Source organism: Streptomyces sp. NPDC023838, assembly GCF_040639555.1.
In the GTDB taxonomy this organism is placed as follows: Bacteria; Actinomycetota; Actinomycetes; order Streptomycetales; family Streptomycetaceae; genus Streptomyces.
Genome location: NZ_JBFAAD010000004.1, coordinates 114,494 through 344,825 on the forward strand (window position 1 = coordinate 114,494; position 230,332 = coordinate 344,825).

Annotated in this window: 193 protein-coding genes and 10 pseudogenes (1 of these 203 only partly in view); 117 read left to right on the forward strand and 86 right to left on the reverse strand. The window is 70.0% G+C overall.

The annotated features are described in order from the left end of the window. The 8 genes from AB0G17_RS06835 to AB0G17_RS06870 form a co-directional block, all read right to left on the reverse strand. Positions 1-406, reverse strand: partial view of a 2'-5' RNA ligase family protein gene (locus AB0G17_RS06835; RefSeq protein WP_361376636.1) — the 5' portion only. 194 nt of this gene lie to the left of the window's left edge; 406 of the gene's 600 nt are visible here — the first part of the coding sequence; it begins with the start codon at positions 404-406; its stop codon lies off the left edge, out of view. 258 nt (positions 407-664) lie between these two features. Next, complete coding sequence (locus AB0G17_RS06840) at positions 665-1,372, reverse strand: hypothetical protein (protein ID WP_361376639.1); 708 nt, start codon at positions 1,370-1,372, stop codon at positions 665-667. Positions 1,373-1,385: 13 nt separating this feature from the next. After that, positions 1,386-2,363, reverse strand: coding sequence for an endonuclease/exonuclease/phosphatase family protein (locus tag AB0G17_RS06845; RefSeq protein WP_361376642.1), 978 nt, complete (start codon positions 2,361-2,363; stop codon positions 1,386-1,388). Positions 2,364-2,410: 47 nt separating this feature from the next. Then, a complete protein-coding gene (locus AB0G17_RS06850) occupies positions 2,411-4,372 on the reverse strand; it encodes an ABC transporter ATP-binding protein (protein WP_361376645.1) in 1,962 nt (653 codons plus the stop codon). Positions 4,373-4,428: 56 nt separating this feature from the next. Next, positions 4,429-5,235, reverse strand: coding sequence for an NUDIX domain-containing protein (locus AB0G17_RS06855; RefSeq protein ID WP_361376648.1), 807 nt, complete (start codon positions 5,233-5,235; stop codon positions 4,429-4,431). A gap of 290 nt (positions 5,236-5,525) precedes the next feature. Continuing rightward, complete coding sequence (locus AB0G17_RS06860) at positions 5,526-6,197, reverse strand: 3'-5' exonuclease (protein ID WP_361376651.1); 672 nt, start codon at positions 6,195-6,197, stop codon at positions 5,526-5,528. After that, on the reverse strand, positions 6,194-7,255 hold the full coding sequence (locus AB0G17_RS06865; RefSeq protein WP_361376654.1) for a phosphotransferase: 1,062 nt from the start codon (positions 7,253-7,255) through the stop codon (positions 6,194-6,196). Before AB0G17_RS06865 ends, AB0G17_RS06860 begins: the two co-directional genes overlap by 4 nt. Continuing rightward, the gene (locus AB0G17_RS06870) at positions 7,248-8,192 is read right to left on the reverse strand and encodes an aminoglycoside phosphotransferase family protein (protein WP_361376657.1); all 945 of its coding nucleotides are present in this window, start codon (positions 8,190-8,192) and stop codon (positions 7,248-7,250) included. Before AB0G17_RS06870 ends, AB0G17_RS06865 begins: the two co-directional genes overlap by 8 nt. A 331-nt stretch (positions 8,193-8,523) precedes the next feature. Here AB0G17_RS06870 and AB0G17_RS06875 point away from each other — a divergent pair, with 331 nt between their 5' ends. From AB0G17_RS06875 to AB0G17_RS06890, 4 genes are all read left to right on the forward strand, one after another. Continuing rightward, entirely contained in the window at positions 8,524-9,987 is a 1,464-nt protein-coding gene (locus AB0G17_RS06875) for a helix-turn-helix transcriptional regulator (RefSeq protein ID WP_361376660.1), read from the forward strand. Between the two features lie 52 nt (positions 9,988-10,039). Continuing rightward, positions 10,040-10,669: a 2'-5' RNA ligase family protein gene (locus AB0G17_RS06880; protein WP_361376663.1), complete on the forward strand. Its 630-nt coding sequence runs from the start codon at positions 10,040-10,042 to the stop codon at positions 10,667-10,669. Positions 10,670-11,969: 1,300 nt separating this feature from the next. Next, complete coding sequence (locus AB0G17_RS06885) at positions 11,970-12,296, forward strand: Lsr2 family protein (RefSeq protein ID WP_361376666.1); 327 nt, start codon at positions 11,970-11,972, stop codon at positions 12,294-12,296. Positions 12,297-12,473: 177 nt separating this feature from the next. Then, a complete protein-coding gene (locus tag AB0G17_RS06890; protein WP_361376669.1) occupies positions 12,474-12,884 on the forward strand; it encodes a hypothetical protein in 411 nt (136 codons plus the stop codon). A gap of 29 nt (positions 12,885-12,913) precedes the next feature. Here AB0G17_RS06890 and AB0G17_RS06895 read toward each other — a convergent pair whose 3' ends face one another. The 7 genes from AB0G17_RS06895 to AB0G17_RS06925 all read right to left on the reverse strand — a co-directional run bounded on the left by AB0G17_RS06895 (position 12,914) and on the right by AB0G17_RS06925 (position 20,838). Further along, positions 12,914-13,945 carry a NucA/NucB deoxyribonuclease domain-containing protein gene (locus AB0G17_RS06895; RefSeq protein WP_361376672.1) on the reverse strand — a complete coding sequence of 344 codons (1,032 nt, stop codon included), beginning with the start codon at positions 13,943-13,945 and terminating at the stop codon, positions 12,914-12,916. Positions 13,946-14,756: 811 nt separating this feature from the next. Then, positions 14,757-15,701 (reverse strand): aminoglycoside phosphotransferase family protein, encoded by a 945-nt coding sequence (locus AB0G17_RS06900; protein ID WP_361376675.1) that lies wholly within the window; start codon positions 15,699-15,701, stop codon positions 14,757-14,759. Positions 15,702-15,811: 110 nt separating this feature from the next. Continuing rightward, on the reverse strand, positions 15,812-16,285 hold the full coding sequence (locus AB0G17_RS06905) for a LuxR C-terminal-related transcriptional regulator (RefSeq protein ID WP_361376678.1): 474 nt from the start codon (positions 16,283-16,285) through the stop codon (positions 15,812-15,814). Positions 16,286-16,398: 113 nt separating this feature from the next. Next, a complete protein-coding gene (locus tag AB0G17_RS06910; RefSeq protein ID WP_361376681.1) occupies positions 16,399-17,733 on the reverse strand; it encodes a glutamine synthetase family protein in 1,335 nt (444 codons plus the stop codon). 92 nt (positions 17,734-17,825) lie between these two features. Further along, positions 17,826-19,355: an amino acid permease gene (locus AB0G17_RS06915; RefSeq protein WP_361376684.1), complete on the reverse strand. Its 1,530-nt coding sequence runs from the start codon at positions 19,353-19,355 to the stop codon at positions 17,826-17,828. Between the two features lie 37 nt (positions 19,356-19,392). Further along, positions 19,393-20,259 (reverse strand): hypothetical protein, encoded by an 867-nt coding sequence (locus AB0G17_RS06920; RefSeq protein ID WP_361376688.1) that lies wholly within the window; start codon positions 20,257-20,259, stop codon positions 19,393-19,395. Positions 20,260-20,643: 384 nt separating this feature from the next. Beyond that, entirely contained in the window at positions 20,644-20,838 is a 195-nt protein-coding gene (locus tag AB0G17_RS06925; RefSeq protein ID WP_361376691.1) for a hypothetical protein, read from the reverse strand. Between the two features lie 419 nt (positions 20,839-21,257). Here AB0G17_RS06925 and AB0G17_RS06930 point away from each other — a divergent pair, with 419 nt between their 5' ends. The 13 genes from AB0G17_RS06930 (at position 21,258) to lysX (ending at position 34,041) form a co-directional block, all read left to right on the forward strand. Next, positions 21,258-22,676, forward strand: coding sequence for a helix-turn-helix transcriptional regulator (locus AB0G17_RS06930; RefSeq protein WP_361376694.1), 1,419 nt, complete (start codon positions 21,258-21,260; stop codon positions 22,674-22,676). 75 nt (positions 22,677-22,751) lie between these two features. Continuing rightward, the gene (locus AB0G17_RS06935) at positions 22,752-23,750 is read left to right on the forward strand and encodes an asparaginase (RefSeq protein WP_361376697.1); all 999 of its coding nucleotides are present in this window, start codon (positions 22,752-22,754) and stop codon (positions 23,748-23,750) included. Between the two features lie 43 nt (positions 23,751-23,793). Beyond that, positions 23,794-24,261, forward strand: coding sequence for a PPC domain-containing DNA-binding protein (locus tag AB0G17_RS06940; protein WP_361376700.1), 468 nt, complete (start codon positions 23,794-23,796; stop codon positions 24,259-24,261). A gap of 109 nt (positions 24,262-24,370) precedes the next feature. Beyond that, entirely contained in the window at positions 24,371-24,598 is a 228-nt protein-coding gene (locus AB0G17_RS06945; RefSeq protein WP_361376703.1) for a hypothetical protein, read from the forward strand. A 247-nt stretch (positions 24,599-24,845) separates the two neighbouring features. Next, complete coding sequence (locus AB0G17_RS06950) at positions 24,846-25,568, forward strand: HAD hydrolase-like protein (RefSeq protein ID WP_361377181.1); 723 nt, start codon at positions 24,846-24,848, stop codon at positions 25,566-25,568. A 196-nt stretch (positions 25,569-25,764) separates the two neighbouring features. Then, on the forward strand, positions 25,765-26,643 hold the full coding sequence (locus AB0G17_RS06955) for a GNAT family N-acetyltransferase (RefSeq protein ID WP_361376706.1): 879 nt from the start codon (positions 25,765-25,767) through the stop codon (positions 26,641-26,643). Positions 26,644-27,218: 575 nt separating this feature from the next. After that, positions 27,219-27,878: a phosphotransferase gene (locus AB0G17_RS06960; protein WP_361377184.1), complete on the forward strand. Its 660-nt coding sequence runs from the start codon at positions 27,219-27,221 to the stop codon at positions 27,876-27,878. Continuing rightward, on the forward strand, positions 27,875-28,840 hold the full coding sequence (locus AB0G17_RS06965; protein WP_361376709.1) for a radical SAM/SPASM domain-containing protein: 966 nt from the start codon (positions 27,875-27,877) through the stop codon (positions 28,838-28,840). Before AB0G17_RS06960 ends, AB0G17_RS06965 begins: the two co-directional genes overlap by 4 nt. Beyond that, positions 28,837-29,544: a hypothetical protein gene (locus tag AB0G17_RS06970; protein ID WP_361376712.1), complete on the forward strand. Its 708-nt coding sequence runs from the start codon at positions 28,837-28,839 to the stop codon at positions 29,542-29,544. The genes AB0G17_RS06965 and AB0G17_RS06970 overlap by 4 nt, the downstream gene beginning before the upstream one ends. Next, on the forward strand, positions 29,544-30,239 hold the full coding sequence (locus AB0G17_RS06975; RefSeq protein WP_361376715.1) for an SDR family oxidoreductase: 696 nt from the start codon (positions 29,544-29,546) through the stop codon (positions 30,237-30,239). The genes AB0G17_RS06970 and AB0G17_RS06975 overlap by 1 nt, the downstream gene beginning before the upstream one ends. Beyond that, a complete protein-coding gene (locus tag AB0G17_RS06980) occupies positions 30,236-31,069 on the forward strand; it encodes a hypothetical protein (protein WP_361376718.1) in 834 nt (277 codons plus the stop codon). The genes AB0G17_RS06975 and AB0G17_RS06980 overlap by 4 nt, the downstream gene beginning before the upstream one ends. Beyond that, positions 31,066-32,328, forward strand: a complete 1,263-nt coding sequence (locus tag AB0G17_RS06985; RefSeq protein WP_361376721.1) for a pyridoxal phosphate-dependent aminotransferase family protein — start codon at positions 31,066-31,068, stop codon at positions 32,326-32,328. The genes AB0G17_RS06980 and AB0G17_RS06985 overlap by 4 nt, the downstream gene beginning before the upstream one ends. 129 nt (positions 32,329-32,457) lie before the next feature. Continuing rightward, a complete protein-coding gene (gene lysX / locus AB0G17_RS06990; protein ID WP_361376724.1) occupies positions 32,458-34,041 on the forward strand; it encodes a bifunctional lysylphosphatidylglycerol synthetase/lysine--tRNA ligase LysX in 1,584 nt (527 codons plus the stop codon). 141 nt (positions 34,042-34,182) lie between these two features. Here lysX and AB0G17_RS06995 read toward each other — a convergent pair whose 3' ends face one another. Next, positions 34,183-35,160 (reverse strand): ATP-grasp domain-containing protein, encoded by a 978-nt coding sequence (locus AB0G17_RS06995; RefSeq protein WP_361376727.1) that lies wholly within the window; start codon positions 35,158-35,160, stop codon positions 34,183-34,185. 388 nt (positions 35,161-35,548) lie between these two features. Between AB0G17_RS06995 and AB0G17_RS07000 the strand changes: the two genes are divergently transcribed. Continuing rightward, entirely contained in the window at positions 35,549-36,199 is a 651-nt protein-coding gene (locus AB0G17_RS07000) for an HAD family hydrolase (protein ID WP_361376730.1), read from the forward strand. 9 nt (positions 36,200-36,208) lie between these two features. Further along, positions 36,209-37,081 carry a DUF1932 domain-containing protein gene (locus AB0G17_RS07005; protein ID WP_361376733.1) on the forward strand — a complete coding sequence of 291 codons (873 nt, stop codon included), beginning with the start codon at positions 36,209-36,211 and terminating at the stop codon, positions 37,079-37,081. 19 nt (positions 37,082-37,100) lie between these two features. Here the strand turns inward: AB0G17_RS07005 and AB0G17_RS07010 are convergent, their stop codons facing one another. Next, the gene (locus AB0G17_RS07010) at positions 37,101-37,652 is read right to left on the reverse strand and encodes a guanylate kinase (RefSeq protein WP_361376736.1); all 552 of its coding nucleotides are present in this window, start codon (positions 37,650-37,652) and stop codon (positions 37,101-37,103) included. After that, positions 37,649-38,692, reverse strand: coding sequence for an AAA family ATPase (locus AB0G17_RS07015; protein ID WP_361376739.1), 1,044 nt, complete (start codon positions 38,690-38,692; stop codon positions 37,649-37,651). Before AB0G17_RS07015 ends, AB0G17_RS07010 begins: the two co-directional genes overlap by 4 nt. Positions 38,693-39,147: 455 nt before the next feature. Here AB0G17_RS07015 and AB0G17_RS07020 point away from each other — a divergent pair, with 455 nt between their 5' ends. The 6 genes and pseudogenes from AB0G17_RS07020 (at position 39,148) to AB0G17_RS07045 (ending at position 43,291) form a co-directional block, all read left to right on the forward strand. Further along, positions 39,148-39,333 (forward strand): helix-turn-helix transcriptional regulator, encoded by a 186-nt coding sequence (locus AB0G17_RS07020; RefSeq protein ID WP_361376742.1) that lies wholly within the window; start codon positions 39,148-39,150, stop codon positions 39,331-39,333. A gap of 366 nt (positions 39,334-39,699) precedes the next feature. Continuing rightward, a pseudogene (locus tag AB0G17_RS07025) lies at positions 39,700-39,846 on the forward strand (helix-turn-helix transcriptional regulator); the annotation flags it as partial. Between the two features lie 371 nt (positions 39,847-40,217). Continuing rightward, positions 40,218-40,931: a hypothetical protein gene (locus tag AB0G17_RS07030; RefSeq protein ID WP_361377220.1), complete on the forward strand. Its 714-nt coding sequence runs from the start codon at positions 40,218-40,220 to the stop codon at positions 40,929-40,931. Positions 40,932-40,936: 5 nt separating this feature from the next. Next, positions 40,937-41,491: a flavoprotein gene (locus AB0G17_RS07035; RefSeq protein ID WP_361376745.1), complete on the forward strand. Its 555-nt coding sequence runs from the start codon at positions 40,937-40,939 to the stop codon at positions 41,489-41,491. A 424-nt stretch (positions 41,492-41,915) separates the two neighbouring features. Further along, positions 41,916-42,218: a helix-turn-helix transcriptional regulator gene (locus tag AB0G17_RS07040; protein ID WP_361376748.1), complete on the forward strand. Its 303-nt coding sequence runs from the start codon at positions 41,916-41,918 to the stop codon at positions 42,216-42,218. Positions 42,219-42,304: 86 nt separating this feature from the next. Continuing rightward, complete coding sequence (locus AB0G17_RS07045; RefSeq protein WP_361376751.1) at positions 42,305-43,291, forward strand: hypothetical protein; 987 nt, start codon at positions 42,305-42,307, stop codon at positions 43,289-43,291. A 66-nt stretch (positions 43,292-43,357) separates the two neighbouring features. Here AB0G17_RS07045 and AB0G17_RS07050 read toward each other — a convergent pair whose 3' ends face one another. Then, positions 43,358-43,825, reverse strand: coding sequence for a helix-turn-helix transcriptional regulator (locus AB0G17_RS07050; protein WP_361376754.1), 468 nt, complete (start codon positions 43,823-43,825; stop codon positions 43,358-43,360). Positions 43,826-44,154: 329 nt separating this feature from the next. Here AB0G17_RS07050 and AB0G17_RS07055 point away from each other — a divergent pair, with 329 nt between their 5' ends. Together AB0G17_RS07055 and AB0G17_RS07060 are read left to right on the forward strand one after the other, a co-directional pair. Next, positions 44,155-45,375 (forward strand): helix-turn-helix transcriptional regulator, encoded by a 1,221-nt coding sequence (locus tag AB0G17_RS07055; protein ID WP_361376757.1) that lies wholly within the window; start codon positions 44,155-44,157, stop codon positions 45,373-45,375. 10 nt (positions 45,376-45,385) lie between these two features. After that, on the forward strand, positions 45,386-45,868 hold the full coding sequence (locus AB0G17_RS07060; RefSeq protein ID WP_361376760.1) for an NUDIX hydrolase: 483 nt from the start codon (positions 45,386-45,388) through the stop codon (positions 45,866-45,868). Between the two features lie 115 nt (positions 45,869-45,983). Here the strand turns inward: AB0G17_RS07060 and aspS are convergent, their stop codons facing one another. Further along, a complete protein-coding gene (gene aspS / locus AB0G17_RS07065) occupies positions 45,984-47,294 on the reverse strand; it encodes an aspartate--tRNA(Asn) ligase (RefSeq protein ID WP_361376763.1) in 1,311 nt (436 codons plus the stop codon). A 476-nt stretch (positions 47,295-47,770) separates the two neighbouring features. On the opposite strand from aspS, the pseudogene AB0G17_RS07070 reads away from it, so the two are divergent. Next, positions 47,771-48,630, forward strand: a pseudogene (locus AB0G17_RS07070) (hypothetical protein). A 276-nt stretch (positions 48,631-48,906) separates the two neighbouring features. After that, positions 48,907-50,202, forward strand: a pseudogene (gene gltX / locus AB0G17_RS07075) (glutamate--tRNA ligase); the annotation flags it as partial. Positions 50,203-50,370: 168 nt separating this feature from the next. On the opposite strand, the gene AB0G17_RS07080 reads toward gltX, so the two are convergent. Further along, positions 50,371-51,075, reverse strand: a complete 705-nt coding sequence (locus AB0G17_RS07080; protein ID WP_361377187.1) for a nucleotidyltransferase domain-containing protein — start codon at positions 51,073-51,075, stop codon at positions 50,371-50,373. Positions 51,076-51,298: 223 nt separating this feature from the next. On the opposite strand from AB0G17_RS07080, the gene AB0G17_RS07085 reads away from it, so the two are divergent. Beyond that, complete coding sequence (locus AB0G17_RS07085; RefSeq protein WP_361376766.1) at positions 51,299-52,084, forward strand: hypothetical protein; 786 nt, start codon at positions 51,299-51,301, stop codon at positions 52,082-52,084. Here AB0G17_RS07085 and AB0G17_RS07090 read toward each other — a convergent pair. Together AB0G17_RS07090 and AB0G17_RS07095 are read right to left on the reverse strand one after the other, a co-directional pair. Beyond that, complete coding sequence (locus AB0G17_RS07090) at positions 52,072-52,830, reverse strand: methyltransferase domain-containing protein (protein WP_361376769.1); 759 nt, start codon at positions 52,828-52,830, stop codon at positions 52,072-52,074. The genes AB0G17_RS07085 and AB0G17_RS07090 overlap by 13 nt on opposite strands. 269 nt (positions 52,831-53,099) lie before the next feature. Further along, positions 53,100-53,639, reverse strand: a complete 540-nt coding sequence (locus AB0G17_RS07095; RefSeq protein ID WP_361376772.1) for a flavoprotein — start codon at positions 53,637-53,639, stop codon at positions 53,100-53,102. A 311-nt stretch (positions 53,640-53,950) separates the two neighbouring features. Between AB0G17_RS07095 and AB0G17_RS07100 the strand changes: the two genes are divergently transcribed. Then, positions 53,951-54,511: an HD domain-containing protein gene (locus AB0G17_RS07100; RefSeq protein WP_361377190.1), complete on the forward strand. Its 561-nt coding sequence runs from the start codon at positions 53,951-53,953 to the stop codon at positions 54,509-54,511. Between the two features lie 4 nt (positions 54,512-54,515). On the opposite strand, the gene AB0G17_RS07105 is transcribed toward AB0G17_RS07100, so the two are convergent. After that, entirely contained in the window at positions 54,516-54,983 is a 468-nt protein-coding gene (locus tag AB0G17_RS07105; RefSeq protein WP_361376775.1) for an NUDIX domain-containing protein, read from the reverse strand. After that, the gene (locus tag AB0G17_RS07110) at positions 54,970-55,749 is read right to left on the reverse strand and encodes an XRE family transcriptional regulator (protein ID WP_361376778.1); all 780 of its coding nucleotides are present in this window, start codon (positions 55,747-55,749) and stop codon (positions 54,970-54,972) included. Before AB0G17_RS07110 ends, AB0G17_RS07105 begins: the two co-directional genes overlap by 14 nt. Positions 55,750-55,845: 96 nt before the next feature. Here AB0G17_RS07110 and AB0G17_RS07115 point away from each other — a divergent pair, with 96 nt between their 5' ends. The 18 genes from AB0G17_RS07115 (at position 55,846) to AB0G17_RS07200 (ending at position 82,362) form a co-directional block, all read left to right on the forward strand. Further along, complete coding sequence (locus tag AB0G17_RS07115) at positions 55,846-56,544, forward strand: haloacid dehalogenase-like hydrolase (protein ID WP_361376781.1); 699 nt, start codon at positions 55,846-55,848, stop codon at positions 56,542-56,544. Between the two features lie 199 nt (positions 56,545-56,743). Next, positions 56,744-57,790, forward strand: coding sequence for a hypothetical protein (locus AB0G17_RS07120; RefSeq protein WP_361376784.1), 1,047 nt, complete (start codon positions 56,744-56,746; stop codon positions 57,788-57,790). Further along, complete coding sequence (locus AB0G17_RS07125; RefSeq protein ID WP_361376787.1) at positions 57,787-59,838, forward strand: hypothetical protein; 2,052 nt, start codon at positions 57,787-57,789, stop codon at positions 59,836-59,838. The genes AB0G17_RS07120 and AB0G17_RS07125 overlap by 4 nt, the downstream gene beginning before the upstream one ends. After that, positions 59,835-60,905, forward strand: coding sequence for an enolase C-terminal domain-like protein (locus AB0G17_RS07130; RefSeq protein ID WP_361376790.1), 1,071 nt, complete (start codon positions 59,835-59,837; stop codon positions 60,903-60,905). The genes AB0G17_RS07125 and AB0G17_RS07130 overlap by 4 nt, the downstream gene beginning before the upstream one ends. Beyond that, positions 60,887-61,330 (forward strand): hypothetical protein, encoded by a 444-nt coding sequence (locus tag AB0G17_RS07135; protein WP_361376793.1) that lies wholly within the window; start codon positions 60,887-60,889, stop codon positions 61,328-61,330. Before AB0G17_RS07130 ends, AB0G17_RS07135 begins: the two co-directional genes overlap by 19 nt. Beyond that, positions 61,330-61,995 (forward strand): HAD family hydrolase, encoded by a 666-nt coding sequence (locus AB0G17_RS07140; RefSeq protein WP_361376796.1) that lies wholly within the window; start codon positions 61,330-61,332, stop codon positions 61,993-61,995. Before AB0G17_RS07135 ends, AB0G17_RS07140 begins: the two co-directional genes overlap by 1 nt. Next, complete coding sequence (locus AB0G17_RS07145; RefSeq protein ID WP_361376799.1) at positions 61,992-62,789, forward strand: class I SAM-dependent methyltransferase; 798 nt, start codon at positions 61,992-61,994, stop codon at positions 62,787-62,789. The genes AB0G17_RS07140 and AB0G17_RS07145 overlap by 4 nt, the downstream gene beginning before the upstream one ends. Continuing rightward, positions 62,786-63,622: a creatininase family protein gene (locus tag AB0G17_RS07150; RefSeq protein ID WP_361376802.1), complete on the forward strand. Its 837-nt coding sequence runs from the start codon at positions 62,786-62,788 to the stop codon at positions 63,620-63,622. Before AB0G17_RS07145 ends, AB0G17_RS07150 begins: the two co-directional genes overlap by 4 nt. Beyond that, the gene (locus AB0G17_RS07155; protein ID WP_361376805.1) at positions 63,606-64,370 is read left to right on the forward strand and encodes a phytanoyl-CoA dioxygenase family protein; all 765 of its coding nucleotides are present in this window, start codon (positions 63,606-63,608) and stop codon (positions 64,368-64,370) included. Before AB0G17_RS07150 ends, AB0G17_RS07155 begins: the two co-directional genes overlap by 17 nt. A 4-nt stretch (positions 64,371-64,374) precedes the next feature. Beyond that, the gene (locus AB0G17_RS07160) at positions 64,375-65,025 is read left to right on the forward strand and encodes a Sua5/YciO/YrdC/YwlC family protein (RefSeq protein WP_361376808.1); all 651 of its coding nucleotides are present in this window, start codon (positions 64,375-64,377) and stop codon (positions 65,023-65,025) included. Positions 65,026-66,179: 1,154 nt separating this feature from the next. Beyond that, complete coding sequence (gene drmD / locus AB0G17_RS07165; RefSeq protein WP_361376811.1) at positions 66,180-69,410, forward strand: DISARM system SNF2-like helicase DrmD; 3,231 nt, start codon at positions 66,180-66,182, stop codon at positions 69,408-69,410. Continuing rightward, a complete protein-coding gene (locus AB0G17_RS07170) occupies positions 69,407-73,450 on the forward strand; it encodes a DNA methyltransferase (protein WP_361376814.1) in 4,044 nt (1,347 codons plus the stop codon). The genes drmD and AB0G17_RS07170 overlap by 4 nt, the downstream gene beginning before the upstream one ends. After that, positions 73,447-77,196 (forward strand): DISARM system helicase DrmA, encoded by a 3,750-nt coding sequence (gene drmA, locus AB0G17_RS07175; RefSeq protein ID WP_361376817.1) that lies wholly within the window; start codon positions 73,447-73,449, stop codon positions 77,194-77,196. The genes AB0G17_RS07170 and drmA overlap by 4 nt, the downstream gene beginning before the upstream one ends. Then, positions 77,193-79,220 (forward strand): DUF1998 domain-containing protein, encoded by a 2,028-nt coding sequence (locus AB0G17_RS07180; protein ID WP_361376820.1) that lies wholly within the window; start codon positions 77,193-77,195, stop codon positions 79,218-79,220. The genes drmA and AB0G17_RS07180 overlap by 4 nt, the downstream gene beginning before the upstream one ends. Further along, positions 79,213-79,953: a DISARM system phospholipase D-like protein DrmC gene (drmC, locus tag AB0G17_RS07185; RefSeq protein ID WP_361376823.1), complete on the forward strand. Its 741-nt coding sequence runs from the start codon at positions 79,213-79,215 to the stop codon at positions 79,951-79,953. Before AB0G17_RS07180 ends, drmC begins: the two co-directional genes overlap by 8 nt. A gap of 112 nt (positions 79,954-80,065) precedes the next feature. After that, complete coding sequence (locus tag AB0G17_RS07190) at positions 80,066-81,172, forward strand: XRE family transcriptional regulator (protein ID WP_361376826.1); 1,107 nt, start codon at positions 80,066-80,068, stop codon at positions 81,170-81,172. Continuing rightward, on the forward strand, positions 81,169-81,774 hold the full coding sequence (locus tag AB0G17_RS07195; protein ID WP_361376829.1) for a hypothetical protein: 606 nt from the start codon (positions 81,169-81,171) through the stop codon (positions 81,772-81,774). The genes AB0G17_RS07190 and AB0G17_RS07195 overlap by 4 nt, the downstream gene beginning before the upstream one ends. A 246-nt stretch (positions 81,775-82,020) precedes the next feature. After that, positions 82,021-82,362, forward strand: coding sequence for a hypothetical protein (locus AB0G17_RS07200; RefSeq protein ID WP_361376832.1), 342 nt, complete (start codon positions 82,021-82,023; stop codon positions 82,360-82,362). Between the two features lie 13 nt (positions 82,363-82,375). Here the strand turns inward: AB0G17_RS07200 and AB0G17_RS07205 are convergent, their stop codons facing one another. Beyond that, positions 82,376-83,374: a competence protein CoiA family protein gene (locus AB0G17_RS07205; protein ID WP_361376835.1), complete on the reverse strand. Its 999-nt coding sequence runs from the start codon at positions 83,372-83,374 to the stop codon at positions 82,376-82,378. Positions 83,375-84,593: 1,219 nt separating this feature from the next. On the opposite strand from AB0G17_RS07205, the gene AB0G17_RS07210 reads away from it, so the two are divergent. The 9 genes from AB0G17_RS07210 (at position 84,594) to AB0G17_RS07250 (ending at position 93,024) form a co-directional block, all read left to right on the forward strand. After that, positions 84,594-85,793: a tyrosine-type recombinase/integrase gene (locus AB0G17_RS07210; protein ID WP_361376838.1), complete on the forward strand. Its 1,200-nt coding sequence runs from the start codon at positions 84,594-84,596 to the stop codon at positions 85,791-85,793. Positions 85,794-86,111: 318 nt separating this feature from the next. Continuing rightward, complete coding sequence (locus AB0G17_RS07215) at positions 86,112-87,404, forward strand: alpha/beta fold hydrolase (protein WP_361376841.1); 1,293 nt, start codon at positions 86,112-86,114, stop codon at positions 87,402-87,404. Positions 87,405-87,452: 48 nt separating this feature from the next. Beyond that, positions 87,453-88,085 (forward strand): MBL fold metallo-hydrolase, encoded by a 633-nt coding sequence (locus tag AB0G17_RS07220; protein WP_361377193.1) that lies wholly within the window; start codon positions 87,453-87,455, stop codon positions 88,083-88,085. Positions 88,086-88,173: 88 nt separating this feature from the next. Beyond that, on the forward strand, positions 88,174-88,953 hold the full coding sequence (locus AB0G17_RS07225) for an exodeoxyribonuclease III (RefSeq protein ID WP_361376844.1): 780 nt from the start codon (positions 88,174-88,176) through the stop codon (positions 88,951-88,953). A gap of 171 nt (positions 88,954-89,124) precedes the next feature. Beyond that, complete coding sequence (locus tag AB0G17_RS07230; protein ID WP_361376847.1) at positions 89,125-89,559, forward strand: DUF6278 family protein; 435 nt, start codon at positions 89,125-89,127, stop codon at positions 89,557-89,559. Between the two features lie 262 nt (positions 89,560-89,821). Beyond that, the gene (locus AB0G17_RS07235) at positions 89,822-90,565 is read left to right on the forward strand and encodes an amino acid ABC transporter ATP-binding protein (RefSeq protein WP_361376850.1); all 744 of its coding nucleotides are present in this window, start codon (positions 89,822-89,824) and stop codon (positions 90,563-90,565) included. 19 nt (positions 90,566-90,584) lie between these two features. Next, positions 90,585-91,490, forward strand: coding sequence for a glutamate ABC transporter substrate-binding protein (locus tag AB0G17_RS07240; RefSeq protein ID WP_361376853.1), 906 nt, complete (start codon positions 90,585-90,587; stop codon positions 91,488-91,490). An 8-nt stretch (positions 91,491-91,498) separates the two neighbouring features. After that, on the forward strand, positions 91,499-92,143 hold the full coding sequence (locus AB0G17_RS07245; protein ID WP_361376856.1) for an amino acid ABC transporter permease: 645 nt from the start codon (positions 91,499-91,501) through the stop codon (positions 92,141-92,143). Beyond that, the gene (locus tag AB0G17_RS07250) at positions 92,140-93,024 is read left to right on the forward strand and encodes an amino acid ABC transporter permease (protein WP_361376859.1); all 885 of its coding nucleotides are present in this window, start codon (positions 92,140-92,142) and stop codon (positions 93,022-93,024) included. Before AB0G17_RS07245 ends, AB0G17_RS07250 begins: the two co-directional genes overlap by 4 nt. 52 nt (positions 93,025-93,076) lie before the next feature. Here AB0G17_RS07250 and AB0G17_RS07255 read toward each other — a convergent pair whose 3' ends face one another. Both AB0G17_RS07255 and AB0G17_RS07260 read right to left on the reverse strand, forming a co-directional pair. Next, positions 93,077-94,657, reverse strand: coding sequence for an alpha/beta fold hydrolase (locus AB0G17_RS07255; RefSeq protein WP_361376862.1), 1,581 nt, complete (start codon positions 94,655-94,657; stop codon positions 93,077-93,079). A gap of 110 nt (positions 94,658-94,767) precedes the next feature. Continuing rightward, positions 94,768-96,009, reverse strand: coding sequence for an Ig-like domain-containing protein (locus AB0G17_RS07260; RefSeq protein ID WP_361377196.1), 1,242 nt, complete (start codon positions 96,007-96,009; stop codon positions 94,768-94,770). 232 nt (positions 96,010-96,241) lie between these two features. Between AB0G17_RS07260 and AB0G17_RS07265 the strand changes: the two genes are divergently transcribed. The 6 genes from AB0G17_RS07265 to AB0G17_RS07290 all read left to right on the forward strand — a co-directional run bounded on the left by AB0G17_RS07265 (position 96,242) and on the right by AB0G17_RS07290 (position 103,174). Next, positions 96,242-97,399 (forward strand): peptidoglycan bridge formation glycyltransferase FemA/FemB family protein, encoded by a 1,158-nt coding sequence (locus AB0G17_RS07265; protein ID WP_361376865.1) that lies wholly within the window; start codon positions 96,242-96,244, stop codon positions 97,397-97,399. Continuing rightward, entirely contained in the window at positions 97,396-99,030 is a 1,635-nt protein-coding gene (murJ, locus tag AB0G17_RS07270; RefSeq protein ID WP_361376869.1) for a murein biosynthesis integral membrane protein MurJ, read from the forward strand. Before AB0G17_RS07265 ends, murJ begins: the two co-directional genes overlap by 4 nt. Before the next feature lie 148 nt (positions 99,031-99,178). Beyond that, positions 99,179-99,862 carry a response regulator transcription factor gene (locus tag AB0G17_RS07275; RefSeq protein WP_361376872.1) on the forward strand — a complete coding sequence of 228 codons (684 nt, stop codon included), beginning with the start codon at positions 99,179-99,181 and terminating at the stop codon, positions 99,860-99,862. After that, positions 99,859-101,328 (forward strand): HAMP domain-containing sensor histidine kinase, encoded by a 1,470-nt coding sequence (locus AB0G17_RS07280; RefSeq protein WP_361376875.1) that lies wholly within the window; start codon positions 99,859-99,861, stop codon positions 101,326-101,328. Before AB0G17_RS07275 ends, AB0G17_RS07280 begins: the two co-directional genes overlap by 4 nt. Beyond that, entirely contained in the window at positions 101,325-101,813 is a 489-nt protein-coding gene (locus AB0G17_RS07285; RefSeq protein WP_361376878.1) for a hypothetical protein, read from the forward strand. Before AB0G17_RS07280 ends, AB0G17_RS07285 begins: the two co-directional genes overlap by 4 nt. A gap of 65 nt (positions 101,814-101,878) precedes the next feature. Further along, positions 101,879-103,174: a cytochrome P450 gene (locus AB0G17_RS07290; protein WP_361376881.1), complete on the forward strand. Its 1,296-nt coding sequence runs from the start codon at positions 101,879-101,881 to the stop codon at positions 103,172-103,174. On the opposite strand, the gene AB0G17_RS07295 is transcribed toward AB0G17_RS07290, so the two are convergent. Further along, positions 103,113-103,856: a hypothetical protein gene (locus tag AB0G17_RS07295; RefSeq protein WP_361376884.1), complete on the reverse strand. Its 744-nt coding sequence runs from the start codon at positions 103,854-103,856 to the stop codon at positions 103,113-103,115. The two genes, AB0G17_RS07290 and AB0G17_RS07295, sit on opposite strands and share 62 nt — an antisense overlap. Positions 103,857-103,960: 104 nt before the next feature. Between AB0G17_RS07295 and ggt the strand changes: the two genes are divergently transcribed. Continuing rightward, positions 103,961-105,757 carry a gamma-glutamyltransferase gene (gene ggt, locus AB0G17_RS07300; protein ID WP_361376887.1) on the forward strand — a complete coding sequence of 599 codons (1,797 nt, stop codon included), beginning with the start codon at positions 103,961-103,963 and terminating at the stop codon, positions 105,755-105,757. Positions 105,758-105,926: 169 nt separating this feature from the next. Beyond that, positions 105,927-106,634 (forward strand): glycoside hydrolase family 75 protein, encoded by a 708-nt coding sequence (locus AB0G17_RS07305; protein WP_361376890.1) that lies wholly within the window; start codon positions 105,927-105,929, stop codon positions 106,632-106,634. 57 nt (positions 106,635-106,691) lie between these two features. Here AB0G17_RS07305 and AB0G17_RS07310 read toward each other — a convergent pair whose 3' ends face one another. Both AB0G17_RS07310 and map read right to left on the reverse strand, forming a co-directional pair. Then, complete coding sequence (locus AB0G17_RS07310; protein ID WP_361376893.1) at positions 106,692-107,348, reverse strand: DUF4360 domain-containing protein; 657 nt, start codon at positions 107,346-107,348, stop codon at positions 106,692-106,694. Between the two features lie 351 nt (positions 107,349-107,699). Beyond that, entirely contained in the window at positions 107,700-108,467 is a 768-nt protein-coding gene (map, locus tag AB0G17_RS07315) for a type I methionyl aminopeptidase (protein ID WP_361376896.1), read from the reverse strand. Positions 108,468-108,722: 255 nt separating this feature from the next. Between map and AB0G17_RS07320 the strand changes: the two genes are divergently transcribed. The 8 genes from AB0G17_RS07320 (at position 108,723) to AB0G17_RS07355 (ending at position 117,662) form a co-directional block, all read left to right on the forward strand. Next, complete coding sequence (locus AB0G17_RS07320; protein ID WP_361376899.1) at positions 108,723-108,974, forward strand: helix-turn-helix transcriptional regulator; 252 nt, start codon at positions 108,723-108,725, stop codon at positions 108,972-108,974. A 259-nt stretch (positions 108,975-109,233) separates the two neighbouring features. Continuing rightward, entirely contained in the window at positions 109,234-110,772 is a 1,539-nt protein-coding gene (locus AB0G17_RS07325; RefSeq protein ID WP_361376902.1) for a hypothetical protein, read from the forward strand. Between the two features lie 46 nt (positions 110,773-110,818). After that, positions 110,819-111,346 carry a haloacid dehalogenase-like hydrolase gene (locus AB0G17_RS07330; RefSeq protein ID WP_361376905.1) on the forward strand — a complete coding sequence of 176 codons (528 nt, stop codon included), beginning with the start codon at positions 110,819-110,821 and terminating at the stop codon, positions 111,344-111,346. Positions 111,347-111,464: 118 nt separating this feature from the next. Further along, positions 111,465-112,307 carry a nitrilase-related carbon-nitrogen hydrolase gene (locus tag AB0G17_RS07335; RefSeq protein ID WP_361376908.1) on the forward strand — a complete coding sequence of 281 codons (843 nt, stop codon included), beginning with the start codon at positions 111,465-111,467 and terminating at the stop codon, positions 112,305-112,307. Beyond that, positions 112,304-113,584 (forward strand): aspartate aminotransferase family protein, encoded by a 1,281-nt coding sequence (locus AB0G17_RS07340; RefSeq protein ID WP_361376911.1) that lies wholly within the window; start codon positions 112,304-112,306, stop codon positions 113,582-113,584. Before AB0G17_RS07335 ends, AB0G17_RS07340 begins: the two co-directional genes overlap by 4 nt. Before the next feature lie 50 nt (positions 113,585-113,634). Further along, on the forward strand, positions 113,635-115,038 hold the full coding sequence (gene hydA, locus AB0G17_RS07345; RefSeq protein ID WP_361376914.1) for a dihydropyrimidinase: 1,404 nt from the start codon (positions 113,635-113,637) through the stop codon (positions 115,036-115,038). Positions 115,039-115,057: 19 nt separating this feature from the next. Beyond that, positions 115,058-116,056 (forward strand): TIGR03842 family LLM class F420-dependent oxidoreductase, encoded by a 999-nt coding sequence (locus tag AB0G17_RS07350; protein WP_361376917.1) that lies wholly within the window; start codon positions 115,058-115,060, stop codon positions 116,054-116,056. A 106-nt stretch (positions 116,057-116,162) separates the two neighbouring features. Continuing rightward, a complete protein-coding gene (locus tag AB0G17_RS07355) occupies positions 116,163-117,662 on the forward strand; it encodes an NCS1 family nucleobase:cation symporter-1 (protein WP_361376920.1) in 1,500 nt (499 codons plus the stop codon). A 250-nt stretch (positions 117,663-117,912) separates the two neighbouring features. Here the strand turns inward: AB0G17_RS07355 and AB0G17_RS07360 are convergent, their stop codons facing one another. Further along, positions 117,913-118,968, reverse strand: coding sequence for a biotin/lipoate A/B protein ligase family protein (locus AB0G17_RS07360; RefSeq protein WP_361376923.1), 1,056 nt, complete (start codon positions 118,966-118,968; stop codon positions 117,913-117,915). A gap of 78 nt (positions 118,969-119,046) precedes the next feature. On the opposite strand from AB0G17_RS07360, the gene AB0G17_RS07365 reads away from it, so the two are divergent. The 6 genes from AB0G17_RS07365 (at position 119,047) to AB0G17_RS07390 (ending at position 126,521) form a co-directional block, all read left to right on the forward strand. Beyond that, positions 119,047-120,885 (forward strand): gamma-glutamyltransferase, encoded by a 1,839-nt coding sequence (locus AB0G17_RS07365; protein ID WP_361376926.1) that lies wholly within the window; start codon positions 119,047-119,049, stop codon positions 120,883-120,885. A gap of 90 nt (positions 120,886-120,975) precedes the next feature. Next, positions 120,976-121,812: an inositol monophosphatase family protein gene (locus AB0G17_RS07370; RefSeq protein ID WP_361376929.1), complete on the forward strand. Its 837-nt coding sequence runs from the start codon at positions 120,976-120,978 to the stop codon at positions 121,810-121,812. Between the two features lie 133 nt (positions 121,813-121,945). Then, a complete protein-coding gene (locus AB0G17_RS07375) occupies positions 121,946-123,370 on the forward strand; it encodes an NAD(P)/FAD-dependent oxidoreductase (RefSeq protein ID WP_361376932.1) in 1,425 nt (474 codons plus the stop codon). Between the two features lie 59 nt (positions 123,371-123,429). Continuing rightward, positions 123,430-123,978: an O-acetyl-ADP-ribose deacetylase gene (locus tag AB0G17_RS07380; RefSeq protein WP_361377199.1), complete on the forward strand. Its 549-nt coding sequence runs from the start codon at positions 123,430-123,432 to the stop codon at positions 123,976-123,978. 564 nt (positions 123,979-124,542) lie between these two features. Continuing rightward, on the forward strand, positions 124,543-126,012 hold the full coding sequence (locus tag AB0G17_RS07385; RefSeq protein WP_361377202.1) for an AlkA N-terminal domain-containing protein: 1,470 nt from the start codon (positions 124,543-124,545) through the stop codon (positions 126,010-126,012). 11 nt (positions 126,013-126,023) lie between these two features. Beyond that, the gene (locus AB0G17_RS07390) at positions 126,024-126,521 is read left to right on the forward strand and encodes a methylated-DNA--[protein]-cysteine S-methyltransferase (protein WP_361376935.1); all 498 of its coding nucleotides are present in this window, start codon (positions 126,024-126,026) and stop codon (positions 126,519-126,521) included. A gap of 55 nt (positions 126,522-126,576) precedes the next feature. On the opposite strand, the gene AB0G17_RS07395 is transcribed toward AB0G17_RS07390, so the two are convergent. The 7 genes and pseudogenes from AB0G17_RS07395 to AB0G17_RS07425 all read right to left on the reverse strand — a co-directional run bounded on the left by AB0G17_RS07395 (position 126,577) and on the right by AB0G17_RS07425 (position 134,160). Beyond that, complete coding sequence (locus AB0G17_RS07395; protein WP_361376938.1) at positions 126,577-129,975, reverse strand: SAV_2336 N-terminal domain-related protein; 3,399 nt, start codon at positions 129,973-129,975, stop codon at positions 126,577-126,579. A 2-nt stretch (positions 129,976-129,977) separates the two neighbouring features. Further along, on the reverse strand, positions 129,978-130,931 hold the full coding sequence (locus tag AB0G17_RS07400; RefSeq protein ID WP_361376941.1) for a MoxR family ATPase: 954 nt from the start codon (positions 130,929-130,931) through the stop codon (positions 129,978-129,980). Then, positions 130,928-133,135 carry a trypsin-like peptidase domain-containing protein gene (locus AB0G17_RS07405; protein WP_361376944.1) on the reverse strand — a complete coding sequence of 736 codons (2,208 nt, stop codon included), beginning with the start codon at positions 133,133-133,135 and terminating at the stop codon, positions 130,928-130,930. The genes AB0G17_RS07400 and AB0G17_RS07405 overlap by 4 nt, the downstream gene beginning before the upstream one ends. Before the next feature lie 3 nt (positions 133,136-133,138). Next, on the reverse strand, positions 133,139-133,567 hold the full coding sequence (locus tag AB0G17_RS07410; RefSeq protein WP_361376947.1) for a CU044_2847 family protein: 429 nt from the start codon (positions 133,565-133,567) through the stop codon (positions 133,139-133,141). 82 nt (positions 133,568-133,649) lie between these two features. Next, a pseudogene (locus tag AB0G17_RS07415) lies at positions 133,650-133,794 on the reverse strand (NUDIX hydrolase); the annotation flags it as partial. Positions 133,795-133,820: 26 nt separating this feature from the next. Beyond that, a pseudogene (locus tag AB0G17_RS07420) lies at positions 133,821-133,985 on the reverse strand (BCCT family transporter); the annotation flags it as partial. Continuing rightward, positions 133,957-134,160 carry a hypothetical protein gene (locus AB0G17_RS07425; RefSeq protein ID WP_361376950.1) on the reverse strand — a complete coding sequence of 68 codons (204 nt, stop codon included), beginning with the start codon at positions 134,158-134,160 and terminating at the stop codon, positions 133,957-133,959. The gene AB0G17_RS07425 and the pseudogene AB0G17_RS07420, both read right to left, overlap by 29 nt. Positions 134,161-134,322: 162 nt before the next feature. On the opposite strand from AB0G17_RS07425, the gene AB0G17_RS07430 reads away from it, so the two are divergent. Then, a complete protein-coding gene (locus AB0G17_RS07430; protein ID WP_361377205.1) occupies positions 134,323-135,459 on the forward strand; it encodes a glycerate kinase in 1,137 nt (378 codons plus the stop codon). A 312-nt stretch (positions 135,460-135,771) separates the two neighbouring features. Here AB0G17_RS07430 and pssA read toward each other — a convergent pair whose 3' ends face one another. The 9 genes from pssA to AB0G17_RS07475 all read right to left on the reverse strand — a co-directional run bounded on the left by pssA (position 135,772) and on the right by AB0G17_RS07475 (position 146,610). Beyond that, positions 135,772-136,626: a CDP-diacylglycerol--serine O-phosphatidyltransferase gene (pssA, locus tag AB0G17_RS07435; protein WP_190090718.1), complete on the reverse strand. Its 855-nt coding sequence runs from the start codon at positions 136,624-136,626 to the stop codon at positions 135,772-135,774. Next, positions 136,613-137,269, reverse strand: coding sequence for a phosphatidylserine decarboxylase (locus AB0G17_RS07440; RefSeq protein WP_067166206.1), 657 nt, complete (start codon positions 137,267-137,269; stop codon positions 136,613-136,615). Before AB0G17_RS07440 ends, pssA begins: the two co-directional genes overlap by 14 nt. Before the next feature lie 185 nt (positions 137,270-137,454). After that, a complete protein-coding gene (locus AB0G17_RS07445; RefSeq protein ID WP_188272373.1) occupies positions 137,455-138,660 on the reverse strand; it encodes an acyl-CoA dehydrogenase family protein in 1,206 nt (401 codons plus the stop codon). A 2-nt stretch (positions 138,661-138,662) separates the two neighbouring features. After that, entirely contained in the window at positions 138,663-139,175 is a 513-nt protein-coding gene (locus AB0G17_RS07450) for a MaoC family dehydratase (protein WP_361376955.1), read from the reverse strand. A gap of 4 nt (positions 139,176-139,179) precedes the next feature. Beyond that, positions 139,180-140,142 (reverse strand): CoA ester lyase, encoded by a 963-nt coding sequence (locus AB0G17_RS07455; RefSeq protein ID WP_361376958.1) that lies wholly within the window; start codon positions 140,140-140,142, stop codon positions 139,180-139,182. Beyond that, entirely contained in the window at positions 140,139-142,151 is a 2,013-nt protein-coding gene (locus AB0G17_RS07460; protein WP_361376961.1) for a protein meaA, read from the reverse strand. Before AB0G17_RS07460 ends, AB0G17_RS07455 begins: the two co-directional genes overlap by 4 nt. A gap of 14 nt (positions 142,152-142,165) precedes the next feature. After that, a complete protein-coding gene (gene ccrA, locus AB0G17_RS07465; RefSeq protein ID WP_361376964.1) occupies positions 142,166-143,503 on the reverse strand; it encodes a crotonyl-CoA carboxylase/reductase in 1,338 nt (445 codons plus the stop codon). A gap of 391 nt (positions 143,504-143,894) precedes the next feature. Beyond that, positions 143,895-144,713: a TetR family transcriptional regulator gene (locus AB0G17_RS07470; RefSeq protein ID WP_361376967.1), complete on the reverse strand. Its 819-nt coding sequence runs from the start codon at positions 144,711-144,713 to the stop codon at positions 143,895-143,897. Positions 144,714-144,828: 115 nt separating this feature from the next. Beyond that, positions 144,829-146,610: a 3-hydroxybutyryl-CoA dehydrogenase gene (locus tag AB0G17_RS07475; protein WP_361376970.1), complete on the reverse strand. Its 1,782-nt coding sequence runs from the start codon at positions 146,608-146,610 to the stop codon at positions 144,829-144,831. Positions 146,611-147,004: 394 nt separating this feature from the next. On the opposite strand from AB0G17_RS07475, the gene AB0G17_RS07480 reads away from it, so the two are divergent. Continuing rightward, positions 147,005-147,592, forward strand: coding sequence for an adenylosuccinate lyase (locus AB0G17_RS07480; RefSeq protein ID WP_361376973.1), 588 nt, complete (start codon positions 147,005-147,007; stop codon positions 147,590-147,592). 96 nt (positions 147,593-147,688) lie between these two features. Here AB0G17_RS07480 and AB0G17_RS07485 read toward each other — a convergent pair whose 3' ends face one another. The 3 genes and pseudogenes from AB0G17_RS07485 to AB0G17_RS07495 all read right to left on the reverse strand — a co-directional run. After that, positions 147,689-148,090, reverse strand: coding sequence for a RidA family protein (locus AB0G17_RS07485; RefSeq protein WP_361376976.1), 402 nt, complete (start codon positions 148,088-148,090; stop codon positions 147,689-147,691). A gap of 47 nt (positions 148,091-148,137) precedes the next feature. Then, positions 148,138-148,941 (reverse strand): annotated as a pseudogene (locus AB0G17_RS07490) (radical SAM protein); the annotation flags it as partial. A 245-nt stretch (positions 148,942-149,186) separates the two neighbouring features. Then, positions 149,187-149,402, reverse strand: a pseudogene (locus AB0G17_RS07495) (transposase); the annotation flags it as partial. 419 nt (positions 149,403-149,821) lie between these two features. Here AB0G17_RS07495 and AB0G17_RS07500 point away from each other — a divergent pair. After that, positions 149,822-150,475 (forward strand): hypothetical protein, encoded by a 654-nt coding sequence (locus AB0G17_RS07500; protein WP_361376979.1) that lies wholly within the window; start codon positions 149,822-149,824, stop codon positions 150,473-150,475. Then, a complete protein-coding gene (locus tag AB0G17_RS07505) occupies positions 150,472-153,042 on the forward strand; it encodes a CHAT domain-containing tetratricopeptide repeat protein (protein WP_361376982.1) in 2,571 nt (856 codons plus the stop codon). The genes AB0G17_RS07500 and AB0G17_RS07505 overlap by 4 nt, the downstream gene beginning before the upstream one ends. 225 nt (positions 153,043-153,267) lie before the next feature. On the opposite strand, the gene AB0G17_RS07510 is transcribed toward AB0G17_RS07505, so the two are convergent. From AB0G17_RS07510 to AB0G17_RS07540, 7 genes and pseudogenes are all read right to left on the reverse strand, one after another. Next, positions 153,268-153,645, reverse strand: a complete 378-nt coding sequence (locus AB0G17_RS07510; RefSeq protein WP_361376985.1) for a hypothetical protein — start codon at positions 153,643-153,645, stop codon at positions 153,268-153,270. A gap of 39 nt (positions 153,646-153,684) precedes the next feature. Next, positions 153,685-154,842 (reverse strand): hypothetical protein, encoded by a 1,158-nt coding sequence (locus tag AB0G17_RS07515; protein WP_361376988.1) that lies wholly within the window; start codon positions 154,840-154,842, stop codon positions 153,685-153,687. Between the two features lie 638 nt (positions 154,843-155,480). Next, positions 155,481-155,969 carry a hypothetical protein gene (locus AB0G17_RS07520; protein WP_361376991.1) on the reverse strand — a complete coding sequence of 163 codons (489 nt, stop codon included), beginning with the start codon at positions 155,967-155,969 and terminating at the stop codon, positions 155,481-155,483. Between the two features lies 1 nt (position 155,970). Continuing rightward, a complete protein-coding gene (locus tag AB0G17_RS07525) occupies positions 155,971-158,202 on the reverse strand; it encodes a hypothetical protein (protein WP_361376994.1) in 2,232 nt (743 codons plus the stop codon). After that, positions 158,199-159,944: a hypothetical protein gene (locus AB0G17_RS07530; RefSeq protein WP_361376997.1), complete on the reverse strand. Its 1,746-nt coding sequence runs from the start codon at positions 159,942-159,944 to the stop codon at positions 158,199-158,201. Before AB0G17_RS07530 ends, AB0G17_RS07525 begins: the two co-directional genes overlap by 4 nt. Further along, positions 159,944-161,410: a site-specific integrase gene (locus AB0G17_RS07535; RefSeq protein WP_361377000.1), complete on the reverse strand. Its 1,467-nt coding sequence runs from the start codon at positions 161,408-161,410 to the stop codon at positions 159,944-159,946. The genes AB0G17_RS07530 and AB0G17_RS07535 overlap by 1 nt, the downstream gene beginning before the upstream one ends. 104 nt (positions 161,411-161,514) lie before the next feature. Further along, positions 161,515-161,757 (reverse strand): annotated as a pseudogene (locus AB0G17_RS07540) (radical SAM protein); the annotation flags it as partial. Positions 161,758-161,940: 183 nt separating this feature from the next. Here AB0G17_RS07540 and AB0G17_RS07545 point away from each other — a divergent pair. The 4 genes from AB0G17_RS07545 (at position 161,941) to AB0G17_RS07560 (ending at position 168,561) form a co-directional block, all read left to right on the forward strand. Continuing rightward, positions 161,941-162,384, forward strand: coding sequence for an SRPBCC family protein (locus AB0G17_RS07545; RefSeq protein ID WP_361377003.1), 444 nt, complete (start codon positions 161,941-161,943; stop codon positions 162,382-162,384). Between the two features lie 415 nt (positions 162,385-162,799). Further along, on the forward strand, positions 162,800-165,154 hold the full coding sequence (locus tag AB0G17_RS07550) for an MFS transporter (RefSeq protein WP_361377208.1): 2,355 nt from the start codon (positions 162,800-162,802) through the stop codon (positions 165,152-165,154). A gap of 134 nt (positions 165,155-165,288) precedes the next feature. After that, positions 165,289-167,730 carry a SpoIIE family protein phosphatase gene (locus AB0G17_RS07555; RefSeq protein ID WP_361377006.1) on the forward strand — a complete coding sequence of 814 codons (2,442 nt, stop codon included), beginning with the start codon at positions 165,289-165,291 and terminating at the stop codon, positions 167,728-167,730. A 105-nt stretch (positions 167,731-167,835) separates the two neighbouring features. Continuing rightward, positions 167,836-168,561 carry a class I SAM-dependent methyltransferase gene (locus AB0G17_RS07560; protein ID WP_361377009.1) on the forward strand — a complete coding sequence of 242 codons (726 nt, stop codon included), beginning with the start codon at positions 167,836-167,838 and terminating at the stop codon, positions 168,559-168,561. Positions 168,562-168,595: 34 nt separating this feature from the next. Here the strand turns inward: AB0G17_RS07560 and AB0G17_RS07565 are convergent, their stop codons facing one another. Both AB0G17_RS07565 and AB0G17_RS07570 read right to left on the reverse strand, forming a co-directional pair. Then, on the reverse strand, positions 168,596-169,447 hold the full coding sequence (locus AB0G17_RS07565) for a lytic polysaccharide monooxygenase (RefSeq protein ID WP_361377012.1): 852 nt from the start codon (positions 169,445-169,447) through the stop codon (positions 168,596-168,598). An 88-nt stretch (positions 169,448-169,535) separates the two neighbouring features. Next, entirely contained in the window at positions 169,536-169,904 is a 369-nt protein-coding gene (locus AB0G17_RS07570; RefSeq protein WP_361377015.1) for a hypothetical protein, read from the reverse strand. Between the two features lie 181 nt (positions 169,905-170,085). Between AB0G17_RS07570 and AB0G17_RS07575 the strand changes: the two genes are divergently transcribed. Genes AB0G17_RS07575 through AB0G17_RS07590 form a run of 4 tightly spaced genes read left to right on the forward strand, consistent with a single transcriptional unit; the run spans position 170,086 to position 175,217 of the window. After that, entirely contained in the window at positions 170,086-170,919 is an 834-nt protein-coding gene (locus AB0G17_RS07575) for a M55 family metallopeptidase (protein WP_361377018.1), read from the forward strand. Continuing rightward, positions 170,912-172,237, forward strand: coding sequence for a M20/M25/M40 family metallo-hydrolase (locus AB0G17_RS07580; protein WP_361377021.1), 1,326 nt, complete (start codon positions 170,912-170,914; stop codon positions 172,235-172,237). The genes AB0G17_RS07575 and AB0G17_RS07580 overlap by 8 nt, the downstream gene beginning before the upstream one ends. A 14-nt stretch (positions 172,238-172,251) precedes the next feature. Further along, positions 172,252-174,273 (forward strand): prolyl oligopeptidase family serine peptidase, encoded by a 2,022-nt coding sequence (locus AB0G17_RS07585; protein ID WP_361377024.1) that lies wholly within the window; start codon positions 172,252-172,254, stop codon positions 174,271-174,273. After that, positions 174,270-175,217, forward strand: coding sequence for an LD-carboxypeptidase (locus AB0G17_RS07590; RefSeq protein ID WP_361377027.1), 948 nt, complete (start codon positions 174,270-174,272; stop codon positions 175,215-175,217). Before AB0G17_RS07585 ends, AB0G17_RS07590 begins: the two co-directional genes overlap by 4 nt. A 23-nt stretch (positions 175,218-175,240) precedes the next feature. On the opposite strand, the gene AB0G17_RS07595 is transcribed toward AB0G17_RS07590, so the two are convergent. Both AB0G17_RS07595 and AB0G17_RS07600 read right to left on the reverse strand, forming a co-directional pair. Further along, complete coding sequence (locus AB0G17_RS07595) at positions 175,241-176,332, reverse strand: adenosine deaminase (RefSeq protein ID WP_361377030.1); 1,092 nt, start codon at positions 176,330-176,332, stop codon at positions 175,241-175,243. Between the two features lie 54 nt (positions 176,333-176,386). Further along, complete coding sequence (locus AB0G17_RS07600; RefSeq protein ID WP_361377033.1) at positions 176,387-177,127, reverse strand: GntR family transcriptional regulator; 741 nt, start codon at positions 177,125-177,127, stop codon at positions 176,387-176,389. A 449-nt stretch (positions 177,128-177,576) separates the two neighbouring features. On the opposite strand from AB0G17_RS07600, the gene AB0G17_RS07605 reads away from it, so the two are divergent. From AB0G17_RS07605 to AB0G17_RS07615, 3 genes are all read left to right on the forward strand, one after another. Then, entirely contained in the window at positions 177,577-178,014 is a 438-nt protein-coding gene (locus AB0G17_RS07605; RefSeq protein WP_361377036.1) for a YdeI/OmpD-associated family protein, read from the forward strand. Between the two features lie 242 nt (positions 178,015-178,256). Next, a complete protein-coding gene (locus AB0G17_RS07610; protein WP_361377211.1) occupies positions 178,257-178,790 on the forward strand; it encodes a GNAT family protein in 534 nt (177 codons plus the stop codon). Between the two features lie 168 nt (positions 178,791-178,958). Further along, on the forward strand, positions 178,959-180,929 hold the full coding sequence (locus tag AB0G17_RS07615) for a DUF5107 domain-containing protein (protein WP_361377038.1): 1,971 nt from the start codon (positions 178,959-178,961) through the stop codon (positions 180,927-180,929). 67 nt (positions 180,930-180,996) lie between these two features. On the opposite strand, the gene AB0G17_RS07620 is transcribed toward AB0G17_RS07615, so the two are convergent. Together AB0G17_RS07620 and AB0G17_RS07625 are read right to left on the reverse strand one after the other, a co-directional pair. Further along, complete coding sequence (locus AB0G17_RS07620; RefSeq protein WP_361377040.1) at positions 180,997-181,350, reverse strand: VOC family protein; 354 nt, start codon at positions 181,348-181,350, stop codon at positions 180,997-180,999. 24 nt (positions 181,351-181,374) lie between these two features. Beyond that, complete coding sequence (locus AB0G17_RS07625; RefSeq protein WP_361377043.1) at positions 181,375-182,190, reverse strand: methyltransferase domain-containing protein; 816 nt, start codon at positions 182,188-182,190, stop codon at positions 181,375-181,377. Between the two features lie 223 nt (positions 182,191-182,413). Between AB0G17_RS07625 and AB0G17_RS07630 the strand changes: the two genes are divergently transcribed. After that, the gene (locus tag AB0G17_RS07630) at positions 182,414-183,196 is read left to right on the forward strand and encodes an MBL fold metallo-hydrolase (protein WP_361377046.1); all 783 of its coding nucleotides are present in this window, start codon (positions 182,414-182,416) and stop codon (positions 183,194-183,196) included. Between the two features lie 40 nt (positions 183,197-183,236). On the opposite strand, the gene AB0G17_RS07635 is transcribed toward AB0G17_RS07630, so the two are convergent. After that, positions 183,237-184,766: a phosphatase PAP2 family protein gene (locus tag AB0G17_RS07635; protein ID WP_361377049.1), complete on the reverse strand. Its 1,530-nt coding sequence runs from the start codon at positions 184,764-184,766 to the stop codon at positions 183,237-183,239. Positions 184,767-184,849: 83 nt separating this feature from the next. Here AB0G17_RS07635 and AB0G17_RS07640 point away from each other — a divergent pair, with 83 nt between their 5' ends. Next, the gene (locus AB0G17_RS07640; protein WP_361377052.1) at positions 184,850-185,440 is read left to right on the forward strand and encodes a TIGR03086 family metal-binding protein; all 591 of its coding nucleotides are present in this window, start codon (positions 184,850-184,852) and stop codon (positions 185,438-185,440) included. A gap of 29 nt (positions 185,441-185,469) precedes the next feature. On the opposite strand, the gene AB0G17_RS07645 is transcribed toward AB0G17_RS07640, so the two are convergent. After that, positions 185,470-185,949: a CBS domain-containing protein gene (locus AB0G17_RS07645; protein WP_361377055.1), complete on the reverse strand. Its 480-nt coding sequence runs from the start codon at positions 185,947-185,949 to the stop codon at positions 185,470-185,472. 249 nt (positions 185,950-186,198) lie between these two features. On the opposite strand from AB0G17_RS07645, the gene AB0G17_RS07650 reads away from it, so the two are divergent. Then, positions 186,199-187,032, forward strand: coding sequence for an RNA polymerase sigma factor SigF (locus AB0G17_RS07650; protein WP_361377058.1), 834 nt, complete (start codon positions 186,199-186,201; stop codon positions 187,030-187,032). Here AB0G17_RS07650 and AB0G17_RS07655 read toward each other — a convergent pair. After that, positions 186,944-188,146, reverse strand: a complete 1,203-nt coding sequence (locus AB0G17_RS07655) for a PAS domain-containing protein (RefSeq protein ID WP_361377061.1) — start codon at positions 188,144-188,146, stop codon at positions 186,944-186,946. The two genes, AB0G17_RS07650 and AB0G17_RS07655, sit on opposite strands and share 89 nt — an antisense overlap. A 71-nt stretch (positions 188,147-188,217) precedes the next feature. Between AB0G17_RS07655 and AB0G17_RS07660 the strand changes: the two genes are divergently transcribed. Both AB0G17_RS07660 and AB0G17_RS07665 read left to right on the forward strand, forming a co-directional pair. Beyond that, complete coding sequence (locus tag AB0G17_RS07660; RefSeq protein ID WP_361377064.1) at positions 188,218-188,925, forward strand: ANTAR domain-containing protein; 708 nt, start codon at positions 188,218-188,220, stop codon at positions 188,923-188,925. A gap of 126 nt (positions 188,926-189,051) precedes the next feature. After that, entirely contained in the window at positions 189,052-190,266 is a 1,215-nt protein-coding gene (locus tag AB0G17_RS07665) for an aminotransferase class I/II-fold pyridoxal phosphate-dependent enzyme (RefSeq protein WP_361377067.1), read from the forward strand. A gap of 77 nt (positions 190,267-190,343) precedes the next feature. On the opposite strand, the gene AB0G17_RS07670 is transcribed toward AB0G17_RS07665, so the two are convergent. Both AB0G17_RS07670 and AB0G17_RS07675 read right to left on the reverse strand, forming a co-directional pair. After that, on the reverse strand, positions 190,344-190,994 hold the full coding sequence (locus tag AB0G17_RS07670; RefSeq protein ID WP_361377214.1) for a VTT domain-containing protein: 651 nt from the start codon (positions 190,992-190,994) through the stop codon (positions 190,344-190,346). Next, positions 190,994-191,764 carry an MBL fold metallo-hydrolase gene (locus AB0G17_RS07675; RefSeq protein ID WP_361377070.1) on the reverse strand — a complete coding sequence of 257 codons (771 nt, stop codon included), beginning with the start codon at positions 191,762-191,764 and terminating at the stop codon, positions 190,994-190,996. Before AB0G17_RS07675 ends, AB0G17_RS07670 begins: the two co-directional genes overlap by 1 nt. A gap of 269 nt (positions 191,765-192,033) precedes the next feature. Here AB0G17_RS07675 and AB0G17_RS07680 point away from each other — a divergent pair, with 269 nt between their 5' ends. From AB0G17_RS07680 to AB0G17_RS07695, 4 genes are all read left to right on the forward strand, one after another. Continuing rightward, on the forward strand, positions 192,034-192,438 hold the full coding sequence (locus AB0G17_RS07680; protein WP_361377073.1) for a hypothetical protein: 405 nt from the start codon (positions 192,034-192,036) through the stop codon (positions 192,436-192,438). Between the two features lie 96 nt (positions 192,439-192,534). Beyond that, a complete protein-coding gene (locus tag AB0G17_RS07685) occupies positions 192,535-194,667 on the forward strand; it encodes a phage holin family protein (RefSeq protein ID WP_361377076.1) in 2,133 nt (710 codons plus the stop codon). Between the two features lie 66 nt (positions 194,668-194,733). After that, positions 194,734-196,116 (forward strand): amino acid permease, encoded by a 1,383-nt coding sequence (locus AB0G17_RS07690; protein WP_361377079.1) that lies wholly within the window; start codon positions 194,734-194,736, stop codon positions 196,114-196,116. A gap of 376 nt (positions 196,117-196,492) precedes the next feature. Beyond that, positions 196,493-198,091 (forward strand): alpha/beta hydrolase, encoded by a 1,599-nt coding sequence (locus tag AB0G17_RS07695; RefSeq protein ID WP_361377082.1) that lies wholly within the window; start codon positions 196,493-196,495, stop codon positions 198,089-198,091. 43 nt (positions 198,092-198,134) lie between these two features. On the opposite strand, the gene AB0G17_RS07700 is transcribed toward AB0G17_RS07695, so the two are convergent. Continuing rightward, entirely contained in the window at positions 198,135-199,211 is a 1,077-nt protein-coding gene (locus AB0G17_RS07700) for a type III polyketide synthase (protein ID WP_361377085.1), read from the reverse strand. A 344-nt stretch (positions 199,212-199,555) separates the two neighbouring features. Then, a complete protein-coding gene (locus AB0G17_RS07705; RefSeq protein ID WP_361377088.1) occupies positions 199,556-202,471 on the reverse strand; it encodes a glycoside hydrolase family 2 TIM barrel-domain containing protein in 2,916 nt (971 codons plus the stop codon). 222 nt (positions 202,472-202,693) lie between these two features. Here AB0G17_RS07705 and AB0G17_RS07710 point away from each other — a divergent pair, with 222 nt between their 5' ends. Beyond that, a complete protein-coding gene (locus tag AB0G17_RS07710; RefSeq protein ID WP_361377091.1) occupies positions 202,694-203,074 on the forward strand; it encodes a nuclear transport factor 2 family protein in 381 nt (126 codons plus the stop codon). Here the strand turns inward: AB0G17_RS07710 and AB0G17_RS07715 are convergent. Then, complete coding sequence (locus AB0G17_RS07715; RefSeq protein ID WP_361377094.1) at positions 203,064-203,867, reverse strand: helix-turn-helix transcriptional regulator; 804 nt, start codon at positions 203,865-203,867, stop codon at positions 203,064-203,066. The two genes, AB0G17_RS07710 and AB0G17_RS07715, sit on opposite strands and share 11 nt — an antisense overlap. Beyond that, positions 203,864-205,312, reverse strand: coding sequence for a glycosyltransferase family 87 protein (locus tag AB0G17_RS07720; protein ID WP_361377097.1), 1,449 nt, complete (start codon positions 205,310-205,312; stop codon positions 203,864-203,866). The genes AB0G17_RS07715 and AB0G17_RS07720 overlap by 4 nt, the downstream gene beginning before the upstream one ends. Before the next feature lie 112 nt (positions 205,313-205,424). On the opposite strand from AB0G17_RS07720, the gene AB0G17_RS07725 reads away from it, so the two are divergent. Together AB0G17_RS07725 and AB0G17_RS07730 are read left to right on the forward strand one after the other, a co-directional pair. Continuing rightward, on the forward strand, positions 205,425-206,585 hold the full coding sequence (locus AB0G17_RS07725; protein WP_361377100.1) for a molybdopterin-dependent oxidoreductase: 1,161 nt from the start codon (positions 205,425-205,427) through the stop codon (positions 206,583-206,585). Beyond that, positions 206,585-206,989 carry a hypothetical protein gene (locus tag AB0G17_RS07730; RefSeq protein WP_361377103.1) on the forward strand — a complete coding sequence of 135 codons (405 nt, stop codon included), beginning with the start codon at positions 206,585-206,587 and terminating at the stop codon, positions 206,987-206,989. The genes AB0G17_RS07725 and AB0G17_RS07730 overlap by 1 nt, the downstream gene beginning before the upstream one ends. 80 nt (positions 206,990-207,069) lie before the next feature. Here the strand turns inward: AB0G17_RS07730 and AB0G17_RS07735 are convergent, their stop codons facing one another. Then, a complete protein-coding gene (locus tag AB0G17_RS07735; RefSeq protein ID WP_361377106.1) occupies positions 207,070-207,888 on the reverse strand; it encodes a helix-turn-helix domain-containing protein in 819 nt (272 codons plus the stop codon). A 273-nt stretch (positions 207,889-208,161) separates the two neighbouring features. Here AB0G17_RS07735 and AB0G17_RS07740 point away from each other — a divergent pair, with 273 nt between their 5' ends. Beyond that, positions 208,162-210,159 (forward strand): putative Ig domain-containing protein, encoded by a 1,998-nt coding sequence (locus AB0G17_RS07740; RefSeq protein ID WP_361377109.1) that lies wholly within the window; start codon positions 208,162-208,164, stop codon positions 210,157-210,159. 62 nt (positions 210,160-210,221) lie between these two features. On the opposite strand, the gene AB0G17_RS07745 is transcribed toward AB0G17_RS07740, so the two are convergent. From AB0G17_RS07745 to AB0G17_RS07755, 3 genes are read right to left on the reverse strand one after another with little or no spacing between them, the layout of a single operon-like run. Further along, entirely contained in the window at positions 210,222-210,881 is a 660-nt protein-coding gene (locus AB0G17_RS07745) for a methyltransferase domain-containing protein (RefSeq protein ID WP_361377112.1), read from the reverse strand. Next, positions 210,878-211,552: a TIGR04282 family arsenosugar biosynthesis glycosyltransferase gene (locus AB0G17_RS07750; RefSeq protein ID WP_361377115.1), complete on the reverse strand. Its 675-nt coding sequence runs from the start codon at positions 211,550-211,552 to the stop codon at positions 210,878-210,880. The genes AB0G17_RS07745 and AB0G17_RS07750 overlap by 4 nt, the downstream gene beginning before the upstream one ends. Continuing rightward, positions 211,549-212,259, reverse strand: a complete 711-nt coding sequence (locus AB0G17_RS07755) for a glycosyltransferase family 2 protein (protein ID WP_361377118.1) — start codon at positions 212,257-212,259, stop codon at positions 211,549-211,551. Before AB0G17_RS07755 ends, AB0G17_RS07750 begins: the two co-directional genes overlap by 4 nt. Positions 212,260-212,384: 125 nt before the next feature. On the opposite strand from AB0G17_RS07755, the gene AB0G17_RS07760 reads away from it, so the two are divergent. Next, complete coding sequence (locus AB0G17_RS07760) at positions 212,385-213,140, forward strand: response regulator transcription factor (RefSeq protein ID WP_361377121.1); 756 nt, start codon at positions 212,385-212,387, stop codon at positions 213,138-213,140. A gap of 1 nt (position 213,141) precedes the next feature. Beyond that, positions 213,142-214,254: a HAMP domain-containing sensor histidine kinase gene (locus tag AB0G17_RS07765; protein ID WP_361377124.1), complete on the forward strand. Its 1,113-nt coding sequence runs from the start codon at positions 213,142-213,144 to the stop codon at positions 214,252-214,254. A 56-nt stretch (positions 214,255-214,310) separates the two neighbouring features. Here the strand turns inward: AB0G17_RS07765 and AB0G17_RS07770 are convergent, their stop codons facing one another. Further along, positions 214,311-215,324, reverse strand: coding sequence for an NAD-dependent epimerase/dehydratase family protein (locus AB0G17_RS07770; RefSeq protein ID WP_361377127.1), 1,014 nt, complete (start codon positions 215,322-215,324; stop codon positions 214,311-214,313). A 78-nt stretch (positions 215,325-215,402) separates the two neighbouring features. Between AB0G17_RS07770 and AB0G17_RS07775 the strand changes: the two genes are divergently transcribed. Further along, a complete protein-coding gene (locus AB0G17_RS07775) occupies positions 215,403-215,714 on the forward strand; it encodes a 4a-hydroxytetrahydrobiopterin dehydratase (protein ID WP_329402471.1) in 312 nt (103 codons plus the stop codon). Positions 215,715-215,750: 36 nt separating this feature from the next. Here the strand turns inward: AB0G17_RS07775 and AB0G17_RS07780 are convergent, their stop codons facing one another. Beyond that, positions 215,751-216,629: a sigma-70 family RNA polymerase sigma factor gene (locus tag AB0G17_RS07780; RefSeq protein WP_361377130.1), complete on the reverse strand. Its 879-nt coding sequence runs from the start codon at positions 216,627-216,629 to the stop codon at positions 215,751-215,753. A gap of 247 nt (positions 216,630-216,876) precedes the next feature. Then, the gene (locus AB0G17_RS07785) at positions 216,877-217,743 is read right to left on the reverse strand and encodes an NmrA family NAD(P)-binding protein (RefSeq protein ID WP_361377133.1); all 867 of its coding nucleotides are present in this window, start codon (positions 217,741-217,743) and stop codon (positions 216,877-216,879) included. Positions 217,744-217,859: 116 nt separating this feature from the next. On the opposite strand from AB0G17_RS07785, the gene AB0G17_RS07790 reads away from it, so the two are divergent. Together AB0G17_RS07790 and AB0G17_RS07795 are read left to right on the forward strand one after the other, a co-directional pair. Next, positions 217,860-218,846, forward strand: a complete 987-nt coding sequence (locus AB0G17_RS07790; RefSeq protein ID WP_361377136.1) for an AraC family transcriptional regulator — start codon at positions 217,860-217,862, stop codon at positions 218,844-218,846. Then, complete coding sequence (locus tag AB0G17_RS07795; protein ID WP_361377139.1) at positions 218,843-219,835, forward strand: class I SAM-dependent methyltransferase; 993 nt, start codon at positions 218,843-218,845, stop codon at positions 219,833-219,835. The genes AB0G17_RS07790 and AB0G17_RS07795 overlap by 4 nt, the downstream gene beginning before the upstream one ends. A gap of 204 nt (positions 219,836-220,039) precedes the next feature. On the opposite strand, the gene AB0G17_RS07800 is transcribed toward AB0G17_RS07795, so the two are convergent. Then, on the reverse strand, positions 220,040-220,882 hold the full coding sequence (locus AB0G17_RS07800; protein ID WP_361377142.1) for an aldo/keto reductase: 843 nt from the start codon (positions 220,880-220,882) through the stop codon (positions 220,040-220,042). Positions 220,883-221,234: 352 nt separating this feature from the next. Here AB0G17_RS07800 and AB0G17_RS07805 point away from each other — a divergent pair, with 352 nt between their 5' ends. Further along, positions 221,235-222,239: a chitinase gene (locus AB0G17_RS07805; RefSeq protein ID WP_361377145.1), complete on the forward strand. Its 1,005-nt coding sequence runs from the start codon at positions 221,235-221,237 to the stop codon at positions 222,237-222,239. 105 nt (positions 222,240-222,344) lie between these two features. On the opposite strand, the gene AB0G17_RS07810 is transcribed toward AB0G17_RS07805, so the two are convergent. Further along, a complete protein-coding gene (locus AB0G17_RS07810; RefSeq protein ID WP_361377148.1) occupies positions 222,345-224,144 on the reverse strand; it encodes an AMP-dependent synthetase/ligase in 1,800 nt (599 codons plus the stop codon). A gap of 242 nt (positions 224,145-224,386) precedes the next feature. Continuing rightward, a complete protein-coding gene (locus AB0G17_RS07815) occupies positions 224,387-225,871 on the reverse strand; it encodes a DHA2 family efflux MFS transporter permease subunit (RefSeq protein ID WP_361377151.1) in 1,485 nt (494 codons plus the stop codon). 114 nt (positions 225,872-225,985) lie between these two features. On the opposite strand from AB0G17_RS07815, the gene AB0G17_RS07820 reads away from it, so the two are divergent. Further along, entirely contained in the window at positions 225,986-226,954 is a 969-nt protein-coding gene (locus AB0G17_RS07820; RefSeq protein WP_361377154.1) for an AsnC family transcriptional regulator, read from the forward strand. Here AB0G17_RS07820 and AB0G17_RS07825 read toward each other — a convergent pair. Beyond that, positions 226,929-227,636 (reverse strand): LysR substrate-binding domain-containing protein, encoded by a 708-nt coding sequence (locus AB0G17_RS07825; RefSeq protein ID WP_361377157.1) that lies wholly within the window; start codon positions 227,634-227,636, stop codon positions 226,929-226,931. The two genes, AB0G17_RS07820 and AB0G17_RS07825, sit on opposite strands and share 26 nt — an antisense overlap. Between AB0G17_RS07825 and AB0G17_RS07830 the strand changes: the two are divergent. Continuing rightward, positions 227,605-228,494: pseudogene (locus AB0G17_RS07830) on the forward strand (bile acid:sodium symporter family protein); the annotation flags it as partial. The gene AB0G17_RS07825 and the pseudogene AB0G17_RS07830 sit on opposite strands and share 32 nt — an antisense overlap. On the opposite strand, the gene AB0G17_RS07835 reads toward AB0G17_RS07830, so the two are convergent. Continuing rightward, the gene (locus AB0G17_RS07835; protein WP_361377160.1) at positions 228,478-229,410 is read right to left on the reverse strand and encodes a zinc-binding dehydrogenase; all 933 of its coding nucleotides are present in this window, start codon (positions 229,408-229,410) and stop codon (positions 228,478-228,480) included. The pseudogene AB0G17_RS07830 and the gene AB0G17_RS07835 sit on opposite strands and share 17 nt — an antisense overlap. 105 nt (positions 229,411-229,515) lie before the next feature. Here AB0G17_RS07835 and AB0G17_RS07840 point away from each other — a divergent pair, with 105 nt between their 5' ends. After that, a complete protein-coding gene (locus AB0G17_RS07840) occupies positions 229,516-229,971 on the forward strand; it encodes a MarR family transcriptional regulator (protein ID WP_361377163.1) in 456 nt (151 codons plus the stop codon). Positions 229,972-230,077: 106 nt separating this feature from the next. Here AB0G17_RS07840 and AB0G17_RS07845 read toward each other — a convergent pair. Then, positions 230,078-230,332, reverse strand: a pseudogene (locus AB0G17_RS07845) (IS110 family transposase); the annotation flags it as partial.

Sequence of the window (230,332 nt, forward strand, 5' to 3'; positions counted from 1 at the left end):
GCAGGGCATCGGAGTCGCCGTTCGCGTAGCTGTAGCCGAGGGAGCAGTGCGGTCGGCCGCCGCTGTAACGCACGGCTTCCGGGCCGCGCACCGCGCGCACGGCGGAACGGACGGCCTGTTGCAGCGTGTTGAGGCCGTCGTCGGGCCAGCAGTCCAGGTAGGCGCCTGCCTTGTTGGCGACGGGTGATCCGGCGAGAAGGCGGAATGCCGACATGGCGGCCAGGTGGTTGTCCAGGCTGGTGATCAGTTCCGTTCGCTCGGCGTCGGTGATCCGATCGGCAGGGGCATCCGTGATCATCTCAAGGGTGACATGCAGCAGATGGTCGGGTAGGGGTTGGATCGGGTATGGCTTGAGCGCCGTCCGGCACGCTGTGACCAGGCCCCGCAAGTCGTGATCGATGGACAACTCCGGGATCGCGTAGAGCTGGAGAGCGGAGGCACCGCTTCTCCAGGGGCGGTCCGCGAAGGCGGGGACGAACGGTTTCACAGGAACCTCCTGCTTCTCGGACTGTCAACGTCGCATTGGCTGACCCGGGCTATCCCAGGACCTGCACCAGCAACCAGAGGAAGAAGATCCACGCCGCGGCGAACAGCACCCCGGCCACGACGTACATGCCGATAGCTCGGGGGCGGGCAGCTGCTGTCCGCGGTCTGCGGTTCGCGGTCACCCTTGCCGCCTTGCCTGGCCAGGTGCGCGTACGGGTGCTCCCTGCAGGTGAAGCTGGTGCACTCGCTCGAAGGTGTATCGGACGTCCTGGGGGCGCTGGCGTTCCCACACCAGCCACACCGAGGAGACCGTCGCGGTGATGTGACGGCGGGCCTTGTGGATCAGGGTGGAGGCGAGATCATCCGCGCGGGCGGCCAGGCGTGGCGTGTTCGTCGTGGTCGAGCCGTAGGCCGAGGTGAGGTGACTGCAGCGGTGCTCCGCCGCCGGGGGCATCAGCAGGCCCGCGGCGCCCAGGCCGCTGCGCACCCGCTGGTTGGGGACACTCCCAGGATCGGGGCCGTCGCATTCCCCGACGGGCAGCACGCGGGTGATTACCGCCGAGCGGCTGACGGCTGGCGGGCCGACGTACACCTCGAACGGGGCCAGGTCTTTCAGCTGGTCCTGGAGATGCTTCGCCGCCAGGTCCAGGGCTGCGGTGTCGGTGTAGCGGCCGTCGGCGCCGCGCGAGTAGGCGGCCTGGACCGTCCAGTGCCAGTCCGGTTCGGCGACCGGGGCCACGATGTCGGTGTACGGGGCGATGACGTCCGCCACTTCCCGCAGGTAGGTCAGGACCTGGGGCTGCTCGTGTGGCAGCCACAGAACGTGCGGGCGGATCCAGTTCGCGTCCGGCCCGTCTTCGCTGCCCCAGAGGCGCTTGGGGTTCATGAACGCCCGCACCTCAGCACCCCTCGGTGAAGGCGGCGGGGGAGACGTCTGCCACGGGGCAGAGATGGTCGGAGGCTTCGAGCGCGGCGGCGGTGCGGTGGAGGCGGTAGCTGACCAGCCCCCGCGCCGTGGGGCGGGTGGCGAGGATGAGATCGATGCGCCGTTCTCCCCATGGGTCTGGGTCGCCTCGGCCGTCTTCCCAGTAGCCGACGGTCGGCTCCCACGGCGCCTGCAGATGCGCGGCGGCGTCCACCATGAAGCCGCGGCGAAGCAGGGCGGCGGTCTGTCGCCGGTCGGCCAGCTGCTCTTTGCCGATCGTGTCGGCGAGAAGCTGGCATTCGAGGTCGTCGTGGTCCTGGTCGCGGTACGGCTCCTCGTCGTAATACCCCAGGCCGCCGCTCCCGCCGTCGACCAAGTGAGCGGCTCGGCGGGCGGCCGAGAGCGCGTTGAAATCGCCGATCACAAAGCCGCGCTTGACGCCTCCGGTACGGCGGAAGATCGACTTGATGCGCAGTGCCTCGTTGTAGCGGCCATCGGGGCGGATCGGGTCGCCGCGGTACGCGGCGACGGTGACGGGTTCGCCGGCACCGAGGTCGAACTGGGCGGTGGTCAGGCCGTGCCAGAAGTCCGGTGCCCCGTAGGGACGGTAGGAGTCCGGGAGCAGGCTGACGGTGTTCGGGTTCCATAGGATCGCCGTGTACCAGGGCTGGCTGCTGTTCGATGCCATCACGGTGCCGTGCGGGTATCCGCTCGTGGCGGTGACGGTGGCGGTGAGTCCGCAGTCGGCGGCGAGCTCCTGGATGGTGTCCGCTGCTTCCGTGTCCCAGAGATCTCTGGGGGTGCTGGCGTCGTTGACGAGGACTTCTTGCAGGCCCAGGATGGCGGGGGCGATCTCCTGGACGGTCGTCACCCGGGCCTTCCACGCGGCGGTGTCCCGGGCGGTCTTGTTGAGTTTGTAGGCGTTGAGGTTGGCGATGCGTAGGGTCCGCACGGACCAACTCCTCCCTGTTGATGGTCCTCGGGTGAGGGCGCGGCGGATTAGAAGAGGACGCTCGTCTGGGGGACGCCGTCCTCCGGTGCGGAGGCCGGGCCGGGGACGCGGGCGGGGCGGTCGATCTCCAGCTCCCACAACTCCCGGAACAGGCCGGGGGCCTGGACGAGCTCTGGAAAGCTGCCGCACTGGAGCACGCGGCCCTTGTCGAGGACGACGATGCGGTCCGCGACGGCGACATTGGTCAGTCGATGTGTCACGAGGACGACCGCCCGGTCTGCGGCGAGGTGGCGCAGACCGGTGAAGATGCGGTGCTCGGCGCGCGGGTCGAGGGCGGCGGTGGGCTCGTCGAGGACGAGGAGACCCGCTGGCCGGTGGAAGGCTCGGGCGATCGCGACGCGCTGCCATTGCCCGCCGGACAGGTCCTTGCCGCCCCACCATTCGCGGGCGAGGAGGGTGGCGAGGCCCCGGGGGAGATCGTTGATCACCTCGTCAGCGCCGGATGCTTGGGCCGCGGCGTGGACGGCGGCGTCGCCTTCGGGGCGGGGCTGGCCGAGGTGAATGTTCTCGCGGAACGACAGCGGCCAGCGCGCATAGTCCTGCGGGACGACAGCGATCTGCTGCCAGGCGGCGTACGGATCCAGGTCGCGGGTGTCGTGCTCGTCCCATCGCACGCTGCCCTGATCGGGCAGGTAGAGCGCCGAGAGGAGTTTGGACAGCGTGGTCTTGCCGGAGCCGTTCTCGCCGACCAGGGCGAGGACTTCACCGCGCCGCACTTCGAGGGTCACCTCGCTGAGGGCGGGGTGTTCGGCCTCGGGGTAGGAGAAGGTGAGGTTCTCGGCCCGTACCAGCGTCGGCGCGGTGGGGATGAGGGTGCCGCGGCTGAGGCGGTGGCCGCCGGCCTCGTCCACGAAGTCCGCCCAGTCGTCCAGATACAGGCCGGTGCGGAAGAGCCGGGCCCCGTAGCCGACGATGCCGTGCAGGGACGCGACGAGGGTGCGCAGGGCGAGAACCGCGGTGCCGGCCGCCGCCACCGACATGTGCCCGGATGCCATCAGCACCGCCAGCGCGCCCCAGACGAGGCCGGAGGTGATGCCGCCCGCCAGGGCGCCTAGGAGGGAGACCTTGGCGGTCTGCCAGGCGGCCTGGTCGGTCTTGGTGTCGACACGTGCTCCGATGCGCCGGTACTTGTCCAGCAGGTAGGGGGCGATGGTGCCCGAGCGGACTTGGTCGGCGACCTGCCTGTCGACCAGGTACCAGCGCAGCAGCGACAGGACCCGGCGGTCCTTGGAGGTGTCCAGGGAGGAGAGGTAGTCGATCCGCGCGCCCCGGACGCTGGCGATGCCCTGTGGCAGCGCGGACAGGACCAGCAGTGGCAAAAGTGCCGGGTGGATCGAGGTGAGGACTCCGGCGGCGGCGATGAGTGAGGCGAGGGCGGCGAGCACGCTCTGGGACTCGCTCAGCAGCGTCTGGGAGACTTCTACCCCGCGGTCGGCGGCGTCCCAGCGGTCGTTGAAGCCGGGGTTGTCGTAGGCCGAGAGTTCCGCGTTGGTCGAGGAGTCCAGCAGCATCAGCTCGGCCTCGCGCGAGATCCGCGGTGAGATCCTTGTGGACAGGAACGTGATGGCGATCGCCAGGAGCGCCCGCAGCCCCACGGCCGAGGCCAGCACGAGCAGCGAGGGCCACGCCTGGAGAAGCCGGTCGCCGATGTTCCCGGAGGACACCAGCGCGGTGATGGTGCCGGTCGTCGCGAGCAGACCGAACGCCTCCAGCACCCCGGACGCGGCCTGGCAGAGCAGCAGGGTGATCGCGGCGCGGGGGTTCACCTTCCAGGCCAGGGCCAGCGCCCGGCGGATGAGCTGGGGCAGGCGGCGGGCCATCGCCCGCGTACTGATCGCCCCGCCCGCCTCGGCCCGCTTGTCCCCTGCGAACGCGAACGTCAGCTCATCATCCGGGACCTCGCTCTGATCCGGCACCGCAGTGGTGTCCGGCTTCCCGGCTTTGCTCATTGACCCCTCCTCGTCTCCAACACAACGCGCAGCACGGCTAGTTCACAGCGAGCGTGCTACTGCCACGGGGCGCCGAAGCGCAGTTCCAGCGGCCCGGTGTGCTGGTGCACCGCCGCCAGGCACACCTCGATCCGCCGGCGCACCGGATCAGCCACCAGCCACGGCAGCTCGCCCAGGGTGGCCATCCGCCACTCGGCGCTCTGGCTGGGGCTGAGGCGGATGCGGGCGAGGTCGTGCTCGCCGAGGGTGCCGCCGTGGAAGACGTACCTGGTCCGGCTGGGGTATGGGGTGAGGTTCTCCCAGTCCACCGCGACCAGCCGGCCGAGCGGGAGGTCGAGACCGAGCTCGGCGCGCACCCGGCGCCGGGCCGCCTCCCGAGGGCCTTCCCCGAGATCGCTATCGATGCCTCCGCCGGGCAGCCGGAACCGCCGGTCTCCGCGATGGGCAGGCCGCACCAGCAGTGCCCGCCCGGCCGAGTCGGTGAACAGGACGTCCGCGTCGGCCAAGAGCTTTGAGCGCACCGCACGCTGAGAGGCGGCATCCAGAGCGTGCTCCTGCTCCAGCCACGCGCGCAGCTCGGTCGACAGGCCGGCGGGGGAGCCGGGCTGGATGCGGCCGGTGACCAGATGGGCCATCGACCCGGCATGAAAGGCCGCCAGAGCGGCCCGCACCTGGGCGGCCTCCGGTTTAGATAGCATCCCTATCGCAGCCTCGGGCGCCTGCCAGGTGATCGTCACCCCCTCCGGGACGGTCAGGGCGGCCACCTCGTCTTCGCCCAGCGGTCCGACGAGGTAGAGGTGCACGATGAACGCCAGCGACGGGGCTTTCCAGAGGTCGCAGTCCACGGCCAGGAGCCGTCCCACACTGTCCGAATCCGTCCCGAGATCCGTTTCCAGGGTGCGTCCCAAGCCCCGGCCCGGGGACTCCACCCGTGTGATCAGCGTCCCCGGCAGCTCGTGATGGTCAGTGGGAGAAGGAGTGCTCGCGCGGGTGAGGAGCAGCACGCGGTGTTGGGTGTCGAGAACCAGCCCGCTGGCCTTCACCAGCGGCAAGGGCGGGTCGGCCTGTGCCTCAGCTGTGAGCGATCGGGCTGGTGCTAATCGCGGGGTTGCGTCGGGGGCATTGTGCGGGGGCACGGACTTCTCCTTGCCGGTCAGGACAGTTCGAGTTGGATCGGCTGGACGGCACGCGGGGTACGGCTGGCCAGGCGCACCAGGTCGGTGAGGCTCGTGATCGCGCGCGGACGTGCTGCGGCGGTGAGCAGGCGGTGAAAGAGCTCAGCGGTGACCATCCCGTCGTCCATCGCCCGATGCCGGCGCGGCGGCTGCGGGATCCCGTGGTGAGCCAGGAGCGCGTCGAGACTGTAGGCGGGAAGGTCCGGCAGCAGGTGCTTCGCCAGCAGCCGGGTATCCACGATCCGGGTGCGCGCCAGCCGCGGGCATGCCGTGCGGTAGGCGTACAGAATGTTCGCCTCCACCGGGGCATGGTGAGCCACCAGCAGCACCGGATCCTCAGGCAGCACCTCGTCCAGTCGGCGCAGTACGGTCCGTGCCGGAGGGGCGCCGGAGAGATCGGCCTGGGTGATGCCGGTCTGTGCGGTATCGGCCGAGGTGAGCGGCGCGTGCGCGGGCGGGCTGATGAACGACATGAAAGCGAAGCCGCTAGGCACCGGGCCACGGCCGGGGACGTGCTGGACGCCGAGGGCGGCGACTTCGATCGGCTCCGGCGGATGGCCCGTGGGGGTGGTGCCCTCGAAGTCGACCACCACGAAGTGCGTCTCCACGAAATCCTGGTCTTGAGCGAGCCGGGGCGGGGAGGGATTCACCAGCCGCTCCCTGATCGGTCCAGTGTGTCCTGCAGGGTTGCCTCCAGCTCGTCCATGTTGTTGAGGAGGCGGCGGATGCTGGTCTGGCGCTCCTCCCAGTGCCGCGCCAGGTCGTCCTCCAGGGCCTGGTGGGCGAGGTGTTCCTCGGCGGGGACGGCGCCGTAGAAGCTGAAGAGCAGGTAGAGCAGTGTGATCCGGCCGCAGGCGACGATGTCGGCGCGTGGCAGGTGGGGGTGCTCGGAGAGGTAGGTGGCCACCATGGCCGCGGCCGTGCTGATCCAGTCGTCGCTCTGGGCGATGGTGCGCGGATCGAGTGCGGCCCGCCCCAGTTCCCAGGCCGCGCTGCCCTGGGCGCAGCGGAAGTCGATGATGCCGGTCACCAGGTCGGTGACGAGCAGGATGTTGGGCCGGACGAAGTCCGCGTGCAGCGCCTGAGTGACCAGTGCGTCGGGGAGCCCGGACCGGAGGTGCTTCACGTGGCTGCGGAGGTCGTGGCGGCGCTGGTCGAGCTGGTCGCGCAGCCGGTCCAGGTACGGGTGTCCGTGCTGGCGGGCCGAGGCCATCGCCCTGTCGCAGCGGGCAAGACCGTCCTCGACGGTGCCGGTCCGCCACCGGGAGTGCTGGTGCCGTTGGGGCAGAGGGTAGGCGGACAAGGCGCGGTGCATCCGCCCGAGCTGGCTGCCGACGTGTTCTGCACGCGAGGCGGTCATCGGCGTGGTGGCGATCCGTCCGACGACCTCGTTGATGACGGACCAGGGGCTGTCATCGAACAGGGTGAGCAGGTCGCCGGCCTGATTAGCGTGCACCCGGGGCACGGGCAGGTCCGCGGCCCGGCAGTACTCCGACATGTCCAGTGCCGCACGGGCCGCTAGTGGGTCGTCGGTGGGGTCGTACTCCTTCACAAACAGCCGGCGGCCGGTGGAGGTGAGGACGCGCCGGTTGACGGTGTCGGTGCCCTCGAGCACTAGCTCGACCTCGGCAGCCTCCATCCCGTAGCAGGTGCGGAGCAGTTGCTCGACGCGCTCTTGATCCCACCCCGGATCGTCGCGGTCAGCCATGTTGTTCGCCAGCTCGGGCCCTCGGCGCTGACGCGCCCGGGCGGTGCCCGCGCTGGCCCGTGAGGTGCTGGGTGTAGTCGGTGCGCAGGTTCCGCAGCATGGTGTGCGCCTCGTCCACCACCTCGATGTCCCGCTTCTCCAGGCCGTAGCGCAGGGCGCTCATCGCATCCAGCGCTCCGTAGGCTGCGCACGCGTGCCGCTCGAAGGCGTCCGGCGTACGTCCCAGCCCGGCGTAGAACGCGGCCTTCACATCGGGGCGGCCGTGCAGGAGGCGATAGTGGAGGCGGGGCAGGTCCCGGTGCGCGGACGGCTCGATGGTGGTGCGCTCGAAGTCGATGATCCGCAGCACCTGCTCGGCAGGGTCCCAGAGCCAGTTGCGCGGCATGTAATCGCCGTGCGACACAACGGCCGGGAGGATGGCGGGCTGGTCGCGGGTCAGCTCACGGAGCATGACGAGATCGTCGGGTGTCGCATACAAGCGGGCCGACGCCAGCATCTTTTCCACGGCCGCCTCCCAGCCCACCGTCGACTCCTCCGGCACGGGGCTGACGACGGGTGCCGTATTGAGGCGGGCGAGGAGCTGTCCGGCCTGGCGGTAGACCTCCCGCTCTTGCTCGGCCGCCAGGCGTTGTCCACGCACGGGCTGGCCGGGCACCGCAGTGATCACGAGGGCCTGGGCGGTCGGATCGTGCGCGGCCATCAGCGGGGAACGACCTGGCCCCAGGAGGCTTGGCCAGCCGGACTCGTACGCCGATGCCTCCCGCTGGTGCAGGCGGGGGCCCGGATTCTGCTTGGCGAACCACCGGCAGCCGTGCGGGCCTTCGACCTCCCAGATGCGGGGCCTGCCCGTGCCGGGCGAGGAGCGGTCGGCGACAACACGGAACGTGCCGGTCACCGAGGTCACCAGGTCGTGCACCGCCTCGGGAATGTCGGTCACAGTGGTCTCCTCCCGTCCATGAAGCCAACATCAGCACCGCACGTATCCGAATGGTTGCGGATAGTGCCTATGTGGGTGCGTAGCCTGTCATCCGCCACTGACAACGGGGCAGGCCCGCCTGGGGTGATGCCCGTCAAGGGGTGCGGTGCTCAATCCTGTGGCCAAAGAAGGCTGTTGTCCTATCAGTCTGGTGATATCACTGCCGTGATTGCCTCCCGCGGGGAATCTCGCGCACGATTCCCCGACCCGGTGGAAGGAGGCGGCAGTGGCAGCACCAGAGCGGCGTCGATGCGTCGGATGCGGCGCGCCCCTGAGCCGTTACAACTCCGACGTGCGCTGCGCAGCCTGTGCCCGTTCGGCCCCGGCCCATACCTCCGCGCCGCGCACCATCCCCGGGCGGGTGTGGCGGGATCCGGAGATCGTCACCGCCCTCACTGGCTGGGAGTTCGGCGCGGCCTTCCGCAGGATCCGGCAGATCACCCCACTGAGCCAGGACGATCTCGCAGCCCTCACCGGGTTGAGCCAGTCGTATCTGTCCGCGCTGGAATCCGGCAACCGACGGCTCACCAACGCCGAGAGGATCAAAGGGGTACTCGGAAGGCTCGGCGTCCCGCCGCATGCGGCACCCACGCTCGTACCGGGCGCAGTGGCCCACCCGGCCCCCGCCGTGCCGACGGAGGTGTTATCGGAGGCGGTGTGGGAGAGCCCAGTCGACGTCGCGCGCCGCCTGAACACCACCACCGCCTCCAACACCGACCCCACCACGCTCCTGGTCCTGAACGAAGGGATCAGCGACGTGGTGGAACGGTACGAGACAGAAGGCCCCTACCGGCTCGCCGGAGAAGTGCTCAAGCTGCGCCACTACACCGACGAACTACTCGAGGGGCGGCAGCCCCCGCGCCAGCGCGAAACCCTGTTCAAGCTGGCCGCCCAGGCATCCGGCCTGCTGGGCTACATGGCCGTCAACGCGGGCCGCGAGGCCCTGGCCGAGGCGTACTGCACCGAAGCCGAAGACCTCGCCACCCACATCGGCGACCGCGAGCTGATCATGTGGATCCACGGCACCCGCTCCCTCAACGCCTACTACGCCGGCCGCTACGACGAGGCCGTCGCACGCGCGGATGCCGGCGTCGCGATCGACCCCGGCCATCCCCAGGCCATCCGGCTCCAGGTCAACGGACGGGCCCGCGCGCTCGGGAAACTCGGCGATGCCGCCGGCGCCGAACGCGCCATCGCAGCCGCCGAAGACCTCAGCCAGCGCCACCAGGTCCCGAACGGACTGACCTCCTGCATCTCGTTCGCCCCGTACGCCATGGCCCGCACCCTCGCCAACGCGGCCACCGCCCACGTCGCCCTGTGCAGCCCCAAGTGGGTCCTGGCGTACGCCAATCAGATCGACGAACTCGTTGAGCACTCCGACTCCGCCTGGAGCCGCGCCCTGGTCCGCCTGGACGTGGCCACCGCCCTGATCACCGGCGACCGTCCCGACATCGAGCAGGCGATGATGCTGGGTCGCCAAGTCCTGCGGGCGGACGGCGGGGCACCGATCCGCTCGGTGGTCCAGCGCGCCGGCGACCTGCACCGGATCGCCGCCCCGTGGCAGGACGTGCCGGCCGTGCGCGAGTACGGTGACGCGCTGCGTGAATGGCAGGCCGCCCCACAGGCCCGCGCCTTGGTGAAGTCTGCGAAAATATCGCGGCCAACGCAGCAGACGGAGCAGATGAGGAGAGCCGCGGATGCAGCTCACCACCGACCCGGGAGCCTTCCCTCCCAGTCCTCCGCCCAGCATCACTGACGCGCAGGTCATCGCCGCACACGACTGGACAGCGTTCAGCACGGTCGAGGCGATGGCAAATCACTGGGACCGGCCCGGCTGGAACGAAGACACCCGCGCCTACTACTGGATGCTGACCTTCCCGGGAAACTCACCGCTGATCAAGCATATGCAGCAGTGCCAGCGTGCCCTGGCCCACTTGGACTTCGACAACATCGACGCCGACGGCCTGCACCTCACCCTCGGCCGGATCGGACTCGTCGACGACGTCACCGACGACCAGCTCGACCAGCTCACCAGGGACGCTCAGCGCAAGATATCGGGGTCCTTCACCCTCCAGGCCATCCCCCTGACGGCATCCCGTGGAGCCATCCGCTACAGCGTCGCCCCGTGGACGCCGATCGTCGAACTCCACCAGACGCTCAACGCCATTGGCGCCGCGAACGGCCTGCCCCCTCACAAGCCGACGACCGTGCTGCGCCCGCACATCGGCCTCGCCTACGCCAACCGGACCCTGCCTGCCGACCGCGTCCGCACCGCGCTCAGGCCGCTGCGTGAACTCAAGCCCGTCGACATCCCGGTCCACCAAGTGGATCTGGTGGAGCTCCGCCGCGAAGGCCGCGCCTACCGGTGGACCAACGCCCGCTGTGTCCACCTGGCCCCATCCGAGGGCGACGGCCAGGCGCCGCCGACGGCCATCTAAAGGGGCGCACCGCCTGATGAAGCGTGTTGAGGTCAGTGTCCGGCCAGCAATCCAGGGAGGTACCAGCCTTGTTGGCGACGGATGAACTGGCGAGAGGAACGCTGGGAGAGGATGAGGTGGCTCTGCAGACCCGTGATCAGTCCCCTACGTTCTGCGTCGGTGATGCGATCGGACGGCGAATCCGAGATCATCTCCCTGCCTATCAATAGGTGGAGAGGAACTTCCTCGATCCGGGGGGAACTTGGTCTCTGGCACGAAACACCTGATAGCTTCCTCGCTCCGCCGACGAACCCCAGCGGGGGATTGTTCCCCGCTCTGGTGGCAGCCCCTCGGCCTCAGTCTGTTGCGCGGCGACGAGCCACCGGGACCGAGCGGCTACCGCCAGGCGGCCTGACCTTCCCTCGCAGAGGACGGTCTCGGCTCTGGTGCGTGTGCCGGGTCAGGCTTTGGGGCATGCCGTCGCCGGCCATGGCGACATTGATCCACACTGGTACATGGACGCCGCCTTCTCGCCCGGCTGCACTGCGATGGGTTCCGCAGGCGACGAGCACCGGTGCCACCGGCCGCGAGACCAGGATCAGATCAATCTGCCTGCCCCCACAGAATCCGGATCTGTATGACCGTCGTCCTCGTGCCCGACGGTCGACTCGAATGGCGCACCGAAATGAGGTGCGACATCCACCATGTAACCGTTGCGCAGGAGCGCCTCGTCTCACGGCGATCCGCCGGCTGCTCCCCACCGGCCGTGTCGGCCTGGACTTGGTATTCAAGGTCGCCGTGATCATGAGTGCAGTATGGCTGGGCGTCGTAATACCTACATGAGCCATCCGCTGCATCGACCGTTGCGGCCGACAGGGCTTTCAAGTCACCCAGCAGCACTGCGGGGTTGACGCCGTTGGTGCGGCGGATATCGCCTCTGAGTCGAGGGTCCCATCGGCCCGGAAGCTCGGCCACAACGGACCTCCGTGATGGGAGGCGACAAGCAAGGCGAAGTGTCGCCGCACACCTCGTCGCCTTTTGCGGCGTCGTCCAGGTCCGCGACAGCAAGCGTCCAACCGGGGCGGTCCGCAACCTGCCGTCCGCCGCCTTCGCCGGCCTGGTGGAGTACGCCCAGCAGTCCCGCTAGTCCGGCCTGAGCCCCGCCACTCCGCCCCTCCGGAGCGGCGGGGCTTCCTGCTCCAGTAGCGGCCAGTGACGAGGCAAGGACCCGCTTCGGCCGATGAAAAGATGGCAAGCGGAGATGACCTCGGGGCGAAGATCACGGGTGCTCAAAGCGTCAATGCCCCATAGAATCCCCTGCATGGCACAGAAGATCGTAACCATCTACACCGATGACCTCACGGGCGAAGAGTCCGCCGAGGCCACCACGCACACCCTCGTTCTCGACGGCGTGGCGTACGAGATCGACCTTGGCCCGGACAGCTACGACAAGCTGCTTGAGGCTGTTGCCCCCTTCACCAAGGTCGGTCGTCGCATCAAGGCAGGCGTTAAGGCGGCTCCGAAGGCGACTGGCGGCCGCACTGACACGGCGGCAATCAGGGCCTGGGCCAAGGAGAAGGGCTACGACATCAACGACCGCGGTCGAGTGCCGGCCGAGATCCGTGAGGCGTACGACAAGGCCAACTGATGGACTGTCTACGGGGAGAACCTGCCGATGGCGGGCTCTCCCCGTAGTTCCGGATATCGTCCATATTGGGGCAGGATGGGCCAGCCCGCAGGGGGGAAGGTCTGGTAACCCCAAGTCGGCATCTGGCGGCTACCACTTAAGCCGTCCGTGGCTGATGATCCCCGGTAGGCTCCAGTCATGGATGAATCGAGGCAAACGGAGACGGTCACTGTCAACGCCACCATTGAGCATGCTCAATTCTGGCTCAGTACCGCCGGTCAGCCGCACCCTGCTAGTGACGGGCTCATCCCAGATCACTTCAGCGATCGCATAGCTTCGGACGGTATCGCAGTAGCCGTTCCCACAGTTGAACAATGGGCCGACATTGAAGTAACGATGACGCTGTATTCCAGCCGCTATGAGGAGGCGGGAGCGCAGTACCTCGGTGAATCTACGCTAGAGGTTATTGATGCCGGATTGCGCTGCGTTGACTTTCATGGAACTCCGTTTCCTTGGCTCCCTCTGCGGGGTATCGCTCACTGCACCCTTAGTGTTTGGCGGATGCCAGGCAATAAGGAAGCCTATAAGATATGCGTGTTCCCCAGCTAAGCTAGCTGGGGAACACTAAAGTTGTGCGGTCAGCTGACGAAGACGTAGAACTGGTCGTTGTGCAGGATGCGTTGGTTCGCGTAGAAGGCACTCAGCGAGCCACCTGCGGAACTATTTTCGCCCGCAGGTACCATTCGGAGGGAGTAGTTACCGTCTCCGAAACCTGAGCCCTGCCAGGTCGCCGCCATCGGATACTCGTCGCACTGATAGTCCGTGGGGCGAGACAGTTTTGCGCATTCGTCGGCAGTGATCTTGCGGTTCAATTTGTACTCGTTCTCCGCCTGGCCGCCTGGACCGTCATACCCAGGGTAGAGGCGAGAGAGTGGCTTCCCGGATCGGGGGGCGCCTGGAATTGACTTGCCCTCCTTCTTGGGAACGGTCATCGCCGGATCGTACTGTGCAGTCCAAATGTGATTAGCAACCGAAGCATGAGCGGGCTGCGACTTACTGAACTGAAGAACTGGTAGCGCGTAATTGAACACCCCCCGACCCACGGACTTCGAATCTATGTACGACGAAGTGTCAAAGCGGACCTCGTTGTAGGCGATAGCTCCCGTAGTAAACCCTCCCCGGGGACTTCCAGCGCCACCATTTATTCGGTCATACGTAGCGAAGGCGCATAGGGACACCTTGTCTTTCCCAAGCCCCTGACTACTGTCTTGTCCGACGGTATGGTACTCCCTGAGTGTTCGTTGGTTGGCTTCCCATTCTGCGATCGTGTGTTCGCCGTTTCGGCTGTCGGACGTCACGGTACAGTCGGGATTCGGATTCGGCGGCGCCCCTCCAGGGGCCTTTACAGAAACATCCAAGGCGTCCTTTTTGTGAAATACTCCGTCGAACTTCCAATCCTCAAGCGCGGTTTCCAGGTAGATCTTCCGGTCGTCCGATGGCGCGTCCGCTGCGGTTGTTTGCCACCACTCAACATTTCCAACGACCGTTGTGTCTGGCGGATATATAAAAGCGTGTGCCCAGTGCTTCGTGTTGCAATAGAAGAAGCGATTGACAATCTTCTCACCCTCCTTTCGGCCCAGTTGTGTGCGACACTCGTCGGTACGTGTCACCGGTGGTACGGCTCCTGCGCGTTCGTGGGGGGCGGAAAGCTTACCCGAATCAACCGTGTACGTCTGCTTAGGCTTCCTTTCAAGCTTGTTTCTGATCTCGGCAAAACTGGATGGCGCCGTATGGGTGGGCGTCAATAGATTCGCCGGAAGCTTGCTACCGACCTTAAGGACAGGGTGGTCCTCGTCGACCTCGTAGGGGCCTGTCATGACAGGATTCGACGAACTAGGCGTGGGAGAGGCGGCTGTAGCGGTCGGCGCTAACAGTGCGGAGATCGCGGCAGTCGTCATGGCAGCAGCGATTAGTTTTCGCTGTATCTTCATCTTCTACCTTCCGTTTACTGAGTGTGATGAGCAGCACCACATCGAGCAATTGCCATCTATATCTACGCACGGAGGGTAGGGCGAGCCAAGTGGTTGGCTCGATGAGGCCATGCAATTGGCTTGATTCGACAAAAAGAATCCCGCGGTGGGATGGCTAACTTTTCGCACCTTTGAGTAAGTAGTCCCAATTATTCCGCCAATAGGCAACGGGGCCGCTGGCATCCGGCTGACATGCGTTAGGACCAGATGTCAAAGCTGGGATCGTCCCAGATGTCGCAGTCCACGGCCAGGAGCCGCCCCAGGCACCTGGGGTCCACCCCAAGATCCGTCTCCAGTGCCGCTGCCAGGCCCTGGCCTGGGGACCATGCCTGGGTGATGGCGGTCTTCGGCAGTACGTGGTGTCGCGGAGGGCGGGAATGGGCGGGTGAGGACCAGGACGCGGCTTCCGTCGGGGTTGATGTGCGGCGACACGGGTGATTCTCCTTGTTTGTCAGGGCAGTTCGCGATGGGTGGGCTGGGGCGGCCGTTCGCTCCTGCGGGTGGGCACCGTGCCTGCCCGCCTCGTCGTTCGGGTTAGGTGGGTGTGGGCGATGCGTAGGTTGGCGAGCATGGCGTGGGCCTGGTTGACAGCGTCGACATCGTGGTGCTGGAGGCCCCACTTGATCAGGCTCACCGCGTCGAGGGCTCCGTAGGCGCAGCAGGCGTGCAACTCGGCGGGGCTGGGCTGTCGGCCGTATCCGTCGTAGAAGGCGGGGCGCAGCCTGGGCCGCGCGGGCAGGATCCGTAGTTCGAGGCGGGCCAGGTCGCGCCGGACCGGCGGCTCGATGCAGGTGCGTTCGAAGTCGATCAGGTGCAGGGTGCGCGTGGCTTCGTGCCACAGCCAGTTTCTGGGCTGGAAGTCCGCGTGTGCCACCAGCGCCGGCAGTGTCGCCGGGCGCTCCCGAGTCAGATCACGCAGCAGGGCTGTGGCGTCGGAGGGCAGGTACAGGGGGGCGTCGTTGAGCATTTGCTCGACGCCCGCCCGCCATTCCTCCTCAGTTTCGCCGGGCGTCGAAGCGACGGGTGCCGAGTGCAGGCGTGCGAGCAGCGATCCGGCCTGCTGGTACGCCTCCACCTCCTGCCGTGCGTCCAGCGGGTGGCTGTGGATGTTGCGGCCCGGCATGGGGGTGACGATGATGCTGCGGGAGGCGGGGTGGCGGGCCACCATCTCCGGGGCGCGTCCTGGCCCCAGGAGGTGAGTCCACTGCTGGTAGGCGTTCACCTCGCGCTGGTGCCCGCTCGGCTCGGCGTGCTGTTTGACGAACCAGCGCCGACCGGCCCCGCCCCGCACTTCCCAGACGCGGGGACGGTGGTGGCGACCAGGCCAGGAATGCTCGGCGACCAGCTGGAAGGTGCCCGCGACGGTAGAGGTGAAATCGCGAACCTCGTCAGGCATATGGATCACGGCCGTATCGCCTTCCTGATGGATGCATGTCTTTGGTGTTGCGGGTGATGTCGCGGGTGGGGCAGTGTGCCCACCGGTACCGATCGCGGGCCATGGCCAGGTCAAATGAGCTGGTGGCCACCAGTACCACGGGAGGCGTCGAGCACGCCGTACCGCCAGCCGAGCGTGATGAGATGGGGGTCGTTCACGGCATCCCACCGTGACCGCAGAGCGTCGAACTTCTCCTTCATGACCTCGCGCGAGGACAGAGTGGCGTTGCGGGTGATCTCGTCGTAGGAGTCGTCCAGCGCCAGCCGCCACAGGATCCGCACCTCGTCAGCATCGGCACCGCCCAGAGGCAGCGCGGTGTCGGGGCGCGGAATCAGCCCGTAAACATAGCAGGCGTGGATGAGGCCGTACCGGTGGCACACACCAAGGCGATGGTGCGCGCTGCTCACCTGGGCGCTGACCGTGCCGGTCGCCAGGGCGAGTTCGGCGGCGGCCTTGGCCGTACTCATTCCCTGCGCCAGCAGGGCCGCGATCTTCACTTGGCCTGGGGTGGGCAGGAGCGCGGCCTTGCTGAGGCGGGTGGACATGACGCAGAGACCTTTCATGAAGAGAGCGTGTGCGGTCACCGTTCAGGCACCGGCGAGATGCCGGGCGTCGGCCAGAAGCCGTGCGTGCTGGCCGGCGCCCGACTGTTTGCGGGTCAGGCGCGGCTGAACCAGCGATCGCGTTCCGCGTCGGTGACGACGGTGCGGTGGTGGTCGAGCTCGATCTGCGCGAGATGCGCGTAGTGCTCGACGACGTCTATACCGAACGCGGCTTGGGCGACGGGGCTGTGCCGGAAGGCGGAGCGTGCCTGTTCCAGCGTCAGCGGCACCAAGGCCGCCTCCGACGCGTTGTAGGCGTTGGAGGTACAGGCCGGCGGCAAGGCAGGGCTCTTGGCTATCCCATGGGTGATGGCGGCGAGCGCGGCGGCCAGCGCGAGGTAGGGGTTCGCGTCGGCCCCCGGCAGCCGGACCTCCAGGTGCAGGCCGGCGCCGTGGCCGACCACCCGCACCGCACAGGTGCGGTTGTCGTACCCCCACGTCATGCGGGTAGGGGCGAACGAACCGGGGGCGTAACGCTTGTAGGAGTTGGTGTTGGGCGCGTACAGCGGTGCCAGGCCCGGCAGGGCGGACAGCAGGCCGGCGATCGCCTGCTCCCCGGTCTGCGACAGTTCACCGTCTGGGGTGGGGAGCACGGCGTTGCCCTTGTGGGTCAGCGAGATATGCAGGTGCAGGCCGCTGGCGATGCCGGTCTCGGGCGAAGCCATGAATGTCGCAGTCATCCCGGCGCGGCCCGCCAAGGTCCGCGCCGCGTGCTTGAACACGACATGCTGATCGCACGCGGTCAGCGCCCCGCCGTAGGGGAAGGTGATTTCGGCCTGCCCCGGCACCCCCTCTGTCTTGATCGCTTCCACCGGCATCCCGGCCTTCGCCAAGGCACCCTGCAGCCGCCGGAAGTATCGGTCCAACGCCGGGGGGTGATCGAGGGAGTAGTCCAGGTTGTGCTCCGACACCGGCACCAGCCCGCCGGGCCCGATGCGCATGCCGTTCCCGTAAGCGCCTTTGTAGAGCACGAACTCAATCTCCACACCAACCTGAGCGTGCAGGCCGTGCGCGGCGAGTTGAGTGAGCTGGCCTTGGAGGATCTGCCGCGGTGCCACATCGAGAGGCTGCTCGTCCGGGCCGACCGCATCCCCGAGCACCAGCACGGTCCGCGGCATCCATGACGTGATCCGCAACGTTCTGAGGTCGGGGACCACCGCGACGTCCTCGTAGCCGCTGTCCCAGGAGGTGAGGTCGAAGCCGTCGAGCGGGGTCATGTTGATGTCGGTGGCGAGGATGTATTTGCACATGTCCGCGCCGCCCGCAGCAACCCGGTTGAGGAAGTGTCGCGCGCCGTAGCGCTTGCCCTTGAGCTGGCCTTGGAGGTTCGGCAGCGCGAGGCCCACGGTGTCGATCAGCCCGGCGTCCACATGGTCACGCAGGTCGGCCAAGCTGGGCTGGGTGGGCCGGCGCTGCTCCGCTGCGGGGACGGAGGAGGTGCTCAGGCGGGGGAGTCTGCGCAGGGAGGGAGGGGTGGTGGACATCAGATGATTTCCTCCTGGATCTTGGCCATTTCGGCGTTCGCCGCCACGGCCGGCACGTCGTACGAGCGCCCCGCCACTCGCCACCACGCCGCGGCCAGGACGAGAATGACGAGCAACGCGACGGGGGCGTAATTGAAGGTGTCCACCGAGACCCAGCTCTTGCCCGGGGGGCGGGTCTGGGGCAGGCAGAACAGCACGGTCACGAACACCACCCAAACCACAGCCACCGTGCCGATGGGCACGCCCCACCGGCCCAGGTTCCACAGCCCAGGCGTGAACCGGTCCCGATGGCGCAGGCGCAGGTAGATGGGGATCGCATAGGCCGGAGTGATCCCGACCACGTTGATCGCGACGACCGCGCCGTACGCGGTCGGGCTGTAGAGCGAAGGCAGCGCCAGCACGGCGGCCACTGCCACGGACAGCCACACGGCTGCGCGAGGTGTGCCGGTGCGGCCGTCGACGCGGCGCCACAGGTGCGAGCCGGGCAGCGCACCGTCACGGGAGAACGCGAACACCATCCGCGAACAGGCCGCCACCTCGGCGTTCCCGCAGAACAGCTGGGCCACGATGACGACCAGCAACAGGGCCTTCGCCCCGCCCTCGCCGAGAGCGTCAAGGAAGATCTGCGCCGGGGGGACACCGGTGGCGCTGTTCTGCGTGCCGGCGTAGTCCTGGATGGCGAACGTCAGCCCGAGCAGCAGGACGAAACCGGCTGCCCAGGACCAGATGATCGCGCGCATGATGCCGCGCGGCGCTGCCAGCGAGGCGTTGGTGGTCTCCTCCGACAGGTGCGCGGAGGCGTCGTAGCCGCAGAACGTGTACTGGGCGAGCAGCAGCCCGAGCATCACCACGTACCCATGGGAAGACCACCCCGTGTCGTTGACGTACTCGGTGAACACGAAGTGCGCGGACTGGTGGTGGGAGGGCACGATCGTCAGCGCGGCGACGATGACGGCGACGCCGCCCAGGTGCCACCACACGCTGACCGTATTGAGCAGGGACACCAAGCGGACACCGAACAGGTTCAGCAGCGCGTGCAGGAGCAGAATCCCGATGAAGATCAGGATGATTTTCTGCGGGGTAGGGGCGAAGTCGAACTGGAGGTTGAAGAGCGCGCCCGTGAACAGTGCGGCCCCGTAGTCGATGCCGGCGATCGCGCCGAGCAATCCCAGGAGGTTCAGCCAGCCGGTGTACCAGCCCCACCTCTTCCCGCCGAGCCGGTCGGCCATGAAGTACAAGGCCCCCGACGTGGGGTAGGTGCTGGTGACCTCGGCCAGTGCGGCGCCGACGAACAGCACCATGCAGCCGACAGTGATCCAGCCCCACAGCATGACCGACGGGCCGCCGGTCGCCAGGCCGAACCCATACAGCGTCATGCACCCGGACAGCACGCTGATCACAGAGAAGGAGATGGCCGCGTTCCCGAACAGGCTCATCCGGCGCGTCAGCACCGGCTTGTAGCCGAGATCACGCAGCAGGTCGTCGTCGTGCACGTGGACGTCACGTAACGGACGGTTCGCATCGGTCATGAAGCAGTCTCCGAAGACAAGAGGGAAGAGGGCAGGGTCAGACGAGCCGGGGTCGGGGGGCGGGCTGTCGCTCGGTGCGGGAGCGGGCGGGGCTGAGACATTCCGAGCGGGCCCTGACGAACTCGCGCACCCCGAGCTCGGCAACCCGCGGGTCGTCGCTGACATACAGCCAGGGCAGTCGCGTGGCGTAGTCGCCCAGCGCGCGGAAGACCTGGGCGGCGCCGTCGTACTGGTGCGCCGCCCACAAGCCGTGCGCCAGGTAGTTGAGGTCTCCCAGCGAGCCGGCCGTGTCTTCGGACCAGCCCTGGAAAGCCCGGTGGACCTCCCAGATCACCGGCTCCTGAGCCCATTGGGTCCGCAACAACGGGTCAGCCGGACCGGCTTCGCGCCGGCGCCGGTAGATCTCCATCCGCACATACAGCGGCAGGATCCGCAAGGGTGAGCCCTCCGGGGCCCACGAGGCCACCCACTGGGCAAAGACCAAAGCGTCCGCGTGCGAGGTCGCCGCGCACGCGTAGTAGAACGCGAGCATCCGGTGATACGCCTCACGGTTGCCCCAGTCCCGCTCACGGACCCGGTACAGCAACCCCCACGGCCCCGCAGGAAGCATCGGCTCCCACGCCGCACGCCAATGCTCCGCGTACCCCAGCCGCACATCCAGCTGAGCCAGCGCCAACAGGCACACCCACGGCACCGGATCCGCCGGCACGCTCTCGGACGCCAACCGGCAGGCGTGGTACGCCTCGTCGCTCAGAGCCCGTTCCCCGGGGTGCCCGCCTCGATGTGCCTGGAGCGCCCGCTCTACCAGGACCCGGGCCCCCATCACCAGCGCATCCGGGTTCCGGGGCTCTTCGACGAGCCACGCCTGGACGACGTCCGAACGCGCTGCGGCGGTGGCCAGCACCTGTGTCCGCGACGTCCTCAACCCCCAGTCGCCACCGGTACGGGCCAGAAGGTCACGTGTGGCCCACCAGCGGCCTGCCTGAATGTCCTCCAACGCCTGCCGTAGCTCCGTGTCGAAGCCGGCCGGGTGATAGACGGGGGCGAAGCCGCGGAGGTTCTCGTCTCTGCCCCGCATCAGCTTTCGCCGCCAGGGCGCACCGGTCGTAAGCACTGCGCGGCGTGGTGCATCGCGACCGCCGGACGACGCCGCGTCCTGTACACGCTGCAAGGGCGAGCTCGGGAAGCCGAACGGTGCCGAATCGGGTCGTAAGTGAGCATCGAGTGTCCTTGGCAGGGGCGAGGTCGGATGAGCACGGCGGTGGTGTTGGCTTGTCGGCCCACTGCGTTAGAACTTGATCTCGCCGATCAAGTTCGCGGCTTTGGCGGTCGCTTGAGAGATACTCGGGGCCATCGAGGAACTGGCGAGGTAGAAGCCCAGCAGCACGCACACGATGGCGTGGCCGGTTTTAAGGCCACCCTTCCGAACGAGCAGCAGGGTGGTGATGGCCAGCAGGACTACGGCGGAGACGCTAACGGCCACGGTTCACCGCCGACTCAACTGCCGTGCAGTGGAGCTGGCCAATCGGCCATATGTGGCATGTATGAGGTCGGAGGGATAGGGCAAGCATCTGGACTCCCACACCAATCGATGTGCGACGGCACAAGGGACCCCGATGGTCTACAACTACCGTTGCAGAGACGGGAGATACTGCGCGAGTCTGTCCGTGGAACCACTCCTGCGCACATGTCGTCGGTGATATCACTGGAGTGATTTCAGCTCAGTGGGCGCTTGTTGGGCGGTCAGTCGTGGCGGCGAGGGAGGATCGGGTGGCTCAGAGAGCAGAGCGGCAATGCCCGGGCTGCGGCTGTCGTCTGAGCCAGTACAACTCGGGAACCCTGTGCTCGGCTTGCCTTCGCTCACAGAGTCTGGTCCCAGCCGCTCCTTCCGTAACCGAACGCGTGTGGCGGAGCGTCGACGTTCAACAAGCCTTAGCTGCATGGGACTTCAGTAAGGCGACGCGCCTGATCCGCCAGCATGGATCCCTGCGTCAAGACGACATCGCTCAGCTCACGGGGCTCAGCCAAGCGTTCCTCTCCATGCTCGAAGCGGGACGCCGACGCCTCACCAATATCGACAAGATCGCCGAGTTCCTCTCCGGCCTCGGGGTACCTCCCGAGATCTCTCCACTGTCGCTTCCTGTCCAGGCTCAGCCACCTGTGAGCCTGGACACCGGTGAGACGCTCACAGAGGGGCCAGGTCACCTGCTCCTGCCCGGCGGCCGCAATCTCGCTTCCACGATGCTGCCCGTGCTCACCAGACCGGCCGCCTCATTCCGCGGCAACACGCTGTGGCTCACGCCGAACACGGACACCGAGGCATGGAGCCGGATGCCGCTCCGGGCGCTGCTCGCCGCCTCCCTCACCGTCGACGGGACACAACGGCACTTCGTCATGGACGCACGCCACGGCGACCGGCACCAGGTGGGCGGCGTCCTCGCTGTCCCCGGGGCCTACGAGCTCGACGACCTCACCTACGGAATCCTGTGGGCTGTAGCGGGGTTCGATTCCGCCATTCTTGGCGACGACGCGGTCCTCCACGGCCTGCTGGTTCCTCCACCGCAGCCCTCGTTAGCAGACAACGGCACACTGCCCGCCCGAGACAGCCTCGCCGACGGATCGCAGATGCTCGTCGGCTCCCAAATGTGTGCCTCGTTCATCCTCGAACAGCGCGACGCACTGGCCGACGACCCGGTCTTCTGGACCCGCGAACAGCGCGGGGAAGAGGCCGCGACATGGCTGATCTTCCAGCACAAGCACCGCTACCTCCAGGAGATGGCTCCCAGACGGGCCCACAGCGGGGTAGGGCGTGCCTTCTGCGTCCCCCGTTCCGAGGTCACTGCCTCTCCCACGTACGAGCGTGTTCTGCTGTTTCTCGCGCTCGCACTAATGGAGTCGTACGGCGTCACGACCTGGCTCACCGACGAGCCAGACCTCCAGCAGACGGACGGTTTCGTCCTGGTCCCCGGACGCCGTGCCGCCATCGCCACTTGGGTGCGTGCCGAGCCCACGCCCCAAACTGCTCTGGCCGCCGCAGCTCCCATGCTGAGGACGTTCACGGACCTCACCGGGCACGCGCAGGCACACACGATCACCGCAGGATCGACGCCCGGACAACGGCTGGCAGCAACCGCGGACTACCTCGGCCTCGACCGCCCATGGCTGACCCGCCGCTGCCGACAGCTTGCGGCCGAGGGCACCACAGGGCTGGCCAGACCCCGTAGCCGCCACCTCAGCCTTGACGCCCTGGACATCGCCTGCTCCTACGTGGCCGCCGAATTGCAGCCCGAGGCTGGCGGCCATCCCGAGGAGACCCGATAACCTGCACCGAACGATCTCCGTTAAGTGAGATCCACTGAGATGCGAGCGGGCAGGCACAGAAGGGAAGTTGGGGCAATGGCCGGCGCGACAACAACGGTGGCGGTCTACTCACTGGGCGGCACCATCGCCATGACCACCGACCCGACGACCGGAGGTGTCGTACCAGCCCTGTCTGCCCAGGACCTCCTCGCAGCCGTCCCCGGCCTGGACCACCGCGGCATCCATCTGCGTGTTTACGACTTCCGCCGTGTCCCCGGAGCCTCGCTCACCTTCGACGACCTCACCGAGCTCAGCGCGGCAATCGACAAGAATCTCGATGGTGGCGACATTGACGGAGTCGTGATCACGCAGGGCACGGACACCATTGAGGAGACCGCGTTCTTCCTCGACCTTCACCACGGCCGCGACCAGCCGCTCATCGTCACCGGCGCCATGCGCAACCCCACCATGGCCGGACCCGACGGCCCTGCCAACCTGTACGCAGCCATTCTTGCCGCAGCCGAACCCCAGCTACGCGGAGCCGGCGCTCTGGTCCTCCTGAACGACGAGATCCACGCGGCCCGGCACGTCCGCAAGGCGCACAGCACCAGCCCCGCAGCCTTCACCTCACCTGGCACAGGTCCCATCGGCCGTGTCGCCGAAGACCGTGTACGCCTGACAACGTCCCTGCCACGTCGGCACAGTGTGGTGCTGCCGCCGAGCCGTGAAGCGCGCGTGGGCCTGTACACCGTCAGCCTCGGCGACGACGGCACCCTGCTGCGCGCGTGGGACGGTCAGTGCGACGGCCTCGTCGTTGCTGGCTTCGGCGTTGGTCACGTCCCGCAGTCGCTCGTCGAGGCATTGGGTGAGCTCGCCTCGCGTATTCCTGTGGTACTCGCCTCGCGCATCGGCATCGGCCCCGTCCTGACCGGAACGTATAGCTTCCCCGGATCAGAGAAGGACCTTATTGGCCGCGGTCTCATCCCGGCCGATGGCCTCGGCCCGTACCAGGCGAGGCTCCTGCTCCATGCGCTGCTGGCCCAGGACGCCGACTACAGCACGATCACTGATGCCTTCGCGACCTTCGCGGAATGACCCGCCGTTCAACAGCCCTCCTTGAGACTCTAAGGATTCCCGCATGCGCGCCCACGAACTGACCATCGGCCGCACCTTTGGCGTCACCTTCGACCATGGCGAGGACTTCTTCGACACGCTCTCCGTGTTCTGCCGCGAGAACGGGATACGCCAGGGCTACGTTCCCTCGTTCATCGGTGCCTTCGCCGAAGCGGAAATCGTCGGAGCTTGCGAGAAGTTGGAGGACCCGGACGCCCCGGTCTGGGCCAAGACTTACGTCACCAACGTCGAGGCGTTCGGCGCTGGCACCCTCGCCCACGATCCGGAAACCGGCGGCGTCCTCCCGCATATCCACGTTTCCGCCGGGCTCAAGGCACAATCGGCTGACGGCCGCACCAGCCACCTACTGAGCGCCAAGGTCCAGTTCCTCAGCGAGCTCTTCGTGGTCGAGGTCGTCGCGCCGACCATGACCCGGCCGCGCAACCCCGCGCTGTACGACGTGCCCCTCCTCACCTTTGGCGCTGCACAATGAGCTGCTCCCGCCCCACAGTTACTCGACCGGCGCGCTACGCAGCGCCGTCACAGCAGCACGACCTGCCCGCGAAAAGATCAGACCCCACGGCGCGCCCGCCCTGGAGGCGATGCTGCTGACCCGGCAAGCCCGCGGCCACGCGAGCGAGCACCAGGCTGTGCTCGCCGCGCTCGGCCAGGCCGCCGAGCTGTGCGCGCAGAGGCGTTCCGAACGTTCGCCGCATTGGCTGTACTGGATCGCCGAGGAGAGATTCACGGACACGCTGGCAGCTGCTACCTCGATCTGGACGAGCCACAGCGTGCCGTCACCAGCTTCAGGAAGGCGCACGACACGCTGAACCCAGCCGATCATCGAACAAGGGCGTCTTCCTGTCCCGGTCCGCGTCCGCACACCTTCGGCGAGTCGATTCCGAAGCGGGGTGCGACACGGCGCAGGGCACCCGATCTTGCAGAGCAGTTGTAGTCGGCCTGCTTGAACGAGCACGTTGAGACGATGCTCGGCGACCTCCAGGCCGTAGGAGACGCCACGTATGCTCACGACCTAGTGGACCGTGCCGCCGCTGTGACAGGAGCGAGTAATTGAACGTGACCGGCACCGCCCAGCGGACCCTCATCCTGTGGGACATAGACCGCACGCTGCTGTACGTCGGCGACATCGACCGCCAGGTGTACCGGGAGGCGTTCGCTGAAGTGGTAGGCCGCCCTGCCGGGCGACTGCCGGCGCGCGGCACCGGCGTGACCATGCCCGTCGCCATCCGCTCCCTGCTCCTGGACAACGGCGTATCTGAATCGGTGGTCCCAGACCCGCTGCCACGGATGGAGGAGCTGCTGCCCAAGCGGCTCGCAGCTCACACTGAAGATCTCCTTGGCCAAGGTGTCCTCATGTTCGGAGCTGTCGCTGCACTTGAAGCCGTGCAGGGGCATGAGTGGTGGGTGCCGACGGTAGTCACCGGCAACCTCAAATCGAACGCTCTGCTAAAGCTCGCAGCCTTCAATCTAGATGGTTACCTCGACACCGAGATCGGAGGATTCGCTTCCGACGACGACCACCGCCCCGCCCTTGTCGGCATCGCGCAGAAGCGCGCGCAAGCCAAACACGGCACATCCTTCACACGCGCTAACACGGTGATCATCGGGGATTCCGTCGAGGATGTACGCACCGGCCTGGAGGGCGGCGCTTCGGTAATCGGTGTGGACTCGGGCAAGACCTCCGCTCAGGACCTCAAAGAAGCGGGGGCCAATGTTGTTCTCGCGAGCCTCGATGACGTGAAGCACCTCATAGACGCGATCACATCTGTCACGACCTGAACGACTCCCCATCGCCGGCTCGGCCGACGGGGCAGGGTGCCGACAGCAAGCCTTCGGCAGTCTGTGGTCTCCGCCGAGCAGCCCGGCGCATAGCCTCCGGAGTTCTTGTATGGGGCTACGGCGCGCCTGCTTGACCCTGTCACCTGACCGGCCGAGTCCAACGGGCGCACGTCGTGACCACGCGTGATCGTGAGGTATGCGCCCGGGGCACTGGCACCTCACTGAAGATGTCGACGGCTTCCTCGACCGAGCCGGAGACTTTCTGCAGTCACGCCCCGCTCTGCACACCCTCCCGCTGACGGTAACCGCGGCCGTGCGTGATCGTGGGGCGGGTGCGTATGCGGCCGGGGCCCCCATCTTCGGCTGGTTGGAGCGGGGGGGCGAGGTCCGTGCCGCCTTCTTCCGCACTCCACCTCATCGCCTCGTCCTTACCCCCCTCGCCGCAGGGGAGGCGGACGCCCTCGCCGCTCATCTGGCTGGCCTCGGGTACCCCCTCCCCGGAGTCAGTGGAGACCGTGACACCGCCACTGCCTTCGCCAGGGCTTGGCAGCGGCACAGGGGCCCGAGGCCGTTGCTCCACGAGCGACAGCGCCTTTACAGACTTGGTGCGCTCACGTCACCGGAACCGCTCCCGGAAGGCCGGGGGCGCGTAGCGGGAGAGCAGGATCGTGAGCAGCTCATGCGCTGGTATCACGAGTTTGTCGATGCCATTGGCGAAGTCCCTTCCTCGGACGCGAGCTCATGGGCAGACACACGCATCGCCAACGGGCGAATCAGGCTCTGGCAGACTCCGGACGGCGTCCCTGTCTCTATGGCGGGTACGACCGCGATGGTCGCTGGCCAGATCAGAGTGGCCCCCGTCTACACGCCGGCACACCTGCGAGGCCGTGGTTACGCGGCGGCCGCGACGGTCGAAGTAAGCCGGGCCGCGCTGGCTGCGGGCGCCAGGGAGGTTGTGCTGTTCGCGGACCTGGCAAACCGCACTAGCAACGGCCTTTACCAAAGGATCGGGTACCGTCGAGTGACCGACTTCGCGCTGTACGACTTCGCGCGAAGCGAGCCAGAAGCGAGTTGAGAACTCGCGGAGGTCCCACGCCGGACGGCGCAACGGGCAGTTCTGCTATCTGAGGCGCACCACCGACGGCATTACGCGGAACCCTCCTGCTAACTATGTCCGCAGGTGCTACTCAGACTCGCCGCCATGATCTTGAGGCCGTCCGAAGACGACGCCGACACCTGCGAAGTTGACTCTCACCTACGGCTGCGGCTCGCCAAGCAGGTGCCCGTCGCCACGGAGCGACACATCACCTGGGTGATATCACAGCCGCAATGTGCCAACTGCCCGTAGGCCAAGGAGAGTTAGCACAGCACACCGAGCCGTCGCAGTCATGGTGATGCCTGTATCAGCGCCAGCGGGTTCCTTCATGCGTCGAATGCACAGTTGAGGAGTTTCCCATGGATATAGGGTCGGTGGATACTGCGAATCAAGAAGAGGGTACCAACGGGTGGACCCCCGTTCGCGTTGACCGTTCGGGGCGATCTCTGTGGCACGTCGCAGCAACGGGCAGCTCACGGGCGGAAACCTCGAGGTACGTCAAGTCGTACGCCTCTCCGGAGCCGTACGAGCGCGAGTTGCGCGCGTTGCAGCAAATGCCGGACGGCCTTGCTCCGCGTGTCCTTGAGTATCGCCGGAATCCGCCGACGTTGGTCCTGGCAGAGGTTCCTGCAGTGCCGCTCGACGACCCAGCAGCTGGCCATCCCTCCAAGTGGATGCAAGAAGTATTGGAGACGGTGGTCGCCTCCATCGGACTTCCGGGACCGTGGCCCGAGGACCCGCCGACTCGGATAAGCGACCCTCAGGCCGAGTTGGCCGCAACTCTCGCCTCTCTTGCTCCAGCAAGCACCCAAGCAATTCACAGGGCGATACAGGAGCCGTTGCGAGTGCCCTGCCACGGGGACGCTACTCCTCTCAATGTACTCGTCGATCCTGAGCAACCACGAGCGTGGTTGTTGGACTACGAGTTCTACGGTCCCGGAGACCCCCTCCACGACATCGCAGCCCTTTGCTTGACACCGTCCCTTGACCTGCCGGCGCACACGCGGATGGAACTTCTCCGCCAAGGGCGACTAATGGTGGAGGCCAAGACAACATCTTCTCTGGTCGACCGTATGGCTGGAGCTATCGCCATTTGGGCAGTCCAGTGCGCGGCATGGCATCGCAGCCACCGCCTGGGGGCGGGTGGGTTTGAACAAGCCGTACTCAGTAACGCAAGCCTTGCGATCGCAGCCTCTGAAAGGGGACTGATATGACCAAGATGGTGGGGGATCGTTGCCGATTCCGTCCTCCTACGGAGGGTGCCACGGTTGTATGGGAGGTCACCAACTACTGCAATCTGGCGTGCAAGCACTGCCTGTCAGACTCTTCACCGCAGATCTCTCGTTTGAACGATCTCAGCACCACCCGGTTTCTCGACGCCGTGCGAGAAATGGTCTCTTCTGGGGTGACCGAGTTCTACCTGACCGGCGGTGAGCCGTTCGCCCGAGAGGATCTCGTTGAGATCATCGCCGCCATTGATCCGAAGGTAGCCGAGGTGTACGTCAACTCGAATGGCTACTTCATCACGCAGGAAACTGCCCACGCTCTGCGCGGGACTGCCCTGCGTCGAATAACGGTGAGCGTGGACGGGCACAATCGGGAGTCACAGGCACTCGTGCGCAACAAGCCGACATCGTTCGACCGAGCCATAGTTGCGGTTGAACGTCTCCTGGTTGCTGGAGTCCCCGTCCGGGTCTCCCATGTTGTTCACCCCGGGAACGTGGAGCACGTGGCCGCGTTCTGCGCTGAGATGGCACTTCTGGGCGTCGAGGCGCTGGTCATCAACTCCGTGTTCCCCGCGGGGCGGGCTGCCCGTCATGCGGAGCTGGGCCTGTCGCCCGAGCGCAAGCAGCGGCTGTTCGATGAGCTGACCCAGCTCCAGGTGAAGTACAAGCATCTTGGCATGCAGATCGACCACAGCCTCGGGATGCCGCAGCCCAGCGATGTTGAGGGATGCCCAGCCGGACAGTCGGTGTTCTTCGTGGCACCGAACGGGGACCTGGCCACGTGCTCGTGGCTCTACAAGTTGGACCAGGACCGGTTCCGTCTGGGAAACCTGGAAGAAGCGTCCTTCACCGAGTTACGCGCAGGCGTGGAACCGATGATGCGACCGGTCCGAGAACTGGCCACAGCTTGCCCGCTTCCGCTGTTCTCGCTGCCGGTGATCCAGCCGTGACCGCGCAAGCACAGGTGATCCCCAACCAGGTGCAGGTGCCGGACGAACAATGGCGGCGGCGGGCACTTATGACGCTGCTTGGCTGCGATTGGCGCGGTTGCGAGCTGGTTCTGACCCCGATCCGCAGCATCCACACAGCCTTGGCCCGCGGCGGAACGGAATGCAACGGCTGGTGGCGCACTTCCCTGATCGAGGACGCTGCCGTCGTACACGTTCCTCAAGGCACAGCTGCCAAGGACATCGTCCTCGCACTGCCACAACCGACGCGGATCACGTTCGTCGGCCTGGCCGGTGGCCTGCGGAACCAACCGATCGGCACCACTCTGGACCCGGAGTCTGCCTTCATCGCAGAACCCTCTGCGGGAGCGCCCAGCCAGTCGACCTTTCCTGTCGGCCTGTCGTTCTACGCTCGTAGCCATCCGACCAAGTCGCTCCTGCCCGGTGGGGTTGCCGCAACGGTCGGCTGCTTAGCCGACTCCACGCTTCTTCACCAGCGGCTCGCGAGCACAGCTGACTGCGTCGACATGGAGAGCGCCCACCTGTTCTCCGCGGCTGCTCTCGCCGGCCACCAGATGCGGTGCCTGCTCGTCATCTCGGACCACAACCGCGACGGTGATGTGTTCACCAGTACTCCGGAACGGATCGCTGCCGCGGTAGATGACTTATGCCAGTCCATCCAAGAGGACCTGACCGGAGGCCAGTGATGAACCAGACCACCGAGCGTGTCGCGGTTATCACCGGAGGGAGCCTGGGGATCGGCGAGGCAATCAGCACCCAGCTGCTCAACCTCGGCTGGAAGGTCCACATCCTTGCCCGGCGAGCCAGCAGCTACATCCACGCCGATCACGAGGGCTGCCGTACGCACGATGTCGATGTTCGCGACGTCGACGCTGTCAACAGCACTGCCGACGCTGTGGGGAGCTCCTCTGGACGCGTAGATGCCCTGATCCTGTGCGCGGGGGTCGGCTACCCGACGCCACTTCCCTCCGCCAGCCGCGCTCAGTACGACGAACTCTTCGACACCAACGTGGCCGGGGCGATCTTTTCCACCCAGGCGTTCACACCTCTGCTTCGTGACGGCCAGGCGGTGGTCACTTTCGTCTCCTCCATCGCAGGCCGCAGGGGCTTTGCCGACTGGTCCTTGTACTGCGCCTCCAAGCACGCCCTGGAGGGATTCGCCGCGAGCATGCGAGACGAGCTCCGGCCACGCCGCGTCAGAGTGACGAGCGTCCAGCCCGGCTCAGTCGATACGCCTTCGTATGACCATCTGCAGCCCGATGAGAAGAAGGAATTCATGGATCCCGCATCCATCGCTGAGCTGACTGTCGTGGCAATTCAGCTTCCCCCGCAAGCCTGCGTGGAGACGCTTTTCGTCAACAATGCGGTGGGGGACCTGTGAAGCCTCGCGAGATCGTCGGCTTGGACGAGGCTGACCGCATCCACGAGCAGCTTGGCAAAATCGTCGAATTCCACATACCCGATTCGGTGGTGGCATTCACCAGCGGAAGCCTTCCCTTCGGCGCCGCCGTCCGCGGGGACAGCGACATCGACGTCAACGTCATTCTCCCCGCTGGCACGAAGCCTGACGACGTGCTCTTTCACCGCCTGAGCGGCTTCATCGACGACTACCGCAACCTGCATGACCGGCATGGGATGCGTCTCGACCATCGCTACCCCGGCGAATACTTCACGATCGACCAGGCAGACGACGCCGCAGCAGGCCGAGGGATCCCCGTGATCAACGGCAAACCTGTGCTGCCCCTGGAGGTGGGTGACTCCTACTGGAACAGCAGCGAGGACACTTGGTACCTGGCCTGGATGGGCGCATTGGCCTTCAGCCGATACATAGCCGGCCGCCGAGACATCCTCGCGGGACTGCGTAGGCAAGCATGGGCCACCATCGTGACCCTATGCCTGCCGGACCTTGGACGCAGGGACTTCGATGCCGAAGACGTCATGGGTCGCATCCTCGACAAGGACCACCCCAATGGCGGCTTCGGCGTCGACCCCGGCTACCGCAGGTTCGCAGAACTGGAAGCCTCTCATTGCCGACAGGCGCTAGAAGACCTATCCACTCGCGGAGTCCTGGTACGCCAAGGGGAGGACAACTTCTTTGCCGAGGACAACGAGCTCCTTCGCTGGGCCACTGAACTTGCGGCCCGCCATCAAGACGGTTTCCCCGCCGCGTCTCTGCTCACCGTGACCTCCAGCCTGAGGCTCGCCATATGAACACAGCAACGCTGTTCTCCGACCTTCACGCCGCCCACGACTGGCTGGCCGACCGCGGACTTCTCCCGCCGGAGCGCCGGAGCGAGACTCTGCCCACACCGCTCGTCCGCCTCCACGATGGCAGCACGGTGGTCTCCTTCTGCTCGAACAACTATCTCGGCCTCAACCACCGGCCTGAAGTGAAGGCTGCAGCCATCCAAGCACTGCGCGAGCACACCCACGCCACCAGCGAATCCCGCCGACTCGGCGGCAACCTCGGGCTGCTCGAACAACTCGAATATGAGCTTGCCGAGTTCAAGAAGCAGCCATCAGCTCTCATCACCGCAACCGGACTGCTGGCCAACATTGCAGCTGTCCACGGCATCCTCGATGCCGGTGAACTGGCGCGCCGTTGGTACGGATCCCCCTCGCCCAGCAGTCGACCAGTGGTCGTTTACGACGAGCTGTGTCACCGCAGCATCCAGATGGGCGCACGAGAATCCTCAGCCGAACGGGTCCGCTTCCGACACAACGATGGCGAACACCTCGCCGACCTCCTCACCGCGTACAGAAGCCACGCCACCCTCGTCGTCACGGAGGGGGTGTTCAGCATGGACGGCGACCTAGCGGATCTCCCCCGCCTCGTGGAAATTTGCGATGCGCACGGAGCAGTCCTCTTGGTGGACGACGCTCACGGCACGGGTGTGTACGGCGCCGACGGATCCGGCACCGCCAACCACTTCGGACTCACTGGCCGAATCCCCCTCCAAGTTGCCACCCTCAGCAAAGCCTTCGGGGGCATGGGAGGAGCCGTTCTGGGTGATGAACGGACGATCGCAATGCTCCGCACCTTCAGCTCGGGCTACCGCTTCACCTCGAGTCTGCCGGCGGAACAGGCGGCAGCGACCACTGCGGCCCTGCGGATCCTCCGAAGCGAGCCGGGAGTGCGCGAATCCCTCTGGACCAACGTACGTCGGCTCCGAACTGGCTTGGCCCGCATGGGCATCCATCCGCCTGGCGACGGCCCCATCGTCCCCCTCCACATGGGGACACCACATGCAGCAGCAAAGTTCGAGGAGCTGATACTCGACAAAGGGTACTGGTGCGTCGCCGTCACCCCGCCAGCCGTCTCTCCGGAGGCATGCCGTATCCGTCTCACCGTGTCAGCCATGCACAACAGCGAGCAGATTGATGGCCTTCTCGAACGAATCAACGACGTCTCGGCGCAGGCCCCTGCGCTCATGGGATTGGCGACTAGTGGCACCGGAAGTGCCACTTGACCTGCCCAGATCCCGCCTTGATCTTTCGTGGCAGCTTGCTCCACGCGCGGGTGAGCCGTTTCGGCATGCCAGACGGCACCACGGTGTTGACGGTGACCAACCGAGCGGAGGTGCCGAGCAGCTCAAGAGGTGGTCAACACGCCCTCAGTAAGCCGATCTTGGCGGATCAGGAGACTCTTAACCAAGGCGAAGACGCAGGGAGTTTCCGCCTATCCTTGTGCCATGAGTGACGAGATCTACGAGGATGCTCCGGAGCAGATGCGCGTCCGTCTGGAGAAGGTGGCACGTCTCCGTGAGAACGGCGTCGAGCCGTACCCGGTGACCTACCCGCGCACACGTACCATCGGCGAAATCCGGGAAAAATACCCCGAGCTGGAAGCCGACACCGTGACCGGGGAGAAGGTCGGGATCACGGGACGGGTCATGCTGTCACGGATCGGCGGCAAACTCTGTTTCGCCACTCTTAGGGACGGAACCGCCGACATCCAGGTGATGATCTCCCTCGCGGGTGTCGGCGAAGACGCGCTCAAGGCATGGAAGCGCGACGTAGACCTCGGCGACCACGTCGGCGTGACCGGCGAGGTCATCTCGTCCAAGCGCGGCGAGCTGTCGATCATGGCGGAGAGCTGGGCGATCACGTCGAAGTGCCTGCGGCCGCTGCCAGAGAAGCACGCCGGCCTCACCGACCCCGAAGCCCGTGTCCGGTACCGGTATCTCGACCTCATCGTCAACGACGAGTCCCGCAAGATGGCCCACCTGCGCAGTGACACCGTGCGGGCGATCCGGGACTTCTGGCACTCTGAGGGCTACCTTGAGGTCGAGACGCCCATGCTTCAGAGGATCCACGGCGGCGCGGCGGCCCGGCCGTTCAAGACCCACATCAACGCCTACAACATGGAGATGTACCTCCGCATCGCGATCGAGCTGTACCTGAAGCGACTCGTCGTCGGCGGCATCGAGAAGGTTTTCGAGATCAACCGGAACTTCCGGAACGAGGGAGCGGACTCCACGCACAACCCCGAGTTCACGATGCTCGAGACCTACGGCACCTACCTCGACTACAACGACATGGCCGACCTCACCCAGCGGTCGATCCAGCAGGCCGTCGTGGCTGCGCTGGGCTCGACCGTGGTCGTTCACGACAACGTCGAGTACGACCTCGGCATCACCGAGTGGCCGCGCAAGACCGTCTACGGCCTGGTCTCGGACGCCCTCGGCGAGGAGGTCACACCACACACCTCAATCGCAGACGTCCGGAAATTCGCTGACGCCCGTGAGGTCACCTGGGACGCCAAGTGGGGGCAGGGCAAGCTGGTCCAGGAGGTCTTCGAGGAGCTTGTCGAGCATACGATCATGCAGCCCACGTTTGTCATGGACTACCCGGTCGAGACCTCGCCGCTGACCCGCCAGCACCGCTTCGAGCCGCTCCTTGCCGAGAAGTGGGATCTGATTGGGTTCGGCGCCGAACTGGGCACCGCCTACTCGGAGCTGGTCGACCCAATCGAGCAGCGCCAGCGGCTCACGGAACAGTCGTTGCTAGCCGCGGGCGGTGACCCGGAAGCCATGCAACTCGATGAGGACTTCCTCCGCGCTCTCGAGTACGGGATGCCCCCAACGGGCGGCATGGGCATGGGCATCGACCGCCTGATCATGGCCTTCACCGGGAAGAACATCCGCGAGACCATCTTGTTCCCCTTGGTGAAGCCCAGCTGACATGCCCCTGGCGCTCAATCAGTGTGGCCTCTGCGTGAAGTCAACGCAGAGGCCACACTGAAGCACCCGCCGGAAAGATCTGGCAGCCCCTCGACGAGTACTTCTGTCTCGTAGGCGCCATCCTTGGAGCCGCGGGTAGCGCTATCTTGCTATCTCCAACAAGACCGACTTGTACAGGTTCTCAACGAGGGTTGCCTGACTGGTCCCGAGCGAGGCAAAGCCATCCAGTTCAGGAGCGCTGTTGATCTCCAAGACGACGGACTGTTCGTCGTTACGGCCATCGCACGGCACATCGCGCTGAGACTGCGAGAGAACGAAGTCAGGACGCTCCGACCCGAGGTCGACCAGGAGGTCTACCCCGGCCAAACGCAGTCCCGCAGCGCGGACCGCGCTGACCGCCAAGGCCAGAACTTCGGCTGGGAGCCTGCGAGACAGGTCGACCACGTCTGCCCCTGTCGCCACATTGGCAGCGTCCGTTAGAGGAACGTGCTCGCCGCTGCTTGGAACACGATGCAGCCCGCCTTCTCGCCTCGCTAGTCGAGCTGCTGCTTCACCATGGTTCGGAAGCCGCCTCTCCGGCCCAGCAGGCTCGCCATAAATTTCTTCGAGTAGCACCTGTATTGAACGCCTACCATCACCAATGAGTATCGGAGGAATACGGCTGTACGCTGCGATCGGTGAACCGTCGAACACCACGACTCTGACGTCTTGGCCCCGGAGGAAGGGTTGAATCAGGGCGATCTTGTCCATGCTCAACGCCTGTTTCACGGCATAACGCAAAGCGGGCATGTTGTCTACTCTCTCGACGCCCTGACCGCCGTAACGACTATTGGGCTTCACGACAAGGGGCCAAGAGTGCCGCGCGACGAAGGCGTCAAGCTCCTCGTACATTTCCTCGTCAATTGCGCGGATCGGCAAGCTCGACGGAACCGGGATACCGGCACGTGCAAGGAAATGCGCGCAGGCGTACTTGTCTCGTGCAAGATCTGCACTACCGGAGCGATTGACGTCAAGGTTGCCATGGCGGAAGTAGGCGATCTGTCCGTTGGGGAATTCAAGGCGGGCCGCCTCGCACCCCCACGGTTCGAGCTCCAGAGTAATGCCTAGCTTGGGTGCCACCCGAGTGATCATTTGGTATGCGAATGGAATGCCGGGGCTCGAATGCTGGGATGTTCCCGTCGTCTCATGGCTGCTAGCCACGATCCCGCACCTCCCTGAGGGACGCAGTCATGGACTTGCAGCGCTGAACGCCGAGGCGCGCGCTCCATTTCGCTGCAAGCCGGTGGGTTGCCTCGATTGCCTTCCGCATGAGCCCATCCTTGTGACGACGAAGGAACACTTCTGCGGTGTTGTCGATCAGATGTCAAGCGTGACTGATGGGGGTGAATCGAGCACATCACCGCTGTGATACGTCCAAGCCGTGCTCTTGGCGTAAGCGCAGGGCTGAGCGGGGCTCTTATACGTCCTCACTTGTCACGGCAGCCCGTTCGTCGCGTAGGGTCTAACCATGCAGCGCTTGGTGATCTTCGACCTCGACAACACGCTCGTTGATCGCCAAGGTCCCTTGGCAGACTGGGTTTCAGCGTTCTCCACGCGCCATGCCCTGGACGACAGGGACCGCCCGGATCTGCTTCAGCTCGTGCGGGAGCGCGCCTGCCCAGCGACGTTCGAGACGATCCGTGCACGGTACGGTCTCGCCCCTTTGAGCGCGACACTGTGGCATGACTACGTGGCCCACATGGCGCGCTCGGTCACCTGCCCGGCCGCCGTGCTCGAACGACTGTCCATGCTCCGGCGTGCCAGTTGGAAGACCGTCATTGCTACGAACGGTGGCGAAGAGATCCAGACGGCGAAAGCGACAGGAGCAGGCATCGCCGATCATATCGATGCTGTGTGCACCTCCGAGGCTGCCGGCGGACGGAAGCCAGAAGTGGCGATCTTCGAGAAGGCGGCCGCGGCCTGCGGAGCTGACCTTGCTGACGGAGGCTGGATGGTGGGCGACGGGGTGGACACCGACATCCGCGGCGGCAGCGCGGCTGGCCTTCGCACCATCTGGATCAGCGGCGGCAGGCCATGGCCCGGTGGTGACGTAGCGCCGGACCGCATCGCCACTGACGTACGGCAGGCGATCGATCTGCTGCTCGCAGACGGGAGCTGAGGGGACGTCGTGGCGCGCTCTGAAGTAGTTACGGTTGGGCTGCTGCACCCGGGCAGCATGGGCGCCGCCTTCGGTGCCCAGCTACGTAGACGGAACGTGCGGGTGCTGTGGTGCACGGACGGGCGCAGCAACCGATCCCGCGCTCGGGCGGAGGACGCCGGCCTCGAAGGCGTCGACGACCTTGGTCAACTGGTCGCGAAGGCCCAGGTGTTGCTGTCTCTATGCCCACCTGCTGCCGCGGTGGACGTCGCGCACCAGGTGGCTGTCTGCGGTTTCGACGGCCGGTTGTTCATCGAGGCGAACGCCATCACGCCGCACCGTGTCCGGGAAGTCGCAGAACTTCTTCCTGGAGTCGCCGTCATCGACGGCGCAGTAGTCGGCTCCCCGCCGACGGGAGGCAAGCAGCCCATGCTGTACCTGTCTGGGAGTCCAGACGGCTGTTCCCAGGCCGCGGCTCTGTTCGTGGGAAGTGATGTGAAGACCCATGTACTGGATGCCAGGGTAGGCACGGCTTCCGCGCTGAAGCTGTCGTACTCGAGCTATCAGAAGGCGTCCCGCGTCCTGGCGGCGCTCGCCTACGGCCTTGCCGAGGCCAATGGCGTCGCCGACGAGTTGGTCAAGATCGCAGGGAAGCGGGGTGGCAGCTACCTGACCGAGACCAACTACATCCCCAAGACGGCGTCCCGCGCTTGGCGCTGGGGCCCTGAGCTAGACGATGCAGCAGACCTGCTGAGGGAAGCCAGCCTACCAGACGACCTGATGGAAGCGGCAAGCCGAGTTCTCCACCGGTGGTCAGACGCCCGAGACAGCGAACTCACAATTACTGAGGCGCTCTCGCTTCTGCACGCTGACCAGGGTCTTGTGAGGTACGACGAACCGTAGGCGCCTGCTGCTCCTGTGATCAGCCGCTGCGGCGAATCAGGAGGTCAATCTCCTGCGCTGCCTCGGCCGGGGAAACGGCGTCGGTGTCGAGCCGCAGATCCCACGAGAACTCGGAGCTGGCGTCGATGTCCTTGGCAGTAGCGTCCCAGGCGGCCAGACGGGCCGCTGTATCGCTGTCACCGCGCCCCTTGGAGCGGATCGCGGTGCTCTCCCGGGAACACCACAGCAGCACGCTGGTCCACGAGGCAGGGAACCCCTTTGTCACCGCCTCAAGTCCCGCGACCTGCCCCAGGTGCACGATGGGGACACGTTCGTCCTGCATGGCCTTGACGAGGCCCGGACGATCTACGAGGTAGATGTTGCCGTACCTGTCATTGCGGTAGATGACGTCTCCGCCGGCCTCAAGTTCGGCGAGCTGGTCGGCGGATCCCATCCGGTAGCCGCGAGTGCGGCCGCTGCCGATCTTCAGGCGGGTGAACGTTCCGTAGCGCGGGCTGAGGTCGCATAGTGCGGTGGTGATGGTGTCCTTCCCGGAGGCGGGTGGACCGTACAGCAGGATGCCCCGCTTCATGCGAACACCGTCCCGAAGATCTGCCGAACCTGATCAGCGAGGGATATTGCCGCGCCGAGACGGTTGTCGACCACCAAGTGTGGGACAGCTGGCCTAAGTTCAGGATCAAGGCTCGCGATGTACTCGTCCCAGTTCTGCAACTTCCAGCTGTCGCGCGCTGCTGAACGGAAGCTGATGTACTCGTGCATGGTCTCCAGGTCGCACTGGATCCAGATGACCGCCACGGTCACGCCCCGCGCCTCACACCGGTTGATCAGCCGACGCATCCACCGCTCATCGCTCACCTCTGCGACGAACGGTGCGGTGAGCACCGTGCTGATCGAACAGTCGACGTTGGCGTAGGCGGTCTCCAGCAGGCACTGATACTCCAGGGGCCGTACCTTCTCGCGATACACCGAGGAGTGGCGGTCGTTTGGGTCGCTGCCCATCTCGACCAGCAGACGCTCAACGAGCGGCCGGGTGATGGGGTCTTTGTCGAGGACGGGCCACCCGGTGAGCCGTGAAATGAACCGCGAGAATTCCGACTTCCCGCTGCCCGCGTATCCACCAACTATCAACAGTGTGGGCCGATTCGGGTCGCCGCCAGTGTGACGGCGCTTCCAGGCATCAATGATCCGCTGCCGTACTTCCTGACCGTTGCTGCTGGCATCGTCGCCTGGTGCGATCTGCAGTACTGCGCGCTCGACGGCCAGGACATGGTCGCCGAGCGGCTCGGCCTCGGTGGGTGTGAGCTTGAGCTGTGTCTGCTCCCCCGGAAGTGCCTTCCGGAACCCCAGCTCGGGTTCGGTCGCCCGGTAGAGAAGGCAGTAGGCCCGGCGGTAGTGGGGGCCGGGGTAGACCTCGCCCTGCTCGTGCTGCCAGAGGGTCTGGAAGTTTGCTGCTGGCACGGTGATTCCGGCAGCGCGCGCCACTTCACGCAGCCGCTCGCCAGCGCCCTCAAGCGTCAGGCCGTGCGCCTCGCGCATGCCACGAAGTTGGTCCGGACGCCACCCCGCGCGGCTCTTTCCCACGACTCCTACCGCCTGCCCAGTGCTCATCATGATCGGGACCCTAAGTCTGCCCCGCATGACCTCGTGTGTAAGCGGATGTTGAAAAGTCACGTTGCCCGATGATGAGCGACTTCGCCAAGCACCAGTGATACTCCGCATCGCCGAAGACCGGTGTGATGGGGCCCACTCCGGCAGCGCGCCTGCCGGACCGGGCTGACCATCTGGTGAAGGAGACGATCAGGGTGTCGGGGCTGCGAACCACCGAGGGAGCTTCAACTCCGATGGGCACTCGGCGGTGCAACACCTGCCAATGCCGCTTGAGCCGGTACAACAGCGACCACATCTGTTCCGGTTGCGCTCGCGTCGGGGCGTCAGAGCAACTCGCGGGTCCTACCGTGCCACCCCATGTTTGGGCCCGCCAAGACGTACGAGTCGCGCTGCTCGACAGGGACTTCGGCAGGCTGTGCCTGCTGGTACGTGAGTACGGCTGTCTCCGTCAGGAAGACGTGGCCTACCTGACGGATCTGAGTCAGCCGTTCCTGTCGATGCTGGAGTCCGGACAGCGGCGCCTCACCAATATCGACCGGATCATCCTGCTTTTGAACGGGCTGAACGCCCCCATCGACGTCACGGGGCCGATGCTGCGTCCTACTCCGGTCGGTCCTGGTCTGCCTCTCTGCGCGGCTTCGTGACCTCGGATCGGAAGTCGCGTATGCCAGAGTCTCTGGTCAACTGCTCTCGCCCAGGGCTGCTAGGTGATCAGCGAAGCCGTCCGTGCGGCTTCTCTTAATGTTCCGGCTCTGGGCTCGGTTCGGGGACTTCCCCCGTGCTGCGCCGGCCCGCAAGTAGTTCCCAGGCATCGGCCGTTGCCGTGATCGCGGACAGGTACAACGCTGGCGTCTCGTGGGCTCGTGGATGTAGCCGGACAAAGTGTCCGGCCCGTTCTGAGCCCAAGGGCGGATGTTGAGCACGGCACAGCAGCCCGAATCGCTCTCCGATCTCGCGGCTTGCTTGGCCGCTACCGTGAATGACGAACCGAAAGTGGGGAGGGAGCGGGCATGCGTGGTCTTGGTGATCACCTCAGCATCGGAGAGAGGATCGCGTTTTACCGCGAGCGCCGGGGATATACGCAGCCTGTGCTCGCTGGTCTCGTCGGTCATGGCACCGACTGGCTGTCGAAGATCGAGCGAGGCGTGCGGAAGCCGCCCAGGATCGACAAGCTCGCTGAACTTGCTCACGTACTACGGGTTCCACTTGGCGACTTGATGGGGCAGCCCGTCCTCCTGGAGGACGAGGACAAGCACATGGACGACGTGCCAGCGGTCCGCGATGCATTGATGGCCCGCGGCGACTGTCCAAGCTGCTGTTCGGTCCCACGGCCGAGCGGCAGTTGCCGCGGCCGGACCAAGCGCAGGTCTTCGTCGAACGCAGCTGGAGCGACTACCAAGCCGGCGTTCTTGGAGACGTCATCTCCGCCCTGCCCGGTCTGCTCAGGATCGCCCAGGAGCTGGAAGACCTTCCGCCTGGTGATCAGCGGAGACGTGGTCTCGCCGTCTCGGCTCGTACACATCACCTGGTGGCAACCACCCTCGCCAAGGTCGGCGAGTCCGACCTGTCCTGGCTCGCGGCCGAGCGCGCCATGCGGGCCGCCGACGAATCCGAGGACCCGCTGTCACTCGTCTCCGCCGCCCGATCCGGTACGCACGCGCTGCTGGCCAACGGGCGCTACGAGGACGCTCTCGAACTCGGCAATACCGCCGCCGCCTGGCTCACCAGGCAGGTGCGTGAGGACGACCCGGCAGCTTTGAGCCTTCTGGGCATGATTCATCTGCGAGCCGCTGTGGCCGCCGCCCGTCATCAGGACCGCCCCACCGCCTACTCCCTGCTGGATCAAGCAAATCGGCTCGCCGATCAGCTCGGCTCCGACGAGAACCGCTGGCAGACCTGTTTCGGTCCGACCAACGTTGAGCTGCACCGCCTGTCGATCGAGCTGGACCTGGAGAACATCCCGTACGTTGTCGAGCACGGCGGCATCGACGTCTCCCACATGCCGGCGGAACGCGCCGTGTCCCATCGCATCGACTACGCCCGCGCGCTCTGCCTCAGAGGGCGCGTCGACGAGTCCTTCAGCGAACTGCGGGAGGCCGAACGCACATCGCCGCAGCTCGTGCGGAACAATCCACGTGTACGCGAGACCCTTCGCGACCTGAGGAAACAGTCCCCGGTCACAGGCGGCAGCCACTCGTCCGAGCTGCTGGCCATGGCCCAACGATGCAGGGCGGTGCAGTGAGTCCGATGCAGGGCAAGGTGCTGGGCGTCGTCGGATCGAGCGCCGGCGGAATCGAAGAGCTGCGTACAGGGCTCGTGGTTCCCGCCCTCGCGCAGGGCTGGACGGTCGCGGTCACGCTCACGCCCACCGCAGCCCAGTGGCTCCGCGCGAGCGGGGAGACCACAGAGCTCGAAAGGCTGACCGGCCTCCCCGTGCGGTCTGAACCACGCCTGCCGGGCGGCTCCCGGCCCCACCCGCCAGTGGACTGCTTCGTCGTCGCCCCGGCGAGCGCCAACACCGTCGCCAAGCTCGCCCTGGGGATCTCAGACAGCCAGGCGTTGACACAGATCAACGAAGCCATCGGAACACTGAACCTCCCGGTAGTCGTCTGGCCCCGAGTAAACGCCGCCCACGCCCGGCACCCCGCGTGGGAGGGGCACATCAAAGCCCTTCACGATTCGGAGGTGCGGTTGATCTACGGAGACGAAGTATGGCCACTCGCTGAGCCGCGGGCTGGAATGCCAGCGCGCCGGTACCCCTGGGAAGCCGTACTGGACCAGGCCAGCAGGGCCATCTCCTGACATTCCTCCAATGAGACCGCAAGCGCGAGGAATCGGACCCGGACAGTCTGTCCGGGCCCGTCGCCTCGACGGGCACCAGCCTGAGGGCATCACCGACTACCGGAGGGAACGGATGCCCGATCAGGAATTAAGCGCGACGCTCCCCGGCGCGAGGCCCCGAGGCTGCAGGCCCAACGGCTGCCCGAACTCACGCATGGAAGGGATAGGTGGCGGCAGCGACCACTCGTCTCGACACTCGCCAGAAGCAGCCCTCACGCCGTCGGGCACGGAGTGCCTTGTCGCGAGTGCTGCGAGGAGCGCCCCTGCGCCCACCAGCGGCACCCGGCTCTGCAGCCTCTGCCAATGCCGTCTGAGCCGATACAACAAGGACGAGGTGTGCTCCGGTTGCAGCCGCGGCAACCGGCCGACCGTGCGCAGCATCCCCATGGACGTCTGGCAGTTACCTGATATCCGGGATGCCTTGATCAACCGCGAATTCGGACGCATGTGCCAGTTGATCAGACAGTACGGAGAGGTCCGGCAAGACGACATAGCCGCACTCACCGACCTGAGTCAGTCCTTCCTGTCGATGCTCGAGTCCGGAGCCCGCAAGCTGACCAACATCGACAAGATCATCCAACTGCTGGATGGCCTGCAAGCTCCACCAGACCTCACTGGGCCGATGCTGAGGCCCAGCATGCACTACCCGCCCACTGGCTCCGCTCCGGCAGCTACCTCACGATCCTGACCTCGCCGTGCTGGTTGCCGAGCCAGGGCAGAGACGGCGTCACGAAACCTGTCGCGCACAGGCGAGCGTTCCCTCACCCTGGCTGCATGCCGAAGATCCTTACCCCGCGACTTCAGTACGGCTCCACCGCCACACGCCCCCGCTGGTCCCAGCTTCCTCGACAGGTCCGCGACCTCATCGAATACCACCTTGGCGGTGCCGCACACGCAGAGGAGAGCGCCGGCGGCGGCTTCACCAGCGGGTACGCGGCCGTCGTCCGAGGCGCCCACCACTCCCAGTTCGTCAAAGTCGTCGACGTCCGGAACAACACCGTGGTGGCCGAGTGCTACCGGCGAGAGGCCGTGATCAACGAGGCGCTCCCGCCCACCGTTCCAGCACCCCGCATCCAGTGGATGGACGAGCGCGACGGGTGGCTCGTGCTCGCCTTCGACGCGGTCGAAGGCGGCCACATGCCTGCCGCCCCCTGGAAGGCCAACGACCTCAATGCCACCCTTGCTGCGTACGCGGTCACCGCCGAGGCACTCGCAATACCGTCCGGGGAGCTCGAACAGGTTGGACTGAAGCCGGTCGGCGACAGTGGCGACTTCGACGACTGGCGCACCCTGGCCTCCGGTGGCGCAGGCACGGCACTCTCCTTGTCCGGCTGGGTGCCCTTCGACACGCTGGATCCGATCGCCGAGCTGGAATCGACATGGCGATCGGCGGTGGCTGGGACCGCCGTCCTACACCACGACCTGCGCCAGGACAACGTCCTCCTCGATGCGCACGGCAGCGCGTGGATCTGCGACTGGAACTGGCCCTGCCTGGGGGCCAGCTGGTTCGACCTGGTGCTCCTGTTGGCCTCCGCGTACGCCGACGGCCATGATGCGACCGCGATCTTCGAGGCTCATCCCACAGCCCGCGAAGTGGATGACGACCAGCTCGATGCTGCGCTCGCCGCCCTGTCCGGCTTCTTCCTGGTCTCGGGCGCGCAACCGCCGGCGGACTGGTCTCCGCACATTCGACAACACCAGACCTGGTGTGGCGAGGTGACGCTTCGGTGGCTGGCTGACCGGCGTGGCTGGCCCTTCTGATCTCTCCGAGGTCAAATAATCGTCGACCCCATCGAGGAGTGGGGCGGGCGGGTGTATCAATCATTCCTACACGGACGGATGCTCGGGCTCCACGCATTGTGGAATGCGCGCCATCGAGGTATCAGCACTACGGAGGATCGGTCCTGTGAGTTCGAGTGGCACGTCGAGTCCGTTGAGCAGCATGACTATCTTTTCGATGTTGGTGAGCCTGCGTGTCCCGGACTCAAGCATCGACAGAAATGCCTGACTCAGTCCGGTCAGTTCGGCCAGGTCTTCTTGCTTGAGCGAACCAAGCCTCCGAACTAGTAAGCAGAGAGCGCCAAAGTTTCTTTCCACCAAAGCTGTTCGCACCTCTGCTGACGACCAGATCTGCAGAGGGACGCGTGGCTCACGAGAGACGGAGCGCCATGCACGGCGTGCACAAGCACTGCAGTGGGCATCACTGTTGTACCGACTCAATCGGACATTACATCCTCGGCATCGGTGCTGATGGTCTGCGGCCGTGGCTTCCTTGACTGCGGGGAGTGCCGACACGGAACACCTCTCCTCACTGCGGGAAATGAAATGATGGGGGTGGACGGACGTGAGCTCAGGCGAGAGCGCCTGCAGGAGGCCCCTGGCCTGATCTGCGACTCCGTCAGCTTCGTGCTGCGCGTCCTCCGCACCTCCATTCAGCAGGCCGCTCCCGACCCCATCGAGAAGCCTGGGGCTGCTCTAAGGCCAGCTGAGGCAACGGGAGTTGAGTACATTGCCCGGCGGACTTCTCGGTCTGCTGCGACAATAGGCAAGGAGTAACACAGCACCCCAGAAAATCCTTCCGGGGTCTCTTTCGGCCACGAGGTGATGCTCAGGACATGCGAAGGATGACAGAGCACCTGACCATCGGCGAGCGCGTTGCCTGGTATCGGCGCCGGCGTGGCATTCCCCAGGAGGCCCTTGCCGGTCTCGTCGGACGTACCACGGACTGGCTGAGCAAAGCGGAGAACAACCGGATCGAGCTCGACCGCCTCTCAGTGATCACCTCACTCGCCGAGGCCCTCGACGTCTCCCTCGGCGACCTGCTCGCCGAACCGACCCTCATGGAGTGGTCGAACGACACCGGCCGCCGCACGGTCCCCGCCCTGCGCGAAGCCCTCATGGACTACAAGCAGCTCACGCCACTGCTGAGTTCCCCGTCCGACGACGAACCGCCCGGCCTGGAAGACCTGCGGTCCAACGTGAAGGAAGTCCTCGACGCCTACCAAGCTTCGCGCTACGGCTTTGCGACTCGACGGCTTCCTCTCGTCCTGGCCGATGCTCTCGCCGCGTCCCGCTCGTACTCAGGGGGCGAAGGAGAGGAGGCCCATGCCCAGCTCGCCTTGACCTACCACGGTGCGGCCATGGTGCTGGGCAAGGTTGGAGAGTCGGAACTGGCCTGGATCGCCGCCGACCGCGGGCTGGCGGCAGCGCAACAGAGTGGCCAGCACATGGTGACGGGCTCGCTCTTCCGCGCGGTCACGCACTGCCTCATGGCCACCGGCCGCTTCACAGCAGCGATCCAGCTAGTGAACGATGCGGCGGCCGTCATGCAGCCCGGCCTGGGCAACGCGAGCGACGAGTACCTCTCGGTCTACGGCACGCTCGTCCTCGGCGGAGCCATGGCGGCCGCCAGAGCAGAGGACCGGGCCACTACACAGACCTTCCTCCGGGAAGCCGACGAGGCCGCGCAGCGGCTGGGAGCCGACGCCAACCACCTGTGGACGGCCTTCGGCCCGACCAACGTGGCCATCCACTGCGTCGCCACCGCCGGAGAGCTCGGGGACATCCAGATCGCGGCAGACCTCGGGCAACGCATCGACACCAGCGGCCTCCCCGTGGAACGGCGCGTGCGGCACAGCCTAGAAGTCGCCCGAGCACTCAGCGCCTGGAACCGGACCGATGAAGCCCTGGCCGCCCTGCTCGACGCCGAGCAGGCCGCCCCCGAGCAGGTGCGCCACCACTACCTGAGCCGTGAACTGGTCATCGGTTGGATCCGCGGCACCCGAGGCCGGCCATCCCAGCCCGTGGCAGACCTGGCCCGCAGGCTCGGCGTCGTCGGCAGTTAGAGTCCGTCCCGTGAGTGAGAACGAGCACGAAGCGAAGATGGCCCGCCCGCGCATGGCAGCAGGTGCCCTGTTCTTCAACGACGCCGACCAGGTCCTGCTCGTCGAACCCTCGTACAAGGACTACCGCGACATCCCCGGCGGGTACGTCGAACAGGGTGAGTCGCCACTGCAAGCCTGCGTGCGCGAAGTCCACGAGGAACTGGGCATCAAGCCCCACATCGGCCGCCTGCTTGTCGTGGACTGGGCACCGAACCCGGGCGAGGGAGACAAGGTCCTCTACCTCTTCGACGGCGGCCGCGTCAGCGCAGAGCAGCGCCAACGGATCACCCTGCAAGCCGACGAGCTCCGGGGCTACGACTTCCATGACGCCGAACAACTAGCAGAGCTCACCATCCCCCGCCTCGTACGGCGGATCACCGCTGGCATCCAAGCTCGCATGGATGGCTCTACCGCCTATTTGGAACACGGGATATTGCCAGATGTAGGGGCTTGACCTGGGCCCAATTGGTCTCACTCTGAGTGATGGGCCTCGTTGTTGATCCGCTACGGAAGACCGTGTCCCGCGATACGAGCCACACGCTCGGCCGCGGGACGCGGTCTTTGGCGGGTTACGGGGTGAGCCGGTTGGGTCCGCGGAACAGGAACGTGGCCTCGCGGATGGAGTCCAGGCCGAGCATCACCATCAGCACCCTTCCGAGCCCCATGCCGAACCCGCCGTGTGGCGGACACCCGAAGCGGAACGCGTTCAGGTAGTCCTGCAGCGGCTCGGGGCTCATGCCTTTCTCGGCGGCCTGCCTGAGGAGCACGTCGTAGCGGTGCTCGCGCTGGGCGCCGGTGGTGACCTCAAGGCCCTTCCACAGTAGGTCGAAGCTCAAGGTCACACCCGGGTCGCTGTCAGGGCGCATGTGGTAGAAGGGCCGGATGCCGACCGGGTAGTGCGTGATGAACACGAACTCGTGTCCGGTGGCCTCCTTGATGCGCGCCGAGATGCTCCGCTCACCCTCCGGGTCCACGTCCTCCTTGACCCGCTCCGGGTCCCAGCCGGTCGCGTGCAAGATCTCGTGCGCCTCGGTCATGGTGATACGCGGGAAGGGCGTGGCGGGGACGGTGACCTCGACACCGAAGAGTTCGGCGATCGCCTCACCGTGCGCGTCAGTGGCCTTGGCGATCGCATGCGCGAGCATCTGCTCCTCGAAGACCATCACGTCCTCGACGCCGTCGATCCAGGCCAGCTCCACGTCGACGCCCGTGAACTCGGTGGCGTGCCGGGAGGTGAACGACGGCTCAGCGCGGAAGACAGGCCCGATCTCGAAGACCTTGTCGATGCCGGCCGCGATCGCCATCTGCTTGTAGAACTGCGGCGACTGCGCCAGATAGGCGCTGCGCTCGAAGTAGCCGAGCGTGAAGACCTCCGCACCGGACTCCGAGGCGGTGCCCATGAGCTTGGGAGTGTGCATCTCCGTGGCGCCCTGCGCGTAGGCGTACTCGCGCATGCCCTGTTCCAGGGTGGTCTGCACGGCGAACAGCAGCTGGGTGGCGGGGCGGCGGCGCACGTCGAGGAAGCGCCAGTCGAGACGCTGCTCCAGGCCGGTGTGCTCGTCGATCGGCAACGGCGTCGCGGCCAGGTTCAGAACCTCGACCGTCTCGGGGAGGATCTCCAGGCCGCCGAGTTTGACCTGGGCGGCGTCGACGACGCGGCCGGTGATACGCACGGCGGACTCGGGAGTGAGGGCTTCGAGCTGGGCTTCCAGGGGTCCGTCGTCGCGCTTGTGGGTCACCTGCACCATGCCGGTGCTGTCCCGCACGATGACGAACTGCATCTTGCGCTGCAGGCGGAGGGTGTTCACCCACCCGTAGACGATGACGGTACGGCCGACGTGTTCTCGCAGGTCGGAGACGTGTACGCGGCTTTGGATCACTGCGGTCCTCCGAAGGACATCGTCATGATCCCTTGGGAGTGCGGGCGAGAAGGGAACTCGCGGTACCACCGCACTTTCGCCGCCACGAGGTGGCGGCCTCATTCGGGCCCAGTGACGGGGGCCAACCGGCGGGGCATTGGACCACGACGTGGTCGTTCCTCCCCGCGCTCGGGAGGGTCTTCACCTCGGGGCGCGAGACCACCTTCCCAGTCCCGGCGGCTCTCTCGACTCGCGTGATCCCGGATTACTCGTCTCCGTCAACGCGTTAGGAGCGAGGATAGAGCGGCCAGGGCCAACCATGCCTCAGTTATTCGCCAGGGCCGATGGCGTGACCCCACAGCCGGGGGTACTGCAGGGTCTCGCCGACTGGAACGGGCACCCCCGGCATTTGGTTGCCGCGCCCCGCTGTACCTGCATCCCGTCGTGTTTCTTGAGATGACCTTGGGAGGAGTCGCCCCGGTGCTACGGTCGCCCTCATGCCGCTCTCGGCACCTTCGGCGCGCGCCGTGGACTTGCGAGTTGACTGGTGGACGACGTTCTCGATCACGTCGAGCGGTCCCTTCAAGTCGAGCTGGACCGGGACACGGTGGTACGCAAACGCCGCTCGGTCGGGGCCCGGACGGACCGGCGGACGTGGGTCCGTATCGAGAGGCGCGGGCTCGACAAGATCGGCGTGCAGGGCTGGAACGGCACCGAGTGTGCCGCTCGTCTGGAAGGCATCGTCCAGCCCGTGTGGCGCGGGTGCGTGGTCTGGCGGGACGCGGACGGGTCCGTGATGTGGCGGGCTGATGAGACCGAGCTCTTGCCGAGTGCGCCCATCGGTACTGCGATCCTCAGCGAGGACCCGAAGCTGGAGGATGCCTGGTGGCAGGCGCTCAACGCCTCCCTGGACGCGCTCGCGGCCCAAGACACGAGGCGCGTTGCCACCCCGGACACCCTCACCATCACGCAGGCGCTCGTCACCGAAGCCCTCCGCAGCGTTGTCCCCGGCTTTGACTTCGACACGACCGTCGAGCGGTGGGTGCCGGCCCATGCGGATCTGAGCTGGGCCAACATGACCGCGCCGAAGTTCTCCCTCTTCGACTGGGAGGACTGGGGCAACGCGCCGCGTGGCTTGGATGCTGCCTCGCTGTGGGGCGGTTCCCCGGCCGTCCCCCCTCTGGCCGATCGCGTACGGCACGAGCGGCGCCACGATTTCGAGAGCCGGGACGGCAAGCTGATGACGCTCTTCGCGTGCTCGAAGATCCTCGGGCCTGACGCGCACCCGCAGGACCCCCGGTTGGAGCCCGCGCGTCGCATGGCGGAGCACGTCGCCGCGGAGCTTCAGGCGGGCTGACCACGCGATCGGGCCCGGATGAGGTCCCGGTACTCGCGCACGGTTCGCTCGTCCACTCCGCTGGCCAGGGCTCCCAGCAGTTGGCCCAGGTGGGCGGGATCGTCCGTGCCCACGGCCATGGTGCTGACCCGCGGTAGGCAGTACGCCGCTCGGAAGGCCGCTCCAACCGCAGCACTCGCTGGCAAGGAAAATCAGGAGCGAGCCGGGCAAAGCAGCGACTAGCCTCCGCGCATGTCGAACTCGCCACGTGTCCGCTTCGCCCCCTCACCGACGGGCATGTTCCATGTCGGTGGAGCCCGCTCCGCCCTCTACAACTGGGCACTGGCACGACAGCAGCATGGCCGCTTCGTCCTGCGCATCGAGGACACCGACACCGAACGCAACCGCCCCGAATGGGTAGACGGCATCATCAGCGCCCTTGCAGCCATCGGCATCAGCGACAAGTACTCGGCCTTTGAAGGCCCGTACTTCCAATCGCACAACGCCGACGCACACCGAGAAGCGACCAGCTGCCTCCACAGTGCCGGCCGCGCGTACTACTGCGACTGCGCTCGCGACCAGGTCGTCGCACGCACCGGCTCACAGCACCTCGGATACGACGGGTTCTGCCGCGACCGAGGACTGGAATTCTTGCCGGGGTGTGCGCTTCGTTTCCGCGCCCCTGACGACGGCTTCACCGTCATCGATGACACAGTGCGGGGCCGAACCGAGTTCCCGAACGAAGCCATCGAAGACTTCGTGATCGCCCGAGGCAACGGCACCCCCGTGTTCATCCTGGCCAACACCGTGGACGATATTCAGAAGCGCATCACTCACGTCATCCGCGGTGAAGAACACCTGTCGAATGCTCCCAAGCAGCAGCTTCTCTGGGATGCCCTCGGCACTGCACCCCCTGTCTGGGGGCATTTGCCGGTAATCGTGAACGAGAAGCGGCAGAAGCTATCCAAACGCCGCGACAAGGTCGCACTCGAGGACTACCTCGCCGAGGGCTACCTGCCTGACGCGATGGTGAACTACCTGATGCTCCTCGGCTGGAGCCCTGGCGACAATATCGAGATCAGCCCTTACGCGGAGCTGGAGGCCCTCTTCCGGCTGGAGGATGTCACCAAGTCCTCCGCGTACTTCGACGTGAAGAAGCTCGCCGCGTTCAACGGCGAGTACCTGCGCAACCTCACCGATGCCGAGTTCCGGGACGCGTGCCGACCATGGCTGGAGGCGCCGAAGGCGCCCTGGCCGCCAGATGCCTTCGACGAGGCCGCCTTCCGTACAGTCGCCCCGCTGGCACAGAGCCGCGTGACCGTGCTCGGGGAGGTCACCGAGTACGTCGACTGGATCTTCCTCGAGCAGCCACCCATCGACGACGTAGCGTGGGCCAGGACCATGAAGCTCGGCGCAGAGAGTGTTCTGGCCTCCACTCGGGACCGCTGGAGCGCGGTCGCATGGACGGCCGATGCCCTCAAGGCAGGCTTGGAGGAGGTTGCCGCCGAGCAGAGGCTCAAGCTGGGCAAGGCCCAGGCACCGGTGCGCGTCGCAGTAACCGGACGGGCAGTGGGCCTGCCACTCTTCGACGCTCACAACCGTTCGGGCGGCACGGGCATAGGGGGCTTGCTGGCGGTGCCCGACCGTGGCCCTGCCTCTCGGTGTGGGTCTGCGTACCGGACCGCGGCTCCAGGGGCCAGCCGAGTCTGGCACGAACTACTGCTTTACATCGGCGAGTTCGAGCCGAAGCCGGCCGAGTTGCTACGCGGCGCCGCCACGCCGGTAGCCGGCCCACAAGCGTCCGCCGCACCGAGCCAGCACTTCATCAACCACACCAACCAGACCCTTCTCGCGACCTGCCAGGGCATCGCGGACGGCTTCGCTCAGCTTCTTGCTGAAGCCTGGCTCGGTGGCGTCGACGTGCCGAGCCAGCCATTTCCCACCCCCGAGCCACGCTCCGTTGACCATCAAGGCCAGCTCTGCCGCGCGCCGCGCCAGTTCAGTCACGATAAACACCCGCTCCCCGGCGTTGTCACATCCCGCGAGGTCATCCAAGAGATCGGTGATGGCGTAACGTCGATCCTCTAGCTCCTCCACCGTCGCCTTCGGAACACCAGCCGCCACAAGCCTCTGGGCCTCGGTGGCGATCTTCTCTCCGACACCGTCACGATCGAGGAGCAGTACGCCTTCCGCACACATCCGCAGGAGCGGGGAACGGCGCTTGTCGATCTCGCGCTTGACGAAGGTCCGCCAAGACTCCTCGGTGTGCACGAACAGCTCGACCGGCCAGGGACCGTGCAGGAGGCTCTCCCGGTACGGGGCCGGCGGCCCAGGGAGTAGAACGACTACATCCAAGTCGGACGTGGGCGTGCGCCGCTGCGTAGCGGCACTGCCTCCAAGGAAAGCAGCCCGGGCGGTAGGAAACTTCTCACCGACAACGGCGCGCGCAGCGGCACAGGGACCCATGCAGTAACTATCCAGGCCAAGCTGCACACACGCATCCGGATTTCCCTCAGCCCGGCGACACTGGCTGTGTGCCCGCCGGGACCGCCACCGTGTGGGACGGGCGGAGAATCTACATCCTGTGGGCAAGGGTGCCGTGCGCAGAGCAGCCCGCAACTTCCTGACAGACTGAACCGCAAGAAGTAATCGACTCCCCAGACCGGCAGGCTGTGTCAACCTGCTCTCCATGGCTGAGACGAACACGGCGGGGGCCGAACAACCAGGCGCCAACTGGCAGCTGCGGATGGTGCTCGAGCTACAGGACCTGGCCTCCCGCGACAGCCGCATCCTGGCACTGAAGCCCCACGGCTCCGCAGCCGGTCACCGCCCGCACACCGACCAGTGGTCTGACCTCGACCTGTCCATCACCACCACGGACCCCACCGCAGTCGCCGAGGACTTCGCCCTGAAGATCAGCGCCCGCTACTCGCCTGTGTTCGCCACCAGCCGAAGTGGGACCGCTGCATGCTACACCCTCCGACTCGTCCTCTCCGACCTACGCCGGCTCGACATCACGGCCACAGATCCCACCCCGAGCGGCAGGCCAACCGGAGCCGCACACGAGACAGGCAGCGACGCGGCGAACGCTGTACCCAACTTGATCAACGAATTCCGCTTCGACGCCGTTCTCTCAGCGATCAAAGCGGCCCGCAGAGACGTTCTGATCGGTGCGCACTTGGCGCTGCAACTTGCTCGCCACGTCCTGGTCATCGCCATGCTCCTGCATGATCGCGATGCCGGAACGAACCATCATCGGTTCGGCGACAGCCGCTGGGACGCTTGGGCCTCGCGCCTTGCTGCCGCCCCCACCCCGTACACCCACAGCGACGTCACGGCCGCCATCCGCTTCTACCTCGACGTGTTCGAAGAGGTCTTGTCCGAGTGGGATGTGGTGCTGCCCACGGACAACCGGCCGCTCCGCTCACTCTTGGACGCAGTGGATGAGCAGCTCATGTCTCATCAGACGCGTTGAGCGGCAACAACAACGGCTGTCTCGGCGAAGAAGAACGTCCCTGCGGATGCGGCCTGTTGGAGTGCCGAATACCAGTCTTCGACTTCGACGGGGTCCACCCGCCCTCGCCCTCTCATGGCGGTGGCCCGCAAAGCTCCCCGGACGTCCCCCACCCGGCGCGCTGCATGGCCAGTAAGTTCCGTCGAGTGCGTTACCAGCGTCTCCACATGCGTCCGCTCCAGCGGCGACATGCTCACAAGTCCAGGCAGCTTGCGGCCCATCCGGCCGTCCGAGCTGTCCATCCACGGCGGCGCATCATCCGCGAAGGCGTGGAGGATCTTCCTGTCAAGGGCATCCGGCGCTCCGGAGATCACCAGCGCGTCGAAGTCCGAGTGGGACAGCACGGCACGTCCGCCGGGACGGAGCACTCGCCCTACCTCGTGTAGAAGTGCATCAGGATCTGGTAGGCACTCCAGGAGGTTCGAGGAGATGACCGCGTCCACGCTCTCGTCGTCTAGGGGGAGCTTCTCCCGCAGGTCAGCGGACATCAGCTTGACGGATCCTTCGTGGCGCCGAAGCCGTTCCCGGGCCTTCGCCAGTGACTCGACCTCACGGTCAAAGCCGATGAGCTGTGCTTTGGGGTGCCGCCGCGCGAAGGCCGCCAAAGCGGGGCCGGCGCCGCAACCAAGGTCTACGACGGAGCCCTCCACGGGAAGATCCGCCAGTTCAATGAACCGATCGTGCAAGGTCTCGTTCGTCTCGGACATGCCCCGCCTCCCCGCGCACCGCGGCCAGTGCGCACCTGGTGAAGCAGCCACCATAGGGCGCACGCGCTGCCCGCAGATGTCACTTCTGGTGGTCGACCAGCTCCGTTCTTGGCCTGACGTTGCGGACAAGCGCGCCAAGATGGCCCCGTTGACTCGCTGCATACTTCGGTATGTCATCGCCGCGACGCCAATTCCCTTCCTGGGCCGTCTCCTTGGTGACAGAGGGGCTTAGTGCGGCGTTCGCGCTCGTTGGCCGGGCCTCTCCTGGGCTACGACGTGGTGCGGTTCGCGCTGGTCGCTGAGGCATGAACAAGTTCATCGTGGACTTGGTCAAGCTGCTGCCGCAGCAGAGTCCAGGGGAACGGCTGTGATTGCTCGGCGGGCAGAATCCGTACGCCCCACTCGCGGAGGATCCGGATCGAGCGGCCGTACTGCGGGTGCCCCGCGAGACTGGCGTTGGTCCACGGGGCCACGATGACCGGCAGTCCTGCCCCCAGTGCCTCCGCGGTGACGGCGAGCGCGAGGGTGTCAGCGATGCCGGCAGCGAGCTTCGTGATCGTGTTGAAGGTCGCTGGGGCTATGGCCACTGCTTGTGCAGGGGGCAGCTCCACCGGGTCGTCGGGATCGAACTCCCAGCGCACGGCCAGACCTGAGCGCCGCTCGGCCGCCTCAATGTCTACAAAGCGCCGCCCAGTCGGGCTGGTGATGACATAGGAGTCCCAGTCAGCTGCTCCCAAGGCAGCTGCGAATTCCGGGAGATCGCCAGTCGGGCGTGATCCACACCCCACAAGGTGCAGTACCGGACGCATACGCTACTCCCCTCCAGATGAGGCGATCATGCCACGTATGGGTGCGCACGCGGCGGCGGTGTCAACGGTCATTCCGAACTGCACACGTCACTCCTTGGTGAACGCGACGACCAGGGACTGGACGGTGATGCTGTCGACGTCACGGGGCAGATCGTGGCCACGGTATCGGGCTGCTTCGGCCACTGATGATCACTCGACTGGCAGTGACAGGTCGGCGGCAGCCAGGCGCTCGTACAGCTCGACGAGTGCCGAGCGGTTGCTGCCGAACCGGAGCACCTTGTGGGCAGTCACCGACTTATCCTCTGACCGTGATGACGGTCGGGCGGGCGTATGGATTGGCGGAGGCGCTGCTGGGCGAGAGTCTGCCGCGGCGCTGGGAGCACACGAAGGGCGTGGCAGCCTGCGCGCAGCGGCTCGGGCCGCTGTTCGGGGACCGGAGTGAGGTCCTGGAGGCGGCTGCCGTGCTGCACGATGTCGGGTATGCGCCGCCGCTGGTCGTCACCGGCTTCCATCCGCTTGACGGTGCACGTCATCTGCGGAGTCTCGACGCGGTCGACGATCGAGTCGTGCGCCTGGTGGCGAACCATTCCTTCGCGCTCCTGGAGGCCGAGGAGCGCGGGCTTCGCGCCGAGCTGGCCGACGCGTTCCCGCTGCTCGACGATCCTCTGCTGGTGGACGCGTTGGTGTACTGCGATATGACCACGACGCCGGACGGCGGGCGTACGACGTCTGAGGAGCGGGTGGCCGAAATCCTGGGCCGCTACGGCAAGGACAGTGTCGTCGGGCGGTTCATCCGCCGGGCCGCACCTGAGATTCACGAGAGCGTGGGCCGGGTGCGGGCGGCGGCGAACGAGCTGGGCGTGGTGCTCTGAGTGGCTATCCCAGGTAGGGGTAGGTGCCGGCCAGGTAGTCGCCGATCTGCTGGCGCATGCTGGGGTGGATGTCGTAGTCGTCGAGATCGTCGGGCTGGACGAAGCGGACGCCGTCGGCTTCGTCGTTGATGGTGGGCTTACCGCCGATGGGGCGGCCGATGTAGGTGTTCTCGTACTGCTGGCGGATCTCACCGTCGGTGTAGGCGACGATGTGGTGCGGGTTGGTATAGACGCCGAGGAATCCGGTGACTTCGGCGACGATGCCGGTCTCTTCCTCGCATTCGCGGACGGCGCACTGGGCTGCGGTCTCCCCGATGTCCTGGGCGCCTCCGGGCAGGGCCCATTGGCCGGTGTCGCGGCGCCGTTGCAGGAGGATCTCGCCTTCGTCGTTCACGACGAGCATGTTGCTGGCGGGGATCAGGGTGTTGGCCTTGGGAGCCTTGGGGTCGTTGTAGTACTCAATCCTGCCCACTGCGGTGGTGCTCCTTGCTGTCGGTGTTGTCGGGCGCCCAGAGGCGCGCTGTCTTCCAGACCGCTTCGAAGCTCTCGTCGTACCGGTCGAACCATTCTGCGTTGGCGGTGCGGCGGAGCTGGAAGAGCGGGTTCGCGCTGGCCGGCTGGCCCCAGATGTGGGGGTTGACCAGGAGGTGGTCGTCGTAGCGGAAGATCGAGTTGTACAGCGTCGTGTCGTGCAACCGGATCTCGCAGCCAGGGTGGCCGACGAGGGTGCGGTAGTAGGTGAGCGAAGCCCTGATCTTGGCGGCCAGGGTGTCGCCGATGCCTTCCTCGTGGCCACGGATGCGTACGGCTTCTCCCGTCGGATCGCCGAAGCACAGCCGTACGCGCACACCGGCCTGCGCGCGTTCCTGGAGCATGCGCGCGATGTGGGGGTTGGTCTGGGCGAAGAAGGTGCCGGAAAAGACCAGGACGTCGATCTGCTTCATCGCCCCTAACAGCAGGGAGATCCAGACGTCGCGGGGGACACTCGCGCGGTTCGTGTACGTGTCCGCGATCTCGGACTGGGTAGAACCGAAGCGCGACGTCTTCTGGTCTGCCTCTGGCCACAGGTAAGTCTCGTCCACACGGAGCAAGTTGGCGACGGTCCAGCGATGCCGACGGTGGGGAACCCGGCCGCCGATCCAGCGACTGGCCGTTTTGGGGTCGACGGCGCAGGCTTTCGCCATCTCCGCTACTTCCAGCCCGCGTTGTACGAGTGCGGAGCGCAGTCGCTCATTCACTCAGGTAAGCCAACCGGACCGCCCCGCCTGCCGCAAGAGCATCTTCCGACATCGCGGTGGAACGCCGAGACCTGCGCGTATGCCTACGCTGGCGGTGTGCCACTCATCGTGCTCTGGGACATCGACCACACGCTCATCGAGAACTCCGGTGTCAGCAAAGAAATCTACGCCGCGGCCTTCGCTGCGGTCGCCGGCCGTACGCCTTGCCATCCGGCCCGTACGGAAGGCCGGACCGACCGCTTGATCCTCGCCGAGATGTTCCGGGACCACGAGATGGAACCACCGGCTTGGGAGCGCATCGTGGTTGCCTTGGAGGCCGCGGGTGCGGGGCGTGAAGCGGACCTTGCGGCGCGCGGCCGTGCTCTGCCTGGCGTGCGTGAAGCTCTCGCCGCGGTGGCAGCGGAGCCGGGCGTGGTCTCCTCAGTGCTGACCGGGAACATCGCGGCCAACGCGGGTGTGAAGCTGCGGGCCTTCGGGCTCGATGTGCTCCTGGATATGGCGTGCGGGGCGTATGGGGAGCACTCGGAGGACCGTGCCGCTCTCGTGAAGGTGGCCCGAGAGCACATTCAGCAGGCCCATGGTCTTCCGCACGACACGCCCGTCGTGCTTATCGGGGACACCCCCCGCGACGTCCAGGCCGCCCACGACTCCGACGCTCATGTCATCGCGGTCGCATCCGGCATCCACAGCGTCGACGAGCTGCGGGCGGCCGGGGCGCCTGTCGTGCTTTCTGACCTGCGGGACGTCTCCGCTCTGGTGAGTCATCTGCGTTCGCTGGCCCGCGTCAGCGACTGAAAACGTCCCAGGACGTCCCGGAGAGATCCCAGGACGGCGTTCGGCGTCCTCGCGTTCCACGACAGTCTCTGCGTGTCGTCGGCGGCTGACTCCTCCACGAGCCGCCGGCGCACCCACCCCCTCCGGCTGACTGGGACGGAGCACGCGCATGACGGCACTACTAAGCGGACAGACCAGCACGACCTCCACGCTCGGGGAGGTGGAACAGCTCGCGGCCAAGTACCGCGTGCCCGTCGAGGACGCGCTGCTCATCGCGGTCAACCTGCACGGCATCAACTCCGATCTGCCGCGCCACCGGGCACGCGTCCAGGTCCGACTGGCGAGCGCCCCATCGGTGCCCTGGCAGCTCATAGTCCCCCTGAACGTCACGGACTCCCCGTTCCGGCTCCGGGGCGAACACCTCACGCTGGGCGGCGCCCCGGTTGGAACCGTCGAGCGCATTGATGCGGACGAGGCGGTTGGCGGGTACTTCCGCGACGGCGGCGCGGCTCTCACGCTCAACCCGAATGCGCGCAGCCGCTGTGTGGGGTGCGCCTTCTGCCCCAACACCCTGGAGGCTGCGGCCGATCCTCGTCTCTCGGAGGAGCGGGACCTGCGGGAGCTCGTCGCGGCGTTGCGGGAGCAGCATCCGCGCCGCGACCTGACGCAACTGCGCGAGGTGACCGTTTCGACTGGTTGCTTCGAGCGGGAGTCGGCGGCGGTGCAGCACCTGCGCACTCTGCGGACCGTTCTCAGCGAGCATGGTGTGAAAGCGCGCATCGGCTTCCTGACCTCGGTGCTGGGGTCCGAGGAGGCGTTCAATCAACTCGCTGCCGATGTCGCTCCCTTCGTCCTCCGCCTGACTGCGGAGTGCTTCACCCGACGCGATCTGTTACTGAAGGCCAGCAAGGCCGTCCTCGTCGCATCAGAGATGCCGGGAGTGCTCCGCCGTGCGCTGGCCGCCGGTCATGGCACCTCGTTCACCTACATCGTGGGATTGGACGGACTCGCAGCGCTGCAGGCGGGCGTCAGTGCGCTGGCCCCGTACGTCACCGAGTTCCCCAACTTCCAGGTCTACCAGGCCCACAACTCAGTCATGGCGGGCCTGCGTACCCCCGGAGCCCAGGACCTGGAGCACTACCTCCAGGCGCGCGTGGTGATCGAGGACATCATGGGCTCCACTGGCCTGCGACCCGCCGCATGGGAGTGCTACCGGCCCCTGTGGTACTTCACCTTCGCCGGCGAGCCCTTGGTGGGTGCGCGGTGACCGAGACCGCCGTTGTGGCCGATGCTCTGTGGCGGGCGACCGTCTACGCCTCGGTCTGCCAGCTGCACCTGCGGGACAACGTCCTGCTCACGGAGCCGCTGATCGCCGAGCATGTGAAGGAACGCCCCACCGGGCACTGGGGCACCGTGCCCGGCACCGCGTGGGCGTTGTCCCACGTCGTGCTCGCTGCCGGGCACCTGGACCGGCGAGTGGAGCTGGTGCCGCTGTTGGGCGCGGGGCACGCTGGCGTTGTCCAGCTCGCCGCGGCCTGGGTGGCGGGGGAGCTTGGGAAGGTTCGGTCGCAGTTCGCCCCGGATGCGGATGGCCTGCGGCGACTGGCCCAGGCGTTCCCGGACGTGGACGGCCTCGGGTCCGAGGTCTCGCCCGCTCTCCCCGCCGGCGGCTTCCTGGGTGGGCGGCTCGGCGGCTGTCTTCCCTTCGCCCAGGGCGCCGCCCTCGACACCCCGGACAGGGTTGTCGTGCCCATCATCGGGGACGGCGAGTGCGAGACCCCCACGACCGCCGCGAGCTGGCTTGCGCACAGGGCCCTTCCCGATGCCTCGGTCCTGCCCATCGTGCACGTCAACGGCTTCCGCATGGGACAGCAGTCGCTGCTCGGCGCGATGAACGACGACGAGCTGTGCGCGTACTTCGGCGGCCTGGGCTGGGCGGCCGAGGTGGTCCACGTCGGGACGGGGACTCCGCAGGAGCACCGTGCCTTCCAGACGGCGCTGTGGGAGGCGCTGGAATACACGCTCGTGGGACGGCGGACAGTGCTGATCCTGCGCTGCGTGAAGGGATGGGGCGGCCCCGCAACGCTCGGAGACCGTGCCCTGCTGGGCACCCCCGACCTGCACAAGACACCGCTGGTCAGCCCGCGCACCGACCCGGATCAGCTCACGAGACTGGCCCACTGGCTCGCCTCCTACCGGCCCGCGGATCTCTTCGGCCCGGACGGGCGTCCCCGCGGTGCACTCGCCGAGGCAGTGGCCACGGTTCGCTGGTGCTCCTTCACTCCCGCCGAGCCCCTGGGCGAAGAGGAGCGAGCCTCGGCGTACCGGCGGGCGAGCACGTTCACCGAGGCGGTCACCGCCGTCGTCAAGCAGCACGCCACCCGCGGGGACTTCCGGGTCCTCAGCCCGGACGAGCTGTCCTCCAACCGGCTCCCGGATCTGGTCGGTGAGCGCTGGACGCACGAACTCCTGGCGGAGGAGGTGCTGTTGGAGTGGCTTGCCGGGTGGACTGCCAGCGGGCGCCGAGGGGTGATGGTCTCGTACGAAGCCTTCGCACCACTGCTCACCAGCGGCTTGGTGAGCCACATCAAGCAGCGGCGCATGGCCGGTGCGAGAGGTCTGCCCAGCCTCAACCTCCTGCTCACGTCCTACGGCTGGCACAACGTCCATAGCCACGGAGACCCGTCTCTGGCCACCACGCTCCTTGGCCTGGGCGTTCCTGCGGTGCGCGTGCTGACGCCGGCCGATCCGGCACGCACCGCCGCCGTGCTGGACGAGGCGTTCGACTCGGTGGACAGGGTCAACCTCGTTGTCGCGGGCAAGCACACTCGCACCGCTCATTACGCGGACACGATCAAGGAGGAATGTGAGCGGGGCCTCGCGATCTGGCCGCACTTGAGCGACGACGCAGAGCCCGACCTCACCATCGTCACGGCGGGCGACATCCCGGCTGCCGTCGCCGCTGACGCGGTGGGCTACCTCCGCGAGCGGCATGGCTACCGCATCCGTGTGGTGAACCTGCTCGATCTGACCGTCCTTGGATCTGCCCAGCTGTGGCCACGCGGACTCAGCGCCCAGGAGGTCGACCACTACTTCGGCGCCCACGCTGCTGTCCTCGTTCTCACTCTCGGCCACCCCGCCGCTGTCTGGAGTCTGCTGGCCGGACGGCTCGACCGCCCCGTCGATGTCATCGGCTGGCAGGAGCCACCCGGCCCCATGCCTCAGCGGCTGCTCGCCCACACCCTCGGCATGGACCGGGCAGGGGTGGAGCGGTCCGCCGGGCTCCTGCTCGCGACCCGCGAGGTGGTCCGATGACCTCCTTCACGATCGAGCGGCTGGAGATCGCCGAGGTACGCGAGGGCGCGGGCCCGGGGGACGACGCGCTCTTTGTCATGGTCCACGCTGCAGGAGAGACCGGCTGTTATGGCCCGGTCAGCGAACGGATCGGGGCCTATGCGAGAGGAACGCTGGCGTCCGTAGTGCAGGGGAACCCTGCCGCAGACCACCATGGCCTGCTCAACCGACTGCGGCAGGCTGCTCGCACCGCACCGTCCGACGTCGCCTCGTGGGCGGTCGGCGCGATCGACTGCGCAGCCTGGGACCTCCATGGTCGTCTCACTGCGTGCTCTGTCGCGGATCTCCTGGCATCCGGGACGCCGCAGCCATTCGTGGCGGCTTACGCCTCGTGGCTCTCCCAGAACCTCACCAGCTGCGAGGACCTGGATGTGCTGCGCGGAGTCGCGGCGGGTGGCTGGCGATTCACCAAGTGGGGACTTCGCCGAGCCCCGAAGGACCCCTCCGGCGAGGCCGCTGCGCGCATGGCACGAGCTGTGGAGCGTTGCTCCGAGGCCATCGGCGCCCCTGTCGCCGTCGACGCCGTCGGCACCTGGACCCCAGCCGTGGCCATGGCCTTCGCGCGGAGCGTCGACGTCGCGGGCCTCCGCTGGCTGGAGGACCCGCTGCCGCACCACGACCTGGACATCTACGGACTCGTCACCGCCACAGGGCTACCTCTGGCCGTCGGCGAGCGCGTGCACTGCGACGAAGACCCCGCCGGCCTCATCCAGTACGTCCGTCCGAGCGCGTTGACTCTCGACGTCGTCGGCTGCGGCGGGCTCACCCGCGCGAGGCAGATCCTCGATCTGGCCCAAGCTCAGGCCATCCCCGTATACCCGCACGGACGCTCGATCGTTCCCGGCCTCCACCTCGCGGCAGCCTTCCCCGACGCGGTACCGGCCGTCGAGTACCGACTTCAGTGGGAGCCACGACGCCAGCGCCTGTACGACGTCCCCCTTCAGCTCGAGCACGGACGCATCGGCCTGCCGGACACCCCTGGTCTCGGCACGATCCCGAGGAGCACGACATGCCCAGCACATCGCTGAACCTCCCCGTGACCGGCACAGTCAGCCACGGCCCGGACGGACCGCTACTGGTTCTCTCCAAACGGCTCGACGGACATGACACGTTCCTCAAGGGGAGCCTCGACGTGGGAGGTTCGTCGGTCCCCGTCCGCATCCTGACCCTGGACGACGTCACCGTGCTGCGTCCGGCGGGCCACTCCACCGTTCCCGATCTGCGCGCAGGGTGGCAGGGGACGCTCCGCCTGCCGCACGGTCTGCGTCCGCAAGCCATTCCGCCCGACCTGCAGGAGGTGGCCGCAGAGGAGGGACGGTCCCTTCAGGCGCTGGACGAAGCGGAGCTGCGCTACGTCCTGACCTTCCTGTCCGAGTCCACGACCACCGCCATCCGGCAGGCACGCGTCGAAGCCATCGTCTCCGCCCTGCCGACCACCACGGAGAGGCCCTGATGACCACCGAACCCTCGCTCCTGGTCACGGTCGACGTCGGCGGAACCCTCGGCACCGCCGACGGCCCCGGCCTGACCATGCGCCTGGCCGAAGCCTCCCCGCTGCCCGCGGCTCAAGCTCGGGCGGTCATGCGGGCCAGCCTCCACACCCAACCCGAGCTCACTGACGCCGTGGTGGCAGGGGTCTGCGAGGCATTGGAGATGCCAGCGGAAGCCTTTCCCCGCGACCTTGCCCCGGCCCCGCTCCGCCTCTTTCCCGGCACCACGAAGGCCCTGCGCCGGATCAGCTCCGTGGCGAGGGTGGTCACGCTATCCAACGTCACATGCGTCGACGCCGACACCGAGGGACTGCGCGACCTGCTCTCCCCCTGGGTGAGCGACTTCTTCCCCTCCTGCCGCATCGGCCACACCAAGCCGGACCCGCGCGCCTTCCACGCCGTCGTCGACCAGCTCGGTGTCGGCCCCGATCGTGTGATCCACATCGGCGACGACTGGCCCTGCGACATAGTCGGGGCCGTCGAGGCAGGCTGCAAGGCTGTCTGGATATCCCGCGGACGCCAAGTCCCCGATGAATCATTGGTCGTTGACTACGGTGTGCTCGTCGCCACCGACCTGGCGGCAGCCGCCACACACATCGAACACCTCGCAGCAGGGAGCGTCACATGAGCCTCTTCTCCGGTACGACCTCGTACTACCGTCAGTTCCGCCCCGGCATCCCCGACGACGTGGCAGCGGTACTCGACCAGGCCGCCCCCGCACGCCCCGACGGCCCCCGCCGACTCCTGGACGTCGGCACGGGGACCGGCCTAGTGGCCGAGGCCCTGCTCGACCGCTTCGGCGACATCATCGCCGCCGACAACGACGCCGACATGCTCGCCGCAGCCGAGTCGGCACTGCGGCCGAAGCTCCCCGAGGGCACCAGCCTGTCCCTCGTCCAGAGCACGGCCGAGGACTTCACCCCGCCCGCCGGCTGGCAGGCCGAACTCGTCACCATCTGCAGGGCGTTCCACTGGCTCGACCAAGCCGCCGTCCTGACCCTCCTGGACGAGCAGGTCGCTCCGAACGGCGTGGTCGCGATCTTCGGGGACAACAGCTTCTGGGTCGCCGGCAGCCCCTGGAAGGAAGCCGTCCGGGACGTGGTGAAGAGCTTCCTCGGGGAGGAGCGCCGCGCAGGGACCGGCACCTTCCAGCACCACAACCGCCCCTACAGCGAGATCATGGAGGAATCGCCCTTCAACGAGGTCGCGGAAGTCCGCGTCCCCGTCCAGCGCACCTGGAGTGCCGAGAGCATCCTCGGCTACCTCTACTCCACGTCCTTCGCCGCACCCCACCTCTTCGGTGACCGGTTGAAGGAGTTCGAGGCCGCCGTGAAGAACCGGCTAACCGACTTCAGTGACAACGACACCTTCCCCGAGGAGAACGAATTCCTCATCCGTCTCGGACGGCGGGGCAGGAAATGACGGCTGACGGCGAGGAGAGGTCGTACGGCAGGCTGACGGCCCCGCGCGTCATGTCCGAGCTGAGCGAACGGTCGATCCTCTGCCTGCCGGTCGGGTCGCTGGAGCAGCACGGCCCGCACCTGCCGCTCAACACCGACGCCGTCATCGCCGAGCGCTTCGCCGCCCGACTGGCCACGCACGTCGCGGACCGGCACGACCTCTGGGTCGTGCCACCCGTGCCCTACGGGCTCTCCCCCGAGCACGCGTGGGCGCCTGGCACCATCACCCTGAACATCGCGCTCTACACCTCCCTGATCGAGACGCTCGTGGGGGAGTACGTCCGCTCCACACCGGCAAGGGCGATCCTCATCATCAACGGCCACGGCGGCAACAAGGGCGTCTTGGAGGCCCTCGTGCACCAGCTCCAGCGCACCCACGACGTGGCCACCTGCGTGGTCAACCCCGGCTCTCTCGCCGCCGGTCAACTCCAGGATGACGGCGAGTTCCCCGAGGTGCACGCCGGCATCCGCGAGACCTCCCTCATGCTCGCCCTCGCCCCCGACCACGTACGGCTGGATCTCCTCCCGAACGGGCCCATCCCCGACCCCGGCCAGCGGGAGGAGATCCAGCGCCTCGTCTTCGGCCGCGGCGCCACCTGGCCCTGGTCGTCGGACAACCCCGCGATCTCCACGCACGGTGTCATCGGCGGCGACCCGCGCCAGGCCACCGCGGAGCACGGCCGGAAGCTCGTCACCGCTGCCCTGCATGCGTGCGCGGACGTCCTCGACCGGCTCGCCCCACCCACATCGCACGAACCGACCGACGTACGGAGGGCCCATGAATCTCACGGCTGATGAGAAGGCGGCCTTCAAACGGGACGGCGTCCTCATACGACGCGGGCTGGCCGCCCCCGAGCTGGTCAAGCGAGCCGTCTCCCTGATTGACGCGTCGTACCGCAAGGAAATGACTGCGGACGACATAGCCGCGTACTCCCGGCGCACCTTCGCCCCGGAACTGGGAGACAGAACAGAACTGCTCTCCCTGTACAGGGAGACCGGCGCGGCCGGGCTCGCCGGCGACCTGCTCGGCGACGCCGCCCCGGTCACGACCTCCCAGATCCAGATTCGTGTGCCCGAAACCGAGTTCCCCGGCGTGCAACCGGAGAAGGCCATGCACGTCGACGGGGTCTCCTGCCCCCACCTGGACCCGCGCGAACTACGCACGTTCTCCCTGCTCGTCGGCGTCGTCCTCTCAGACATCAGCGACCCGCAGTGCGGCGCCCTCCACTACCTCCCCGGCGGGCACCTGACCATGGCCCGCTGGTTCGCCGACAAGTGGTCACTCGGAATGACGGAACAGGTCCCGCCAGAGATCGACCGGGAACGCGGGACCCCGTTCCTCGGCATGCCCGGGGACGTCCTGCTGATGCACCACCTCGTGCCCCACACAGTGGCCCAGAACCTCATGCCCTTCCCCAGGGTGATGACGTACTTCCGCGTCTCCCACCCGGACCACGCGAGCCGTCGCCTCGAAGCCCTTCGCGACCCCTGGCTCGACTACCCGCCCCTCGCGGACGCCCCCGCGCCTACCTTCAAGGAGTAGCAGCATGCGCACGATTCACCCCGGCGAACTCGACACCGCAGCCCGTGCCATCGAGGCCGGAGAGCTCGTTATCGTCCCCACCAACCGCTGGTACATGATCTGCGCCGACGCCAGTAACGCGGACGCCTCCGGCAGCATCTTCAAGGGCAAGCGGCGCCCCAGTGGCAAATCCCTCGCCTACGTCGTTCCCTCGCTCGCCGTCTGCGAGCAGCGCTTCCAGCTCGGCGCCGAGGCATGGAAACTCGCCCAGCAGTTCTGGCCCGGTGACCTCGCACTCCTCCTGCCATGGCGAGACCCCGACGACGCCGCACGCCATTCCGCTGTCGGCTCGCCGGCGCTCACCACCATGGCGCCCGGAGTCCTCGGCGAACTGGCGGCACGGGCCAAGGTCCCCGTCGCCGCGACGACGGCCAACATCTCCGGCGACGCGGGTCCGGACGACCGCGGTCCCGCCGTCACCCTCGCCGAGGTCCACGCCTTCCTCGCCGCCTCCGGCCTCGCGGTGTCCGTCATCGTCGACGGCGGGGTATGCCCCGCGGCCAACCACATGACGATCGTGGACTGCTTCACCCCGGAGGCCAAGCTCGTACGCACCGGCCTCGTCCACCAGCGGGCCGTCACCGCGGCTCTTGGACGGGAAGTGCGGCCCGCCTGATGGAGCAATCGAGGCGCGTTACGCGAAGACAGGTGGTGGGACCCCGGAGGCTGACGTTCGAGCGGGGCTGGGGATGAGAAAGGCTGAACCCCAGCGGCCTGTTGTGAACCCTGTTCACTGCCAACTAGACACGGCCACAGCTTACTTGTGCTTGCGCCAACAGGGTGCCTGCCAAGTGCCTACTTGCCCGGTGAAGGAGTGGATGACCGTGCCAGTGACGCACGCCGCTGAGACGCCCGTGGTCGCAAGGTCGATCCGGCGGTGCGTCCGCTGCTACTGTCGACTGAGCAGATACAACTCCACGGACCTGTGCAGCGCATGCAGCCTCGGCATACGGGCAGCGCAGCCCGAGACACTCCTCGTCCCTCCACACATGTGGCAGGACCGGGACGTGAAACAAGCGTTGATCCAACGGGACTTCGGCAGGCTCTGCCTCCTCGTACGAGAGTGCGGTGGGCTCCGACAGGAAGATGTGTCCGCCCTCACCGAACTGAGCCAGTCCTTTCTGTCTCTCCTGGAATCGGGCAGACGACGGCTCACCAATATCGATCGAATCGTCACGCTGCTTGATGGGCTGGACGTGCCCGTAGAGGTAACGGGGCCGATGCTCCGCCCGCAGGGGCGTGGCTTCGCTGGAGCCGTCCTGTGAGGCGGTTACCAGCTCTTCGGCCTGAACTTGAAGACGGCATGCACGTGCAGGGCGCCCTTTCGCACACACATGCAGAACAACGCACGATCGGTGCGCCGATCTGCGCTGTTCCCGGGCTGAGGTTGTAGGGCGAGCGATTCTTGCGCGTGTAGGCAGGTGGCAGTAGGCGCAAGAATTGCGCCAGTCTCTGGTGCAGGGGGGAGGGGACCGAGCGGTGCCTGCACCCCTCGGCGATTGCCCGACCGTCGGGTCCGGGACTGGGTGTCGCATGCTCTAGCAGTACGTGGGTGACGGTCACCGCGAGGGGTGCGCGGAACTAGCTCGACAATGACAGGCGAAGATCGGCCAACGCCGGATCACAGGGATGGTGTGGAACTGAGGGACTTCGCGCGGGTCGCGCCAGCGGTCGGGGATACTGGTGCGTCGATGATCTCCCTGCCGGTCTTGGGTCTCTCTGCGGCGTGACCCAGGTGAGGGGGACCACTGGGCTAGGCGTGATGTGTCGATGAAGGAGTCTCGTCAGGTGGCGATCGCTACGGAGTATCCGCAGGGGACAGCGAGCGGCACAGGGCGGACGGCGGCCCTCCCGCCGATTCCGGAGCCCGGGCAGGTGGTGAAGGTCCGAGGTTCCGCGTGGGCGGTGTCCGATGTGCGCCGGCAGGGGCTGCCGCGAAGTCCTGCCGATGAGGGAGTGCCCGGCCTGGCGCATGTGGTGAGCCTGCAGTCGCTGGACGAGGACCGGCTCGGCCAGGAGCTGACGGTGGTCTGGGAGCTCGAGGTGGGGCACACGGTGGCTCCGGACCAGGGGCTGCCGGAGAACGTGCGGACGGAAGCGTTCGACGACCCGAACACGCTGGCCGCGTTCGTGGACGCGGTGCGCTGGGGTGCGGTGACGTCGGCGGATGCGCACTCGTACCAGGCGCCGTTCCGCAGCGGGGCGAATGTCGAGGCGTACCAGCTGGAGCCGCTGCGCCGGGCGCTGGAATCCTCCCGGACGAACCTGCTGCTCGCCGACGACGTGGGTCTGGGCAAGACCATCGAGGCTGGCCTGGTCGTCCAGGAGCTGCTGCTGCGCCACCGGGCTCGGACTGTGGTCATCGTGTGCCCGCCGAGCCTGTCGCTGAAGTGGCAGGACGAGATGCGGGAGAAGTTCGGCCTGGACTTCGTGATCGTCAACAGTGAGCTGATGGCGAAGGTGAAGCGGAGTCACGGCCTGAATGCGAACCCGTTCCGTTTGTTCCCGCGGGTGATCGTGAGCATGGCCTGGCTGCCGTCGCTGCGCGCCCAGCGGCTGCTGCGCGATGTCCTGGCCGATGTGCGCAGCGCCTCCACGGCCCGGCGTTTCGCCTTCGACGCGCTGGTGGTCGACGAGGCGCACCATGTGGCGCCGGCCAGTCCGACGACGGCCCCGGGACAGCGCGGGTATGCGGTGGACAGCCAGCGCACCACGGCGACGATGCGGCTGGCGGAGGCGTGCGAGCACCGGCTGTTCTTGAGCGCGACGCCGCACAACGGCTATTCGGAGTCGTTCACCGCCCTGTTGGAGATGATCGACAGCCGCCGATTCACGCGGGGCGCCAGCATCGATGAGAAGGCGCTGCGTGAGGTAGCGGTGCGGCGGCTGAAGAGCGAGCTGAAGGAGAAAGGCTTCAAGAACCGCACGCTGGAGACGATCTCGTTCACGCCCTCGCCGGAGGAGCAGAGCCAGTTCGAACGGCTGGAGCGGTTGCTTGCCGAAAGTGCTCGCGCCCGAGGCAAGGGCAAGGGCGGCGACATCGTGTCGATGCTGCTGAAGAAGCGCTTTCTGTCCAGCCCCTGGTCGTTCGCGCGGACCCTGGAACTGTACGAGGGGGCCGAGGCCGGCGACCATCAGCTGGAAATGGACGACGAGGCCGAGTACTACGCCGAAGTACTCGGAAGCGGCCAGTCGGATGAGGAGGAAGGCGACAGCGAGCATCCCGAATTCACCGCCCTGCGGCGTTCCAAGGGCTCGGACCCGCTCGCCGCGGCGACCCGCAGTGAGATCGCCTCGCTGGTCGAGTGGGGGACGCGCTACCAGCACAAGCCGGACTCCCGGCTGGAGGCGCTCATCTCCTTCCTCGACGCCCACTGCCGGACATCCGATGGCGAGCACTGGACGACTGAGCGGATCGTGGTGTTCACCGAGTACGCCGCCACGCTCGACTGGATCGAGGACGTCCTGCGGCAGCGCGGTTACGGGAAGGTCCTGGAAACGATCCAGGGAGCGACCCCGACCGAAGAGCGCGAGAAGATCCGCGCACGGTTCACCGAGAGCCCCGACAAGCACCCGGTGCGGGTGCTCCTGGCCACGGACTCCGCGGGCGAGGGCATCGACCTGCAGGCGCACTGCCATCGTTTGGTGAACTTCGACATTCCCTTCAACCCGTCCCGCCTGGAACAGCGGATCGGCCGGATCGACCGGTACGGACAGACGAAGAATCCTGAGATCTACCACTTCGTGCCCGACACCACCTCCACGACGTACGCGGCGGACATGAAGTTCATGGGCATCATCGCCACCAAGGTCGGCAACGCGACCCACGATCTCATCGGCAAGGTCAACCAGGTCATCGACGCTCAGGTGCAGGAGCACTTCAGCCCGACCAGCACCAGCCGCAAGGCGCGGCCCACCGCGCCCGACGACGGCAATGCGGTCATCAACAGCGCGCTGGCCAGCGGCGTCGAGCTGAACCGCCGGCTCACCGAGCTGGCCCGAAGCTACGACGATCGCAAGACGGCGATGCATCTGACCCCGGCCAACGCCCGCCGGGTCGTGGACACCGCGCTTGCCCTTGACGCCCAGCCGCCACTCGCGGAGATCGACGACGACCGCACCGACGCACCGGTCTTCCAGGTTCCGAGCCTGGGCCGCTCCTGGCAGATGGCCCTGCGCGGTCTGGACACCCGCCTGGAGCCGGGTGTGCTGCGGCCGATCACCTTCAACGACAAGGCAGCGCAAGGGCGCACAGATCTCGTACATGTCCACCTCGGCCACGCCCTGATGCAGCGCGCCACCCGCACCCTGCGCAGCGCCCTGTTCAGCGTGGACGCACGGATCAACCGGGTCACCGCCGTCGTCGCGCCCGGCCTGACGGAGTCGTGCGTGGCTGCCGTGTCCCGGCTTGTCCTGGTGGGCCGTGGCGGGCTGCGCCTGCACGAAGAGGTCTTCCTCACCGGCATCCGGCTGCGCGGCCGGGCCCTCGCCGAGGCCAAGGTCGAGCAGGTCCTGGACGAGACCCTGGACTCCGAGAACCTGATCCTGGCTGATGAACAGGTACGCGCGCACCTGGCCGCCCTGTGGAACGGCGACGACGCCCGCCTGCGTACGCGGCTGCGAAACGCGATGGAACGCAAGAGCGAGAGCCTGCAGGAGAAGGTCACTCACAGCCTGAAACAGCGCGAGGGGACAGATATCGCCCGCGCCCGTGAGATCTTCGGTGCGTTCCGGATCAATCTGCGTGACTCCCGCGACCGGCTGGAACAGGCGATCCGCGCGGAAGAAGAAGACGTCCTGTTCAGCGACGACCAGCAAAAACAGCGCCGCCGGGACCTGCACCACATGAACGAGCGCCTGGAGAGCCTGGAGGACGAAGAGGCCCGCGAGATCGCCTCGATCCGAGAGCGCTACAGCGATATCCGACCGTACGTATCCGCGGCCGCCATCGTGTTCGCCCTGACCCCGCAAGACGCGAAGAACGGAAGGGTTGAGGCATGACCCGCGGCACCTACGCCCCGACCACCGCCGGCATGCACCGGTCCTGGCTCGAACTGGTCGACACCGACGGCCCGTTCCTCGCTGTCCCTGCCCTCGAACGAGTCTGGCCCCAGGGCATCCCGCAGCCCAACGCCCGCGCGCTCGACACCCTCAAGGACGCCAAGCCCACCTTCGAGAAGGCATGGGAGCACTGGGACACCCACCGCGACGACGAGGCCGCTCTCGACCTGTACCGCGAGGTCCGCGACACCTGGGTGGACACCGTCCTGCGCCAGGGCCTGCGCTGGGGCACCTCCTACACCGTCCCTGCCCCAGCCACCGCCGAGGTGCGCTCACCCGACTACACCGTCACCGTCCGCGCCGACGGAGCCCTCACCCACGCAGAGACGACCGGCGCCCTCGTCCTGGTCACCGACCCGGTCGACTCCCTGCGCGACCCGCTCACCGACGGCTGGTCCGCCAGCCCCATCGACCGCATGGAAGAACTGCTCCGTGCCGCCGCTGTCCCCATCGGCGTGGTCACCGACGGCCGCTGGTGGGCGATCGTCAGCGCCCGCCCGCAGACCATGGTCGCCTCCGGCATCGTGGACGCCCAGGACTGGATCTCAGAACCCCCGACCCGCAACGCCTTCATCGAACTTCTTCAGCGCAAAAGCCTCGTCGGCGGCAAGGCAGCCGACCGGCTCACCGAACTGTTCGGCGAGTCCGTCACCGCCGCCGAGAAGATCACCGAAGCGCTCGGCACCCAGGTCCGCCGTGCCGTCGAACTCATCGTCCAGGCCCTGTCCGAAGGCGGCCTCGATGCGGTCCGCCGTGGCGAAGCAGATCCCCTCCCCATCCGGCGCGGGGAGGTCTACGAGGCCGCCGTCACCGTCATGATGCGCGTCGTCTTCCTCCTCTTCGCCGAGGAACGCGGCCTGCTTCCCGAGAACCAGCTGTTCGCGATGGGCTATGGCATCAGCGACGAACTCGGCCAACTTGACACCCGCCAGAACGAAGAAGTCGACCAGTCCCTCGATGCCACTCACCTCACCTGGCATCGCCTCCTGGCCACTTCCCAGGCCCTCTACCAGGGCGCCACCTTCGAGGACCTGCGCCTGCCCGAATACGGCGGCTCCCTCTTCGACCCGGCCCGCTTCCCCTTCCTCACCGCCTGCAACTCCCAAGGCGCCCTGGCCATCGCGGTCAGCGACCGCGTCATGCTCGAAGTCCTGCGCGCCGTCCAGATCGCCCAGCTCACCGGTGGCGCCCGGCGCATCTCCTTCCGCGATATCGACGTCGAACAGATCGGCTACATCTACGAGGGCCTGCTCGGCTACTCCTGCGAGAACGCGGAAGAAGTCACCGTCGGCCTCACCGGCAGCCCCGGCTCCGAACCGGAGATCCCCCTCGCCACACTCGAGGAACTCGCCGCCGCCAAGCGGACCGAGACGGCGCTGGCCGACGCGATCCTCGCCTGGGTCAAGCAGCACCAGCCCGCCGCCAAGCCCCCCACCAAAGCCGCCCTTACCAAGGCGCTCCAAGCTGGCGACACCCTCGACGACACAGAGATCGCTCTGCGTGACCTCACCGACGACGAGGACCTGCGCGACCGGCTGCGCCCCTTCATCGGCATCATCCGCCGCGACCTGCGCAACCGGCCCCTCGTCGTAGAACCCGGCGGCGTCCTACTGGTCGAAACCCCCTCACGCGCCTCCGCCGGCGCGCACTACACCCCGCGCGATCTCGCCGAAGACGTCGTACGTTACGCCCTTGAACCACTCGTCTACTCGCCCGGCCCCCACCAAACGGCCGACCAGGACGCCTGGCAGCTGATTTCCCCCGAAGAGATCCTCGACCTCAAGATTGCCGATATCGCGTGCGGCTCTGGCGCCTTCCTCGTAGCCGCGGCCCGCTACCTCGCCGACCGGCTCGTCGAGGCGTGGCAGCGCGAAGGCGCCGCGTACGGACGCACCCCCCATGACCTCCGCGTCCACGCCATAAGGACGGTCGTGGCCACTTGCCTGTTCGGAGCGGACATCAACGGCATGGCCGTGGAAATGTGCAAGCTGTCGCTGTGGCTGGTCTCCCTCGACCCCAAGCTGCCGTTCTCTTTTGTGGACGACAAGGTCCTCCACGGCAACACACTCCTCGGCCTGACCGACTCCCGCCAGCTTCAAGAACTTCACATCGACCCTGATGCGGCCGCTGGCCAAATCAGCGTGTACGACATCGATGTGGACGGAACGCTGGAGCGCGCCGCCCGCCTGCGGCGTCAGCTCGCCACCGAGGTCAACGAGCAGGACCCACAACGGTCCGCGGCTACGAAGCGACGCCAGTGGCGCGAATACCAGAAGCTCACAGCCCAGCTCGCCGACGTTGCCAACGCGGTGGTCGCCGCGGGCCTCCACGTAGGAGGGAAACCGGGGAAGAAGCTCCGGGAGGCATACGAGAACCTGCGCATCGCAGTCGAACTCGCCTACCCCGCCGGAGGCGGAGCACCGGACCGGACGATGATCGACGGCATCCTGACAGCCGGGCTCACTCCGACGGTCATGACGGACTACGCGCGATGGAAACCGCTCCACTGGGTCCTGGCTGTGCCAGACGTTATGGAACACGGCGGCTTCGACGCGATCATCGGTAACCCGCCCTTCCTCGGCGGGCAGAAGCTCACAGGAACGATGGGCACCGACGTCCGCGACTGGTTCGTCAACACCCTCGCCCGGGGACGGAAGGGCAGCGCCGACCTCGTGGCGTACTTCTTTCTCCGCGCTTACGAACTGCTGTCTCGACGGGGAGGGTTGGGGCTGATCGCGACGAACACGGTTGCTCAGGGCGACACCAGAGCCGTCGGCCTTGAGCAGATCGTCGCGAAGGGCTTCACGATTACCCGGGCTATTCAGAGTAGGCCGTGGCCAGCGGCTAGTGCCAATCTGGAGTATGCGGCTGTGTGGGGTAGCCGAGAGGCGGTAGATCCTGAGGTCCCCAGGATTGCGGACGGGCTCGATGGGGAGATCGGGGCCACCCGGATCTCTACGTTGTTGGAGCCCGGCGGGCGTGTAGAAGGCGATCCCGTGAGGCTGGCGGAGAACACCGGGACTGCATTCCAAGGGTGCACCGTGCTAGGCATGGGTTTTGTGTTGGAGCCCAAAGAGGCCATGGCCTGGATCGAGGCGGATCCACATAACAAGGACGTGCTCTTTCCTTACCTCAATGGGGAGGATCTCAACACGCGCTCGGACTGCTCGCCTACGCGATGGATCATTGACTTCAATGACCGGCAGGAGGAAGCAGCCGAGAAGTACGAGTTGCCGTACGCGAGGGTGCTGGAGCGCGTGAAGCCTGAGCGTGCAAGTAAGGGCAAGGCAGCGAGTCTAGCTCCATGGTGGCGCTTCTGGAGAGCAAGTCCTGCTATGCGGAAGGCAATTGTCGGTTTGAGTGAGGTGCTGGTAATCGCCCGAGTGAGCAAGACCATCATGCCCGTCCGCGTGACGACTGGCCAGGTATTTCATGAAAAGCTAGTTGTGTTTGCTAGGGAATCATTCGCAGATCAGGCAATTATGTCGGGCGCCCCGCACCAACTGTGGACGATTAAATACGGAACCACGATGCGGGTAGATCCCACATACACGCCATCTACTGTGTTTGAGACCTTCCCTCGCCCGGAACCGACTGAGCGGCTTACTGAAGTCGGTATGACGCTCGATGATGAGCGCCGAGAGATCATGGTCCGCCGCGACCTCGGCCTCACCAAGCTCTACAACCTCGTGAACGACCCGGGCACCTCCGCCTCCCTGGACGCGGACGTTGCCCGACTCCGTCAGATTCATGTAGAGCTGGACCATGCCGTCATGGCTGCCTACGGCTGGGAGGATGTTCCCCTCGATCACGGCTTCCACACCTACCGCCAGATGGAACGGTGGACAGTGAGTCCTGAGGCCCGGGTGGAGATCCTCGACCGGCTGCTGGAGGAGAATCACCGTCGCGCCGCCGGCCAGGGTGATGTGACACTGGCGGCTGGCGACAGCGACGGAGACGAGGAAGAGGGCTACGAGTGACCACCGGATCGGCCCCCCCACCCAAGCAGCCCGCCGCCCGGCAGGATCAGGCGTACCGCCTTGCACTCGATCCGGACGAACGTTCCTGGACGGTGCGCGAGAACCTCGTTGACATCCTGGAGCGTGAACTCCTAGGTCCGGCGGGCGGTCCTGAGGAAGTTCTCGAAGGTGTTCCGGACTCGGCGTATCTGATCGGCCGTATTGCCCCGGTCCGGCTCACCGCCGGCCAGGACGACCCCACCCAGGCGGATTCCGCGGAGGCCGCAGCCGACGTCGGTGACGCTGTGGACGCTGCCGAGAGCCGGGGCGTGCCCTTGACCGCGGTGGACGAGAGCAGCGCCGGTTCGGAAGAGGACGACGTCGAGGACCAGCCGCAAAAGCGTGGGCTGATGATTCCGGCGTCGATGGGGCTGCGTTGCCAGATCCCCGACGACCTGGACGCGTTCACGGTGGTGACCGAGTTCGGCACGTACGAGCCGGTGAAGGAAAAGCAGGGCGAAGGCGGGGAGCCTGCCTCGCGTCTTCGCCGGTATCAGCGCACGCCGCACAGGTTCGAGACCACGGTCAAGGTCAGCGACCTGATGCCGTCCCGTACGACGACGTTCGTGCTGCAGGACAAGGTCGTGCTGCGGGTGGACCGCTACGACGATGCCGAGCGCGGCTGCCGTCTGATCGAGATCGCGCTGTGCAACGACCAGGAGACGCCTCGCAAGATTCCCGTGGAGGCGTGGCTCTACCAGACTCGGCTCTGCGTTGAGACCGCTGACGGCGCGGCCGTGTTCCTGCCGGTGAACGATGTTCTGGAGGACACGCGCGAGGAGCCGGACGACGAACTACGTCGTCTGCGGCTGCAGTACCGCAACCGGCTGGAGTTCGCCGTCGGCCGGACCTGCTCGGTGGACTGGGAGGCCGCCCAGGACAACCGCCGCGCCAGCAGGGTATGGACAACGTGGCTGCCGACCAGCGAGACCCCACAGATCGCCGCCGAGGAAATCGACGCGGCGATGCTGGACATGCGCCAGTTGGAGGAGGCCACTCCCGAGCAGCTGCGAGCGGGACTGGAGCCGATCGTGGCCGCTTATGCGGCCTGGCTGGTTGCCGAGGAGCAGCGGGCCGAGGCGCTGCCTGAGCATCTTCGCCCCGAGGGCCGGGAAGCGGTCGGCGACGCACGCAAGGTGCTGAGGCAGCTCGAGGACGGACTGCAGTTCCTGCTGGATGACGCCGAGGCACTGCGGTGCTTCCGGTTCATGAACCAAGTGATGGCTGACCAGCGTGTTCAGTCCCAGGTGGCACAGCGGCGCGCGAATCAGAGCGAGGACGATCGGGAAAGCCTCGACCAGGCGCGCGAAGCCATCGTGGAGGACGGGAAGCAAGGAGAGAGGGGCAATCGCGCGCACTCGTGGCGTACCTTCCAGCTCGCTTTCGTCTTGATGCAGCTGCCGTTGCTGTCGGATCCTGCGGCTGAGAAGCGGTCCGGTGATCTTGCCAAGGCGCAGCTGCTGTTCTTCCCGACGGGCGGTGGCAAGACGGAGGCGTATCTGGGTCTGGCCGCGTACACCTTCGCCATCCGGCGCCGTCAGGGCGCCATCGACGCGTTCGACGGGCCGCTGGACGGCCAGTCGGGCGTGGCGGTGCTGATGCGCTACACGCTGCGGCTGCTGACGGCCCAGCAGTTTCAGCGGGCCACTGCTTTGGTGTGTGCGGCGGAGCGGGCACGGATGAAGGACTCCGCGATGTGGGGCCAGGAGCCGTTCCGGATCGGGCTGTGGGTGGGTACCGATGTGAGCCCGAAGTGGTACGACGAGGCCGAAAGTCAGCTAGAGAAGGCGAACCAGGGCCGCGGCTACCGGCTGACGGTGCTGCAGATCCAGCGCTGCCCGTGGTGCGGCACCCGCATCGAGGCACGTAACGTGCGGGCGGACAAGGCGCATCGCCGCGTGTATGTGTACTGCGGTGACGAGTTGGCCGAGTGCCCTTTCGCCGATGGTGGCGAGGCCGCCGAAGGACTGCCGGTCCTGACCATCGATGAAGAGATCTACCGGCTCGCCCCCGCCTTCGTGATCGCCACCGTGGACAAGTTCGCCCGGCTCGCGCGCGAGGGCGAGGCTGCGTCCCTCTTCGGGCACGTGGCTCGGCGTTGCGAACGCCACGGCTTCGTCCACCCCGACTACCCGCACTGCGCGATCAAGGACGGCAATAAGCACCCCAAGAAGGACGGCCTGGAGGCCGCCGCGGTGCACCCGGCGACCCGGCTGCGCCCCCCGGACCTGATCATCCAGGACGAGCTGCACCTGATCACCGGTTCTCTCGGCACCACGGTCGGCCTGTTCGAGGTCGCCGTCGACGTGATGACAAGCTGGCGCACCCAGGACGGAAAGCCCGTGCGCCCCTTGGTGGTGGCCTCCACGGCCACCGCCCGCAACGCATCCGACCAGGTACGGGCCCTGTACGGGCGATACGTGACCATCTTCCCGCCGCAGGTGCTGGACGCCGGCAACACCTTCTTCTCCAAGGAGATCCCGGTCTCCGAGAAGGCCCCGGGACGACGGTACGTCGGGATCAGCACCACCGGGGTGCGCCTGACCACCGCGGAGATCCGCGTGGCCGAGGTGCTCATGGCCAGCGGGCAACTGCTCCTCGACCGCTCCGGCAAGGCGACCGATCCGTACATGACGCTGGTCGGCTACTTCAGCGCGACCCGCGAACTCGCCGGTATGGCCCGGTACATGGGGGATGACATTCAGACCGCGCTTGCCAAGCGCCGTCCGTGGTCCAGGCTGCCCAGCCGGACCGGCACCAACTTCGGGGCACTGCATGTGGCCGAGCTGACCTCGCGTGTGGCCAGCGCGGACATCACCGCGACTCTGGATCAGATGGCGGTCGCCTTCGACCCCGGTTTCGACTCCACCGCGGGCAAGCGGAATCTGCGCACCCTGCGGGAGGCGAAGACGCGCGTGCCCGAGCGGGAGGTGAACCCGTACGACGTGGTGCTGGCCACCTCCATGCTCCAGGTCGGCGTGGACGTGACCCGGCTAGGGCTGATGCTGGTGGTCGGTCAGCCGAAGAACACCGCCGAGTACATCCAGGCGTCCTCGCGCGTCGGCCGTGACGCGAGCCGCCCCGGCCTGGTCGTTTCGTTGGGCAACTGGGCGAGGCCGCGGGACCTGGCCCACTTCGAGCAGTTCCGGCACTACCACGAGACGTTCTACGCCCAGGTCGAGGCGTTGTCGGTGACACCGTTCTCGGTGACCTCGATGGAGCGTGGTCTGGACGGGGTCCTGGTCAGCGCGGCCCGGGTCCTGCAGGCCGTGCGCGCCCAGGGCCTGTCTCCGGAGGGCGGCGCCGACCGCATCGAGACCGAACGGCACTTCGCCACCGAGCTCATCGAGGCACTCGTGCGCCGCATCGAGCTGACCGGCAACGAGGACGCGGCCGAGCGGGCCCGGCACCGGCTGGAGAACCGGCTGGACCAGTGGGGCAAGCGCCGCAAGCACCTGGTGGAGCTGCGCAAGTCGCTGGTCTACGAGAAGGTCACGGACGACAGCCGGCACGATGCGCTGATGATGAGTGCGGAGGACGCCAAGTCCGGTATCGACAGCCGGGACGCGGCTCCGTTCATCGTGGCCAACTCGATGCGCGAGGTGCAGCCGGAGATCAACCTGCTGGTCAGCCCGATCAAGGAACGACTGGTGTACATCGAACCCATGACCGCGCCCCCGTGGGTGATGCCGGAGGAGAACTCGTGAGCGACCAGGAGCGCTTCGTCTATGACGCGAGCCGGGCCGTCGACCCGCTCGGTGACCTGGAAGAGGAGGCCGAGAAGCAGGCGAAGCACAATCGGGCCAAGGTCGGCTCGGGCCGCCCCTCCTCCCTGCTGTACACCTACGGTCCCGGCTCGATCATGGACTTGCCGCAGTTCACGATCATGTCCACCGGCCTGGACGACTGGGAGCGCATCTGGCGCCGTCGCGGTACGCCTCCCTCCATCCACGCACCGCGGCTGAAGAACGTGGTGCGGTTCATGCTCGGCTCCAACGACGTCGAACTGCGCCCACACCCGTGGCAGCCGAAGAAGCACAGCCGCTCCACGGAAGGCAACGACCTAGGGGTGCCGGCCCGTGTGTTCCCGCAGTGGCTGCGGTGCACCGGCTGCGACCTGCTGGGCAAGCTCTCCCAGTTCGACTACAAGAACACCCATCCCTACCGCACCGACCTGGCCATCTTCGAGCACACCAAGTGCCCCGGGCGGGCCGGGAACCGCAGCCGCAAGGCGATGCGCCGCCCGGCGGTGCCCGCCCGCTACCTGCTGGCGTGCGTCGACGGGCACCTGGACGAGTTCCCCTACGACTTGTGGGTGCACCGCGGCCAGCCGTGCTCCAACGCCGAACTCCCGGTACTGAAGATGGTCGACCGCACCGCCGGCAAGGGCGCCTCGGCGGTGATCCGCTGCGAGTCGTGCCAGATACAGCGACCGATGAACGAGGCGCAGGGCGAAGCAGGCAAGGCCAAGCTGCCGGACTGCCGGGGCCGCCATCCGCACCTAGACGCCTTCGATCACCGCGGCTGCAACCAAAAGACCCGTCTGATGCTGGTCGGTGCCTCCAACCTGTGGTTCCCCGCCACCCAGTCGATCATCGTCATGCCGGACTCCCCGCAGGAGAGGGCACACGACCTCGCTGACCGGATCCGCACCACTCTGGGCGACAAGCTCGACAAGTACCGCGCGCATCTCGACATCCTCCGGGACCTGCTGGAGGCGTCTCAGGTGGACGTCGCCGATCTGACCGACCCCCAACTTGCCGCAGCTGTTGAAGCTGCCTGTGCCCCACAGGACACTCCGGAGGAACAGGCAGAAAAGCGTCAGACGTGGGATCCAGTCGACCTGCTGGTGCCCGAATGGCAGCATCTACTGCTGCCCATGCTCGGCGCGCGCAACGAAGACCCCAAGAGCGGACTCACCTTGGCCACCCGCGAACGCGGCCCCCTGCTCCGGCCAGAGATCACCCGCGTCCTGGCCGTCGAAAAACTCCGCAAGGTCAACGCCCTGGTCGGCTTCACCAGGATCGACGACATGGACCGTGTCGGCGACCTCTCGCGCCGTCTGGCGCCGCTGACCCGGACGGCCCGGCCGACGTGGACCGTGGCGACCGAGGACCGAGGCGAGGGCATCTTCCTCCAGCTCGACGAAACCTCCGTCGCCAGCTGGGAGAAGCGCATCCTGGACACCGACGTGTGGCATGCCCACCGTGCAGCGCACCACCGGAACTTCGAGCGACGCTTCTCCGAGACAGCCGGCCAAGTCGACCCCGACAGCCGCCTCAAGCCTCCGCGTTACTGGCTCCTGCACACCTTTGCCCACATCCTGATCCGTGAACTCGCCCTCACCTGCGGCTACTCGGCCGCCAGCCTCAGTGAACGCCTCTACGCCTGGCCCGAAGCCGAGAACCGGGAGCCCGCGGCCGGACTGCTTATCTGCACCACTGCCTCGGACAGCGACGGGACCCTCGGCGGCCTCGTCCAGCTCAGCGAGCCCACCCGGTTCCAACGCGTCGTCGCCGACGCCCTGCGCAAGGCACAGCGCTGCTCCTCCGACCCGATCTGTTCCATGCGCACCCCCCAGACCCCGGAAGACTTCCTCCACGGCGCCGCCTGCCATTGCTGTGTCATGGCCTCGGAGACCTCCTGCGAACGCGCCAACCGATTCCTCGACCGCCGCTTCCTGCTCGACCTGCCCGGAAGCAACCTCGGATACTTCTCGCCCCATGAGTGACGCCCAGGCCGGCCTGCGCCTGGGACAACTCCTCACCCGAAGCGAGGCCAAGGGTGCCGCCGACCGGCTTGCCGACGGAGACACCCTTACCTCCGCGCTCAAAGCCGTCGCCTTCGGCCACCGCGCGGAGGCCAGAAGGCTCCTGGAGGACGTCGCCGACGGAGCAGGGGCAGCGGTCCACCACATCGCCCTCCTGCGCGCCATTGAGGGTGCACGGATGCTGCCCACCACGGTCACTCCGCTGTGGACCATGCCCGGCCACCTGGCCCAGAGCGGGCCACTCACCACATCCGTGCCCTACCTCGTCGACAACGCGCGCCACACGGTGACCTGCTCCACCTTCAACTTCCAGCGCACTTCGGGCCTGTGGACCGCGCTACACAAGGCCGCACAACGCTCCGAGGTCGCCGTACAGGTCTACCTGGACACCAGGGCCGCAGACGACGGCGGGGCATTTCGGGCGCCCACCACCACGGAGGTCGCCGCGCACCTGCGACCCGCCGCGGTGTGGCGGACCAAGACCTTCGACGGAACGTACGTACGGAACCACGCCAAATTTCTCGCCATCGACCATCACCTTCTCCTGGTGACCAGCGCCAACTTCTCGTGGAGCGCGGAGAACAACAACGTCGAATTCGGTGTCCTCATCGACAACCCGACGCTCACCGAGACCGTCGAGCGTGAGATGAGCGAGGCGGAAGGCACCCTGTATGAGCAGGTAAAGGCCAGATAGGACCAGACCGTCGCACCCCCTGTACCGAGCCGTAGACGGTTCCCGCTCCGACCTGGGAGATCGCCCACGGTGCGCCTTGTGAACTGTGCAGACGGCGGACTACTGTCCACGGGTGTCCAGCATCTCCGATCGCGTGAGAAGCCTGATCGATCAATCAGGCTTGAACCTCCACGACTTCGCCGACCAGGTCGACCTCGACGCCGAGCAGCTCACCGAGTGCCTCGGCGGCACGAGCCCCTTCTCATCCGTCGACCTCGCGGTCATTGCCGATGAATTCCACGTCTCCATGGACTGGCTGCTCACCGGAGTAGAGCCCCCTCTGGCCGTGGCAGCGAGAACAACCACCGGGAAGGCAGCCGAAGCACTGGCAACCGCCCGGGACTACGTCGCCCGGCGCGCCGACCTGGACAAGTTCGGCTATCCGCAGCCCTGGCGGCCCGTCTCCCCGGCAGCGCGTTCCGGCAGTGTCTACGCCGCCCAGGGAGAGGCGCTGGCGAAATCAGCTCTGAGGGCGGTGGAGCGCCAGGGACGGTCCGTGTCCCAGGGCAGCCTGCTGGAACTGATCGAGGCGGTCTTCGGTGCCGATGTGGCTGTCGAGCCACTGGGCGACGGCTTTGACGGCCTCGCTGCTATGGGCCAAGATGCCAAGCTCATCCTCCTGAGCACGACATCAAATCCGGCCCGTCAGCGCTTCACCCTCGCCCATGAGCTCGGGCACCTCCTGGCCGACGACGACCAGGACGTCCATCTCGATCGCGATATCTTCGACCGGGCCCAGAAGAACGATCCGAGCGAGCAGCGAGCCAACGCCTTCGCCTCCGTCTTCTTGCTGCCCGAGCAAAGCCTGCGTGAAGCGGTCGGCGCAGCGAGACTGACCCGGGAACGCTTTGGCGCGCTGTGCTGCGACTTTATGGTCAGCCCCGAGACCCTGGCCTACAGACTGCTCAAGCTGCGCGTGATCGACGCTGGCGCTTGCGACTACTACAAGCGCATGACCGTCCGCGAGGCCGCAGCCGTCGCCGGCCGTGTAGAGGAACTCGACCGGCGAGTCGCGGCCTCGGAGGGGAAGAGACTCCCCGGACTCCTTGTACGCGATACGCGCGCCGCCTATGAGGCTGGCAAGGCGACCTTGCGTCCGTACGCATCGCTACTCGGCGTTGACGTCGATGCGCTCAGAGACCAGCTCGCGACCGACCAGGACAACGGCGGTGCCGCATGAGCGACATCCTGTTCCCGGACAACACCGTCCTGTGCAACTTCGCCGCTGTTGAGCGCCTTGATCTGCTCCGCGTGGTCCTGGACGGCCGCGGCAAGTGGACCGAGGCTGTGGCGCGAGAGGCCCGCAAATCGGCCGAAAAGCTGCCTGCCCTTCACGACCTGAGACACCAGGGCTGGCTCGGCCAAGCAATCCGAGTAACCGCTCCGGGCGACCGCGAGAGCGTCGGGCACCTCCGCACAGCCGTGTTCGGCGGCCAAGCCGACCGGCACCTGCAGCACCGTGGCGAGGCCGAGACCTGCCACATCATCCAGCACTGGCCCCAGTTCGCCGGTGCATGGTGGATATCGGACGATAAGTCCGCGCTGGAGTATGCGATCAAGCAGGGCATCATGACAGCGGAGACGCTCGGAATAATGCAGCTGGCTGTGAAAGCGGGATTCGTCACGGCGGAGGAAAGCTTCGACCTGATGCAGAAAATGCACCAGCTGGACCGTAATCCGCGGCTTCCCCGGTCCGTCACCGACCTCACAGTCCTCCCCTGGTCACTTGCTGAACTGCTGCCTGAACAGAGCGACGACGAAGTCACTGGGGATGCCATGTAACAACTGCCTCCCCGGTCCGCAAGGCGGCCCGTCTGGACACGGGCGCAGGTCCATGCGAAGTCCCCCGTCGGCAGAAGGAGCCCCCGTAGGAGCGAGTGAACCAGCGCGTGGAGGCGATTAGAGCGTGATCACACCTCGAACCGCGGGCCAGTATGATCCACGTACGCTCGCGCATGGGCACAGGGCGCATATCGCCGGAGCTTCACGCTCCGCCCATTAGAGGGGCGCTCAAGATGGAGAAGAGCCGTGGATCAGACTGGTCGCCAGGAACTCCTGCGAGCCGAGGCCGAACGCCATGGAGTCTCCCCGTCGGCGATCGAGCACGCGGTGGAGGTGATCGCGGCCGTCCAGCGGCGTGACAGGGCCGACTACCGCGCCAACTTCGGCGGCGAGCTCACTTTGGACCAGTGGTTCGAGGAGTACGGCACGGACGGGTTCAATCAGCTGCTCGCCTACGCGGCCCGCAAAGCCGGCCTTGGTGGCCACGGGCCAGACATGCTGCGTCGTGTCCTGACCGCCGCTGCGCTTGCCGAGCAGGATGCTCCCACATCGGTCTCGGGTTTGACCGACGAGCACGAGCAGGGCTGAGCGCACCGTCCGTTCAGCACAGGATGTGCCGACCGTAGCGGACCAGGGCCTCGGCAAGCGGGCGGTGGCAGACCTCGCAGACCGGCTGGCCTCCTTGCTGGGGTACCAACGGCGCCGACGGTGGGGCGGGCTCGTAGCGACGCTGAGCTTGCCTGGACCCGGCGTCGCGTTGCCGCCGTTGGGCTTGTTCGTGCTGGCTCCGGGCGTGACCGGCGTCCCGTCGTACGCGCGCCATCTGTTGGGCCAGCCGCTCGTCTACCGCAGGCGGGAACGTCACGCCGTCGGCATTCAGACCGAGATCGGCGAGCGGGAAGCGTTCACGGACAACCGGATCGCCGGGGCACGGGGGATGGTGCAGCCCGTAGAGTCGTAAGTCCTTCGTCCACCACTGTGGACCTCGCGCGTGGGGCTCTCCGATTCGGGCCTCGGCCGCGGCTTCGCGGTGGTAGAGCGTCCAGGCCGGGGTGCCTTCGGCAAACAGCACGTGTGGGACGCGGGTATCCGGGCGCATGAACCACACATCTCGCACCCCGGCGCTGGCGTAGTCGCGATGCCGTGCTTGCCACAGCTCATCGGTGATCAGCTCACGCTGCGCCTCCAGTGCAAGGCGTGCACCGTCGTTCAGGACGACATGGACGTCCGCGCGCCGGTCCCGCAGCTTGGTCCACTGCTCCAGCTGCACCCGCACGACGTTGGGCAGACTACGCGCCCAGAGGGCGAGCCGGTGCTTGGCGGTCATGTGCCAGACCGTCTCACCATTGTGGCCGCCGGGCGGCGCGGTGCCGGCCGGGTGCGCGAAGTGCGGCCGGACCAAGCCGCCGATCCGTCCGCGGGCCAGCAGCGGCACCTTCGTGCCTACGGGGGCGTCGATGCCGCGCCAGCAGTAAAAGCACACCACCGTCTCCTGCCGCCCGTAGCCGAGCGTCCGCCACTGTTCCAGAGGCCGGTCGCCGATGTGGACCTCACGTTGGGCCTCCAGGTCGAACCCCACCACCAGTAGATCGTCGAGCACAGAACACCCCTCTCCACCCACGCGATTCACATGCGCAGAGCATGGCAATGGGCACTGACAATCCCCTTCCTCGAACCCGCACAACAGAACCGTGTTCGAGGAAACGCGCGATGGCTAGGAATCGGCGGCACAGGATCTAGGCCGTTAGTTGCACTCGCTGGCGCCGGTGGCCGCGCCGAGCACCTTGCCGCGCGCGTTCGGTAGATGCGGAGGTAGCACACGTCGATCGTCGGTGATGTATCGGCGTTGCCCGAGGCGGCAGAACCGCGGAAGCCCCTGCACCGCTCATCGGTCTGCGCTGACCGCTGTTCGTTCGATGTCCCTGGCGTTGCCGAGTGGAGTGCTGGCCCCGTGCTCTCGGAGATATCGCCATCACCTACGACGGCCTCGGCTGCCGCAGCGGGGCTCTGCGCTATGCGGACAGACAACTGGGGCAGGCGCATTCGCCCACGGCAGACGAGAAAGATCCCCAAAGGACTGGAACCTCCTCCGAGACCATGTCAACGTACAACGTCCCGGAAAACACCAGGTCAGCGAAGGGATGCGGCCTTCTGGTGGGCGGCGTGCCGACCCGCCCCACGACAGCCCGCAGCCCGCGTCGCTCGGTCTCGCGACCGAGCGCCCGACCCCACGGAGGTCCGCCTGCCGAAGCCCGCCATCCGATCTGCCCGCTTCACCGCCCCCATCCTCTTGGCGCTAGGCGCCGTGAACGCGTGGACGGCCCAACGAACTGAGGACTACGGATCTCTGTCCACGGCGCTGTGACTTTGCGTCTGCGCCGCCAGTCTGTTCGGCGAGGATCTGCTGCAACGTGGCTACCGCCGTGACAGCACGGTCCTCGCGCACATTGCGGCGCACCATGGGGCCGCAACTCGCCACGTAGCCCGAGCCGTCGGAGCCCCGGAGCGCGTCGTCGCCCGGAACCTCGACCGCCTCACCGATGACGGGCTGTTGGTGCTGGTCACTGACGGCGCGACTCCTGCGCTGCGGTCCTACCGACTGGCGTCATGACCTGTGCCGGAGTAGCGAGCACGCCCTTTGGGCGTGCTGGGCGATACATAGCAGACGATCCCCGGTTAGCAAAACCGGGGATCGTCCGGACCATTGGTGCTGTTCGTCTTCGGCTGCGCTTGGCGGTGGAGCCGGAGCGGACGGTGTAGCTCATTTGCCTGGCCCGCAGTGAGGGCCTAGTGCGGATATTTCCACGAATCCGAGGAGAGTGAGAGTTCTGTCCGATCCCATCAAGAAACTTCCGCCGAACTCGAAGGGGAAGGTCAGGTATCAGTTCGTTGCTGACGTAGGGATCGACCCCGAAACCGGGAAGCGTAAGCAGTTGAGGCGCACCTTCGATTCGTTGAAGGAGGCGAAAGCTGAGTACGCGAACGTATCTAACCGTCGGAACCAGGGTTCAATCGTGCCGCCCAACAAGATCACCGTTAACGAGTGGCTTGACCGATGGCTGGCCATGAAAGCCGATGACCTTGAAGAGACCACCATCTACAACTACACGATCACCCTGGATCGAGTTCGGGGGGGACTCGGCAAGATCCGCCTCCAGGATCTTACCGAAGAGCACGTGGAGGACTGGAGGGACTGGGCGCTGGCGCATGGTCGTGTGCGCGGCAAGAGGGCAGGGACACCTCTCAGTGTCACAAGCGTGGATATGAGCCTTGCTCGACTGAAGGAAGCTCTGGGGAGAGCCGTTACCCGGCGACTGGTGTACATCAATGTCGCTGAAAACGTGACCATTCCCCGGAAGGCGCGAAAAGAAGAGCGCAAGACCAAGGAGGAGGTGCCGCCCTGGAACGTCGAGGAGGTTCAGAAGTTCATCCATGGCATCAGAGGGGAGCGTCTCTACGCTGCACTGCTCCTATCTCTGATGGGGCTCCGCCCAGCTGAAGTCTGCGGCCTCCGGTGGGCAGACGTCGATCTGGAGAACGCCACGATCGACATTGCCAACACGCGCACGATGATAGGCAACCGTTACGTAGTGGAGAAGGACACCAAGTCTCTTGCGGGTGAGCGGGCTCTACCGCTGCCGGCTCCGGTGCTAGATGCCCTCAAGACGTTCCGGGCCCTCCAGGCCGAGGAGAGGCTCGCCCTGGGGGAGGCGTACGTGGCATCCGGCTACGTGCTGGTGCACGAGACGGGAGTCGCCTTCACGATCAAGCAGCTTCGTCGGCGCGCGTACCGGCTCATGCAGCTCCTCGGGCTCCGTCGCGTCAGGCTCTACCTCGCACGTGCGGCGTGCTTCACCTACCTGGCCAACCGCGGTGTACCGGACCACATCCTCGCGCGATGGGCCGGGCATAAGAATGTCAAGACGACCAAGCGGTGGTACGTCAAGCCGGATGTAGAGGATCTTCGCGGAGCCGCCACGACCTGGGAGGGCTTGCACGGGGTTGCGGCGGAGGAGTGAGCGCGATCCTCGTGGTCCATCAGCTGAGCGATGTGCCCCGCCCTATGGTCAGTGGGATTGAGGTGCATGCAGAGTCCGGCTTCTGGCTGTGGACCGGTAGCAGAAACCGGGGGATCCATCCGGCCCTGGCCAAGTCTTCCAACCGGGCAAGGGCGGGATTTTGGAAGGTCTCCAGGTGGTCCCGCCGAGCCTCGTCCGTGCCACCACACTCCCCTCAAGGGTTCTGGCAGCGACGGACCTGCCGTCGCGAGAGGGCCAAGTCCCGATAGGTTCACCCCGGCGATGTGACTTTTCGTGACTGATGAGAGGGTCGGGCGGGTGAGTGAGACACCGATGAACACCTTGCAATACCGCGTTGACGGGCCAGAAGACGCTCCTGTCCTGGTCATGGGTCCCTCACTGGGTACCACATGGCACATGTGGGACCGCCAGATACCCGAGCTCGCCGGGGCCTGGCGGATCGTTCGGTTCGACCTTCCCGGTCACGGGGGCGCCCCGGCCCTGCCCGCCGTCTCCGTCGGCGAGCTCGGCGATCGGCTCATCGCCACCCTCGACGAGCTCGGCGTGCAGCGCTTCGGTTACGCGGGCAGTGCGATCGGCGCGGCCGTCGGCGCGGATCTGGCGCTGCGCCACCCGCAGCGGCTCGCCTCGCTGGCGCTGGTCGCCGCCTCGGCCCGGTTCGGCACCGCCGACGAGTTCCGCCAGCGGGGTGTGGTCGTGCGCAGCAACGGCATGGACCCGATGGCCCGCAGCGCCCCCGAGCGCTGGTTCACGCCCGCGTACGCGGCGGCGCAGCCCGCCATCGTGGAGTGGGCCGTCCAGATGGTCCGCACCACCGACCCGGGCTGCTACATCGCCGCCTGCGAGGCGCTGGCCGCCTTCGACATCCGCGCCGACCTCGCCCGTATCGGCGTCCCCACGCTGGTCCTGGCCGGCGCCGAGGACCGGGTGACGGGGCCCGGTGACGCGCGCACCCTGGTCGCCGGGGTGCCCGACGCCCGGCTCGCCGTGGTGCCCGGCGCCGCACACCTGGCGCCGGTCGAGCAGCCCGCCGCCGTCACCGATCTGCTCGTCCACCACTTCTCGACGACCTGGCACGAGACGCTCGCGGCGATCCCCGTACCGGCCGCGCCGCCGCTCGCCGCCGTGCCGCAGCCGCCGCAGACCCTGCACGTCCCCGTCCCCATGGCCACCGAGCCCGTACCGTCCCCGGAGCCCGCCGCCGGGCGGCCCGACCCGTACGAGCACGGCATGAAGCTGCGGCGCGAAGTCCTCGGGGACGCGCGCGTGGACGCCGAGACCGCCGACGCCGACGGCTTCACCGGTGACTTCCAGGAGCTTGCCACCCGCTACGCCTGGGGCGAGGTGTGGGCCCGCGACGGGCTCGACCGGCGCACCCGGGCCGTCGTCGCGCTCGCCGCGCTGGTGGCGGGCGGCCACCTCGACGAGGTCGCGGCCCACACCCGCGCCGCCCTGCGGGCCGGGCTCACCCCCGACGAGATCAAGGAAGTGCTGCTCCAGACGTCCGTGTACTGCGGCCTCCCGGCCGCGGGCGCCGCCTTCGGGGCGGCGGCGGCGGTCATCCGCGAGGAGACCACCCCGCAGCCCTGAGCCGTCCGGGCATCCTGGCGCCCGCCGTAGCAGGATGGGGTCATGAGCCTGAAGCTGACCAAGAAGACCCACGCGTGCGTCCGGCTGGAGAAGGACGGCCGGACGCTGGTGATCGACCCCGGCGCCTTCAGCGAGGCGGACGCCGCGCTCGGCGCGGACGCCGTCCTCGTCACCCACGAGCACCCGGACCACTTCGCCGAGGACCGGCTGCGGACCGCCCTGGAGGCCAACCCGGCGGCGGAGATCTGGACCCTGCGCAGTGTCGCGGAGAAGATCTCGGCGGCCTTCCCCGGCCGCGTCCACACCGTCGGGCACGGCGACACCTTCAGTGCGGCCGGGTTCGACGTCCAGGTCCACGGCGAGCTGCACGCGGTGATCCACCCGGACCTCCCGCGCGTCACCAACGTCGGCTACCTGGTGGACGGTTCGCTCTTCCACCCCGGCGACGCGCTCACCGTCCCGGACCACCCGGTGGACACGCTGATGCTGCCGGTGCAGGCGCCGTGGAGCAAGATCTCCGAGGTGATCGAGTACGTACGGGAGGTCAAGCCGCGCCGCGCCATCGACGTCCACGACGCGCTCCTGACCGACCTCGCCCGGCCGATCTACGACACCCACCTGGGCAATCTGGGCGGGGCCGACCACACCCGGCTGAGCCCCGGGGACTCGACGGACCTGTGACTGCTCGACGGAGCCTCTGACTGCTCGACGGAGCTGTGACCGCTCGACGGACCCGTCACTGTCAGAGGCCGCCGTTAGGCTGTCGGACATGCGCATCGCGACCTGGAACGTCAACTCGATCACCGCCCGGCTGCCCCGTCTCCTGGCCTGGCTGGAGAGCACCGGCACGGATGTGCTGTGCATCCAGGAGACCAAGACGACCCTGGAGGGCTTCCCCGCCGCCGAGCTCCGCGAGCTGGGCTACGAGTCGGCGGTCCACGCCACCGGGAGGTGGAACGGGGTGGCGCTGATCTCCCGGGTCGGCCTGGACGACGTGGTGCTCGGCCTGCCCGGCGACCCCGGCTTCGAGGAGACCCTGGAGCCCCGCGCCGTCTCGGCGACCTGCGGCGGAGTCCGCCTGTGGTCGGTGTACGTGCCGAACGGCCGCGAGGTCGGCCACGGCCACTACGCGTACAAGCTGGCCTGGTTCGAGGCGCTGAAGGCGGCTGTCGCCCAGGACGCGGCGGGGGAGCGGCCGTTCGCGGTGCTCGGTGACTTCAACGTCGCCCCGACCGACGAGGACGTCTTCGACGTGGCGTTCTTCGAGGGCCAGACCCATGTCACCCCGGCCGAGCGGGCGGCCCTCGCCGCGCTGCGCGAGGCGGGCCTGTCCGATGTGGTGCCGCGCCCCCTGAAGTACGACCGGCCGTATACGTACTGGGACTACCGCCAGCTGTCCTTCCCCAAGAACCGGGGCATGCGCATCGACCTGGTGTACGGCAACGGACCGTTCGCCAACGCCGTCAAGGACAGCTACGTGGACCGCGAGGAGCGCAAGGGCAAGGGCGCCTCCGACCACGCCCCGGTCGTCGTCGATCTGGAGATCTGAGAACGGGGGATCGGGGATCGTGGATCGTGGATCGGGGATCCGGGGATCCGGGGATCCGGGGGGTCGGGGAACGGGTGATCTGGGAACGGGAGATCGGGGAAACGGAGATCTGAGAATCGCACTCCGCGTGCCTGTGGTGCGCAGGTCTGTGCGAATGGGACGCTTGACGCCATGAACATCCTGGACAACTGGCGCAAGCGGCACGGCTCGCAGCGGACGGCGGCCCTCGCCGAGGCCGTGCAGACCGACCCGGAGGGCGTGGGCGAACTGCTCGCGGAGTGCGAGTTGCTCCGGGTGAGGGCGCAGCAGGCCGGGCTCGAACTCGACGACAGCCCGGCCTCGTTGGCGGCGCTCGACCAGGTGCCGCCGCACTGGCGGGACGACCCGGAGGAGCTGCCCTGGCTGGGCAACGACGCGGGCCTGTATCTGGGCACGGTCCTGGTCCGTACGGTCGAGGGTGCCTCCTGGCAGGTGTGGCCGGGCGGACAGCCGGTGGTGCGGCTCGCCTCGGGCCGCGAGATCGACGTGGTGGGCGCCGGCGTCGAGTGGGCGGCCAGCGGCACGCCCGAGCTCTCCCAGGTGTACGCGGAGGCCTCCGAGGTCTGAGGCGGGCGCCGCGGGGTTGGCCTCCCCGCGCCGCGGAGCCGTCTGGGCTTTCCGTACCGCGGAACCCTCTGAGCTTTCCGTACCACGGAACCCTCTGAGCTTCCGTACCGCGGAACCCTCTGAGCTTCCGCACCGGGACCCCAACCCACCGGTAACCCAAAATACGGTTTATGTCCTGTTCGAGCGTGTCGAGGTGAAGTCCCTTTCCGGGCTGGATAGTTTGCGCTGACCTCGACACAGCGATGAGTGGGCAGGACAGCGTATGGCCGTCGATCCGTTGATCGAGCTGCGTGACGTCAACAAGCACTACGGGAAGTTGCACGTCCTCCAGGACATCAACCTCACCGTCGGACGCGGGGAGGTGGTGGTCGTCATCGGCCCGTCCGGCTCGGGCAAGTCCACGCTCTGCCGGACGATGAACCGCCTGGAGACGATCGAGTCGGGGACCATCTCCATCGACGGCAGACCGCTGCCCGAGGAGGGCAGGGGGCTCGCGGCGCTGCGCGCCGAAGTCGGCATGGTCTTCCAGTCCTTCAACCTCTTCGCCCACCGGACCGTCCTCGCCAACGTCTCCCTCGCCCAGATCAAGGTCCGGGGCCGCAAGAAGGAGGAGGCCGACCAGCGATCGCGTGAACTCCTCGACCGGGTCGGCCTCGCCTCCCAGGCCGACAAGCTGCCCGCGCAGCTCTCCGGCGGCCAGCAGCAGCGCGTCGCCATCGCCCGCGCGCTCGCCATGAGCCCCAAGGTCATGCTCTTCGACGAGCCCACCTCCGCGCTCGACCCGGAGATGATCAACGAGGTGCTCGAAGTCATGCAGCAGCTGGCGCGCGACGGAATGACCATGGTCGTCGTCACCCATGAGATGGGCTTCGCCCGCTCCGCCGCCAACCGCGTCGTCTTCATGGCCGACGGAAAGATCGTCGAGGACCGCACCCCCGACGACTTCTTCACCAACCCGCACAGCGACCGGGCCAAGGACTTCCTCTCCAAGATCCTCAAGCACTGAACGGGGAGTGGACGCAACCATGACGCGTACGCGACGCGCGCTGGCCGCCCTTGCACTGGTCCTGGCCGCCGCCGGGTGCGGCAAGTCGGGCAGCCCGCCGGTCAAGGGCCCGCAACCCGACCGACTGCCCCACTACCAGGTCGTGAAGGGCTTCTCCCTGCCGGACTCCGCCGTGTGGCGGCGGGCGAAGAAGCGCGGGCACCTGGTCGTCGGCGCCAAGGAGGACCAGCCCTACATGGGCGAGAAGGACCCGGCCACCGGCGTCTACTCCGGCTTCGACATCGAGATCGCCAAGATGATGTCCGCCTCGCTCGGCTTCGAGCCGAAGTCCATCGAGTTCAGGACCATCGCCTCCGCCAACCGCGAGACCGCGCTGCAGAACGGCCAGGTCGACTACTACGTCGGCACCTACACCATCAACGACAACCGCAAGAAGCTGGTCGGCTTCGCCGGGCCCTACTACATGGCCGGCCAGGGCCTGCTCGTGCGCACCGACGAGGACGACATCAACGGGCCGCAGGACCTGAAGGGCAAGCGCGTCTGCTCGGCCGCGGGCTCCACCCCGTACCAGCGCATCCAGAAGGACTACCCGAAGGCCGACCTCGTCGCGTACGACACGTACTCCGTCTGTGTGGACAACCTGCTCACCTTCCAGGTCGACGCCGTCACCACCGACGACACCATCCTCAGCGGATACGCGGCCAAGGTGCCCGACGAGCTCAAGGTCGTCGGCAAGCCGTTCTCGAAGGAGCCGTACGGCGTCGGTGTGCCCAGGAGCGACAACGCCCTGCGCTTCGCCCTCGACGACGCCATCGAGACCCACGAGAAGAACGGCGACTGGCAGAAGGCGTACGACGCCACGCTCGGCCTGTCGGGACGCAAGGCCGCGCCCGCCCCGCCCATCGACCGCTACCCGGCGAGCTGAGGCCCCGCATGGACGTACTGACCAAGAACTTCTCGCTGTACGGCAAGGGCTTCCTCGGCACCGTCGAGCTCACCGTCTACTCCTCGGCCGTGGCGCTCGTGCTCGGCTTCCTGATGGCCTCCTTCCGGGTCTCGCCGGTCGGCTCGTTCCGGGCGCTGGGCACCGTGTGGGTCAACGTGCTCCGCAACACCCCGCTCACCCTGCTCTTCTTCGCGGTCCTGCTCGGGCTGCCGCGCTTCGGCCTGGTGCTCCCGTTCAAGCTGTTCGCGGTGATCGCGCTCGGCTGCTACACCTCGGCGTTCATCTGCGAGGCGCTGCGCTCGGGCATCAACACCGTGCCCACCGGCCAGGGCGAGGCGGCCCGGAGCCTGGGGATGACCTTCAGCCAGACGCTGTCCGCCGTGGTCCTCCCGCAGGCCTTCCGCTCGGTCATCCCGCCGGTCGGCTCCACGCTCATCGCGCTCGCCAAGAACTCCGCCATCGCGGGCGCGTTCAGCGTCACCGAGCTGCTCGGCACGTACAAGACGCTCAGCGAGCTCGGCTACGACATCATCTGGACGTTCATCTGGATCGCCGTCGGCTATCTGATCATCACGCTCACCATCAGCGCCGTCTTCAACCTCCTGGAGAAGTACCGGGGAGTCGCCCGATGACCGCACAGCTGTCCAGAGAAGCCACCGCCCTCTACGACATCCCCGGCCCCAGGACCCGCCAGCGGCACCTGCTCTACGGGGTCGGCTCGACGTTCCTGATCCTCGCGCTGCTCGGCTGGATCATCTATCTCCTGTTCGACACCGACCAGTTCACCTCCACCAAGTGGACGCCCTTCGAGTACGAGGGGATCCAGCGGCTGCTGCTGCGGGGGCTCGGCAACACGCTCAAGGCGTTCGGGTTCGCGGCCCTGTTCTCGCTGGCGCTCGGCGCGGTGCTGGCGACCGGGCGGCTCTCCGACTACCGGGCGGTCCGCTGGCTGGCCACCCTGCTGGTCGAGTTCTTCCGCGCCATGCCCGTCCTGGTCATGATCTTCTTCATCTTCGTGGCGCTGAAGGTACAGCCCCTGCCGGCGCTGGTGGCCGGACTGACGCTCTACAACGGCTCGGTGCTCGCCGAGGTGTTCCGCTCCGGCGTCAACTCCGTGGAACGCGGCCAGAAGGAGGCGGCATTCTCGCTCGGGATGCGCAAGACGCAGGTCATGACGTACGTGCTGGTCCCCCAGGGGATCCGCGCGATGCTGCCGACCATCATCAGCCAGCTGGTGGTCGCGCTGAAGGACACCTCGCTGGGCTTTCTGATCACCTATGAGGAGTTCCTGCACGCGGGGAAGCTCATCGCCTCGAATCTCGACTACGATTTGCCGTTCATCCCCGTGGTGATGGTGATCTCACCGATCTACATCGGGATGTGCATGCTCCTCTCCTGGTTCGCCACCTGGATGGCCAGGAGACAGAAGCGCAATCCCAAGACGGAGGCCGTGGAAGTCGCCCCGGCCGAACCAGGGACGCTGCTGCCGAGGGGGGTACCCCCTGGTCCTTGAGACCTGTGGGAGCAGTGGCAAGGGGGCAAGCCCTCCCGGCAGCAGCCGGTGATCACTCTTCGCGGAGAGGGACCGTCAGATACGACGGGTCTGACGCGGGCGAGGAGAAGGTCAGCTGCGCGCCGGTCGGGTTGTGCTCGATGTAGAGCGGGTCGACGGTGTCCACCACCAGTGCCAGACGGTGGCCGGCCGGTACGTCGTACGACGTGGAGAACAGCTCCAGGTCGACGGCGAACGGGCGGCCGGGCGTGCGGCCGTGGAAGGTGTAGGGGGCGTTGCTGACCAGCTTGCCGAGGCCGAGCGGGCCCACGTCGTACAGATACGCGACGAGGGTGCCGCTCTCCTTGGTGGGAGTGACGGTGGTGTGCAGCGCGGCCGTGCCCCGGATGCGGCGCGGCGTGTCGTACCGCTCCGACTGCCAGACCGCCGCGAACGCGCGCGGCAGCAGCGGGATCGAGGCCATCGGGGGGAGCTTGGTGAACTGGTCCAGGATGTTCGACAGGAGCAGGATGCCGCCGTCGGCGCCCGAGTCGACGTTGGCGAAGATCCGGTGCGAGCCGTTCAGCGGCAGCTTCTGCTTGGCCGCCCCGACCGCCTGCCAGCTCGGATAGCCCTCGTAGGACCCGCCCGTACGGGACTTGAGCCGGACCGGCTGCTCCTTGTCGATGCCGTTGGCCTCGCCCTTGAGGTAGTGGCCGAACCAGCGCTGGGCGTCCGTCCAGACGTCGTTGGGCAGGCCGAGCAGGCCGGTGGCCTCGGCGGTTGCGTGGTCGCCCGGCCGGAACTCCAGGCGCTTGGGGCCGGTCAGCTTGGTGTAGAAGTCGGCGTCCTGGTTGGGCGGGAAGATCGTGTAGCCCCAGGCGTTGCCCATCATGATGGCGGCGCCGTTGCGGTTGATGTCATCCAGATAGGTGACGGGCGACCGCTTGCGGCCCCACTCGATCATGTCCTGTTCCTTCGCCAGGTTCGAGCCGAGGAAGTCCTTGAGGACCTGTTGGAGTTCGGCGCTGGGGCGGCCGGTGATCGCGCCGCTGACGCCCAGCATGGCGGCGGCCTGGCGGTGCTCGGTGCGGCCGCTGTAGATCGACTGGATGAGGTCGGCCCAGCCGCTCATCGAGACGACGGCCTTGACGCGCTTGTCGTGCGCGGCGGCGAGCAGGCTGATGCCCGCGCCGTAGGAGACGCCGCCCAGGCCGATGCGGTCGGGGTCTGCGGGGGTGTGGGCCAGCGCCCAGTCGATGACGGCCGAGACGTCGGCGGTGTCCGGCGGCCCCGCGACCTCGATGGTGCCGCCGGAGAGCCAGAAGCCCCGGGAGGTGTAACTGACCACGGTGTAGCCCGCGTCGGCGAGCTTCTGGGCCTGGGCCATGTACTCGATCTGCGGCGAGGCCCAGCTGGCCGGGAAGACGATCAGCGGGTAGCGCTCACCGGCCCGGGCCCCGGCGGGCGTGAAGACGTTGCCCTTGAGGGTGACCCCGCCCGACCCCGGAATGTCATGGAAGGAGACGCCGGCCGCCGCCGGCGCGGCCTTCGCCGGCGCGGCCTGGGCCGATGGAGCGAGGCCGAAGGCGGCGCCGGCCAGGAGGGCCGCCGCCGTGACGGCTGCGGCGGCGGCTTCGCGCGGATGTCCCATGAGTAGCTCCCCGTTGCGTCGTTGCAAAGTGAACTGACGCTAACCGGAGGGGCTTACCGAAGGTAACTGACCGGTAAGTTACGCATGGGTAACGATTATTGGACGAGTTGTCAGCTGCTCGCGGCACCAGCGGTGCCTGCGGCGCCCGCGGTGGAGGCGCCGCTCAGGGCGCTCTTCTGCTGCCACTGCTCCCAGCTGAGGTTCCACTCGCCGTAGCCGTTGTTGAGCGCCTGGGTGCCCTTGGCGTCGTCGCCGGTGATCTCGAACGGGTCGCCGGGCTGCACCATGCCGTACAGCTCCTTGGCGTTGGCGTCGCTCATGCCGATGCAGCCGGAGCTGTGGTTGGTGTTGCCGAAGTAGTCGGCGTTCCAGGGCGCGGCGTGCGCGTACATCCCGGACCAGGTGAGGCGCATCGAGTAGTCGACCATCTTGTTGTAAGCCTTGCCGAGCCCGACCGTCTCGGAGTTCATGTTGATCGTGCCCTCCTTCGCCATCAGGACGGCCTTGCCGCGCCAGGACGCCTTGTCGCCGCCGGGCGTGCCCCCGGACACCGGGATGTCCTTCACCGCGGCGCCGTCCCGGTACACCTTGAGGTGGTGGTTGTCGAGGCTGACCTTGACGACCTGGTTCCTGCCGATGGTCACGGTGGTCGCGTAGTCGCGCACGAACCAGCCGCTGCCCGAGTCGACGCCGTTGAGGTCCGCGTTGAGGCTGACCTTGGTCCCGCTCTTCCAGTACTCCTTGGGCCGCCAGTCGACCCGCGCCTTGCCGGAGTAGTCCTCCATCCACCCCCAGGACCCCTCGGTGTTGTTGGAGGTGGTCACCTTCAGCTGCTTCTCCACCGCCGCCTTGTTCTTGACCGGGTGGTCGAAGACGATCGACAGGGGGTGGGCGACGCCGACCGTGGAGTTGTTGCCTGGGACGAGCGTCAGCTTGTTCACCTTGTCCGCGGCGGCCGTCGCGAAGCCGGCCTTGGCGGTGGAGCCCTTGTCGTCCTTCGCCTCGACCGCGTACGTGGTGCCGGGCGCGGCGTTGCGGTCCGAGGTCCAGGTCCTGCCGTCGGCGGATATCTTCCCCGCCAGCGTCCCGCCCTTGCCGTCGGTGACCCTGACCTGCTGGAGCTTGCCTCCGGCCAGGGTGACCTTCACCGGCTCGCCCGCCTTCGCCTGCTGCCCCGTCAGGTTCACGGAGATCTCGGCCTTCTTGGCGCCCGAGATGTCGGCGCCCCCCTTGGCGTCACCCGACCCGCCCGAGCCACCGGAACAGGCGGTGAGAGCCGCGGCGAGGACGGCGGTGCCGGCGATCACGGCGTTGCGCACCGGGCGGCGGCGGAGCGGGATGTGGCGGCGTATGCGGCTCAACTGGAAAACCTCCGTAGCAATGCTTCTCCATAGGAGAGAGTCGGTAGCGCGACTCTAGGTTGCGGAAAGCGCCGGAAATCTTGGGAAATCGATTGTGACGAGGACTGCAGAGGAACTGTCACCGTCCGGTCACATGCGCCGCGCCGCCCGGTCATGGACCGCTGTGAGCATCCTGTGCATCCCCGTGGAACCGATGGCGGGGCGTACTTGGGAGGTCACCCACGTGTCCGCACTGCTCGTGACCGGCGACCGCGACCAGGACCTGCGGGTGCGCGGTCTCTCCGTCGCCGAGTACCGGTCCTTTCTCGTGGGCCGTACCGGCGTGAGTTTCCTGCAGCAGCCCTCCTGGGCCGAAGTGAAGGACCAATGGTCCGCGGAAAGGGTCGGCTGGCACCTCGACACGGGTGAATTGAAGGGCGCGGCCCTGGTGCTCTACCGGCAATTCCCGGGCACCCGGAAATACTTCGCCTATCTCCCCGAGGGCCCGGTCGCGGACTGGGCCGACCCCGAAGTCGACCGCTGGCTGGGGCCGTTGCTGCGCCATCTGCGCCGGGCGGGCGCCTTCGCCGTACGCATCGGGCCCTCGCCCGCCTACCGGCGCTGGGACGCCGCCCTGCTGAAGTCCGCGACCGGTCCCGGGCGCAAGGTGGGCGATGTGCTCGCCACCCAGGTGGACCCGCTGGGCACCGCCGTCGCCGAGCGGCTGCGGGCGCGCGGCTGGCGCCGGTGCGGCGGCGACGGCGGGGACGCCGACGCCCAGCCCCGTTACGTCTTCCAGGTGCCGCTGGCCGGACGCAGCCCCGAGCAGCTGTGGTCCGGGCTCAACCAGGAGTGGCGCCGCAATGTGCGCACCGCCAAGAAGGCGGGCGTCGAGATCGTGCACGGGAGCGCGGCCGATCTGCCCGAGTTCTACCGGCTGCTGCGGATCACCGAGGAGCGCGACGGTTTCCGGCTGGGGCGCTCGCTCGCGTACTACGAGCGCCAGTACGAGGTGCTCAACGCCGAGCACCCGGGCCGGATGCGCCTCTATCTGGCCGTCCACGGTGGTGAGGTGCTGGCCGCCCACACCATGATCACCGTCGGCGGCCGGGTCTGGTACCAGACCGGCGCCTCCGCCGACCACCGCCGCGAGGTGCGGCCCAGCAACGCCCTGCAGTGGCAGATGATGCTCGACGCCCACGCGCTCGGCGCCGATGTCTACGACATGCGCGGGGTACCCTCCACCCTTGATCCGAGTGACCGCCCGTTCGGACTGATGCGCTGGAAACTCGGCACCGGCGGACAGGTGGTCGAGACGCTGGGGGAGTGGGAAACAGCGATGAGCGGCACCACCAACCACGCGCTGTACCGCGCGTTCCAGGCCTATCTGGCACGCCGGTGACGGCCCCGGTCCACGCCGGGCCGCGCCACGCCGCCAAGGCGTCGGTCGCGCGCAGCGGCGCCCTGATGGCCGCCGGGTCGGTCGTCTCCCGGGCCACCGGGTTCGTACGGTCGGCGGTCGTGGTGGCGGCGCTCGGCACCGGCCTCGTCGGCGACGGGTTCACGGTCGCCAACACCATCCCGAACATCCTCTACACCCTGCTCATCGGCGGCACCCTCAACGCGGTCTTCGTGCCCGAGCTGGTCCGCGCCGCCAAGGAGCACGCCGACGGGGGCAAGGCGTACACCGACCGGCTGCTCACCGCCTGCGCTGTCGCCCTGCTGGCCATGACGGCCCTCGCGGTGTTCGCCGCGCCACGGATCATCGACTTCTACACCGACTACACCGGCGCCCAGCGCGACCTCACCGTCGCCTTCGCCCGCTACTGCCTGCCGCAGATCCTCTTCTACGGCCTGTTCACGCTCTTCGGCCAAGTGCTCAACGCGCGCGGCCGCTTCGGCGCCATGATGTGGACGCCGGTCCTCAACAACCTCGTCGTCATCGCGGTGTTCGGGCTCTACCTGTGGACCGCCGGCACCTCTGGCTCGATGCTGAGCGCCACCGACACCCGCGTCCTGGGCTGGGGCACCACCGCCGGGATCGCCGTCCAGGCACTCGCCCTGGTCCCGGCGCTCGGCGCGGCCCGGTTCCGCTGGCGGCTCCGCTTCGACTGGCGCGGCAGCGGCATCACCCGCCCGCTGCGCTCGGCGGGCTGGCTGGTGCTGCTCGTCCTGACCAACCAGGCCGCGTACTGGGTGGTGACCCGGCTCTCCACCATCGCCGGACAGCAGGCCCATGACCAGCACGTCGCGGGCGGCGCGGGGTACACCGCCTACACCAACGCCTACCTGCTCTGGGTGGTCCCGCACGGCATAGTCACCGTCTCGCTGCTCACCGCGCTGATGCCCCGGATGAGCCGGGCGGCCGCCGAGGAGGACCGGGCGGCGGTGCGGCGCGACCTCTCCTACGGGCTGCGCACCAGCGCCGCGATGATCGTCCCGGCCGCCTGCGCGCTGCTCGCGCTGGCGCCGTGGCTGATGGGCGCGGTCTTCGGCTACGGCCGGACCACCCCGGCCGACGTCGACGTGATGGCCGGGATGATGATGGCGTTCGCGCCGGGGCTGATCGCCTTCTCCGGGCAGTACGTGCTCTCGCGCGGCTTCTACGCCCTGGGCGACACCCGCACACCGTTCCTGCTGAACCTGGTCATCGCCGGGTGCAACGCCGGGCTCTCGGCGCTCGCCTATGTGCTGCTGCCCGCGCGCTGGGCGGTGACCGGGATGGCCGGGGCGTACTCGCTGGCGCTGTTCACCGGCTGGGTCGTCACCGCGTACGTCCTGAACCGCCGGCTCGGCGGCGGCGCCGGGCTCCTGCGCTCACCCGCCCTCGCCACCCACGTCCGGCTGCTGGCCGGCTGCGTGCCCGCCGCCCTGCTCGGGTACGCGGCGGCCCGCGCGGCCGACGGCCTCGGCGACCTGGCGGCGACCGGGGCCGGGACGGCCGCGCTGCTCGTGTCGCTCGCGCTGCTGGCCCGGCCACTGCGGCTCGACGGCATCAACGACGTACTCGGCAAGCTGCGCCGGGGCCGCTGACCGAGCCAGGACCCGGGCGAAATCTGAGACGTCCGGGAGGTCTGAGACCCGTGAACCACTTGAGCCACACGAGTCGTGTGAACCATCTGAGCCCCCTGAGATCTATGTGACATCCGAGACCCCTGAGACTGCTGGGATACTGACGCTCATGCCACGCGTGCTGCTCATCGAGGACGACCCCTCCGTACGGGAAGGGGTCGAACTCGGCCTGCGCCGGCGCGGCCACGAGGTGCGCGCGGCCGAGACCGGCGAGGCGGGGCTGGCGGCGCTCAAGACCTTCCAGCCCGAACTGGTCCTGCTCGACCTGATGCTGCCCGGCATCAACGGCGTACAGGTCTGCACCCGCATCCGCGAGACCAGCCAGCTGCCGATCATCATGCTCACCGCGCGCGGCGACGACTTCGACGTGGTGGTCGGGCTGGAGGCGGGCGCCGACGACTACATCGTCAAGCCCGCCCGCACCGAGGTCATCGAGGCCCGCATCCGGGCCGTCCTGCGCCGGCTGGCCGAACCGGCCGGGCGGCCCGGCCTTGAGTTCCACGGCGAACTCGCCCTGGACCGGGCCGGACTCACCGCCGCCAAGTCGGGCGAGCGGCTGCCGCTCGCCCCCTCCGAGCTGAAGCTGCTGCTGCACCTCGCGGCCTCGCCCGAGCAGGTCTTCAGCCGCCAGCAGCTCCTGGAGTCGGTGTGGGAGCACAGCTACCACGGGGACGCGCGCCTGGTCGACGCGTGCGTGAGACGGCTGCGGCACAAGGTCGAGGACGTGCCGGGCAGCCCGCGTTACATCCAGACCGTGCGCGGCTTCGGCTACCGCTTCGGCCCGCTGCGGTGATACGCGCGCGTCTGCGCGTCGGACGGCTCGGGCTGCGCGCCCGGCTGATCGCCGCGTTCCTCCTCGTCGCCGTGATCGCCGCGGGCACCACCGCCACCCTGATCTACCAGGAGGCCCGCTCGGCCATCCTCCAGCAGGCCCAGGACACCGCGGTCGCCCAGCTGCGCGACCAGATCGGCGCCCAGACGGTCGCGCTGCCGATGAGCCGCACCTCGCTGCGCGAACTCAGCCTCGCCGTAGGCCGGCAGGGCAAGCCGCACCCCTGGTACGTGTTCGCCGAGTACGGCACGCTGCGCGCCTCCAACACCGGCCAGACCGCCTCCAACGTGCTCACCGAGGAGCTGCGCCGCCGGGCCCGCGCCAACCCGCACGGCTCCTTCCAGCGGGTCGTCAAGGACGGCCAGCCCTGGCTGACCATGGGTATGCCGGTGATGCTCGGTGAGCCGGGCCAGACCCCGCAGCAGCCCACCGGGATCATGATGTACGCCGTGATGCCGCTCACCGCCGAGGACGACAACGTACGCGCGATGGTCAGCGCCGCCCGCGACGGCGCGCTGCCCGCGCTCGCCATCGCCCTGGTGCCCGCGCTGCTCGCGGCGCGCAGCGTGCTGCGGCCGGTCCGCGATCTGCGCCGGGCCGCCAGCAGCATGGGCAAGGGGCGCCTGGACACCCGTATCGAAGTGAAGGGGTCGGACGAACTGGCCGATCTGGCCTGGACGTTCAACGAGTCCGCCGAGGAGCTGGAGCGGTCCGTCGAGGAGCTCCAGAAGGCCGAGGCCAGGGCCCGGCGGTTCGCCTCCGACGTCTCGCACGAGCTGCGCACTCCGCTCGCCGGCATGCTCGCGGTCACCGAGGTCCTCGACGAGGACGCCGGCCGGCTCGACCCCGACACGGCCGCCGCCGTCCGGCTGATCTCCACCGAGACGGACAAGCTCGCCACCCTCGTCGAGGACCTGATGGAGATCTCCCGCTTCGACGCCAGGGCCGCCGACCTCAACCTCGACGAGGTGGACGTCGCCGAGACGATCGCCAAGACGCTCCAGCACAGGCGCTGGGAGGAGCAGGTCACCGCCGAACTCCCGGACGGAATACGGGCGATGCTCGACCCCAGACGCTTCGACATCGTGGTGGCCAACCTGGTCGGCAACGCGCTGCGGCACGGCGCCGCGCCGGTGCGGGTGAGCCTGCGCACCGAGGAGCGGCCGGACGGCGTACGGGTGGTGACCGAGGTCAGCGACGGCGGCCCCGGGATCGCCCCCGCCGTCCTGCCGCACATCTTCGACCGCTTCTTCAAGGCCGACGCGGCCCGTACCCGTTCGGCGGGCAGCGGCCTCGGCCTCGCGATCACGCAGGAGAACATACGGCTGCACGGCGGCACGGTGCGGGCGGGCAACGGCCCCGGCGGCGGGGCGGTGTTCACCGTCGAGCTGCCGGTGCGGCCGCCGGGCGAGGAGGCGGAGGCGTGAGGGGGGCCCGTGCCGTCGCCCTGCTGCTGCCCGCGCTGCTTCTGGCGACCGGGTGCGGTGTCCAGGGTTCCGGGGTCGTCGAGGTGGGCGACCCGGCGACCGTACACCTGGCTCCGGACTACGCCGACGGCACCGCGCTCTATTTCCAGGGTCCGGGCGGCCTGGTGCCCGTCGTGCGGTCCGTGAAGACCACGGGGCAGCAGGGCGCGGCGATCCTGCTGCTCCTGAACGGGCCCACGGAAGCCGAGAAGGACGTGGGTCTGACGACCCAACTGCCCAACTACTACGGGGGCCTTGGCATGTCAACGGAGGGTGACGAGGTGCGGATCCGCCTTGAGCGCCCGGTGCGCGACCTCACCGCCCTCGCCCAGCAGCAGCTGGTGTGCACGGCGGCTCACGCCACGACCCGGGACGGCGCGAGCGCGGTGAAGGTGACGGTGGACGGCCCCGACACCCGGCTGGCACCGCAGAGCTGCCCGTTCTGACCCCCGTTCTCCCTCCCCGGGCGGGCGGTCTTGTCCGCGCCGCCCCTTGGCGTCACCTTGGTCCGATGAGTGATCTGCCGGACGTCTTCGACCCGCGCCGGTACGCCGCCGGGCCGCCCCACGACGACTACCGGGAGCTGCGCGAGCGGCACCCGGTGGCCTGGCAGGAGGAGTACGAGGTGCTGGGCTGGCCCGAGGGCCCCGGCTTCTGGGCGGTCACCCGCCACGCCGACGTCGTACGGGTGCTGAAGGATCCGGTCACCTACTCCTCCATGCTCGGCGCCACCCAGATCCGCGACCCCGACCCCGACGACCTGCCGTTCATCCGGCGGATGATGCTCAACCAGGACCCTTCCCCGGGCTCCCGACCCCGTTCGGGCAGGGAAGCCCCCTACGACCACGGCAGGCTGCGGCGCCTGGTCAGCCGCGCCTTCACACCCGGGCGCACCGGCCGTTTCGAGGCGGCGGTACGGGCCCGGGCGCGCACCCTGCTCGGCGCGGCCCGCGACGGCGCCGAGGGCGGTGTCTTCGACCTGGTCACCGAGGTCACCGACGACTACGCGCTGCTCAACCTGGCTGATCTGCTCGGGGTGCCCGGCAGCGACCGGGGGCTGCTCCTCGAATGGACCGAGCGGGTCATCGGCTACCAGGACCCGGATGAACCGCCGGTCCTCGGCCCCGACGGACGGCCGGTCAACCCACGCTCGCCCGCGATGCTGCGCGAGATGTTCGCGTACGCCCAGGAGCTCGCCGCGTACAAGCGGCGCGAGCCGGCCGACGACGTCATGACCTCGCTGGCGCACTCCGAACTGGCCGACGCCGAGCTGGAGATGTTCTTCTTCCTGCTGACCGTGGCGGGCAACGACACCGTGCGCAGCGCCGCGCCCGGCGGCTTCCTCGCCCTGGCCGAGCACCCGGACCAGCGGCGCGGGCTGCGCGCGGGCGAGGCGTCCCTGGACACGGCCGTGGAAGAGCTGCTGCGGTGGCACCCGCCCGTCCTCACCTTCCGCCGCACCGCCGCCCGGGACACCGTGCTCGCCGGGCAGCGGGTGCGCGCGGGCGACAAGGTGGTGGTCTTCCACGCCTCGGCCAACCACGACGAGCGCGTCTTCACCCGCCCCCACGTCCTGGACCTCACCCGCACGCCCAACCCGCACGTCTCGTTCGGGGACGGCCCGCACGTCTGCCTCGGCGCCCACTTCGCCCGGCTCCAGCTGCGCGTCCTGCACGAGGAGGCGCTGCGGCTGCTGCCGGAACCGGAACTCGCCGGGCCACCGCGCCGGCTGGTCTCCAACTTCATCAATGGGGTGAAGTCGCTGCCGCTCCGGCTGCCGGGGCCGGGGTCAGGGCCGCGCGGGTGACGTCGGCGACGACCTCCACCACGTCCGGTCCGTACGCAAGGGAGTTGACGACCTTCAGGAGCAGGCAGAAGGTGCCGTCGCCGTGCTTGCGGGCCAGCTTCTCGTGGTTGCGGGCGAGATAGCGGGTGGCCGCCTGGTTGGTTATCGCGCGCTGGCCGCAGAAGAGGAACACGGGCCGCTGTCCCTGGCCCGCGGTGACCCGGGCGAGGAGCACGTACTCGGTGACTCCGCCCTCCACCCGGTACTGCTCGCCGCCTATGGTGAACGCGCCCCGTTCCGGGCCGGGTTCGGTGTCCACGTTCATCGTCACGCCGGGCAGCAGCGCGGAGAGGTGCGCGGCCATCCGGCGGTTGGAGTAGGGGCCCCCGAGGCAGAACTCGGTGCGCTCCCCGAAGCCCTGCTGGGTCGCGTCGTGCTGGACGATCCGCGCGTGGGCCCCGCAGTCCTTGATGAGGGAGGCGAGTTCGAGGAGCGCGAACACGTCGAACCGGTGCACCGCGCCCTCCGCCCCCGCGTCCCGGTTGACGACGAGCAGGCACTCGGAGTGCGTCGGCAGGCCGAAGAAGGCCTGCTTGCGGCGGAGCCTTCGGTTCCAGAGATAGGTGCGGGTGAGCCAGCCCAGCGCGGCGCTGATGCCCGCGGCGACCACTCCCAGCACGATGTTGCGCACGTCGTCGTTCATGGGCGGGCATGCTAGCGGCAGTGCGGTGCGGTGTTCGAGACGGTCCTGACGCGACGGCGGGTGCGGCGTTACGCTGCGCGGACATTCGCACCCAGGAGGTACGCATGCGTCGCTCCGCCGTCCGCAGTCTCTCGGTACTGGCCGTCGCCGCGGCCGTGGCGACCTCGGTCGCGGCCGCCCCGCCGAGAACCGCGCCCCCGCCCGTCAAGACGCCCGAGGCGATCGGCTACGGGGGCGCCGTGGCCAGCGTCGACGCGGACGCCACCGCCGCCGGCATCGACGTCCTCAAACACGGCGGCAACGCGGTGGACGCGGCCGTCGCCACGGCGGCCGCCCTCGGCGTCACCGAGCCGTACTCGTCGGGCATCGGCGGCGGCGGTTACTTCGTCTACTACGACGCCAAGTCCCGCACCGTACGCACCATCGACGGCCGCGAGACCGCGCCCCGCTCCGCGACCTCGTCCCTCTTCCTGGAGAACGGCAAACCGCTCCCGTTCCCGGACGCGGTGACCAGCGGGCTCAGCGTCGGCACCCCCGGCACCCCGGCCACCTGGGACGCGGCCGTCGACGCCTGGGGCTCCAAGCCGCTCGGCCGCCTGCTCAAGCCCGCCGAGCGGCTCGCACGCGACGGCTTCACCGTCGACGACACCTTCCGCCAGCAGACCGCCGACAACCAGGCGCGGTTCGCGGACTTCCCGGACACGGCCAGGCTGTTCCTGCCCGGCGGCCGGCTCCCGGTGGTCGGCTCCAAGCTGAGGAACCCGGACCTCGCCCGCACCTACGAGAAGCTGGGGCGCGAGGGCGTGGACGCCGTCTACCGCGGCGACCTGGGCAGGGACATCGTACGAACCGTCCGCAAGCCCCCCGTGGCGCCCGGCTCGAAGCGGGTCGCGCGCCCCGGCGACCTCACCGAGAAGGACCTGCGCTCGTACGCGGTCAAGCGCCAGGCCCCGACGAAGGTGGACTACCGGGGTCTGAAGGTCTACGGCATGGCGCCCTCGTCCTCGGGCGGCACCACGGTCGGCGAGGCGCTCAACATCCTGGAGCACACCGACCTGTCGAAGGCGTCCGAGGTCCAGTATCTGCACCACTACATCGAGGCCAGCCGGGTGGCGTTCGCGGACCGGGGCCGCTGGGTGGGCGACCCGGCCTTCGAGGACGTGCCGACCAAGGGGCTGCTCGCGCAGAAATTCGCCGACTCGCGGGCCTGCCTGATCAGCGACACCAAGGCGCTGACGAGCCCGCTGGCGCCCGGCGACCCCCGCCATCCGGCGCCGTGCGCCACTTCTGGGCAGGCCTCGCCCACCACGTACGAGGGCGAGAACACCACGCATCTGACGGTGGCCGACAAGTGGGGGAACATCGTCTCGTACACGCTCACCATCGAGCAGACCGGCGGCAGCGGCATCACGGTGCCGGGGCGGGGCTTCCTGCTCAACAACGAGCTGACGGACTTCTCGTTCGCCCCGGCGAACCCGGCCGTCCACGATCCGAACCTGCCGGGCCCTGGCAAGCGGCCGCGCTCCTCCATGTCGCCGACGATCGTGCTCGACGGGCACGGCAGGCCGGTGCTCGCCGTCGGCTCGCCGGGCGGCGCGACCATCATCACCACGGTGCTCCAGTCCCTCGTGGGGCACCTCGACCGGGGCCTGTCGCTGGTCGACGCCATCGCGGCCCCGCGCGCCAGCCAGCGCAACGCGGCGACGACGGAGCTGGAGCCCGAGCTCTACAACAGCCCGGTCCGGGCCCAACTGGCGGCGCTGGGGCACGCGTTCACGCTCAACCCGATGATCGGGGCCGCGACCGGAGTGGAGCGGCTCGATGACGGCCGCTGGGTGGCGGCGGCCGAGAAGGTCCGGCGCGGTGGCGGTTCGGCGATGGTGGTGCGCCCAGCCGGGTGACACTTCGCCGGAACTCGTCCGCCGGGCGGGTGAAGCGGGCGCGGCCCTCGTCCCTCTGGGGACGGGGGCCGCGTTTCATTTGATGTGACCGGGGTTGACGCGCTCATGCAAACGCGTCAGATGGTTCGGGTCAGCTAAGGAAACTTCCCTAACAGAAGGGTCCCTCCACGTGCGTACGCGAACGCTCGCCCTCGCCGCCGCCTCCGGCGCCGCCCTGCTCGCCACCGTCGCCCTCCCCGCCACCGCCGAGAACGCGGCCCGCGCCGTCGGCGCCCCCACCCGTACCGACGAGGGCTCGGTCAGTGCGGCCGAGCTGCTGGCCAAGGTGAAGAACTGTTCGCAGATCTCCAGCGGCAAGTACAGGACCGACAGCGAGACCACCGCGACGGTCCCGGTCTGCGGCAAGAACGGCGCGGTCTTCTGGAAGGCCGACCTGGACGTCGACTGCGACGGCCAGACCACGAGCGCCTGCAGCCGCGCCACCGACCCGTGGTTCCAGGGCGACACCGCCTTCCACCAGTCCAACGACAAGCCGCTGAACGCCGAGAAGCTGCCGTACGTCGTCGTGCCGAGCTCCAGCTCGATCTGGAACTACTCCTCGGCCGGGATAAGGGACGGTGGTGTGGTCGCCGTCGTCTACAACGACAAGGTCGAGTACGCGGTGGTCGGCGACATCGGCCCGTCCAGGATCATCGGCGAGGCGTCCTATGCGACCGCCAAGGCGCTCGGGATGAACCCCGACCCCTGCGTCGGCGGTGCCGCGTCCGGCGTCACGTACATCCTCTTCAAGAACTCGCAGGTGAAGCCGATCGAGAGCCACAGCGCGGCCGTCTCGCTCGGCCACGAGCTCGCCAGACGGTTCATCGCGAACAACTGACGGCGGCGCACGCGGAGTGCGGGCCGCCCGGTCCCGGCCGGGCGGCCCGCGTGCGCGCTACTTCGGCGGGCACACCTTCCACGAGAAGTGGTAGATGGTGTTGATGCTGGCGTCGGTCGAGTCCATGCTGATGAAGCTGGTGGTGTTGACCGTGTCCGAGGTGCCGGCCCCGGCCCGCAGTTCGGTGTTGATGTTCAGATAGCGCTCCTCACCGCAGGGCTTGTAGACGAGGGCGGAGACGTCCGTGGTGTCGTTGGTCTGCCAGTCGTCGAAGAGCGGCCCCTTGAACGCGTGCGTGGCGGAGGCCGTCTGGGACATGCCCTGGAAGTAGTAGTTCGCCCGCTCCTGCGCGGTGGCACCCTTCTCCAGATGGGCGAAGCCGCGGTAGTCGGCCGAGGCGATCGCGTAGGTGAAGCCCTGCGGGACGTGGACGTTCAGCGCGAGCTGGCAGTTCTTTCTGAGGTCGGTGGGCGAGGAGCCCTTGCCGACCTGCGCCAGGTAGGTGCTGTACGTGACGGTGAACGCGGTGTTGTCGGGTGAGACCGCGACGGCCGCCGTGCCGGCCGGACACCCCGAGCCGTTGACGGTCACGAGGTCGATCACGATCTTGTCGGGCGGCGGGGTGCCCCAGCCCCCGGGGGTGTGGCCGGACGCGCTGAGCGGGGCGGCCAGAAGGACGGCGGACGCGCCGCCGATGGCCAGTGCGTTGAACATGACGCTCCTTTCGGTCATGTCGCCAGCCCGGTTCTCCTGTGGGGGGTTGGCGGGTCCATGACAGCAGAACGTCTCGTTCCGGGACAGGTACGGACCAGCCAGCGTACGGCCGTCCCGGCCGGGTCGGACTGGCCCGAAGTCGGCGTCGACTTCCGGCCGTGGCAAGGGAGTCGGCGCTGTTCGGGCGTGGGCGTACGGGGCGGGTCGCGCCCGGGCGGCGGGCCGCGGAATGACGCGGCTCCGCGCGTCGTACGCGGCTGGTGGCTGGTGGCTGGCGGCTGGCGGCTGGTGGCGCCCAGGCGGCGTGGCCGCGGAGTCACACGGCCCGCGCCGCCTTCGGGGTGCGGCCGCTCAGGGACGCGTGAGGATCCGCGGGCCTTTCTCCGTCACCGCCACCGTGTGCTCGGCGTGCGCCGCGCGGGTGCCGGTGAGCGTGCGCAGGGTCCAGCCGTCCTTGGCCGGGTAGTACCCGTCGGTGCCGTCCGCGATCAGCATCGGCTCGATCGCGAGGACCATGCCGTGCCGCAGCACCATGCCCCGGCCGGGGCGGCCCTCGTTCGGCACCCCCGGGTCCTCGTGCATCCGGCGGCCGATGCCGTGGCCGCCGAAGCCCTCCAGGATGCCGTATCCGGCGCTTCGGCAGACCTTGCCGATCGCGTGCGCGATGTCACCGATGCGGTTGCCGACGGTCGCCGCCGCGATGCCCGCTTCCAGTGCCTCGTACGCCGTCGAGATCAGCCGGACGTCCTCGGTCCGCGCGCGGCCCACCGTGAAGCTGATCGCCGAGTCACCGGCCCAGCCGTCCAGGATCGCCCCGAAGTCGACGCTCACGAGGTCGCCGTCGCGCAGCCGGTAGCCGTCCGGGACGCCGTGCACGATGGCGTCGTTGACGGAGACGCAGGCGACGGCCGGGAAGGGGACCGGGGCGAACTCCGGGTGGTAGCCGAGGAACGGCGAGGAGGCGCCCGCCGCGCGCAGCACCTCGTGAGCCGCCGTGTCGATGTCCAGCAGGCTGACGCCGACATCCGCCGCGTCCCGTGCCGCGGCGAGCGCCCGCGCGACCACCCGCCCGGCCTCGCGCATCGCGTCCATCTGTGCGTCCGTCTTGATCTCCACCATTCCAATTACTATACCGGTCGGGCGGAGTGCTCAGGCAGGCGGCCGTACGGGTGAAGGGCCTGAGGCGACGTCAGAGGGCGTGCAGGACCGTGACGTTGGCGAGCGCTCCCGCCTGGCACATGGTCTGCAGGGCGTAGCGGGCCCCGCGCTGGTGCACCCCGTCCCCCAGGGGCGGGGCAACTGCGCGACCGGCCGCGCACGGTTCGCAGGCGAACGGCCGCGCTCCCGGCGGGGGCGCGGGACTAGACTCGCCCCATGGTCCGCACCCCCCTCACCCCCGAAGAGCGCGAGCGCGGCGAGCGGCTCGGCCGGTTGCTGCGGGCCGCGCGCGACGGGCGCAGCATGAGCGAGGTCGCGGCGGCCGCGGGGCTCTCGGCCGAGACCCTGCGCAAGATCGAGACGGGGCGCGCCCCGACCCCGGCGTTCTTCACCGTGGCCGCGCTGGCCTCCGTACTCGGCCTCTCGCTCGACGAGGTCGCCGGGCACTGCACGCCGCTGCCTGCGTAGCGCTCCGCGCGGAGCGCTGGTTCGTCTGCGGGTCGTGCGTGGCTGGTCGCGCAGTTCCCCGCGCCCCTGGGGGACGGGGGCACGGCAACGGCGCGCAGGGGCCGCCGGGGGCGCGCGGCTTCCTCCATCACCACGCTGTTCGGCGCGCGGCCACACGCCGGTATCGCGGCGAAGACCTCTGCGTAACACGGGCGCAATACGGCGGGTATCGAATGCCCACGGACCGTGGGGGTTCAGTCGGCGGTTGGGGGATTGCGCTATGACGGTGAATCAACTCCCGGTGGACATCGGGGTGTTCGTCCAGTACATGGGTCGGCTGGCGGCCCTGCTCGACCGGTACGGCGGCGGCTGGTACGGGGTCTTCTGGCAGCGCGACCCCGACGGCATGGCGGCCTGCTTCGACGGCAGTGAGATCCCGCCGTGGGACGTGGTCGAGTCGCTGCTCCAGGACCTCGCGCCGACGCACGGCCCGGAGGCGGTGGTCCGTGAGACGGTACGGGCCCGGGCGCTGCACACCGCGGCCGCCGCCGCGTACGACGCCCGCCCGGGCGGCCGCGAGGCACTGCGCGAACGGCTCGCCCTGATGCTCCGCGAGCAGGCGTACGCCGCCGACCGGCTGCCCGGCGCCGCCCCCGCCGAACTGGCCTGGATCCAGGACGACCTGGCCCGGGCGGCCGCGCGCTGCGCCGAACTGCGCGCCCGCATCGCCGCGTTGGGACCGGAGGTCCCGAGGGGCTGGTTCAGCGAGCGGGCGGTGGCGCGGCCCAGGGGGGTGGCGGCCGCAGGGGCCGGCGGCGGCCCGGGCGAGCGGGGCGGCCCCCACAGCCCCGGTGGCTCCGGTGGTCCCGGCGGTCCCGCTGGTCCCGGCGGTCCCGCTGGTCCCGGTCGGCCGGGCCCGGCCGGTGAACCCCGCTTCCCCGCCTCACCCGAAGGGCCCGGCCTCCCCGCGGCACTCGACGGTCCCGGCCTCCCCGCGGCACCCGCCGCCCCCGACCAGCCCGCCCCCGTACCCCCGCCCCGACCCGCCGCGCGCCGCGCCTCGCGCGGGGCTCGTTTCGCCGGGCTCGACGCCGGTGGGGCCGAGGCGCAGGACAGCGGGCCCTTACTGCCGCCGGTCGCCGCCGCCGCGCCCACCGGGGCCCGGTTCGGCGGCGGTTGGCACCCCCGCAGACAGCCCGAGCACGCCCGGGGCAAGGGCGAGTCGAGGTCCCGGGAGGAGCGGGGGGAGCGGCTGGAGGGGTGGGAGGAGCAGGCGGGCGACCGCGATCAGCGCCGGAGGGTACGCGAGGCCGTCGTCCGGCTCGTCCGGCTGCGTGCCCGGGGCCGTACCGGAGAGGCGCACGCCGTGCTGTGCGAGGCGGCCGCCGGGCCCGCCGCCCTGCTGCCGCTGTTCGCGGGCGAGCTGCACCGCGCGGGCCTGGCCGCCGACTGGGCCACCCTGCTGTGGGAGGCGGCCTCGCTGCCGCCCGACCGGCTGGCCGCCGCGGCCGCCGCGCTCGCCGCCGCGGGGCAGGACGCCGACTGCCACCGGCTGCTGCGCCAGGGCGTGACCCGGCCCGCCGAGCAGATCGCGGACGCGGTGCTCGCACTGCGTGACGCCGGGCGCGAGAGCGAGGCGGACGCGCTGCTGAGCGCCTTCGTGCGGGTCCGCACCCCGGAGGACGCGGCGCAACTGGCCGCGCACGCCCCCGCGCGGCTGGCGCCGCAGCTGCTGGCGGCCGCCGGCGAGGTCTCCGAGGGACGTCGGCGAGACGTCGCCCACGCCTTCCGGGTGGCCAGAATTGCAACAGAACGTTGAAGGTTCGGGATTGAGGTGAGTGCGTGGCTGGGCAGGGTCCGTACCAATGGACAAGGACCCCCGCACAGCCCAGTCGCGTATATGTCGGCCAGGCAGGCCCGCCGCCGCGTTCTTCGACGTCGAGGGCACGCTCCTGGCCGTGCGCGAGCTGCCCGGACAGCCCGAGCCGCCCCGCGAAGGCCCGGGCCCGCCGCTCGGCCGCCTCTGGCACGCGCCGGTCCTCGCCGCCCTGCACGACCACGCCGCCCGGGGGCACCTGGTGGTTCTCGTGACCCCGTCGAGCGCCGCGGCCGTCGCGCCCGTCGCCCGTGAGCTGGGCGCCGACGCCGTGCTCTGCGGCCGGCCGCGGGCCCCGATGACCGGCCAGGGCAAGGGGTACGCGGCCCGCGCCCTGCTGCGCGAGCACGGCCTGCTCGCCGCCGACTGCTACGCGTACGCGGACGAGGCGGCCGACCTCCCGCTGCTCGCCGAGGTGGGCCACCCGGTGGTCGTGGGCGACGACCCGGTGCTGCTCAGGCATGCCCGGCGGGGCAACTGGGCCCGGCTGCCCTCCCCCGTACCGAGGGAAATGTGATCGACTTCGTGGCGTAACGGCGATGGTCTTGCCACGGTGGGTGACGGGCTTTACGGTCTCTCCACACGCGGTCTACGCGTGTGGATGCCTGGCTGACGGCCCGTCTAAGGAGCAGCTCATGGCCACTGTTGTCCGCGCCGCACTGGTCCAGGCCAGCTGGACCGGCGATACCGAATCCATGATCGCCAAACATGAGGAACACGCCCGCGAGGCGGCCCGGCAGGGTGCGAAGATCATTGGATTCCAGGAGGTCTTCAACGCCCCGTACTTCTGCCAGGTGCAGGAGCCCGAGCACTACCGGTGGGCGGAGCCGGTGCCGGACGGGCCGACCGTGCGGCGGATGCAGGAGCTCGCCCGCGAGACCGGGATGGTGATCGTCGTCCCCGTCTTCGAGATCGAGGGCTCCGGTTTCTACTACAACACCGCCGCCGTGATCGACGCCGACGGCAGCTACCTCGGCAAGTACCGCAAGCACCACATCCCCCAGGTGAAGGGGTTCTGGGAGAAGTACTACTTCAAACCGGGCAACCTGGGGTGGCCGGTCTTCGACACCGCCGTGGGCCGCGTCGGCGTCTACATCTGTTACGACCGCCACTTCCCCGAGGGCTGGCGGCAGTTGGGCCTCAACGGCGCCCAGATCGTCTACAACCCGTCGGCGACCTCCCGGGGACTTTCGGCCTATCTCTGGCAGCTGGAACAGCCCGCCTCGGCGGTGGCCAACGAATATTTCATCGCCGCCATCAACCGGGTCGGCCGCGAGGAGTACGGCGACAACGACTTCTACGGCACCAGCTACTTCGTGGACCCGCGCGGCCAGTTCGTCGGCGAGCCCGCCAGCGACAAGGAGGAGGAACTCGTCGTCCGGGACCTCGACTTCGGCCTCATCGACGAGGTGCGCCAGCAGTGGGCCTTCTACCGCGACCGGCGGCCCGACGCCTACGAAGGGCTGGTGAAGCCGTGACCTCCCTCTTCGACCGCCACCGCGCGGTCCTGCCCGACTGGCTCGCGCTCTACTACCGCCACCCCGTCGAGATCACCCATGGGGAGGGCCGCCATGTGTGGGACTCCGACGGCAACCGGTACCTGGACTTCTTCGGCGGCATCCTCACCACGATGACCGCGCACGCCCTGCCCGAGGTCACCAAGGCCGTCTCCGAGCAGGCCGGACGGATCATCCACTCCTCCACGCTCTACCTCAACCGCCCGATGGTCGAGCTCGCCGAGCGGATCGCCCACCTCTCCGGCATCCCGGACGCCCGGGTCTTCTTCACCACCTCGGGCACCGAGGCCAACGACACCGCGCTGCTGCTCGCCACCGCCCACCGCGGCTCCAACCAGATCCTGGCGATGCGCAACAGCTACCACGGCCGCTCGTTCAGCGCGGTCGGCATCACCGGCAACCAGGCCTGGTCACCGACGAGCCTGTCGCCGCTGCAGACGCTGTACGTGCACGGGGGTGTCCGCTCCCGGGGCCCCTACGCGGAATTGAGTGACCGTCAGTTCATCAACGCCTGCGTCGCCGACCTCGAAGACCTGCTCGGCCACACCCGCGACGTCGCCGCGCTCATCGCCGAGCCCATCCAGGGCGTCGGCGGCTTCACCTCGCCCCCCGACGGGCTCTACGCCGCCTTTCGTGAAGTCCTCGACCGGCACGGCATCCTGTGGATCAGCGACGAGGTGCAGACCGGCTGGGGCCGTACCGGCGACCACTTCTGGGGCTGGCAGGCGCACGCCCAGAACGGCCCGCCGGACATCCTCACCTTCGCCAAGGGTATCGGCAACGGCATGTCGATCGGCGGTGTGGTGGCGAGCGCCCGCATCATGAACTGCCTGGACGCCAACTCGATTTCGACCTTCGGCGGCTCCCCGGTCACCATGGCTGCCGGCCTCGCCAACCTCTCGTACCTCGTCGAACACGACCTCCAGGGCAACGCGCGGCGCGTGGGCGGCCTGCTCATCGAGCGGCTGCGGGCCGTCGCGGCCCAGCTCCCCTTCGTACGCGAGGTGCGCGGCCGGGGCCTGATGGCGGGCATCGAGCTGGTGAAGCCGGGCACCGACGAGGCCCATCCGGAGGCCGCGGCCGCCGTGCTCGAAGCGGCCCGCGAGGGCGGACTGCTCATCGGCAAGGGCGGTGGCCACAACACCAGCGTGCTCCGCATCGCCCCGCCGCTCACCCTCACCGTCGCCGAGGCGGAGGAGGGCGCCGCCATCCTCGAACGGTCGCTGCGGAGCGTCTAGCCCGTCCTGAACATGTACCACCTGTACGTGTACGAAAGGGAGCACCACCCATGAGTACCCGCACCCTGATCACCGGCGGTCTGGTGATCACCGCCGCCGACGAGGTCCACGCCGACGTACTGATCGAGGACGGCCGCATCGCCGCCCTGGCCGCGCACGGGTCGAGCGCGGCGCGGGGCTGGAGCGCCGAGCGGACGATCGACGCGTCGGACAAGTACGTCATCCCGGGCGGAGTCGACGCCCACACCCACATGGAGCTCCCCTTCGGCGGGACCTTCGCCTCCGACACCTTCGAGACCGGGACCCGGGCCGCCGCCTGGGGCGGCACCACCACCATCGTGGACTTCGCCGTGCAGTCGCCGGGCCACGCGCTGCGCGAGGGACTGGACGCCTGGTACGCCAAGGCGGACGGCCAGTGCGCCATCGACTACGCCTTCCACATGATCCTCTCCGATGTGAACGAGCACACCCTCAAGGAGATGGACCTCCTGGTGGAGGAGGGCGTGACCTCGTTCAAGCTGTTCATGGCGTATCCGGGCGTCTTCTACAGCGACGACGGCCAGATCCTGCGGGCCATGCAGCGCTCGGCCTCCAACGGCGGGCTGATCATGATGCACGCCGAGAACGGCATCGCCATCGACGTCCTCGTGGAGCAGGCGCTCGCCGCCGGGCACACCGACCCGCGCTACCACGGCGAGGTGCGCCGCGCCCTGCTCGAAGCCGAGGCCACCCACCGCGCGATCCAGCTGGCCCGGGTCGCCGGGGCGCCGCTCTACGTCGTCCACGTGTCGGCCGAGGAGGCTGTCGCCGAGCTGGCGGCCGCCCGGGACATGGGACTCCCGGTCTTCGGCGAAACCTGTCCGCAGTACCTGTTCCTCTCCACCGACAACCTGGCCGAGCCCGGTTTCGAGGGCGCCAAATACGTCTGCTCGACACCGCTGCGGCCCAAGGAGCACCAGGCCGCGCTCTGGCGGGGGCTGCGCACCAACGACCTCCAGGTGGTCTCCACCGACCACTGCCCGTTCTGCTTCGTGGGGCAGAAGGAGCTCGGCCGGGGCGACTTCTCCAAGATCCCCAACGGTCTGCCGGGCGTGGAGAACCGGATGGACCTGCTCCACCAGGCCGTGCTCGACGGCCACCTCAGCCGGCGCCGCTGGATCGAGATCGCCTGCGCCAGCCCCGCGCGGATGTTCGGGCTCTACCCGAAGAAGGGCACCATCGCGCCGGGCGCCGACGCCGACGTCGTCATCTACGACCCGCACGCCGAGCAGACCATCTCCGCCGAGACCCACCACATGAACGTGGACTACTCGGCGTACGAGGGCAGGCGGATCACCGGCCGCGTCGAGACGGTCCTCTCACGCGGTGAACTCGTCGTACACGAGCGGCAGTTCACCGGACGGGCCGGACACGGCCTCTACACCCCGCGGGCCACCTCCCAGTACCTCGGATAGTCACCAGGAGCAGCACCACATGGACTTCGGACTCGTCCTGCAGACCGACCCGCCCGCCTCGACCGTCGTCGGCCTCATGCGCCGCGCGGAACGCAACGGCTTCCGCTACGGCTGGACCTTCGACTCGGCGGTGCTCTGGCAGGAGCCCTTCGTCATCTACAGCCGCATCCTGGAGCACACGCGGCAGATGCACATCGGCCCGATGGTGACCAACCCGGGCACCAGGACCTGGGAGGTCACCGCCTCCACCTTCGCGACCCTCAACGACATGTACGGCAACCGCACGGTGTGCGGCATCGGCCGCGGCGACTCCGCGATGCGCGTCGCCGGGCGCAAACCCAACACCCTGGCCCGCCTGGGCGAGGCCATCGGCGTGATCCGCGACCTCGCGGAGGGCCGCGAGGCCGAGGTCGACGGGCAGCGCCTGAAGCTGCCCTGGGTCAGGGACGGCAAACTGCCCGTCTGGATGGCGGCGTACGGGCCGAAGGCGCTGGCGCTGGCCGGTCAGAAGGCCGACGGCTTCATCCTGCAGCTCGCGGACCCGTTCCTGACGGAGTGGATGGTCAAGGCGGTCCGCAAGGCCGCCGTCGAGGCCGGCCGCGACCCCGCCTCGGTGACCATCTGCGTCGCCGCCCCGGCCTACGTCGGCGACGACCTCGGCCACGCCCGCGAGCAGTGCCGCTGGTTCGGCGGCATGGTCGGCAACCACGTCGCGGACCTGGTGGCGCGGTACGGCGAGCACTCGGGCCTGGTCCCGGACGCGCTCACCGACTACATCAAGGCCCGCCAGGGCTACGACTACAGCCACCACGGCCGCACCGACAACCCGGACACCGCCTTCGTCCCCGACGAGATCGTCGACCGCTTCTGCCTCCTCGGCCCCGTGGAGGCGCACATCGAGAAGCTGAAGGCGCTGCGCGACCTGGGCGTGGACCAGTTCGCGGTGTACGCGATGCACGACGCGCGCGAGGAGGTCATCGACGCGTACGGGGAGCAGGTGATCCCGGCGCTGAGCTGAGCCGCCCGGGGGCGCCTGGCCCCCGCCGGGCGCCCCCTGCCTGGAACCCGCCCTCCCTCACGGCCCGTTCGCCCTCCCCCTCGTCCCCCGAACGAATGGCCTGCCCATGACCGACACCGCCATACCGACGGACACCGCCCCGCCGGACAGCCGCTTCGCCAACGACGACCTCCGGCCGGTGCCGCCCGAGGAGCGCCGCTGGACCACGTACAACTTCGCCGCCCTCTGGGTCGGCATGGCGCACAACATCCCCTCCTGGACGCTCGCTTCCGGGCTGGTCGCCCTCGGCATGGACTGGAAGCAGGCCGTGTTCACCATCGCGTTCGCCAATGTGATCGTGCTGGTCCCGATGCTGCTGACCGGACACGCCGGACCGAAGTACGGCATCCCCTTCCCGGTGCTCGCCCGCGCCTCCTTCGGGCTGCGCGGCGCCAATCTGCCCGCGCTGATCCGCGCGGCGGTCGCCTGCTGCTGGTTCGGCATCCAGACCTGGATCGGCGGCCAGGGCGTCTTCGTCCTGCTCGGCAAGGTCTTCGGCGGCTGGGCGGACGCGTCGGAGATCGGCGGCCAGCCGTGGACCCTCTGGCTCTGCTTCGTCCTCTTCTGGGCCCTGGAACTGGCCATCATCTACCGGGGGATGGAGACGCTGCGCCGGTTCGAGAACTGGGCGGCGCCGTTCGTCCTCGTCGGGGCCGTGGTGCTGCTGATCTGGATCGCCCACAAGGCGGGCGGCCTCGGCCCGCTGCTCGACCAGCCCTCCAAGCACGGCTGGGGGCGGGACTTCTGGCCGGTCTTCTTCCCGTCGCTGATGGGCATGATCGGCTTCTGGGCGACGCTGTCCCTGAACATCCCGGACTTCACCCGCTTCGGCAAGGGCCAGCGCGCCCAGGTGTGGGGCCAGACCCTGGGCCTGCCCACCACCATGACGGCCTTCGCGCTCCTGTCGGTCCTGGTCACCTCCGGCTCGCAGGCGGTGTACGGGGTGGCGATCTGGAACCCGGTGGACCTGGTGGCCCGGACCGACAACGTCTTCGGGCTGCTGTTCGCGCTGCTCACGGTCCTGGTCGCGACGATCTCCGTCAACATCGCGGCGAACGTGGTCTCCCCGGCGTACGACCTCGCCAACCTGGCGCCCCGCCTCATCACCTTCCGCAGGGGTGCGCTCATCACCGGCGTCGTCGGCGTGGTGATCTTCCCCTGGAAGCTGACGTCGACGCCCGAGCTGTACATCTTCACCTGGCTGGGAGTGGTCGGCGGCCTGCTCGGCACGGTCGCGGGCATCCTGATCGCGGACTACTGGATCATCCGCCGCACGGTCCTCGACGTGCCCGACCTGTACCGGCCGGGCGGCCGCTACTGGTACCGCGCGGGCTGGAACTGGCGCGCGGTGGCCGCGTTCGCGGTCGGCGGCGTCCTGGCCGTGGGCGGCTCCTACTCCACGCTCGACCCCCAGGGCAAGAAGCTGGGCCCCTTCCCGGCGGACGGCCTGATCCCGGCCCTGAAGCCGCTGGCGGACTACGGGTGGGCGGTGGGGCTGGGGTCGGCGCTGGTGGTCTATACGGGGTTGATGGGACTTCGCGGCAGCGCGTTGCCGGAGTCGCGCTAGCGGGGTGGGGCGATCGGGTGCTCGGGGTGCGGTTCTTGTCTTCGGGTCGCCGTGGGCTGGTCGCGCAGTCCCCGCGCCCCCAGGGGGTTGCGCCTCCTACCCAGCCGAGCGCACCGCCCCCGCCAGGGGCGGTGCGGAACTGCGCGCTCAGCCCACCACCGGCCGGCAGACGAAGACCGGGCCCCATCAGCCGCGCGCGACCAGCCACGGACGACCCGCAGCCGAATGCCACCGCCCTCCAAGCGAAGCGTCAGGGCACCCGCGCGGTCCACTCCGCACTGGAGAACTTCGTCTCCGCCAGCTCGCGGGCGCGGGTCATCTCCTCGTCGGTGACCTTCCCCTCGGCCAGCCCGTACCGCCCCCGGAACGAGGCGATCATCCGCTCGATGACCGCCTCGCGGGGCAGGCCCGTCTGGCGGCGCAGCGGGTCGACGCGCTTCTTCGCGCTCTTGGTGCCCTTGTCGGAGAGCTTCTCGCGGCCGATGCGGAGGACTTCGAGCATCTTGTCGGCGTCGATGTCGTACGCCATCGTCACGTGGTGCAGCACCGCGCCCGCGTCCGCGACCACCCGCTTCTGCGCCGCGCCCGCGATCTTGCCCGCGTCCGTGGCGATGTCGTTCAGCGGCTGGTACCAGGCCTTCACCCCCATGTCGCCGAGCGCGCCGAGGACCCAGTCGTCCAAGTAGGCGTAGCTGTCGGCGAAGGAGAGGCCCTGGACCAGGGCGTCGGGGACCGAGAGCGAGTACGTGATGGTGTTGCCCGGCTCGATGAACATGGCGCCGCCGCCCGACACCCGGCGCACCACCGTGATCCCGTGGCGCTCGGCGCCCTCCGGGTCCACCTCGTTGCGCAGAGACTGGAAGCTGCCGATCACCACGGCCGGAGCGCCCCACTCCCACACCCGCAGCGTCGGCGGGCGGCGCCCGGCCGCGACCTCGGCGGTGATCACCTCGTCGAGCGCCATGTGCAGGGCGGGGGACTGGGGGCCGTCGTGGATCAGCTGCCAGTCGTAGTCCGTCCAGTCCGTCGCGTGCGCCAGCGCCCGGCGGACCGCGATGCCGACCCCTTCCGAGGTGAGTCCGTACATCGTCGTGCCCGGCGGCAGTGCCGTGTCGATACGGGCCGCCAGCCCGGCCGCGTCGGTGTCGGCCGGGGCGCCCTCCAGCGCGCTGTTGATCGACAGGATCGCCTCGTCCGGTTCGAGGAAGAAGTCGCCCGCCACCCGCACACCGCTCAGCACGCCGTCCTCGACGTCCAGATCCACCACCACGAGCTTGCCGCCGGGGACCTTGTACTCACCGTGCACCGCTGCTCCTCCCTCCACACCGAAGAATCAACGGTACGGGCAGGGTCGGACATTCCGGTGCGGAGCTAACCTGCCGTGATGGCCGACCGGATCAACGTGCATGGCGCCGGACCGTCCTTCACCACCCGACCCACCCTCCAGGGCACCTTCGGCATGGTCTCCTCGACCCACTGGCTCGCCTCGCAGTGCGCCATGGCCGTCCTGGAGGACGGCGGCAACGCCTTCGACGCGGCCGTCGCCGCGGGCTTCGTCCTCCACGTCGTCGAGCCGCATCTGAACGGCCCGGCCGACGAGGTGCCCGTCCTGCTCGCCCCGGCCGACGGCGCGGTACGGGTGCTGTGCGGCCAGGGGCCCACGCCCGCTGGAGCGACCGCCGCCCACTACCGCTCGCTCGGCCTGGACCTCGCACCGGGCACCGGCCCGCTCGCGGCCGCCGTGCCCGGCGCCTTCGACGCCTGGATGCTCCTGCTGCGGGACCACGGCACCAAGACGCTCGCCGACGTACTGAAGTACGCCATCGGATACGCCGAGGACGGGCACCCGCCCGTGGAGCTGGTCGGGCAGACCGTCGACGGGGTGCGCGCGCTGTTCGAGAGCGAGTGGCACTCTTCCGCCGAGGTCTATCTGCCGGGCGGCCGCGCGCCGCGCCCGGGGCGGCTGCTGCGCAACCCGGCCCTGGCGCGCACCTGGCGCCGCCTGCTCGCGGAGTCGGCCCCCACGCGCGCGTACGCCACCGGTGACGGCCGCGTACGGCAGATAGAGACGGCCCGGCGCGTCTGGCGCGAGGGGTTCGTCGCCGAGGCGCTGGTCGCGCAGGCGCGGCGGCCCACTCTGGACACCAGCGGCGAGCGCCACACCGGCACCCTGACGGTGGCCGACCTCGCCGGGTGGTCCGCGACGTACGAGGACCCGGTGACGTACGACTGGAACGGCTGGACCGTCTGCAAGGCGGGCGGCTGGAGCCAGGGCCCGGTCTTCCTGCAGCAACTGGCGCTGCTTCCGGAGGCGTTGCCGCCGTACGGCTCCGCCGAGTACGTCCACCTCCTCGTCGAGGGGTGCAAGCTCGCCATGGCCGACCGGGAGGCCTGGTACGGGGACGCGGCCGGGGTGCCGCTCGCCGAGCTGCTCTCGGACGAGTACAACGCGGTCCGGCGCGCGCTCGTCGGCCCGGCCGCCTCGTACGAGCTGCGGCCCGGCAGCCCGGGCGGGCGTCCGCCCCGGATCGCCCGCGAGGCACTACGCGCGCGTGGCCGCGACGCCGGCGTACGGGCGCCGGGCGCCGGGGAGCCGACCGTGGGCCCGGACGGCGCCACCCGGGGCGACACCTGCCACCTGGACGTGGTCGACCGCTGGGGGAACATGGTCGCCGCGACCCCCAGCGGCGGCTGGCTCCAGTCCAACCCCGTCGTCCCCGAACTCGGCTTCCCGCTCGGCACCCGGCTCCAGATGGCCTGGCTGGAGGACGGGCTGGCGAACACGCTCACCCCGGGGCGCCGCCCCCGTACGACGCTGTCGCCCACCCTGGCGCTGCGCGACGGCGTACCGGTGCTGGCCTTCGGCACGCCCGGCGGGGACCAGCAGGACCAGTGGCAGCTGCACTTCTTCCTCGCCGTCGCACTCGGCGCGGGCGAGCGCGGCGGGCTCGGCCTCCAGGGCGGGATCGATGCCCCGAACTGGCACAACGACTCCTTCCCGAGTTCGTTCCATCCCCGGGCGAGCCGGTCCGGCAGCGTCACGGTCGAGGCGCGGACCTCCGGGGAGGTGGTGGCGGGGCTGCGGCGGCGCGGGCACCGGGTCACGGTCGGCGGCGCCTGGTCGGAGGGGAGGCTGTGCGCGGTCGCGCGCGATCCGGGGATCGGCATCCTGTCCGCCGCCGCGAATCCGCGCGGGATGCAGGGGTACGCGGTGGGGCGCTGACCCGGCGGCGCGCGCCGACGTCACCTCGATGAGGCCCGGGGTTGGGGGCCAGGTTCGCCGATTGTCAGTGGCGCGTGTTTTGCTGGACGCATGATCGAAGGGTTGCTCGCAGAGTTTCTGGAAGACCGGTCGTCCGACGTCGAAGAGGCGGTCCGCAAGGCGGCGGCCGTCGAGATCATGCCGCGCTTCCGCCAGCTCGCCGCGCACGAGGTCCTGGAGAAGAGCGGCCCGCACGACCTGGTCACGGTCGCCGACCGGCGCGCCGAGGAGTTCCTCACCGAGGCGCTGACCGAGCTGCTGCCGGGCTCGGCCGTCGTCGGCGAGGAGGCCGTCGCGGCCGACCTGACGATGTACGACGCGCTGGGCGGCGACGCGCCGGTGTGGATCGTCGACCCGGTCGACGGGACCCGCCAGTTCGTGCGCGGCGAGCAGGGCTTCTGCACGCTGGTCGCGCTCGCCCACCACGGCGAGGTGCTGGCGTCGTGGACGTACGCGGCGGCCCTCGACCAGATGGCGGTCGCGGCCCGCGGCCGGGGCGCGACGCTCAACGGCGAGGCGATACGGTCCGGGGCGCCCGCGCCCGGCGCGGTGATCGAGGTCGCCACCTCCCACCCGGACTACACGACGGAAGACCAGAAGCGCGCCCTGCTCGGCCTGCGCACCGAGGGCGTCCGCCCGCGCCCGTGCGGCTCGGCCGGGCTCGAATACCTGGCGGTGGCGCGCGGCGAGCTGGACGCGGTCGCGTTCTCCTGGGAGCTCGCCTGGGACCACGCGGCGGGTCTGCTCCTGGTGGCCGAGGCGGGCGGAGCCCAGACGACCGTGACGGGTGAGCCGTTCAGGATCACCGGGGGCAACGCCCTGCCGTTCACGGCCGCCCGGGACGCGGCGACGGCGGAGCGCGTGCGGAGGCTGCTGGCGGGGGAGTGAGCGGACGCGGCCGGACGTCCGTCCGCGGGGCGCCGCGCGGCCCCCGGCCGCAACCGCGCCCACCCCGGGCCTGATTGTCCGTGGCCCGGAATATGCTGGGTGTCTTGGCCACAAGGGCGTGAGGAGTCCGAAGGTGCCGTCGATGCTCGATGCCGTCGTCGTGGGGGCGGGGCCCAATGGACTGACCGCCGCGGTCGAACTGGCCAGGCGCGGTCTGTCCGTTGCGGTCTTCGAGGCCAAGGACACCATCGGGGGCGGCGCCAGGACCGAGGAGCTCACCCTCCCCGGCTTCCGCCACGACCCCTGTTCCGCCGTGCATCCGCTGGGCATCGGCTCCCCGGCCTTCCGCCGGATGCCGCTCGACCGGTACGGACTGGAGTGGCTGCACCCCGAACTGCCCATGGCGCACCCCTTCGACGACGGCAGCGCGGCCGTGCTCGCCCGCTCGGTCGCCGAGACCGCCGCGTCGTTCGGGCCGCGCGACGCGGGCACGTACCGAAGACTGATGGCGCCCTACCGCGGCAAGTGGGACGTCCTGGTCCAGGACTTCATGTCGCTGCCGCTGAGCGCCCTGCCCCGCGATCCGGTCGGCCTCGCCCGCTTCGGCATCGACGGCCTCGCGCCGTACACGTGGATGATGCGCCGCTTCCGGGACGACCGGGCCCGCGCCCTGATGGCCGGTCTTGTCGGCCATGTCATCGCCCCGCTGAGCGGCCTCGCGACTTCCGCGGTCGGCCTGGTCTTCGCGCTCGCCGCGCACGAGAACGGCTGGCCGCTGCCGCGCGGCGGCTCCCAGTCGATCTCGGACGCGCTCGCCGGGTACCTGCGCGACCTGGGCGGCTCGGTCCACACCGGCTTCGAGGTGAAGCGGCTCGACGACCTGCCGCCCGCGCGCGCGTACGTCTTCGACACCTCGCCGACCGCGCTCGCCCGGATCGCGGGCCTGGGCCGGGCGTATGAGGGGTACCGGTACGGCGCCGGGGTCTTCAAGATCGATTACGCGCTGGACGGCCCGGTGCCGTGGACCGCGGCCGAGCCGCGCCGGGCCGGTACGGTGCAGATCGGCCCGTCCAGCCGGGAGATCGGCGCCGCGCTCAGTCAGGCGTCCGGGGGCACCGCCCCCGAGACCCCGTTCCTGATCACCGCCCAGCCGAGCCTCGTCGACCCGTCGCGGGCGCCCGAGGGCAAGCACGTGTTCTGGGCGTACGGACACGTGCCGAACGGGTGGGACGGCGACCTCACCGACGCGATCGAGCGCCAGATCGAACGGTTCGCGCCGGGCTTCCGCGACCGGGTGCTCGCGCGCGCCACGGCGGGGCCGCCGCAGCTCGCGGCGAACAACGCGAACTATGTGGGCGGTGACATCGCGTGCGGGGCGGCGCGGGGGCTGCAGCTGCTGCTGCGGCCCACGCTGTCGCTGTTCCCGTACACGACCCGGCACCCGTCGGTGTTCCTCTGCTCCTCCGCCACTCCGCCCGGCCCCGGGGTGCACGGCATGTCCGGGCACAACGCGGCCAAGGCGGTCTGGCGGGCCCTGCGGAAGGCGGACAAGCGGTGACGGGGGCGAGCGGGGGTGCGGGTGGCGCGGGCGGCGCCGGTGGCGCCGGTGGCGTCCGGATCGTGCTGGTCAGGGGTGACATCACCGCCCAGTCCGTGGACGCGATCGTCAACGCGGCCAACTCGTCGCTGCTGGGCGGGGGCGGGGTCGACGGCGCCATCCACCGGCGGGGCGGGCCGGAGATCCTGGCCGACTGCCGCCGGCTGCGCGCCTCCCACTACGGCAAGGGCCTGCCGACCGGGCGCGCCGTCGCCACGACGGCGGGCCGCCTGGACGCGCGGTGGGTGATCCACACGGTGGGGCCGGTGTGGCAGCGCGACGAGGACCGCTCGGCCCTGCTGGCCTCCTGCTACCGGGAATCCCTGCGGGTGGCGGGGGAGTTGGGGGCTCGTACGGTGGCGTTCCCGGCGATCTCGACGGGGGTGTACGGGTGGCCGTTGGATGACGGGGCGCGGATTGCGGTGCGTGCGGTGAGGCAGGCGGGCTCTGCCTCTGCCTCTGCCTCTGCCTCTGTCCCGACCTCGGTCGAGGAGGTCCGTTTCGTGCTGTTCGACGACGCGGCGTACGGGGCGTTCGAGGAGGCGCTGACGGCTGCGCCGGGGGTGTGATCTTTCGGCCGCGGGCCGGTGGGGGTTGCTCGCGCAGTTCCCCGCGCCCCTGAGGGCCCGGGGCGTGATCTTTTGCCTGCGGACCGTGCTGGGCTGGTCGCGCAGTTCCCCGCGCCCCTGAGGGCCGGGGCGTGATTTTTTGCTGCGAGCCGTGCTGGGTTGCCCGCGCCCACGCGGCGGAGCCGCACATGTCACAGCCCCGCGCCCCTAGCGGGTTGCAGGTTGCGGCACTGGTCGCGCCCTCAGGGGCGCGGGGAACTGCGCGGTCAGCCCCCACCGGCCTGCAGGCGAACACCGGGCCGAAAGGGGGCGCGGGGAACTGCGCGACCAGCCCGCGACTGCTCGCACGCGAACCTCCACACCGCCAGCCCTCAAGGGCGCGACCAGCCCGCGACGGCCCGCAGGCGGACGTGCACCCCTCAGGGGCGCGGGCAGCCCCCGCCCAGCAGGCCCCCCGCTCCCCCCGCTCACCGAAGGTTCATGTCGGATTTCTGCCAGCGGCAACCCCCGCCCGTGGCCGATGCTGGGGCCATGAACCCCGCCTCCGTCGCCGGGACGACGGCCATGTACACCGATACCGAGCGCTGCGTGCGGGCCGTCCAGTCCAAGGACGCCCGTTTCGACGGCTGGTTCTTCACCGCCGTTCTCACCACCCGGATCTACTGCCGGCCCAGTTGCCCGGTCGTGCCGCCCAAGGTCGAGAACATGACCTTCTACCCGAGCGCCGCCGCCTGCCAGCAGGCCGGGTTCCGGGCCTGTAAGCGGTGCCGCCCGGACACCACCCCCGGCTCGCCGGAGTGGAACGCCCGGGCCGACTCCGTCGCCCGCGCGATGCGCCTGATCCGGGACGGCGTCGTCGACCGCGAGGGCGTGTCCGGGCTCGCCGTGCGGCTCGGCTACAGCGCCCGCCAGATCGAGCGCCAGCTGCGCGCCGAGCTCGGCGCCGGACCCCTCGCCCTGGCCCGCGCCCAGCGCGCCCAGACCGCCCGGATCCTCATCGAGACCACCGCGCTCCCGATGGCCGACGTCGCCTTCGCGGCGGGCTTCGCCTCGGTGCGCACCTTCAACGACACCGTCCGCGAGGTCTTCGCGCTCGCCCCCACCGAGCTGCGCGCCCGCGCCGCGCGGGGCATCGCCCGCCAGGCCCCCGGCACGATCGCCCTGCGGCTGCCCTACCGCGCCCCGCTCAACCCGGACAACCTCTTCGGGCATCTGGCCGCCACCGCGGTTCCCGGTGTGGAGGAGTGGCGCGGCGGCGCGTACCGCCGCACGCTCTCCCTCCCGTACGGGCACGGCATCGTCGAACTCACCCCCGCCCCCGACCACATCGGCTGTCTGCTCTCGCTCACCGATCTGCGCGACCTCACCATCGCCATCAGCCGCTGCCGCTGGATGCTCGACCTCGACGCCGACCCGGTCGCCGTCGACGACCGGCTGCGCGCCGACCCGCTGCTCGCCCCGCTGGTCGACAAGGCCCCCGGACGCCGGGTGCCGCGTACCGTCGACGCGGCGGAGTTCGCGGTACGGGCGGTGCTCGGCCAGCAGGTCTCCACGGCCGCCGCCCGTACCCACGCGGCCCGCCTGGTGACTGCGCACGGCGAGCCGGTCGAGGATCCGGCGGGTGGGCTCACCCATCTGTTCCCCACCCCCGAGGCGCTGGCCGGGCTCGATCCGGAGGCCCTGGCCCTGCCGCGCAGTCGCCGCGCCACCCTCACCACGCTGGTCGCGGGCCTCGCCGACGGCAGCCTCCCGCTGGGCATCGACACCGACTGGGAGCGGGCCCGGGTCCAGCTCCTGGAGCTGCCGGGCTTCGGCCCCTGGACCGTCGAGGTGATCGCGATGCGGGCGCTCGGGGACCCGGACGCCTTCCTCCCCTCCGACCTGGGCGTGCGCCGCGCGGCCAAGTCGCTCGGCCTGCCCTCCTCGCCCGCCGCTCTCACCGCGAGTGCCGCCGCCTGGCGCCCGTGGCGGGCCTACGCCGTCCAGTACCTCTGGGCGACCGACAGCCACCCCATCAACTACCTTCCCGCGTGAGGACGTTCGCGATGACCACCACCCACACCGTCACCGACAGCCCGTACGGCCCGCTCACCCTCGTCGCCGAGGACGGCGCGCTCAGCCGTCTGTACATGGAGGGCCAGCGCCACCGCCCGCCCGAGGAGACGTTCGGCGAGCCCGACGACGGCGGCCCGTTCCCCGAGGCGATCCGTCAGCTCGGCGCGTACTTCGCGGGTGAACTCACCGCGTTCGACCTGGAGCTGGACCTGCGCGGCACCGACTTCCAGCGCGCGGTGTGGGACCAGCTGCGCCGCATCCCCTACGGCGAGACCCGCTCCTACGGCGAACTCGCCCAGGCACTCGGCAACCCCGGCGCCTCCCGCGCCGTCGGCCTGGCCAACGGCAAGAACCCGGTCGGGATCATCGTCCCCTGCCACCGCGTCATCGGCTCCACGGGGAGCCTCACGGGCTACGGCGGCGGCCTCGACCGCAAGCAGCGGCTGCTGGCGTTCGAGAAGGGGACGGACGGCGACGCGCTGTTCTAGCGGACGGTGACGCGCTGTTCCAGGGGACGGCGCGCGGGTCCAGCGGGCTGCCGGGCTACCGGTCCGGCAGCAGCATCGCCGCCAGCCGCAGATACGCCGTGTACGTCTGCGGGGTGAGCCACGACAGCTCGACCGTGCTGCCCGTCGTCAGATGGCCGTCGCGCGGCACCATGACCACACCCCGGAAGCGCGAGCTCAGGCCGCGCAGGGTGGCCGCGTCGAGGGCCCAGCCGGCCGCCGGGCGGCTGTGGTTGAGGACGAGCACGGCGTCCGGCAGCAGGTCGGGCCTGCCCATCGCGACCAGCCGGTCCACGGCCCGCTGGGCCTGGGTCACCCCCGCCGGGTCGGCGCGGGAGACGATCACCACGCGGTTGGCGAGCTCCAGGACGCCCTGGGAGAACTTGTCGGTGTCGGCGAGCGTCACCTGGAAGTACGGTTCGGTCACCTCCACCACGTCCCGGAACTGGGAGTCGGAGAACTGGTCGGCCGTCGGCGGATGCGTCACCGAGTCGTTGGCCAGGACCATCAGGCCCGAGCGGTGCTGCGACAGGAACATCCGCAGGTCGTCGAAGGTGCGGATCTCACCCCGGGACCTGGCCAGTTCGGTCAGCCGGGCCTCCGTGGCGCGGTAGACGCGCCGGGCGATGTGGATGTGGGTGCCCGCGTGCCGGTCGGTGTCGATCGCCAGCACCGGCTCCTGGCGCTGCTCGGCGAGGACCGCGCCGAGCACCGTGGCCGTCGTGGTGCACCCGGCGCGGTCCTTGACGCCGAGCACGGCGATCCGCAGCGGCTCCGCGAGCGGCGCCCGGATCGTACGGATCCACTCCTCGCGGTCCTCCTCCGGCTCCTCCGCCGGGTCGTCCACGACCGCGTCCTCCGGCTCTTCCTCCCACTCCACCGGCATCGGCAGCAACGCCCCGAACGCCTCCGCGAGCTCGCGCGCCGTCGGCCGGGCCTCCGGCTCCTCGTCGACCGCGCGCATCAGCAGTTCGCGCAGGTTCTCGTCGAGGCGGCGGAACTCCGGGTCGTGGCGCAGCAGATCGAACTGGTACCTGCGCCAGTTCCGGCCCGTCACGGCGTGCAGCAGGATCGCCCCGATCGAGTACACGTCGCCCGCCGCGATCCGGGACTCGCCCCATGAGGTGACCTCGGGCGCGCGGTAGGGCGAGCTGGGCGGCACCGTCAGCAGCGAGGCGCTGGAGGCGCCGTCGATCCGTACCGAGGTCCAGCTGATGATGTGCAGGGTGCGCTCGGTGACCAGGACCGTGCCGGGCGTCAGCGCCCCGTGCACCAGGCCCTTGGCGTGGCAGCGGGCCACCGCGCGGGCCAGGCTCCAGCCCAGCCACGCCAGCAGCGGCGAGTCGGGCAGCGGCCCGGCCGCGTGCAGGACCGCGCGGAGCGTGGGCGCGGGCAGACCGGTGCTCAGCGGAGTGAAGCGCAGGGCGATCCAGGGCGTCGGGGTCGCGTCGTTCAGGTCGCTGGCGACCACGGCCGGCGCGTACAGCCCGTCCATCCGGCGCAGCGCCCGCCGCTCGGTGGCGAGGAGCTCCCGCGCGGTCGGCGAGTCGGGCGAGCGGGCGACCCGAAGCAGCACCTGCTCGCCGTCGATGTCCTCGCCGATGTACGCGACGGCCTTGCCGCCCGCCTCGTCGCGCATCCGCAGCGTGTACGGGCCCAGGGTGCGCAGATCCAGCATCTGCAGCGGCTGCCACGACGGGGCCGCCTCCAGGACGGACGGCAGCTGGGTGTCCTCGTACTCCGACGCGGGCAGCGGTGGCCGCACCACCACCATCGGCCGCGCCCCCAGATGGGTGAGCAGCCGGTCCTCCAGCCAGGCGAACGGCCGTGTCCCCGGCAGGAGTTCACCGGTGCCCGACGGGTGGGCGAGCCAGGCCGGGAAGTCGGGGGAGCGGCCCACCAGCGTGGACAGGCGCTCGGTCACCGCCCGCGTGGTGCGCAGCAGGTCGATCGGGGACGCCGTGTCGAGCAGGATCTCCTGGACGCCGTCGACGAAGCCGAACCGGCGGTGCTGGGCGGGCAGCCGGTCCTCGGCCGGGTCGGCCTGGTGCATCAGACCGCCCAGGAACACCTCGGCCAGGTGCGCGGTGTCGGAGCGCCACGGCACGGACGCCTGCACCAGCCGCATCACCGGCACGGTCAGCGGCGAGATCGCGGCCAGGTGCGCGGCCAGCCGGTAGGCCTGCGGGGACGCGGCGTCCCGGAACCGCAGCACCGCGCCCGAGGCGTCCGCGCCCCGGGTGCCGGCCCGGCCCCGGGGGCTGCGCGCGCCCGCCGGGGCGAGTAACGGCAGCTCGGCGCTGGCCCCGGGCGAAGCCACCAGCCGCGCCCAGGCGGCGACCGCCGAAGGGTCCGGCTCCAGTACGGGCACGGGCACACCCGGGAACGTGTCGCCGAGGCCGGGCGGCAGCAGCGGGTCGGTCACCTCCCAGGTGCGGTTGGCCGCGCCGCGCCGCCGGGTGGTCACCGACCACTGCTCGCAGCGGATCCCCGAGCCGTCCCACATGTGGGCGGGCAGCGCGTGCACCACCGCCGTGGGGCCCTGCCGGGCCCAGCGCTGGAGTACGGTGTGCATCCGGCCGTCCCGCCAGCAGGCGCCCACCCCGTCGCTGATCACCAGGACCAGCGTGCGGCCCGAGGGGTCGGCCGCCGACGCGGGCGAGAGCTGCGGCAGAGCGGAGTCGAAGGGACGCGCCCGCAGCGAGGGCGCGTCGGCCGTACGGGTGTCCAGGCCGTGCACCCGGATGTCCCGGAACGCCCCCAACCGCTCGAACACGGAGCGCAGTTCGGTGGCGAGCCTGCGCCACAGCAGCATCGAGAGGCCGTCGTCGATCAGCAGGGTCAGATCGAGCCAGCGCTGGCGGGCGGGCCGCAGCACCACGTCGGGCAGCCCGGTCTCGGCCATCGCCGCGGCGGTCGCGGTGTCGTCGAACTCCCAGGAGTGGGAGCCGATGTGGGGCTGCTTCAGCAGGCGCAGCGCCCGGCTCAACCGCAGCTCCCCGTCCCCGAGCGCCTTCTCCTCCGGGACGCGCACCGGCATGGCCCCGGCCCCGCGCGCCGGGCGGTCCGGGGCGGTGCGTACGTCGCCGAACTCGGGGGCGCTGCGGGAGGCGGCGGCCGCGTGCAGCGCGCCCAGGAGCTGGGTGGGCAGCGGCGGCTGGGCGCTCTCGCCGTGCGCCGGCCCGCCGTCGTCCTCCACCTCGTCGGGCGGCTCCACCTCCGTACCCTCCGGCGGGCTCCCGTCCCGGTCCCCGTCCCACGGCTGCTCCACCGGGCGTTGCGTACGGTCCGCGGCCAGGGCGCTCGCCAGCGGGGCGCGGGCGTCCGCGGGCAGCCGGGCCGCCAGCCACAGGGTGTCCAGGAGCTCATGGGTGGAGAGCTCGGAGCCCACCAGGGCGGCGAACCGGGCCAGGGCGGCGGGGTCGGCGCGCGGCACGGCTACACCGTCCCGCCGAGCCGGTGCAGTACCGCGTCCAACAGGCCCTCGGCGTCGAGGTTCACCCCGCCCTTGCGCAGGAACACCGCGTTCAGCAGCTGGTCCGTGGCGAGTTCGCCCGGCGCCCGGCGGTTCAGGAACGCGTACAGCAGGTCGTCCACATCGCTCAGCGCCCCGTCACCGAGGTGCGCGGCCACGATGTCGCGCAGCCGCTCCTCGTCCGGGTCGGGCAGATTGAGCCGTACACAGCGCCGCAGGAACGCGGGCGGGAAGTCCCGCTCGCCATTGCTGGTGATCATCACCACCGGGAACTCGCGGCAGCGCACCACGCCCCGCGTCACCGTGACCCGCCCGCCCTCGGGGTCATGGGTGAGCACCGGCACCTCGGACTGCGCCTCCGGCAGCCGCGACAGCTCGGGAATCTCGAACTCGCCCTCCTCGAAGACCGTCAGCAGGTCGTTGGGAAGGTCCACATCGCCCTTGTCGAGCTCGTCCACGAGGAGCACGCGCGGCCGCTCGCGCGGCACCAGCGCGGTGCCCAGCGGCCCCAGCCGCACGAAGGTGCCGATGTCGGGCTCGGGCCCGCCGCGCTCCTGGCGCAGATGCGTCTCGCGCAGCCGCCCGATGGCGTCGTACCCGTACAGCGCGTCCTTGAGCACGGACCGGCTGTTGACCGGCCACTGGAGCACCGGTCCGAGCGACAGCTCGTGCGCGACGGCATGGGCGAGCGAGGACTTTCCCGTGCCTGGGTGCCCCGTCACCAGCAGCGGGCGGCGCAGATGCAGCGCCGCGCTCACCACGTCGGCCTCGGTGCGGCCGATCAGATACGGGCGGTGGCGCACCCGTGTCCCCGGGGTGCCCTGGGCGAACTGCCGCCACGGCGGTGCCTCGGGGAAGTCCACCTCCCGGGCCGTGCGGTCGCCGCGGAAGAGCCGCCACCCGTCGTCCTGAGTCATATCGCGTGATCCGTTCCTTCCGAGGGGTCGGCGAGCTGGAGCTCGTCGGGAAGCGGCAGCTCGGCGTCCTCCCACACCAGCGCGGGACGTACGGGCACCCGCGGGTCCATATAGGCGCGGACCCTGAAGTGCCGGACCTTCTCCGGGAGTTCGTCGACCGGACCGTGCAGGCCCGGGCCGTGCGGCGGGTCGAGCGGGACCGCCCCGCCGCCTTCCCCGGCGGCCCGGTCCCACAGGACGATCGGCACCCCCATGGCCAGACAGAAGCGCAGCAGCTGCGTCCGGCGGCCGGGAGGCCCGTCGACAAGGACGCGGGCGGTGTCCCGGTGGGTTGTCTTGAGCAGGGCGACGAGTTCCGTCTCGTCGGAGATCCGGTGGTCCGCGATGAGCGGCTCGCTCCGGTGCCGGGCGCTCCAGCGGCGCTTCAGGTCGCCCGCGCCGGTGCGCGAGCGGCGTCTGATCTGCGGACAGCGCAGGACCAGGTGGAAGTCCTCGCCCAGCGGCGCGGGCACGTACTCGTCGGGGCCCGCCCCGTCCCACTCGTCGACCGGCAGGTGCAGCGCGTCCGGCGCGACGGAGACCGCGACCAGCGCCACGCTCTGCCCGGCGCCCTCAGCGCCGCCCGCCACCTCCCGTACCAGCCGGGCGATCTCCCGACCGGTGCGCGGCCGTTCGGCCTCCACGGCGGTCCGGGCGGCGGTGCCGTCGGCGCGCATCCGCCACACCGAGCAGCGGTAGTGGTCGGCCGGGTCCTTGGGGTGACGGCTCAGCTCCACCAGGACCCGCACCCCCGTCCCGGCGGACCGGTCCGACCAGCGGGCCGCGTCCGCCCGGCGCTCGCCCAGCGCCGAGGCGTGCACGCCGAGCCGGGCCGCGACCCGCCCGCTCCAGTCCTGCAGCGCCTGGCAGGCGATGCCGCCGGTCTCCGCCGCCGCGTACTCCACGACCCGCAGCAGCGCGGGCAGCCGGGGCGTCTCCTCCGGCACCGGCGAGCCGTCGCCGGGCCACTCCTCCAGCTCGCGCACCGCGCCGGGCACGTCCTCCGGGGCGAGCCGCGCGGCCGTCAGCGAACGGGGCAGTTCCACATAGGGCAGCGCCGCCGTCGCCGCGCGGGGGAGCAGCCCCGGGTCCTGACGGGTGAGATGGTCCAGCTTGGCCAGCAGCCCCCGGTGTTCGGCGATCGAGAGCAGCCCGGCCGCGTCGGTCAGCCGGCCTAGGGCGAGCAGCCGGTCGAGCTGGGCGCGGCCCCGGGAGTCGAGGGAGGGCGCGAGGGACTCGGCCAGCGTGGGCAGCGCCCGCTCGGCCGTGCACAGCAGGTGCGCCAGCTCCTCGACCGGCGGCGCGGTCCCGTCGGCCCGGGTGTGCAGACCGAGGGCCGCCCCGAGCGCGGTGGAGTGCGCCGCCCGTAGGGTCGGTTCGCCCAGCAGGATGTGCAGCGGGCCCACCATCATGTCCCGCACCGAGTCGTCGGCCTCCACGGCGCCGCCGGCCCGCGCGCCGGGGTCCGGGGCCGCCCCGACCCGTACCAGCTCCTGCCGGACCGACTGCCAGGTCAGGCCCCAGCTGCGGCGCACGGTGTGCTGGGTGTCGAACGCGCCGCCCGGCGCGGTGATCCTGCCCATCACCAGGCCCACGGCGGCGCCGTCGGCGGGGGACCACAGGGGCCCGCCGCTGTAGCCGTCGTCGACGGCGGCGCCGGAGAGCTGCCCGTCGAGGTAGCCGATCCGCCCGTCGCACGAGCCGACCTGGACGTCCGCGTACGAGAAGGGCTGGCCGCCGCCGTACCAGGCGCGCACCAGCTGTCCGGCCCGCATGTCCAGCCAGCGCACCGGGCCCACCGGGGGCGGCGGCTCCTCGTCCAGCTCCAGTACGGCCAGGTCGCCGCCCCACTCCAGGGAGCCGTCGGCCACCGGCCCCTGGTGGTGGGCGGCGCGCGGCGGCACCCAGGCCACCAGCCGGGCCTGCCGGGCGCCGGCGGCGAGCGCCGGGAAGGAGACGTCGAGGGTGACCGCGCCCGGGTCGCGCGGGCTCAGCATCCGCAGGCCCAGTGCGGCGTTGACGACGTGCGCGCAGGTCAGCAGTCTGCGGCCGGCGAGATAGACGCCCGCGCCGGCGGTGTGCGCCCGGTCCGCCGAGAGCACCCGCACCAGCGCGCCGCGCGCGTCGGCCGAGGGGTCCGCGCCGGGCGCCTTGAACCAGCCCACGGCTCAGTTGCCGCCAGTTCCGGTGCCGGTTCCGGTGCCGGCGCTGTCGCCGGGGCGCAGCTGCCAGGTGGCCGAAACGGTCATACTGGCCTGCCCGTTGGCCCCCACGACGCCGAGTTTGAGGTCCTGGCCGATCTGGAGACCGAAGCCGACCGCGAGGGAGTCCGGCGGGTCCGGGATGCCGCGTACGGAGTCGTGTACCTGTTGGAGGAAGGGGCCCAGGGGCCGCAGCACGGCCGCGAGCGTGTCCGTCGCCAGCGCGGCGACCCGCTCGCCGCCGCGCCCGACGGGTGTCGCCCCGCCGACCCCGCTCGGAAGGTCGTCGTCCGGCCGGTCCGCCGGGGCCGTCCGGACCCCGCCGACCGGCGTGACCTCGACTCTGACCCGGGCTCCGTCGTCGAGGATGAGTTCCATGTAGTCGTCATGCGGCACGGGGACATTGTGCGGCCAACCGGCTTCGGGGGCAGCCCGGTTGACGGAATGCGCTGACGTAGATCCAGTGGTCGTCAGCCTCCTTCTCCTCCTGGAGGCGGATCGCCTTCAGCCGCTCCCCGGTGAGGGACGCCGCCGTCGTACACGTATGCGGCAATCGGTGGCCTGTCCGGGCCCGGCACCCAGTCGACCGCGAGCAGCCGCCCTGGTTCGAGGCCGAGCCCGACGCGCCACGCAAAGCCGGGCCGGCCGTCCGCGCGCCGATCAGCGGCACGGACGCGGCGGAGAGCCGGTTGCCGCGCGCCTTGCGGAACCCCGCGTACGCGAGGGCCGGCCCCGCCATGCCGTAGATCGCCCAGGGGGTGAGCGTCCAGTGGAAGAACGAGTACTCAAGGGCCGTGCGCGCCGCGTCGCCCGTCCGGGGTGAACTCGGGTTCGAAGCGTCGGCGCCGAGCCGGATCCGCCCGTCCCCAGGCGACCACGGCCGCCACGGCGGCCACCCCGATCGCGACGACGGTGAGGTCGGGGGCCGGGTCCCCGGGAGCGGCGGGCGGGGCGCCGGGGCCGGAATGATCGATCGAATCCGTGCTCATGGCGCCCGACTTCGGTCGGCGATATGGAGGTTTCGTGGGGTGGCACGCCGTCCCGCCGTGCATGACGCCTATGGGCACGGGCGCGCGCGGCGACTAGGGTCGTGAGCGGCGCGACTGCCTGTTCGATAGCAAGGGATTAGCAAGGTGACGGACGGAGCAGTTTTGGAAGCCGCGCGCGTGCTGGTGGCGGCGGACAAGTTCAAGGGCTCGCTCACGGCCGTACAGGTCGCGGAGCGGGTGACGGCCGGGCTCCGGCGGGTGGTGCCCGGTCTTGCGGTGGAGACCCTGCCGGTCGCCGACGGCGGCGACGGCACGGTCGCGGCGGCGGTCGCGGCCGGGTTCGACCGCCGCGAGGCCCGGGTCACCGGCCCGCTCGGCACCCCGGTCACCGCGGCCTTCGCGGTACGGGACGGGGTCGCCGTGGTCGAGATGGCGGAGGCGTCCGGCCTCCAGCACCTCCCCGAGGGCGTCTTCGCCCCGCTGACCGCCACCACGTACGGCTCGGGCGAGCTGCTGCTCGCCGCGCTCGACGCGGGCGCGCGCACCATCGTGTTCGGGGTGGGCGGCAGCGCCACCACGGACGGCGGCGCGGGGATGCTCTCGGCGCTCGGCGCGCGCTTCCTGGACGCGGCGGGCGAGCCCGTGGCACCGGGCGGCGGCCCGCTGGCGACGCTGGCGACGGCGGACCTCTCCGGCCTCGACCCCCGTTTCGCCTCCGTTGACCTGGTCCTGGCCAGCGACGTGGACAACCCGCTCACCGGGCCCAAGGGGGCGCCGGCGGTGTACGGGCCGCAGAAGGGCGCGACGCCCGAGGACGTGGCGGCCCTGGACGCGGCGCTCGGCCACTTCGCCGAGGTCCTGGAGGCGTCCCTGGGCGCCCGTGCGGCCGAGGCGGCGCTCGCGCCGGGCGCGGGCGCGGCGGGCGGTATCGGGTACGGGGCGCTCGTCGCCCTGGGGGCCACGTTCCGGCCGGGCATCGAGGTCATGCTGGACGTCCTCGGCTTCGCCCCGGCGCTGGCCCGGGCCACCCTGGTGATCACGGGTGAGGGCTCGCTCGACGAGCAGACCCTGCACGGCAAGGCGCCGGCGGGCGTGGCGGCGGCGGCCCGGGCGGAGGGCGTCGAGGTGGTCGCGGTCTGCGGCCGCCTGGCCCTGCCCCCGGAGGCCCTCGGCAGGGCCGGAATCCGCCGCGCGTACCCCCTCTCGGCGCTGGAGCCGGACGCGGCGCGCTCCATGGCCGAGGCGGGGCCGCTGCTGGAACGGGTGGCGGAGCAGATCGCGAAGGACTTCTTGGCCTGAGCCGAGCGGGCGCCTGCGGACCGTGGCCCTTACGCCGCTCCGTTCGGGGTGCGTCAGGTTGGTTGTGCGGCTGCGGACCGTAGCGGGCTGGTCGCGCCCGCGCGGCGGAGCCGCAGATGTCACAGTCCCGCGCCCCTGAAAGCGCCCCTTCGGGCCCGGAACTGCGCGAGCAACCAGAGACGGCCCGCGGGCGAACGGACGGCACAGGGGCGCGGGGAACTGCGCGACGAGCCCCCACGGGCCGCAGCCGAAGAGCATGAAAGAAGGCCCCGGACCACATGGTCCGGGGCCTTCACGCACAGCGCGCAAGCGCTACGGCAACTGCGCCGCCCGCGCCTCACGGCGGTTGTCGCGGATCGAGTTCACCCGGCGAGCCGTGGCGAACAGGGGAATCACCGCGCCCAGCACGACCTGCAGCACGCAGCCCGTCTGGAGCAGCAGCTGACCGCCGGGCGCGTCGAACGCCCAGGCTGCCAGCAGCCCCATCGCACCCACGATCCAGCTGAGCATGGCCACCGCGAGGATCCCCCGCGGCTTCGGGTACTCGACCCGGCTGACCATCAGCCACGCCACTCCTATGACGGCGAGCAGCGTCGGCACGAACGGCAGCTCAAGGAGCACGATCGAGACGACGGTCAGCGCGCCGAACGGGCTCGGCATGCCCTGGAACATGCCGTCCTTCATCGTCACGCAGGAGAATCTCGCCAGTCGCAGCACGACCGCCAGCAGCACCGTGATCGCCGCCACGGCCGCGACGCGCTGGTGGGCGTCGTCCGCGACCATGCCGTACACGAGCACGAAGTACGCCGGGGCGAGCCCGAAGCTGATCAGGTCCGAGAGGTTGTCCAGCTCGGCGCCCATCGGCGAGCTCCGCAGCTTCCGCGCGACCAGGCCGTCGCAGAGGTCGAAGATCGCCGCGAGCAGCATCAGGATCACGGCGGTGGCGGCGGAGTGCCGCGCCATGCCGGTCTCGGCGCTGCCCGACAGGTGCGGGATGAGGATCCCGGTGGTGGTGAAGTACACCGCCATGAACCCGCAGGTCGCGTTGCCGAGCGTGAGGGTGTCCGCTATCGACAGCCGCAGGGAGAGGGGCATCTCCTCGGCGTCGTCGTCGGCGTCCGCGCCCGGCACCCAGTCGGTCTGGGTATCCGGATCAATCACGGTCAATTCGAGTCACCCCCGCAGTGGTCTTCTGCCCGACCTCGACAGCGACCTCGACCCCCTCCGGAAGATAGATGTCGACGCGGGAGCCGAACCGGATGAGACCGATCCGCTCGCCCTGCTCCACCTTGGTGCCCTGGGGGATGTAGGGGACGATCCGCCGCGCCACCGCACCCGCGATCTGCACCATCTCGATGTCGCCGAGCTCGGTGTCGAAGTGCCAGACAACGCGCTCGTTGTTCTCGCTCTCCTTGTTGAACGCCGGTACGAACCCGCCGGGCACGTGCTCGACGGACGTCACCGTGCCGGCCAGGGGCGCGCGGTTGACGTGGACGTTCAGCGGGCTCATGAAGATCGCGACGCGGGTGCGTCCGTCCTTCCACGGCATGATGCTCTGCACCACGCCGTCGGCGGGGGAGATGACCCGCCCGGTTGCGATCTCGCGCTCGGGGTCGCGGAAGAACCACAGCATGCCCGCCGCGAGCGCGGTGGCGGGCACGGCCACGGCCTTGGCGGCGCCGGAGCGGCGCGCGCGGGCGAGGCTGAGGGCTGCGGTGGCGACGGTCGGCAGAAGCCACGGCGATGCTCCGCGAGCAAGACGTCCCTGGAGGAAACCGTCGCGAGATGCAGAGGTTTGGCTGTGGGGCATGGATGACCTTCGTAGCGGATGATGCCGCGCTGGCAAGTGGGGGACGGCGGCTGGTTTACCAGCGATGCTATCGGTTGCGAGCCGCAACTGGGAAAGCCAGAAGCCGAGTCGGTCGGCCGGAAGCCCTCAGAAATCGCCTACAGGGTGTGAGCTACTTCGCGGCCAAACCGACCTAAAAGCGGCAATCAACCCTGGAATCGGTACTCTTCGAGAAGCCGACGCCCAATGATCATTTTTTGGATCTCGGCGGTACCTTCACCGATGAGCAGCATCGGCGCCTCGCGGTACAGGCGCTCGATCTCGTACTCCTTCGAGAAGCCGTAGCCACCGTGGATACGGAAGGCGTCCTCCACGACCTCCTTGCAGTATTCGGAGGCGAGGTACTTCGCCATCCCTGCTTCAAGGTCGTTTCGTTCCCCGGAGTCCTTTTTGCGTGCTGCGTTGACCATCATGGCATGAGCGGCCTCGACCTTGGTAGCCATCTCGGCCAGCTTGAACTGAATCGCCTGGTGCTGAGCGATAGCTTTGCCGAAAGTGTGACGTTGCTGGGCATACGAGACACCCAGCTCAAATGCACGCTGAGCGACGCCGCAACCACGGGCCGCGACGTTGACGCGGCCGACCTCGACGCCGTCCATCATTTGGTAAAACCCTCGGCCGGTGACCCCGCCGAGGACCCGATTGGCCGGAATGCGCAGTCCGTCCATGATGAGTTCGGTCGTGTCGACGCCCTTGTAACCCATCTTGTCGATCTTGCCGGGGATGGTCAGGCCGGGGCGGACCTCGCCGAAGCCGGGCTCCTTCTCCACCAGGAAGGTCGTCATCGACTTGTGGGGGGCCGTGCCCTCGGGGTGTCCTTCGTCACTTCGGCACAGAACGGCCACCAGCGACGACGTTCCGCCGTTCGTCAGCCACATCTTCTGACCGTTCAGGACGTACTCGTCGCCGTCCCTGACGCCCTTGGACGTGATCGCCGACACATCCGAGCCGAGCGCCGGCTCCGACATCGAGAACGCGCCGCGCACCTCGCCCAGCGCCATCCGGGGCAGGAAGGTGTCCTTCTGCTCCTGGGTGCCGTGCTGCTTGAGCATGTACGCCACGATGAAGTGCGTGTTGATGATGCCGGAGACCGACATCCAGCCACGCGCGATCTCCTCGACGCACAGCGCGTACGTCAGGAGCGACTCGCCCAGACCGCCGTACTCCTCCGGGATCATCAGCCCGAACAGGCCGAGCTCCTTGAGGCCTTCGACGATCTGCGTGGGGTACTCGTCCTTGTGCTCCAGCTGGGTCGCGACCGGAATGATCTCCTTGTCGACGAAGTCCCGGACGGTGGCCAGGATTTCCTGCTGGACGTCGGTCAGACCGGCGGTCTGCGCGAGACGGGCCATGGCTACTTCTCCTGCTGCTTCAGCTCCGGGCGGCCGGGCTGCTCGCCGCCGCGCTCCTTGATGTACGTCTCGGTGGGGACCATCACCTTGCGGCGGAACACGCACACCAGCGTGCCGTCCTGCTTGTAGCCCTTGGTCTCGACGTAGACGATCCCGCGGTCCGACTTGGACTTGGAGGGCGTCTTGTCGAGGACCGTCGTCTCGCCGTAGATGGTGTCGCCGTGGAAGGTCGGCGCCACGTGCTTGAGCGACTCGACCTCCAGGTTGGCGATCGCCTTGCCGGACACGTCCGGCACGCTCATACCGAGCAGCAGCGAGTAGATGTAGTTGCCCACGACGACGTTCTTGCCGAAGTCGGTCGTCTTCTCCGCATAGTTGGTGTCCATGTGGAGCGGGTGGTGGTTCATGGTGAGCAGACAGAAGAGGTGGTCGTCGTACTCCGTCACCGTCTTCCCGGGCCAGTGCTTGTACACGTCGCCGACGGTGAACTCTTCGTAGGTGCGGCCGAACTGCATGGTGTTACGCCTCCGGGATCTCGAACTTCGACGTGCGCTGCATACCGGCCGCCCGGCCCTTGCCCGAGATGACCAGCGCCATCTTGCGGCTGGCCTCGTCGATCATCTCGTCGCCGAGCATCGCCGAGCCCTTCTTGCCGCCCGCCTCGGAGGTGAAGTACTCGTACGCGTCGAGGATGAGCTCGGCGTGGTCGTAGTCGTCCTGCGAGGGCGAGAAGACCTCGTTGGCCGCCTCGACCTGGCCGGGGTGCAGCACCCACTTGCCGTCGAAGCCGAGGGCGGCGGCGCGCTGGGCGACCGCCTTGTAGCCGTCGATGTTCTTGATCTGGAGGTAGGGGCCGTCGATCGCCTGGAGGTTGTTGGCGCGGGCGGCCATCAGGATCTTCATCAGGATGAAGTGGTACGCGTCCGCCGGGTACCCGGGCGGCTGCTCGCCCACGACCAGCGACTTCATGTTGATCGAGGCCATGAAGTCGGCCGGGCCGAAGATGATCGTCTCGACCCGCTGGGAGGCCTGGGCGATCGCGTTGACGTTGTTGAGGCCCTGCGCGTTCTCGATCTGCGCCTCGATGCCGATCTTGCCGACCTCGAAGCCCATCGTCTTCTCGATCTGGGTGAGGAGGAGGTCGAGCGCGACGACCTGCTCGGCGGTCTGCACCTTCGGCAGCATGATGCAGTCGAGGTTGTGTCCCGCGCCCTCGACGACCGTCACGACATCGCGGTACGTCCACTCGGTCGTCCAGTCGTTGACCCGCACGACCCGGGTCTTGCCGGTCCAGTCACCCTCGTTCAGGAACTTCACGATGGTGTGCCGGGCCTCCGGCTTGGCGAGCGGCGCACAGGCGTCCTCCAGGTCGAGGAAGACCTGGTCGGCGGGGAGGCCCTGGGCCTTCTCCAGGAAGCGCGGGTTCGAGCCCGGGACGGCCAGGCACGAACGGCGCGGGCGGAGACGGTTCACAGCAGTCATGCGGGGACCTCCAGAGGGTCGAGCTTGTTCGCTTTCCGGATCTCGTCGACGATACGGCCGATGATCTCCGTGATACCGAAGTCCTTCGGGGTGAATACGGCGGCCACACCCGCCTTGCACAGCTCCTCGGCGTCCGCCGGCGGGATGATCCCCCCGACGATCACCGGGATGTCGGGAGCGCCGGCCTCGCGCAGCCGCGCCAGCACGTCCGGGACCAGCTCGGCGTGCGAGCCGGACAGGATCGAGAGGCCCACGCAGTGCACATCCTCCGCCAGAGCGGCGTTGACGATCTGCTCGGGGGTCAGCCGGATCCCCTGGTAGACCACCTCGAAGCCGGCGTCACGCGCGCGTACGGCGATCTGCTCGGCCCCGTTGGAGTGCCCGTCCAGGCCCGGCTTGCCCACAAGGAGGCGCAGCCGGCCGGAGCCGAGCTCGTCGGCCGTACGGGTCACCTTCTCGCGCACCAGCGCCAGCGGCGTGCCCGCCTCGGCCGTGACCGCGACCGGGGCCGACGAGACCCCGGTCGGCGCCCGGAACTCGCCGAAGACGTCGCGCAGCGCCCACGACCACTCGCCCGTGGTGACGCCCGATCGGACGCACTCCAGGGTCGCGGCCATCAGGTTCTCCGACCCGGCGGCCGCCTTCTTCAGCGCCGCCAGCGCCTCCGAGGCCCGGGTCTCGTCCCGGTTGTCGCGCCACTCGTGGAGCTTGGCCACCACCCGCGCCTCGTTGGCCGGGTCGACCGTCATGATCGCGGCGTCCAGGTCGGCGGTGAGCGGGTTGGGCTCGGTCGACTCGTAGCAGTTGACGCCGACGATCTTCTCCTCGCCGCCCTCGATGCGCGCCCGGCGCTCGGCGTGCGCGGAGACCAGCTGCGACTTGAGGTAGCCGGACTCGACGGCCGCCATCGCGCCGCCCATCTGCTGGATCCGCTCGATCTCGGCCAGGCACTCCTCGACCAGCGAGTCGACCTTGGCCTCGATGACGTGCGACCCGGCGAAGATGTCCTCGTACTCCAGTAGGTCGCTCTCGTGTGCGAGGACCTGCTGGATCCGCAGCGACCACTGCTGGTCCCACGGGCGCGGCAGACCGAGCGCCTCGTTCCAGGCGGGGAGCTGGACGGCCCGCGCGCGGGCGTCCTTCGACAGCGTCACGGCCAGCATCTCCAGGACGATCCGCTGGACGTTGTTCTCCGGCTGCGCCTCGGTCAGACCCAGCGAGTTGACCTGGACGCCGTAGCGGAAGCGGCGCTGCTTGGCATCCTCGATGCCGTACCGCTCCCGCGTCACCTTGTCCCAGATGCGGCCGAACGCCCGCATCTTGCACATCTCCTCGATGAACCGGACGCCCGCGTTCACGAAGAACGAGATCCGCGCGACCACCTCGCCCTTGCGGTCCTCGGGCACCTGCCCGGACGCGAACACCGCGTCGAGCACGGCGATCGCGGTGGACATCGCGTACGAGATCTCCTGGACCGGGGTGGCCCCCGCCTCCTGGAGGTGGTAGCTGCAGATGTTGATCGGGTTCCACTTGGGGATGTGGTTGACCGTGTAGGTGATCATGTCGGTGGTCAGTCGCAGCGACGGACCGGGCGGGAAGACGTGCGTCCCGCGCGACAGGTACTCCTTGACGATGTCGTTCTGCGTCGTGCCCTGGAGCTTGGTGATGTCGGCGCCCTGCTCCTCGGCGACCACCTGGTACATGGCCAGCAGCCACATCGCCGTGGCGTTGATGGTCATCGAGGTGTTCATCTGCTCCAGGGGGATGTCCTGGAACAGCCGCCGCATGTCACCGAGATGGGACACCGGGACCCCGACCCGGCCCACTTCGCCGCGGGCGAGGATGTGGTCCGGGTCGTAGCCGGTCTGCGTCGGCAGGTCGAAGGCGACCGACAGGCCGGTCTGACCCTTGGCGAGGTTGCGCCGGTAGAGCTCGTTGGACGCCTCGGCGGTCGAGTGACCGGCGTACGTCCGCATGAGCCAGGGCCGGTCCTTCTGACGCTCAGTCATATGTCGCTCCGTGCTCAGATGTTGCGGAAGCGGTTGATGGCGTCGAGGTGCTTGGCACGGAGTTCGTGGTCGCGGACGCCCAGACCCTCGCGGGGGGCGAGGGCGAGGACGCCGACCTTGCCCTGGTGGAGGTTGCGGTGGACGTCGTAGGCGGCCTGCCCGGTCTCCTCCAGCGAGTACACCTTGGAGAGGGTCGGGTGGATCTTGCCCTTGGCGATCAGCCGGTTGGCCTCCCAGGCCTCGCGGTAGTTGGCGAAGTGCGAGCCGATGATGCGCTTCAGGGACATCCACAGGTAGCGGTTGTCGTACTCGTGCATGTAGCCCGAGGTCGAGGCGCAGGTGGTGATGGTGCCGCCCTTGCGGGTGACGTAGACGCTCGCACCGAAGGTCTCGCGGCCGGGGTGCTCGAAGACGATGTCGATGTCCTCGCCGCCGGTGAGTTCGCGGATGCGCTTGCCGAAGCGCTTCCACTCCTTCGGGTCCTGGGTGTGCTCGTCCTTCCAGAACTTGTAACCCTCGGCGTTGCGGTCGATGACGGCGTCGGCGCCCATGGCCCGGCAGATGTCGGCCTTCTCGGGGCTGGAGACCACACAGATGGGGTTGGCGCCGCCGGCCAGCGCGAACTGCGTGGCGTACGAGCCGAGTCCGCCGCTGGCGCCCCAGATCAGGACGTTGTCACCCTGCTTCATCCCGGCGCCGTTGCGGGAGACGAGCTGGCGGTAGGCGGTGGAGTTCACCAGACCGGGGGAGGCGGCCTCCTCCCAGCTGAGGTGGTCCGGCTTGGGCATCAGCTGGTTGGACTTGACGAGCGCGATCTCGGCGAGGCCGCCGAAGTTCGTCTCGAAGCCCCAGATCCGCTGCTCGGGGTCGAGCATCGTGTCGTTGTGGCCGTCGCTGGACTCCAGCTCGACGGAGAGGCAGTGTGCGACGACCTCGTCCCCGGGCTTCCAGGAGTTGACGCCCGGCCCGGTGCGCAGGACGACGCCCGCCAGGTCCGAGCCGATGACGTGGTACGGCAGGTCGTGGCGCTTGCTGAGCTCGCTGAGCCTGCCGTAGCGCTCCAGGAAGCTGAACGTCGACACCGGCTCGAAGATCGAGGTCCACACCGAGTTGTAGTTGACCGAGGAGGCCATGACGGCCACCAGGGCCTCGCCGGGGCCGAGTTCGGGGACCGGCACCTCGTCGAGGTGCAGCGACTTGCGCGGGTCCTTGTCCCGGGTGGCGAGCCCGGCGAACATCTCCGCCTCGTCCTTGTGCACGGTGATCGCGCGGTACGACTCGGGGATGGGCAGAGCCGCGATGTCTGCGGCGGTGCTGTCCTGCGACTGAATCGCGTCCAGGATTTCCTTCACGGTGTTGCCTCCGGCGAAGCGCGTTGGGAACGCTGAGGGGACTGCTGCTGTGGAGGTGTGCCGTCGGTTCGGCGGTACTACGGGATCGGCGGCGCCTGGTGGGCGCGGGAGGGTGCCTGTGACGCAGGCGTCCGGGCGCGCTCGCTGGGAAGCTTGCGGGGACAGCCGGCGTACGAAAGGTCTCTGCACGCCGGCCGCCCGGACAACATCAACGTATGGCACGCGGTGCCAGTCGGCAAGACACTGCGTGCCAACAATTTCTCTCAATTGCGTAATGACCTGCACCGATGAGCGATGATCGATCGATTCCGCTTCCGGAAACCTTCCAGAAACGAGGAAAGCCGCCCCGGTGGGGCGGCTTTCGTCCGGGTGTGCCGGAATGGGTTCCGTTTCAGCGCTGCCGGAGCGCCTTCTTGATCGACTGCATGATCTCGTCCAGCGGAGCGTCCGTACGCGCCACCGCGACCAGCACCTCGTCGCTGGTGGAGACCGACGCGGCGGCGGGCTTCGGCTTGGCGGTGCGCCCCGCCCCGATCCCGGAGCCGAAGGTGTCCCGGACGATCGCGAAGGCGTGGTCGAGCTGGGTCTCCACGTCGCCCTGGCCGCCGGCCCGCAGCCAGCGCCGCAGCACGTGGTTGTGCGCGGTGACGACCGCGGAGGCGGCCACCTCCGCGAGCAGCGGGTCGTCGTTGCCGGCGTGGTGGTCGTGCTCGTCGAAGTGGCCGAGCAGATAGCGGGTGAAGAGCCGCTCGTAACGGGCCACCGAGGCGATCTCCGCCTCCCGCAGGGTGGGCACCTCACGGGTCAGCTTGTAGCGCGCCACGGAGACCGAGGGGGAGGAGGCGTACATCTTCATGACCTCCTTGATCCCCCGGCACACCGTGTCCAGCGGATGCTCGTGCGGGGGAGCCGCGTTGAGCACCGCCTCGGCCCGTACGAGGGTGTCGTCGTGGTCGGGGAAGATCGCCTCTTCCTTGGAGCGGAAGTGGCGGAAGAAGGTGCGGCGGGCCACCCCGGCGCGGGCCGCGATCTCGTCGACCGTGGTGGCCTCGTACCCCTTGGCCGAGAAGAGCTCCATTGCCGCGGCTGCCAGCTCGCGGCGCATTTTGAGCCGCTGGGCGGCCGCGCGGCTGCCGGCGGCACTTTCCGGGGCGTCGGGCGCGGCGGACGTGCGGGTCGGCCGTTTCGATGAGGCAGCGGGCTGGGGCATGGACCGAACGTACTGCATATGTGCAGGAAGTCGCGCTCGCGGGGGCGGACCGCCCGACGGATCGAGCAGCCCTCCCCAGCCCTCCCCGGGCCGGTGGCCCGGGGAGCCCCCCGGCTCAGCGCCGGGCATACTCGCGGAATCCACGCCCCGTCTTGCGGCCCAGGCACCCGGCCGCGACCAGGTGCTCCAGGAGCGGGGCGGGTGCCAGGCCCGGGTCGCGGAACTCGGCGTGCAGCACCTTCTCGATGGCCAGGGAGACGTCGAGACCGACCACGTCGAGGAGTTCGAACGGCCCCATCGGGTAGCCGCCGCCGAGCCGCATCGCCGCGTCGATGTCGTCGAGCGAGGCGTAGTGCTCCTGGACCATCTTGATCGCGTTGTTGAGGTACGGGAAGAGCAGCGCGTTCACGATGAACCCGGCCCGGTCGCCGCAGTCCACCGGGTGCTTGCGGATCTTCGCGGTGACCTGGCGGACGGTGGCGTGCACCTCGTCCGAGGTCAGGACGGTACGGACCACCTCGACCAGCTTCATCGCGGGCGCCGGGTTGAAGAAGTGCATCCCGATGACGTCCTGCGGGCGCGAGGTGGCGCGGGCACAGGCGACGACCGGCAGCGAGGACGTGGTGGTGGCGAGCACCGCGCCCGGCTTGCAGATCTTGTCCAGGGTCGCGAACAGCTGCTGCTTGATCCCCAGGTCCTCGGCGACCGCCTCCACGGCCAGGTCCACCTCGGCGAACGCCTCCAGAGCACCGGCCGGGGTGATGCGGGCGAGCGTCTCGTCACGGGCCTCGGCCGTCATCCGGCCCTTGTCGACAGAGCGGCTGAGCGACTTGGCGATACGGGACTTGGCGGTCTCGGCCTTCTCCAGGCCGCGTGCGGCGAGCACCACGTCGTACCCGGCCTTGGCGAAGACCTCCGCGATGCCGGAGGCCATGGTCCCGGACCCGGCCACGCCGACCGAACGGATCTCGCGGCCGCCGCCGGTGCCGGCGATGGACGAGGGGGTTTGCGCGTCGGCGACCACGGCGGAGCTGCCCGGGCCCTCGTACGTGTAGAAGCCGCGGCCCGCCTTGCGGCCGGTCAGGCCCGCCTCGGCGAGCTGGCCGAGGATGGGCGCGGGGGCGTGCAGCCGGTCGTGCGAGTCGGTGTACATCGCCTCCAGGACCGTGCGGGCGGTGTCGATGCCGATCAGGTCGAGCAGTTCGAGCGGGCCCATCGGCAGTCCGCAGCCCAGCTTCATCGCGGCGTCGATGTCCTCGCGGGAGGCGTACTTCGACTCGTACATCGCGGCGGCCTGGTTGAGGTAGCCGAAGAGCAGCCCGTCGGCGACGAAGCCCGGGCGGTCGCCGACCGCGACCGGCTCCTTGCCGAGGTCGAGGGCGAGCCGGGTGACCGCCTCCACGGCGGGCGGCGCGGTCAGCACCGAGGAGACCACCTCGACGAGCTTCATGGCCGGCGCCGGGTTGAAGAAGTGCAGCCCGAGGACGCGCTCGGGGTGCGCCGACTCGGCGGCGAGCCGGGTCACGGAGAGGGCGTTGGTGCCGGTCGCCAGGATCGCGGTGGGCGCGACGATGGAGTCCAGGGCCGCGAAGACCTGCTGCTTGAGCTCGTACGTCTCCGGCACGACCTCGATGACCAGCTCGGCGTCGGCCGCCGCCTGGAGGTCGGTGAAGGTGCGGAACCGGGCGAGGATGTCGCGCCGCTCCTCCTCGGTGATGCGCTCGCGGGCCACGGCCCGGGCGGTGGACGCCTCCAGGGAGGCCACGGCGCGGCGGGCCGCCTGCTCGCTGATGTCGATGCCGATGACCTCGCGGCCCGCGCGGGTGAGCACGTCGGCGATGCCGGTGCCCATGGTGCCGAGACCGACCACGGCGACGGTGTTCAGGGGGGTGTCCATCACGGGACTCCAGGGTGAGTGACGACTGAGGAGAGGGCGCACGCGACCGGCATCCGGCTGTCACGGAGGCGTCGACGAAGGCGTCAAGGAGGACGAGGTCGACGACGCGGGTGCGCGAAGCGGCGCACGGCGTGCGGGAGTGTGTGTCGTGGTGGTGCTGAGGGCCGACGGACCCGGTCCCGGGGCCACGCCGTGAAACATGCCGAACCGACGAACACTCGCGGTGGCTGCGTCACCAGGCCACCGGAGTTCGCGGGGGGTGCCCGCTCACTTGAGATTAACTGGTGAGTAACGAGCGCGCCATAGGGCGGGGGTAGGCAGTCGATGTGATCTGGCTCGCCCCTCTCACGCCCGGCCCCCTCCCGCTGCCGCGACGGGCCACTACCCTTCCCGCATGGACGAGGAGCTGCGGTCCCTGGCGGACCGGCTGCGGGACGAGGCCAGGGCGTCGGACGCGGTGGCGGCGTACGAGCGGCTGCTCTCGACCCGGGACCACGACGAGCTCGCGGCCGTGCTCACCGAGCGCGAACGGCCGCTGTGGGCGCGGGAGATCGCGGCCTTCCGGCTCGGCTGCGCGGGGGACCGGCGGGCCTTCGAGTCGCTGGTGCTGCTGCTCAACCACCGGGACCCGGAGCGCTGTGTCTCCGCCGCGCACGCCCTGGCCCGGCTCGGCGACCCGCGTACGGCGCGGGCGGCCGCGGCGCTCGCCACGAACGAGCTGCGCACGGCGTACGCCCTGCAGCCGGTGCGGCTGCTCACCGCCCTGCGCGCCCCGGAGTCCGTACCGGCACTGCTCACCACCCTGCGCCCGCTGCTCTCGCCGCACACCCCTTACTGGCGGGTGGCGCTCGCGTGCGTGGAAGGGCTGGGGGAGCTGGGCGACAAACGCGCGGTCGAGATCCTGGAGACGGCACTGTCCCGCCCCCGTCTCGCATCGGCGGCCGCGGTGGCGCTCAGACGCATCACGAAACGCATGCCGTGAACGCCCTCGGAACGCATGACGTGAACCCCCTCCGACGCCTTGCGTAAGGCGCTCAGAGCCTCACCCCAAGGCTACTCAGGCGCCTCGCACAACGGGTCAACGGTCGGCGACCACCGCGAACGCCTCTATCTCCATCAGGAGTTCGGGGCGGAACAGCGAGACCACCTGCACCGCCGAGCTCGCGGGGAGGCGTCCGCCGGCGAGGTGTTCGTCCCGGACCTCGCGGATCGCGGGGAGGTGGGCGATGTCGGTGACGAAGACGGTCAGCTTCACCACGTCGTCGAAGGTCGCCCCCGCGGCCTGGAGGCAGCGGCGCAGGTTCTCGAAGATCTGCCGCGCCTGCGCCACCGGGTCGCCCTCCCCGACCACGTTGCCCTTCTCGTCGAAGGCGCACTGGCCGGATATCGCGATGAACCGGCCGGTGCCCCACACCACATGGCTGTAGTTGACGCCGGGTGCGACGCCGTCCGGGGTGGCGATGTGCGTGAGTGAAGTCATGCGTCCATCCTGAACCATGCCACTGACAACGGGACATCGGGATTTGGTCAGAGCAGGGTCAGCTGCGTCGGACCGGCCGGTTCCGGTTCCGGCTCCACGCGCTGCGGAATGCGCCGGGCCGCGCCCCGGTGCGCCGGTCCGATGCCGAACTCGGTGGCCAGCTCGTGTACGTGGCGGGTGATCCGGCGCTGGTACCACTTCGGCGCGTACGCCCCCTCCGCGTACAGCCGCTCGTACCGCCGCACCAGATGCGGATGGTGCTCGGCGAGCCACGCCATGAACCACTCGCGCGCCCCCGGCCGCAGATGGAGCACCAGCGGGGTCACCGAGGTCGCGCCCGAGGCGGCGATCGCGCGGACGGTGGCGCGCAGCTGGTCGGGGTGGTCCCCGAGGAAGGGGATGACGGGCGCCATCAGGACCCCGCAGCCGATCCCGTGGTCGGTCAGCGTCCGTACGACGTCGAGGCGGCGCTCGGGCGCGGGCGTGCCCGGCTCGACCGTGCGCCACAGCGCGTCGTCCACGAACCCCACGGAGACGGAGATGCCGACGGGGGTCACCTCGGACGCCTGCTGGAGCAGCTCCAGGTCGCGCAGGATCAGCGTGCCCTTGGTGAGGATGGAGAACGGGTTGGCGTGGTCGCGCAGCGCCTCGATGATCCCCGGCATCAGCCGGTAGCGGCCCTCGGCCCGCTGGTAGCAGTCGACGTTGGTGCCCATGGCGATGTGCGCCCCCTGCCACCGGCTGGAGGAGAGGTGGCGGCGCAGCAGCTCGGGCGCGTTGACCTTGACGACGATCTGCGAGTCGAAGCCGAGCCCGGTGTCGAGGTCGAGATAGCTGTGCGTCTTGCGGGACGACGGTGTCGCGGCACATGCTGTGTCCCACGCAGGTCGTGTCGCTTTACAAGCGGGCTAAGCCTTGGCGCCGTGTCGCGTTGCAGTGAGCCATCGTGTCCCTTTCCAACCTCTGCGTGTGACTGACGTCACTTGGGTTTGAGGGCGGTCTGTAGCGGATCGGAAGCTGACTATACGTTCGCCTAGGAGATTTCTGAAGATCTTTGTGTGGGGTCGTCTGGCTGGAGGCCGGACGGCTCCGCTGGTTATGCGGCGGCTGTGTTGATCGTCCAGATGCCGTCGGTGATGTCGAGTCCGAGGTTGATCAGTCGGCGGAGGTTGAGGGCGGCGGCTCGGGTATGGAGCCAGGCGTCGTTCTTGCGGGTGCCGCGGTAGCGGAGTCTGCGGCTGCCGCGGGTGAGCCAGGCGATGCCGCGCTCGACCAGGGGGCGCCACTGGCGGTATTCGTCCTGCCAGGCGGGGTCGGTGGCGGGCGGCGGCCTGGGTGTCGTGGTGGGGGCGGATGGTCACGATCCGCCCGGCCTTTCCCATGGTGCAGTGCTCGTTCTGGCGGCAGGCATGCTCGCCCATGCCTGCCTGGCGGCCGTCCGAGCCTAGGAGCCCGCCCGCGCACCGCGGACGGTCTGAGCCTGCTCTCTTGCAACGAGATCCAGCGCCTGTTCCTCGCACTGGCCGTCCAGCCCATCCACAACCTGTCCCATCAGCGAGGCTGGTCCGACCGGCGATGCCGCCATCAAGCCCGAGCCCGGACCAGCTACTACCTACGGCAAGCAGCTACGCCCGATCTACAGCTGGAGTACTAGATTCGCCGGAACATGCGCCTTATCTCTTAAAAATCCTTATTGTGAAACCCTGTCTGTCTCGTCAGCCGAGGGGATGCATGTCGCACATCGTGGGCACGGACCGATGGCGCCTTAGGCGCGCCCAGGGCGTCGTCCGAATGGAACGGTTGAGATCCTCGGGCTCAGAGGCCTTCACCTGGGCAGACCTGCTGCGGGGACCGCTCGGGACGGTTCAGGTCTATGTGTTGTACTTCCCGTCGCGCTTTGCGGTCCCGGTCGACGAGATCGCGACGGAGACCTTGCGGACCTTCGGTCGGCACACGCCGACGGCGACCTCGGTGGATTTCTGGGACCCACGGGATCCGAGCTTCGGTGCCGCCCTCTCGCTCTTCGACCTTCAGCACCCACCGGCTATCGTCCTGGCGACCGGCCTGCGGCGGGTGGGCGACGAGGGGAGTCGGCCAGACCATGGTCTCATGTCCGCCGAGAATCTTTACTGCATCAGCTTCAGCGACACCGAGATCCTAACGGCTCCCGACCGCATCGCCTCGGCCGTCAACCTGGCACATGAGGTCCTGGTTCGGTGCGACCCGCGTGAGATAGCTGCCTACATTCGCTCGCGACGGGCCGCTGCCCTGCTCCGCCTCGCCGGGCGTGGGGCTGGTGCAGTACGAGACGAACTGGTGAGGTTAAATCCCAGATTCGGTCTTCCGGGCGGGATCTCCTTCGCCGTGGGCGGGGGCCCCAATTGACGCCCACATCGGATGCGGCGGACAGTAGCGGCTCTGTTCCGGCCGAAGCACTTCTGCTGGTGCAGGCGCAGGCACTCTACGACCGTGGGCATGCTCGCCAGGCTTTGCGGTTTCTGGACGCGGCTATCGCACGAACACCGGCGGGCCGGGTCCGCACACTGCTTGTGCTCCAGAGAGCTGGCTGGCTGCGCGAGACGGGCCAACTTCAGGCAGCGCTTTCGCTCCTGGAGCGGGCTGAGGCTGCTCTGGCACGACAGCCCCGGGAGGAGCGTCGCTACGAGTGGATCGCCGTGTCGGTCGAACGGGCGATCATCGCTCAGCAGCGCGGGGACCTCGATGCGGCGGTTGAAATCCTGAAACTGGCCGAGGCGGAGGCGAGACTGCTGCCTCTGGAGGACCAGGAAATCGCCCTGCCGGATGTTCTGGCCAATCTCGGGAGCGTCCTCAATGACGCCGGTCGCTTCAGCGCGGCGCAGGAGGTGATTCTGGAGGCACTGGAAATCGACCGCCGGACGGGTAATGCCTCAAGCGAGGCCCACGATCTCAACCTACTTGGAATGATCTACCAGCAACTGGGAGACACTGCCACTGCCCGAGCTTATTTCGAGCAGTCCTTGACGTTGGCGCGCGAGGAGTTGCTAGACAAGCGCGCCGCTGATGCCGAGTCGAATCTGGCTGGGCTAGCCGTAGAGGAAGAGGGCGCAGCAGTAACTTTCGCCAGTGTGGGAGACCGTTACGAGCAGGGCGGGGATCGTCTCAGTCATGCCTGCAGTGTAGCCAACCAGGGCTTGGCCGCATTCCGAGCCGGCCGTCATGACCTGGCGGCCCGTCTGATCGGGCGTGCCAGGGAACTGCACATCGAAGTGGGTAACTGGTCCCACAGCATTTTCGATCAAATCCACCTCAGCCAGGTGGAGTTATCGCGCGGAAACAGCCGTGAGGCCGTCGCTCTGGCGGAAGTGGCGGTGGCTGAGGCCGGTGCTCGGGGCGTCACCGCAGGTCTCTGGAACGGTGAGTACGCTCTCGCTTTCGCCCGGATCGGCCTCATCCCGCAGCTTCCGCTCGACGAAGCGGGCAGCGAGATGAAGGCCGCGCTGGCTGGGCTACGCCGGTCTATCGACATCATCGAATTGCTGCGCACTCATGTCGATAGACCGGAAGAACGGCAGTGGCTCCTCACCGACAAAGAGAAAGTCTACCGGGCCACGATTCTGATCCTGGTGCAACTCGGCTCCATTGATGAGGCCTTCAGCTTGAGTGAACGGGCCAGGGCAAGGGTCTTCTTGGAATCGGTGGGCACACAGCGGATGGAGCAGCTCGGTGACAGCCCTTGGTCGAAGCGTCGCGTTGCTCTCGCCGACCAGTTGCTGACGAGGAACCCCTCCGCGGCCGACAAGGAACGGATCCTTGCGGAACTCCGCGCCCTGCGTGCCCGGGAGGCCGCCGACCGGCCCGGCCTGGCGGCAGTCGTAGACACTGAACTGCCGACAACCGAGCAGATGTGCGCCGCCATACCCGAGAATGCCCACGTCATCTCCTGCTTCCAGCTCGATCCCTCCCAGCTGGTCCTCTTCCTTCTTGGGAAAGGCGGACTCCATTCGTGCTACAAGGTGAGCTTGACGGAGCCTCTCGATGACATGGTCCGCGCTTTCCTGCGAGAGGTCGAGTATGACGAGACGCCAGCCACGGGCGAACGGCTCATGCACAGCCTGATCGGCCCCTTCATGGGGGAACTGCAAGAGACGTACAAGCTGTTCCTGGCACCGCATGGCTCGCTGCATTACGTGCCGTGGAGCGCGCTCTGGTTTCGCCCCGACGGTGACGAGTCGCGCCCGCCGGTGTATCTCAAGGATCGTTTCCTTCTCACGGCGCTCCCCTCGGTCGCGGCGCTACCGCGTTTCATGGCTGGCGGGGAACGGGCCTGGGGGCCCGCAGTGGTCATCGGGAATCCCACTGGCGAACTGAGAGGGGCAGACGAAGAAGCGCGCTGTGCCGCAGAGAAGCTGGGGGTGGCGCCGGTGCTGGGAGAGAAGGCTACACGCCGCTCCCTGCTTGACGCTTTGCACCCGGTGGTGCTGCACGTCGCCTGTCACGGCACATATCACAGTGAAGATCCCCTCCTGTCAGCCCTTCATCTCTCCGACGGGTCTGTAACAGTCGAAGATCTCCTGACTCAAGGACCGCAAGCTCGGCTCGTGGTGTTTAGCGGCTGCCTCACCGGTGTGTCACAGCGGCACCCAGGAGACGAACTCGTTGGACTCGCCCGCGCGGCTCTGCTCAACGGTGCCATGGCTGTGCTCGCCACGCTGTGGGAGACCTCCGATAACTCGAGCGCGGTCTTCTTCGACTGCTTCTACGACGCGCTGACCCGCGGCCTCAGCGCAGGACAGTCGCTGAGCTACGCTCAACAGGAGTTGTCACGGGAACCCCACTGCCTCGAACTGCCTGCGGACTGGGGGCCGTTTGTCCTGATCGGCAATCCCGACATGACGCTTTCGGGGGAGCCACCTCAGGCACCACAGTCAACCTCGGAGGGCGGCCGGACGGTGTGGATCCACCGAGCCTGATGAACCAAATGATGAGTCCGATGGTCGGAGTCGACATCGTGAGCGCCTGCTCCAAGTCCCTCTCTCGAGCCGCCGTGACCCCCGGCGTGACCTGAGCTTCCGCGTTGCGCATCGGCCGCAGGGAAATGCGCCCCACGTGTCGCCAGTGTGCGAATGCCCAACCTGCTCACTCCGACATCATGGTCGCCACCTCGCTAGTGGGCGTTGTGCCCACAGGCCTGTTCATTAGCCCGCGGCCTCGCCATCGGCGGCGACTTCAAGTTGATGTCCGACTGCCAGGTAAATGCATCCCAGAAGGGCCGCGTCGACAGACACCTTCTCGTGACGGCTCAACATCGCTAGTGAGCCCTCAAGATGATCTTCCCAGTACAACGTGCGCATCTCGGGTGGAGAATCAGCGGCCAGGGCCTTTTCGGCCCAGGCGAGCGCGCCGGCCTCCTTAAGTGCACTGACCGTCGCGTCGCGGACGGCTTCTCCGGCTAGGGTCGTAAACGTAGTGCGCTGCCTGACGGCTGCCTCTTCGACCTTGTCCAGCACATGGGCTGGCCACAGCACTGTTCGCCTCACGAGCGTGGGACGCTGCCATCCAGCGGTCTTGGGCATGGCTGGCTCCTTCGGCTATGGCTAGCGAATCTATCAAGGCTACGCACATGCTGGTGGATCGTCCAGGCCTTCGCCGCAGTAATCTGCGAGGATCCGGTCGGACAGGAGACCCAGGCAGCCAAGTCCTGGAAACCCTGGACCCTGGTGATGTGCTGCCATCATCGGTAGGTACAACTTAGGGGCCATTCCAGAGACCTCAAGGTAGCACCCGACTGTTTTAGCAAGAGAATCGAAAGTTATTCTTCCTTTATTCTCTGGCTTGCCGTTGCATTTCTTGGGTGCGTCGCTGCACTTCTTAATGGCCGCCTCGATGGCATTCTTGGCGCCCGCTCCAAGAATCTTAGGGTGAGACCACCACATTGCATCGAACCCCATCGCCACAATGACATAGTCAAATCTTTCTGGCGCTCTCTCTTCTCCCGTCGAGGGGTCAATGTCCTCAAAGGTGACTCGCACTCTTACGCTGTTGCCCTCGATGCTCGCCACCTTGCCGCTCAGGGTCTCCAAGTTTTCGGCATCGTTTATCAGGCTCTTTGCATGAAGTGAGAACACCCCATTGGATGTGTGTTGGACAAATTTCTTGCGACTTTCGCAGTCCATCCTCATCCAGTCCGCTGGGTCAGAGTGATGGCGATTCTCGTCGTAGCTCTCCCCGCGACTGTATATAACACCAGATGGGGAGATTACCTTGATCTGGCAGAGGGGGCTCATGTCGTCAAGTAGGGTCATGATTGCAGAAGCTGCAGCGCCGCCATCCCCAATGACGCCTATTTTGGCCCTCTTCTTCGCGTCCCTATCTATGCGATTCCTGATGCCCCTTCGGTTAAGCCAAAAATTTTGTGCATCCGTCACCCTATTGCCAGAGTCTTTCTGGTTACCGGCTTTTCTTGCTGGTCCCGGCCCGGTGATGACGAGGCCGTCCCCTGGGATTGATGTGACATTCGCCAGACCGTTGTTCGGATTCTCGCCGACGACGTCCACTACCCACTTGCCATCCCGCGTGTCTATGCGGCAGATTCTTCGCTGGTCGATATGAATATCGAACCGCTCCGTTATCCACTGTAGATATTCTGCCCACTCAGAAAGGCGCGGGGGAGGGAGTCCGCAATCAACCCAATCGGCGAATCCTTTAGTGCGCTCACCTGTATCGTCCATTAGAAAGGCTTGCCAACTGAAGGCGAGCATAGAGTAGTTCACTTTTTGATTGTTATCGCCGCCCCAGCATCGGGAGCGGTAAGGGAAGCCCACGTCCTTTAGTGGGGAAGTGGCTAGCGGGTGACTGCCATCGGTGTATCCGCAGTCTCCCGCCCAGTTGGCGCCTGCGCCGTTGTGATCGAAGAGCATAACTTCAGGCGCGTCATCCCCGTACAGTCTAGACAGCACCTTCGCCTTTGCCGCCAGGGCTATTCCCTTTGGGCCGGCTCCGACAACGATCAAGCGTTGTTTCGCGGGCAAATTGGCCTCCGGTTATTGCGAAGCCCTACGAGCCGACCTTGGCGCTCCAGAAGGAGTGGCCTGCGGCGGTCGAGTGTCCTGGGCCAGCTATCAACACCATTTTGCCTCTGAGAGTTCGAGGAGGCGCGCGGAGCCAGCTCACTGGATGCTCGCCGGTCGGCCGCCCCGGCCCGTCCGATCACCGCCCCAATCCGCGACATGGGCCCGGTACCGCGGGTACGTACGGGCCGCCGACGGCCACACGCCCGCCCTACTCGGGCGACAACGCAGTGTCGCGGGGTGTGTGGCCTCGCGACACCGGCTCCGCCGCGGCTGGCGCTGTCAGGTCAGGTCTGAGTTTCGGAGTCGTGGACTGTCGCCGTCCACGTTGGCCTGACCTACTAGCTCTGGCTGGGTGTTGCTGGACTAGGGGTAGGCAGAGGACGGAGGTGGCCAGGCCTGAGCAGGGCACCCCGGAGCCGGACAATCTCCTCGTGTTGGGCGTCAAGGCGGGAGAGGGCCATTTTCTGGAAATCCGTGAGTTCTTGGATCCTGTCGTTGCGTTTGGCTACGCGCTCCTGCAGTTCCTGGTTGGCGGCCTTGAGGCGGGCAATCTGTGTGTCCCGGGGGTCCACGGCTTCCCCGGCCGCCTGAAGCGTGGCGAGGCGCCGTAGGAACTCCTCGCCGAGATGCTGGTATGGGCCAGGCCGCTCCGAACCATCGCGGTTCCTCTTCGCGTAGAAACCGGTGCGCGGGACGCCGGCCTCAACTGCCAGTGTCTTGAGGTCCAGCTTTCCGCCTGTCGGGAGCTCGCCGCGCAGGAGACGGTCCATCGCCGCTCGGACTGCCTCTTCGTTTTGGGCCTTCACGTCGTCGGTCAGCCGTGCCATGTCATTCCTCATCCTTTGCTGAGGCGGTGATCGCGGCGGCATCGATCTCGTCCAGTACCCGCCGACTGCGGTCCACATCGGTCTGAAGGGCTGCCTTCGCTACCTTGTTGCGACCGATGGTTCCGAGGAAGACCTTCTGGCTGTCGTGACTGCTCTGCCACACCTCGCGGTGGCACGGGTGGTGTGTGGCCTGCGGACACCGGGCGGAGTCGCACATCCCGACCATCGGTTTGCTGTCGGCCTTGGGTGTGGTGCCGGCGAGTTTCCAGCACAGCATCTTGTCCGGATCGCGGTTCCAACAGTAGTTCGCCACCCCGACGTGCAGGTTCTTGGCCTCGCGCTGTAGCAGGGTCTCCAGGCGGCGGTCACTGTCTAGCACTTTGGCTTCGCCCGCCTCGTGTTCTCTGAGCTCGGCGTCGATGTGCGTAAACGCGGCTATCAGCCCCGATGCACCTGGCCCGGCTGGCATGACCCCCTTCTGGAAGTCCCGGAATGCCTCCCGCGTCAGCTCGACATGATGTTCTTCCTCTGCCTCCCGGACCTCGTCGAGGAAGACGCCCTGCGATCCGCCGGGTAGGTGCGCATACCCCTCGGTGGTCGCGACACTTACGTGCTTGAGGTGGATTTTCGCGGCCAGCAGGCCCATGGGCCGGTGGGCCAGGGCGAGCGCCAACGTGCGTCGGAGCATCCGGGCGTTGACCGGCCCTGCCGGAATGAGCGGTAGTCCGAGGCGCTGCCCGGCCGGTCCGTTCACCCATTCCCGGAACCCCGTGTAGGCCTTGCCCACGTCGAGCGCCTCGCTGCCGAACAACGCACTGTTGGAGTTGGGGCCTGAAAAGCGGATGGCGAGTTGGACGGCCCGGTATGGCTCCTCGATGACCACCCATTCCTCGGGGGTGCCTCCGAACTTACGGCCCTTGATCAACCGTGATCCGAGCCGGTAGCGGACGCCGCCGCCGATTGTCTCGGTCGGAGGTAGGCAAGAGGACGAGTCGAGTTCTTCGAGTTCGCTGGCGCGCATGCCGCTGATCGCGGCCGTGACCAGCAGGCAAGCCGACAGCATGACCTGGGACAGGGCGCGCAGCTCGCTCCCTTCTAGGGGGAGCGTCCACGGGACTTCGACTGACGGCTCGTCGTGGCGCGGGATGAGCTCGGCTCGCAGGCCGCAGTCCCCGCCGACTCCGACGGCCGCTACAGCGGCCTCCCAGGCCGGCCTCAGCATCGCCAGGTCGCGGGTGTTGAAGTTGCGGACGCCGATGACCGTCTGGGCGAATCGCTGTGTGTTCACTGCCAGGAGCGGGTCGTCAGGTCGCCAACCCTTATTGACGCGGAGGCTGATCTTGTTGCCCTCCAGCCGCGGGAACGGCAGGTCGTCACGGGCATACTCCTCGATGGCGGCCAGGATTTGACTGCGGTCGGTTCCGGTCAGTGACCGGTGCTGTGGCATCGCTCTTGCGGAGGCTGCGAAGTCAAGGAATTGCCTCAGCTCAGCGGCGGCATACGGGCCGATCGTGTCTACGAGGTAGAGGGCGGAATCCAGCATCGGTTGGAACACATTGTCCGGAACAGGCGGGGTCGTATTTCCGGCATTGCGTTGAAGCCACCCTGCTACCTGGCCCGCGGGCCGCCCATCCCAGGGGAAGAACCCCGCTGTGTAGGCGTCCGACGTGAACAGTTCCCTGTACCTGGCGAGGTACAGGATGGGTTTGACGATGTTCGACAAGCTGCTGGGCTCGATCTCCCCGGTGCCGTCCTTGCGCCGCCTCCGGATCTCCAGGTAGGCGTCGCAGTGCTCCTGCCCGACGTCTTCCAGCGTCTTGATGCCCTGCCCGGTGAGGTGGTTGAGCCAGTGGGTCAGCGCCATCAGCGTGCCGTAGACGCTGTTCGGTTTGATGGGTGTGCGGAAGGCGTGCGGAAGTTCAGCCACGGACTCGTGGTTCGGCACGAGCAAAGCGAGCACGAGTTCCTTCGCGGCCAGCCGCCATGCCGGATTGAGGATCGGGGCGAAGTTCCACCGCTTGTAAACCCGCCTCATGGACGCTGGTGCATGAGCGAGGCCTTCCAAGATCCACAGGTCTTCTTCGAAGCGAGGGCGGTGTGCGGTGGGAACCAGTTCCAGTCCGGCCGCCTCGCAAATGTCCACCTGTGCGAATGGGGACCGGTTGGAGAGTGAAGGCGGGATGGGCGCATATCCCCGGGCTGGAACGGTTGGCATGACTGCTGCAATCGTCACGCGGTCATCTCCTCGGGCCGGAGCGGGATCTCCGCGTCACGATCGATGACAGTCATGGCGGCCCGTCCCAGTACGGCAGTTGGGAATCTGGCAAGGATGTCTCGCTCCAGCCGGTCGGCGTACGGGCCGAAAATGGCGATGAACTGGGCATTGGTCATCTGGCGGAACTGGCGGGAGAAGTAGGCCTTGAGTCGGAGTAGGTTTGGCGCATGCCGGGGCATGAACACCGACAGCGGGCACAGCAGGCAGACCCAGGGCCGAGCCGGGCAAGGTTTTCCTTTTGGTCCGTGAATCCCGGCCAGCTGGTTCTTGCACGATGCGGTGAACACATCCCGCTCGCCGCCAAGCAACTCCGCCAACTCGTCTCCGTCCAGCCCGAGTCGTGCTGCTGCGTCCGGTAGGCCGGCGGCAACAGAGGCCAGTTCGTCTTCGGTCAGTACGGTCGGTGCCAGGGCCTTGCGTAGAACGTCGGCCTGGGCCTCCTCGACGATCGTCCCGATGGCGTCCTTCTGCGCTGGGGTCTGTGCGCTGGCGTAGTGGTCTCCTTCCACCCCTGGAGTGTGGTTCGGGTCGATCGTGGTGCGGCCCGTCCACGAACGTCGAGCACCGATGTTGATGTGGGTCTCGCGGATACGGGAGGCATGGATCTGGAGTGCCTGGCCTGAGTCGTCGTGTAGGCCGTGGAGTGAAACCAGTTCCCGTTGCTGTTTCGCGCGGTCGCCGCCCTTGCCGATGTTCACGACGACGTAGGGCGATGTGGATTCGGCGAGAGCGGTCCGGCGCCGGGCGAGGACCCAGAGGTCTTCGCGCAGTTCATGTGCCGCGATGTTTCGGAGCGGGGTGGAGAGAGCCAGCCATCGTTCCAGCAGTGCGACAGCCCGCTTGGTGATCGTCACGGACTCCGGGCCGCTTCGTCCCTTGACGTAGTCCATAAGCACGGTGCTGTTACCAGCCCAGGTGATGCCGTCCAGACCGAGATCGGCGATACCGTCCGGGACGACCCCTGTGTACATACCGAGAAGTAGGCGGTGGGCGTGCATGACGTACGCGGACGGGTAGAGCGCCCTCCTCAGCTCCGGTAGGTCTGCCTTCACCCACTGGCTCTTCTGGGTGCAACCCGTGGCTGCGATGAGCTCTCTGCTGGACATTGGGCCGTGGTTGAGGAGTAGCCAGGCCACGTTCTCCCGGCTCATTCCGTACTCACGAGGGTCGTCTCCTGCGGCAGCCAGTGCCAGCGCGCTCTTGTGGCCCTGCCAGGCCTCGTTCGCTAGCCGTCGCATGACGTCCTGGAGCCGCTGCCACTCGCCGTCGGTGTAGGGCTTGTGCGGTTCGGAAGCTGGTCGCGATTTGAGCGCCCGGCCCTCCAGGTGGACCCGTACTTCCTGGCGTAATGCGCCGGTCTCCCGGTCGTACCCGGACAACAGGGCTCGGGTCTTCGCGCCGTGGTAATAGTCGAAGGCGAGCCAATGCCTCACCACGTTCGACCTGCTGAGATTTGGGGCTCCGCCGGTGAATCCGTCCTTGGCCAGGTGGTTGACCATGGTCTTCAACGTGGCGACGTGACCCCTGACGGTGGAGAGCTTGGTGATCCGGCCGTGCGGATGGATACATGAGGTGAGACCGAGGGCCAGATCAGCGGCCAACACCGGGTTCAGGGTGTCATCCAGCCGCGCTGTCCAGCGGGTTCCGTCAGGGAACACGCACTCGACCCGAAGCGGCTTGTGGTGCACGGTTGCGGCCATCAGATGCCACCTTCATCGTCGAACTCTTCTGCGGCCTCGTCCCGTGCCGCCGAACCGAGCAGGCCGTTGCGTGATCCTGCCTGCTTGTAGGCCTCCCGGAAGATGCGCTGCGTATCCAGACGCATCAGATAGACCTCTGTGGTGGCGATGCTGGAATGTCCCAACAGGTCGCGAAGGACTAGGATCGGCTCGGACTTCGTCAGATATAGAGCGAGCGCGGCGTCCTCGTCGGTGTCAACAATCAATTGCGCGGCTTGCTGGTAGTAGCCCTTGATCAGAGCTTCCATGGTCGCCATCGCGAACGTGTGACGCAGGGTATGTGGCGTGACGGTGGGGAAGCGCGGCTCAAACCGCTCCCGGATGCGCTTGGAGGTGCGCCGGAAGACGGTTCCCCAGTCGACGAACGGCTCACCGTTCGACTGCAGCGCCACCAGCGGCGAGGTGCCGTCGTGAGCCACCAGACGTCGTCGCTCGATCGGGCCGAGGCGACGCCAGGAGATAGTACGCCCGTTGATCTTGGCGCCTTCCCAGTGGGGGTCTGCGACGACAAGCGGGTCGCCGAGACGCGAATCTGGCTGGTAGGCGCTGCCGTACGTCGCCACGTCCCGGTCCAGGTCGATGTACTGATAGACCTCGGCAAGGGCGCCGTAGTCGATCCAGGTTTCCCGCGGCTTTGTCCCCTTGGTTACCGCCTTCGCCAACGGCCACCGGATGGGGACACGGGTGCGCCGTGCCGGCAGGGCCGGAATCTCGTAGGTGAGCAGGTGCGTGAACTCCTGGGCTCGTAGTCCGGACGAGACCACCAAGCGCCCCATTGCCGCGTTACGGCCAAGGTGGCGGCCGCGGAAGCGGTCCGGCGCGGTGTCTTCTTGGCCGTCGGGAGTCAGACCTGCCAGTCCGCGCAGGAAGAGGTCCTTGAAGTCGGCTTCCAGGTACTTGACGGTCACGTGAGGCTTCGCCCGCCTCACGGTCGCGAGGTTCCGCGTCGTTTCGTGGGGACCGGTCGAGCTGTAGTGGGTGACCTGGGCGTATGTGAACGGTACGTCCGTGCACAGGCCCTCCCGGAGCGCCCACTTGTAGAACCCCGCGACGATGGTGATTCGGTTGTTCCAGGTGGACCCGTCCCAGCGGACCTCCAGTGGACCGTTGAACCGGTACTCGGCGAATGCGCTCAGCACGGCGCGCAGCTGTTGCCGGTCGGCGAAGGGATGTACCTGGCGGTCGTGCAGGAACTCCAGCCAGGTGCGAAGGGCCTGCGCGTACGCCTTCCATGACTTCGCGGCGGGGACGCCCATAGTTGGCAGCTCCCGCAGCCATCGGTTGACGGCGATGGTGGGCCTTGGCGTCCCGTTGTCTTCGAATCGCAGATCTTCATCGATGAGAACGGGCGTGCCTTCTCGGATCAACGGCTTCCGGCCGAGGTCCCACGTCTCCCACCCAGCGGGTGAGAAGTAGGTCAGGTGCATGTGCTTCACGCTAGAAAGCGACACACCTGATTGCCGAAGATTTGGATGGAACCACTCGGACGGGTGAGGCGTGGAAAGAGACACTGCAACTAAGCAAGGAGAACGAAGCAGTACACGCACGCGTGCGTGCAGCCCCGGTACGGGTTGACGGTCCACTCGAACGGCATCCGGGACGCCCCGGGCACCCGGTTCACGATCGACCGCGCGCGGACCTCGTGGAAGGTGACCCCGCGGAACTCGGGGGTGTCGAAGGTGCGGGTGACCACCGCGTCCGCATCGAACAGCGCGGCCGCGCCGCCCGTGCCGGACGGCGGTGGATCGCTCTCGGCCAGATTGTCCCAGCGCATGCACGCCTCCTCGGGCCTCGTCCGTAACAGTGACGCCGTTCGTCACCGTGGCGCCAGAATAGAACATCTGTTCCCATGATCGCCGCAACCCCGATTTTGGGGGCCCGCACCCGAGGTGATTGGCTTTGCCCACCCCGAATCCGGGCGCACCCCCCGGATCTCACGAGTGCTGGAGGAAGAGCCATGGCGCAGGTCGAGGCCACCACGGAGCGGATCATCGCGGCGGACCCGGAGACGGTGTTCGACACCGTGGCCGACTACAAGGACAGCCGCCCCAAGCTCCTGTCCGAGCACTTCAGCGAGTACCAGGTGCGCGAGGGCGGCGACGGCGAGGGCACCCTCGTCCACTGGAAGCTCCAGGCCACCAGCAAGCGCGTGCGCGACTGCCTGCTGGAGGTCTCCGAGCCGACCGAGGGGCAGCTCGTCGAGAAGGACCGCAACTCGTCCATGGTCACCACCTGGACCGTGACCCCGGCCGGGGAGGGTCGCTCCAAGGTCGTCGTCACCACCGTGTGGAACGGCGCCGGCGGCATCGGCGGCTTCTTCGAGAAGACCTTCGCCCCCAAGGGCCTCAACCGCATCTACGACACCGTGCTCGGCAAGCTCGCCGCCGAGGTCGAGAAGTAGGCCCGGGCCGACAGGCCGCCCCTGCGGGTTCCCGGTCAAGGTCACCGGTTCGAGTGGTTTTCACGGCGGCCCGGTGGTGCGCCCGCGCGTCCCGGGCCGTGTGAAACACGCTGATGAGGCGGTGGACACGCGCCCCTCCAGGGCGAGTTGTGCGCCCGCGCACCACTCCTCTTCCGCTTGCTCCCCATTAGCGCCCGATGCGCAGTATGTACGCCGCGCAGGCGAATCAGGCGGCGCGACGAGGGGAGCAGACGTGGGTGGGATCACTCTGGTGAAGGACCCGGCGCAGGACGGGCCTTCGGGGGAGGGGCGGCGGACGCGGCGGGCCGCGCGGGAGCCGGCCCCGCAGCACTCCGACGCGGTCTCGGCGGACCGCTCGCCGGACCCGGAGCTGGACCTGGACCCCGACCTGGAGCTGGACCCGGACCCGGCACCCGCGGACGGCCCGGTCCACGAGGCCCCCGTGGGGCTCACCCCCCGCCGGGTGCGGCTGGTCTTCCTCGGCCTGATGCTCACCATGCTGCTCGCGGCGCTCGACCAGATGATCGTGGCGACCGCGCTGCCGAAGATCGTCGGTGATCTGCACGGCCTCGACAAGGTCTCCTGGGCCGTCACCGCCTATCTGCTGGCCTCCACCGTCGGGCTGCCCATCTACGGCAAGCTCGGCGACCTCTTCGGCCGCAAGCCCGTCTTCCAGTTCGCCATCGTCGTCTTCGTGATCGGCTCGGCGCTGGCCGGCTGGTCGCGGACCATGGACGAGCTCATCGCGTTCCGCGCCGTCCAGGGCGTGGGCGGCGGCGGGCTCATGATCGGCGTGCAGGCGATCATCGCCGACATCGTGCCGCCCCGCGAACGCGGCCGCTTCATGGGCCTGATCGGCGCCGTGTACGGCCTGGCGTCCGTGGCCGGGCCCCTGCTCGGCGGCTTCTTCACCGACCACGCCTCCTGGCGCTGGTGCTTCTACATCAACGTCCCCTTCGGCCTGGTCACCCTCGCCGTCATCGCCGTCGTCCTCAAGCTGCCCCGGCCCACCGCCCGCCCCCGCCTGGACGTCCTCGGCTCGCTCCTCCTCGTCGCCGCCTCCACCTGCGTGGTGCTGCTGACCAGTTGGGGTGGTACGGAGTACGCCTGGGGCTCGCGCACCATCCTGGGGCTGGCCGCCGGAGCCCTCGGCACGACGCTGCTCTTCGTGGTGGTCGAGAACTACGCGTGCGAACCGGTCATCCCGCTGCGGCTGTTCCGTGACTCGATCTTCAACATCTCCGGGCTGGTCGGCGCGGTCATCGGTGTCGCGCTCTTCGGCGCGGCCAGCTATCTGCCGACCTTCCTGCAGATGGTGGACGGCGCCAGCGCCACCGAGTCCGGGCTCCTCGTGCTGCCCATGATGGGTGGCATCGTCGGCGCCTCGATCATCTCCGGACAGCTCATCAGCCGCACCGGCCACTACACGATCTACCCGGTCCTCGGCAGCGCGGTCTCAGCCGTCGGCATGTGGCTGCTCTCCCGCCTTGAGACCGACACGCCCCGGCTCGACTACAGCGTCTGGATGGCGGTCCTCGGCATCGGCATCGGCCTGGTGATGCCGGTGCTCGTCCTCGCCGTGCAGAACGCCGCCGACCCCGCCGACCTGGGCACCGCCACCAGCGCCAACAACTACTTCCGGCAGATCGGCGGCAGCGTGGGGGCCGCGGTCTTCGGCACCCTGTTCACCAACCGCCTCGCCCACTCCCTCACCGAGCAGTTCCCCGCGGGCGCCCGCCTCCCCGACCCCCAGTCGATCACCCCGCAGCTGGTCCACACCATGCCGCCCGCCCTGCGCGACGGCTACATCCGCGCCTACGCCGAGGCGATGCCGCGGATCTTCCTCTATCTGGTGCCGGTGCTCGTGCTCGGCCTCCTGCTCGCCTTCTTCCTCAAGGAGAAACCGCTGGTGTCCCAGAACGCCCCGGCCGCCCCCGCCGTCGACCCGGCCCCCGTGCCCCACGCCCGTACGTCCAACGCCCCGTACGCGAGCGGAGTTCCGGTCTGCGGAACGGTCCAGCACAGCGACGGGACCAGCGTGCCGCGCGCCGCGCTCACCCTCGTCGACGTGCGCGGGCAGCAGGTCGGGCGCGGCGGCAGCGGCGAGGACGGGCGGTACGCGCTGAGCGCGCCGGGAGCCGGCAGTTACGTCCTGATCGCGGCGGCCGGAGGGCACCAGCCGCAGGCCGTCTCGGTGACCGTGGGCGAGCGCCCGGTCGAGCTCGACGTGGTCCTCGGCGGCGCCGGACGCCTCGCCGGGTCGGTGGTCACCGCCGACGGCACCCCGGTCAGGGACGCCGCCGTCACCCTCACCGACGTACGCGGCGAGGTCGTCGCCAGCACCCGCAGCGGGCGCGAAGGCGCCTATGTGATCAGCGAGTTGGTCGCCGGTGAGTACACCCTGGCCGCCGGCGCGCCCGCCTTCCGGCCCGCCGCGCTCCCGGTGAGCGTCCAGGCCTCGCGCGAGACCCGGCAGGACATCGAGCTCGCGGGCGGCGCGGTGCTGCGCGGCACGGTCAGGGCGAGCGGCGGACGGCCGGTCGAGGACGCGCGGGTGACGCTGCTCGACGCCGCTGGGAACGTGGTCGACACCCTCACCACCGGCCCCGACGGCACCTTCCGCTTCGTCGACCTCTCGTCCGGCGAGTACACGGTGATCGCGGCCGGGTATCCGCCGGTGGCCACGGTGCTCCAGGTCGCGGGCGGCGGACGCACCGAGCGCGACCTCCAACTCGGCCACGAGGACTGACTATTCGTCAACCGATTGCCCGGTACACGCGGGCGCGCGCCCTATTCCGGCGTTGCCCCGCGCGTGCCCGTCGCGTGGCCGTACGGTAGGTGCCACAGCCGCAGATCCTTGCGGCGGGGAAGGAGCCTCCACCCATGGACAGTGGCACTCCGCCGACGCTGCCGCGGCAGTCCGCCGCGGCCGGACGGATTCCGCTTGCCGTGATCGTCGTGGACGGCGACGGGCTGGTGTCGCACTGGTCGACCGGTGCGCGACGGCTCTTCGGACCCGCCCGCGAGGCGGCGGTCGGCCGGCCCGCCCTCGATCTGCTCCCGGTCTCCGGCGCGCTGCGCCAGGACGGGCCCGGCGACGTCCTGCGGGAGCTGGACGCCTACGACGCGTTCAGCCCCGGCCTGGACGCCTCGCTCAGCGGCCTGACCTCGTACCCCACGGCCGGACGGGCCACCCTCTCGGATCCCGGGCGGCCCCGCGTCGATGTGCTCTGGTGGGCGTATCCGCTGGTCGGGCCGGGCTCCGAGCGGCTCCTCGTGCTGGCGGCGGACGCGGGGCAGCTGCACGCCGAGCACCCGGGGCCGGACCGGGGCGGTGTGGAGCGGATCGCGCCGGGCTTCGCCCTGCACACCGAGTTCCAGGGCGCCGACGAGCTGGCCGGGCGGCTGCCCGAGATCCTGCCCAGCATGAGCGTCGGGGAGAGCTCCCGGATCGTCTCGCAGGTGCTCGAACTCGGCTATCCCGTGCTGGAGTTCAGCCAGCACGACCGGGTGCCGGTGACGCCCGACTGGGGCGTGCCGCGCCGGGCCGAGCGCAGGGCCGTGCGGCGCGGCGAGCAGGCGGCTGCCGCCGTCGGCCGGGCGTCCGCTCCCGAGTTCGCGCAGGACCTTGAGTACGCCGCGGTGCGGGAGCGGCTGGAGTTCCTCAACGAGGTCAGTGGCCGGATCGGCTCCTCCCTCGATCTGTCCCGGACGATCCAGGAGGTGAGCGCCGCCGTGGTGCCGCGCTTCACCGACGTCGCGGGCACCTATCTGCGCGAACAGGTCATCGCGGGTGAGGGGTTCCCCGACGGGCCGCCGGACGAGACCACGCTGTGGCACCGGGTCGCCCTTGAGCACGTCGACGCGCCCGGGCGGTGGGACGACGTCGTACCGGTCGGCGAGTCCATGCCGTTCCCCGCGCACACCCCCTTCTTCCAGTGCATGACCTCCGGCGAGCCCGTGCTCGTCCCGCGCATCAGCGAGCAGATGGGCACCGCCATCGCCTCGCAGTTCGAAAAGCGCGACATCCGGCCTCTGATCAACGGCCGGTCGATGCTGGTGGTTCCCCTCAAGGCGCGCAACGTGGTGCTCGGCTTCATGATCCTGCTGCGCCACGCCGAGCGCGCCGAGTTCAACGACATGGACCGGGTGACGGGCGCCGAACTCGCCGCCCGCGCCGGTCTCGTACTCGACAACGCCCGGATGTACACATACCAGGAGAGCGTCGCCGAGACCCTCCAGGACTCGATGCTGCCGCAGGTCACCCCGCAGATGACCGGCTGCGACACGGCGACGCGCTATCTGCCGGGCACCCTGCTGGGCCGGGTCGGCGGCGACTGGTTCGACTCCATCAAGCTGCCCGGCTCCCGGATCGCCCTGGTGGTCGGGGACGTCATGGGCCACGGCCTCAACTCCGCCGCGATGATGGGCCAGCTGCGCACCGCCGTGCAGACCATGGCGGCCCTCGATCTGCCGCCCGCCCAACTGCTGCGCAACCTCGACGACTTGGCGCAGCGGCTCGGTGAGCACTATCTGGCGACCTGTCTGTACGCGGTCTACGACCCCATCAAGGGTGAGCTCCTGATGGCCAACGCGGGCCATGTGCCGCCGGTCCTGGTCCGCGCCGCCGACGGCCGCAGCGAGCTGCTCGACCTCCCAACCGGGGCGCCCATCGGCGTCGGCGGGGTGCCGTTCGAGACCGCGCGCGTGGCCGTCGAGCCGGGCGACCGGCTGGTGATGTGCACCGACGGGCTGGTCGAGGTGCGGGGCGAGGACATCGGCGTGGGGCTGGCGACGCTCTGCGAGTCGGCAGCGCACCCGGCCGCCTCCATGGACGACGCCTGCGACACCATCATCCGCGCCCTCAACACCCGGGGCGGCCGCAAGGACGACGTGGCCCTGCTGATGGCCCGGCTCAACGGCATAGCGCGCGAGGACGTCGCCGAGTGGGAACTCGCCATAGACGCGCGCGAAGTGGCCCGCGCCCGCCGCCTGGTCGTCGACCGGTTGCGTGACTGGGGCTTCGGTGAGGTGGCGGACACGGTGGAGCTGCTGGTCAGCGAGGTCGTCACCAATGCCGTACGGCACGCGCACAGCCACCGGGTGAGGCTGCGGATGGTGCGGGCCGAGACGCTGCGCTGCGAGGTCGTCGACGACGACCACACGCTGCCCATGCTGCTGCACGCCGGGCCGGTGGACGAGGCCGGGCGCGGTCTGCGGGTGGTGAGCAGGCTGGCCCGCGAGTGGGGGACCAGCCGTACCGGCGAGGGCAAGACCGTGTGGTTCGAGGTGCCGTTGCCGTCCAGGGGGCGCACGAGGCGCTGAACCGGCTCGAACGCGGAGTGAATGATTGCGCCGGGCGCTTGTCGGCGTGCCCCCGGAGCGATAGACCGATCTTGACACTGTGCGTGCCAGCCTGGGGAGTCGGTCATGAGCGTGACGAGTCGGTACAAGGACGCCTGGGACGGCTTCTGGAACGCGGCGCCGGACGAGCAGGGCGCGGTGTTCTGGGACGCCGAACCGGCCCTGACGGCGGGCCCCCACCTCGCCCTCTTCGAGCCCCATCTGGCCGATCTGGCGCTGCCCATGGTCGACTTGGGGTGCGGCAACGGCACCCAGTCCCGCTTCTTCGCCGACCGCTACGACAGCGTCGTCGGCGTCGACCTCTCGTCCGCCGCGGTGGAGCGGGCCAGAAGCCAGGACCCGGACGGGCGGGTCCGGTTCGACCAGCTGGACGCGACGGACGAGAAGGCCGTCCACGAGCTGCACGCGCGCCTGGGCGACGCCAATGTGTATGTGCGCGGGGTCCTCCACCAGTGCGAACCGGCCGACCGCCAGCCCCTGGCCGACGCGGTCGCCACCCTGGTGGGGACGCGTGGCCGGGCCCTCCTGGTGGAGCTCGCGGAGGCGGCGAAGCCGGTCCTGATGGGGCTGGCCCAGGACCCCGCGGGGGCGCCGCCGAAGCTCCGCCCGGTCTTCGCCCACGGCCTCACCCCGGTCGACGTGGCCGACGCGGCAGTGCCCGCCCTGCTCGGCGCGGCCGGTCTCACGGTCGTGGCCCGCGGCGAACTGCCGCTGACCACGACCGAGTACCGCCCGGACGGCACCCGTATCGCGCTGCCCTCTACGTGGTGGGTGGTGGGGCGCACCGGGTGAGGCCGGCCGCGCCGGCGGCCGGGTCGGCGCCGGGTCAGGAGTCCTTGCGCCGGCGCAGGAGCAGTACGCCGCCGGCCAGGACGCCCGCCACGGAGGCCGCCGCGACGGGTTGCGCCGCGGCGCCCAGGGCGAACGAGTCCTTCGGGGGCGTGCCGCCGCCGTGCCCGTGGTGGCTGACGGTCGACCTGTCCGCGCCCGCGTCGATGCTCCGCTGACTGGGCGCGGCCGGCTGGGCCGCCGCCTGCGGGGACTTGCCGTACACGACGTCCGAGCAGCTGTAGAACGCCTCGGGGCTGTCGTCGCGCTGCCAGATCTTGTAGATGATGTGGCGGCCGGTGCGCGCGGGCAGGTTCCCGGTGAAGGTGTAGTAGCCGTCCGTGGCGGTCCTCGTCGTGGCGTACGTGGCGACCGGCTGGGAATCCAGGTCGGACCACTTCAGCGGCTTCGTCGGGTCGAAGCCCTCCTTGGTGATGTACACCGTCATCGTCCCCGAATGTGGGGCCGTCACCCGGAACCTGAACCCGAAGGAGCCCGCCGACACACCCGTGGCGGGCCAGTCGGTGCGGGCCCAGTCCAGCGCGCGGTACTTCTCGCGGTTGGCCGAACACAACTTGCCGTCGGGGATGAGCTGTTGGTGGTGCCCGTCGGCGTTGGCGATGTTGACCTCGTTCCAGTCGTAGAGCGGCTGGGTGCCGGAGTCGGCGACCAGGTCCTTGCACACCTGTGACTTGGGAGTCTCGGGGCCCTCCGCGTAACAGGCGGCGACTCGGCTGACCGGGTTGAACACCGCGCCGTGCGCGGCGGCGGGCGAGCCGGCGACGGAGAGCAGTGACGCGGACGCCACACCGAGAACACCGAGCGAGGCCGCTGTGCGTCGTACGGACATGTTGGGGCTCCTTCGCAGCTGGTCCGGACCAGAGGCTGGCATTGGTCTGGACCAACATGCAAGAGGCCTGCACGAATTGGCCAGTGCCTCAGGCGACGAGACGGTCCCCCGAAGCCAGCCACCGCCAGCGACGGCGCTCCGTGACGAGGGTGGCGGCGGCCAGCAGGGTCACGGGGACCGCCGCCCACGCGGGCCAGGCCAGCCACGAGGAAGCCACGGCCGCGACGAGCTGGAGGAGCACCAGAAGGATCGTGACCCAGCCCGGCACCGCGACGATCACGCTCGACTTGTCACCCGGGGTGGAGAAGCACGTGGGAAGACCGATCAGGACCACCACGGACAGGGCGGCAAGCAGCCATGAAGAGCCGGCCAGCGCCCAGGGCGTCGCCACCCAGGCGACGAGTTCCACCGCGAAGCGCAGAACGGACGAACCGCGGTCGTCCGGTCGTGTCGCCATCCATGTCCCAGCAGCGTCGGTCACCTGCGCACGATCTCACGGCCCGCACAGCCGTGGCCGGAGATCCCGAAATCACCGTCAAGATTCACCGGGTCCTGCCCGTCCTCGTCGACAGACCCGGGTCATCGCGCAGCGGTGTGGGCTCTGGCCGGCAAATTCGGCGGCCGGTAGCGTCGTACGCATGAAGATCCTGATCAGCGCCGACATGGAGGGCGCCACCGGTGTCACCTGGCCCGCCGATGTGCTGCCGGGCACCCCGCAGTGGGAGCGCTGCCGCGCCCTGTTCACGTCCGATGTGAACGCGGCGGCGCTGGGCTTCTTCGACGGGGGCGCCGACGAGGTCCTCATCAACGAAGCGCACTGGTCCATGCGCAATCTGCTCCTCGAACGACTGGACGAGCGCGTGGAGATGCTCACCGGCCGGCACAAGTCGCTGTCCATGGTCGAAGGCGTGCAGCACGGCGACGTGGACGGGATCGCGTTCGTCGGCTACCACACGGGCGCGGGCACCGAAGGCGTCCTCGCCCACACCTACCTCGCCAACTCCATCACCGGCGTCTGGCTGAACGGGACGAGGGCGAGCGAGGGCCTGCTCAACGCGCGCGTGGTCGCGGAGTACGGGGTGCCGGTCGTCCTGGTCACCGGCGACGACCTGACCTGCGCGGACGCGGAGGGGTACGCGCCGGGGGCGCACAAGGTGGCGGTCAAGGACCACGTCTCGCGGTACGCGGCGGTGTGCCGCACCCCGGCACGTACGGCCGCCGACATCAGGGCGGCCGCGAAGCGGGCGGCGGGCCTGGCGGTCCGTCACGAGCCGGTGGCGGGGGGCCCGTTCACCGTCGAGCTCGAATTCGACGCGGAGCACCTGGCCATGGCCGCCACGGTGGTCCCGGGCGCCGTGCGGACCGGGGAACGCCGCGTCGCCTACACCAGCGACACCATGTACGACGGCATCCGCACCTTCAAGGCGGTCACCACCATCGTCTCGTCCGCCGTGGAGGAGCAGTATGGCTGAGCACATCGACGAGCGGGCGCTGGACGAGGTGGTCACCTTCACCTCGGAGCTCATACGGATCGACACCACCAACCGCGGCGGCGGGGACTGCCGCGAGCGCCCCGCTGCCGAGTACGTGGCGGAACGGCTCGCCGCCACCGGCCTCGAGCCCACCCTCCTGGAGCGGACGCCCGGGCGCACCAACGTGGTGGCGCGCATCGAGGGCACCGACCCCTCGGCCGACGCCCTCCTCGTCCACGGTCACCTCGACGTGGTGCCCGCCGAGCCCGCCGACTGGAGCGAGCACCCCTTCTCCGGGGAGGTGCGCGACGGCGTGGTGTGGGGGCGCGGCGCCGTGGACATGAAGAACATGGACGCGATGGTCCTCGCGGTCGTCCGGGCCTGGGCGCGCGCGGGCGTCCGCCCCCGCCGGGACATCGTCATCGCGTACACCGCGGACGAGGAGGCGAGCGCGATCGACGGCTCCGGCTTCCTCGCCGACCACCACCCCGGCCTGTTCGAGGGGTGCACCGAAGGAATCAGTGAATCCGGCGCGTACACCTTCCACGCGGGCCCCGGCATGGCGCTCTACCCGATCGCGGCGGGCGAGCGCGGCACCGGCTGGCTGAGGCTCACCGCGCACGGCCGGGCGGGCCACGGCTCCAAGGTGAACCGGGCCAACGCGGTCAGCCGGCTGGCCGCGGCCGTCGCCCGGATCGGGGAGCACCAGTGGCCGGTCCGGCTTACCTCGACCGTCCGGGCCGCCCTGGCCGAACTGGCCGCGCTGTACGGGATCGAGGCCGACCCGGCCGCACCCGGCTTCGACGTGGACGAGCTCCTCGCCAAGCTCGGCCCGGCCGCGGCCCTGGTGGAACCGAGCGTGCGCAACAGCTCCAACCCAACGATGCTGGAAGCCGGTTACAAGATCAATGTCATTCCGGAGCACGCCACCGCGTATGTGGACGGGCGCATCCTGCCGGGCGGCGAGGAGGAGTTCCGGGACACGCTCGACCGGCTCACCGGCCCGGACGTCGACTGGGAGTTCCACCACAAGGAGGTCGCCCTGCAGGCCCCGGTCGACTCCCCGACGTACGCCAAACTGCGCGCCGCCGTCGAGGAGTTCGCCCCCGAGGGCCATGTCGTGCCGTACTGCATGTCCGGCGGCACCGACGCCAAGCAGTTCTCCCGGCTCGGCATCACCGGCTACGGCTTCTCGCCGCTGAGGCTGCCGGCCGGCTTCGACTACCAGGCGCTGTTCCACGGCGTCGACGAACGGGTCCCGGTGGACGCGCTCCACTTCGGCGTGCGCGTCCTCGATCACTATCTGCGTTCCGCGTAGGGGGAGTGGAAGACATGGTGCCCATCGGTCCTTACGGAACCTGGCCGTCGCCCATCGACGCCGAGCTCGCCGCGAGCCGCGACGGGGCGCCCGACTTCGTCGGGGTCGTCGGCGAGGAGGTGTGGTGGACCGAGCCGCGCCCCACCGAGGGCGGCCGCCGCGCTCTGGTCCGGCGCCGGGCGGACGGCGCCGCCCAGTCGCTGCTGCCCGCGCCGTGGAACGTACGGACGCGGGTCATCGAGTACGGCGGCCGCCCGTGGGTGGCGGTTCCGCGCGCCTCCGGGGGCCCGCTCGTGGTCTTCGCCCACTTCCCCGACCAGCGCCTGTACGCGTACGAGCCGGACGGCGCCGGGGAGCCGAGGCCGCTCACCCCGCTCTCGGCGGTGGGCGAGGGGCTGCGCTGGGCCGACCCGGTCCTCGTGGCGGAGCGGGGCGAAGTCTGGTGCGTCCTTGAGGAGTTCACCGGGCCCGCGCCCACGGACGTGCGCCGGGTGCTCGCGGCCGTGCCCCTGGACGGCTCGGCCGCCGAGGACCGAAGCCGGGTGCGCGAGCTCTCCGACGGACGGCACCGCTTCGTCACCGGCCCCCGGCTCTCCCCGGACGGCTCGCGCGTGGCCTACCTCGCCTGGGACCACCCGAACATGCCGTGGGACGGCACCGAGCTGATCCTCGCGGACATCGGCGAGGACGGTGTGTTGGCGGGGGCGCGGCCGGTCGCGGGCGGGGCCGGCGAGTCCGTCGCCCAGGTCGAGTGGGCGCCCGACGGCCGGCTGCTCTTCTCCTCCGACCGCACCGGCTGGTGGAACCTCTACCGGGCCGACCCGGCGCCGCCGGTCCCGTCCTCCTCGCACCCGGGGGACCGCGACGGCGCGGCGGTGCCGCTCTGTCCGCGCGAGGAGGAGTTCGGCGGGCCGCTCTGGCAGCTCGGCCGCCGCTGGTTCCACCCGCTGGAGAACGGGCTGATCGCCGTGGTCCACGGCCGGGGCGCGACCGCGCTCGGCATCCTCGACCCGGAGAGCGGCGAGGTCGTGGACGCCGCCGGGCCCTGGACCGCCTGGCTCAGCACGCTCGCGGTGCACGGCAGCAGGGTCGTCGGCGTCGCCGCCAGCCCGCGCACCGCGCCCGAGGTCGTCGAGCTCGACACCCGCTCGGGCCGCACCCGCGTGGTCGGACGCCCCCACGACGACCCGGTGGACCCCGCGTACTACCCGGAACCACAGATCCGCACCTTCACCGGTCCCGGCGGCCGTGACATCCACGCCCTGGTCTACCCGCCGCACCACCCGGGCCGGGCGGCGCCCGCCGACGAGCTGCCGCCGTACGTCATCTGGGCGCACGGCGGCCCGACCAGCCAGGTCCCGCTCGTCCTCGACCTGGAGATCGCCTACTTCACCTCGCGCGGCATCGGCGTGGCCGAGGTCAACTACGGAGGCTCGACGGGCTACGGGCGGGAGTACCGCGACCGGCTGCGCGAGCAGTGGGGCGTCGTCGACGTGGAGGACTGCGCGGCGGTGGCCCGGGCGCTCGCCGACGAGGGCACCGCCGACCCCCGGCGGCTCGCGATCCGGGGCGGCAGCGCGGGGGGCTGGACTTCGGCGGCCTCGCTCGCCACCACCGACGTGTACGCCTGCGGCACCGTGATCTACCCGGTGCTCGACCTCACCGACTGGTCGTCCGACGAGGGCACGCACGACTTCGAGTCGCAGTACATGGAATCCCTCATCGGCCCCCTCGCCCAGTTCCCCGGCCGGTACGCGGAGCGCTCGCCGATCACCCACGCGGATCGGATCAGCGTGCCGTTCCTGCTGCTCCAGGGCCTCGACGACGTGATCTGCCGGCCCGTACAGTGCGAACGGTTCCTGGCCAGAACGGCGGGCCGCGGCATCCCGCACGCGTACATCGCCTTCGAGGGCGAGGGACACGGCTTCCGCCGGGCGGACACCATGGTCCGCGCCCTGGAGGCCGAACTCTCCCTGTACGCCCAGACGTTCGGCATCGACCGGCCCGACGTCCCCCTCCTGGAGCTGAAGAAGTGACCCCGACGCACCACGCCACCGCCCCGCTGACCCGGCCCGCCCGGCTGCGCCCCGGCGCCCGGGTGGCGGTGGTCGCCTCCAGTGGGCCCGTGGTGGGGGAGCGGCTCGACGCGGGCCTGGACATCCTGCGCGGCTGGGACCTCGACCCGGTCGTGATGCCGCATGTGCGCGACCGGCACCCGGAGTTCGGCTATCTCGCGGGCAGTGACGAGGGCCGGGCGCGCGACCTCCAGGAGGCCTGGTGCGACCCGTCCGTCGACGCGGTGCTCTGCGCGCGCGGCGGCTACGGTGCCCAGCGCATGGTGGACCTGCTCGACTGGAGCGCGATGCGCGCGGCCGGGCCCAAGGCGTTCGTCGGCTACAGCGACGTGACCGCGCTGCACGAGGCGTTCGCGGTACGGATGGGGCTGTCCACCCTGTACGGGCCGATGGTGTCGGCCGCGACGTTCCTCAAGGACGACCCGACCCAGCGCTCCCTGCGCACCACGCTCTTCGAGCCCGGGGCGGCGCTCACGCTCGCCCCGGCGGGCGCCCGCCCGATGGTGCCCGGCCGGGCCCGCGGGGTCACCGTGGGCGGCTGCCTCTCCCTGCTCGGTGCCGACGTCGGCACCCCCCACGCCAGGGCATCGGCGCGCGGCGGACTGCTGCTGATCGAGGACGTCGGCGAGGAGGACTACCGGATCGACCGCATCCTCACCCAGCTGCTGCGCTCGGGATGGCTGGACGGGGTCGCCGGGGTGGCGCTCGGCTCCTGGGAGGAGTGCGGCCCGTACGAGAAGGTGCGGGCCGTGCTGTACGAGCGGCTCGCCCCGCTCGGGGTGCCGGTGGTCGAGCACTTCGGCTTCGGCCACTGCACCCCCTCGCTCACCATGCCGCTGGGGGTGCCCGCGGTGCTCGACGCCGACGCGGGCACGCTCACGCTGGAGGTGCCCGCGCTGGTGTAGGCCGTCTGGGGGCGCGCCGTCGGCTAGAGGGCGGCGTAACCCGGGCGGACCAGCTCGTCGATGATGCGGCGGCGCTCCGGCAGCGGCAGGAACGCGGCCTCCACGGCGGCGACGGTGAACTGCTCGAACACCTCGGGGCCGTAGCCGAAGGCGTCCGCCATGTGCTGGAACTCCTCGCTCATGGTGGTGCCGGAGACCAGCCGGTTGTCGGTGTTCAGGGTGACGCGGAAGCCGAGGCGGCGCAGCAGGTCGATCGGGTGCGAGGCGTAGTCCTTCGCCGCGCCCGTCTGGAGGTTGGAGGTCGGGCAGGCCTCCAGGGCGATGCGGTTGTCGCGCAGGTAGGACGCGAGGTGGCCGAGGTCCGCCGTGCCGTCCTCGTGCACCGTGATGTCGTCGGTGATCCGCACACCGTGGCCGACGCGCTCGGCGCCGCAGATCTGCACGGCCTCGTGGATCGACTCGGCGCCGACGGCCTCGCCCGCGTGGATGGTGAAGTGGCAGTTCGACCGCTTCAGGTGCTGGAAGGCGGGGAGGTGGCGGGCCGGCGGGTTGCCGATCTCGCCGCCCGCGATGTCGAAGCCGGCCACCCCGCGGTCGCGGTGGGCCACGGTCAGCTCGGCGATCTCCAGGGACCGGTCGGTGTGGCGCATCCCGGTGAGCAGGGCACGCACGGTGATCCGGCCGCCGGTGCGGCGCTCGCCCTCGCGGAAGCCGGCGTTCACCGCGTCGACGACCTCGTCGAGGGTGAGCCCACGCTCCAGGTGCTGCTCGGGCGCGTACCGCACCTCCGCGTAGACGACCCCGTCCGCCGCCAGGTCCTCGGCGCACTCGGCCGCGATCCGCTCCAGCGCCTCGCGGGTCTGCATCACCGCGCAGGTGTGGGCGAAGGTCTCCAGGTAGCGCTCCAGCGAGCCGGAGTCGGCCGCGTCGCGGAACCAGACCGCCAGCGCCGCCGGGTCCTCGGTCGGCAGGCCCGCGTAGCCGCAGGCGCGGGCCAGCTCGATGATCGTGGCGGGGCGCAGACCACCGTCGAGGTGGTCGTGGAGGACGGCCTTGGGCGCGCGGCGTATCCAGTCGGCGACGGGCTGGGCGGCAGGGTTGTCAGACAAGTGCATGACCGGGGAGTGTACATCCTCGGCCGCGCGCCGGTCGGACCCAGCGGACAGGCCCTAGCCGTTGTGCAGGACGGGCAGGGCCGGGGAGCCGGTCGGCAGCATGTGCTTGGCGGCGAGGACGGGGGTGCCCTCCACCCGTACGACCTGCGTGATCAGTACGGCCGGGGTGTCGGCCGGGCGGTCCAGCTGCTCGCCCCGGCGGCGGCCGAGGAGGGTCGCCGTCACCCCGCTGTGCCCGGTCAGCGGGACCCCCCGGGAGGCCTCCGTCAGCAGCGCGAGCATCGAGCGGGCGGGCTCGTCGGCCAGGGCGGCGGCGAACGCCGGGTGCAGCCGTTCGAGCACGTCCTGCGGAGCGGCCCACTCGTGGCACAGCGCCACCGCCAGCGCCTCGCCGACCAGCACGGTCTCCCAGAACCGGAGCTCGGCCCCGGCCGCCGGAAGCAGGTGCTGGGTGGTGAAGTCGGTCGGCTCCTCGACGCTGCGCAGCAGCGCCCGCACCTCGACCGGGCCGCCCGCGCCGAGCAGCTCCTCCAGCGGCTGGAGCTGCTCGAAGCCGCGCCGGGGCGGGCTGGCGTTGACCGTCCGGCCCACGCCCCGGCGGACCGAGAGCAGCCCGTCCTCCTGGAGCAGCAGCAGCGCCTCGCGCAGCGCGGGCCGGCCCACCCCCAGCTCGCTCGCGAGCCGGGGCTCGGAGGGGAGGGTGGAGCCCGGCGGGTAGGTGCCGTCGTGGATCGCGTCGGCGATCCGCTCGTAGAGGACGACCACCGGCCTGCGCTGTTGTCCGCTCACTGCCATGGGGCAAGCATGACGTCGGGCTCACTTGTCTGACAAGGCGGGAGTGGATCACCGGACGGGTCAGCTGATGGATCCCCCGACGGGCCACCTGATGGATCACCCGTACGGACCGCTCCGGGGCGGCATCGCGTACCGGAACCGCCCATTCTGTACGGAAGGGGTGGCATCAACCCCAGAAAGGGCCGGGTCATGAGCGGCGCCCCCGACTCCGGTGCCGCCCTTCGTCCCGCCCGACGCATCCTTGGGGTCGCGGTGTTCGTGGTCGGCGTGATCTGCGGCGGCCACTTCATCCGGCGCCGGGGCAGATGAGCGGGACGGATGGGCGAGGCGGATGGGCGGAGCGGATGGGCGGAGCGGATGAGCGGGCAGCCGAGACAGCGCGGATGATCGGCAACTCCCGGTATATCGTGGCCGGTTGAGACCACACCGTACGGGCGAGGAGTGCGAGCATGAAGTTCACGGCCACGGTCATCCCGTCCGGGAACGCGCTGGGCGTCGAAGTGCCGCAGAAGGTCATCGACGACCTCGGGCAGGGCAAGCGGCCCCCGGTGGTGGTCGCGATCAACGGTCACTCCTGGCGCACCAGGGTCGCCGCCATGCGCGGCCAGATCCTCGTCGGCATCAGCGCGGCCAACCGCGAGGCGAGCGGGGTCGACCTGGGCGAGGAGATCGAGGTCGACCTCCAGCTCGACGACGAGCCGCGCGTGGTGGAGGCGCCGGACGACCTCGCGGCCGTGCTCGACGCGGACCCCGCGCTGCGCGGGGCGTACGAGCGGATGGCCTTCAGCCTCAAGCGCAAGCAGGTGGGAGAGATCGAGAGCGCCAAGAGCCCCGAGACGCGGCAGCGGCGCATCGACAAGCTGGTCGAGTCGCTCCGGGGTAAGTAGCCACGCCCGCAACCGGGCCCGCCCCGCCCCACCAGCCCGCCTCGCCCGCCACCCGCCCGCCTCCGGCCGGCTCGCGCCGCCCGCCTCCGGCCGGCTCGCGCCGCCCGCCTCCGGCCGGCTCGCGCCGCCCGCCTCCGGCCGGCTCGCGCCGCCCGCCCCCACCGGCCCGCGCCGCCCGCCTCCGGCCCTCTCCGGTCGGCCCGCCCCCGGCCAGTACCCTGACCCCCGTGCCCGACAAGATCATGTACCTCGCCGAGGGCCCCCGCGTGGGCATCCGTTCCTTCACGCTCGACGACGCGGCGGAGTTCACCGCGCTCGCCCAGGAGAGCCGGTCCCTGCACGCGCCGTGGCTCTTCCCGCCGACCGACCCCGACGCGTACGCGACGTACGCGGGGCGGCTGCTGGAGGATCCGGCCCGGTACGGGTTCCTGGTCTGCACCCGCGACGACGACCGGATCGCGGGCTTCATCAACATCAACAACGTCGTCCAGGGCGCGTTCCTGAACGGAGCCCTCGGCTACGGTGCCTTCGCGCACGCCGCCGGGCGCGGGCTGATGGGCGAGGCGCTGGACCTGGTCACCCGGTACGCGTTCGGCACGCTCGGCCTGCACCGCCTGGAGGTGAACATCCAGCCCGGCAACACCGCCTCCATCGCCCTGGTCCGCCGCGCCGGATACCGCCTGGAGGGCTTCTCGCCGGACTTCCTCTTCATCGACGGCGCCTGGCGCGACCACCAACGCTGGGCGATCACGGCGGAGATGGTCGAGCCGCGCTGACCCCCGCCGGGTCCATGACCTCGCCGCCTGGACGCCTTCGCCGGGCGGATGCCTTTGCGCAATCCTGACCAGGGGATCCTCTGGTCAGTGCGGCGCCCGCCGTGTTCCATGGTCACGGGGGCGGCCGCAAGGACGGGGTGGCCGACCGCGCGAGGGAATGAGGTTGTCTTGGCCACGACCGTGCGACGTGCCGTACTGACCCTGCCCGCCGCCCCGTTGGGGCAGCCCAACCCGCTGCCCGCGCTGCGGCCGCTCGACGAGGTGCACACCCTCGACGAGCGGGCCCGCGAAGGGCTGCCGCGCGACATGGCCCGCCAGATCGGCTACGCGCCGCTGCAGACGCTCCTTCCGGTACGGGTCCTCGACGGCTACGGCCGCGAGCGCACCCCCACCGACCTGGACGTCCTCGTCCTGGAGAACTCCCGGCTGCGCGTCACCGTACTGCCCGGCCTCGGCGGCCGGATCCACTCCCTCTTCCACAAGCCGACCGGACGCGAACTCCTCTACGTCAACCCCGTGTTGCAGCCCGCCGACTTCGCCCTGAACGGCGCCTGGTTCTCCGGCGGGATCGAGTGGAACATCGGCGCCACCGGCCACACCACCCTCTCCTGCGCGCCCGTCCACGCGGCCACCGTGCCCGCCCCGGACGGCGGCGAGATGCTGCGTCTGTGGGAGTGGGAGCGGCTGCGCGACCTGCCCTTCCAGGTGGACCTCTGGCTGCCCGAGGACTCCGACTTCCTGTACGTGGGCGTCCGCGTCCGCAACCCGCACGAGCGGACCGCGCCGGTCTACTGGTGGTCCAACATCGCCGTGGAGGAGGGCGAACGCACCCGCGTCCTCGCCCCCGCCGACCGGGCCTGGCACTTCGGGTACGAGCGCACCCTGCGGCAGGTGCCGGTCCCCGAGTGGGGCGGCGTCGACCGTACGTATCCGCTGCGCGGCGAACACCCTGCCGACTACTTCTACGAGGTGCCCGACGGCGCCCGTCGCTGGCTCGCCTCGCTCGAGGCGTCCGGGCAGGGCCTGGTGCAGACGTCGACCGATCTGCTGCGTGGGCGCAAGCTGTTCCTGTGGGGCTCGGGCCGGGGCGGGCGGCGCTGGCAGGAGTGGCTGACCGAGCCCGGCACCATCGGCTACGCGGAGATCCAGGCGGGCCTGGCACGCACCCAGCTGGAACACGTTCCGCTGGAGGCGGGCGCGGAGTTCGCCTGGCTGGAGGCGTACGGACCGCTCGCCGCCGCGCCCGAACTCGTACACGGCGACGACTGGCCGGCGGCCCGTGGCGAGGTGGCGCGGCAGTTGGAGGCCGTGCTGCCGCGCGAGCGCGTCGAGGAGGCGTACGCGGCCTGGCGCCCGTACGCCGACACCGAGCCCACCGAGTCGCTGGCCACCGGGTCCGGCTGGGGGGCGCTCGAAGTGCTGCGGGGGAGCCTGAAGCTTCCGGGCACGCCGTTCGCGGAGGCGACGCTCGGCGAAGAGCAGGCGCCCTGGCTGGAGTTGCTGCACGCCGGGGCGCTGCCGGAGCCGCGCCGGGTCGTCCCGCCCGGGCCGACGCTGGTGGCCCCGCACTGGCGGGACATGCTGGAGACGGCGCCCGCCTCTCCGCTCACCGAGTACCACCTCGGGGTAGCGCAGTGGCACGCGGGCGACCGCGCGCAGGCCGTGCGCAGCTGGGAGCGCGGGCTGGCGCTCGCGCCCTCGCGCTGGCCGCTGCTGCGGTGCCTGGCCGTCGCGGACCGGCTCGCGGGCAACGCGGACCGGGCCGGGTCGCTGTACGCGGAGGCGTTCGACGACCTGTGCGCCGAGAGGCGCGACGGAGAGCACTGGGTCGCCGCGACCGCCGCGCTCGGGCGCGAGGCGATCGCGGCGCTGCTCGGCGCGGGGCGCCCCGGGGATGCGCGTGCCGTGTGGGCGCGGCTGCGTCCCCCTGTGCAGGGGCGGGGGGCGTTCCGGCTCCTTGAGGCGCAACTCCTGCTCGCGGAGGGCGACTTGGCGGGTGCGCGTGCCGTCTTCGACGCGGGGTTCGAGGTGGCCGACCTGCGCGAGGGCGCGGAGATACTGGGCGAGGTGTGGGCCCGGATCACGGACGAGCCGTTGCCGGAGCGGTACGATTACCGGATGCGGCCGGAGGCAGGGTAGTGGGCGCGGATTTCAGGTCCGGACCGTGGTGGGCCGTTCGCGCCCACCACGGCACGCCCACGCACTCCTAAGAAGCCGCCTTGTGGTCCACGTACTCGAAAACCGACCCGTCCGGGTGTACGGCGATCAGGTTGCGGCCCACCGGGGTCGGGACCGGGCCCGCGATGACGCGGGCGCCCACCCCGGTGAGGGCCCGGTAGGCGTCCTCGACGTCCTTCACCGCGATCGTGGCCGAAACCTTGCGCAGGATCTCCAACTCCGACTCCGGACCGCTCATCAGCAGGAAGCAGCCGACCGCGGCGACCGAGACCCCGCCGCGTTCGAAGCGCAGGGCTTTGCTTCCGGTGAGACGTTCGTAGAAGACCACCGAGGTCTCCAGGTCGGCGACGCAGATGCGCAATGTCGTTCCGAGGATCTCCATATGGACGAGCCTAGTTGGTGACCGTCACGCGCGGCAGAGGATCTCGCCGTGGGGGACCATGAACCACGCGTCGTCGTCCGCGCCCCACTCCCGCCACCCCTCGGCGATCTCCGTGAGAGCGGCCTCGGTGGTGTGCCCGCCGTCCACGGCGAGCCGCGCGTACGAGGACGCCACCGTGCGGTCCGCCCACAGTCCGCTCCACCAGGCGCGCTCGTCGGGCGTAGAGAAACACCAGGTCGAGGCGGTGGAGGTGATGTCGGTGAACCCGGCCGCGCGCGCCCAGGACCGCAGCCGCCGCCCGGCGTCCGGCTCGCCGCCGGCGGCCCGGGCGACCCGGTGGTACAGCTCCAGCCAGGTGTCCAGGGCCGGGACTTCGGGGAACCAGGTGAAGGCGCCGTAGTCGCTGTCGCGCACCGCGACCAGACCGCCCGGCCGGGTGACCCGGCGCATCTCGCGCAGCGCCTGGACCGGGTCGCCCACGTGTTGCAGCACCTGGTGGGCGTGGACGACGTCGAAGGAGTCGTCGGGGTGGTCGAGGGCGTGGACGTCCGCGACCGCGAACGCCATGTTGAGCTGTCCGCGCTCCTCGGCGTACGCCCGCGCCCGCTCGACGATGCCGGGCGCCGCGTCGACGGCGGTGACCTGGCCGTCCGGGACCAGCGCGGCCAGGTCGGCGGAGATGGTGCCGGGCCCGCAGCCGATGTCCAGGACCCGGGCGTCCGGTCTGAGTTCACCGATCAGGTACGCGGCGGAGTTGGCCGCGGTGCGCCAGCTGTGCGAGCGCAGGACGGACTCGTGATGGCCGTGGGTGTAGACGGCGGTCTCCCGCGGTTTCGGCATGGCGGTTCCCTCTCTCGGCGTGCTGGGTGTACTCGGCGCCGGCTCGACCGGTACGGCCACCGTACGCCGCCATGTCGCATGCTGAGACCTGCGTTTCGCCATGTGGACAGCGCCGGTCCTGGCCGCCGGGCGTGCTCCGGGGCGCCGGCCGCCGGACGAGTCGGCACTACCGGGCCCGTGGAACAACCCGTAGCGTCAGAGGCGTTACCCCTGCCGAGCAAGGATGATCACTTGGGAGGGCATCATGGGCGAGATCTCGGTCCGGTACGTGGGCGGGCCGACCGCCGTCGTGGACATCTGCGGGGTACGGCTGGTCACCGACCCCACCTTCGACGCCCCGGGCGACTATCCCGTCGGCCCCGGCCGCAAGCTCGTCAAGACGGCCGGACCGGCGATCGAGGCGGCCGAGACGGGGCACGTGGACGCGGTCCTGCTCTCGCACGACCAGCACCCCGACAACCTCGACGAGTCGGGGCGGGAGTATCTGGAGCGGGTGCCGCTCGTGCTGTCCACGGCCGCCGCGCACAGCAGACTCGGCGACATGGTCACGGTCCTGCCGAACTGGCAGACGTACGAACTCGGCGAGCGGCTGCGCATCACCGGTGTCCCCGCCCTGCACGGGCCGGACGGCGCCGAGGAGTTCACCGGCGAGGTCACCGGCTTCGTGCTGCACGGCGACGCGGTGCCGACGGTCTATGTGAGCGGGGACAACGCCTCGCTGGACCATGTGCGCGCGGTGGCCGAGCGGTTCGGTCCGGTCGACGTGGCCGTCCTGTTCGCCGGGGCCGCCCGCACCCCGCTGCTCGACGGGGCCCCGCTGACCCTGACCAGCGAGGCCGCCGCCGAGGCCGCCCAGATCCTGGGCGCCCGCCATGTGGTGCCGCTCCACTTCGAGCACTGGGGCCACTTCAGTGAGGGCGCGGACTCCCTGACCGAGGCGTTCGCCGCCGCCGGGCTCGGCGATCGGCTGCGGCTGCTGAAGCCGGGCGCGCTCTTCTCGGCCTAGGGTCTGTCCGGCGGACCCGCGCGAGCCCGGCGCCGGGGCGTCACGGGCGCACCGGCGGGCGGTACACCGTCAGCGCCTCGGGCAGCTTGTCGACCGTCAACTCACCCTCTATGTGGGCGACTTCGCCGTCGTACGCCACCGATGTGCCCGGCGCGAGCCCGCCGATGCGCAGCCGGCGCAGCCGCTGGGCGGCATGGACGGGGGAGCGGCTGAGCGGCCCGGCGAGCGCGGCCGCGAGGAGCCGCAGCCCGGGCAGCCGGCCGCCCTGCACCACGCGCACGTCGAGCAGCCCGTCGGCCAGGTCGTAGCGGTGGGCCGGGGCCGGGCCCAGGCGCTGGTAGGTGCAGTTGCCCGCGAACAGCAGCCACAGCGCGTGCGGTTTGCCGCGCAGCTCGGCCTCCAGGGGGCGCTCGCCGCGCAGCACCTCGTACGACGCGAGCACCCCGGCCGGCCAGCCGCCGATCCGCGGCGTCCAGCGCTCGCGCAGCCGCACCAGCTCGGGGTAGACGCCGAGGCTGAAGGTGTTGACGAAGTATCCGGCGGCCGCGCCGTCCGGGCCCGGCGTGAACCGGCCCAGGTCGACCTTGACGGCGTCGCCCGACGCCAGCGCGCGGGCGGTGTCCTGGACCGCCTCGATGCCCAGGTCGTACGCGAAGTGGTTGAGGGTGCCGCCGGGGAACACCGCGAGCGGCACGCCGTGCCGGGCGGCCGCCACCGCCGCCCGGTTCACCGTGCCGTCGCCGCCGCACACCCCCAGCGCCCGGCCGCGCTGCGCGGCCTTGTCGAGCGTCGCCGTCAGGTCCTCGGGAGCGCACTCCACCACCTCCGCCAGCGGCAGCGCGTCGCGCACCGCCGAGGCCTTCGCGGCGGCGCTGCCGGAGTCCTCGTTGACCACGACCACCAGGTGCTCGCCGCCGGGCAGCGCGGGCGCCTCCGTGTACGGCCGCCCGGGCGGGGCCAACTGGCGCCGGGTGGGCACCAGGCCCCGTACCGCGAAGGCCGCGCCGACGCCGAGGGCCGCGCCCACCAGGACGTCACCCGGATAGTGCACCCCCGTGTACACCCGGGAGGCGGCCACAGAGAAGGCGACCGGCGCCACCACCGCGCCCCAGCCCAGCGACTCCAGGGCCACCCCGGTCGCGAAGGCGGCGGCCGACGCGGAGTGCCCGGACGGGAAGGAGGTGGTGATCGGCTGGCTCTTCAACTGCCGCACCAGCGGCACCAGTTCCAGTATCGGCCGGGGCCTGCGCACCGAGCGCTTGCCCACCGTGTTGACGGTCGCCGAGGCGAGCGCGAGCGAGGCCACCCCGCGCAGCGCCGCCCGCCGCGCCCGGGGCGAGCGGGTCGCCGCCATCGCGGCGGCGGCGCCGAACCACAACAGCCCGTGGTCGGCGGCCCGGCTCAGCCGCGGCAGCACGGCGCGGGCACCGGGCCAGTTCCGGTCGGCGGCCACCTGGAACAGCGCGCGGTCCCGGTCGCTCAGCCGACGGGACAGGGCACCGGTCCAGGAGGACCGCGTGACGGAAGCGGGCGGCACGGACGGAACGGGCTGCACGGACGGGAAAGACATGGCCCATGGGTACCCGCCCGCCGTCGGCGCAATCGGGGCGATCCGTGCTTGAGCCGTACGCCCCGGTCCGAGAGAGTGGCCCCATGGACTCTTCTGCGTCTGCGGACCACGCCCAGCTCCTCGACCGCCACCGCGAGGCCGTCGCCCTCTTCGGCTCCCGCGTCCACGACGTCCGGCCCGACCAGTGGGACCTGCCCACGCCGTGCAGCGAGTGGACGGTACGGGACCTCGTCAACCATTTGGCCGTCGAGCAGCTGTGGGTGCCGCCGCTGGTCGCGGAGGGCCGCACGATCGCGGACGTCGGGGACGCCTTCGAGGGCGATGTGCTCGGCGCGGACCCGGTGGGCGTGTGGGAGAGGGCCAGGACCGCCGCGGTGGCCGCGTTCGCCGCGCCGGGCGCGCTCGACGGCACGGTCCACCTCTCGTACGGCGAGACGCCCGCCGCCGCGTACTGCTCGCAGATGGTGGCGGACGCGGTGGTGCACACCTGGGACCTGTCCCGGGCGATCGGCGCGGACGAGTGGCTGCCCCGGGCCCTGGTCGACGCGGCGGCACGGGAGTTCGGCGGATACGCCGACCAGCTGCCCCCGAGCCTGTTCCACGCGCCCGTGAAGGTGCCCGACTCGGCCGACGCCCAGACGCGCCTGCTCGCGATGCTGGGCCGAGCTGCCTGACGTCGGGTCAGGGCTTCGGAGCAGCTGCGTCAGAGCGACTGAGGGGGTCCCGGGCGGTCGGACCGGCGCCCCTGCCGGGGCACCTCCGGCCAGGGCCGCGGGGCCGCCCGGCTGATCTCCGCCAGGGCCGAGTGAGGGTCCTGGTGGGCGGCGACGTCGGCGAGGCTCACCATGCCCAGCGGGCGGCCGTCCTCGACCACCGGCAGCCGGCGCACCGCGTGCCGCCGCATCAGCCGCACCGCCGTCGCCACCTCGTCGTCGGGGCCCACGCACACCGGTGAACGGGTGCAGACCGACTGCACGCTGACGGTCAGCGGATCGGCGCCGTCGGCCACCGCGCGCAGCGTGATGTCCCGGTCGGTGAGCACCCCGATCAGCCGGTCGCCGCGCGCGACCAGCACGTCCCCCACGTCCTGGGCGCGCATCAGCTGGGCCGCTTCGACCAGCGAGGCATCGGGCCGTAGCGCCGCGACTCCCGCCGTCATGACTTCCCGGACGTACCGTGCCATCGCTGCCCGCCTCGTCTCCTTCTCGGCTCCGTCCCGCCGCAGTACCCCGCCCCGCGCCGTCCATGCCGGACCGGGGGCGTTTGGAGTGGAAGACCCCGGGCAGGCGCTTGTCGTGCTTCGGACCGGAGGCACGTCCGTGGGAGCGGCTGTCCGCTCCGGGCGTGCCCGCGCATCGGCCGGGGCACCCGGCGCAGCTCCTCCCAGCGGTGACCACCATCCGAACCCCCACCGTTCAGGGAGCTGTCCCGCATGCGTACTCACGCACCCGCCACAGCCAAGCACCCGCACGACGACGCCCCCGACACCGCAGACGCGTTCGCGCGTCTGGCCGCCCTGCCCGCCGGTCCCGAACGGCACGCGCTGCGCCAGGAGCTGGTCCGGGCCTGGCTGCCCATGGCGGAGCGGCTGGCCGGCCGGTTCCGGAACCGGGGCGAGGCCCTCGACGACCTGCGCCAGGTCGCGGCCCTGGGCCTGGTCAAGGCCGTCGACCGGTACGACCCGGAGCGCGGCGCCGCGTTCGAGAGCTTCGCGGTCCCCACCATCACCGGCGAGCTCAAACGCCACTTCCGCGACCACATGTGGACCCTGCACGTGCCGCGCCGGGTCCAGGACCTGCGCGGCCGGGTCCGCGCCGCCCGCCAGGAGCTCATGCAGACCGCGGGCGCCCGCAACCCCTCCGTGGCGGACATCGCCGCGCACACCGGAATGACCGAGGACGAGGTCAAGGCCGGTCTCGAAGCCCTCGACAGCTTCTCCGCGCTGTCCCTGGACGCCGAACTGCCGGGCGCCGAGGACGGATACAGCCTCAGCGACTCGCTGGGCGCGGCCGACCCGGCGCTCGACGTCGTCGTCGACCGCGAGTCCGTCAAACCGGGGCTGCGCCGGCTCCCGCCGAGGGAGCGGCAGATCCTCTACATGCGGTTCTTCCGCGACATGACGCAGAGCCGGATCGCCGAGGACCTGGGCATCTCCCAGATGCACGTCTCCCGGCTGATCACTCGCTGCTGCACTCGGCTGCGGGACCAGGCCCTGCGGGAGCCGGCTCCGGCCGCTCACCGTCCGGTGGAGCGGGACGCCGCATAGCCAGCGCCACATGGCGGGCCATCACGTCCACCGCCTGCGCCTCCGCCATCGAGAACGGCTCGGCCGACCCCGTACGGAAGAGGGTGAGCACGCCCTGTACGGGGCCGGGGGCGCCGAGCGGCACGCACAGCAAGGACGTGACGTCCGCGCGGGCCAGGACCGGCGCGCCCGAGGGGTCGTGCCCGAACCCGTCGGTGTCCTCGGGCCGCACCTGCAGCGAGGTCGCCCCGGCCCGGGCCGCCTCCGCCACCAGCGGGGCGCGGGCCGGGTCCTGCCCGGCGACGGCGCGGCGCAGCGCCGAGTCCTCCTCGGCCGCCGGGCCCAGGACGGCGACGCGCCGGGGTCCGCCCTCCACCACGTCGGCGATCACCCACTGGGCGAAGCTTCCGCACAGCACCCGGGCGGCCGTGCCGAGCACCTCGGCGCGGCCGCCGGGCGGCAGCCGCAGCAGCGCCGCCGCCATCGTGTCCACCAGGTCCATCAGCCGGGCGTGCCGCGTCGACTCGGCGAGATCGGGCACCTCGGGCTGCGGGGCGGCGGCCGACGCGGCCGCGGATATCCCCGGCTGGAACACCACCAGGACGGCCGGGTGCGGCTCGTCCGGCGGGCGCAGCGCGGTCAGGGTGGCGAGCAGCGGCTCCTCCGGGCGCTGCTGCAGACGCACGGTCAGTCCCCGGTCGCCCTCGCCGCGGGCCACGGCCGCGGCCTGCGAGCGGAACGCGGCACGGTCGCCCGGCATCAGCAGCGCGGCCAGCGGCCGTCCGGTCGCGTACCCGGCGCGGACTCCGGTCAGCCCGGTGGCCGCGAAGTTCAGCCTGCGCACCACGGTCTCCCGGTCGACGAGCGCCACCGGCAGCGGCAGCCGCTGGAACAGCGCCTTCAGCAGCAGCCGCTCCTGCCGGTCGCCCGGCGAGCCGGACGCGCCCGCGGCGCCGGCGACGAACTGCTCGTACCGGGGCCACAACTGGTCGGCCACGTGCTGGAGTTCGAAGAGCGCGGCGTCGAGGACCGTCAGCCGCTCCCCGTCGCCCTGCGAGCGCGCGGTGCGCAGCTCGCCCACCCGTCTGACGAAGTCCGCCAGTTCCTCGCCGAAATCGTCCGCCGTCTGCGTCATAGCAGCAAGTTAGCCGCTCGCACCGTTTCCCGGACCGGGGGCAGGGAAGGCGCCGTTCAGGAGGTTCTCCCATGTTCTCCGAGCCGGAACGTCAACGACCGCACTCCGCCTCGCCCGTGGGCCGGCTCTCCCGGCTCGCCGAGCAGTCCGTGCGCTGCGCCCCTGCCTCCTGCGGCGCCGTGGCGACCATCGCCGACAGCGGACCCGAGCGCCGGGTCACCGCCACCCATCCCGACCTCGCGCCCCTCGCCGGCGTCCAGCTGGCCTGCGGCGAGGGGCCCATCCCGACCGCGCTGGACGTCGGCGCGCCGGTGGACACCGAGGACCTGCTGACGGAGAGCCGCTGGCCCGGCTACCGCGCGCTGGCTCTGGAGTCGGGCGTACGGTCCTGCATCACCCTTCCCTTCCGCCGCTCCGGCATCGAAGTCACCCTCAGCCTCTACAGCTTCCGCCCCGGTTCGCTCGACGAGGCCGTGTGCGGCCCGGTGAGCATCCTCGGCGAGGAGACCACCGAGGGGCTCGTCCGCGACCGCCGCTACCACGCGGCCCTGGCCGAGGTGGAGCAACTGGAGGCGGCGTTGCGTTCCCGCCCGGTCATCGACCAGGCCAGCGGCATCGTGATGCATGTGCTCGGCTGCGACGCGGAAGAGGCCTTCGCCGTACTGCGCACCGTCTCGCAGCACGCCAACCGCAAGCTGTCCGAGGTCGCCGAGGGAGTGGTCCGCACCAAGGGCCGCGGTCTGGAGGACGAGCTCGCCGCCCTCGCCCGCCCCGCCTGACCGCCGCCGCCCGTCCCCATCCGTCACGTCCGCGTACGCATGCGGAGCGGCGCCGCTGAGCAAACCTCCGTATAAAGGGCTCACGGGGCCGAAACGACGGACCGCGGGGCGCGAAGGAGGCGGCGCATGCACGGGACGGTGGCGGAGGGCCGGGGACCGGTCCGCTATGGACCGCCCGCGCCCGGCACCGGGCTGCCCGTCCTGCCCGAACTGGCCGGGGTCCTGGCGGGCGCCGCCGGGCGCACCGCGCCCGAACCGCCCGGCGGCGGACCCGGCCTTCGCGAGGCCGCCTGCGGCTACTGGTCGCGGCGGGGACTGCGCGGCGAGCCCGAGCTCGTGGCCGCCGCGCCCGGCGCCCAGCCGCTCCTGTTCGCCCTGCTCGCCTCGTACGGGGGCGATGTCCTGCTGCCCCGCCCCTGCCCGGCCTGGTGGACCCCGCAGGCCCGGCTGCTCGGGCGGCCCGCCTACCACGTGCCGACCCCGGCGGAGTGCGGCGGCGTCCCCGATCCCTACGCCCTCCTGGAGACCGTGCGCCGGGTGCGCACCGAGGGCGGGGTGCCCCGGCTCCTGGTGCTCTCCGTCGCCGACGACCCGACCGCGACGGTCGCGCCGCCCGAGACCGTACGGGAGGCCTGCGAGGCGGCCGTGGGGGAGGGGCTGCACATCATCAGCGACGAGACCTGGCGCGACACCCTGCACCACCCGCACGACACGGTCCTGTTCAGCCCCGCCGAGATGTGGCCCGACGACGTCACGGTCCTCTCCGACCTGTCGGGCGCGCTCACCCCGGCCGGGTGGCCCGCCGCCGTCGCCCGCTTCCCGGCCACCGAGCGCGGCGCCCAGCGCCGAGCCCGCGCCCTCGACGTCCTCACCGCGCTCGGCTCGGTCCTGGCGGGCCCGGTCGCGGAGGCCGCCGCTTACGCCCTGGGCGAGCCGGATCCGGTCGCGGCCCGGATGCGCCGGGCCGCCACCCTGCACGGCGCCCTCGCCGAGGCTGCCCACCGCGCGGTCCTCGCCGCCGGGGCCTTCGCCCGGCCCCCGCAGGCGGGCCGCCACCTCTACGCCGACCTCGGGCCCCTGCGCAACCGGCTGGCCGCACGCGGGGTCACCGACTCGATGGAGCTGGAGGAGTACCTCACGGCCCGCCTCGGCGCCCCCGCACCCGGTGGCCACCGCTTCGGCGACGAACTGGGCGCGCTGCGCGTCCGGCTCGCCACGGGGCCGCTGCTCGGGGCGACCGAGGAGGAGTGCGCGCGGACGCTGGACGCGGCGGAGCCGCTGGAACTGCCGCATGTGCGGCGGGCGTTGGCCGCGTTCGGGGAGGCGCTCGACGGACTGTGAGCCCGGGCCGGGGCCCACCGGAGTGCCCACGCACCCCTGCCGGAGAAACGCGTGCCGGCGATCCGAACCCGCCCGTACTACTTCGGCGCCTCCACCGGCTCCGTCGGCGCCCCGTGCCGCACCCTGCGCCACACCGTCGGGCCCGCGCTGATCAGCAGGGTCAGCACGACCGCCGCGACCACGCCCTGCCACGGCTCGGGGAAGAGCGAGCCGCCCAGGATGCCGATCAGCCCGTACGCCCCGGCCCACGCCACACACGCGGGCACGTCGCCGCGTACGAACGTGCGCAGCGGCATCTCGCCGAGCAGGCACGCCAGCATCACCGGGATCCGGCCCGCCGGGACCAGCCGGGACAGGACCAGGACGGCGGCCCCGTGCCGGTTCAGCTTGTCCTGGGCCTGCTCCAGGCGGTCCGGCGCCGCCCGGTCCCGCAGCGCCGCCAGCCAGCGCGACCCGCCGCGCGAACGCACTCCGCGCTGCCCCAGCCAGTACAGCCCGACGTCTCCCAGAAACGCGGCGAGCGCGCCCACCGCGAAGACCAGCAGCAGCGAGAACCACGCCGTCTGGTGGAAGGCGACCACCGCGGCCGTCGACACCAGCGCTCCCGTGGGCACCACGGGCACCAGCGAGCCCAGCACCACCAGGATGAACAGGGAGGGGTAGCCGAGCGCCTGCTGGGTCGACTCCGGCGGCACCTGGCCCGCCGCCCGTGCCAGGAACACGCCGATCACCGCGCGGCCTCCGGCCGTACGCTCTCGCCGTGCGCAAGGCGGTGCACCGTCACCCCGGGGGCGAGCCGGGCCGCGTGGCGGGCGAAGTCGTCCCCGGGCGCGTGGAACTCGTGCGGGCGCACCCCGTCGAGCCCGATCGGCCAGTACGTGCCGTAGTGCACCGGCACCGCCGCCCGCGCCCCGAGCCGCGCGAGGGCCTGGGCGGCCCGGCCCGCGTCCAGGTGCCCGGGGCCCAGGTAGGGACCCCAGCCGCCGACCGGGAGCAGGGCCACGTCGACCGGGCCGACCTCCTCGGCCATCGAGTCGAAGAGCCCGGTGTCCCCGGCGAAGTAGGTGCGCGCCCGGCCCTCGACGACATAGCCCAGCGCGGGCGCCCGGTGCGGCCCGAACGGCAGGCGCCGCCCGTCGTGCCGTGCGCTGACCGCCCGTATCCGCAGGTCACCGGCGTCGATCACATCCCCGGGCCGCACCTCGGTGACGCGCAGCCCGAGCCTGCCCAGCCCCGGCACCGCCCGGACCGCGCCGTGCGGCACCACCAGCCGCGTGCCGGGCGCGAGCCGGGCCAGCGAGGGCAGGTGCAGATGGTCGGAGTGCAGATGCGAGACCAGCACGACGTCGGCGACGGCGGCCTCGGGCGGCGGCACCGCCCCCCGCCGCCTGCGCAGATGCGCCAGACGCCGGGCGAAGAGCGGATCGGTCAGCACCCGCACTCCGGAGTCCTCGACCGTGCAGGTGGCGTGACCCCACCAGGTGATCTCCACCGGCACCCGAAATCTCCTCCGCTCGAAAACCACCGCGCGCGCTGTTGTGTACGAGCCTAAGTGTCGTGGGGCGCACAGGACGGGGTCCGGGGTTGGCATCGGTCCACGAAGGGAAGGCCCGGCATGAACATGCACTCTGAGCAGTGCCCCCGCTGCGGCGGGATACTCGCGGTGACCCAGGACGGCTGGAAGATCTGCCACTCATGCGGCTACTCCTCGCCGCCGTGAACCAGGAGTAGGGTCGGCACCACAAACGAAGGGCATGGGGGTCGGTCATGGGTGACGTGCGAGTGGCGGCGATCGCCAGCCTGACCCCGCTGGAGGAACTCGACCTGGACCCCTTCCTGGTGGACACCCGCAGCCAGCACGAGATGTGCGCGCGCTGGGCCGCCGACAAGGGGTACGTGGTCACCCGGCAACTGCTCTTCTACGGCCTGCGCCCCGACCACCTCGGACTGTGGGCGGACGTGGACGCGGGCCAGGTGGACCTGTTCGTCGCGCCCAACGAACGCGTCCTGGAACGGGCGTTGACCTCCGTGCCGGACTTCTCCGCCGAGTGCGAGCGCCGCGGGGTGCGCCTGGAGACGGCCGGGCTCGACGAACCGGCGTACGACGCGGCCAAGAAGGCCCACATCCACCGCAGACTCTCGATGCCGACCGCCGGGTACGACGGCTGCTGACCCCTCCGGCGCCCGCGGAAACAAAATCGCCGGCCGGTCTCCGCCCCTGTGACACGCTGGGAGGGAACGACTGGGCGAGAGGCAGTGACGAGCGGCGTGAGTACAGGGCGATGGCGGACGGCGGGCAGCGCCCTGGTGCGGGTGATCGTGGTGTGGGCGGTCTCCACCCTCACGATGATGGTGCTCGCGGGGATCCTCCCCGACTTCCGGCTCAAGTCCGAGGGCGGCGACAGCATCACCCGCGTCGCGCTCACCGCCGCCTGGGGAGCGGGGGCCTTCGGTCTGCTCAGCGCCCTGGTGTGGCCGCTGGTGGTGCGTGCGTTCCTGCTGGTCCCGGCGCTTGTCCTGGGCCTGTTGGTGTTCTTCCTGAACGGCTCGCTGCTGCTGATCGCGCTGAGCCTGATCCCCAGCGGGCGCGGCGCCGCCCAGCCGGAGACGGCGGTGGTGGTGGCCGCCGCGATGTCGGCCGTCGCCTCGGCCACCTCCACCGCGCTCGCGGTCCGGGACGACAACGCCTACCGGCGCAGGCTCTCGCGCCTGGCCGACCGGCGCCGCCGCAGGGGCGGCGACGAGCACCGGGGTGCCGAGACTCCCGGCACGGTCTTCCTCCAGCTCGACGGCGTGGGCCACGACGTCCTGTGCCACGCGGTCGGCGCCGGACTGATGCCGACCGTGGCCGGCTGGCTGGAGCGGACCCACCGGCTCACCCCATGGCGCACCGACTGGTCCAGCCAGACCGGGGCCAGCCAGCTCGGCATCCTGCACGGCTGCACCTTCGACGTGCCCGCCTTCCGCTGGTACGAGAAGGACACCGGCGAGCTGATGGTCTCCAACCGCCCCGCCTCCGCGGTCGAGCTCCAGCGCCGGGCCGTCGAGCGCACCGGCGACGGCGGGCTGCTCACCGTCGACGGCGCCAGCCGCGGCAACCTCTTCTCCGGCGGCGCCGACCAGCTCGCCCTGGTCCTGTCGATGGCGGCCCGGCGCGGCCGCCGCACCCGCTCCCGGGCCGGCTACTTCGCGTACTTCTCGGACCCGGCCAACGCCGTGCGCACCGCGCTCTCCTTCGTCGCCGAGGTCGGCCGCGAGATCGGCGAGTCCACCCGGGCCCGGCTGCGCGGGGACGCACCACGGGTACGGCGCGGCGGGCTCTACCCGTTCATCCGGGCGTTCGCGACCGTCGTCGAGCGCGATGTGGTGGTCGCGGCGGTGATCGGCGACATGCTCGCCGGGCGTACCGCGGTCTACGCCGACCTGGTGGCCTACGACGAGGTGGCCCACCACTCCGGGCCGCGCGGCCGGGACGCCCAGAAGGTCCTGGAGCGCCTGGACCGGTCGATCGCGCTGCTCGCCAAGGTCGCCGAGCACGCCCCGAGGGCGTACCGGATCGTGCTGCTCTCCGACCACGGGCAGAGCCCGGGCGAGACGTTCGCGGCGGCCTACGGGCTGACCCTGAAGGACCTGGTGCGGGCCGGGTGCGGGCTGCCCGTGCCGCGCAGCGCCGGGCGCACCAAGAGCGGCGCGGAGGCGCGGGACGCGGTGCGGGTGGCGCTGCACCGGCCGGTCCCGGAGGACGGGCAGGAGGAGGCCGGGCCCGCCTCCGACCCGATCGTGCTCGCCTCCGGCAACCTCGGACTCGTCTCCTTCCCGGACACCGAGGGACGGCTCAGCCGTGAGGAGATCGACCGCCGCCACCCCGCGCTCCTGCGCACCCTCGCCGGGCACCCCGGCATCGGGTTCCTCCTGGTGCGCAGCGAGGAGTACGGCGCGGTGGTGATCGGCGGCGCGGGCACGGACCGGATCCAGGAGGTGCCGATCGGGGAACTGGAGGACGGGAAGGGCCCGCTGAGCGGGTTCGGGCCCGGCGCGGCCGAGGCCGTACGGCGAACGGACACGTTCCCGCACACCGCCGACATCATGGTCAACTCCATGTACGACCCGGTCACTGGGGAGGTGCACGCCTTCGAGGAGCAGATCGGCTCGCACGGCGGACTCGGCGGCGAGCAGGCGCACCCGTTCCTGCTGTCGCCGCGCGAGCTGTCGGCACCGGTCGCCGGTGACGGGCGGCTGGTGGGCGCCGAGCAGGTGCACCAGGTGCTGCGGCGGTGGCTGCGCGAGTGCCTGGGGCCGCAGGTGCCGGTTTCCGCCGCCACGCAGATTCCCCGGTCCGAAGCCGAAGCGGAAGGACCTTTTCCGGTTGAGGGGGCGGCTCTGCGGGACAAATCCGCGTGATTTTGCGCGGGGCCCTCCGTACCCGAACATGAACGGGTTTTGGCACGGAGAGAGGCGCACCACCCCATGACCACGCAAGAGACCCAGAGCAGGCATGCCCGGCAGTTCGGATTGCCGGTGGCGACCGCTCTGGTCATGGGCAACATCATCGGCGGCGGGATCTTCCTGCTGCCGGCGTCGGTCGCCCCCTTCGGCACCATCAGCCTGCTCGCCTTCGCGGTCCTGACCGTCGGCGCGATCGCGCTGGCCCTGGTCTTCGGCCGCCTCGCCCAGCGGCTGCCGCGGACCGGCGGACCCTACGTCTACGCGCGCGAGGCGTTCGGCGACTTCGCCGGGTTCCTCGCCGCCTGGTCGTACTGGATCACCACCTGGGTCTCCAACGCGGCGCTCGCCGTGGCGGCCGTGGGCTACCTCGACGTGCTGATACCCGTGCACGGCAACAAGGCGGCGACCATCGCGGCGGCGCTGGCCCTCCAGTGGCTCCCCGCCCTCGCCAACCTCGCGGGCACCCGGTACGTGGGCGCGGTCCAACTGGTCTCCACCGTCCTGAAGTTCGCGCCGCTGCTGCTGGTCGCGGTCGGCGGGCTCTTCTTCTTCGACCCCGCCAACCTCGGCCCCCTGCAGGCCGACGACCACAGCGCGATGGGCGCCGTCTCCGCCTCGGCCGCGATCCTGCTCTTCAGCTACCTCGGCGTCGAGTCGGCCGCGGTCAGCGCGGGCGAGGTCCGCGACCCGCGCCGCAACGTCGGCCGCGCCACCATCCTCGGCACCATCGGCGCCGCCCTGATCTACCTCCTGGGCACCCTCTCGGTCTTCGGAACCGTGCCGCACGACCGCCTGGTGACCTCCACCGCGCCGTTCACCGACGCCGTCGACGCCATGTTCGGCGGCACCTGGGGCGGCACGGCGGTCGCCGTCGCCGCGCTGGTCTCCATGGTCGGCGCCCTCAACGGCTGGACCCTGCTGAGCGCCCAGACCCCGTATGCCGCGGCCAAGGACGGCCTGTTCCCCCAGGCCTTCGCCCGCAAGAGCCGGGGCGTGCCCACCGTCGGCGTCCTCGTCACGGTCGTCCTCGCCTCGTCCCTGACCGTCTACAACTACACGGCGGGCTCGAAGGGCGTCTTCGAGATGCTGGTCCTGGTCACCACCTTCACGGCGACCGTCCCCTACCTCCTGTCCACCGCCGCCCAGATCTACTTCCTCGCCTCCGGCCGCGCCGACCGCGTCCACCGCGGCCGCCTGATCCGCGACGGGCTGCTGGCCGGCCTCGCCGGCGCCTTCTCGCTGTGGCTGGTCGCCGGCTCCGGCTACGAGGCGGTCTACCAGGGCGTGCTGTTCCTCTTCGCGGGCGTGCTGGTGTACGCGCTCCTCGCGGCCCGCAAGCAGCGCTCCCAGCAGGACGCGGTCGAACTCCCGGAGCAGGCGGTACGGGAGAGCGTCGGCGCGTAACGGCGGACGAACGGGCGGGGCCCGGCCCCGCCCGTTCACCCCAAGGGGCCGGTGTTCCCGGCGCGCTGACGGGCGTTCACCCATCGGCCCCTTCGCGGCGCTCAACGCGATGCTGCGCGCCGAGACCGCCCGGATCCGGCCGGCCCCCGCGACCCCCGACCGGGACCCCGAACCCGCCGAGGACCAGCACCGACCCTCGGCCGACCCGCACGGCCAGTAGCCGGGGCCGCCGTGGCAGGGCGGTGGACCGGCCGGGACCGCCGCCCTCATGACCTGCTGTTCTCACAGGGAGTGACGACAGTGGGGGATCCGTGGTGCGGTACTCCGTTCGGCGGCTTACGTTTGCTGCGGGGGCACCCCGACCGAAAGGTCTGCCATGCGCGGACGTACGACAGCGGGCGCCGCCGGTGCGGCGATGGCGCTGCTCGCCCTGGCGCTTCCGGCCGCGGCGGACGGCCGCAAGCCCGATCTGACCCGCTTCTACACCCAGCACCTGACCTGGGGCGGCTGCACCGTCAAGGACGCCCCCAGGGGCATGGAGTGCGCCCAGCTGACCGTGCCCGTCGACTACGCCCGGCCCGAGGGCGGCACGATCGCGCTGGCGGTGGCCCGCGTACGGGCGGCCGAGTCGGGCGAGGGCCCCACCGGCACGGGCACCGGGGCGGGCACGGCCTCACCGGGCGGCGCGGCCTCCGCGACCGCCCCCAAGGGCTCGCTTGTCTTCAACTTCGGCGGTCCCGGCGAGTCCGGCCTCAAGGACCTCGGCGGCTTCATGGCGGACACCACGCGGCTCGCCCCGGCGTACGACCTGGTCAGCTTCGATCCCAGGGGAGTGGGCCGCAGCTCGCCCGTGCGCTGCGGCGCCAAGGCCGAGCAGGACATCGAGAGCACCTCGGACAGCGCTCCGGCCGACGACGCCGAAAGCCGGGGGCAGCTCGTCGACGAACTGAAGCTGGTCGCCGAGGAGTGCCGCAGGGCCACCGGCGAGCTGCTGCCGCACGTCGGCACCATCAACGCCTCCCGCGACCTGGACGTGCTGCGCCAGGCGCTTGGCGACAAGAAGCTGAACTACTTCGGCATCTCCTACGGCACACGGCTCGGCGCGGTCTACGCCTCCCAGTTCCCCAAGCGCACCGGGCGGATGGTCCTGGACGCCGTGGACTCGCTGACGGCGGACGCGGCGCAGTCGGCGCTCGCCCAGGCCACGGCGTTCCAGAAGGGCCTGGAGACCTTCCTGTCCGACTGTGCCGCCCAGGGCGCGCTCTGTCCGCTCGGCGCGACCACCGCCAAGGCGACCAGCACGCTGGACGCGACCGTCGCCCGGCTCGACCGCAAGAGCGCCAAGACCGCCTCCGGCGCCGACTTCACCTCCGGCGACCTGCGGACCGCGATCACCAACTCGCTCTACGCCGAGCAGCTGTGGCCCACCCTCGCGCAGGGCATCGCGACCCTCCACCACAAGGGCGACCCGGCCGTGCTCGACGCGATCAACAAGCAGTTCGCGGGCGAGGACGCGCAGGGCGACCGCCCCGCCGACGACAACAGCCACGAGGCGCTCCTCGCGGTGAACTGCGCCGACGACCCGGTCCGCGCCAAGGACCCGGCCGCGGAACTCGCCTCACTGCAGGAGGAGTTCGCCAAGGCCTCCCCGATGTTCGGCCCGGACCAGGTGGGCGCGGCGATCTCCTGCACGGGCTGGCCCGCCGGTACGGACTACATCCGCAAGATAGACAAGACCGGGGCGCCGCCCGTCCTGCTCATCGGCACCAAGGGTGACCCCGCCACCCCGTACCAGTGGGCGGCGGAGACCGCCCGCCACCTCGGCAAGGGCGTGGTGCTCACCTACGAGGGCGAGGGGCACGGCGGCTACACGGCCTCGCAGTGCGTCCGGGACAAGGCGGACACCTTCCTGCTGGACGGCGTGCTGCCCGCCCAGGGGACGTCCTGCGCCCGCGAGACGCCCCCGGAGCACTGAGCACTGAGCACTGAGCAGTGAGCACTGAGCGCGGCGGGCGGGGTCAGTTGCTCATCGCGGCCGCCATCGGGGCCGCCCTGGTCCATCGCCCGATCGCCGTCTCGGCCGTGATGCCGGGGCCGAAGCCCGCGATGAGCCCGCCCGCGCCGTCGGCAGCGCCGCCCGCGTCGAAGAGCCGGGCCAGCGCGTCGAAGACCACGGAGCTGGCGATGTTGCCGCGCTCGGTGAGGGTGGCCCGGCTGAAGCGGAACATCTCCGGCGGCAGGTCCAGGAAGTGGCACAGGTCGTCCAGGATGCGCGGCCCGCCCGCGTGGACGATGAAGAAGTCCATCTGCGGGATCTCCCAACTGTGCTGCGCCACCAGCGCCTTGAGGGCGGGCGCCAGCATCTCCATGGTGCCCGGGACGCGCTTGTCGAGCAGGAAGTGGAACCCGGTGTCCCGCACGGCGTACGAGATCCAGTCCTCGGTGTTGGGCACCAGGTGGGAGCCGTTGCGCTCGATCCGCATGCCCGTGCCGCCCTCGCCGCGCACCACGGCCGCCGAGATGGCGTCCCCGAACAGACCGTTGGAGAGCAGCGAGCCGACGCCGATGTCGGTCGGCTGGTAGCAGAGCGAGCAGAACTCACAGGACACGATCAGTACGTTGGAGCGCGGATACGCCGTGCAGAAGTCGTGCGCGCGGTTGATCGCCGCGCCTCCGGCGGCGCAGCCGAGCTGGGCGATCGGCAGCTGCCGGGTCTCGGTCCTGAACCCCATGGTGTTGATCAGCCAGGCGGTCAGCGACGGCATCATGAAGCCGGTGCAGGAGACGTAGACGATCAGGTCGATGTCCTTGGGCTCCACCTCGGCATGGGCCAGCGCCTGCCGTACGACACCGGGCACCCGGGCCTTGGCCTCCGCCTCGTACAGCAGGTTGCGCTCCTCGAAGCCGGGGTGCTTCAGGGTCTCCTCGATCGGCTGGACGAGGTGGCGGGTCTGGACCCCGGTGTTCTGGATGAGGCGCAGGACGAGGTCCCGCTGGGGATGGTCGGCATGCGTCTCGCGGGCGAGCGCGAGCGTCTCCTCCTGTGTGATCACATGGTCGGGTACGGCTACTGAAGGTCGGCACAGGGTGGCCATGGAACTTCCTTGTCTCCTGCCGGGCAGAGGCCTGCGGTTTCCACGCGGGTGCTCCAGGGGGTGTGCGGTCGTGTGCCTGTCAGGTATCCCCGAGTGGGGTCATGGGCATGTTCTCAAACGGGGTAATTAACCGATTAGGGGGATATTCCGGACTCGGTAGCTCACTCGGGTGACGCGGCCTCGCGGGATGCGGCCGAACGGGGGACGGGGAGGGACCTGCGGGCAGCGCGCGGCAGGCAGCGCGCGGCAGGCGGCGGGCGGCGGGCGGCGGGCGGCGGGAAGCGCGTGGGCGGCCGGGGGTCGCCCACACGCCGCTTCCGCCGTGTCGGTCTGGTCCGCCTGGCTCAGTCGGTGAGTTCGGAGAAGGTGAATGCGAACTCCGCGGGTTCCGCGTGCAGTTGGTGCTGCGGAAGCGGCCCCGGGCCGCAGGACTGGGAGCCGATGCCGTGCTGGCGGTGGTCGAGCGTGACCCAGACGGTGTCGCCCGGGACGAGGTCGGTCATGTGCCGTGCCGCGTCGAGCTGTTCGGTCGTCCAGCGGCGCGCGGTGAACCAGAACTCCGGGTCTCCCTCGACCCGCAGCCCCCCGATCTCCGCCCAGCGGACATCGGCCCGGGCCCCGTTCTCCTGCGGCCGGACGTACGGCGTCTGGAGGGCGTCGACGTCCGCGTGCCACAGCCCCACCGCCGACGCGGTCGCCGTGTCCGGGTACGCCTCGCCCGGCCCGCCCCCGAACCAGCGCACCGGGACGTGGTCGCCCGGGGCGGTGCCCGGGAGCCCGAACCGGATGCCGAGCCGGGGCAGCGGCACCCGCCACTCGCCCTCCGGGGTGACCGCGACCGTCAGCCGCAGCCGGGTCCCGTCGGACGTCCACCGGTACTCCGTGGCGAAGCCCACGTCACGGGCCGCCGGGGCCACACGGGTGCGCACGACCAGCGCGTCGCCGCTCAACTCGACCGAGTCCAGGCGGTGTTGCAGGCGGTGCAGCCCCAGCTCGCGCCAGCGCGTCCCGTACAGCAGATCGGGCCGCCAGGGCGCGCCCTCGTCGTTGTCGGTGGGCGCGCGCCACACGTCGAGCCGCAGCCCGGTGACGGCCACGGCGCCGAAGGCAATGGGCGCACCTGTCCGTGCGTCGAAGAGGCCCGGACCGAGGGCGATCCGATCGCCGGAACGGGTGGGACGGACGCCCAGGGCAGGGGGCGCCGGTATCCGTTCCTTTACGGGCAGTTGGGTCCAGGCCATTTCATGCCCCCGCGCTCCCCATGCCGTCGCCTCCGCGAGCACCGCGCGTACCGTCCACCGGGTCTCGGCTCCCGGGGCCGCCCCGATGGGCCGCTCGGGGAGCTTCAGCTCCGCCCGCTCGCCCGGGCCGAGCTCGGGCACCGCGAGCGTGCCGGTGGCCAGGGGCGCGCCGTCCACCTCGTACGACCAGGTGAAGGCGAGCCCGGAGAGGTCGGTGAAGGCGTACAGATTGGTGATCCGGACCGTGCCCGCCCGGCCGTCGCCCTCGATGCGTACCGGCTCGATCACCTTCTTGTACTCGGCCAGACCGGGGGAGGGGGTACGGTCGGGGAAGAGCAGGCCGTCGCAGACGAAGTTGCCGTCGTGCAGCTCCTCGCCGTAGTCGCCGCCGTAGGCGTAGCCGTACGCCGGGTGCTCCAGGCCGTGGTCGATCCACTCCCAGACGAAGCCGCCCTGGCAGCGCTCGTACGTGTCGAACAGGCGCTGGTAGTCGGCGAGTCCGCCGGGGCCGTTGCCCATCGCGTGGGCGTACTCACACAGGACGAGGGGGAGTCGGCGGCGTGCGTGCGGGCCGCCGTCCAGGCGGCGGCCGATGCGTTCGACCTCGGCGTGCGTGGCGTACATCCGCGAGTACATGTCGGTGTCGCGGCAGTCGGGGTCGCCCTCGTAGTGGATGAGGCGGGAGCCGTCGCGGGAGCGGATCCAGTGGGCCATGGCGGTCAGGCCGCGTCCGGTCCCGGCCTCGTTGCCGAGCGACCAGACGACGACCGACGGGTGGTTCTTGTCGCGCTCGACCATCCGGGCCGCCCGGTCGAGCAGCGCGGGGGTCCAGTGCTCGTCGTCCACCGGGTTGTCGCGCCACGCCTGCTCGACGAAGCCGTGCGTCTCCAGGTCGCACTCGTCGACGACCCAGAGCCCGAGCTCGTCGCACAGGTCGAGGAAGGCGGGGTGCGGCGGATAGTGGCTGGTCCGTACGGCGTTGATGTGGTGCTGCTTCATCAGCAGCACATCGCGGCGCATCGTCCGCTCGTCCAGGGCCCGGCCGGTCGCGGGGTGGAACTCGTGCCGGTTGACGCCCCGGAAGAGCAGCGGGCGGCCGTTGACCTGGATCAGACCGCCTGCCAGGGCGACCGTGCGGAAGCCGATCCGCAGCGGGACGCGCTCGCCCGCCGTGGCCAGCACCGCCTCGTACAGGCGCGGGGTCTCCGCCGTCCACGGCTCTACCGGCACGGTCACCGAGGTGCCGGTCGCGAGGTCGATGCCGAGCTCGGGCACGGTGACGCGGCCCGCGGTGTCGCAGTCGACCCGCAGGGTCCCCTCGCCGGTGACGTGGTCGTAGGAGGCGTGGACGTGGTGGTCACCGACGCACCCCTCGGGGCGGTGCAGCAGCGTGACGTCCCGGAAGATGCCGGGCAGCCACCACTGGTCCTGGTCCTCCAGGTACGAGCCCGACGACCACTGGTGCACCCGCACCGCCAGCACGTTCCCGCGCGCCTTCAGGAGCGGCCCGACGGTGAACTCGTGCGGCAGCCTGCTGCCCTTGAAGTGGCCCAGCTCCCCGCCGTTGAGCCATACCCGGGCGCACGACTCGACGCCGTCGAAGCGCAGCACCGCCCCGCCCGCGCCGGCCGGCGGCCAGTCGTCGGGCAGGTCGAAGACCCGCAGATGGTCGCCGGTCGGGTTCTCGGTCGGTACGCGGGGCGGGTCGACCGGGAACGGGTAGAGGTGGTTGGTGTAGATCGGGCCGCCGAACGCGCCGTCGCCCTGGAGCACCCAGTGTCCGGGCACCCGTATCTCGTCCCACGCCCCGGCGTCGTACCCGGGCGCGGCGAAGCCGTGGTCGTGCGCGTCGGCGGTCCCCGCGAGCCGGAACTTCCAACTCCCGTTCAACGAAAGCCGCTTGGCGTCCGACCCGGCGTACCAGGCGCGCGGCGCAAGCAGGCGCTCCCCACCGCCGGGCGAGAGGGATTCGACGTAGTGGACGTCCGTGACGCCCGGGGTGTGGGAGGGCCCGATCACGAGGCTAGGACGGTGATCGGAACGCGACAAGGGGGCGGGCGGGGCCGTCCGCCGGAGACGGCGGGGCGGCGGCGGACGGCATTACCTCGCGGGTAATCGACCCCCACCACCCCCGCCGGGCAGGGTGGAGCCATCGGGTCCCGGGCGGCGCACTCCGGCTGGGGCCCGGGTTCCAGCACCGTGTGCGTCCTTGATCTACATCCCTTCCGGAGGCTGATTTCCATGTCCGAGAACCGTTACGAGACCGCCGTCGCCCGCTACTTCGAGGCGTGGAACACCACCGGCTCGGCCGAGGAGCTGGCCAAGGCCGTCGAGGCCGCCTGGAGCGAGGACGGCCGCTACGCCGACCCGCTGTCCGACGCCACCGGTCACGAGGCGATAGCCGCGGTGATCGGCGGGGCCCACGCCCAGTTCCCCGGCTACGAGTTCCGCCTGGACGGGGCCGTCGACGGGCACCACGAACTGGTCCGGTTCCGCTGGGAGCTGGTCTCGGTCGCGGACGGGTCCGCGCCGGTCGCCGGGTCGGATGTGATCGCGCTCGCCGAGGACGGCCGGATCGCCGTCGTGGCCGGGTTCCTCGACCGCGTACCGCCTACGGCGTGAGCGACTGGAGGTAGGCGAACGTCTCCGGGTCGGCCGGCAGGAACGTCTCGATGGCCAGCTCGGAGACGGTCACGTCCATCGGCGTGTTGAACGTGGCGATCGTCGATATGAACGACAGGACCGTGCCCCGATGTTCGATGCGCATCGGGAGGGCGAAGGGGACGACGGTGTGGTCGGGGGTGTCGTCGTCCACCGCGTCGGGCACGGGGTGCGCCGCGACCTCCTCGTACAGCTCGCGCAGGGTGTCCGAGCGCATCAGGGCGATCTGGCGCTCCATCTGTTCGAGCAGATGGCCGCGCCATTGGCGCAGGTTGCGGATGCGCGGTGCCAGGCCCTGCGGGTGGAGCGTCAGGCGCATTGCGTTGAGCGGTGGAGCGAGCAGCCGCTCGGGCACGCCTTCGGCGAGCATCGCGATGCCCCGGTTCGCCGCGAGCACCGTGTACGTACCGTCGACTATCAGCGCCGGGAACGGCTCGTAGCCCCGCAGCAGCCGCTCCATGCCCTCGCGCAGGGCGCCCATGGACGGGTCGTCCAGGGCCGTCTCCGCGTACTGCGGGGCGTAACCCGCGGCGAGTAGCAGGGCGTTGCGCTCGCGGACCGGGACCTCCAGGTGCTCCGCCAGGCGCAGGATCATCTCCTGGCTCGGGCGCGACCTGCCGGTCTCGATGAAGCTGATGTGCCGCGCGGACGAGTCGGCGCGCAGGGCCAGCTCCAGCTGGCTGATCCTGCGCTGCTCGCGCCAGCCGCGCAGCATCGGCCCTACTCCCGTGTCGATCCCGGCAGTTGTCGTCATGCCCCGACACTAACCCGCGCCACTGACAACGCCCGGCGCCGCATCCCCCACCCGGCCAGCACGATCGCCGCCGCCGCCGCGTAGGCGCTCGTCCGGACGACGTCGAAGGAGCCCGGCATGGCCCACGCCGTCACGTAACAGACGGCTCCCGCCGCCGCGACCGCCAGCCACTCCCAGCGGCCGTCCAGGGCGACCAGCGCGACGAGCAGCAGCGCGTACCACGAGTAGCCGGGTGTCATCAGGAAGAACGCCCAGCCGAGGACCAGCAGGGCGCCGCTCCAGGGGCGTTGCGGATCGCCCCGGCGCAGCACGTACAGGACGACGAGCGCCACCAGGACCAGCGCCGCCGGCAGCGCCCAGGAGTCGGGGAGCACCAGCCTGAGCAGCCCGTACCGGCTGCGGGCGGAGGCGTCGTCGTACCCCTCCTCCTGCGCGTACCCGCCCAGATAGCCGAAGACGGACGCGTGCGAGACGAGGGCGTACGGCAGGTACGAGAGCGCCACGCACCCGGTCGCCGGGACGAGGACGGTCGCCGCGCGCCGCCAGTCCGGGCGGCGGCCCGCCAGCACGCCCGCGAGCGCGCCCGGCAGCACCACGGCGGGCAGCATCTTCGCGGCGATCCCGGCGCCGATCAGCAGACCGCCGACCGCCCGTCGGCTCACCGCGACCGCGCCGAGCCCCGCCACCGTGAACAGCACCGCGAGAGCGTCCACGTGCGCGTTGTTCACCGCTTCGATCGGCACCGCGGGACACCACGCCCAGTACGCGGCCCGCGTCACGTCAACCCCGCGTCGGCGCAGGATCAGCAGCAGGACGCCCGTGGTGGCGACGGCGAGCACGGCGCCGCCCACCTGCAACGGCTTGTGGCGTGCGGCGGCGGGGGAGAGGCCGTGGACGCCGAGGAAGTACGCCTCGGCCACCGGCGGATAGATGGTGTGCACCTTGGGGCGGTTGAGGCGGGTGCAGCGGTCAGCCTCGTCGAACCGGGCGCGGCCCGGTCCCTCGCACGCCGCGCCCCGGGGGAACAGCCAGTCGTCGCGCAGCCCGGCCAGCTCCCGGTCCGCGGGGGCGTGGTCGTACGGCGAGATCCCGGCCGCCTGCACCCGGCCGTCCCAGGCGTAGCGGAACATGTCCGTGCTGGTGGTCGGCGGCGCCGCCAGGCCGGTCGCCGCGACCAGCACCCCGCCCGCCAGGACCAGACCCGGCCGGTGGCGGGCCGGGACCCGCCGCAACGACCACGCGGCCGCCGCGAACAGCAGCCAGCAGGCCAGGTACCACCAGGAGAGCGTGCCCGGGTGGAAGTAGTAGCCGTCCTCGACGACGGTGAGGACCAGCACGGTGGTCAGCGCGGCCAGCAGCACGGCGGTCGGGGCCGAGCGGCGCAGGGCGGCCCGGGAGGCGGCCGGCGGGGCGGCCGGGGCGGTGGCGGTACGCGGAGCGATCACCCGTCCACATTCGCAGGCCGAGGTGCGCCCAGACGGCCCAGCGCACCACGCGTCCGAGAACCGTAAGGTGTCAGGAGCCCTGTTCAGGGTCTTCCGGGGATGTCATGGAGTCATGAAGTCACGACTCCCGCTTCCCCCGCCGCCCTCGGTGCTGCTGCCGTCCTTCCGGGGCGGGCTGCACGACCGGCGCACCGCGACGGCGATCGGCCGGCTGCTCGGCGTGGCCATGCTGGTCTGCATGGTCACCGGCGTGCTGAGCCACTACCTCCAGCACCCGCCGGGCTGGCTGGCCGACGACCTGCCCGCCCGCCCCACCTGGGGGTACCGGCTGAACCAGGGCCTGCACGTGGGGGTGGGCATCGCCGCGATCCCGCTGCTCTTCGGCAAGCTGTGGACCGTCTACCCGAAGCTGTTCGTGTGGCCCGCGTTCACGGGCGTACGGCACGCGCTGGAGCGGCTCTCGGTGGCGGTGCTCGTCGCGGGCGCGGTCTTCGAGCTGCTGACCGGGCTGCTCAACACCGTGCAGTGGTACCCGTGGCCGTTCAGTTTCGTGCCGGTCCACTTCGCGGTCGGCTGGCTCCTCGCCGGCGCGCTGCTGCTGCACCTGGCCGTCAAGTGGCCGGACATCAGGGCGCACTGGTGGCAGCGCTCGGCCGCCATGCGCGCGTTGCCGCAGGAGCCGGAGAACGCGCCCGACCGGCGCTCGCTGCTCACCGGGCTCGCGGTGGCGGTGGGCGCGGTCACCGTGACGACGGTGGGCCAGTCCCTCACCCCGCTCAAGGACCTCGACCTGCTGGCGCCCCGTCACCCCGACCACGGCCCGCTCGGCGTGCCCATCAACCGCACTGCGGCGGCGGCAGGGACAACGCGGGTGGACGGGGCGGCCTGGCGGCTGACGGTGGCGGGGCCGCGCCCGTACGAGCTGACGCTCGACGAACTGGCCGCGCTGCCCCAGTACGAGGTGGAGCTGCCCATCTCGTGCGTCGAGGGGTGGAGCAAGAACGCGCACTGGACCGGCGTACGGATCAAGGACCTCACGGAGCGGGCCGGGGCGCCCGGGGCCGGGCTGCGGGTCGTCTCGCTCGAACAGCACGGGGCGTACCGCGTGATGGAGATGGGCCGCTCCTACGCGCGCGACCCGCTCACCCTCCTCGCCCTGCGGCTCAACGGCCAGGTCCTCACCCCCGACCACGGCTATCCGGCCCGCATCATCGCCCCCAACCGGCCCGGGGTGCTCCAGACCAAGTGGGTCACGCGACTGGAGGTGCGGTGATGGTGGCGCGCTACGTGGTGGGCGCCTGCGGGGTCGCCCTGATGGGGCTCGGGGTGTCGCTGGTGTGGGCCCAGGCGCCGTGGGACGTGGCGGTGTGGCTGGTCGGCGCGGTGGTGCTGCACGACGGGCTGATCGCGCCGCTGGTGCTGCTGGTGGGCCTGGGGGTCGCGGCGACCCGCCCGGGTCTGCGCGGCCCCTTGCGGGCGGCGCTGGTGACCGGCGGCTGCCTCACGGCGATCGCGCTCCCGGACATCCTGCGGCCGGGCCCGTTCACCAACGCGACGGTGGTGCCACTGGATTACGTGCGCAACTGGCTGGTGCTGCTGGGTGTGGTGGGGGTGGGCGCGGCGCTGGTGGTGGTGGGGAAGCGGCTACGGGCGGGGCGCGCGCGGCGCCGCGGGTAGGGGCGCGGGGCTGTGGCGTGTGCGGCTCCGCCGCGTGGGCGCGACCAGCCGCCCGCGGTCCGCGGCCGAACGCACCGCGGCTACAAGGCCCGCGCCCGCTGCATCGTCTCCGCCCCCTCCCACACCGTCAAGAACGCCAGCCGCAGACACGCGGCCAGCGCCGGGTGCTCGATGTACAGCGCGGTCGTCGCACCCGTCCCCGCGACCGGGTCCGGCATGTCGCACAGCACCAGTGACGCGTCCGCGATCACCAGCTTGAGGGGGAGCTCCTCGGTGAAGCGCGCCTCCTCGCCCGCCTCGCCGAAGCGGGCGACGTTCTCCAGGACCTCCTCGTCGCGGAGCGCGTCGTAGGTGTACAGCGCCCGCACCATGCCGCCGACCCGCCGCAGCCGGCGGGCGGCCCTGAGACCGGGGAGGTTGGCGGCCGGTGCGACGAACGGCGGGCGGCAGAAGGTGAGGAGCTCGCTCTCCGCCTGGTCCTGGATGTCCGCGAACCGCTCGGCGATGGTCCTCGGGTCCCGCAGTACCTCGATGTAGTCGAGCGGGTCGGTCTGCGAGCGCCCGGCCTCCCAGAGCGGCAGCAGCGCCGCCGTGAGCCCCGTCGAGACGTGTTCCAGCCGTTCCACGGCCTCTCTCTGACGCGCCATCAGACGCGTCAGCGCGAGCTCCGGTGCCACCGCCCCGAAGGTGGCGACCCGGCCCCGGTGCGCGACCGCCAGCTGTGCCCTGACCAGGCCGTCGAGCACGTCGTAGATCCGCTGGCGGGGCACCTCGGCCTCGCGGGCGACCTCGGCGGCCGTATAGGAGTCGCGCCGCACCAGCGCGAGGTACACGCGCGCCTCGTAACGCGAAAGTCCCAGGGCCACAAGGCCGTTCACCGACTCCTGCTCCGGCTCCATGGTCAACCACGGTATACGCGATCAGTGCGGTGTGATCCGGCCGTGCGCCCAGGGGAATTCCCGGGAATACCCGTGAATCCTTGCCTTTCGCTTTGCCCGTACGGGAGTTGTCGGCGCCGGGCGGCCGTCCTACCTTCAACCGTGCCACCACTCAGCCGGGTGGCACCTTCTCCGAGGCGATCTTGTCATGAACGCGCCATAGAAGATCCATCGACGGTCGCCTTCCGCTCGCTCCTCATCCCGGCGAGCCGACCCCCCATGGAGGGCAGTTCCATGTACGCGAAGAGACCCTTGGGCCTCAGAAAGCCGACCGGCAGAGCCGCCACCGCACTCGTGTCCCTCGTGGCGCTCGCCACCGGCGGACTCCTGGCCGCCGCCCCGTCCGTCTCCGCCGCCCCCACCGGCAACGGCGCCACCGCCCAGACCGCCGCCCCCACCGAGCGGCTGTGCGCGCAGGCCACCCAGCCGGGCCGGATGTCCTGCCTGGCCCTGGCCCGTACCGACGTGAAGCACCACCTCGGCGTCGTGCCGGACGCCGCACCGTCCGGCTATGGCCCCTCCGACCTGCAGAGCGCCTACGCCCTGCCGTCCGGCGGCTCCGGCGCCACCGTGGCGATCATCGACGCCTACGACGACCCCAACGCCGAGTCGGACCTGGCCACGTACCGCTCGCAGTACGGCCTGCCCGCCTGCACCGCCGCCAACGGCTGCTTCAAGAAGGTCGACCAGAACGGCGGCACCAGCTACCCGACGCCGGACTCCGGCTGGGCCGGGGAGATCTCCCTCGACGTCGACATGGTCAGCGCCGTCTGCCCGTCCTGCCACATCCTGCTCGTCGAGGCCGCCCAGCCCACGATGGAGGACCTGGGCGCGGCCGTGAACCGTGCGGTCACCATGGGCGCCAAGTACGTCTCCAACAGTTACGGCGGTGGCGAGGACTCCACCGACCCGTCCTCCGACTCCGCGTACTTCAACCACCCCGGCGTCGCCATCACCGTCTCCTCCGGCGACAGCGGCTACGGCGTCGAGTACCCGGCGGCCTCCCAGTACGTGACCTCGGTCGGCGGCACCTCGCTGAGCCGTGCCGGCAACGCGCGCGGCTGGTCCGAGTCGGTCTGGGGCACCAGCTCCGGCGGCCAGGGCGCGGGCTCCGGCTGCTCCGCGTACGACCCGAAGCCCTCCTGGCAGAAGGACACCGGCTGCGCCAAGCGGACCGTCGCCGACGTCTCCGCGGTCGCCGACCCCGCCACCGGGCTCGCGGTGTACGACAGTTACCAGGCCGGCGGCTGGAACGTGTACGGCGGCACCAGCGCCTCCTCGCCGATCATCGCGGGCGTCTACGCCCTGGCGGGCACCCCGGCGGCGGGCAGCTACCCGGCCTCCTACCCGTACGCCCACGCGTCCTCGCTGTACGACGTGACGTCCGGCGCCAACGGCTCCTGCGCCACCTATCTCTGCAAGGCGGGCGCCGGTTACGACGGCCCGACCGGCCTCGGCACCCCGAACGGCGCCGCCGCGTTCACCGGCGGCACCAGCCAGGGCAACACCGTCACCGTGACCAACCCCGGCAACCAGAGCACCCAGATCAACACGGCGGTCTCCCTCCAGATCAAGGCCACCGACTCGGATACCGGCCAGACCCTGACGTACAGCGCCACGGGCCTCCCGGCGGGGCTGTCCATCAACTCCTCGACCGGTCTGATCTCCGGCACCCCGACGGCCGCCGGCACCTCCAGCGTGACCGTCACCGCCAGGGACACCACCGCGGCCACCGGCAGCACCTCGTTCAGCTGGACCGTCACCCAGACCGGCGGCTGCCGGCCCGCCCAACTGCTCGGCAACCCCGGCTTCGAGACCGGCTCGGCCGCGCCCTGGTCAGCCACGTCGGGCGTCATCGACAACAGCAGCGGCGAGCCCGCGCACTCCGGCTCCTGGAAGGCCTGGCTGGACGGCTACGGCACGACCCACACCGACTCGCTCTCCCAGACGGTGACCATCCCGCCGAACTGCCACGCCACGCTGACGTACTACCTGCACATCGACACCCGCGAGACGACCACCTCCACCGCCTACGACAAGCTGACGGTGACGGCCGGCTCGACCACCCTGGCCAGCTACTCCAACCTCAGCAAGAACTCCGGCTACGCGCTGAAGACCTTCGACCTGTCGTCGCTCGCCGGGTCCACGGTGACCCTCAAGTTCAACGGCACCGAGGACTCCAGCCTGCAGACGTCGTTCGTCGTCGACGACACGGCGCTGAACATCAGCTGATCCCCCCACGGTGAAAGGGCCGGGCTCGGACTCCCACCCAGAGTCCGGGTCCGGCCCCGCGCTCACGTCCGGCGCAGCACGACGAACGGGCGCCCGGCGGCCGTCCACCGCTCGGCCGCCCGCCAGCCGGTCGCCTGCGCGTACCGCAGCAGCGCGGCCGTGCCGAGCCGCGACCAGGGGAAGTCCGCCCCGAAGGCGCCCCGGCCGTCGGCCACCCGCACCTCCACGCGCTCGTCCACGTCGAAGGTCGCCGCCTCCACGATCAACTGTCCGTCGTCGTCCACCAGTTGAGCCACCCTCGTCAGCAGCGCGGCCGGGTCGCCGCCGATGCCGATGTTGCCGTCGAGCAGGAGCGCGGTGTGCCAGCGGCCCTCGCCGGGCAGCGGGACGAAGACCGACCGGCACAGGGCACTGCCGCCCGACCGCTGGGTGCGGCGGACCGCCTCGGGGCTCACGTCGACGCCGAGCGCGGCCGTGCCGAGCGCGGCGAGCGCCACCACCAGGCGGCCGGGCCCGCACCCGATGTCGAGCACGGCGCCCCGGCACCGGCGCAGCACGGTGAGGTCGGCCGAGTCCGGCGCCGCGCACCACCGCTCCACCTCAAGGGGCAGCAGCCACCCGTCCTGGCGGTGCAGGAACAGCGGCCCGCGCCCGCTGCGCAGGGCGTCGGTGTACGGATCGGCCCGCCAGGCGAGCGCGGCGGGAGGGGCGGTCGTGGTCATCGCCCGACGTCCCGGGCTCCGGCGCCCGCCCTGACGGCGCCGCCCCCGCAGGAGGCCGCCGCCCGCGCGAACCGGCCGTCCGGCGCCAGCGCCGCCACCTCGCGTACGTCGGCCGCGGTGTCGACGTCGCGCAGCGGAGGCAGCTCGTGCACGGTGAGCCCAGCCTCGACCAGCCGCCGCCGCTGGACCGCGCCCGTCTCGGGGACGGACATGGGCACGCCCAGCAGCAGCGAAGGATCGGGGGCGGTCAGGCCGAGCGACCAGAAGCCGCCGTCGGCCGCCGGGCCGAACCACGCCTCGCCCGGCCCCCAGCCGGCCAGCGCCGGGGCCAGCAGGGCCGGGCCCACCTGCGGGGTGTCCATGCCGATGAGCAGGGCCGGGCCCGGATCGAGCGCGAACGCCGCCGCCAGCCGCTCGTCCAGGCCGCCCGCGCCCTGCGGGACGACCTCGATGCCCGGCGGGAGCCACGGGCCGGGCGCCCCGTCGAGGACCAGCACCCGGCGCCGGGCGGGCGCGGCGAGCACCGCGTCCAGCGTGTCGGCGAGCGAGGCCTCGGCGATGCGCGCGGCCTCCTCGGGCGAGTACGGCGGGGTCAGCCGCGTCTTGACCCGGCCCGGCACCGGCGCCTTGGCGATCACCAGGAGGGCGACCGGCGCGCCCCGCCCCGTCACCGGGCACCCGCCGTCGTGGCAGGGAGCGACGGCCCGGGCGGCAGGGCGAGCACCGCGCGCATGTCCCGCACGGCCTGCCAGGTGCCCCGCCAGGTGCCGGTCACCTTGGACCTGCCGGTGCGCGGCAGATACGGCACGTCGTGCTCGCGCACCCGCCATCCCGCGTCCGCCGCGCGCACCACCATCTCCAGCGGATAGCCGCTGCGCCGGTCCGCGACACCGAGGGCGAGCAGCGGCTCGCGCCGAGCCGCCCGCAGCGGGCCCAGATCGTGCAGCCGCAGCCCGGTGCGGCGGCGCAGCATTCTGGACAGCGCCAGGTTCCCGGCGCGCGCGTGCGCGGGCCAGGCCCCGCGCGCGGTGGGCCTGCGCCGCCCGAGGACGAGGTCGGCGTCACCGGCGGCCACCTCCCTTACGAAGGGCGCGAGGAGCCCGGGGTCGAGCGAGCCGTCGCAGTCGCAGAAGCAGACGTAGTCGGCCCGGGCCGCGAGCAGCCCGGCGTGGCAGGCCGCGCCGAAGCCGCGCCGGGCCTCGTGCACCACGGTCGCGCCGAGCGAGCGGGCGATCTCGGCCGAGCCGTCCGTCGAGCCGTTGTCGACGACGACGGCCCGCCAGCCCTCGGGGATCCTGGCCAGTACCCAGGGCAGTGCCCCGGCCTCGTCGAGGCAGGGGAGTACGACGTCCACCGTCGTGGGGATCGAGTCGGTCACGCCCCTCACGGTACGAAGGCGCGGCGGACAAATCGGGACTTCGGGTTCTTACGAAACAGGGACATCGTTCCGCGTCCGCCATCCGGGTGGCGACGCGGGGAACCGCCGGATGCGACGCTGTCGCCATGCACAACGCCGAGCACCGCATCCTCGTCGTCGACGACGACCCGACCGTGGCCGAGGTGGTCACCGGCTATCTGGAGCGCGCCGGATACGAGGTCGAGCACGTCGGCGACGGCCCCGCCGCCCTGCGCGCGGCCGCCGCGCGCCGGCCCGACCTGGTCGTCCTCGACCTGATGCTGCCGGGCATGGACGGCCTGGAGGTCTGCCGCACGCTGCGCGGCACCGGCCCCGTACCGGTCATCATGCTCACCGCGCGCGGCGACGAGGACGACCGCGTCCTGGGCCTGGAGGTAGGCGCGGACGACTACGTCACCAAGCCGTTCAGCCCGCGCGAGCTGGTGCTGCGCGTCGACTCCGTGCTGCGCCGCAGCCGGGCCGCCGCCGCCCGGCCCGGCCCGCCGGTGCGGCGCGCGGGCATCGTGCTGGACCCGGCCGCCCGCCGCGCCACCAAGCAGGGCGCCGAACTCGCCCTGACCCTGCGGGAGTTCGACCTCCTCGCCTATCTGATGAGCCACCCGGGCGAGGCCGTCACCCGCGAGCGGCTGATGCACGACGTGTGGGGCTGGGAGTTCGGCGACCTGTCCACCGTCACCGTCCACGTACGGCGGCTGCGCGGCAAGGTCGAGGACGACCCGGCCAAGCCGAGGCTCATCCAGACGGTGTGGGGCGTCGGATACCGCTTCCAGGTGCCCGCCGAGGACGACGGCGGCGGGCCCGGCGCGCCCACGGACCCGGACCGCGCCGGGACGGAGGTCTGACATGAGCGATGTCCTGCTCATCGCCGTGTACGCGTTCCTGGGCGCCGCCGCCGCGGGCCTGCTCGGGGCCCTCGCACTGCGGCTGCTGCGCCACCGCTCGGTCACCGCCTCGCTCGCCGTGGTCGCCGCCGTCGCGGTCAGCGCCATGCTCGCCGGGACGCTCGCCGTGGCCTGGGAGATGTTCCTGTCCTCGCACGACCTGAAGGTCGTCACCCTGGTCATCGCGATGGCCGCGGCCGTCTCGCTCGCCACCGCGCTCATCCTGGGCCGCCGGGTCGTCGCCAGCAGCCACCAGCTCGCCCTGGCCGCCCGCTCGTTCGGCGACGGCGGCAGCTTCGCCGCGCCCGAGGGCCCGGCCACCGCCGAACTCGCCGCGCTCAGCCGCGAGCTGGCCGCCACCAGCGCCAGACTCTCCGCGTCCCGCGAGCGTGAACGCGCCCTGGAGACCTCCCGCCGCGAGCTCGTCGCCTGGATCTCGCACGATCTGCGCACCCCGCTCGCGGGGCTGCGCGCGATGGCCGAGGCCCTGGAGGATGGCATGGCCAAAGACCCTGAGCGCTACTTCCGGCAGATCCGCACCGAGGTCGAGCGCCTCAACGGCATGGTGGGCGACCTCTTCGAGCTCTCCCGCATCCACGCCGGCGCCCTCGCCCTCAACCCGGCGCGGATGTCCGTCCACGACCTGGTCGGGGACGCGCTGGCGGGCGCCGACCCGCTCGCCCGCGAACACGGCGTACGGCTGGTCGGCGGGCGTGTCGAGCCGGTCCCGGTCGAGGTGGACGGCAAGGAGATGACCCGCGTCCTGGCCAACCTGCTGGTCAACGCGATCCGGCACACCCCGGCCGACGGCACGGTCGCGGTCGCGGCCGAGGCGCGCGCGGAGTCGGTGGTGCTCTCGGTGACCGACGGCTGCGGCGGCATCCCCGACGACGATCTGACCCGCGTCTTCGACACCGGCTGGCGCGGCACCGAGGCGCGCACCCCGCCGGGCGGCGCGGGCCTGGGCCTGGCGATCGTGCGGGGCATCGTCGAGGCCCACGCGGGCAGCGCCGCCGTCCACAACGTGACCGGCGGCTGCCGCTTCGAACTGATCCTCCCGGCGGCCCGTTTCTGACGTAACGTCAGACCACGGCCGGGCGCAGCTCCGCCCGCGACGCTCCTGACGTAACATCAGACCACAGCCGGACGCAGCTCCGCCCGCGCGAACTCCGCCATCCCCTCCGCGAAGCCCACCACCGGCCGCCAGCCGAGCTCCCGGCGCAGCCGCGCCGAGTCGGCCGTGATGTGCCGGACGTCCCCGAGCCGGTACTCGCCCGTCACCACCGGCGCGGGCCCGCCGTACGCCCCGGCCAGCGCCTCGGCCATCTCGCCCACCGTGTGCGGGGTCCCGCTGCCCGTGTTGTACGCGGTGAGGGTCCCCGGCGGCCGCTCGTGCAGAGCCTCCAGGGCCACCGCGTTCGCCGCGGCCACGTCCCGTACGTGCACGAAGTCCCGGCGCTGGCGGCCGTCCTCGAAGACCCGGGGCGCCTCGCCGCGCGCCAGCGAGGAGCGGAAGAAGGAGGCGACACCGGCGTACGGGGTGTCGCGCGGCATCCCCGGCCCGTACACGTTGTGGTAGCGCAGCGACACCGCACGGCCGCCGGTGGCCCGCGCCCACGCGGCCGCCAGGTGCTCCTGGGCCAGCTTGGTGGTGGCGTACACATTGCGTGGGTCCGCGGGCGCGTCCTCGCTGACCAGGCCCGGCGTCAGCTCCGCGCCGCAGCGCGGGCACAGCGGCTCGAACCGGCCGGCCGCCAGCTCCTCGTACGGCCGTGGCCCGGGGCGTACGGGGCCGTGGCGCGGGCACTCGTAGTGCCCCTCCCCGTACACCACCATCGACCCGGCGAGCACCAGGTCCCTCGGGCCCGACTCGGCCATCGCGGCGAGCAGCACCGCCGTGCCCAGGTCGTTGCAGGCCACGTAGTCGGGCGCGTCGGAGAAGTCCGTGCCGAGGCCGACCATCGCGGCCTGGTGGCAGACGGCGTCCACCCCGCGCAGCGCCCTGGTGACCGCCTCCGGGTCGCGGACGTCGTCGCCGGGCCGGACCGCGCGGTCGAGGACGACTGGTTCATGGCCCCGGGCGGAGAGGGCCGAAACGATCTGCGAGCCGATGAAGCCCGCGCCTCCCGTGACAAGTACACGCATAGGGGCGACGCTACGGAGACGGAGCCGAAGATGCCGCGCTCCGCACCGCACCGTCACCACCTCGTAAGGAGTCCGGTCATGCCCGTTGAGCCGCTGTCGCAGAAGGACATCGAGGACCGCCTGCGCGAACTGCCGGGCTGGTCGCTCCCGGACGGCGAGGAGCGCCTCGCCCGCACCTACCGCCTCGCCTCGCACTTCGCGGCCACCGCGATGGTCATCCACATCGCGCAGATCCAGGACGAGCTGAACCACCACTCCGATCTGACGCTCGGCTACAACACCGTGGCGCTCACGGTGAACAGCCACGACGCGGGCGGCCGGGTGACCGAGAAGGACTTCGAACTCGCCCACCGCGTCGAGGCGATCGCTCCCGGCCACGGCGCGGGCTGACCCCCCGGGGCGCGCGGGCCCCGGGAGGCGCCGGGGTCACGCGTCGAGCGCCGCCAGATCGAGGCTCGCCAGGCGCTCCAGGTCGGCCAGGATGTTGATCTCGACGATCCTGTCGTCCTGGACGGTGAAGCCGAGCACCGCCATCGTCCGCCCGTCCGGGGCGTTGACCACGCCCATGGCGCCGTTGACCAGCGCCGGGCGGGCGAACTGGGCGTACTGCGCGAAGGACAGCGCGTTCTGGACCACGGCGTGGGCGCCGAGCACCGTCTTGGACGGGGTGAGCGAGCCCGGCCCGTAGTCGGCCCGGAGCACGATGTCCGGGTCGAGGGTGGCGAGCAGGCCCTCGAAGTCGCCGCCGCGCGCCGCCGCGAGGAAGGCGTCGACGACCTTGCGCTGCCGGTTCAGGTCCGGGTCGGGGACGGCCCGGCCCTGCACCCGGCGGCGGGCCCGGCTGGCCAGCTGCCGGGTGGCCGCCGGGGCGCGGTCCACGATCGGCGCGATCTCCTCGAACGGCACGCCGAACATGTCGTGCAGCACGAACGCCAGCCGCTCGGCCGGGGCCAGCGTGTCGAGCACGACGAGCAGCGCGAGCCCGACCGAGTCGGTCAGCAGCGCCTCGTGCTCCGGGTCCACCCGGTCCGGGCGGTCCACGATCGGGTCGGGCACATGGACGTCGAGCGGATCCTCGCGCCGCGACTGGCGCGAGCGCAGCATGTCGAGGCAGACCCGCGAGACGACCGTGGTCAGCCAGCCGTTCAGGTTCTCCACGCCCTCGCTGGAGCTGGCCGCCCGCAACCAGGCCTCCTGGACGGCGTCCTCCGCCTCGCTCAGTGAGCCGAGCATCCGGTAGGCGACCGCCCGCAGACGCGGGCGGTTCTCCTCGAAACGCTCCGCCAGGGATTCGTTCTCGTCCATCGGTCAGCTTCCTTCGTCGCGGCGTGTCGTCAATGCGGTGACAGACGAAAACCTAGTCCGAAGGAATGACGGCTACTCGACGGCAGGCCCCGATTGCGGTAATCGGATGCTCACGGAGGGCGTGGTGTTGGTCACGGCACGTTCAGGTCACTTGGCCTGAGATCGACGGTTGAGGCCGCCGAATGCGCCCGGCGGGCCGCCCGGCACCATGCTCGCCGGGGTGCCCGCGTGGCGCCCGCCGGGGTGCTCAGCCCTGCCAGTCGCCGGCCTCCGCCGCGCCCCGCACGAAGTCCGTGAACGCCTTGGGCTCGCGGCCCAGGACGCGCTTGACGCCGTCCGTGGTCGAGGAGTTGTGCCCGTCGAGCAGCGTCGCGAACAGCTCCGCCAGCCACCGCGCCTCCCCCTCGTCGAGGCCGTAGTGCCCCAGCAGCTCCGCGTACGCGGCCTCCGAGACCGGCACATACCGCACCGCGCGGCCGGTCGCGGCCGACAGCGCCGCCGCGACCTCGGCGAAGGTCAGCAGCTGAGGGCCCGTCAACTCGTGGACCAGGCCCGCGTGTCCGTCCTCCGTGAGGGCCTTGACCACCACGTCGGCGATGTCGTCGGCGTCCACCCACGGCTCGGCCGTCTCGCCCGCCGGGAACGCGATCTCGCCCCCGAGCACGCCATCCGTCATCGCGCCCTCGCTGAAGTTCTGGGCGAAGAACGCGGCGCGTACGACCGTGAGGTCCGCGACCGAGTCGCGCAGGGCGTCCTCGGCGAGCGCCGCCGCCGGCTCACCGCGCCCGGAGAGCAGCACCACGCGCCGCACACCGTGCTCGACGGCGAGCCCGCCGAAGATCCGCATCGCCTCGACCGCACCGGGTGCGGCGAGGTCCGGGTAGTACGTCACATAGGCGGCGTCCGCACCCGCCAGCGCGGGACCCCACGTCGACTCGTCCGCCCAGTCGAAGCGCACCTCGCCGCTGCGCGATCCGGAGCGGACCGGCACGCCCAGCGCGGTGAGCCGCTCGACGACGCGGTGCCCGGTCTTGCCGGTGCCGCTGGTCACCAGCACGGTGTTCGCCGTGGTGGTGGTGTTGTTCTGAGTGGTGTTCAGCTCTGTGTTCGTCATGTGTCCAGAGTCGTGCGTACGGCGTCGACTCTCCATGCTTCATGGGCTCATGCGCATACGTCTGCGTCCAGGCCGGAGCCGTGGGCCGGTCCACGGCTCCGGCTAGGCTCGGCGCCATGGACGCACTTGCCGGACTTCTCGACGGGCCGCGTGCCCGAGGGGCGTTTTTGCTGCGGATGGTGATGGAGCCGCCGTGGTCCGTACGGATCGAGGACCGGGCGCCCATCTGCCTGATGTCGCCGACGCGGGGCGAGGCGTGGATCGTCCCGGACTCCGGGCCGCCGGTCCTGGCCCGGCCCGGTGACATCGTCGTGGCGCGCGGCCCTGACCCGTACACCGTCGCCCACGCGCCGGACGCCGAGCCGTCCGCCAGGATCGGGCCGGGCGGGGTGTGCACCACGCTGCGCGGCGAGCCGCTGGCGCAGTCGATGGAGCTGGGCGTACGGACCTGGGGCAACGCCGCCGACGGCTCGGCCACCATGCTCGTCGGCACGTATCTGATGGAGGGCGAGATCAGCGGGCGGCTGCTCGCCGCGCTGCCACCGCTGCTCGTCCTCACCGCCGAGGAGTGGAACTGCGCGGTGATGCCGCTGCTCGACGAGGAGATATCCCGGGACGAGCCGGGCCAGAGCGTCGTCCTCGACCGGTTGCTCGACCTGCTGCTGATCGCGGTGCTGCGGGCCTGGTTCAACCGGCCGGGCGCCGACGCGCCCGCCTGGTACCGGGCGATGGGCGACCCGGTGGTGGGGCCCGCGCTGCGGCTGCTCCAGGACGATCCCGCGCACCCGTGGACGGTCGCCGCGCTCGCCGCGAAGTGCGGGGTCTCCCGAGCCCAACTGGCCCGGAGGTTCGGGGAGTTGGTGGGGGAGCCGCCGATGGCGTACCTGACGGGCTGGCGGCTCTCGCTCGCGGCGGACCTGCTGCGCGAGAGCGACCTGACGGTCGAGGCGATCGCGCGCCAGGTGGGGTACGGGGGCGCGTTCGCGCTGAGCGCCGCGTTCAAGCGGGTGCGCGGCATCAGCCCGCAGGAGCACCGGACGAATTGCCGAAACGGCAAAGAGATTCCCGAGCCGGGTGCGGCCGGGGGGAGGGTGGAGCCATGAGCGACTCGCGCGGCCACGACGGCCGGAACAGCCAGCAGGGCCAGGACAGCCAGGACAGCCACGACGACGCTGCCCGACGGAGCCATCACGCCCACGCCCCCGCCGCCGGACATGGCCAAGGCCACGGCCACGGCGACGGATGGGCGGACTTCGACTGGGAGTCCCTGCTTCCGCTCCTGGTGGGAGAGGCCGAACTCTTCTCGGGGGCGTACCGGGATGCCGCCGCCTGGATCGGTGAGCAGCGGCCCGCCGACGAGGTGCGCCGGATCCTCGACATCGGCAGCGGCCCGGGCGTGGTGACCTGTCTGCTCGCGCAGGCATTCCCGCGGGCTGAGGTCGTCGCCGTCGACGGCAACCGGGCCCTCCTCGGCCACGCGCTGGCCCGTGCGGAGCGCCTGGGCGTGGCGGACCGCGTCCGTACGATCGAGGCCGAACTCCCCGAGGGCTTCGGCCTGTTGGGGGCGGCCGACCTGATCTGGGCGGGCAACTCGCTGCACCACCTGGGCGACCAGCGGGCCGCGCTCGCCGGGTTCGCGGGCCTGCTGCGGCCGGGCGGCACGGTGGCCCTCGCGGAGGGCGGGCTGCCCACGCGCCGGCTGCCCCGCGACATCGGCATGGGACAGCCGGGCCTGGAGGCGAGGATGGACGTGCTGGTGGACGAGCGGTTCGCGCTGATGCGGGCGGAGCTGCCGGACGCCAAGGAGGAGACCGAGGACTGGGGGGCGCTGCTCACGTCCGTGGGGCTGACCTCCCCGGCCACCCGCAGCTTCCTCGTCGACTTCCCGGCGCCGCTGGACCCCGCGGTGCGGGAGCAGGTGGTGTCCACCTTCATCTGGAACTCGGAGACGGTGGGGGAGGCGCTGTCGCCGGAGGACGCGGCGGTGCTGCGGCGCCTGGTCGACCCGGCAGACGAGGCGGGTCTGGCACGGCGACCGGACGTGTTCTTCCTGGCGGCGACGTCGATCCACACGGCACGACGGGCGGGCTGAGAGAGGCGTCACGGGATCGGTTACGCGGTCCGTTACGGGGATCGGTTGCGCGGATCCGTTACGGGGATCGGTTACGCGGATTGCGGGGCCGGGCTGCCGCCCCGGGCCGGGCGCGTACGGCGATGCCCGCCGCTCAGGACAGCGTCGTAGCAACTGTCCGAGCAGCGGGTGGTTGTGGACTCGGGGCCGGTCGAGGGCCGGGCCTCAGTGCTCGTCGAAGTGGTCCGGGTCCGGGCCCAGGCGCTTGGCCTCGTCGAGGGCGGCGATGGCCGCGATGTCCTCGGTGTCGAGCTCGAAGCCGAACACGTCGAAGTTCTCGGCGATGCGCGAGGGCGTCACCGACTTCGGGATGGCGATGGTGCCGAGCTGGAGGTGCCAGCGCAGCACGATCTGCGCCGGGGTCTTCGCGTACTTCTGCGCGATCGCGACGATGGTCGGGACCTCGAGGAGACCCTTGCCCTGGCCCAGCGGCGACCAGGCCTCGGTCGCGATGCCGTGCTCGGCGTGGAAGGCGCGCAAGTCGGCCTGGGCGAGCTGCGGGTGGAGCTCGACCTGGTTGACCGCCGGGACCACGCCCGACTCGTCGATGACCCGGCGCAGCTGCGGCTCCTTGAAGTTGGAGACGCCGATCGCCTTGGCGCGGCCGCTCTTCGCGATCTCGCCGAACGCGTTCCAGATCGACACGTAGTCGTCGCGCACCGCGCGCGGCCAGTGGATCAGATACAGGTCGACGTAGTCGAGGCCCAGCTTCGCGAGCGAGGCGTCGAACTCACGCAGGACGCTGTCACGCGTCCACGTCTCACGCGCGCTGTTCCACAGCTTCGTGGTGACGAAGAGTTCTTCGCGAGCCACTCCCGACGCCGCGATCGCCTTGCCGGTGCCCACCTCGTTCTCGTAGATCGCGGCCGTGTCGATGGACCGGTACCCGGTCTCGATCGCGGTCGTGACCGCCTGCGCGGCCTCGTCGTCCGGCACCTGCCAGACACCGTAACCGAGCTGCGGCATCTCGACGCCGTTGTTGAGGGTGATGGAGGGGACCTTGCTCACGAGCGGTCGATCCTTACGTCGTCGGTTGGTACTCAGTCCGTCAACGAACAAGCGGACGGAACCATTCCCCAGTCGTGACCGTGGCTGAATCTCCGCGCCACAGATCCGGCCTTCTCGGTTCAGACCACATGAGGCCTGGCGGGGCTCGGCCTGCGCCGAATGGCCCAACAGGGCTGTGTCCCAACGCATTTGAGTCTGCGCGACCCATTGACATCAGGCGCCTCAGGCACTGCTATGCAGTGTTGGTTAGGAATCTTTCCTAACCGCCCTCTGGGGGACGCCCATGGCTCCCCATGGCTCCCCATGCCCCCGTGACTCCATCCCCCACGCTCCCCCCTCGAAAGGACCTCCCATGCGCATCGCCGCTCCCCGACGCCGCACCGCCGCAGTCGCCGCCGGTCTCAGCTGTCTCGTTCTGCCCCTGGTCGCCTCCGTGCCCAAGGCCGTCGCGTCGCCGCCGCTCGCCGCGGGCGCCATGGCCGCCGCCCCCTACGAGTACCTGGGCTGGGGCAACCCGCAGAAGCCGACCGACGTCATGGCGGCCACCGGCGTCAAGTGGTTCACCCTCGCGTTCGTCCTCTCCGACGGCGGCTGCAACCCGAAGTGGGACGGGTCGCGGGCGCTCACCGGCGGCTCGGACCAGTCCGCGATCAACGCCATCCGGGGCGCGGGCGGCGATGTCGTCGTCTCCGTCGGCGGCTGGAGCGGCAACAAGCTCGGCGAGAAGTGCTCCAGCGCCTCCGCGCTGGCCGGGGCCTACCAGAAGGTGATCAACGCGTACCACCTCAAGGCGCTGGACATCGACATCGAGAACACCGAGTTCTCCAACGGGACCGTACGCAAGCGGGTCGTCGACGCGCTGAAGATCGTGAAGACGGGCAACCCCGGGATCGTCACCTACGTGACCATGGGGACCACGCCCGGCGGGCCGGACGCCAACGGCAAGGACCTCATCAAGAAGGGCGCGGCGGCCGGACTCGCCAACGACGGCTGGGTCATCATGCCGTTCGACTTCGGCGGCCACAGCGGCTCCATGGGCTCGGCGACCGTGAGCGCCCTCGAAGGGCTGAAGGCCGCGGTGAAGAGCGCGTACGGCTACGGCGACGACACCGCGTACCGGCACATCGGCGTGTCCTCCATGAACGGCAAGACCGACGAGGCCGGCGAGACCGTCACCACCGGCGACTTCCAGACCATCCTCGGCTACGCGAGGCAGCACCACATGGCGCGGTACTCCTTCTGGTCGGTCAACCGGGACCGGCAGTGCGGCTCGGGCGGCGGCGCGGGGGACTCGTGCAGCGGGGTCTCCCAGGCGCCCTACGCCTTCACCAAGATCGTCGTCCAGTACGCGGGCTGAGCGGGAGCGACGAGGCGCCGACCGTTCAAGGTGCCGATCAAGTGCGCGGAGCGTGAGATGAGTTGACCTGCTGACGCGGGATGGCGCGCCCTGTACCACGACGGCTCAGTGGTACAGGGCGTCCACCTCCACCGTGTAGGCCTCCTCGATGGCCCGTCTCTTCAGCTTCAGCGACGGGGTGAGCAGACCGTGCTCCTCGGTGAACTGATGGGCGAGGATCCGGAAGGTACGGATCTGCTCGGCCTGGGAGACCAGGGTGTTGGCGGCGACCACCGCGCGCCGCACCTCGGTCTCCAGATCGGGGTCGCGCACGAGCTCCGACGCGGTCATCGACGGCTTGTTGCGCATCGCCAGCCAGTGGTCCACGCCCTCCTGGTCGAGGGTGACCAGGGCCGCGATGTACGGGCGGTCGTTGCCGACGACAATGCACTGGGCCACCAGCGGATGCGCCCGCACCCGCTCCTCCAGGGCCACCGGCGAGACGCTCTTGCCGCCGGAGGTCACCAGGATCTCCTTCTTGCGGCCGGTGATGGTGAGGTAGCCGTCCTCGTCGAGGGCGCCGATGTCGCCGGTGCCGAGCCAGCCGTCCTTGAGTACCTTCTCGGTGGCCTTGGGCTCGTTGAGGTAGCCGGAGAAGATCTGGCCGCCGTGCAGCCACACCTCGCCGTCCTCCGCGATGTGCACGGTGGTGCCCGGCACGGGCTGGCCGACCGTGCCGAACCGGGTGCGCTCGGGCGGGTTGGCGGTGGCGGCGGCCGTGGACTCGGTCAGGCCGTACCCCTCGTAGATCGTGACGCCCGCACCGGCGAAGAACAGCCCCAGGCGGCGGCCCATGCTGGAGCCGCCGGACATGGCGTGCCGCACCCGCCCGCCCATCGCCTCGCGGACCTTGCCGTACACCACCTTCTCGAAGAACTGGTGCTGCATCCGCAGCGCCGCCGAGGGGCCGGGCCCCAGGCCGAAGGCCTTCTGCTCCATCGCCTCCGCGTACTTCACCGCGATCTCGACGGCCTTGTCGAAGGGGCCGGTCTTCCCGTCCGCCTCGGCGCGCCGGCGGGCGGCGTTGAAGACCTTCTCGAAAATGTATGGGACCGCCAGGATGAAGGTGGGCCGCAGGGACTGGAGGTCGGGCAGGAGCGCGGAGGCGGAGAGCGCGGGCTGGTGGCCGAGCTTGACCCGGCCCCGGACGGCCGCGACCTCCACCATCCGGCCGAAGACGTGCGCCAGCGGCAGGAAGAGCAGGGTGGAGGCCTCGTCGCCGGGGCGCGAGTGGAAGACCGGCTCCCAGCGGGCGACCATGGTGTCCGCCTCGAACATGAAGTTGGCGTGGGTGATCACACAGCCCTTGGGGCGGCCGGTGGTGCCCGAGGTGTAGATGACGGTCGCGGTCGACTCGGGAGTGACCGCGCGGCGGTGGCGGTGGACCACGTCGTCGTCGATCTGCCCGCCCGCCGCGAGGAGTTCGGCCAGCGCCCCCGCGTCGAGCTGCCACAGCCGTTTGAGGTGCGGCAGCCGGTCCACGACCGAGCCGATGGTCATGGCGTGGTCCTCGTGCTCGACCACGCACGCGGTGACCTCGGAGTCGTGCAGCATCCAGAAGACCTGCTCGGCGGAGGAGGTCGGGTAGATGGGCACGGGCTGGGCGCCGATGGACCACAGCGCGAAGTCGAAGAGCGTCCACTCGTAGCGGGTGCGGGACATGATCGCCACCCGGTCGCCGAACCGGACTCCGTCCGCGATCAGCCCTTTGGCGAGCGCCAGCACCTCGTCGCGAAAGCGTGCCGAGGTCACGTCCTGCCACTGGCCCGCCGCGTCCTTGCGGGCCAGCGCGACCCGGTCGGGATCGTCCAGGGCATGGTCGAACACGACGTCCGCCAGCCCGCCGACGTGAGGCGCCGTCGCCATGGGTGGGACAGTGAACTCGCGCAATACCTTGCTCCTTGTGGCGCTCCGCACAGCGCCGGTGACGGTACCCCACCCGGGGTCCCGGCGGGAGGGGCGTCAAGGAATCCGGTCAAGTGCGACAGTGACCAGCATCACCACAGGTCAGCCCGGTGGGCGCGGCCATGCCCCGGCCGGCCGGCCCGCATTCTGACCCTGGAGTCAGATGCGGGCGGTTTTTTCTCCACGGAATCTGTACGACCTGGTTACGCCCGCTCTACGGGGACCGCATCGTTGGTACGTACCTGGGCGGGCGCGGCCACGGGCGTGCGCACCAGCGCGAACACCGCGACCCCGGCCACCACGGCGAGCGCCCCGGCCGCCACCGCGGCACCGTTGAGCCCCGAGGCGAACGCGGTGTGCAGCGCCTCGTCGGGCACCCGGCCGCGCAGCGAACCGGCCGCGCCGCCCGCGAGCGCCCGGGCCTGCGGCGCGCTGTGCAGCGAGTCGGCCATCCGGGAGGTGGCGAGGGTTCCGAACACCGCGATGCTCACCGCGTAGCCGAGCTGGCGCACGGTGTTCATCGCGCCGGTCGCCATCCCGCTGCTGCGCTGCGGCACCGAGGCGAGCGCCGCCGACGCGAGCGCCGGGCTGACCAGCCCCACACCGACGCCGGTCACCACCAGGCCCGCCACCAGGGCCGTCCAGTCGGAGCCCGCGTCGAGCAGCGACTGGCCGAACAGACCGGCCGCGATGAGCAGCAGCCCGACGCAGATCAGCAGCCGCTGGGAGACGCCGTGCAGGAACCGGCCCCCGAGCGCCGAGGTCACGAACGACGCCAGCGCCAGCGGCACGAGCGCCAGACCGCCGGTCACCGGGCTCATGCCCATCAGCGTCTGGAGCCAGATCGAGGTGTACGGGAGCACCCCGAAGGCGGCCGAGTTCAGGGCGAGCGCCGCCACCAGGACGCCGACGAACGCCGGGCGCCGCAGCAGCGACAGATCCATCAGCGGCCGTTCCGTACGGCTCTCCACCACGACGAAGGCCAGCAGCGCGGCCGCCGAGGTGGCGAAGGAGAGCAGGGTGCGCGAGGCGCCCCAGCCGTCGGTGCCCGCGTTCACCGCCCCGTAGGTGAGCGTTCCGGCGAAGAGCGCGAACAGGGCCGTGCCCGCCCAGTCGGTGCGGCCGGCCGCCGGGCTCTTGGACTCCGGGACCACCCGGACCGTCAGCCACACCGCGGCGGCGCTCACCGGCAGGTTGACGAAGAATATCCAACGCCAGCCGAACCCCTCGGTGAGCAGCCCGCCCAGGATCGGGCCGAGCGCCGCGGCCGCGCCGTTGACCGCGCCCCACACGCCGAGCGCCACCGAGCGGTCGCGGCCCTGGTAGGCGGCGCCGAGCAGCGGCAGCGTGGTGGCGAACATCGCGGCGGCGCCGACGCCCTGGAGCGCGCGCATCGCGATCAGCGTCCCCGCGTCGCCCGCGAGGCCGCAGGCGAGCGAGGCGCCCGCGAAGAGCACCGTGCCCGCCGCGTAGAACTTCCGGCGCCCCGCCGCGTCGGCGCCCGCGCCCGCGCCGAGCAACAGCGCGGCCAGCGCCAGCGCGTACACGTCGATCACCCACTGCAGGCTCGACAGCGAGGCGTCCAGCGAACTCGCCATGTCCGGCAGAGCCACGGTGACGATGGTGACGTCCAGCAAAAGCATGAACGTCCCCAGGGACACGGCGACCAACGGACCCCACTTGCGCATTGCATTCCTCCGACCTTGTGCGTTCGACGTCCCGTACGATCGGTCCCGGCCGGACCGAAGTTCCACCCAGTCCGCCTCTCACGCAGGAATCCGACATCGGAAGGGCTCAGGCCGATGGATTCACCCGAGTTCGACGAGCTGGACCAGCGGCTTGTGAGCGCGCTCGTCCTGGACGGCCGGGCGCCCTTCAGCAAGATCGCCGCCGTGCTCGGCGTCTCCGACCAGACCGTCGCCCGCCGCTACCGCAGGCTGTACGCGGAAGGCGAGCTGCGGGTCGTCGGCGTCCGCGACACCGAACGGCTCGGCCACGCCCGCTGGATGCTGCGGCTGCGCTGCACCCCCGACGCGTCCGTCTCCATCGCCACCGCGCTGGCCCGGCGCCCCGACACCGCCTGGATCGGGCTGACCTCGGGCGGCACCGAGGTGGTCTGCACGACCGAGGCACGCAAGCCCGAGGACCACGAGGCGCTGCTGCTCGGCAAGCTGCCGCGCACCCCGAGCATCATGGAGATCGGCGCCCACCAGCTGCTCCACGTCTTCTACGGAGGACGGCTCGGCTGGTTCACCAAGGACTCGGCGCTCACCGCCGAGGAGCGGGCCGCGCTGGCGCCCGAGCCGGTGGAGCCCGCCTGCGGTCCGATCCGGCTCGACGCGGAGGACGAGGCCCTGATGGCCGCGCTCGCGCGCAACGGCCGGGCGAGCCATCCCGAGCTCCAGAAGGCCACCGGACGCTCGGAGTCCGCCGTCAAGCGACGGCTTGACCAGCTGCTTCGCAGCGGCGCGCTCTTCATCGACGCCGAGTTCGACTCGACCCGGTTCGGCTTCCGGACCAGGGCGCTGCTGTGGATCACAGTGGCGCCCTCGGCGCTGGCGGCCGTGGGCGCGGCCCTCGCCTCCCACACGGAGGTCGCCTTCGCCGCCGCCACCTCGGGCCCCGCCAACCTCGTCGCCGTCGTCATCTGCCGCGACCCGGCCGGGCTCTACGCATACCTCAGCGAGAAGCTCGGCACGCTGGAAGGCGTCCAGCACGTCGAGAGCGCGCCCTTACTGCGCCAGGTCAAGCGGCTGACGTACGCGGGCTGAGGCCGCTCGCCAGGATCGCCGCCGCCAGCGCGTCCGCCGCCTCCTGCGCCGCGGGGCGGCGCCCGCCGTGCAGCAGGACGAACTCCACCGGCCCGAGCTCGGGCAGCCCCGACCTCGGCGGCAGCGGTACGAGCCCGGGCGGGACCAGACCGCGGCTGTGCGCCATCACGCCGAGCCCCGCCCGGGCCGCCGCGACCAGTCCGCTCAGGCTGCCGCTGGTGCAGGCGATCCGCCACGGCCGCCCGTGGTCCTCCAGGACCTCAAGGGCCCGGGCGCGGGTGATGCCCGGTGGCGGGAAGAGGATCAGCGGCACCGGCCGGCCGGGATCCAGGCGCAGCCCCGGCGCGCCGATCCAGCACAGGGTGTCCTGCCAGACCTGCTCGCCGTGCGTGTCGCCCGGGCGCCGCTTGGCGAGCACCAGGTCGAGGCGGCCCGCCTCCAGCCGGCGGTGCAGGGTGCCGGAGAGCTCGACCGTCAGCTCCAGATCGACCTCCGGGTGGTCGCGGCGGAACGACTCCAGGACCTCCGGGAGCCGGGTGAGCACGAAGTCCTCGGAGGCGCCGAACCGCAGCCGTCCGCGCAGCCGGGTCCCGGTGAAGTAGGCGGCCGCCCGCTCGTGCGCGGCCAGGATCGTCCGGGCGAAGCCGAGCATCGCCTTCCTGTACGGAGCCCGGCTCTCCACTCGGGAGGCGCTGGACGGGCTGCGCCACTGGCGGTCCACGGGGCGGTCCTGGCCTGTACGTTCGTGCTCTTCCCGCTGCTCGGGCTCGCCGCGCGCGCTCTGGTTCCGGTGGTGCTGACCCCGGACCTCTTCCACGGGCTCCTGTTCCTGTGCCTGGTCCCGTCGACCATCCAGTCCTCGATCGCCTTCACCTCGATCGCGCGCGGCAACGTGCCCGCGGCGATCTGCGCGGGCTCGTTCTCCAGCCTGGCGGGGATCTTCGTGACCCCGCTGCTCGCGGCCTTGCTGCTGGGCGGGAGCGCCGGAGGCGTCTCGGCGGACTCGGTGCTGAAGATCGCCCTCCAGCTCCTGGTCCCGTTCGCCTCGGGGCAGTTGCTGCGGCGCTGGGTGGCAGGCCCGCTGGCCCGGCACAAGAAGGTGCTGAGCCTGGTGGACCGGGGCTCGATCCTGCTGGTCGTCTACACCGCGTTCAGCGAGGGCATGGTCCGGGGCATCTGGCACCAGGTGAGCCCGGCCCGTCTCGGCGCGCTGCTCGGGGTCGAGGCGGTGCTGCTCGCCGCGATGCTCGCGCTGAGCTGGTACGGGGCGAAGCGGCTCGGGTTCGGCCGGGGCGACCGGATCGCGATCCAGTTCGCCGGATCCAAGAAGAGCCTGGCGGCCGGGCTGCCCATGGCCAGCGTCCTGTTCGGCGCCCAGGCCGCCCTCGCGGTGCTGCCGCTGATGCTCTTCCATCAGATGCAGCTGATGGTCTGCGCGGTGATCGCCAGGCGGCGGGCGCGCGATCCGCTGGAAGAGGCGGCGCCCGGCCCGGTCTCCCGGGGCGCCGCCCTGCCCGCCGTCCTCACGCGCCGCCGGTGACGAGCACCACCTTGCCCAAGTTGCGCCGGGATTCGATCAGTTCATGGGCGCGGGCAGCCTCCTCCAGCGGCAGCTCGGCGTGGACGGCCGCGCGCAGCTCGCCGCTTCGGTGCAGCTCCCACAGCTCGTCGCGCCAGGCCGCGTACAGCTCCGGTTTGCCGCGGGCGATCAGCGCCATCTGGAAGGCGATCACCGACTTGCCGCCGACGAGCAGGTCGTAGACCTCGACCGTGCCGCCGCCGGAGCTGAACGCGACCAGTCGGCCGCCGGGCGCCAGTGCCTTCACCGCCGGGGTGAGCAGCTCGCCGCCGACGCCGTCGAGGACGACGTCGACCGGCTCGCCCCAGGACTCGTCGCCGTAGAGCACGACCTCGTCGGCGCCCATCTCCCGTACGAAATCGGCCTTCTCGGCCGAGCTCACGGCCGCGACCACCCGGCTCGCGCCGCCCGCCCGGGCCAGCTGGAGCGCGATCTGCCCGACGGCGCTCGCGGCCGCCGTCACCAGGACCGATTCGCCCCGCTGAGGCTGCGCCGACTCGTAGGCGCCGCGCGCCACCAGGCCGCTGCGGACGAGCGCGACCGCCTCGACGGACGAGGCGTGGTCGGGGATGCGGGAGGTCATGGCCTCGTGCAGCACGGCCAGTTCGGCGTATCCGTGCGAGAAGCAGAGCCCCGTCACACGGTCGCCCGGCGCGAACGCGCTGACGCCGTCGCCGACCGCGACCACCGTGCCCGCGACCTCGCCGCCGAGCGGGAACGGCTCCCGGCCCTCGCGCACCTTGCGGACGACGGGCAGGGTGATGCCGATCGCGTCGGTACGGATCAGCAGCTCGCCGGGGCCGGGCGCGGGGGCCTCGACGTCCTCGGAGAACAGGACCTCGGGGCCGCCGTTGACCTCGAAGCGAACACGGCGCATGGACCCTCCCGGGGGCGTGGACGAATTCGTTGGTGGCTCCAACGGTTCTCACCGTAGACCGAAAGTCATTGGGAAGTCCAATGGTTTCTGGGTAAGGTCGACGCCATGACCGAACGCGCCGAGTCCCTCCCCGCGCTCCAGCGCATCCAGGCCCTGCCCAGCTGGGTCCTCGGCCGGGCGGCCGCCCGTGGCCGCGGCCTCGTGGCGGCGGCCATCGCCCACGAGGGCGCCAAGATGTGGCACCACGCCGTGCTGGCGGCCGTCTGCGAGTACGGGCCGCTCGCCCAGGCCGAGCTCGGGCGCCGGATCTCGCTCGACCCCAAGGACCTGGTCGGCGTCCTCAACGACCTCCAGGCCGGCGGGTACGTCGTACGCGAGCCGGACCCGCGCGACCGCCGCAAGAACGCGGTCACGGTGACCCCCGAGGGTGAGGCGATGCTGGAGCGCTGCGCGGCGGCGGCCGAGCGGGCCAACGCCGAACTCCTGGCCCCCCTGAGCCCGGCCGAGCGCGACCATCTGATGGCGCTGCTGCGGCGAATCGGGGCGGAGGACCTGGAGTAGCCGCGAGCGCTTGGCGGGCGGACGGCGGGGGCGGGTCGGCACGGGGGGGGTGCCTCTATGTCTTTCGTCAAGGACGTGGTGCCGGGTTTGAGGTTGTTTGGGGTGGTCATGCGGCGAGGGTGACGGTGGGGGTTCGGGACTCGTAGAAGGTGCCGTCGCGGAGCATGGCGAACAGGACGCTGATGCGTTGGCGGGCGAGGCGGAGGAGTGCCTGGGTGTGGGTTTTGCCGCGGGCGCGTTGGCGGTCGTAGTAGGTGCGGGAGGCGGGGTCGGCGTTCATGCAGGCGAAGGCGGAGAGGAACATGGCCCGTTTGAGCTGCCGGTTTCCGCCGCGGGGTGCGTGTTCGCCGTGGATCGAGGT

Excerpts from the sequence above, each read along its gene's own strand:
- AB0G17_RS06840 (WP_361376639.1), bottom strand. The coding sequence starts at position 1,372 with ATGAACCCCAAGCGCCTCTGGGGCAGCGAAGACGGGCCGGACGCGAAC.
- AB0G17_RS06850 (WP_361376645.1), bottom strand. The coding sequence starts at position 4,372 with ATGAGCAAAGCCGGGAAGCCGGACACCACTGCGGTGCCGGATCAGAGC.
- AB0G17_RS06865 (WP_361376654.1), bottom strand. The coding sequence starts at position 7,255 with ATGGCTGACCGCGACGATCCGGGGTGGGATCAAGAGCGCGTCGAGCAA.
- AB0G17_RS06880 (WP_361376663.1), top strand. The coding sequence starts at position 10,040 with ATGGCAAATCACTGGGACCGGCCCGGCTGGAACGAAGACACCCGCGCC.
- AB0G17_RS06885 (WP_361376666.1), top strand. The coding sequence starts at position 11,970 with ATGGCACAGAAGATCGTAACCATCTACACCGATGACCTCACGGGCGAA.
- AB0G17_RS06890 (WP_361376669.1), top strand. The coding sequence starts at position 12,474 with ATGGATGAATCGAGGCAAACGGAGACGGTCACTGTCAACGCCACCATT.
- AB0G17_RS06900 (WP_361376675.1), bottom strand. The coding sequence starts at position 15,701 with ATGCCTGACGAGGTTCGCGATTTCACCTCTACCGTCGCGGGCACCTTC.
- AB0G17_RS06905 (WP_361376678.1), bottom strand. The coding sequence starts at position 16,285 with ATGTCCACCCGCCTCAGCAAGGCCGCGCTCCTGCCCACCCCAGGCCAA.
- AB0G17_RS06915 (WP_361376684.1), bottom strand. The coding sequence starts at position 19,355 with ATGACCGATGCGAACCGTCCGTTACGTGACGTCCACGTGCACGACGAC.
- AB0G17_RS06935 (WP_361376697.1), top strand. The coding sequence starts at position 22,752 with ATGGCCGGCGCGACAACAACGGTGGCGGTCTACTCACTGGGCGGCACC.
- AB0G17_RS06940 (WP_361376700.1), top strand. The coding sequence starts at position 23,794 with ATGCGCGCCCACGAACTGACCATCGGCCGCACCTTTGGCGTCACCTTC.
- AB0G17_RS06945 (WP_361376703.1), top strand. The coding sequence starts at position 24,371 with ATGCTGCTGACCCGGCAAGCCCGCGGCCACGCGAGCGAGCACCAGGCT.
- AB0G17_RS06955 (WP_361376706.1), top strand. The coding sequence starts at position 25,765 with ATGCGCCCGGGGCACTGGCACCTCACTGAAGATGTCGACGGCTTCCTC.
- AB0G17_RS06960 (WP_361377184.1), top strand. The coding sequence starts at position 27,219 with ATGCCGGACGGCCTTGCTCCGCGTGTCCTTGAGTATCGCCGGAATCCG.
- AB0G17_RS06965 (WP_361376709.1), top strand. The coding sequence starts at position 27,875 with ATGACCAAGATGGTGGGGGATCGTTGCCGATTCCGTCCTCCTACGGAG.
- AB0G17_RS06975 (WP_361376715.1), top strand. The coding sequence starts at position 29,544 with ATGAACCAGACCACCGAGCGTGTCGCGGTTATCACCGGAGGGAGCCTG.
- AB0G17_RS06985 (WP_361376721.1), top strand. The coding sequence starts at position 31,066 with ATGAACACAGCAACGCTGTTCTCCGACCTTCACGCCGCCCACGACTGG.
- AB0G17_RS07000 (WP_361376730.1), top strand. The coding sequence starts at position 35,549 with ATGCAGCGCTTGGTGATCTTCGACCTCGACAACACGCTCGTTGATCGC.
- AB0G17_RS07010 (WP_361376736.1), bottom strand. The coding sequence starts at position 37,652 with ATGAAGCGGGGCATCCTGCTGTACGGTCCACCCGCCTCCGGGAAGGAC.
- AB0G17_RS07015 (WP_361376739.1), bottom strand. The coding sequence starts at position 38,692 with ATGATGAGCACTGGGCAGGCGGTAGGAGTCGTGGGAAAGAGCCGCGCG.
- AB0G17_RS07035 (WP_361376745.1), top strand. The coding sequence starts at position 40,937 with ATGCAGGGCAAGGTGCTGGGCGTCGTCGGATCGAGCGCCGGCGGAATC.
- AB0G17_RS07040 (WP_361376748.1), top strand. The coding sequence starts at position 41,916 with ATGGACGTCTGGCAGTTACCTGATATCCGGGATGCCTTGATCAACCGC.
- AB0G17_RS07045 (WP_361376751.1), top strand. The coding sequence starts at position 42,305 with ATGCCGAAGATCCTTACCCCGCGACTTCAGTACGGCTCCACCGCCACA.
- AB0G17_RS07055 (WP_361376757.1), top strand. The coding sequence starts at position 44,155 with ATGACAGAGCACCTGACCATCGGCGAGCGCGTTGCCTGGTATCGGCGC.
- AB0G17_RS07080 (WP_361377187.1), bottom strand. The coding sequence starts at position 51,075 with ATGGGTCCCTGTGCCGCTGCGCGCGCCGTTGTCGGTGAGAAGTTTCCT.
- AB0G17_RS07085 (WP_361376766.1), top strand. The coding sequence starts at position 51,299 with ATGGCTGAGACGAACACGGCGGGGGCCGAACAACCAGGCGCCAACTGG.
- AB0G17_RS07090 (WP_361376769.1), bottom strand. The coding sequence starts at position 52,830 with ATGTCCGAGACGAACGAGACCTTGCACGATCGGTTCATTGAACTGGCG.
- AB0G17_RS07095 (WP_361376772.1), bottom strand. The coding sequence starts at position 53,639 with ATGCGTCCGGTACTGCACCTTGTGGGGTGTGGATCACGCCCGACTGGC.
- AB0G17_RS07100 (WP_361377190.1), top strand. The coding sequence starts at position 53,951 with ATGACGGTCGGGCGGGCGTATGGATTGGCGGAGGCGCTGCTGGGCGAG.
- AB0G17_RS07130 (WP_361376790.1), top strand. The coding sequence starts at position 59,835 with ATGACCTCCTTCACGATCGAGCGGCTGGAGATCGCCGAGGTACGCGAG.
- AB0G17_RS07135 (WP_361376793.1), top strand. The coding sequence starts at position 60,887 with ATGCCCAGCACATCGCTGAACCTCCCCGTGACCGGCACAGTCAGCCAC.
- AB0G17_RS07140 (WP_361376796.1), top strand. The coding sequence starts at position 61,330 with ATGACCACCGAACCCTCGCTCCTGGTCACGGTCGACGTCGGCGGAACC.
- AB0G17_RS07145 (WP_361376799.1), top strand. The coding sequence starts at position 61,992 with ATGAGCCTCTTCTCCGGTACGACCTCGTACTACCGTCAGTTCCGCCCC.
- AB0G17_RS07150 (WP_361376802.1), top strand. The coding sequence starts at position 62,786 with ATGACGGCTGACGGCGAGGAGAGGTCGTACGGCAGGCTGACGGCCCCG.
- AB0G17_RS07155 (WP_361376805.1), top strand. The coding sequence starts at position 63,606 with ATGAATCTCACGGCTGATGAGAAGGCGGCCTTCAAACGGGACGGCGTC.
- AB0G17_RS07160 (WP_361376808.1), top strand. The coding sequence starts at position 64,375 with ATGCGCACGATTCACCCCGGCGAACTCGACACCGCAGCCCGTGCCATC.
- drmD (WP_361376811.1), top strand. The coding sequence starts at position 66,180 with ATGAAGGAGTCTCGTCAGGTGGCGATCGCTACGGAGTATCCGCAGGGG.
- AB0G17_RS07170 (WP_361376814.1), top strand. The coding sequence starts at position 69,407 with ATGACCCGCGGCACCTACGCCCCGACCACCGCCGGCATGCACCGGTCC.
- drmC (WP_361376823.1), top strand. The coding sequence starts at position 79,213 with ATGAGTGACGCCCAGGCCGGCCTGCGCCTGGGACAACTCCTCACCCGA.
- AB0G17_RS07195 (WP_361376829.1), top strand. The coding sequence starts at position 81,169 with ATGAGCGACATCCTGTTCCCGGACAACACCGTCCTGTGCAACTTCGCC.
- AB0G17_RS07225 (WP_361376844.1), top strand. The coding sequence starts at position 88,174 with ATGCGCATCGCGACCTGGAACGTCAACTCGATCACCGCCCGGCTGCCC.
- AB0G17_RS07230 (WP_361376847.1), top strand. The coding sequence starts at position 89,125 with ATGAACATCCTGGACAACTGGCGCAAGCGGCACGGCTCGCAGCGGACG.
- AB0G17_RS07235 (WP_361376850.1), top strand. The coding sequence starts at position 89,822 with ATGGCCGTCGATCCGTTGATCGAGCTGCGTGACGTCAACAAGCACTAC.
- AB0G17_RS07240 (WP_361376853.1), top strand. The coding sequence starts at position 90,585 with ATGACGCGTACGCGACGCGCGCTGGCCGCCCTTGCACTGGTCCTGGCC.
- AB0G17_RS07245 (WP_361376856.1), top strand. The coding sequence starts at position 91,499 with ATGGACGTACTGACCAAGAACTTCTCGCTGTACGGCAAGGGCTTCCTC.
- AB0G17_RS07250 (WP_361376859.1), top strand. The coding sequence starts at position 92,140 with ATGACCGCACAGCTGTCCAGAGAAGCCACCGCCCTCTACGACATCCCC.
- AB0G17_RS07255 (WP_361376862.1), bottom strand. The coding sequence starts at position 94,657 with ATGGGACATCCGCGCGAAGCCGCCGCCGCAGCCGTCACGGCGGCGGCC.
- AB0G17_RS07275 (WP_361376872.1), top strand. The coding sequence starts at position 99,179 with ATGCCACGCGTGCTGCTCATCGAGGACGACCCCTCCGTACGGGAAGGG.
- AB0G17_RS07290 (WP_361376881.1), top strand. The coding sequence starts at position 101,879 with ATGAGTGATCTGCCGGACGTCTTCGACCCGCGCCGGTACGCCGCCGGG.
- AB0G17_RS07295 (WP_361376884.1), bottom strand. The coding sequence starts at position 103,856 with ATGAACGACGACGTGCGCAACATCGTGCTGGGAGTGGTCGCCGCGGGC.
- ggt (WP_361376887.1), top strand. The coding sequence starts at position 103,961 with ATGCGTCGCTCCGCCGTCCGCAGTCTCTCGGTACTGGCCGTCGCCGCG.
- AB0G17_RS07310 (WP_361376893.1), bottom strand. The coding sequence starts at position 107,348 with ATGTTCAACGCACTGGCCATCGGCGGCGCGTCCGCCGTCCTTCTGGCC.
- map (WP_361376896.1), bottom strand. The coding sequence starts at position 108,467 with ATGGTGGAGATCAAGACGGACGCACAGATGGACGCGATGCGCGAGGCC.
- AB0G17_RS07320 (WP_361376899.1), top strand. The coding sequence starts at position 108,723 with ATGGTCCGCACCCCCCTCACCCCCGAAGAGCGCGAGCGCGGCGAGCGG.
- AB0G17_RS07325 (WP_361376902.1), top strand. The coding sequence starts at position 109,234 with ATGACGGTGAATCAACTCCCGGTGGACATCGGGGTGTTCGTCCAGTAC.
- AB0G17_RS07330 (WP_361376905.1), top strand. The coding sequence starts at position 110,819 with ATGGACAAGGACCCCCGCACAGCCCAGTCGCGTATATGTCGGCCAGGC.
- AB0G17_RS07335 (WP_361376908.1), top strand. The coding sequence starts at position 111,465 with ATGGCCACTGTTGTCCGCGCCGCACTGGTCCAGGCCAGCTGGACCGGC.
- hydA (WP_361376914.1), top strand. The coding sequence starts at position 113,635 with ATGAGTACCCGCACCCTGATCACCGGCGGTCTGGTGATCACCGCCGCC.
- AB0G17_RS07350 (WP_361376917.1), top strand. The coding sequence starts at position 115,058 with ATGGACTTCGGACTCGTCCTGCAGACCGACCCGCCCGCCTCGACCGTC.
- AB0G17_RS07355 (WP_361376920.1), top strand. The coding sequence starts at position 116,163 with ATGACCGACACCGCCATACCGACGGACACCGCCCCGCCGGACAGCCGC.
- AB0G17_RS07365 (WP_361376926.1), top strand. The coding sequence starts at position 119,047 with ATGGCCGACCGGATCAACGTGCATGGCGCCGGACCGTCCTTCACCACC.
- AB0G17_RS07370 (WP_361376929.1), top strand. The coding sequence starts at position 120,976 with ATGATCGAAGGGTTGCTCGCAGAGTTTCTGGAAGACCGGTCGTCCGAC.
- AB0G17_RS07385 (WP_361377202.1), top strand. The coding sequence starts at position 124,543 with ATGTACACCGATACCGAGCGCTGCGTGCGGGCCGTCCAGTCCAAGGAC.
- AB0G17_RS07390 (WP_361376935.1), top strand. The coding sequence starts at position 126,024 with ATGACCACCACCCACACCGTCACCGACAGCCCGTACGGCCCGCTCACC.
- AB0G17_RS07400 (WP_361376941.1), bottom strand. The coding sequence starts at position 130,931 with ATGACTCAGGACGACGGGTGGCGGCTCTTCCGCGGCGACCGCACGGCC.
- AB0G17_RS07425 (WP_361376950.1), bottom strand. The coding sequence starts at position 134,160 with ATGAGCACGGATTCGATCGATCATTCCGGCCCCGGCGCCCCGCCCGCC.
- AB0G17_RS07440 (WP_067166206.1), bottom strand. The coding sequence starts at position 137,269 with ATGCCCCACAGCCAAACCTCTGCATCTCGCGACGGTTTCCTCCAGGGA.
- AB0G17_RS07445 (WP_188272373.1), bottom strand. The coding sequence starts at position 138,660 with ATGGCCCGTCTCGCGCAGACCGCCGGTCTGACCGACGTCCAGCAGGAA.
- AB0G17_RS07450 (WP_361376955.1), bottom strand. The coding sequence starts at position 139,175 with ATGCAGTTCGGCCGCACCTACGAAGAGTTCACCGTCGGCGACGTGTAC.
- AB0G17_RS07455 (WP_361376958.1), bottom strand. The coding sequence starts at position 140,142 with ATGACTGCTGTGAACCGTCTCCGCCCGCGCCGTTCGTGCCTGGCCGTC.
- AB0G17_RS07460 (WP_361376961.1), bottom strand. The coding sequence starts at position 142,151 with ATGACTGAGCGTCAGAAGGACCGGCCCTGGCTCATGCGGACGTACGCC.
- AB0G17_RS07470 (WP_361376967.1), bottom strand. The coding sequence starts at position 144,713 with ATGCCCCAGCCCGCTGCCTCATCGAAACGGCCGACCCGCACGTCCGCC.
- AB0G17_RS07475 (WP_361376970.1), bottom strand. The coding sequence starts at position 146,610 with ATGGACACCCCCCTGAACACCGTCGCCGTGGTCGGTCTCGGCACCATG.
- AB0G17_RS07480 (WP_361376973.1), top strand. The coding sequence starts at position 147,005 with ATGGACGAGGAGCTGCGGTCCCTGGCGGACCGGCTGCGGGACGAGGCC.
- AB0G17_RS07485 (WP_361376976.1), bottom strand. The coding sequence starts at position 148,090 with ATGACTTCACTCACGCACATCGCCACCCCGGACGGCGTCGCACCCGGC.
- AB0G17_RS07500 (WP_361376979.1), top strand. The coding sequence starts at position 149,822 with ATGTCGCACATCGTGGGCACGGACCGATGGCGCCTTAGGCGCGCCCAG.
- AB0G17_RS07510 (WP_361376985.1), bottom strand. The coding sequence starts at position 153,645 with ATGCCCAAGACCGCTGGATGGCAGCGTCCCACGCTCGTGAGGCGAACA.
- AB0G17_RS07520 (WP_361376991.1), bottom strand. The coding sequence starts at position 155,969 with ATGGCACGGCTGACCGACGACGTGAAGGCCCAAAACGAAGAGGCAGTC.
- AB0G17_RS07530 (WP_361376997.1), bottom strand. The coding sequence starts at position 159,944 with ATGGCCGCAACCGTGCACCACAAGCCGCTTCGGGTCGAGTGCGTGTTC.
- AB0G17_RS07535 (WP_361377000.1), bottom strand. The coding sequence starts at position 161,410 with ATGCACCTGACCTACTTCTCACCCGCTGGGTGGGAGACGTGGGACCTC.
- AB0G17_RS07545 (WP_361377003.1), top strand. The coding sequence starts at position 161,941 with ATGGCGCAGGTCGAGGCCACCACGGAGCGGATCATCGCGGCGGACCCG.
- AB0G17_RS07555 (WP_361377006.1), top strand. The coding sequence starts at position 165,289 with ATGGACAGTGGCACTCCGCCGACGCTGCCGCGGCAGTCCGCCGCGGCC.
- AB0G17_RS07560 (WP_361377009.1), top strand. The coding sequence starts at position 167,836 with ATGAGCGTGACGAGTCGGTACAAGGACGCCTGGGACGGCTTCTGGAAC.
- AB0G17_RS07565 (WP_361377012.1), bottom strand. The coding sequence starts at position 169,447 with ATGTCCGTACGACGCACAGCGGCCTCGCTCGGTGTTCTCGGTGTGGCG.
- AB0G17_RS07570 (WP_361377015.1), bottom strand. The coding sequence starts at position 169,904 with ATGGCGACACGACCGGACGACCGCGGTTCGTCCGTTCTGCGCTTCGCG.
- AB0G17_RS07575 (WP_361377018.1), top strand. The coding sequence starts at position 170,086 with ATGAAGATCCTGATCAGCGCCGACATGGAGGGCGCCACCGGTGTCACC.
- AB0G17_RS07580 (WP_361377021.1), top strand. The coding sequence starts at position 170,912 with ATGGCTGAGCACATCGACGAGCGGGCGCTGGACGAGGTGGTCACCTTC.
- AB0G17_RS07585 (WP_361377024.1), top strand. The coding sequence starts at position 172,252 with ATGGTGCCCATCGGTCCTTACGGAACCTGGCCGTCGCCCATCGACGCC.
- AB0G17_RS07595 (WP_361377030.1), bottom strand. The coding sequence starts at position 176,332 with ATGCACTTGTCTGACAACCCTGCCGCCCAGCCCGTCGCCGACTGGATA.
- AB0G17_RS07600 (WP_361377033.1), bottom strand. The coding sequence starts at position 177,127 with ATGGCAGTGAGCGGACAACAGCGCAGGCCGGTGGTCGTCCTCTACGAG.
- AB0G17_RS07605 (WP_361377036.1), top strand. The coding sequence starts at position 177,577 with ATGAAGTTCACGGCCACGGTCATCCCGTCCGGGAACGCGCTGGGCGTC.
- AB0G17_RS07610 (WP_361377211.1), top strand. The coding sequence starts at position 178,257 with ATGTACCTCGCCGAGGGCCCCCGCGTGGGCATCCGTTCCTTCACGCTC.
- AB0G17_RS07620 (WP_361377040.1), bottom strand. The coding sequence starts at position 181,350 with ATGGAGATCCTCGGAACGACATTGCGCATCTGCGTCGCCGACCTGGAG.
- AB0G17_RS07625 (WP_361377043.1), bottom strand. The coding sequence starts at position 182,190 with ATGCCGAAACCGCGGGAGACCGCCGTCTACACCCACGGCCATCACGAG.
- AB0G17_RS07630 (WP_361377046.1), top strand. The coding sequence starts at position 182,414 with ATGATCACTTGGGAGGGCATCATGGGCGAGATCTCGGTCCGGTACGTG.
- AB0G17_RS07635 (WP_361377049.1), bottom strand. The coding sequence starts at position 184,766 with ATGTCTTTCCCGTCCGTGCAGCCCGTTCCGTCCGTGCCGCCCGCTTCC.
- AB0G17_RS07640 (WP_361377052.1), top strand. The coding sequence starts at position 184,850 with ATGGACTCTTCTGCGTCTGCGGACCACGCCCAGCTCCTCGACCGCCAC.
- AB0G17_RS07645 (WP_361377055.1), bottom strand. The coding sequence starts at position 185,949 with ATGGCACGGTACGTCCGGGAAGTCATGACGGCGGGAGTCGCGGCGCTA.
- AB0G17_RS07650 (WP_361377058.1), top strand. The coding sequence starts at position 186,199 with ATGCGTACTCACGCACCCGCCACAGCCAAGCACCCGCACGACGACGCC.
- AB0G17_RS07655 (WP_361377061.1), bottom strand. The coding sequence starts at position 188,146 with ATGACGCAGACGGCGGACGATTTCGGCGAGGAACTGGCGGACTTCGTC.
- AB0G17_RS07660 (WP_361377064.1), top strand. The coding sequence starts at position 188,218 with ATGTTCTCCGAGCCGGAACGTCAACGACCGCACTCCGCCTCGCCCGTG.
- AB0G17_RS07665 (WP_361377067.1), top strand. The coding sequence starts at position 189,052 with ATGCACGGGACGGTGGCGGAGGGCCGGGGACCGGTCCGCTATGGACCG.
- AB0G17_RS07680 (WP_361377073.1), top strand. The coding sequence starts at position 192,034 with ATGGGTGACGTGCGAGTGGCGGCGATCGCCAGCCTGACCCCGCTGGAG.
- AB0G17_RS07690 (WP_361377079.1), top strand. The coding sequence starts at position 194,734 with ATGACCACGCAAGAGACCCAGAGCAGGCATGCCCGGCAGTTCGGATTG.
- AB0G17_RS07695 (WP_361377082.1), top strand. The coding sequence starts at position 196,493 with ATGCGCGGACGTACGACAGCGGGCGCCGCCGGTGCGGCGATGGCGCTG.
- AB0G17_RS07700 (WP_361377085.1), bottom strand. The coding sequence starts at position 199,211 with ATGGCCACCCTGTGCCGACCTTCAGTAGCCGTACCCGACCATGTGATC.
- AB0G17_RS07710 (WP_361377091.1), top strand. The coding sequence starts at position 202,694 with ATGTCCGAGAACCGTTACGAGACCGCCGTCGCCCGCTACTTCGAGGCG.
- AB0G17_RS07715 (WP_361377094.1), bottom strand. The coding sequence starts at position 203,867 with ATGACGACAACTGCCGGGATCGACACGGGAGTAGGGCCGATGCTGCGC.
- AB0G17_RS07725 (WP_361377100.1), top strand. The coding sequence starts at position 205,425 with ATGAAGTCACGACTCCCGCTTCCCCCGCCGCCCTCGGTGCTGCTGCCG.
- AB0G17_RS07730 (WP_361377103.1), top strand. The coding sequence starts at position 206,585 with ATGGTGGCGCGCTACGTGGTGGGCGCCTGCGGGGTCGCCCTGATGGGG.
- AB0G17_RS07735 (WP_361377106.1), bottom strand. The coding sequence starts at position 207,888 with ATGGAGCCGGAGCAGGAGTCGGTGAACGGCCTTGTGGCCCTGGGACTT.
- AB0G17_RS07740 (WP_361377109.1), top strand. The coding sequence starts at position 208,162 with ATGTACGCGAAGAGACCCTTGGGCCTCAGAAAGCCGACCGGCAGAGCC.
- AB0G17_RS07745 (WP_361377112.1), bottom strand. The coding sequence starts at position 210,881 with ATGACCACGACCGCCCCTCCCGCCGCGCTCGCCTGGCGGGCCGATCCG.
- AB0G17_RS07760 (WP_361377121.1), top strand. The coding sequence starts at position 212,385 with ATGCACAACGCCGAGCACCGCATCCTCGTCGTCGACGACGACCCGACC.
- AB0G17_RS07765 (WP_361377124.1), top strand. The coding sequence starts at position 213,142 with ATGAGCGATGTCCTGCTCATCGCCGTGTACGCGTTCCTGGGCGCCGCC.
- AB0G17_RS07770 (WP_361377127.1), bottom strand. The coding sequence starts at position 215,324 with ATGCGTGTACTTGTCACGGGAGGCGCGGGCTTCATCGGCTCGCAGATC.
- AB0G17_RS07775 (WP_329402471.1), top strand. The coding sequence starts at position 215,403 with ATGCCCGTTGAGCCGCTGTCGCAGAAGGACATCGAGGACCGCCTGCGC.
- AB0G17_RS07780 (WP_361377130.1), bottom strand. The coding sequence starts at position 216,629 with ATGGACGAGAACGAATCCCTGGCGGAGCGTTTCGAGGAGAACCGCCCG.
- AB0G17_RS07785 (WP_361377133.1), bottom strand. The coding sequence starts at position 217,743 with ATGACGAACACAGAGCTGAACACCACTCAGAACAACACCACCACCACG.
- AB0G17_RS07790 (WP_361377136.1), top strand. The coding sequence starts at position 217,860 with ATGGACGCACTTGCCGGACTTCTCGACGGGCCGCGTGCCCGAGGGGCG.
- AB0G17_RS07795 (WP_361377139.1), top strand. The coding sequence starts at position 218,843 with ATGAGCGACTCGCGCGGCCACGACGGCCGGAACAGCCAGCAGGGCCAG.
- AB0G17_RS07805 (WP_361377145.1), top strand. The coding sequence starts at position 221,235 with ATGCGCATCGCCGCTCCCCGACGCCGCACCGCCGCAGTCGCCGCCGGT.
- AB0G17_RS07810 (WP_361377148.1), bottom strand. The coding sequence starts at position 224,144 with ATGGCGACGGCGCCTCACGTCGGCGGGCTGGCGGACGTCGTGTTCGAC.
- AB0G17_RS07815 (WP_361377151.1), bottom strand. The coding sequence starts at position 225,871 with ATGCGCAAGTGGGGTCCGTTGGTCGCCGTGTCCCTGGGGACGTTCATG.
- AB0G17_RS07820 (WP_361377154.1), top strand. The coding sequence starts at position 225,986 with ATGGATTCACCCGAGTTCGACGAGCTGGACCAGCGGCTTGTGAGCGCG.
- AB0G17_RS07835 (WP_361377160.1), bottom strand. The coding sequence starts at position 229,410 with ATGCGCCGTGTTCGCTTCGAGGTCAACGGCGGCCCCGAGGTCCTGTTC.
- AB0G17_RS07840 (WP_361377163.1), top strand. The coding sequence starts at position 229,516 with ATGACCGAACGCGCCGAGTCCCTCCCCGCGCTCCAGCGCATCCAGGCC.